Source organism: Phyllobacterium zundukense (assembly GCF_002764115.1).
In the GTDB taxonomy this organism is placed as follows: Bacteria; Pseudomonadota; Alphaproteobacteria; order Rhizobiales; family Rhizobiaceae; genus Phyllobacterium; species Phyllobacterium zundukense.
Genome location: NZ_CP017941.1, coordinates 57672 through 282950 on the forward strand (window position 1 = coordinate 57672; position 225279 = coordinate 282950).

The 225279-nt window shown below is 57.2% G+C and carries 213 protein-coding genes and 26 pseudogenes (2 of these 239 running past the window's edge); 123 read left to right on the top strand and 116 right to left on the bottom strand.

The window, feature by feature from the left end:
* The 6 genes and pseudogenes from BLM14_RS20050 to BLM14_RS32715 all read left to right on the top strand — a co-directional run.
* A pseudogene (locus BLM14_RS20050) lies at window positions 1–990 on the top strand (FtsX-like permease family protein) (it extends 1418 nt beyond the left edge of the window).
* On the top strand, window positions 980–2059 hold the full coding sequence (locus BLM14_RS20055) for a lipocalin-like domain-containing protein (RefSeq protein WP_100001641.1): 1080 nt from the start codon (window positions 980–982) through the stop codon (window positions 2057–2059). Before BLM14_RS20050 ends, BLM14_RS20055 begins: the two are co-directional and overlap by 11 nt.
* A 104-nt stretch (window positions 2060–2163) precedes the next feature.
* Window positions 2164–2328, top strand: coding sequence for a hypothetical protein (locus tag BLM14_RS31145; RefSeq protein WP_157929559.1), 165 nt, complete (start codon window positions 2164–2166; stop codon window positions 2326–2328).
* A 1142-nt stretch (window positions 2329–3470) separates the two neighbouring features.
* On the top strand, window positions 3471–4832 hold the full coding sequence (locus tag BLM14_RS20065) for a phosphatase PAP2 family protein (protein ID WP_237143598.1): 1362 nt from the start codon (window positions 3471–3473) through the stop codon (window positions 4830–4832).
* A gap of 102 nt (window positions 4833–4934) precedes the next feature.
* Window positions 4935–5106, top strand: a pseudogene (locus tag BLM14_RS32710) (IS6 family transposase); the annotation flags it as partial.
* 209 nt (window positions 5107–5315) lie between these two features.
* Window positions 5316–5459 (top strand): hypothetical protein, encoded by a 144-nt coding sequence (locus BLM14_RS32715; protein WP_418314258.1) that lies wholly within the window; start codon window positions 5316–5318, stop codon window positions 5457–5459.
* Window positions 5460–6176: 717 nt separating this feature from the next.
* Here the strand turns inward: BLM14_RS32715 and BLM14_RS20075 are convergent.
* The 3 genes from BLM14_RS20075 to BLM14_RS20080 are packed head-to-tail and all read right to left on the bottom strand — an operon-like array spanning window position 6177 to window position 7700.
* Window positions 6177–6869 carry a nucleotidyl transferase AbiEii/AbiGii toxin family protein gene (locus BLM14_RS20075; protein WP_335672086.1) on the bottom strand — a complete coding sequence of 231 codons (693 nt, stop codon included), beginning with the start codon at window positions 6867–6869 and terminating at the stop codon, window positions 6177–6179.
* Entirely contained in the window at window positions 6814–7089 is a 276-nt protein-coding gene (locus BLM14_RS32380) for a nucleotidyl transferase AbiEii/AbiGii toxin family protein (RefSeq protein WP_250645694.1), read from the bottom strand. The genes BLM14_RS20075 and BLM14_RS32380 overlap by 56 nt, the downstream gene beginning before the upstream one ends.
* The gene (locus BLM14_RS20080; protein ID WP_100001645.1) at window positions 7086–7700 is read right to left on the bottom strand and encodes a type IV toxin-antitoxin system AbiEi family antitoxin domain-containing protein; all 615 of its coding nucleotides are present in this window, start codon (window positions 7698–7700) and stop codon (window positions 7086–7088) included. The genes BLM14_RS32380 and BLM14_RS20080 overlap by 4 nt, the downstream gene beginning before the upstream one ends.
* A gap of 75 nt (window positions 7701–7775) precedes the next feature.
* Here BLM14_RS20080 and BLM14_RS20085 point away from each other — a divergent pair.
* Window positions 7776–7892: pseudogene (locus BLM14_RS20085) on the top strand (tryptophan--tRNA ligase); the annotation flags it as partial.
* Between the two features lie 182 nt (window positions 7893–8074).
* Here the strand turns inward: BLM14_RS20085 and BLM14_RS20090 are convergent.
* The 5 genes and pseudogenes from BLM14_RS20090 to BLM14_RS20110 all read right to left on the bottom strand — a co-directional run bounded on the left by BLM14_RS20090 (window position 8075) and on the right by BLM14_RS20110 (window position 10546).
* A complete protein-coding gene (locus BLM14_RS20090) occupies window positions 8075–8743 on the bottom strand; it encodes a phosphotransferase enzyme family protein (protein WP_100001647.1) in 669 nt (222 codons plus the stop codon).
* Window positions 8674–8909, bottom strand: a pseudogene (locus BLM14_RS32720) (recombinase family protein); the annotation flags it as partial. The pseudogene BLM14_RS32720 and the gene BLM14_RS20090, both read right to left, overlap by 70 nt.
* Window positions 8910–8921: 12 nt before the next feature.
* On the bottom strand, window positions 8922–9164 hold the full coding sequence (locus BLM14_RS20100) for a hypothetical protein (RefSeq protein ID WP_237143600.1): 243 nt from the start codon (window positions 9162–9164) through the stop codon (window positions 8922–8924).
* A gap of 80 nt (window positions 9165–9244) precedes the next feature.
* Window positions 9245–9439 (bottom strand): hypothetical protein, encoded by a 195-nt coding sequence (locus BLM14_RS20105; RefSeq protein ID WP_100001649.1) that lies wholly within the window; start codon window positions 9437–9439, stop codon window positions 9245–9247.
* Between the two features lie 393 nt (window positions 9440–9832).
* Entirely contained in the window at window positions 9833–10546 is a 714-nt protein-coding gene (locus BLM14_RS20110; RefSeq protein WP_100001651.1) for a DUF6065 family protein, read from the bottom strand.
* A gap of 186 nt (window positions 10547–10732) precedes the next feature.
* On the opposite strand from BLM14_RS20110, the gene BLM14_RS31150 reads away from it, so the two are divergent.
* A complete protein-coding gene (locus tag BLM14_RS31150) occupies window positions 10733–11080 on the top strand; it encodes a hypothetical protein (RefSeq protein WP_157929560.1) in 348 nt (115 codons plus the stop codon).
* 442 nt (window positions 11081–11522) lie between these two features.
* The gene (locus BLM14_RS20120; RefSeq protein ID WP_237143601.1) at window positions 11523–12659 is read left to right on the top strand and encodes a methyltransferase; all 1137 of its coding nucleotides are present in this window, start codon (window positions 11523–11525) and stop codon (window positions 12657–12659) included.
* Window positions 12660–12878: 219 nt separating this feature from the next.
* Here BLM14_RS20120 and BLM14_RS20125 read toward each other — a convergent pair whose 3' ends face one another.
* The 4 genes from BLM14_RS20125 to BLM14_RS20140 all read right to left on the bottom strand — a co-directional run bounded on the left by BLM14_RS20125 (window position 12879) and on the right by BLM14_RS20140 (window position 16845).
* A complete protein-coding gene (locus tag BLM14_RS20125; protein ID WP_100001655.1) occupies window positions 12879–13553 on the bottom strand; it encodes a response regulator transcription factor in 675 nt (224 codons plus the stop codon).
* A 111-nt stretch (window positions 13554–13664) separates the two neighbouring features.
* Window positions 13665–15326 carry a sensor histidine kinase gene (locus BLM14_RS20130; RefSeq protein ID WP_100001657.1) on the bottom strand — a complete coding sequence of 554 codons (1662 nt, stop codon included), beginning with the start codon at window positions 15324–15326 and terminating at the stop codon, window positions 13665–13667.
* Between the two features lie 710 nt (window positions 15327–16036).
* Window positions 16037–16447 carry a cupin domain-containing protein gene (locus tag BLM14_RS20135; RefSeq protein ID WP_237143602.1) on the bottom strand — a complete coding sequence of 137 codons (411 nt, stop codon included), beginning with the start codon at window positions 16445–16447 and terminating at the stop codon, window positions 16037–16039.
* Between the two features lie 236 nt (window positions 16448–16683).
* A complete protein-coding gene (locus BLM14_RS20140) occupies window positions 16684–16845 on the bottom strand; it encodes a transposase (protein WP_207795650.1) in 162 nt (53 codons plus the stop codon).
* A gap of 164 nt (window positions 16846–17009) precedes the next feature.
* Here BLM14_RS20140 and BLM14_RS20145 point away from each other — a divergent pair, with 164 nt between their 5' ends.
* Both BLM14_RS20145 and BLM14_RS20150 read left to right on the top strand, forming a co-directional pair.
* Entirely contained in the window at window positions 17010–17219 is a 210-nt protein-coding gene (locus BLM14_RS20145) for a cold-shock protein (protein WP_100001660.1), read from the top strand.
* A 459-nt stretch (window positions 17220–17678) separates the two neighbouring features.
* Window positions 17679–18086 (top strand): DoxX family protein, encoded by a 408-nt coding sequence (locus BLM14_RS20150; RefSeq protein ID WP_100001662.1) that lies wholly within the window; start codon window positions 17679–17681, stop codon window positions 18084–18086.
* A 114-nt stretch (window positions 18087–18200) separates the two neighbouring features.
* On the opposite strand, the gene BLM14_RS20155 is transcribed toward BLM14_RS20150, so the two are convergent.
* Window positions 18201–20489, bottom strand: a complete 2289-nt coding sequence (locus BLM14_RS20155; RefSeq protein ID WP_100001664.1) for a PBP1A family penicillin-binding protein — start codon at window positions 20487–20489, stop codon at window positions 18201–18203.
* Window positions 20490–20936: 447 nt separating this feature from the next.
* Here BLM14_RS20155 and BLM14_RS20160 point away from each other — a divergent pair, with 447 nt between their 5' ends.
* The 5 genes from BLM14_RS20160 (at window position 20937) to BLM14_RS20180 (ending at window position 25095) form a co-directional block, all read left to right on the top strand.
* Window positions 20937–21374, top strand: a complete 438-nt coding sequence (locus BLM14_RS20160) for a Ros/MucR family transcriptional regulator (protein WP_100001666.1) — start codon at window positions 20937–20939, stop codon at window positions 21372–21374.
* Window positions 21375–22039: 665 nt separating this feature from the next.
* Window positions 22040–22261, top strand: coding sequence for a hypothetical protein (locus BLM14_RS20165; protein WP_100001668.1), 222 nt, complete (start codon window positions 22040–22042; stop codon window positions 22259–22261).
* Window positions 22262–22695: 434 nt separating this feature from the next.
* On the top strand, window positions 22696–23058 hold the full coding sequence (locus BLM14_RS20170; protein ID WP_100001670.1) for a nuclear transport factor 2 family protein: 363 nt from the start codon (window positions 22696–22698) through the stop codon (window positions 23056–23058).
* 784 nt (window positions 23059–23842) lie between these two features.
* On the top strand, window positions 23843–24280 hold the full coding sequence (locus BLM14_RS20175; RefSeq protein ID WP_100001672.1) for a hypothetical protein: 438 nt from the start codon (window positions 23843–23845) through the stop codon (window positions 24278–24280).
* Window positions 24281–24318: 38 nt separating this feature from the next.
* Complete coding sequence (locus tag BLM14_RS20180; RefSeq protein ID WP_100001674.1) at window positions 24319–25095, top strand: class I SAM-dependent methyltransferase; 777 nt, start codon at window positions 24319–24321, stop codon at window positions 25093–25095.
* A 164-nt stretch (window positions 25096–25259) separates the two neighbouring features.
* Here BLM14_RS20180 and BLM14_RS20185 read toward each other — a convergent pair.
* Window positions 25260–25337, bottom strand: a pseudogene (locus BLM14_RS20185) (cold-shock protein); the annotation flags it as partial.
* Between the two features lie 249 nt (window positions 25338–25586).
* Between BLM14_RS20185 and BLM14_RS20190 the strand changes: the two are divergent.
* The 11 genes and pseudogenes from BLM14_RS20190 to BLM14_RS20240 all read left to right on the top strand — a co-directional run bounded on the left by BLM14_RS20190 (window position 25587) and on the right by BLM14_RS20240 (window position 34411).
* The gene (locus tag BLM14_RS20190) at window positions 25587–26051 is read left to right on the top strand and encodes a hypothetical protein (protein ID WP_100001676.1); all 465 of its coding nucleotides are present in this window, start codon (window positions 25587–25589) and stop codon (window positions 26049–26051) included.
* A gap of 180 nt (window positions 26052–26231) precedes the next feature.
* Window positions 26232–27347: a lytic transglycosylase domain-containing protein gene (locus BLM14_RS20195; RefSeq protein WP_237143603.1), complete on the top strand. Its 1116-nt coding sequence runs from the start codon at window positions 26232–26234 to the stop codon at window positions 27345–27347.
* Entirely contained in the window at window positions 27344–27667 is a 324-nt protein-coding gene (locus tag BLM14_RS20200; RefSeq protein ID WP_100001678.1) for a TrbC/VirB2 family protein, read from the top strand. Before BLM14_RS20195 ends, BLM14_RS20200 begins: the two co-directional genes overlap by 4 nt.
* Window positions 27668–27684: 17 nt before the next feature.
* Window positions 27685–28014, top strand: a complete 330-nt coding sequence (locus BLM14_RS20205) for a VirB3 family type IV secretion system protein (protein ID WP_100001680.1) — start codon at window positions 27685–27687, stop codon at window positions 28012–28014.
* Between the two features lies 1 nt (window position 28015).
* Window positions 28016–30502 (top strand): VirB4 family type IV secretion/conjugal transfer ATPase, encoded by a 2487-nt coding sequence (locus BLM14_RS20210; protein WP_100001682.1) that lies wholly within the window; start codon window positions 28016–28018, stop codon window positions 30500–30502.
* Window positions 30503–30567: 65 nt separating this feature from the next.
* Window positions 30568–31674, top strand: a complete 1107-nt coding sequence (locus BLM14_RS20215; RefSeq protein WP_157929561.1) for a lytic transglycosylase domain-containing protein — start codon at window positions 30568–30570, stop codon at window positions 31672–31674.
* Window positions 31675–31708: 34 nt separating this feature from the next.
* Window positions 31709–32491 carry a conjugal transfer protein gene (locus BLM14_RS20220; RefSeq protein WP_100001686.1) on the top strand — a complete coding sequence of 261 codons (783 nt, stop codon included), beginning with the start codon at window positions 31709–31711 and terminating at the stop codon, window positions 32489–32491.
* A complete protein-coding gene (locus BLM14_RS20225; protein WP_100001688.1) occupies window positions 32491–32709 on the top strand; it encodes a hypothetical protein in 219 nt (72 codons plus the stop codon). Before BLM14_RS20220 ends, BLM14_RS20225 begins: the two co-directional genes overlap by 1 nt.
* A 26-nt stretch (window positions 32710–32735) precedes the next feature.
* A complete protein-coding gene (locus BLM14_RS20230; protein ID WP_100001689.1) occupies window positions 32736–33773 on the top strand; it encodes a TrbL/VirB6 family protein in 1038 nt (345 codons plus the stop codon).
* Between the two features lie 102 nt (window positions 33774–33875).
* Window positions 33876–34136 carry a CopG family ribbon-helix-helix protein gene (locus BLM14_RS20235; protein ID WP_100001691.1) on the top strand — a complete coding sequence of 87 codons (261 nt, stop codon included), beginning with the start codon at window positions 33876–33878 and terminating at the stop codon, window positions 34134–34136.
* Window positions 34136–34411, top strand: a pseudogene (locus BLM14_RS20240) (type II toxin-antitoxin system RelE/ParE family toxin). Before BLM14_RS20235 ends, BLM14_RS20240 begins: the two are co-directional and overlap by 1 nt.
* Here the strand turns inward: BLM14_RS20240 and BLM14_RS20245 are convergent.
* Window positions 34412–34777: pseudogene (locus BLM14_RS20245) on the bottom strand (IS21 family transposase); the annotation flags it as partial. It lies immediately after the preceding pseudogene.
* 164 nt (window positions 34778–34941) lie between these two features.
* Between BLM14_RS20245 and BLM14_RS20250 the strand changes: the two are divergent.
* The 8 genes and pseudogenes from BLM14_RS20250 to BLM14_RS20285 all read left to right on the top strand — a co-directional run.
* Window positions 34942–35640 (top strand): VirB8 family type IV secretion system protein, encoded by a 699-nt coding sequence (locus BLM14_RS20250; RefSeq protein WP_237143604.1) that lies wholly within the window; start codon window positions 34942–34944, stop codon window positions 35638–35640.
* On the top strand, window positions 35637–36476 hold the full coding sequence (locus tag BLM14_RS20255; protein ID WP_100001695.1) for a TrbG/VirB9 family P-type conjugative transfer protein: 840 nt from the start codon (window positions 35637–35639) through the stop codon (window positions 36474–36476). Before BLM14_RS20250 ends, BLM14_RS20255 begins: the two co-directional genes overlap by 4 nt.
* A 494-nt stretch (window positions 36477–36970) precedes the next feature.
* The gene (virB10, locus tag BLM14_RS31925; RefSeq protein ID WP_237143605.1) at window positions 36971–37849 is read left to right on the top strand and encodes a type IV secretion system protein VirB10; all 879 of its coding nucleotides are present in this window, start codon (window positions 36971–36973) and stop codon (window positions 37847–37849) included.
* On the top strand, window positions 37846–38883 hold the full coding sequence (gene virB11, locus BLM14_RS20265) for a P-type DNA transfer ATPase VirB11 (RefSeq protein WP_100001699.1): 1038 nt from the start codon (window positions 37846–37848) through the stop codon (window positions 38881–38883). Before virB10 ends, virB11 begins: the two co-directional genes overlap by 4 nt.
* Complete coding sequence (locus BLM14_RS20270) at window positions 38861–41545, top strand: type IV secretory system conjugative DNA transfer family protein (RefSeq protein ID WP_157929562.1); 2685 nt, start codon at window positions 38861–38863, stop codon at window positions 41543–41545. The genes virB11 and BLM14_RS20270 overlap by 23 nt, the downstream gene beginning before the upstream one ends.
* Before the next feature lie 158 nt (window positions 41546–41703).
* Window positions 41704–41958: a helix-turn-helix domain-containing protein gene (locus BLM14_RS20275; RefSeq protein ID WP_100001703.1), complete on the top strand. Its 255-nt coding sequence runs from the start codon at window positions 41704–41706 to the stop codon at window positions 41956–41958.
* A gap of 87 nt (window positions 41959–42045) precedes the next feature.
* A complete protein-coding gene (locus BLM14_RS31930) occupies window positions 42046–42267 on the top strand; it encodes a HipA N-terminal domain-containing protein (RefSeq protein WP_237143622.1) in 222 nt (73 codons plus the stop codon).
* Window positions 42243–42803: pseudogene (locus tag BLM14_RS20285) on the top strand (nucleotidyl transferase AbiEii/AbiGii toxin family protein); the annotation flags it as partial. The gene BLM14_RS31930 and the pseudogene BLM14_RS20285, both read left to right, overlap by 25 nt.
* Window positions 42804–42963: 160 nt before the next feature.
* On the opposite strand, the gene BLM14_RS20290 reads toward BLM14_RS20285, so the two are convergent.
* The 5 genes from BLM14_RS20290 to BLM14_RS20310 form a co-directional block, all read right to left on the bottom strand.
* Window positions 42964–44853, bottom strand: a complete 1890-nt coding sequence (locus BLM14_RS20290) for a bifunctional sugar phosphate isomerase/epimerase/4-hydroxyphenylpyruvate dioxygenase family protein (RefSeq protein WP_100001707.1) — start codon at window positions 44851–44853, stop codon at window positions 42964–42966.
* A 33-nt stretch (window positions 44854–44886) separates the two neighbouring features.
* A complete protein-coding gene (locus tag BLM14_RS20295; protein WP_100001709.1) occupies window positions 44887–45747 on the bottom strand; it encodes a shikimate dehydrogenase in 861 nt (286 codons plus the stop codon).
* Window positions 45748–45834: 87 nt separating this feature from the next.
* Window positions 45835–46851: a TRAP transporter substrate-binding protein gene (locus BLM14_RS20300; RefSeq protein WP_100001711.1), complete on the bottom strand. Its 1017-nt coding sequence runs from the start codon at window positions 46849–46851 to the stop codon at window positions 45835–45837.
* A 72-nt stretch (window positions 46852–46923) separates the two neighbouring features.
* Complete coding sequence (locus tag BLM14_RS20305; RefSeq protein WP_100001713.1) at window positions 46924–48204, bottom strand: TRAP transporter large permease; 1281 nt, start codon at window positions 48202–48204, stop codon at window positions 46924–46926.
* Window positions 48201–48776, bottom strand: a complete 576-nt coding sequence (locus BLM14_RS20310) for a TRAP transporter small permease (protein WP_100001715.1) — start codon at window positions 48774–48776, stop codon at window positions 48201–48203. Before BLM14_RS20310 ends, BLM14_RS20305 begins: the two co-directional genes overlap by 4 nt.
* 292 nt (window positions 48777–49068) lie before the next feature.
* Between BLM14_RS20310 and BLM14_RS20315 the strand changes: the two genes are divergently transcribed.
* A complete protein-coding gene (locus BLM14_RS20315; RefSeq protein ID WP_204252038.1) occupies window positions 49069–49713 on the top strand; it encodes a TetR/AcrR family transcriptional regulator in 645 nt (214 codons plus the stop codon).
* Between the two features lie 595 nt (window positions 49714–50308).
* Here the strand turns inward: BLM14_RS20315 and BLM14_RS20320 are convergent.
* Both BLM14_RS20320 and BLM14_RS20325 read right to left on the bottom strand, forming a co-directional pair.
* Entirely contained in the window at window positions 50309–50617 is a 309-nt protein-coding gene (locus BLM14_RS20320) for a helix-turn-helix domain-containing protein (RefSeq protein ID WP_100001719.1), read from the bottom strand.
* On the bottom strand, window positions 50610–50807 hold the full coding sequence (locus tag BLM14_RS20325; protein WP_204252039.1) for a hypothetical protein: 198 nt from the start codon (window positions 50805–50807) through the stop codon (window positions 50610–50612). The genes BLM14_RS20320 and BLM14_RS20325 overlap by 8 nt, the downstream gene beginning before the upstream one ends.
* A gap of 490 nt (window positions 50808–51297) precedes the next feature.
* On the opposite strand from BLM14_RS20325, the gene BLM14_RS20335 reads away from it, so the two are divergent.
* The gene (locus tag BLM14_RS20335) at window positions 51298–52935 is read left to right on the top strand and encodes a tetratricopeptide repeat protein (protein WP_100001723.1); all 1638 of its coding nucleotides are present in this window, start codon (window positions 51298–51300) and stop codon (window positions 52933–52935) included.
* Window positions 52936–53175: 240 nt separating this feature from the next.
* Here BLM14_RS20335 and BLM14_RS20345 read toward each other — a convergent pair whose 3' ends face one another.
* Both BLM14_RS20345 and BLM14_RS20350 read right to left on the bottom strand, forming a co-directional pair.
* The gene (locus BLM14_RS20345) at window positions 53176–54396 is read right to left on the bottom strand and encodes an adenylate/guanylate cyclase domain-containing protein (RefSeq protein WP_100001727.1); all 1221 of its coding nucleotides are present in this window, start codon (window positions 54394–54396) and stop codon (window positions 53176–53178) included.
* A 243-nt stretch (window positions 54397–54639) separates the two neighbouring features.
* Window positions 54640–55611, bottom strand: coding sequence for a dienelactone hydrolase family protein (locus BLM14_RS20350; RefSeq protein WP_100001728.1), 972 nt, complete (start codon window positions 55609–55611; stop codon window positions 54640–54642).
* Between the two features lie 789 nt (window positions 55612–56400).
* Between BLM14_RS20350 and BLM14_RS20355 the strand changes: the two genes are divergently transcribed.
* From BLM14_RS20355 to BLM14_RS31940, 5 genes are all read left to right on the top strand, one after another.
* Window positions 56401–56883 (top strand): SRPBCC family protein, encoded by a 483-nt coding sequence (locus BLM14_RS20355; RefSeq protein WP_100001729.1) that lies wholly within the window; start codon window positions 56401–56403, stop codon window positions 56881–56883.
* 561 nt (window positions 56884–57444) lie between these two features.
* Window positions 57445–57828 (top strand): VOC family protein, encoded by a 384-nt coding sequence (locus tag BLM14_RS20360; protein WP_207795642.1) that lies wholly within the window; start codon window positions 57445–57447, stop codon window positions 57826–57828.
* Window positions 57829–57931: 103 nt separating this feature from the next.
* A complete protein-coding gene (locus tag BLM14_RS20365; RefSeq protein ID WP_100001731.1) occupies window positions 57932–58831 on the top strand; it encodes a phosphotransferase in 900 nt (299 codons plus the stop codon).
* 537 nt (window positions 58832–59368) lie between these two features.
* Entirely contained in the window at window positions 59369–60433 is a 1065-nt protein-coding gene (locus BLM14_RS31935) for a DUF4238 domain-containing protein (protein ID WP_207795643.1), read from the top strand.
* A 361-nt stretch (window positions 60434–60794) separates the two neighbouring features.
* Window positions 60795–61820 carry a hypothetical protein gene (locus BLM14_RS31940; RefSeq protein WP_207795644.1) on the top strand — a complete coding sequence of 342 codons (1026 nt, stop codon included), beginning with the start codon at window positions 60795–60797 and terminating at the stop codon, window positions 61818–61820.
* Between the two features lie 246 nt (window positions 61821–62066).
* On the opposite strand, the gene BLM14_RS20375 is transcribed toward BLM14_RS31940, so the two are convergent.
* On the bottom strand, window positions 62067–62876 hold the full coding sequence (locus BLM14_RS20375) for a putative nucleotide-diphospho-sugar transferase (RefSeq protein ID WP_237143606.1): 810 nt from the start codon (window positions 62874–62876) through the stop codon (window positions 62067–62069).
* Between the two features lie 153 nt (window positions 62877–63029).
* Window positions 63030–63794 carry a DNA adenine methylase gene (locus BLM14_RS20380; protein WP_418314259.1) on the bottom strand — a complete coding sequence of 255 codons (765 nt, stop codon included), beginning with the start codon at window positions 63792–63794 and terminating at the stop codon, window positions 63030–63032.
* On the opposite strand from BLM14_RS20380, the pseudogene BLM14_RS20385 reads away from it, so the two are divergent.
* Window positions 63708–64327, top strand: a pseudogene (locus BLM14_RS20385) (SOS response-associated peptidase). The gene BLM14_RS20380 and the pseudogene BLM14_RS20385 overlap by 87 nt on opposite strands.
* 161 nt (window positions 64328–64488) lie before the next feature.
* Here BLM14_RS20385 and BLM14_RS20390 read toward each other — a convergent pair.
* A complete protein-coding gene (locus BLM14_RS20390) occupies window positions 64489–64968 on the bottom strand; it encodes a bleomycin resistance protein (RefSeq protein ID WP_100002165.1) in 480 nt (159 codons plus the stop codon).
* Between the two features lie 224 nt (window positions 64969–65192).
* Between BLM14_RS20390 and BLM14_RS20395 the strand changes: the two genes are divergently transcribed.
* Window positions 65193–65855: a hypothetical protein gene (locus BLM14_RS20395; protein ID WP_100001734.1), complete on the top strand. Its 663-nt coding sequence runs from the start codon at window positions 65193–65195 to the stop codon at window positions 65853–65855.
* A gap of 600 nt (window positions 65856–66455) precedes the next feature.
* On the opposite strand, the gene BLM14_RS20405 is transcribed toward BLM14_RS20395, so the two are convergent.
* On the bottom strand, window positions 66456–67166 hold the full coding sequence (locus BLM14_RS20405) for a DUF899 domain-containing protein (RefSeq protein ID WP_244912483.1): 711 nt from the start codon (window positions 67164–67166) through the stop codon (window positions 66456–66458).
* Between the two features lie 133 nt (window positions 67167–67299).
* On the opposite strand from BLM14_RS20405, the pseudogene BLM14_RS31950 reads away from it, so the two are divergent.
* From BLM14_RS31950 to BLM14_RS20420, 4 genes and pseudogenes are all read left to right on the top strand, one after another.
* Window positions 67300–67419 (top strand): annotated as a pseudogene (locus BLM14_RS31950) (LysR family transcriptional regulator); the annotation flags it as partial.
* 165 nt (window positions 67420–67584) lie between these two features.
* Window positions 67585–67923: a hypothetical protein gene (locus tag BLM14_RS20410; protein ID WP_100001735.1), complete on the top strand. Its 339-nt coding sequence runs from the start codon at window positions 67585–67587 to the stop codon at window positions 67921–67923.
* Window positions 67924–68624: 701 nt separating this feature from the next.
* Window positions 68625–68882: a hypothetical protein gene (locus BLM14_RS31955; RefSeq protein ID WP_100001736.1), complete on the top strand. Its 258-nt coding sequence runs from the start codon at window positions 68625–68627 to the stop codon at window positions 68880–68882.
* 233 nt (window positions 68883–69115) lie between these two features.
* Window positions 69116–69577 carry a hypothetical protein gene (locus tag BLM14_RS20420; protein WP_100001737.1) on the top strand — a complete coding sequence of 154 codons (462 nt, stop codon included), beginning with the start codon at window positions 69116–69118 and terminating at the stop codon, window positions 69575–69577.
* On the opposite strand, the gene BLM14_RS20425 is transcribed toward BLM14_RS20420, so the two are convergent.
* The 4 genes from BLM14_RS20425 to BLM14_RS20440 form a co-directional block, all read right to left on the bottom strand.
* Window positions 69574–70380, bottom strand: a complete 807-nt coding sequence (locus BLM14_RS20425; protein ID WP_100001738.1) for an IS1595 family transposase — start codon at window positions 70378–70380, stop codon at window positions 69574–69576. The two genes, BLM14_RS20420 and BLM14_RS20425, sit on opposite strands and share 4 nt — an antisense overlap.
* An 18-nt stretch (window positions 70381–70398) precedes the next feature.
* Window positions 70399–70614, bottom strand: a complete 216-nt coding sequence (locus tag BLM14_RS20430; RefSeq protein WP_133123908.1) for a transposase — start codon at window positions 70612–70614, stop codon at window positions 70399–70401.
* A 718-nt stretch (window positions 70615–71332) separates the two neighbouring features.
* Complete coding sequence (locus tag BLM14_RS20435) at window positions 71333–71806, bottom strand: hypothetical protein (protein ID WP_100001740.1); 474 nt, start codon at window positions 71804–71806, stop codon at window positions 71333–71335.
* An 817-nt stretch (window positions 71807–72623) separates the two neighbouring features.
* Entirely contained in the window at window positions 72624–73277 is a 654-nt protein-coding gene (locus BLM14_RS20440) for a hydrolase (protein WP_100001741.1), read from the bottom strand.
* Between the two features lie 154 nt (window positions 73278–73431).
* On the opposite strand from BLM14_RS20440, the gene BLM14_RS20445 reads away from it, so the two are divergent.
* Window positions 73432–74328, top strand: a complete 897-nt coding sequence (locus BLM14_RS20445; protein WP_162293215.1) for a LysR family transcriptional regulator — start codon at window positions 73432–73434, stop codon at window positions 74326–74328.
* Between the two features lie 407 nt (window positions 74329–74735).
* Here BLM14_RS20445 and BLM14_RS20455 read toward each other — a convergent pair whose 3' ends face one another.
* Entirely contained in the window at window positions 74736–74993 is a 258-nt protein-coding gene (locus BLM14_RS20455) for a hypothetical protein (protein ID WP_100001744.1), read from the bottom strand.
* A gap of 116 nt (window positions 74994–75109) precedes the next feature.
* Here BLM14_RS20455 and BLM14_RS20460 point away from each other — a divergent pair, with 116 nt between their 5' ends.
* From BLM14_RS20460 to BLM14_RS20485, 5 genes are all read left to right on the top strand, one after another.
* Entirely contained in the window at window positions 75110–75364 is a 255-nt protein-coding gene (locus BLM14_RS20460) for a hypothetical protein (RefSeq protein WP_133123909.1), read from the top strand.
* 52 nt (window positions 75365–75416) lie between these two features.
* Window positions 75417–76088: an SOS response-associated peptidase gene (locus tag BLM14_RS20465; protein WP_100001746.1), complete on the top strand. Its 672-nt coding sequence runs from the start codon at window positions 75417–75419 to the stop codon at window positions 76086–76088.
* Window positions 76089–76349: 261 nt separating this feature from the next.
* Window positions 76350–76619, top strand: coding sequence for a hypothetical protein (locus BLM14_RS20475; RefSeq protein WP_100001747.1), 270 nt, complete (start codon window positions 76350–76352; stop codon window positions 76617–76619).
* A gap of 83 nt (window positions 76620–76702) precedes the next feature.
* The gene (locus BLM14_RS20480) at window positions 76703–76864 is read left to right on the top strand and encodes a hypothetical protein (protein WP_157929563.1); all 162 of its coding nucleotides are present in this window, start codon (window positions 76703–76705) and stop codon (window positions 76862–76864) included.
* 72 nt (window positions 76865–76936) lie between these two features.
* Window positions 76937–77119, top strand: a complete 183-nt coding sequence (locus BLM14_RS20485) for a hypothetical protein (protein ID WP_100001749.1) — start codon at window positions 76937–76939, stop codon at window positions 77117–77119.
* Window positions 77120–77312: 193 nt separating this feature from the next.
* Here BLM14_RS20485 and BLM14_RS31160 read toward each other — a convergent pair whose 3' ends face one another.
* Window positions 77313–77480, bottom strand: coding sequence for a hypothetical protein (locus BLM14_RS31160; RefSeq protein WP_157929564.1), 168 nt, complete (start codon window positions 77478–77480; stop codon window positions 77313–77315).
* A gap of 209 nt (window positions 77481–77689) precedes the next feature.
* On the opposite strand from BLM14_RS31160, the gene BLM14_RS20490 reads away from it, so the two are divergent.
* From BLM14_RS20490 to BLM14_RS32725, 4 genes are all read left to right on the top strand, one after another.
* A complete protein-coding gene (locus tag BLM14_RS20490; protein ID WP_100001750.1) occupies window positions 77690–77941 on the top strand; it encodes a hypothetical protein in 252 nt (83 codons plus the stop codon).
* A gap of 10 nt (window positions 77942–77951) precedes the next feature.
* Complete coding sequence (locus tag BLM14_RS20495; protein WP_100001751.1) at window positions 77952–78164, top strand: hypothetical protein; 213 nt, start codon at window positions 77952–77954, stop codon at window positions 78162–78164.
* A gap of 139 nt (window positions 78165–78303) precedes the next feature.
* Complete coding sequence (locus BLM14_RS20500) at window positions 78304–78594, top strand: DUF1236 domain-containing protein (RefSeq protein WP_100001752.1); 291 nt, start codon at window positions 78304–78306, stop codon at window positions 78592–78594.
* A gap of 104 nt (window positions 78595–78698) precedes the next feature.
* Window positions 78699–79010 carry a DUF982 domain-containing protein gene (locus BLM14_RS32725; protein WP_100001753.1) on the top strand — a complete coding sequence of 104 codons (312 nt, stop codon included), beginning with the start codon at window positions 78699–78701 and terminating at the stop codon, window positions 79008–79010.
* A gap of 444 nt (window positions 79011–79454) precedes the next feature.
* Here the strand turns inward: BLM14_RS32725 and BLM14_RS20510 are convergent, their stop codons facing one another.
* From BLM14_RS20510 to BLM14_RS20535, 5 genes and pseudogenes are all read right to left on the bottom strand, one after another.
* Window positions 79455–79835, bottom strand: a complete 381-nt coding sequence (locus BLM14_RS20510) for a hypothetical protein (RefSeq protein WP_237143608.1) — start codon at window positions 79833–79835, stop codon at window positions 79455–79457.
* A 167-nt stretch (window positions 79836–80002) separates the two neighbouring features.
* Window positions 80003–80377, bottom strand: coding sequence for a hypothetical protein (locus tag BLM14_RS20520; protein ID WP_100001755.1), 375 nt, complete (start codon window positions 80375–80377; stop codon window positions 80003–80005).
* Window positions 80374–80649 (bottom strand): hypothetical protein, encoded by a 276-nt coding sequence (locus BLM14_RS20525; RefSeq protein WP_100001756.1) that lies wholly within the window; start codon window positions 80647–80649, stop codon window positions 80374–80376. Before BLM14_RS20525 ends, BLM14_RS20520 begins: the two co-directional genes overlap by 4 nt.
* Window positions 80649–81062 carry an N-acetylmuramoyl-L-alanine amidase gene (locus BLM14_RS20530; RefSeq protein WP_100001757.1) on the bottom strand — a complete coding sequence of 138 codons (414 nt, stop codon included), beginning with the start codon at window positions 81060–81062 and terminating at the stop codon, window positions 80649–80651. Before BLM14_RS20530 ends, BLM14_RS20525 begins: the two co-directional genes overlap by 1 nt.
* A gap of 2416 nt (window positions 81063–83478) precedes the next feature.
* A pseudogene (locus BLM14_RS20535) lies at window positions 83479–83772 on the bottom strand (IS6 family transposase); the annotation flags it as partial.
* A gap of 125 nt (window positions 83773–83897) precedes the next feature.
* Here BLM14_RS20535 and BLM14_RS20540 point away from each other — a divergent pair.
* Complete coding sequence (locus BLM14_RS20540) at window positions 83898–84953, top strand: IS110 family RNA-guided transposase (RefSeq protein WP_100001758.1); 1056 nt, start codon at window positions 83898–83900, stop codon at window positions 84951–84953.
* Window positions 84954–85864: 911 nt separating this feature from the next.
* On the opposite strand, the gene BLM14_RS20555 is transcribed toward BLM14_RS20540, so the two are convergent.
* Window positions 85865–86755: a LysR family transcriptional regulator gene (locus tag BLM14_RS20555; RefSeq protein ID WP_100001761.1), complete on the bottom strand. Its 891-nt coding sequence runs from the start codon at window positions 86753–86755 to the stop codon at window positions 85865–85867.
* A gap of 103 nt (window positions 86756–86858) precedes the next feature.
* Here BLM14_RS20555 and BLM14_RS20560 point away from each other — a divergent pair, with 103 nt between their 5' ends.
* Together BLM14_RS20560 and BLM14_RS20565 are read left to right on the top strand one after the other, a co-directional pair.
* Window positions 86859–87728 carry an SDR family oxidoreductase gene (locus BLM14_RS20560; protein WP_100001762.1) on the top strand — a complete coding sequence of 290 codons (870 nt, stop codon included), beginning with the start codon at window positions 86859–86861 and terminating at the stop codon, window positions 87726–87728.
* A 34-nt stretch (window positions 87729–87762) separates the two neighbouring features.
* Window positions 87763–88236 carry an AtaL-like protein gene (locus BLM14_RS20565; RefSeq protein ID WP_100001763.1) on the top strand — a complete coding sequence of 158 codons (474 nt, stop codon included), beginning with the start codon at window positions 87763–87765 and terminating at the stop codon, window positions 88234–88236.
* 349 nt (window positions 88237–88585) lie between these two features.
* On the opposite strand, the pseudogene BLM14_RS31965 reads toward BLM14_RS20565, so the two are convergent.
* Window positions 88586–88705: pseudogene (locus BLM14_RS31965) on the bottom strand (TerC family protein); the annotation flags it as partial.
* A 1275-nt stretch (window positions 88706–89980) separates the two neighbouring features.
* Between BLM14_RS31965 and BLM14_RS20575 the strand changes: the two are divergent.
* From BLM14_RS20575 to BLM14_RS20580, 3 genes are all read left to right on the top strand, one after another.
* Window positions 89981–90196, top strand: coding sequence for a hypothetical protein (locus BLM14_RS20575; RefSeq protein WP_100001764.1), 216 nt, complete (start codon window positions 89981–89983; stop codon window positions 90194–90196).
* 91 nt (window positions 90197–90287) lie between these two features.
* Window positions 90288–90437, top strand: a complete 150-nt coding sequence (locus BLM14_RS31165) for a hypothetical protein (protein WP_157929565.1) — start codon at window positions 90288–90290, stop codon at window positions 90435–90437.
* A gap of 102 nt (window positions 90438–90539) precedes the next feature.
* Window positions 90540–92309: an ATP-binding response regulator gene (locus tag BLM14_RS20580; RefSeq protein WP_162293217.1), complete on the top strand. Its 1770-nt coding sequence runs from the start codon at window positions 90540–90542 to the stop codon at window positions 92307–92309.
* Window positions 92310–92317: 8 nt separating this feature from the next.
* On the opposite strand, the gene BLM14_RS20585 is transcribed toward BLM14_RS20580, so the two are convergent.
* Window positions 92318–92965: a response regulator transcription factor gene (locus BLM14_RS20585; RefSeq protein WP_100001766.1), complete on the bottom strand. Its 648-nt coding sequence runs from the start codon at window positions 92963–92965 to the stop codon at window positions 92318–92320.
* A 290-nt stretch (window positions 92966–93255) separates the two neighbouring features.
* On the opposite strand from BLM14_RS20585, the gene BLM14_RS20590 reads away from it, so the two are divergent.
* Entirely contained in the window at window positions 93256–94548 is a 1293-nt protein-coding gene (locus BLM14_RS20590) for an HlyD family secretion protein (protein WP_100001767.1), read from the top strand.
* Window positions 94548–96725 (top strand): peptidase domain-containing ABC transporter, encoded by a 2178-nt coding sequence (locus BLM14_RS20595; RefSeq protein WP_237143609.1) that lies wholly within the window; start codon window positions 94548–94550, stop codon window positions 96723–96725. The genes BLM14_RS20590 and BLM14_RS20595 overlap by 1 nt, the downstream gene beginning before the upstream one ends.
* A 269-nt stretch (window positions 96726–96994) precedes the next feature.
* Here the strand turns inward: BLM14_RS20595 and BLM14_RS20600 are convergent, their stop codons facing one another.
* The 8 genes and pseudogenes from BLM14_RS20600 to BLM14_RS20630 form a co-directional block, all read right to left on the bottom strand.
* Complete coding sequence (locus tag BLM14_RS20600) at window positions 96995–97201, bottom strand: hypothetical protein (RefSeq protein WP_100001768.1); 207 nt, start codon at window positions 97199–97201, stop codon at window positions 96995–96997.
* Window positions 97202–97691: 490 nt separating this feature from the next.
* Window positions 97692–97862, bottom strand: a pseudogene (locus tag BLM14_RS32730) (autotransporter outer membrane beta-barrel domain-containing protein); the annotation flags it as partial.
* A 266-nt stretch (window positions 97863–98128) separates the two neighbouring features.
* Window positions 98129–98857 carry a DUF1194 domain-containing protein gene (locus BLM14_RS20605; RefSeq protein ID WP_237143610.1) on the bottom strand — a complete coding sequence of 243 codons (729 nt, stop codon included), beginning with the start codon at window positions 98855–98857 and terminating at the stop codon, window positions 98129–98131.
* A 352-nt stretch (window positions 98858–99209) separates the two neighbouring features.
* Complete coding sequence (locus BLM14_RS20610; protein WP_237143611.1) at window positions 99210–100409, bottom strand: YeeE/YedE family protein; 1200 nt, start codon at window positions 100407–100409, stop codon at window positions 99210–99212.
* Window positions 100410–100529: 120 nt separating this feature from the next.
* The gene (msrA, locus tag BLM14_RS20615) at window positions 100530–101036 is read right to left on the bottom strand and encodes a peptide-methionine (S)-S-oxide reductase MsrA (RefSeq protein WP_100001770.1); all 507 of its coding nucleotides are present in this window, start codon (window positions 101034–101036) and stop codon (window positions 100530–100532) included.
* Window positions 101037–101480 (bottom strand): peptide-methionine (R)-S-oxide reductase MsrB, encoded by a 444-nt coding sequence (gene msrB, locus BLM14_RS20620; RefSeq protein WP_100001771.1) that lies wholly within the window; start codon window positions 101478–101480, stop codon window positions 101037–101039.
* 110 nt (window positions 101481–101590) lie between these two features.
* A complete protein-coding gene (locus BLM14_RS20625) occupies window positions 101591–102466 on the bottom strand; it encodes a LysR family transcriptional regulator (protein WP_100001772.1) in 876 nt (291 codons plus the stop codon).
* Between the two features lie 88 nt (window positions 102467–102554).
* A complete protein-coding gene (locus BLM14_RS20630; protein ID WP_100001773.1) occupies window positions 102555–103466 on the bottom strand; it encodes a LysR family transcriptional regulator in 912 nt (303 codons plus the stop codon).
* 153 nt (window positions 103467–103619) lie between these two features.
* On the opposite strand from BLM14_RS20630, the gene BLM14_RS20635 reads away from it, so the two are divergent.
* Window positions 103620–104570, top strand: coding sequence for a DMT family transporter (locus tag BLM14_RS20635; RefSeq protein WP_100001774.1), 951 nt, complete (start codon window positions 103620–103622; stop codon window positions 104568–104570).
* Between the two features lie 105 nt (window positions 104571–104675).
* Complete coding sequence (locus BLM14_RS20640; protein ID WP_100001775.1) at window positions 104676–105926, top strand: bifunctional alpha/beta hydrolase/OsmC family protein; 1251 nt, start codon at window positions 104676–104678, stop codon at window positions 105924–105926.
* A gap of 25 nt (window positions 105927–105951) precedes the next feature.
* Here the strand turns inward: BLM14_RS20640 and pdxR (BLM14_RS20645) are convergent, their stop codons facing one another.
* On the bottom strand, window positions 105952–107373 hold the full coding sequence (pdxR, locus tag BLM14_RS20645) for a MocR-like pyridoxine biosynthesis transcription factor PdxR (protein WP_100002169.1): 1422 nt from the start codon (window positions 107371–107373) through the stop codon (window positions 105952–105954).
* 102 nt (window positions 107374–107475) lie between these two features.
* Between pdxR (BLM14_RS20645) and BLM14_RS20650 the strand changes: the two genes are divergently transcribed.
* The 3 genes from BLM14_RS20650 (at window position 107476) to BLM14_RS20660 (ending at window position 109466) form a co-directional block, all read left to right on the top strand.
* A complete protein-coding gene (locus BLM14_RS20650) occupies window positions 107476–107901 on the top strand; it encodes a cupin domain-containing protein (RefSeq protein ID WP_100001776.1) in 426 nt (141 codons plus the stop codon).
* A gap of 4 nt (window positions 107902–107905) precedes the next feature.
* Window positions 107906–108361, top strand: coding sequence for a carboxymuconolactone decarboxylase family protein (locus BLM14_RS20655; RefSeq protein ID WP_100001777.1), 456 nt, complete (start codon window positions 107906–107908; stop codon window positions 108359–108361).
* Window positions 108362–108494: 133 nt separating this feature from the next.
* The gene (locus BLM14_RS20660) at window positions 108495–109466 is read left to right on the top strand and encodes an NADP-dependent oxidoreductase (protein ID WP_100001778.1); all 972 of its coding nucleotides are present in this window, start codon (window positions 108495–108497) and stop codon (window positions 109464–109466) included.
* A 38-nt stretch (window positions 109467–109504) separates the two neighbouring features.
* Here the strand turns inward: BLM14_RS20660 and BLM14_RS20665 are convergent, their stop codons facing one another.
* The 5 genes from BLM14_RS20665 to BLM14_RS20685 form a co-directional block, all read right to left on the bottom strand.
* On the bottom strand, window positions 109505–110815 hold the full coding sequence (locus BLM14_RS20665; protein ID WP_100001779.1) for an epoxide hydrolase family protein: 1311 nt from the start codon (window positions 110813–110815) through the stop codon (window positions 109505–109507).
* 47 nt (window positions 110816–110862) lie between these two features.
* Window positions 110863–111264, bottom strand: coding sequence for a cupin domain-containing protein (locus BLM14_RS20670; RefSeq protein ID WP_100001780.1), 402 nt, complete (start codon window positions 111262–111264; stop codon window positions 110863–110865).
* A gap of 244 nt (window positions 111265–111508) precedes the next feature.
* A complete protein-coding gene (locus tag BLM14_RS20675; protein ID WP_100001781.1) occupies window positions 111509–112834 on the bottom strand; it encodes an epoxide hydrolase family protein in 1326 nt (441 codons plus the stop codon).
* Between the two features lie 93 nt (window positions 112835–112927).
* Entirely contained in the window at window positions 112928–113323 is a 396-nt protein-coding gene (locus BLM14_RS20680) for a VOC family protein (protein WP_100001782.1), read from the bottom strand.
* 170 nt (window positions 113324–113493) lie between these two features.
* On the bottom strand, window positions 113494–114117 hold the full coding sequence (locus BLM14_RS20685; RefSeq protein ID WP_100001783.1) for a TetR/AcrR family transcriptional regulator: 624 nt from the start codon (window positions 114115–114117) through the stop codon (window positions 113494–113496).
* Window positions 114118–114617: 500 nt separating this feature from the next.
* Here BLM14_RS20685 and BLM14_RS20690 point away from each other — a divergent pair, with 500 nt between their 5' ends.
* The 3 genes from BLM14_RS20690 (at window position 114618) to trxB (ending at window position 116430) form a co-directional block, all read left to right on the top strand.
* Window positions 114618–115151: a YkgB family protein gene (locus BLM14_RS20690; RefSeq protein ID WP_100001784.1), complete on the top strand. Its 534-nt coding sequence runs from the start codon at window positions 114618–114620 to the stop codon at window positions 115149–115151.
* A 112-nt stretch (window positions 115152–115263) separates the two neighbouring features.
* Entirely contained in the window at window positions 115264–115422 is a 159-nt protein-coding gene (locus BLM14_RS20695) for a DUF1127 domain-containing protein (RefSeq protein ID WP_100001785.1), read from the top strand.
* Window positions 115423–115470: 48 nt separating this feature from the next.
* Window positions 115471–116430 (top strand): thioredoxin-disulfide reductase, encoded by a 960-nt coding sequence (gene trxB / locus BLM14_RS20700; RefSeq protein WP_100001786.1) that lies wholly within the window; start codon window positions 115471–115473, stop codon window positions 116428–116430.
* Between the two features lie 130 nt (window positions 116431–116560).
* On the opposite strand, the gene BLM14_RS20705 is transcribed toward trxB, so the two are convergent.
* A complete protein-coding gene (locus BLM14_RS20705; protein WP_100001787.1) occupies window positions 116561–117280 on the bottom strand; it encodes a hypothetical protein in 720 nt (239 codons plus the stop codon).
* A gap of 317 nt (window positions 117281–117597) precedes the next feature.
* The gene (locus BLM14_RS20710; protein ID WP_100001788.1) at window positions 117598–118521 is read right to left on the bottom strand and encodes an NmrA family NAD(P)-binding protein; all 924 of its coding nucleotides are present in this window, start codon (window positions 118519–118521) and stop codon (window positions 117598–117600) included.
* A gap of 545 nt (window positions 118522–119066) precedes the next feature.
* Here BLM14_RS20710 and BLM14_RS20715 point away from each other — a divergent pair.
* Both BLM14_RS20715 and BLM14_RS20720 read left to right on the top strand, forming a co-directional pair.
* Window positions 119067–119423 (top strand): annotated as a pseudogene (locus tag BLM14_RS20715) (nuclear transport factor 2 family protein).
* Between the two features lie 753 nt (window positions 119424–120176).
* Window positions 120177–121721 carry a Fic family protein gene (locus tag BLM14_RS20720; protein ID WP_100001789.1) on the top strand — a complete coding sequence of 515 codons (1545 nt, stop codon included), beginning with the start codon at window positions 120177–120179 and terminating at the stop codon, window positions 121719–121721.
* Window positions 121722–122366: 645 nt separating this feature from the next.
* On the opposite strand, the gene BLM14_RS20725 is transcribed toward BLM14_RS20720, so the two are convergent.
* The 5 genes from BLM14_RS20725 to BLM14_RS31170 are packed head-to-tail and all read right to left on the bottom strand — an operon-like array spanning window position 122367 to window position 128602.
* Window positions 122367–122846 (bottom strand): DUF4189 domain-containing protein, encoded by a 480-nt coding sequence (locus BLM14_RS20725; RefSeq protein WP_418314260.1) that lies wholly within the window; start codon window positions 122844–122846, stop codon window positions 122367–122369.
* Window positions 122847–122896: 50 nt separating this feature from the next.
* The gene (locus tag BLM14_RS20730) at window positions 122897–123565 is read right to left on the bottom strand and encodes a hypothetical protein (RefSeq protein ID WP_133123978.1); all 669 of its coding nucleotides are present in this window, start codon (window positions 123563–123565) and stop codon (window positions 122897–122899) included.
* 15 nt (window positions 123566–123580) lie between these two features.
* Entirely contained in the window at window positions 123581–124114 is a 534-nt protein-coding gene (locus BLM14_RS20735) for an invasion associated locus B family protein (RefSeq protein WP_157929566.1), read from the bottom strand.
* A 40-nt stretch (window positions 124115–124154) separates the two neighbouring features.
* Window positions 124155–128021 (bottom strand): YadA-like family protein, encoded by a 3867-nt coding sequence (locus tag BLM14_RS20740; RefSeq protein ID WP_100001792.1) that lies wholly within the window; start codon window positions 128019–128021, stop codon window positions 124155–124157.
* On the bottom strand, window positions 128018–128602 hold the full coding sequence (locus tag BLM14_RS31170; RefSeq protein ID WP_157929567.1) for a hypothetical protein: 585 nt from the start codon (window positions 128600–128602) through the stop codon (window positions 128018–128020). Before BLM14_RS31170 ends, BLM14_RS20740 begins: the two co-directional genes overlap by 4 nt.
* A 471-nt stretch (window positions 128603–129073) precedes the next feature.
* Here BLM14_RS31170 and BLM14_RS20750 point away from each other — a divergent pair.
* Window positions 129074–129470, top strand: a pseudogene (locus tag BLM14_RS20750) (GFA family protein); the annotation flags it as partial.
* Window positions 129471–129886: 416 nt separating this feature from the next.
* On the opposite strand, the gene BLM14_RS20755 reads toward BLM14_RS20750, so the two are convergent.
* Window positions 129887–130774 carry an arginase family protein gene (locus BLM14_RS20755; protein WP_100001794.1) on the bottom strand — a complete coding sequence of 296 codons (888 nt, stop codon included), beginning with the start codon at window positions 130772–130774 and terminating at the stop codon, window positions 129887–129889.
* A gap of 449 nt (window positions 130775–131223) precedes the next feature.
* On the opposite strand from BLM14_RS20755, the pseudogene BLM14_RS31970 reads away from it, so the two are divergent.
* Window positions 131224–131439, top strand: a pseudogene (locus BLM14_RS31970) (IS6 family transposase); the annotation flags it as partial.
* A gap of 115 nt (window positions 131440–131554) precedes the next feature.
* Here the strand turns inward: BLM14_RS31970 and BLM14_RS20765 are convergent.
* The 4 genes from BLM14_RS20765 to BLM14_RS20780 form a co-directional block, all read right to left on the bottom strand.
* Entirely contained in the window at window positions 131555–132550 is a 996-nt protein-coding gene (locus BLM14_RS20765; RefSeq protein WP_100001795.1) for a zinc-binding alcohol dehydrogenase family protein, read from the bottom strand.
* Between the two features lie 14 nt (window positions 132551–132564).
* Window positions 132565–133377 carry an ATP-binding cassette domain-containing protein gene (locus tag BLM14_RS20770; protein WP_207795659.1) on the bottom strand — a complete coding sequence of 271 codons (813 nt, stop codon included), beginning with the start codon at window positions 133375–133377 and terminating at the stop codon, window positions 132565–132567.
* A 62-nt stretch (window positions 133378–133439) separates the two neighbouring features.
* Window positions 133440–134381, bottom strand: coding sequence for an ABC transporter substrate-binding protein (locus tag BLM14_RS20775; RefSeq protein WP_100001796.1), 942 nt, complete (start codon window positions 134379–134381; stop codon window positions 133440–133442).
* A 33-nt stretch (window positions 134382–134414) separates the two neighbouring features.
* Window positions 134415–135437: an ABC transporter permease gene (locus BLM14_RS20780; RefSeq protein WP_100001797.1), complete on the bottom strand. Its 1023-nt coding sequence runs from the start codon at window positions 135435–135437 to the stop codon at window positions 134415–134417.
* Window positions 135438–135470: 33 nt separating this feature from the next.
* On the opposite strand from BLM14_RS20780, the gene BLM14_RS20785 reads away from it, so the two are divergent.
* Entirely contained in the window at window positions 135471–136472 is a 1002-nt protein-coding gene (locus BLM14_RS20785; protein ID WP_237143614.1) for a GntR family transcriptional regulator, read from the top strand.
* Here BLM14_RS20785 and BLM14_RS20790 read toward each other — a convergent pair.
* The 4 genes from BLM14_RS20790 to BLM14_RS20805 all read right to left on the bottom strand — a co-directional run bounded on the left by BLM14_RS20790 (window position 136464) and on the right by BLM14_RS20805 (window position 140954).
* Window positions 136464–137438 carry an aldo/keto reductase gene (locus BLM14_RS20790; RefSeq protein ID WP_100001799.1) on the bottom strand — a complete coding sequence of 325 codons (975 nt, stop codon included), beginning with the start codon at window positions 137436–137438 and terminating at the stop codon, window positions 136464–136466. The genes BLM14_RS20785 and BLM14_RS20790 overlap by 9 nt on opposite strands.
* Before the next feature lie 704 nt (window positions 137439–138142).
* The gene (locus tag BLM14_RS20795; protein ID WP_100001800.1) at window positions 138143–139057 is read right to left on the bottom strand and encodes a sugar ABC transporter substrate-binding protein; all 915 of its coding nucleotides are present in this window, start codon (window positions 139055–139057) and stop codon (window positions 138143–138145) included.
* Window positions 139058–139131: 74 nt separating this feature from the next.
* Window positions 139132–139905, bottom strand: a complete 774-nt coding sequence (locus BLM14_RS20800; protein WP_100001801.1) for an ATP-binding cassette domain-containing protein — start codon at window positions 139903–139905, stop codon at window positions 139132–139134.
* Window positions 139902–140954 (bottom strand): ABC transporter permease, encoded by a 1053-nt coding sequence (locus BLM14_RS20805; protein WP_237143615.1) that lies wholly within the window; start codon window positions 140952–140954, stop codon window positions 139902–139904. The genes BLM14_RS20800 and BLM14_RS20805 overlap by 4 nt, the downstream gene beginning before the upstream one ends.
* A gap of 125 nt (window positions 140955–141079) precedes the next feature.
* Between BLM14_RS20805 and BLM14_RS20810 the strand changes: the two genes are divergently transcribed.
* Complete coding sequence (locus tag BLM14_RS20810; RefSeq protein ID WP_100001803.1) at window positions 141080–141973, top strand: GntR family transcriptional regulator; 894 nt, start codon at window positions 141080–141082, stop codon at window positions 141971–141973.
* 939 nt (window positions 141974–142912) lie between these two features.
* On the opposite strand, the pseudogene BLM14_RS31975 reads toward BLM14_RS20810, so the two are convergent.
* Window positions 142913–143149: pseudogene (locus BLM14_RS31975) on the bottom strand (IS6 family transposase); the annotation flags it as partial.
* A gap of 140 nt (window positions 143150–143289) precedes the next feature.
* Between BLM14_RS31975 and BLM14_RS20815 the strand changes: the two are divergent.
* Both BLM14_RS20815 and BLM14_RS20820 read left to right on the top strand, forming a co-directional pair.
* The gene (locus BLM14_RS20815; RefSeq protein ID WP_100001804.1) at window positions 143290–144036 is read left to right on the top strand and encodes a transposase; all 747 of its coding nucleotides are present in this window, start codon (window positions 143290–143292) and stop codon (window positions 144034–144036) included.
* 538 nt (window positions 144037–144574) lie between these two features.
* Window positions 144575–145606: a LacI family DNA-binding transcriptional regulator gene (locus BLM14_RS20820; RefSeq protein ID WP_100001805.1), complete on the top strand. Its 1032-nt coding sequence runs from the start codon at window positions 144575–144577 to the stop codon at window positions 145604–145606.
* Between the two features lie 65 nt (window positions 145607–145671).
* On the opposite strand, the gene BLM14_RS32735 is transcribed toward BLM14_RS20820, so the two are convergent.
* Window positions 145672–145806, bottom strand: coding sequence for an ATP-binding cassette domain-containing protein (locus tag BLM14_RS32735; protein ID WP_418314257.1), 135 nt, complete (start codon window positions 145804–145806; stop codon window positions 145672–145674).
* Between the two features lie 677 nt (window positions 145807–146483).
* Between BLM14_RS32735 and BLM14_RS20825 the strand changes: the two genes are divergently transcribed.
* From BLM14_RS20825 to BLM14_RS20840, 4 genes are all read left to right on the top strand, one after another.
* Window positions 146484–147458, top strand: coding sequence for an NAD-dependent epimerase/dehydratase family protein (locus BLM14_RS20825; RefSeq protein ID WP_100001806.1), 975 nt, complete (start codon window positions 146484–146486; stop codon window positions 147456–147458).
* Window positions 147459–147636: 178 nt separating this feature from the next.
* The gene (locus tag BLM14_RS20830; protein WP_100001807.1) at window positions 147637–148584 is read left to right on the top strand and encodes a sugar-binding protein; all 948 of its coding nucleotides are present in this window, start codon (window positions 147637–147639) and stop codon (window positions 148582–148584) included.
* A 129-nt stretch (window positions 148585–148713) separates the two neighbouring features.
* Entirely contained in the window at window positions 148714–150243 is a 1530-nt protein-coding gene (locus BLM14_RS20835; protein WP_100001808.1) for a sugar ABC transporter ATP-binding protein, read from the top strand.
* Complete coding sequence (locus BLM14_RS20840) at window positions 150236–151264, top strand: ABC transporter permease (protein WP_100001809.1); 1029 nt, start codon at window positions 150236–150238, stop codon at window positions 151262–151264. The genes BLM14_RS20835 and BLM14_RS20840 overlap by 8 nt, the downstream gene beginning before the upstream one ends.
* A gap of 69 nt (window positions 151265–151333) precedes the next feature.
* On the opposite strand, the gene BLM14_RS20845 is transcribed toward BLM14_RS20840, so the two are convergent.
* Window positions 151334–152170: an alpha/beta hydrolase gene (locus BLM14_RS20845; RefSeq protein ID WP_100001810.1), complete on the bottom strand. Its 837-nt coding sequence runs from the start codon at window positions 152168–152170 to the stop codon at window positions 151334–151336.
* 11 nt (window positions 152171–152181) lie between these two features.
* Window positions 152182–153151 (bottom strand): annotated as a pseudogene (locus BLM14_RS31585) (aldehyde dehydrogenase family protein).
* Window positions 153152–153248: 97 nt separating this feature from the next.
* On the opposite strand from BLM14_RS31585, the gene BLM14_RS20855 reads away from it, so the two are divergent.
* Both BLM14_RS20855 and BLM14_RS20860 read left to right on the top strand, forming a co-directional pair.
* On the top strand, window positions 153249–153947 hold the full coding sequence (locus BLM14_RS20855) for a GntR family transcriptional regulator (protein ID WP_100001811.1): 699 nt from the start codon (window positions 153249–153251) through the stop codon (window positions 153945–153947).
* A 55-nt stretch (window positions 153948–154002) separates the two neighbouring features.
* On the top strand, window positions 154003–154596 hold the full coding sequence (locus tag BLM14_RS20860) for a DJ-1/PfpI family protein (RefSeq protein ID WP_100001812.1): 594 nt from the start codon (window positions 154003–154005) through the stop codon (window positions 154594–154596).
* A 73-nt stretch (window positions 154597–154669) separates the two neighbouring features.
* Here BLM14_RS20860 and BLM14_RS20865 read toward each other — a convergent pair whose 3' ends face one another.
* Genes BLM14_RS20865 through BLM14_RS20880 form a run of 4 tightly spaced genes read right to left on the bottom strand, consistent with a single transcriptional unit; the run spans window position 154670 to window position 158382 of the window.
* A complete protein-coding gene (locus tag BLM14_RS20865) occupies window positions 154670–155857 on the bottom strand; it encodes a M24 family metallopeptidase (protein ID WP_100001813.1) in 1188 nt (395 codons plus the stop codon).
* 33 nt (window positions 155858–155890) lie between these two features.
* Complete coding sequence (locus BLM14_RS20870; protein WP_100001814.1) at window positions 155891–156304, bottom strand: cupin domain-containing protein; 414 nt, start codon at window positions 156302–156304, stop codon at window positions 155891–155893.
* Window positions 156305–156330: 26 nt separating this feature from the next.
* Entirely contained in the window at window positions 156331–157173 is an 843-nt protein-coding gene (locus BLM14_RS20875; protein ID WP_100001815.1) for a phosphoenolpyruvate hydrolase family protein, read from the bottom strand.
* A gap of 12 nt (window positions 157174–157185) precedes the next feature.
* Window positions 157186–158382: a Tm-1-like ATP-binding domain-containing protein gene (locus BLM14_RS20880; RefSeq protein WP_100001816.1), complete on the bottom strand. Its 1197-nt coding sequence runs from the start codon at window positions 158380–158382 to the stop codon at window positions 157186–157188.
* A 98-nt stretch (window positions 158383–158480) separates the two neighbouring features.
* On the opposite strand from BLM14_RS20880, the gene BLM14_RS20885 reads away from it, so the two are divergent.
* The 7 genes from BLM14_RS20885 to BLM14_RS20915 all read left to right on the top strand — a co-directional run bounded on the left by BLM14_RS20885 (window position 158481) and on the right by BLM14_RS20915 (window position 165208).
* A complete protein-coding gene (locus tag BLM14_RS20885) occupies window positions 158481–159122 on the top strand; it encodes a TetR/AcrR family transcriptional regulator (protein WP_162293218.1) in 642 nt (213 codons plus the stop codon).
* Between the two features lie 370 nt (window positions 159123–159492).
* Complete coding sequence (locus BLM14_RS20890) at window positions 159493–160803, top strand: ABC transporter substrate-binding protein (RefSeq protein ID WP_100001818.1); 1311 nt, start codon at window positions 159493–159495, stop codon at window positions 160801–160803.
* Between the two features lie 156 nt (window positions 160804–160959).
* Window positions 160960–161865, top strand: coding sequence for a carbohydrate ABC transporter permease (locus tag BLM14_RS20895; RefSeq protein ID WP_003562956.1), 906 nt, complete (start codon window positions 160960–160962; stop codon window positions 161863–161865).
* Between the two features lies 1 nt (window position 161866).
* Entirely contained in the window at window positions 161867–162826 is a 960-nt protein-coding gene (locus BLM14_RS20900; RefSeq protein ID WP_100001819.1) for a carbohydrate ABC transporter permease, read from the top strand.
* Window positions 162823–163026, top strand: coding sequence for a hypothetical protein (locus BLM14_RS20905; protein WP_100001820.1), 204 nt, complete (start codon window positions 162823–162825; stop codon window positions 163024–163026). Before BLM14_RS20900 ends, BLM14_RS20905 begins: the two co-directional genes overlap by 4 nt.
* On the top strand, window positions 163023–164132 hold the full coding sequence (locus tag BLM14_RS20910; protein WP_100001821.1) for an ABC transporter ATP-binding protein: 1110 nt from the start codon (window positions 163023–163025) through the stop codon (window positions 164130–164132). Before BLM14_RS20905 ends, BLM14_RS20910 begins: the two co-directional genes overlap by 4 nt.
* Window positions 164132–165208 carry an ABC transporter ATP-binding protein gene (locus tag BLM14_RS20915; protein WP_100001822.1) on the top strand — a complete coding sequence of 359 codons (1077 nt, stop codon included), beginning with the start codon at window positions 164132–164134 and terminating at the stop codon, window positions 165206–165208. Before BLM14_RS20910 ends, BLM14_RS20915 begins: the two co-directional genes overlap by 1 nt.
* An 83-nt stretch (window positions 165209–165291) precedes the next feature.
* On the opposite strand, the gene BLM14_RS20920 is transcribed toward BLM14_RS20915, so the two are convergent.
* From BLM14_RS20920 to BLM14_RS20935, 4 genes and pseudogenes are all read right to left on the bottom strand, one after another.
* A complete protein-coding gene (locus BLM14_RS20920; protein ID WP_100001823.1) occupies window positions 165292–166266 on the bottom strand; it encodes an NAD(P)-dependent oxidoreductase in 975 nt (324 codons plus the stop codon).
* On the bottom strand, window positions 166263–166976 hold the full coding sequence (locus BLM14_RS20925; RefSeq protein ID WP_100001824.1) for a FadR/GntR family transcriptional regulator: 714 nt from the start codon (window positions 166974–166976) through the stop codon (window positions 166263–166265). The genes BLM14_RS20920 and BLM14_RS20925 overlap by 4 nt, the downstream gene beginning before the upstream one ends.
* 2 nt (window positions 166977–166978) lie before the next feature.
* Window positions 166979–168148, bottom strand: coding sequence for a mandelate racemase/muconate lactonizing enzyme family protein (locus tag BLM14_RS20930; protein ID WP_100001825.1), 1170 nt, complete (start codon window positions 168146–168148; stop codon window positions 166979–166981).
* Between the two features lie 58 nt (window positions 168149–168206).
* A pseudogene (locus BLM14_RS20935) lies at window positions 168207–169093 on the bottom strand (sugar phosphate isomerase/epimerase family protein).
* 341 nt (window positions 169094–169434) lie between these two features.
* Here BLM14_RS20935 and BLM14_RS20940 point away from each other — a divergent pair.
* Complete coding sequence (locus BLM14_RS20940; RefSeq protein WP_100001826.1) at window positions 169435–170286, top strand: sugar phosphate isomerase/epimerase family protein; 852 nt, start codon at window positions 169435–169437, stop codon at window positions 170284–170286.
* 305 nt (window positions 170287–170591) lie between these two features.
* On the opposite strand, the gene BLM14_RS31980 is transcribed toward BLM14_RS20940, so the two are convergent.
* Entirely contained in the window at window positions 170592–170876 is a 285-nt protein-coding gene (locus BLM14_RS31980; RefSeq protein ID WP_237143616.1) for a LysR substrate-binding domain-containing protein, read from the bottom strand.
* Window positions 170848–171333, bottom strand: coding sequence for a LysR substrate-binding domain-containing protein (locus BLM14_RS20945; RefSeq protein ID WP_237143617.1), 486 nt, complete (start codon window positions 171331–171333; stop codon window positions 170848–170850). The genes BLM14_RS31980 and BLM14_RS20945 overlap by 29 nt, the downstream gene beginning before the upstream one ends.
* Here BLM14_RS20945 and BLM14_RS31985 point away from each other — a divergent pair.
* Window positions 171276–171608 (top strand): annotated as a pseudogene (locus BLM14_RS31985) (ISKra4 family transposase); the annotation flags it as partial. The gene BLM14_RS20945 and the pseudogene BLM14_RS31985 sit on opposite strands and share 58 nt — an antisense overlap.
* Window positions 171609–171641: 33 nt before the next feature.
* On the opposite strand, the gene BLM14_RS20950 reads toward BLM14_RS31985, so the two are convergent.
* Entirely contained in the window at window positions 171642–172280 is a 639-nt protein-coding gene (locus BLM14_RS20950; RefSeq protein WP_100001827.1) for a hypothetical protein, read from the bottom strand.
* 729 nt (window positions 172281–173009) lie between these two features.
* Complete coding sequence (locus tag BLM14_RS20955) at window positions 173010–173606, bottom strand: TetR/AcrR family transcriptional regulator (protein WP_162293153.1); 597 nt, start codon at window positions 173604–173606, stop codon at window positions 173010–173012.
* 118 nt (window positions 173607–173724) lie between these two features.
* On the opposite strand from BLM14_RS20955, the gene BLM14_RS20960 reads away from it, so the two are divergent.
* Window positions 173725–174951, top strand: coding sequence for an MFS transporter (locus tag BLM14_RS20960; protein WP_099999587.1), 1227 nt, complete (start codon window positions 173725–173727; stop codon window positions 174949–174951).
* Between the two features lie 110 nt (window positions 174952–175061).
* On the opposite strand, the gene BLM14_RS31445 is transcribed toward BLM14_RS20960, so the two are convergent.
* The gene (locus BLM14_RS31445) at window positions 175062–175250 is read right to left on the bottom strand and encodes a hypothetical protein (RefSeq protein ID WP_100001828.1); all 189 of its coding nucleotides are present in this window, start codon (window positions 175248–175250) and stop codon (window positions 175062–175064) included.
* Between the two features lie 542 nt (window positions 175251–175792).
* Between BLM14_RS31445 and BLM14_RS20970 the strand changes: the two genes are divergently transcribed.
* Complete coding sequence (locus tag BLM14_RS20970) at window positions 175793–176080, top strand: hypothetical protein (protein ID WP_100001829.1); 288 nt, start codon at window positions 175793–175795, stop codon at window positions 176078–176080.
* 163 nt (window positions 176081–176243) lie between these two features.
* Here the strand turns inward: BLM14_RS20970 and BLM14_RS20975 are convergent, their stop codons facing one another.
* Window positions 176244–176639, bottom strand: coding sequence for a RidA family protein (locus BLM14_RS20975; RefSeq protein WP_100001830.1), 396 nt, complete (start codon window positions 176637–176639; stop codon window positions 176244–176246).
* 163 nt (window positions 176640–176802) lie between these two features.
* Here BLM14_RS20975 and BLM14_RS20980 point away from each other — a divergent pair, with 163 nt between their 5' ends.
* On the top strand, window positions 176803–177393 hold the full coding sequence (locus BLM14_RS20980; RefSeq protein ID WP_100001831.1) for a TetR/AcrR family transcriptional regulator: 591 nt from the start codon (window positions 176803–176805) through the stop codon (window positions 177391–177393).
* 369 nt (window positions 177394–177762) lie between these two features.
* On the opposite strand, the gene BLM14_RS20985 is transcribed toward BLM14_RS20980, so the two are convergent.
* On the bottom strand, window positions 177763–178662 hold the full coding sequence (locus tag BLM14_RS20985; protein WP_100002172.1) for a GNAT family N-acetyltransferase: 900 nt from the start codon (window positions 178660–178662) through the stop codon (window positions 177763–177765).
* Between the two features lie 216 nt (window positions 178663–178878).
* Here BLM14_RS20985 and argE point away from each other — a divergent pair, with 216 nt between their 5' ends.
* The 6 genes and pseudogenes from argE to BLM14_RS21015 all read left to right on the top strand — a co-directional run bounded on the left by argE (window position 178879) and on the right by BLM14_RS21015 (window position 185593).
* A complete protein-coding gene (argE, locus tag BLM14_RS20990) occupies window positions 178879–180003 on the top strand; it encodes an acetylornithine deacetylase (protein WP_100002173.1) in 1125 nt (374 codons plus the stop codon).
* 58 nt (window positions 180004–180061) lie between these two features.
* On the top strand, window positions 180062–180985 hold the full coding sequence (locus BLM14_RS20995; RefSeq protein WP_100002174.1) for a 2-hydroxyacid dehydrogenase: 924 nt from the start codon (window positions 180062–180064) through the stop codon (window positions 180983–180985).
* A gap of 24 nt (window positions 180986–181009) precedes the next feature.
* Window positions 181010–181363 carry a cupin domain-containing protein gene (locus BLM14_RS21000; protein WP_100001832.1) on the top strand — a complete coding sequence of 118 codons (354 nt, stop codon included), beginning with the start codon at window positions 181010–181012 and terminating at the stop codon, window positions 181361–181363.
* A 238-nt stretch (window positions 181364–181601) separates the two neighbouring features.
* On the top strand, window positions 181602–183065 hold the full coding sequence (locus tag BLM14_RS21005) for an aldehyde dehydrogenase family protein (protein WP_100001833.1): 1464 nt from the start codon (window positions 181602–181604) through the stop codon (window positions 183063–183065).
* Window positions 183066–183074: 9 nt separating this feature from the next.
* A pseudogene (locus BLM14_RS21010) lies at window positions 183075–184119 on the top strand (tartrate dehydrogenase).
* Window positions 184120–184135: 16 nt separating this feature from the next.
* Window positions 184136–185593, top strand: a complete 1458-nt coding sequence (locus BLM14_RS21015; protein WP_100001834.1) for an NAD-dependent succinate-semialdehyde dehydrogenase — start codon at window positions 184136–184138, stop codon at window positions 185591–185593.
* A gap of 74 nt (window positions 185594–185667) precedes the next feature.
* Here the strand turns inward: BLM14_RS21015 and BLM14_RS21020 are convergent, their stop codons facing one another.
* Both BLM14_RS21020 and BLM14_RS21025 read right to left on the bottom strand, forming a co-directional pair.
* Window positions 185668–186942, bottom strand: coding sequence for an NAD(P)/FAD-dependent oxidoreductase (locus BLM14_RS21020; RefSeq protein WP_100002175.1), 1275 nt, complete (start codon window positions 186940–186942; stop codon window positions 185668–185670).
* A gap of 13 nt (window positions 186943–186955) precedes the next feature.
* Window positions 186956–187624 carry a haloacid dehalogenase type II gene (locus BLM14_RS21025; RefSeq protein WP_100002176.1) on the bottom strand — a complete coding sequence of 223 codons (669 nt, stop codon included), beginning with the start codon at window positions 187622–187624 and terminating at the stop codon, window positions 186956–186958.
* Between the two features lie 317 nt (window positions 187625–187941).
* Here BLM14_RS21025 and BLM14_RS21030 point away from each other — a divergent pair, with 317 nt between their 5' ends.
* The 6 genes from BLM14_RS21030 to BLM14_RS21055 all read left to right on the top strand — a co-directional run bounded on the left by BLM14_RS21030 (window position 187942) and on the right by BLM14_RS21055 (window position 195526).
* Window positions 187942–188781: a GNAT family N-acetyltransferase gene (locus BLM14_RS21030; RefSeq protein ID WP_100001835.1), complete on the top strand. Its 840-nt coding sequence runs from the start codon at window positions 187942–187944 to the stop codon at window positions 188779–188781.
* 13 nt (window positions 188782–188794) lie between these two features.
* On the top strand, window positions 188795–190168 hold the full coding sequence (locus tag BLM14_RS21035) for an aspartate aminotransferase family protein (protein WP_100001836.1): 1374 nt from the start codon (window positions 188795–188797) through the stop codon (window positions 190166–190168).
* A 205-nt stretch (window positions 190169–190373) separates the two neighbouring features.
* Window positions 190374–191984, top strand: coding sequence for an ABC transporter substrate-binding protein (locus BLM14_RS21040; RefSeq protein ID WP_100001837.1), 1611 nt, complete (start codon window positions 190374–190376; stop codon window positions 191982–191984).
* Window positions 191985–192072: 88 nt separating this feature from the next.
* Window positions 192073–193023 carry an ABC transporter permease gene (locus BLM14_RS21045; RefSeq protein ID WP_100001838.1) on the top strand — a complete coding sequence of 317 codons (951 nt, stop codon included), beginning with the start codon at window positions 192073–192075 and terminating at the stop codon, window positions 193021–193023.
* Window positions 193020–193874: an ABC transporter permease gene (locus tag BLM14_RS21050; RefSeq protein ID WP_100001839.1), complete on the top strand. Its 855-nt coding sequence runs from the start codon at window positions 193020–193022 to the stop codon at window positions 193872–193874. The genes BLM14_RS21045 and BLM14_RS21050 overlap by 4 nt, the downstream gene beginning before the upstream one ends.
* A complete protein-coding gene (locus BLM14_RS21055) occupies window positions 193871–195526 on the top strand; it encodes an ABC transporter ATP-binding protein (RefSeq protein ID WP_100001840.1) in 1656 nt (551 codons plus the stop codon). Before BLM14_RS21050 ends, BLM14_RS21055 begins: the two co-directional genes overlap by 4 nt.
* A gap of 11 nt (window positions 195527–195537) precedes the next feature.
* On the opposite strand, the gene BLM14_RS21060 is transcribed toward BLM14_RS21055, so the two are convergent.
* The gene (locus BLM14_RS21060) at window positions 195538–196014 is read right to left on the bottom strand and encodes an Lrp/AsnC family transcriptional regulator (RefSeq protein WP_100001841.1); all 477 of its coding nucleotides are present in this window, start codon (window positions 196012–196014) and stop codon (window positions 195538–195540) included.
* Window positions 196015–196244: 230 nt separating this feature from the next.
* Here BLM14_RS21060 and BLM14_RS21065 point away from each other — a divergent pair, with 230 nt between their 5' ends.
* The 4 genes and pseudogenes from BLM14_RS21065 to BLM14_RS21080 form a co-directional block, all read left to right on the top strand.
* Window positions 196245–197567 (top strand): NAD(P)/FAD-dependent oxidoreductase, encoded by a 1323-nt coding sequence (locus tag BLM14_RS21065; RefSeq protein ID WP_100001842.1) that lies wholly within the window; start codon window positions 196245–196247, stop codon window positions 197565–197567.
* A gap of 277 nt (window positions 197568–197844) precedes the next feature.
* Window positions 197845–199095, top strand: a complete 1251-nt coding sequence (locus tag BLM14_RS21070) for a D-amino acid dehydrogenase (RefSeq protein WP_100001843.1) — start codon at window positions 197845–197847, stop codon at window positions 199093–199095.
* 160 nt (window positions 199096–199255) lie between these two features.
* Entirely contained in the window at window positions 199256–199960 is a 705-nt protein-coding gene (locus BLM14_RS21075) for an IS6 family transposase (protein WP_100001844.1), read from the top strand.
* A 49-nt stretch (window positions 199961–200009) separates the two neighbouring features.
* Window positions 200010–200246, top strand: a pseudogene (locus BLM14_RS21080) (zinc-binding dehydrogenase); the annotation flags it as partial.
* 272 nt (window positions 200247–200518) lie between these two features.
* Here BLM14_RS21080 and BLM14_RS21085 read toward each other — a convergent pair.
* Window positions 200519–201082, bottom strand: a complete 564-nt coding sequence (locus tag BLM14_RS21085) for a TetR/AcrR family transcriptional regulator (protein WP_100001845.1) — start codon at window positions 201080–201082, stop codon at window positions 200519–200521.
* 110 nt (window positions 201083–201192) lie between these two features.
* On the opposite strand from BLM14_RS21085, the gene BLM14_RS21090 reads away from it, so the two are divergent.
* Both BLM14_RS21090 and BLM14_RS21095 read left to right on the top strand, forming a co-directional pair.
* Window positions 201193–201981 (top strand): SDR family NAD(P)-dependent oxidoreductase, encoded by a 789-nt coding sequence (locus BLM14_RS21090; RefSeq protein WP_100001846.1) that lies wholly within the window; start codon window positions 201193–201195, stop codon window positions 201979–201981.
* A gap of 63 nt (window positions 201982–202044) precedes the next feature.
* Window positions 202045–203136 carry an alkene reductase gene (locus BLM14_RS21095; protein ID WP_100001847.1) on the top strand — a complete coding sequence of 364 codons (1092 nt, stop codon included), beginning with the start codon at window positions 202045–202047 and terminating at the stop codon, window positions 203134–203136.
* A gap of 146 nt (window positions 203137–203282) precedes the next feature.
* On the opposite strand, the gene BLM14_RS21100 is transcribed toward BLM14_RS21095, so the two are convergent.
* Complete coding sequence (locus tag BLM14_RS21100) at window positions 203283–203492, bottom strand: cold-shock protein (RefSeq protein WP_100001848.1); 210 nt, start codon at window positions 203490–203492, stop codon at window positions 203283–203285.
* A gap of 396 nt (window positions 203493–203888) precedes the next feature.
* Here BLM14_RS21100 and BLM14_RS21105 point away from each other — a divergent pair, with 396 nt between their 5' ends.
* Both BLM14_RS21105 and BLM14_RS21110 read left to right on the top strand, forming a co-directional pair.
* Window positions 203889–204524, top strand: a complete 636-nt coding sequence (locus tag BLM14_RS21105) for a DUF1326 domain-containing protein (RefSeq protein ID WP_100001849.1) — start codon at window positions 203889–203891, stop codon at window positions 204522–204524.
* 5 nt (window positions 204525–204529) lie between these two features.
* On the top strand, window positions 204530–205375 hold the full coding sequence (locus BLM14_RS21110; RefSeq protein ID WP_100001850.1) for a DUF2182 domain-containing protein: 846 nt from the start codon (window positions 204530–204532) through the stop codon (window positions 205373–205375).
* 43 nt (window positions 205376–205418) lie between these two features.
* On the opposite strand, the gene BLM14_RS31990 is transcribed toward BLM14_RS21110, so the two are convergent.
* From BLM14_RS31990 to BLM14_RS21160, 11 genes are all read right to left on the bottom strand, one after another.
* The gene (locus BLM14_RS31990; RefSeq protein ID WP_418314261.1) at window positions 205419–205595 is read right to left on the bottom strand and encodes a hypothetical protein; all 177 of its coding nucleotides are present in this window, start codon (window positions 205593–205595) and stop codon (window positions 205419–205421) included.
* Between the two features lie 2 nt (window positions 205596–205597).
* Window positions 205598–206218, bottom strand: coding sequence for a DUF1194 domain-containing protein (locus BLM14_RS21115; RefSeq protein WP_237143619.1), 621 nt, complete (start codon window positions 206216–206218; stop codon window positions 205598–205600).
* Window positions 206219–206269: 51 nt separating this feature from the next.
* Window positions 206270–207064, bottom strand: a complete 795-nt coding sequence (locus BLM14_RS21120) for an MBL fold metallo-hydrolase (protein ID WP_157929568.1) — start codon at window positions 207062–207064, stop codon at window positions 206270–206272.
* 392 nt (window positions 207065–207456) lie between these two features.
* A complete protein-coding gene (locus BLM14_RS21125) occupies window positions 207457–208161 on the bottom strand; it encodes an IS6 family transposase (protein WP_100001852.1) in 705 nt (234 codons plus the stop codon).
* A 106-nt stretch (window positions 208162–208267) separates the two neighbouring features.
* Entirely contained in the window at window positions 208268–209209 is a 942-nt protein-coding gene (locus BLM14_RS21130; protein ID WP_100001853.1) for a ketopantoate reductase family protein, read from the bottom strand.
* 474 nt (window positions 209210–209683) lie between these two features.
* Complete coding sequence (locus tag BLM14_RS21135) at window positions 209684–210457, bottom strand: amino acid ABC transporter ATP-binding protein (RefSeq protein ID WP_100001854.1); 774 nt, start codon at window positions 210455–210457, stop codon at window positions 209684–209686.
* Between the two features lies 1 nt (window position 210458).
* Window positions 210459–211121: an amino acid ABC transporter permease gene (locus BLM14_RS21140; protein WP_100001855.1), complete on the bottom strand. Its 663-nt coding sequence runs from the start codon at window positions 211119–211121 to the stop codon at window positions 210459–210461.
* Window positions 211121–211768 (bottom strand): amino acid ABC transporter permease, encoded by a 648-nt coding sequence (locus BLM14_RS21145; RefSeq protein WP_100001856.1) that lies wholly within the window; start codon window positions 211766–211768, stop codon window positions 211121–211123. Before BLM14_RS21145 ends, BLM14_RS21140 begins: the two co-directional genes overlap by 1 nt.
* 54 nt (window positions 211769–211822) lie before the next feature.
* Complete coding sequence (locus tag BLM14_RS21150) at window positions 211823–212641, bottom strand: transporter substrate-binding domain-containing protein (protein ID WP_100001857.1); 819 nt, start codon at window positions 212639–212641, stop codon at window positions 211823–211825.
* A gap of 658 nt (window positions 212642–213299) precedes the next feature.
* The gene (locus BLM14_RS21155) at window positions 213300–213986 is read right to left on the bottom strand and encodes a B3/B4 domain-containing protein (protein ID WP_100001858.1); all 687 of its coding nucleotides are present in this window, start codon (window positions 213984–213986) and stop codon (window positions 213300–213302) included.
* Window positions 213987–214031: 45 nt separating this feature from the next.
* Window positions 214032–214655, bottom strand: a complete 624-nt coding sequence (locus tag BLM14_RS21160; RefSeq protein WP_100001859.1) for an FMN-binding negative transcriptional regulator — start codon at window positions 214653–214655, stop codon at window positions 214032–214034.
* 74 nt (window positions 214656–214729) lie between these two features.
* Between BLM14_RS21160 and pdxR (BLM14_RS21165) the strand changes: the two genes are divergently transcribed.
* Both pdxR (BLM14_RS21165) and BLM14_RS21170 read left to right on the top strand, forming a co-directional pair.
* Window positions 214730–216187, top strand: coding sequence for a MocR-like pyridoxine biosynthesis transcription factor PdxR (gene pdxR, locus BLM14_RS21165; protein WP_100001860.1), 1458 nt, complete (start codon window positions 214730–214732; stop codon window positions 216185–216187).
* Between the two features lie 161 nt (window positions 216188–216348).
* Window positions 216349–217497 carry a Fic family protein gene (locus BLM14_RS21170; RefSeq protein ID WP_100001861.1) on the top strand — a complete coding sequence of 383 codons (1149 nt, stop codon included), beginning with the start codon at window positions 216349–216351 and terminating at the stop codon, window positions 217495–217497.
* Between the two features lie 506 nt (window positions 217498–218003).
* On the opposite strand, the pseudogene BLM14_RS21175 reads toward BLM14_RS21170, so the two are convergent.
* The 5 genes and pseudogenes from BLM14_RS21175 to BLM14_RS21195 all read right to left on the bottom strand — a co-directional run bounded on the left by BLM14_RS21175 (window position 218004) and on the right by BLM14_RS21195 (window position 222622).
* Window positions 218004–218970: pseudogene (locus BLM14_RS21175) on the bottom strand (IS5 family transposase).
* 50 nt (window positions 218971–219020) lie between these two features.
* A pseudogene (locus tag BLM14_RS21180) lies at window positions 219021–219251 on the bottom strand (nucleotidyl transferase AbiEii/AbiGii toxin family protein); the annotation flags it as partial.
* Window positions 219248–219937: a DUF6088 family protein gene (locus BLM14_RS21185; protein WP_237143620.1), complete on the bottom strand. Its 690-nt coding sequence runs from the start codon at window positions 219935–219937 to the stop codon at window positions 219248–219250. The gene BLM14_RS21185 and the pseudogene BLM14_RS21180, both read right to left, overlap by 4 nt.
* A gap of 464 nt (window positions 219938–220401) precedes the next feature.
* On the bottom strand, window positions 220402–221928 hold the full coding sequence (locus BLM14_RS21190) for an ATP-dependent helicase (protein ID WP_335672087.1): 1527 nt from the start codon (window positions 221926–221928) through the stop codon (window positions 220402–220404).
* Window positions 221929–222019: 91 nt separating this feature from the next.
* Window positions 222020–222622: a TetR/AcrR family transcriptional regulator gene (locus BLM14_RS21195; RefSeq protein WP_100001862.1), complete on the bottom strand. Its 603-nt coding sequence runs from the start codon at window positions 222620–222622 to the stop codon at window positions 222020–222022.
* A 102-nt stretch (window positions 222623–222724) separates the two neighbouring features.
* Here BLM14_RS21195 and BLM14_RS21200 point away from each other — a divergent pair, with 102 nt between their 5' ends.
* On the top strand, window positions 222725–223183 hold the full coding sequence (locus BLM14_RS21200; RefSeq protein WP_237143636.1) for a hypothetical protein: 459 nt from the start codon (window positions 222725–222727) through the stop codon (window positions 223181–223183).
* A 318-nt stretch (window positions 223184–223501) separates the two neighbouring features.
* On the opposite strand, the pseudogene BLM14_RS31995 reads toward BLM14_RS21200, so the two are convergent.
* The 4 genes and pseudogenes from BLM14_RS31995 to BLM14_RS21225 form a co-directional block, all read right to left on the bottom strand.
* Window positions 223502–224109 (bottom strand): annotated as a pseudogene (locus BLM14_RS31995) (IS5 family transposase); the annotation flags it as partial.
* Between the two features lie 87 nt (window positions 224110–224196).
* Window positions 224197–224403 (bottom strand): zinc-binding dehydrogenase, encoded by a 207-nt coding sequence (locus BLM14_RS32900; RefSeq protein WP_472459584.1) that lies wholly within the window; start codon window positions 224401–224403, stop codon window positions 224197–224199.
* Window positions 224384–224605 (bottom strand): annotated as a pseudogene (locus BLM14_RS32905) (alcohol dehydrogenase catalytic domain-containing protein); the annotation flags it as partial. The gene BLM14_RS32900 and the pseudogene BLM14_RS32905, both read right to left, overlap by 20 nt.
* 6 nt (window positions 224606–224611) lie before the next feature.
* Window positions 224612–225279, bottom strand: the 3' portion of a protein-coding gene (locus BLM14_RS21225) for an oxidoreductase (protein ID WP_100001865.1). 148 nt of this gene lie beyond the right edge of the window; 668 of the gene's 816 nt are visible here — the last part of the coding sequence; the start codon falls outside the window, past its right edge; the stop codon is at window positions 224612–224614.

Genomic DNA, 225279 nt, shown 5'->3' on the forward strand with positions numbered 1-225279 from the left:
GACGTTTACCGGCTGGCTCGATCAGCGACTGGCTGCCGAACTCTACGTCACGGCACGAACCGAGACTGAGGCTACCGCCCTTCGCGAATGGCTCACACCTCGGGTAGACGCCATCCTCCCGGTCTGGAATGTCGAAGGCGACGTCCAAGGACAGCCAGTGCAGATCTTCGGCGTAGCGGATGATGCGACCTATCGCGACAACTGGCCCCTGTTGCAGGCGGCGTCCGACGTTTGGGATCGTGTGGCCCGCGGCAAGGCCGCTTTGGTCAATGAGCAGCTGTCGCGCCGCCATCATCTGAACATCGGCGATCCTCTCATCCTGCCCGGCGGCTGGACGACAGTGATCGCGGGAGTTTATTCGGACTATGGCAATCCGACGGACAGGTCATCGTCGGCATAGTTGCCTTGACATCGCACTATCCGGGCGTCTCCCGGCTTCGCTACGGTCTGCGCTTGGCCCACGCAAAGGTCGCCGGAGTGGGCAGCGAGCTGCGCAAGCAGTTCGATCTTCCTGAGCAGAACGTGGTTGATCAGGCGAGTCTCAAACGCCGGTCGATTCAAATTTTCGAACAGACCTTTGCTGTGACGGCGGCGCTGAATGTGCTGACCCTTGCGGTTGCGGGCCTGGCGATGTTTGCAAGCCTGATGACCCTGTCGGGGATGCGGCTGCCGCAGTTGGCACCAGCTTGGGCAATGGGATTGACGCGGCGGCAATTGGTCCTTCTTGAATTGGCACGAGCCATGGTGCTCGTCGTCATTACCCTGCTTGCTGCGCTACCGGTCGGCATCGGGCTTGCCTGGGTACTGCTCGCGATCGTCAATGTCGAGGCATTCGGATGGCGACTGCCGATGCATCTGTTCCCGGCCGACTGGCTGCGGCTTGGGGCGATCGCGCTTGCCGCCGCGCTGCTGTCGGCGCTGATCCCCCTGAGGCGTCTCGCGCGGGTCACGCCCACCGATCTTCTGAAGGTCTTCGCCAATGAACGCTAGATCTGTGCTGTCGACATTCTCTGCCGTGATTATGCTCTGCAACGCTTTCGGCGGCACGGCTAGTGCCCAGGGCTTTGCCGGCCTTGGTACGACCGCGGAGGGATTTGCGGTTCCTCAGCCCGGGATCGCGTTGAACTTTTCGGTCGATCATGGGTCGCATCCGAATTATCGGATCGAGTGGTGGTATCTGACGGCAAACCTGAAATCCGCCGACGGCACGGAGTATGGCGTACAATGGACGCTCTTTCGCTCAGCACTTGCACCGGGCGAGAAGACCGGCTGGTCGAGCCCGCAGGTCTGGATGGGCCACGCGGCGATGACGACGCAAAGGCAGCAGTATGTTGCCGAGCGCCTTGCCCGTGGTGGAGTCGGCCAGGCCGGCGTGACCGCCTCGCCCTTTGCGGCCTGGATCGACGATTGGCAGATGCAAAGCTTGGTGGGCGGCAGCCAACAAGACGGGCTGTCGGATATCGAAATCAAGGCCGCTGGTGCGAAGTTTCGCTACGATCTACGGCTTCACGCAACCGGTCCTCTCGTTCTGCAGGGCCAGAACGGCTACTCCGTGAAATCCGCAAAAGGGCAGGCAAGCTATTATTACTCGCAGCCTTTCTACTCCGTCGAGGGCAAGCTTGTTCTGCCGGAAGGCGAGGTTGCCGTCACAGGGCAAGCGTGGCTAGACCGGGAATGGTCGTCACAGCCATTGGCAGCAGATCAGACCGGATGGGACTGGTTCTCTTTGCATCTCGACAGCGGTGAAAAGCTGATGGGCTTTCGCCTGCGGGATGGCGGTAGCGGATTTACATCCACAACATGGATTTCCGCAGAAGGAAAGCCGACGCCGCTACCTCCAGGGACACTGAAGCTGACGCCGCTCGACACCGCGCGTGTGGCCGGTCGCGATATCCCGGTTGCATGGCGCATCGAATTGCCGTCTCGCAATCTCAATATTACCACGACCGCGCTCAACCGCGAGGCGTGGATGGCGACGCGGACGCCCTATTGGGAAGGTCCAATAAGCTTCAAAGGCTCCCATACAGGGCGGGGATACCTCGAAATGACCGGTTACTGATTGTATTCAGCCGCAACGACTTTGCCGTAAGATATTGTTCGAAAGACCGGGCGTCATCCAACCGTTTCCTCCATGGCGGATGAAACTGCACCCTGATTCCTGCCGTGGATCTGACGGACGGCGCAGATGAGGTGTGGGATGTCGGTTTGAAGCACGGCAACATCAAACTGCTAGGAGGGATGGCGTTTTTCATACCAATGATTTCAGCAATCCTTCTGATTGTTGCAGGGGCATATTGGATTGGCGTATTGCAACAGCTGCCGTTCTAATCACCGGCGGTGCACTCGTTGGTGCGAAGAATGAAATCGCGGCTCTTGTGCGAAGCCTCAGACGGGTTCCTGCAGCTGCTTTTCCACTGCAACCATAACATCTGCCGTATCAAGGGGGAAAACAGTTCCTGCATATGCAATGATCCAGCGAACTCTTCCTCAGTACGTCAGCACTGGAGGCCGTCGTCCCATTTTACAATTGCGGCACGGGGTTCACTTCCATAAGTTAAAATTGATCGCAACACGCACCGGTGGCAAGCGCGAATGATCAGGTTTCAGATCCCGATAGGGATCACCGACCTATATCTATACGGGCCATGATCCCGGCGTTTGCTGCCGGAATTTCTCTGCTCTGATGCTCTGCATACGCGGCTATCCGGATCAGTCTCTTGCGCGCGGCCGAGAGGCGATGGCTCTGGCTGAGCGAGAGTCTCATTCCGTTACCTTGGCCACGGTCCAGGCGAACTTGGCAATTGTCCATCTTACGCGGCGGGAACCTGAGGTAGGTCGTGAGTGGGCCGAAAAGCAGCGTGATGAATCAATTAGGTTTGGTTTGCCACAGGACGCTTTTACTTCGGTTGGGCACTCGGGCAGTTGGGACATATGGACGAAGGCATCAAGAACATGCGCGAGGGCGTCGCGGGAATTGCCGCGACCGGAGCGGACATGGGCATGAATTTCTATCTTGCCGCACTGACATTGCTGAGAGCGGTCATGAACCTCGCGCGCCTCCACCTCGGGCGTTACGAAGAGGGCAGAGCCTGCTTGCGCCCGTCTACGCCTGGTTTACCGAAGGCTTTGATACCCCGACCTCATCGAGGCCAAACAGTTGATCGATCGCCTCGGTTACGTCGGTCGTGGTTCATAACGGGCAAGCTCAGTGTATTCGCGGCACGGATCATAGTGGCAATGGAGGCCGGAAGGGAGTATTTTATGGATTGGTATCCGACCCACTCGATATCTGATCGGCTTGGCCGCAAATGCATTGTTTGGCAGAAGCACGGGTATCGACGCGCTATTGTTTGAACAGCGGATGGGGAACTGAATGTCCTTTCTTGTTGGCGCGGGGACCGAAGCATTCGCAACCGTCTCGTCGAGTCCGATATCCAGGTCGACACACGTCGACCAGGAGGGGGCCTGCCATGATCCGTTCATTATTCACCGTTTTTGCAGCCGTGCTATGTTTGTTCAACATCGCCTTGGCGGAGCCTGGCCTGATTGAGCCGAACGCCGGAAACTGGAAGACCTGGGTGATTTCATCGGGTAAGGATTTTCGGGTCCCTCCGCCCCCCGATGCCGCCGCTGCGGCAGCGGAACTGGCGCAGGTCCGGGATCTCTTGGCCAAGAAGGATGCGAAGTCGGCCGAGAGGATCATCTTCTGGGATGCCGGTTCGCCCGGTTATCGATGGATCGACCTCGTTAACAGCCGCTACCTGACGGGCCAGACGCTGCCACCCTATCCGCACCGCATCTACACCTATATGACGATGGCGATCTATGACGCGACCATCGCCGCGTGGGAGTCGAAGGCCTTTTACAGTCGTCCGCGACCCACCGAAATGGATCCAACGCTTAAGGCCGTCCTACCCACGCCGCGAAGCCCCTCCTATCCCTCCGAGCATGCTGCAGCAGCCGGTGCCGCCGCTGCGGTGCTTTCCTATTTCTTCCCGGACGAGGCTTCGTCGTTCCAGTCCATGGCCGAGGAAGCCGCGGGCTCGCGTGTGATGGCCGGTCTCCAGTTTCCGAGCGACGCATCCGCCGGTCTGGCGTTGGGAAAGCGCGTGGCTGACCAGGTGATTGCAAAAGCAAAAACCGACGGCTCCGACGCAGTCTGGACCGGCACGGTTCCAACCGGGCCTTGCAAGTGGATCGGCGAAAAACCCGGCAATGTGACCATGCCAGGTTGGAAGCCGATCCTGTTGGCCTCTGCCGATGAATTCAGGCCGCCGGCCCCTCCCGACTGCCACTCGGCAACGGTGAAGGCGGAAGCCGATGCGGTTCAACAGTTTGAGCGAAAATTCCTGAGCAACTACAAAGCATTCTACTGGCAGAGCCCAGCAGGGTTGATGACCAGCTGGTATGACTATGCCAGCAAGTGGATGTTTGAAGACAAGACGGATTACGATCCTCCGCGCGCCGCACGCGCTTATGCGATGCTGGCATCGGTTTATCATGACGCGTTCATCGCAAGCAACGATGGCAAATACGCATACTGGTATCTGCGGCCGCACCAGCTTGACCCGAACATTACCCCGCTGTTCCCAGCGCCGAACTTTCCCAGCTATCCCTCGAACCACTCCACGCTCTCGACCGCGCGATGCGAAGTTCTGGCCTCTCTGTTCCCGAACCACGCCGAGTTCATCCGCGCGATTGGCAAAGAGGCAGGCGACTCCCGCATCTGGGCCGGAATCCACTACGAAATGGACAACCAGACTGGTGTGGTACTCGGCAAGGCAGTCGCGGGGAAATTCATCGAGCGCGCAAAGACCGACGGAGCAGACTAGCTGGGTTGCAGCCGAATGGCCCCTGGTTCCAAGGATCTGTTGCACCGTTTTGGTTACTGGCAGCATGGCAAGGAAACCGTCGAATATTTTCAGAGGGTTTCGATGTTCAAGGGCCGCCAGTTCGACCAATCTGTGATCCTGCTCTGCGTACGCTGGTATCTTGCCTACAATCTGAGCCTGCGCGATCTTGAGGAAATGATGGCCGAACGCGGCATTCTGGTCGATCACACGACCATCCACCGCTGGGCCGTTCGTTATTCGCCCTTGTTGCTGGAGCGCTTCAACCGGCGCAAACGTTGCGTCACCGGCAAATGGTACTTCGGCCTGCCCGCCATGCGTGCTCCCGACACGCCAATCCCGGTAGACGGATCGTACTCAATTCATCCATCTCAGGAAATGCGGATTGGCGCGTCGCGCCTATTCATGCCTGATAACAATCGCATCGAACAGGATCATCGGCGCATCAAGCGCCGTGTGCGGACAATGCTCGGCTTCAAATCGGAGACGACCGCCCGTATCATCCTCTCCGGCATCGAAATGGTCCACATGATGCGCAAACGACAGGCGAGGTACGCCTTCAATCCGAATCCATCCTTGGCTGAGCAGTTCGCGATCCTCACTGCATAGCTGTTATCGTATCAGCCTTCGTCAACCCAACTCAGCCGTTGCAACAGAACCCGGCATTCTCGCATCGTCTGAATCCGTCGATTAGGGTCGCGGAGCGCCGCGGCGGCTAATCGAGAGTTCGGCTTCGAAAGCTAGCGATAGCTGGGTTCAGTTCGGTGTATTCCAGTGATCGACCCCGCCGAATTGCACGCCAGACTACGCTATGGTGCTCCAGCTACCTAAATGAACTTTACGGCCTGCTTCGACCGCGCTCTAATCCACAGACGGCGTTGGATACATGGCGGAAGAACCGGACGGAGGCCAAAAGCGGCGCGAAATCAGGTGGTAGTGAACACCGCCAAATCTACGCTATCGCCGCCGATGATATCGGTCACTCCCACTCGTTTGTTTAAGCAGCATATAACGCATTGAAATCACTGGCAAATTTATTCTGACCGCGCGCAAACTCCGACACCGAGGCCGTCAAAAAGTTACGCTGTTGATTTTAAAGGGAAAATCGTCACAAAATTTATTTTGTGGTTTCGCTAACTATCGGGACCAGTCGGACGATTTTTTGCCGTCAGATCATTCGGCGGTGCACCTGCCTCTGCCTCGAAAAGTACCGTCACTTCGATCATATCACGCTTAGAATACCGATGCCATCGTCTCGGCACCGCCTTGATAGTTGCGCATAGACTGCCGTAGTGGCGCGTAGAGTTCTATGCTCAACCTTGAAATCTATCCGTCGATCCAGGGACCGCCTGCCGCCCAACGCGCATTGAAAGGCGCAGCCTCATTCGTTGCAATCGTCGGCGGCATAACGAGTTCGGCGATGCGCGCCTGAATTTCCGGAAGCGGTTCAGGTGCGAGGGCGATCTCGGTTCGCCTCAGAAACGCCGCCCACTGGACTTGCTTCGCTTGTGCAAAATCTGCCGTCAGCGCCAACGGCGTCTCGATGGGAAGCGGCGTTTCACGACGCTCGAAGGTCGTTCGAATCGCTCGCGCCAGAACCTCCCCTTCAAAGGCGAAGGCGCCCGCGATGGCCCACAGATCGAAAAAATCCTTCATGCGCGAATTGAGCATGTCCAGCGCCACCATGGCCTGGAACTTCTCCGCCACAACAGTTTCGGGTGGATAGGCTCTGAGGTGCGGCGCTGGCTGTCCCAGAAGTGCAGGATATTCGATGTCGACCGGCTCCGGTGTGATCACATCGCCGTATCCAATGTCAACATGCATGGGCAGGTGCGCGCCAGCGAGTTCGGCCACGAAGTCCAACCGCACGCCAGCGTATTCGTCTTGCTCGCGTGCCGGGGCGGCACGCAGCGTCTCCGGCCGGAAGATTACCCCATCATCTTCAACCTGTGTGGCAAGGATTTCAACAAATATGGCGGCGATTGCAGCAGGAGCGTTCTCCCCAAAAACCGAGAAGATCTAGGTCACCGGTGGCACGGTAGGGCACAGGCGCCCACAGGCTGAACAGCATCGCACCCTTGAGGACGAAGCGATCCCGGTACGGCGAAACACTCAGACGATAGAGCACACGCTCGATGGCATAACGCGTCATAAGCAGCTGGGCGTTCTCACGACGTTCGCGAGCACGCTGAGTCAGCCGATCACGTACAGAGACGCCGATATTTTTCGGCACCTTCATGAAACCATGGCCTCGATGTAGGGACGCATTACGGTCTGGACGCGATCGATCTCAGCGTAACGCCAAAGCTCGTTTAGCCCGGCCCGCCCCTTTCGCGATTTGATGAGGTCCCGCAGTGCTTCGATCGCAACATCGAGGCCGATTTTGTTGCGGTGCTTGAAGCAGTCGGCGACGGTCTTCGCTGGCGACGTGATTGGCACAGGCACGCCGTCGATCTGATGGGTCTCTATGCCGGCCCTCAGCGCCTCACCGCTGGCGCGGACGATCTTCAGCGAGACCGATGGATTGGTCGGCGCCCAGTCCTTTGGCCCGAGCAGCATCCACACGGCATGCGGCGTCTGGGTCGTGAGATTGTGGAATTGCAGCGCCGACAGCAGGCCGATGACCCCTTTTGGCTGTATGCGTGCGGCTTCAGCCAGGCTGGTGGCACTGGCGACCTCAGCGCTCGCCAGTTTGTAGAGGCCACGACCGACCTGCTGGAGAACTCCCTCGTCGCGCAGCCTTTGCAGATAAACACGCGGCACGCCGGCGGCATCGAAATCGCGACCCCGCGCGATTCCTTGTCGACGTGCAACCTCCAGGGCGCGATCTCGGTGGGTTTGGGCAATCATAATGGACGTTATAAACCCTCGGTCTTAATTTGCAATATACAAGGATTCATAACAGAAGCGACCGGATAGACGGAGGCAAGAATCATCGCGTTCAAGGAGACTATCGTACACGTTGGAGAAGATCAGGCGCCCCTCGTTGAACAGACCAACGAGATCGTGCGGCGCATCAACAAGCAGATAGGTCGCGATGTGTAGCAACTCGGCGTCAAACCCTTCGTCGTCAGGCTTGGAAACCTGCCATCCGGCTCCCTCATCGGTCGGCGAACCAAGATCGGCGAGTCTGACATGCTGCTTCCTGCTTGTTGTTGGTGTGCCGAATGGCCAACCTCATCTACTAAATTCGCAACTTTCGCCGCTAAATGACGCCAACGTGATCATAGTAACTTCGGCATCAGCTTCTCTTGTTCCCACGCGAGCAGGTATTCCAGCTGTCGGCCAAGCCATTTCTCAGAAAGAGCTTCCCTGCCCCATTCCACCGTTCTGCTGGCGTATTCGCCCATCAGCCAGAAATGCCGTATCGGCACAAAAAAATGGGCCGCCTCGAAGTCGATAGGGTTTAGTCGCCGGACGGACCGATACCCTTCGACGAAGGCATGCCACAGCGAATAACCGTCCCGTTGAAGGGACGTTGACCAAAGAAATACGGCAAGATCATAGGCAAGGTAGCCTGGCCCGCCATCATCGAAGTCAAAGAAGATCGCTTCCCATTTGAAATGACCATCCGTTGCAATCCGGGCATTGCCTCCATGACAATCGCCGTGGCATCGGACCTGTGTCAGCCCTTCGATGGCAGTGACTGCCGATGATAGCCGCACCGCTAGGTCCGACAATGATTTCTGCGAATCTGCCGCCAATATCCCCAAGGCCGACACCGACGCGAGCGGGCGGTGCAGCAAATGGTTCAGGTCAAGTTCGTATCGACCAGAATTCCATCGCGGAAACCTGCCTGAAGCCGCGTGGATGCGGGCCATGGTCACACCTTGCGCTTTGGCGTCGTCCGCCGAATGATAACCCGGCTCTTCGCCTTCGGCATAACGGAACAGAACGGCGGAGCGTGTATCTTCTCAGGATCCAACGCGAGAGGACGGCCACCCTTTCGGCCACGCGCTTCGCAGCGGCCAGGCCGGCCACGACGCGTTCCCTGGTCAATGCGCGTTCATACTGCGCAAGAGCACCAAAGATCGAAAAGAGAAGTTCGCCGTGCGGTGTTGTGTGTAGATGTCAGAGATAATTGGCGGCCTTTTCTTCGAGATAATTGTCAGTTTCCGGGCCCAATGACGAGGCAGTCCTGCGCTGCATCAACAACCTCGCAGGAAACCTCTCGACCCGGTTGAGCGCCATTATTCTTTTCATCTGCGCGAAGAGCCGTTCCATGAGCCTGAAGTTGCCGCACTTGATGCGGATCACCGCGGCTAGTGCCTCGACGCCTTCAAGACGGTCTCCGGCCGAGTTGAGCAATGACATTAATCATCGTCATCTTCATCGTCATAGCGATCCCGGTGGCGGCTCCGCTTGCGTTCGCGTTCGCGTTCGCGATCACCGCTTCAATCTTCAATATATACCCGACGCTTAACGTAGCGCTCGCAGTAGCCGTCGTCGCAATAAGTTTCGACAATCCGCTCGCGCACCACGCCGTTGTTGGATGAGCTATTCGAGCTCGTATTCGACGATTGATTCCCCGCCTGGGCCGAGCTGGTAACCAGGGCCGCAACAGCAAACAGGACAAACTCGATACGCATGGCTCTCTCCTTCGCTAGCTAGCACATTAAGCCATCGAGCCTGAACCGTCGATGAACAGCGGCGCGCGCCGGGACGATCCGTTAGAAACAGACGCAATCCGCCATGTCCGAAGAGTTGGGCAAAGGACCGCTAACCACCCTTCTGCGACCTTGCGCCGCTCGCCTTTTTTGCCTTCGCCCAGGCAGAATCGTTCAACTTGGGAACTCGGCCTAGTCGGCCCGAAGCTGCGATTTTGGCCAAACCGCAGAACCAACTTCATGAACTGTTGGCCCGGGGGTGAAAAGAGCCGTGCAATCGCGTGGTTCTATGACAGCAAAGGCTGGCTGGCTCAATACCGTTGAAAGTCAAATGTTGCTGCCAGCAGCGATGCCTTTGCCCCCAAGGCCGGTGTTTCAGCGTTTCGCACGCGCAAACTTGCGGTACCAGCCCGTGCCGGCGATGGTGTTTCGGTAGACCCTTTCTCGTTCGCTTGCCTCTTCTTCCGTCTCCGCCCGCATCTCGCTGTCAATCGCTGCGTCAGCGCGGCGGAACGGGAAAACCTGCACCAGCGGCGTGCCCTTCTCGATGATGTGCACGCCGTCGGGACCAGTCGGAAAGAACGGGAAATGGATGTGCGCCGAATAGGTGTCGGTATCGACGATACCGGCGACCACCTCAAACACGCCGTTCGGCCGGTTAAGCGGCGGCACGAACAGGCAACTCCATCCCGGATCCGTGCGGATCGCCCAATAGTTGTGGAGCTTGCATGGCGGCCGCGGCATACTTGGATGACCGGTTATCTGGTGCGGGCTGTGATTACTGACCATGGTCCTGTCGAATTCCCAGCCGGAGTCGACGGTCTTGCCTTCATCCTTGATTTCGAGGCGCACCTCCGCTGCCAGCGGCAGAATCCAGCCGGTGGAAAGAGCGTCGAGAAAAGGCATGCAGCGCTTGATCGTAATGCCGTTGTCGCGCGCCCCGACATGCTCCAGATCGATGGGCGCGATCTTGCGGAACCACTCCGGCAGCACGGTCTTGGCCGGACGTGGTTCGGCGATGACGCCGAGATCCGACGGCTGGCAAAGAAAGCTGATTTTGGGCGAAGGCTTGTTGAAGCGCGTCAGCATGGCTGTTACCTGCGGTTGAGCGGTGCTGAGGCACGATTGCCGCCCGGAACGGTTCGGTCCAGGCCAATCACGCGGTCGCTGCCGCTTCGTTCATCCATTCAAAGCGAGGGCCGGGCGGACCCGACCCTCCATAAAAAAGAGCCCGATTAGCGCCAGCGCCAGCGACCTCGATCCGAATCCGAGCCGTTGGAATTCGAATTCGACGAACTGTTGGAGTTCGAGTTCGATGAGCTGTTGGAGTTCGAGTTCGACGAACTGTTGGAGTTCGAATTGGACGAACTGTTGGAGTTCGAATTGGACGAGCTGTTCGAACTTGAGTTCGACGAGCTGTTGCCGGCGAACTGCTGCAACTTCTCTTCTGGGGCTTGCGCCATTCCAGGCAGCGCTGGCGCCGCAGTCTCCTGCGTGCGGAGGATACTTTTGATGCCGCCGGTCTCAATCTTCTCAGGCGCCGCGGCGGCCTGCACACCGCCAGTTACGGCGACACCTGTTGCGGCCGTGATTGCAACGGCGAGCATCGGACCAATTCTGTGAATCATTTTCATGACATTATCTCCGTTCTATCATCGCCGCTTGGGTGCGACGTGACCTGGTCGTTTCCTTACGACCACTGAGAATAACGTGAAAATAGTGAAATAGTCAGAACTAAAGTGAATTCTTTCCAATTTTTAACCTTGCTATATCCGTGCTCTTACCTTCTATCGATTTTGTAACTGGTGGAACAATATTTTGTTATTGGAGAACAATACATGGCTTGCATTGTTTTTTGCTTTTTCAGGCCGCCATTCCAAGCCAATCGACTGTGCTCCAAATGCTCTAGTGGTGAGAATCTAACGCTTGGTACCCTAAGCGGAATACCGGTTCCGACCCCAAGCGGAAGTTCGCTCGCCCTCGGTTGAACTCACACCCATGACCCATTTCGGGCCTTCATGCCGGGACGTGACCGATTGCTGCGGATCTCTGTGTCGATCCGGCGATGCAGCCGAGACTTAGCCGTCGCCATAGAGTTTCGGCCGGAATTACCGTATCGTCAGTTGGAAGGTCGCGTGACGCGTTCCTGCACGCTGGAGGCGCAAGGACAATGGGGGGGCTTGACGACGACCGCTTGGCGCTGGACCTCCTCATTCGGGGTTTCCAAATATCGCGAGTGATCCGGCTCGTGGCCGACTTGGGCATCGCCGACAGGATATTGCCGGAAGCGGTCTCCAATGTCGCGGAGCTCGCATCAGCGAGCGGTGTCCTGCCGGAGCAACTGCTGCGGGCGATGCGCGTTCTCGCTGCTTTCGGAATCTTTCGCATTGGTAGTGACGGCACGGTCACCCATACGCCGCGATCCCTACTGCTGCGCTCTGACGCGCCGAACAGCCTGCACTACGGCGCGCGCTTCTGGACGGGCGCCGGATCCTGGCGCGCTTGGGAGTCCCTCGACGCCGCGCTCCACGGCAAGGTTCCGCACGAAGTGGCGTGGGGGACGAGTCGTTTCGACTACCTCCGCAACACTCCCGACGAGGCCCGCGTCTTCGACGCGTTCATGGCCAACTTTCCGGATAACCGCCACAGTGCCGTCGCAGCCGCCTATGACTTCTCGAAGGCCCATCTGATTGTCGATATCGGGGGCGGCAATGGCGAGGCTTTGCGTCGCATACTAGCTCTCTACCCTGCAGCGCGCGGCATCATCTTTGACAGGACGGACGTGGTCGCGGCCATTCCGCCTGACGAGCTCGCCGATGGTCGCATAACCACCCAGGGCGGCAGCTTTTTCGATAGCGTGCCGACCGATGCTGATCTCTACCTGCTTGTTCGCGTGCTGCACGATTGGGCGGATGAGGACGCATCGCGGATTCTCCGATTGTGTCTGGCAGCCATGCGGACTGGCGCCCGTTTGCTCGTGGTCGAAGGGCTCATCGATCCTGACCCGTCGCGCGGGCCAGCAACGGAATACATGATCGACATGCAGATGATGGCCATGTTCGGCAACGCGCGCGAGCGAACCGAGGCCGAGTTTCGCGAATTGCTGTCCGGTGCGGGCTTCGACCTCACACGCGTGATCGCGACGGCTTCCCCCGTCGCCATTCTGGAGGCGGTCCCCCGCTTGGAACCGCAGAACGGCTAGCAACCAACTCTCGTCCCGCCATTCGCCCCACCAAACGCCGATCCGGGTTGTGATGCGACCTCCACGGTCAAGGGCCGGGAATGGCGCTCCTTGCTCGTTCGGGTGGACAAAACAAACAGCCGCTTTCCACCCTTAGCGGCAGCTAGTTTAGGGTACCTAACGTTAGATTTTCACCACTAGCGTGTGCAATCAGATTTCCGTGCCGTGCAACAAATTTATTCAAGCCGAGATCACGTAGCCGAAGCCGCGTACGGTCTTGATAAGCGGCGGCTCACCCTCGCAATCGATCTTGCGGCGGAGATAGCGTATGTAAACATCGACCACCTTCGTTTCCGGATCGAAGCTCAGGTCCCAAACATTATTTAGCAACCGGGTTCGGCTGATTACGGCATCGGGATGGGACATCAGATAGGCGAGAAGCCTGAATTCCTTGGCCGTCAGTCCGATCTCGCGCTCGCCCCGCCGAACCTTCTTGGCGATCGGGTCGAGGGTCAAGTCGCCGACCTTTAGCACCGGATCCGACATAGCGCCGGGGCCGCGACGAAGCAGGGCTTCGATGCGCGCAATCAATTCGTCGAAGGCGAAGGGTTTGGTGAGGTAGTCGTCGGCGCCGCCTTTCAGCCCGTCGACCTTGTCCTGCAGGCTGCTTTTTGCCGTCAGCATCAGGACGAGATTCTCGTGCCGCTCGCGCTGCAAGATCCGGCACACTTCGAGACCGTCGATTCCGGGAAGCAGGCGGTCGAGAATGATCAGCGCATATGGGGTCTCCCGCACCATCGCCAGAGCATCTTCGCCATTGTTTGCCAGGTCAACCAGGTAGCCCTCAGCCTCGAGCCCTCGCTTGACAAAGCCAACGATGCGATCGTCATCCTCCACCAGTAGAATTCTTGCCATGCCACACCACCTCCACCCCGGATTCCTGTCGCGGGAGCCTGCGAACTTCCAGCGTACGGTTCCCAGCGTCCCATAAACGGTCGTACCTCGGGAAACGGATGAGGTCCCAGCTTATTCCGTGCCGGTTTTCACGCGAGGCGTTTTTTTTTCGAACGACCGGGCGTCGCCTTGGCTCACACCCGAAGCCGCGCTTGCGTCCGTGTATGGAATGTGGATCACGACCTCGGTAAAAGACCCGGCCTCGCTCGTGAGCGCGATCTCCCCCTGGTGCTTCTCGATGAGCCATTTCGCGATCGCCAGTCCAAGGCCACTGCCGGGCTGGCGCGACGCCTTTGGGCTTCGGCTGCGGTAAAATCGCTCGAACACTTTGGGTATTTCCTCGGCTGGGATACCTAAACCCTTGTCACGTATCACGATCTCGGCACGTCCGTCCGCAACGGTCATGGTCAAGTTCACCGATCCATTGCGCGGGGAATATTTGATGGCGTTGTCCAGAACGATGACGAGAGCCTGCTTGAGCCGCTGTGCGTCGGCAGTGATCCAGACCGGATCGGTCCTATAGTTCGATTTGACCGTAATATCTTTGGTGCGCGCCAGGATTTCACCCTCGTGGACCGCATCGGCGACAACGGTCACGAGGTCCGTTCGGCGGGGCTCGAAGCGGATTGTATCGGTTTCCGAACGGGACAAGAAAACCAGATCGTCGACGAGGCGGCCCATCTCCAGGCTCTGCGTGACGATCCGTTCGAGCGCATCGCGGTAGATCGCCTCGGGCTTTGAACCGTGCCGCAGCGGGATCTCCGCCTCGCCGCGAAGAGCCGTCAGTGGCGTGCGGAGTTCGTGGCTGATGTCGGCGAGGAACTGGACACGCAGCCGGTCAAGGTCGGTCAACCGCTGGTTCGCCGCGGCGAGTTCGGCTGTGCGCGCCGTGACTTGCCGCTCAAGATCCGTTCGTGCGTCGAGCAGCCGTTGGCGCTGGTCCTCCTGATTGGCTGCCATCGCGTTGAAGCTCCGCGCGAGCGCGCCGAGTTCGTCCCGGCTGTCGTAGCCGATCCGATGGTCCAGTTCACCCCGGCCGATCGCTTCGGCGCCTTGGGTCAGAAGTCCGATCGGGCGCATCAATGATCGGGCGAGAAGGAAAGCAGCGACAAAGCAGAGGACCACGGAAGCGAACGCAAGCGCCGCGGTCATCCAGGTGAGGCGTTGCCACAATGCTTCCGCCTGCAGCTCCGTCCGCGCGACCTCTTCCGCTTCATCGCGCCTCGCGGCCTCCAGAATGTTTTCGAACTCGGCGTCGAAGCGATTCTCGATATCCCGACGAAAAACCCTGATCGCATCCTCCTGGCGTCCCTGACTGCGCAAATCGATTGCTTCAGAAGTGGCCTTGGTGATTTCTCCGTAAAGCTCGCGCATCCGCGTGACACGAAAGATTTCGTCCCCATCGTCCTCTTGTTGACTGCTGCCCACCAGGAACTCGGCCTCGCCCCTGGTCAACTTCTCGAGCTCATCGAATCCTGCCTCCAGTTCGGCGCGGGCGCTATCGTAGTCAGGACGCTCGGGTTCGCCAATCAACAGGAACTCGGCGATCTGTTCGGAATATCGATTGGCATTCACGGTTAGCGCCGTGACAGCTTCCAGTTGGTTGTTGGCCCATTGAACACGCTGCATATAATAGGTTGTCGCGCGGATGGTGATGTAGACGACAGCGGCCATCATCAAGATTGACCCGATGACGATCAACTGAAACAGAAGAATGCGAAACCTGATACCCATCGGTGTCCATCTGTGTTGAGAACCCGATACTGCGCGGGTCCACGAAATACAGCACCCCATGCGTCCGTGGCCGAAGGAGCCATAATGCGAACGCCGGTCGGCGGAAACTTTGCACAGCGCTGTTGTAGCACGGACCACACACTAGGGGACCGGCGATTAAGGATACGGGAGATTCAGGTTAGAAATTGGAGAGAATTGCAATTATGTGATTTGCGGCGATGCTCTGAGGTTGCTAGGGCTAGGTCCAGCCGCCGGCCTTCTGCTTGTTCAGGGGGTCGTCGTGACCTTGAACATCACGAAGGTCGTCGGTTCCGCGTCGTTCTTGCCTGCGGTAATAAAGATAGCCCATTGTACGTTATTGACGCCGGCTTGCGGAGAGAGCGCGCAATTTTTTTCAGGTCGGCTTGGTTGTCAGGATCGCCGAAGTTTCACGTCATCAAGGTGCAGACCCCATGAAAACGGGTTGTTTTTCATCTGGTAAGCGATATCCATTACGCCGTAATCAACGATCGCCGCTCTAAAAACGCCGGGATCACGCGTCATCGCCATAGCCGCAGCGCGAGCGCGTAGCGAATGTCGGAGGCCAAAGCAGAGCCGGAGGAGATCATCGGCAGCCGCTTTTCGAACCAGAGCCTTAAGCCGTGATGATCGGAGCCGAATGTTTCCGTTGCTTCCATAGAGAAATGGTGCACTTACGTGGTAACCAAAGCTTAACGGGCCACCGCGCCCCGCTGAAACCACTCCACGATACTCGGCATGTTCTTTTCGAAACCGCCGGGGATGAAAACGTTGAAAAGCCCGGCGGGCGCTGCGCTGCGGTTCTCGAAATCATGGATCGTCTTCGCGGGGATCATCAGAAACGAGCCGGCCGGCGATTCGTACCAGGTCTCGCCTACCAGGATGCTGGGCTGACCTTCGATGACAAGGAACAGTTCGTCGTTCTCGTCATGAGAATGCGCGCCCGGCCCCTTGGAATTTGGCTCCAGCCACCACTCCGAAACCGAGTAGCGGTCACCGGATTCGATGCCGTCGGCCTTGAAAACGGCGCTCATCGTGCCGCAGTCATAGCCCCGGCCCTGTTTGAGCCCAAGAATGATCGGCTTGCGTTCAACTGGCTCCACTTTCAGCCTCCCTTTTTCACAAGGCTGAAGGATAACGCGGAAACAGCTATTTTGCATGAATGTTTGTTACCTCACCCCCCGGCAGCTTTCTTTCAACAAATGGACGCAACTCGAGGCGGTTGCGGCGACAGTCTGCGGCTTCAAATCAAGGTCTGCAACGGGTGGAGCTGTGTGGAAACGCGCTTTTGGGCGGGAGCTGAATCTCCAAGGTTGCACCGCGCGAAGTCGAGACCGTTTCACTCTCTCATTGTCGCCATGAAAGCGGGAGCGCCGAGGTCGGCGATGGCTCGCTTGATGTTATAGGCGAGGATGTGGAGGCTCATTTCCGTTCTGACGTTCCGCGGCTTCCGCATTCGGAAGTGGTCTCTTCCCATCCAGTCCTTAAGGCTACCGAACATATGTAACCGTTTTTTTGTCGGTACAAACCCAGAGGCAGCAGCCGATAATGCCAGATTTCGACTGGCGCCTGAAATTCTACAATCACTTTTCAAGGGCGTGCAGTGTGCTTGATCCGTTGCCGCACCCTCGATAGATTGTCTATTCCAACAGAGGGCATGTGAAGATGGCTACAGGTACAGTTAAATGGTTCAACGCCACCAAGGGTTTTGGATTTATTCAGCCTGACAACGGTGGCACGGACGTATTCGTGCATATTTCCGCTGTCGAGCGCGCAGGATTGCGTGGGCTCAATGATGGACAGAAAATCAGCTATGAGATGGTGCAGGACAAGAGAACAGGCAAGACGTCGGCTGATCAACTGAGCGTCGATTAAAATCAACGTTTAATCACGACCAACGAGAGGCTGGACCTGGGGTCCGGCCCTTTTGTAGACTGTCGGCCCGAAGCTGCCGTTCCACCCCTGAAAAGTCCGATCAGGGTGGAAGGCGGTCCGTCGCCCAAGTCTTCGGAAAGGATTGCACCAGAAGCGATCGTTCGACGGTGCGTCCTGGGATGATTGGATTTGGCGCCCGCGAAGCGGCTTACCCCCACTGTTCTTCCGAGTAGTACAAAATTGGAATATGCCGCTAATGTCGGTCGTGGGGTGTCTGAATTTCGGTTCAGAGCCTAATCGGTTGACCCCCAGAAAAGACGTGCACGCGATTGTGAAGGGCGCAGGCTTGGTTTGCAGCCCGCCAGCATCCAACATTGATGCACTGGCGAACCCCGGGACCCTGTAACCAAGGCCAGCTCAAAGAGCGGGATCATCGGTACCGAACGAGGAGGCGACGCAATGAATTTCGATAAAGTTTCGGCTTGGGCGCCACAGTGGCTGAGTGTCCTCCGTATCATGTCGGCGTTCCTGTTCCTGGAGCATGGAACGCAGAAGCTGTTCAACTTTCCGCCAGCTGCCGAGCCGGGAGGGCTTACAGCGCTGAGCGGCACGCAAGCCGTCATTGAAGTTGTCGGTGGCAGCCTGCTTGCGCTCGGGTTCTTAACGCGGCCGGTCGCATTCATTTTGTCCGGCAACATGGCGTTCGCCTATTTCATGGCACATGCGCCACGAAACTTCTTTCCCGTTCTCAATGAAGGCGATTCGTCGATCCTCTATTGCTTCATCTTTCTCTATTTCTTCTTCGCGGGAGGCGGCGCCTGGAGCGTCGATGCCGCGCGGCGGGGGACCGGTCTTGCGACGCCCTGATCGCCAAAGTGAATCAGTAGGCGTCCCTCCGAGGCTGCATTGATCCTTGGCGATTGAAGGCGGCGCGCATGGGCGCGTCTGCCTGAGATGAACGCTGGCGTGATCACGATCTGTTTATTTCTCACACAGTCTACGCGGCCCACGGTAGGGTTGAAATGTACAATCGGCGGGGCGGAACGAACGATACGCACCCGCGCAGGCTCGAAAATTGCAGGTGACCGGTGTTCCTCCCCCGCTATCGGCGGAGGAACTATCCACGGTGACATCGGGCTCGCTGTATCGCGCAGTGCCGTCATGCACGGCAGCGGCGGCGCGCATGAAATTCCGCCAGATTCTGGCCGGCAGCTTACCACCCGTCACCTCGTTCATCGGCGTCTCGTCGTCATTGCCAACCCACACGCCCACCACCAGCGCCTCCGTGAAGCCGACAAACCAGGCGTCACGATGGTTTTGGCTGGTGCCGGTCTTGCCCGCGGCAATGACTCCAAGATCAGCTTCGCGACCCGTCCCTTGTTCGACGACCAGCCTCAGCAGGCCCACCATGTCTGGCTGATACTGGCGAAGATCTGCCGTGGGCTGCTTGATCGGCCCGACGCGGAAGGCGCGAGGCTGGCCGTCGGCATGGAAGGACACAACCCCCCACGGCTCAACCGGAGCAATGCCTGCTCGAATAGAGGCATAGGCGCCGGTAAGGTCGAGCAGGTTTACTTCCGAAGAGCCGAGCGCCAAGCTTGGTGTCTCCGCCAGCTTTGCGTCGATACCCAATTCGCGCGCAGCAGCAATGACCTGGTCGATCCCGATCTCCATAGCAAGCGCCACCGTCGCCGCGTTCAACGACCGTGCGAATGCCTCCGCAATGGTGACGCGTCCGCGATAGCCTCCGCCGTAGTTTTCGGGAGACCATCCGTTCAGCTCAATCGGCGCATCCTCGACCCAGTCGCCAGGCTTGAGGCCCGCCTTCAGCGCGGCATAGTAGACGAACAGCTTGAAGGCCGAGCCGGGTTGCCGCATGGCTGTCGCAGCGCGGTTGAACGCACTCTTGGCGTAGTCGCGCCCGCCAACCATGGCGACCACGGCGCCTTCGGGCGTCATTGCAACCAGGGCAGCCTGCGATGCGCCTGCTTGCGCCCCTTCCTGATTGAGTGCTTCGGCCACTACCTTTTCGGCAATTGCCTGCAGCCGCGGCACCATCGTGGTTCTGATTTTTATCGTGCCTCGATAAGGGCCGGCAAGCTCGCGCGCCTCCTGCATCACCCAGTCCGAAAACCAACCTCCTGACCTTGCCGCAGGCTTCGTCGGATGAAGTTCAGCAAATTCTGCTGTCGCGAGCTTTGCCTGTTCGGCGGTGGTCTTGCCGCGCTTGACCATCGCGTCGAGCACGAGGCTTGCCTGTCGGCGAGCGCCCTGCGGATTGCTGATTGGATTGAGCTGTGATGGGGCCCGGATGATGCCTGCAAGCATCGCGGATTCACCGAGATTGAGGTCGCGCACCTCCTTGTCGAAATAGATGCGGGCCGCCGCTGGAACGCCGGTTGCACCTGCGCCAAGATAGATGTTGTTAAGATACCGCGTAAGAATTTCGTCCTTGCCCAGCTTCTTTTCCAGCCAGAATGCGATCACCGCCTCCTGGATTTTCCGCTTCCAGGTACGGTCCTGCTCGAGATAGAGAATTTTTATAAGTTGCTGCGTGATTGTGCTGCCGCCCTGGACGACCTCGCCGGCGCGGACGTTCCTAAACAGAGCGCGAAGAATGCCCTTCAGATCGATGCCTGAATGCTCGTAGAAACGCCGATCCTCACTGGTGAGCACCGCATCGATCAGATAGCGGGGAAATTCTTCTCTCGCCGCAAAGGGTCCCTGGATCGGCCCCTGTCTTACCAGCGGTTTGCCATCCGCCGTTTCGAGCAACACCACCGGCTTGAGCGAGCCATCCGCGATTTCTTCCCATGGCACGTCGCTTAGTGCCCAAGAAAAGAGGACAGCGACGAGCACAAGACTTGCAACACCTGCTGTCGCGGCGGTCCGCAACACAAACTCCCGCCAGCGGGACCGCTTCTCTCCGGCGGCTTGCGTATCAGCCGAGTGCGACCGCCAAGCCCTCACGCGCGACCAAACTGCCGCAGAGCGGGCCGCCGTCTCGTCGGCTCTAATCTTCACGGCTCGAAAATCAATGTCCCGCAGCCGCAACAAGCCCGCGCTGCCGATTGCGCGGAGCTTTTTGGTCGCCAGATGCGACGCAACAGCCAAGTCGTCCCGCAGTGCCCGGCCAAGTTCGGCAAGCGCTCTTCCTGTCCGCGCGAACGCCGCAAAATCGGACGCGGCTGATGGCTTCCCGTTGGGAGGGGTTTCGTTAGGCCCTTCGCTCTCGGGACTGCTGTCCGATGCGGTTGTGGTCTCCTCCATGCGTGCTCCCTTTGATTTACCTCAGAAAGTTTGTGAACCAGCGAAACGGTAGCCCCGGTGGCTTCCCGGACCTCAACAGTTGTCGCTGACACTTTGTCAATGATGCGGGCCTGTGTGGTAATTTTCTGAGCGCTCGCTGCCGCGCCCAATTTCCATCGTCTTCCACATCACCCGTTACGCTCGCGGGAACTACGCACGACCACGAATGTTCGATACTGTGTGAAGGAGAGTATCATTGCTGGCGACTAGAGCAAAAAGGATCACCGCGTTCGGTCGGCCGTATAGTCTGCCTCACCGACTGGGAGGGATGACCATGAAAATTGATCGCGTGCTATTTCGCAATGATGAATAAAAGTAAAACAGGCTCAATTGTCACAATTGTATTGTCGGTGAAAATCGTGTCCAAGAGATACCAAGTTTTTCACAGGCGCGAAATTGGAATCAGGAATGGATTGTATGATTGCTCGAGAAGCGAAAAATGATCTTCTCGTCGAACTGACCGCAGGATTGATCGCCACCTATGTCAGCAAGAACGCGCTGCGTCCCGCGGACCTTCCGGCGTTGATCGACAACGTGCACACAGCGCTGGCCAATCTCGATACAACCAAAGAAGAGCCGCCAGTTGCGCCCAGCAGGCCCGAGCCCGCGGTGAACCCAAAGAAGTCGGTTACCCCCGATTACATCATCTGTCTGGAGGACGGGGGGAAATTCAAATCGCTGAAGCGTCATTTGATGAACAAGTTTAGCCTGACGCCGGACCAGTATCGCCAGCGGTGGGATCTCGATCCGACCTATCCCATGGTTGCCCCAAACTACAAGGCACTCCGATCGGAGCTGGCAAAGCGAATCGGGCTCGGACGCAAGCCGAAGTCTGCTCGTGCGTAAATCAGCTATGTACGAATGGGGTAAGCACAACAATTGTTGAGTTGAAAATGCCGCTAACCAAATGGCCAACCGTGGACCGGCGATATGAATGACGTTTGAACTTTGGGTCCGGGTATCCGCGTCCGCTCGGTGTAATTGCCACCCTCTGGCAATCTGGTCTCCCGGGGTTGAGGCAGTCAATTGAACGGTTTTATTCGGAAGCCCGGTATAACGCCGTTCACAACGAAAGGGCCTCGACCGTTGGGATGGAATTGCTTGATGACAATTTGCATTGATGACCCGTCTTTAAATTGAAGCGAAACATCTGACCTCGCGAATGCATCTTATAGAACTTCGTGTGTGGTCTCGATTTGGCCGCTTCCGCTTAATGTGTTCCCGATCTTGGTATCCAACATCAACTTGGGGCTCACCATCTATGATGATCTTTGCACTACCACGTTGCCCGCCAATCTTCCCCATTTGGATTTTATCAACGTAATCAACCCTCGCCCGAGCAAGCAAGCGAATAGATAGTGCGCTAAACGACAGTCATTTGCTTTGTCCTCAGCCTCCAGAGAGCGTTACTGCCGTGGATGCCACTATAGCATAAAAAAGACGCGCTTTGCGAAGCCACTGGCATGCGAGTATTATCTGACTGGTCTGACATCGGGGGATGTTCTGTTGCCATGACCGATCTGAGCGCCAAGCAGCTGCACGAACTGGAGCTTTGGGCAAGCGAGCGGCGGCTGGCAAGAGAGAGCGTGACGGCCTGTGCGACGTGCGAAGGCACCGGAATTGTCGTGACGGACAATGCCGGTGACATTGCACAGAACCCCTGCCCGCGCTGCGGCGGTGCGAAATTCTTCCATGACAGGAAAAACCGCGACGCCGCCGGCGACCAGAGCTGATTGCAGCCAGGTCATAATCCTTCAATCGAAATGGCTGTTGGCCTCATTAGGAGTAGCCACGACGAGTGGGCTTTTGGTCCGCGGGATCGGGCGCCGGCCTCGAAGCGGCCACCGCGTGCTCTCGGCTATCTGGGTCCGACTGTGTCGACGAATCCGGTTGTGTTGTGACGCGCAAGCACGCGTCGAAACAATCTGCCCCATGATCGCTTGATGGGCACAGTCGGGGGATCGGTTATGCGATGGCTCGCACGATGGCTCAGGAGCGCAGGTCGAAGACTGACAGCGTTTTCCGGCGACCGTCGCGCTAAGTGGAAAGCGCAGCTTTGCCTATTGGATTAAATCAGACGCTTGGTATTGAACCCATATGTCCGCCATCGGCGGTGAATGGTATGGTGGCGAGGGGGCCGCGTACTCGCTGAACAAGGAGCCAACAAATGACAACGCTAGAACTTGCCAAGGATTTCACCAATCTTCTCAAAACGAACGATCACGAAGGCGCCGCCGCAAAATACAATTCCGACGACATCGTAAGCTATGAGGCCATGGATGGTCCGATGGCGGTCTGCCGGGGCAAGGATACCGTCAAGCAGAAGGGTGATTGGTGGCAGGAGAACCATGAGGTTCACGGTGCCTTGATAGAAGGTCCGTACGTCAACGGCGACCAGTTCGTGGTGCGCTTCACGATGGACGTAACACCAAAGGCCACCGGCCAACGTATGAGCATGGACGAAGTTGGAATCTATACGGTCAAGAACGGAAAGATCGTCGAGGAGCGTTTCTGTTATCTGGAAGGCTAAGTAAGGCGGTCCGATCTTGGAGTCTTCAACCTGTTGACCTGCCGATCGGTCTGGCCGTTGGGTCCGGCATTCAGTCGATAGTCCTTCCGCATCGATGAATGTCGGCCAGCCAGATCCGTTATATCAAATCAGACTATCGACGAGACAGCTTTTGCCCACCGATTAACTCAATGTTCACTCTGATGTCCGAGTTTGAGCGCAGCGCGATTAGTATTGCGTACGCGCGCTTCATGAGATTTCAATGAGAAGTGAAGTTGCCATGAAATATGATTGGGACCACCGCTTGATCCCGCACCGCAATCAAAGAACATTATTGTTGGCTACTCGATCACACTATTCATTGGCGCGATCCTGCTCATTTTGTCGCTCATATTCCTGGTGTGATCAGGCGCCTCGATGTGCCTGGTCGCGTCAATCGCGTCACGTCAGTAATTTCTTCAAATAGAATTCCAACGACCGTTTCGCCTGTGCATCCAATGCGCGCGACATGTTGTCAGCTACCGCTCCGACTGCCGCGAGGATTTCTTTTTTGCCCCAACCGGCATCCGACCATCGCCGAGCAATTCAAGAACACGGTCATTGTGCGCGTAGTTCATCTCGACCGACACGTCCGTCAAATCGATATTGTAAAACAGGCGCGCCTTTGCGGAGCCTGCACGTTTTCGTCAATGAATCTCCAGCCAGGCATCATCGTGATTGGACTTCACGATCCGTTGGAGTCACGCTTGGCTCGGGTATAAGTGGGAAATGGGCGGACCAACTGTCATCTGAATAGGAGGCCAAGATGAAGCACCATGCACTCGAGCAACTGCAGACCGTCGCCGAAGTCGATCAGGTCTATCCGCGCAGGGCCATGTCGCGCACTGAACGTCTTGAACGCTGGGTGGAGCTCCTGGAACGGAATCCTGGCCGGCGCCTCTCGACGCTGCACCAGACCGAGTACCAGCCGGCCAGGGAGCGCGCAGCCATGCGCAGCAATGGCTCGCCGATCTCGGTCGCTTTCGCGGATCCAGTCCTCCGCGCAGCGGGGTTGGAAAACGACAGTTACGGCGAAGCGAAGCGATTCTTCGAACTGACCGATCACCAATTGCACAGGGTCATCTGCTATTGCCATTTCGGCGAGACCTTGAGCGCCGCAGAGGCCGCCCATCAAATCCGTAAGACGCTTAGCGGGAGACAGCGGGGCATGTTTATTCGGTTGCGTGTTATGTTCGACAGATAAAGCCGGCGACGTTTCTCAAATCCGAGGAGGACTTTGTCATGCACAGTGAAAGGGACGAGATCGTCAATCGAGAAAGAGAATTTCACAATCTCAGATTTAGTCAGGAGGAGGATCCAAGAGGAAGTCTGGACAAGTGGTATCGAACAATTCGCCACGGTGCTGAACGTCAAGACGAGGAAATAAAACGCCTTTCGAAAAACGCTGACGTGCTCGAGTACGGTTGTTCCGATGGCGGGTGGTCCCTGCATTCCCTGCACCTGCTCGATCTTTGCCGATCTCTGACGGGGATCGATATTTCGGAAGTAGCAGTAAACAAGGCGAACGAACGGGCGAGCACGCTTGGAAGCACGAACGCTACATTCCTGGCGATGAATGCGGAAGCCATGTCCTTCGAGGACAACAAGTTCGACCTGGTGTATGGACGCGGGATCATCCATCACCTGGACCTGGATCGGTGCTTTTCCGAGGTGGTCCGTGTCTTGAAGCCGAACGGCGTGGCGTCCTTCTTCGAGCCGATGGGACACAATCCTCTCCTGAATGCCTACAGAAGACGGACACCCCTCATCCGCACCGCTGATGAACATCCTTTGTTAACTTCGGACTTCGCGTTGGCTCGCCGCTATTTCAGCAATGTCCAGGTGGAATATTTCGGCCTGTGTTCCGTAGGAAGCGCGCTGATGCCGCGAAGCATCTCGGAGACCGTCTACACAGTTGGCAAAGCTGTCGATTCAGTAGTTCTGACGCTTCCCTTTGTAAAGCGGTTCGCATGGCATGCGCTCCTAACCCTTAGAGTCGGTTTGGAAATTCATGGATGAGCGGTTCTTCGTAGCAGGTTGCCGGGAGTTGTCAACTTAACGAGAAATACTGCCTTCTACTCGTCAAGCGGAAAATCGTCGCGTAAGCAAATCAATGGCTTACGGCAACGACAATCGGGCTGAAAGCTCCCCAGAAGTCCTATACTGCATTAGGTTGACAACTCCTCAGCACCCCCATTGTCAGGCTGGATAAATCCAAAACCCTTGGTGGAGTTGAACCATTTAACTGTACCGGTAGCCATCTTCGATCCCTCTTCTGGAAAACGACAACGTATCGAGTGTGGGACAAACGATCAAGCCATAGCGCCACTCGTTCAGGCAACCCGGTCCGCGTTCTGCTCGCGTCAGCTGGGATGGCAGTGGTCGATGTCAACATGCGCTAGTGAATTTTTTCGTGGCGTCTGTATTGCAAAAAATATAACTAGAGTTTGCTTATTGCCCACCCCGAGATTGAATGTGAAGTGGCTGATTTGTGGGCAGGAAACTGATCTATGAAAACTGGGAAAGCAATGTTGAAAAAACAAGGTTGGGCAGCTTGCAGTATGATTGCGGCTCTGGGGATTTTAGCCGGATGTGCATCGCAGCCCGTCCATAGGATGTTGCCACCTGAACCCTATGCAAATTTGCAGTTGCGGAACTGCAAGGCATATCCCGGGTTCACCGAATGCCGTCTGATGCTGCTGACGCAATATGGCCCTGTTTCATTCGGTCCAGTCCAGAGCAACGGACGGCCGTCCGCGTATCAGTATCAGGTTCTTGGCTGCGCACCGTTGCAGTGGGCTGTTCCTCATTTACCAAATTATAATTGCGAGATTTCGGAGATGGGCGGCGGTTTGTCGACTGGAACCGTGTTGGTTAAGGGCGGAACCGCTGTCAGGCTTGCAAAGCATTTTGGGGACATCCAGCAACTGGACTACCGCTGGAAAAAAGATCCCTGGAGCCGCGTTAACGGGTAGGTATTGCGCAGGAAATGCGGATCTGATTGCGTCGAGGACACGGCCTTGCGCCAAAAGTATTAACACTCTAGTTGCTTTTTTTTGATTGTTTTTTAAACTAGAGTATGTTTTTCTGACCCACACGAAGATGGCAAGGCGCGCCATCTCAACCATGCGAAATCGATACGATGGGTGGGTGGAGTGGTTAAAGGGCATATCGCCAGCATTTTCGCACCAGTTCTGTTGGTCGGCTTCGCCGGCTCTCACGGTCAGGACATCGTGCGGGTTGCTAATTTGGCTGCTACTGCCTCGGTTTCGCCGCTGATGCCATTGGGCCCGCAGGTTCAGGATCCGCGAAGACTCCAAGCCGCTGCGACTTTTGCGCCAACTAGAGCGGTTGTAGGGCTCCCGAAAGCGCTTTCCTTCCCGGTAGCAGAGCGTTTTGCACCTGCGGGTACTGCAACCGCCGTGAAGGTCACCGCCGCGTTGGATCCGGCCAGTACCGACCTATCGTCGGGCCGCGGCGACATTGCCGGACGTGAACGCCGGGAGGAAATGGCAATCCGCTCAGATATGACCGTGTTTGGGCTTGGCACTCGGCCACAACTGACGGCCGATAGTGCATCTTTCACGATTGATCCGGCGCTGATCGCCTCTGTCGTGCCGGAAAGGGTGCAACTCCAGCCACGGGCGGATTTGCTGAATGGCGTTCCTGAAGAGTATGCACAGATCATCGAGGATGTGGCGCGCCAAGAGGGCGTCGATGTCAATTTATTGTTATCTATCATGCATGCCGAGAACGCCGGATTTGATCCGGTTGCCGTCAGTCCTGCGGGTGCAATCGGACTGATGCAGCTGATGCCCACGACCGGTCAGACGTTTGGCGCGCAAGATTTGACGGATCCGGCACAAAACATTCGCGCCGGTGCCAAGTTCCTGAAAGTACTCACCCGGAAGTATCGCAATCCGGTTCTGATCGCCAGCGCCTATAACGCCGGAGAGCCGCAAGTTGATGTCCGCACATCGCTCCCCTTGATCCGGGAGACAGCGGACTACGTGACCAAGGTCGTCGGCCTCTACACCAATTCATATACCCCAGCGCGCGTTGCCCCTTCCCCTAGAACCGACAAGGTTTTCGCGTCCGCAGGCAAATCTATGATCGTTCCCCTGAAGCGGCGAGCGGAGAAAGTTACCCGGGTTTCATCGTCAATACTGGTCTATTCGGCCGGCGAGGATGAGAAGCGCGATGTCGAGGAAATTGTGGAAGCAAGTTCGGACCCATCAGGGCCGGTGCCTATCGAAAAGGAAAGACAATGAAAGCAGTTTTTGGATCCATGGCGTTCAGAAGGATGTTCGCACATAGTTTCATGCTGATGCTCTGCGTCGGGATTTTGTTCCTCTCGCACACCGATCCTGCGGCGGCCCAAAGCCTGCAAAAACTGGAGAGCGCCGCGGACAGGCTCGTCCAGTTCTTCACCGGCAAGTTCGGTCGTTCGGTTGGCGCCATGGCCTTCATTGGAATGTTTCTTGCCGCAGCTTTCGGTTTCTGGTCCTGGGGCGCCTTGCTTCGGGTGGGCGGTGCCCTTGCCGGCATGTTCGCTGCTGCGGAACTCGTCGGCTTCCTTGCCGGTAACTAAGAGACACGGGCGGGGAAATGGCAGACCGCTATTACAATGAAAATGAGGAGGCGGACGAACACATTGCGACGTTCCCCATCATTCTTGCTTTGACACGGCCGCCGACGATCCTCGGTGTGCCGTATCTTTATGTGTGCTTAGAAGGCTTCACGGCGATGATGATCTATCTCGTCATGGGATCGATCCTGTGGCTGCCGGCAGCATTGGCAGTCTTTCATTCGCTTTTGTACGTCCTGTGCGTGAAGGGCGACCTGTGGTTCTTCGATATTTTGTTCAAACAGTCTGCCTGCGGGATCAATCCAGTCGGTCGCAAGATCGGCGGCGGCGTGCGGACATACGGGGGATAACATGATCTCGTTAGCGTTGAAATCATCATTAGTGAAGGGCTGGCAGGTCTTTGCGGACAAGTCGATTTCAACGCATGTGCCTTATCTACGTCCGATCGAGAATGGGATCGTCAGGACCAAGAATGGCTGTCTCGTTTCAACGATCAAGCTGAACGGCTTTTCGTTCGAAACCGCCGACATCGACACTATCAATCTGTTGCAGAAAAACCGGAACACGGCGTTTCGCTCGATCGCGTCGATTGGCAGTTTTTCGATCTACACCCATGTGGTCCGCCACAAGGTGAAACCGTCGCTCGCCTCGGATTTTTCTGACCCGTTCATAACCCGGATGGATGAGGTCTATCAGCGTCATATCTGGCGCAATGAGATGTTCGTCAACGACATCTACGTGACGCTTGTCATTCGGCCGATGTTCAAACAAGGATCGGCACTGTCGCAAGTTTTCTCAACCGGCAAGGGATCGCAGGAGCGGTCCATGCGCACGATGCGGGACAAGCTGGTCGAGGCAACGACGGCACTTGTAAAAGCGCTTGATGCCTATGGTCCCAAAGTTCTGCATGACGTCCAGCGATATGAGGTCGTCCTTGGAGATGGCAGGCGTCTCTATCGCGATGTCGTGCCGGAACAGGAATTGCCAGAGGGAACCAAACGCTACTGGTTCTCCGAGCAATCGGAGTTTTTCTATACGCTGCTCAACGGTGGCAGCGTGCGCCCGATGCGCCTCGGCGCCCTCCCCGTCGACCAGCTCTTGCCGGCACAGCGCACCTCTATTGGCAATCGCACCATCCGCCTGGAGGGCCTCTTGGCCGAGGATGAGCGTTTCGGTGCGATCGTATCGCTGAAGGAGTATCCCCCGGAAACGGGTGCGGGTATGCTGGATTATGTTCTGAAGCTTCCGCATGAAATGATCGTTACGCAGTCCCTGTCGTTCCTTGACGATGTGGTGGCTCGCGGCCGGATCGACCGTCTGGATCGACAATTGTCGAAAGCGGACGAAGCCGGATCCACGGTGCAAGAGGATCTGATGATTGCGCGCGACCAGCTGGCGCGCAAGGAAGTCGCCTTTGCCGAACATCATCTGACAGTGATGCCAATTGGGCGCTCTGTTCCCAAGCTCGATGAGGCTGTGGCGGAAGTCGGCGCGCAATTGGGATCGATCGGAGCCTCCTATATCCGCGAAGATTTCAATTGTGAGCCGTGTTATTGGGCGCAGCTGCCGGGCAACCACGACTATATCGCGCGCCGCGCGGTCATATCGACGCTGAATTTCGCGGGCTTTTCCTCCTTCCACGCCTATCCCTATGGTCGTCCTGACGGAAACCATTGGGGACCTGCGATCACGATTTTCGAGACAACCTCGGGAACGCCGTTTTTCTTCAATTTTCATGAACGCGACGTCGGACATACGACGGTTTTCGGCCCAACTGGCTCCGGTAAGACCGTCGTGATGGGGTTCCTGATCCTTGAGGCGCACCGGGTCGATCGGAAACTGAAGACGGTCGTGTTCGATAAGGATCGCGGTCTTGATCCGATGGTAAGGGCTGTGGGCGGCAACTACATGACGCTCGATCCAGGTCACCCCTCGGGCTGGAACCCATTGATGCTGCCGGATACCCCGCAAAACCGGTCGTTCCTGATGCGGTTGTTAAGCTACATGCTGAAACCGGAGAACGGGACGAACCTGACGGCACAGGAAGAGAGCATTATTGAAAGCTCTCTCAAGACCATTATGAAAACCCGCGATGTGGCGATGCGGCGGCTGTCGTCGCTGAAGACACTTTTTGAGGGGCGCGACCGCACGGATCGCGGTCTTTCAGCGCGGCTCGACAAGTGGATTGGCAGCGGGCCGAACGCCTGGCTGTTCGACAATGAAACCGATGATATGGATCTGTCATCGAGCTGCACCGGGTTTGACATGACCCGCATTCTGGAAGAGCCGACTGTGCGGACGGCGGCGCTTTTGTATATGTTCCACCGACTGGATGAAATCTATGACGGCTCGCCAGTCATCAACCTGATGGACGAAGCGTGGCGACTGCTCGACGATGAAGTCTTCATCGATTTCATGAAGGACTATTTCAAGACGATCCGCAAACGCAACGGCATTGTAATTTTTGGAACGCAGTCTGCCTCCGACGTGGTGGATTCCAAGGTCGGGCGGACCATCATCGAGCAGACATCCACCAACATTTTCTTCGGCAATTCGAAGGCCGACACGAATTCCTATGCCAAGCATTTCGGGCTTTCCCAGGCGGAATTTGAGTGGGTCAAAAATGCTGATCCGGCAAGCCGGTTCATGCTGATCAAGCATGCGAAGGATTCGGTGATCGCGCGGCTCGACATGTCGCACATGATGGATTTCGTGAAGGTCCTGAGCGGCCGGGAATCGACCGTCAGGGAATGCGAAGAGCTGCGCGAAATGTACGGGGATGATCCGAAAAATTGGCTGGCCAGGTTTTGCGGCTGGGCGGAAGAAACAACAGGGTGACCATGAACGCCGTGGGCTTTAAGCAAACTGTTTTCTTAGTGGTCTGTTCCGTTGCAATTTCAGCGGTGCATACAACCTATGCGCAGGTGCCGGTCATTGACGGTTCTCGGGAGAACACCCAGCAGCAGACGAAGAATTGGTACACCCGCTACACCCAAGACATGCGCAAACTCAAAAGCGGTTCTGGCGGTGTGACGGACAGTTTCGTCCCTGGTCAAGAATCGGGTTCGCCTGACGCCTGTTCTGATGCCGGCATGGGCGGTGTTTCCTCTGTTACCGGCAATTCGAACGTACCGCAAAGCCGGCAGGAAGTAGCTGATATGGTAAAGCGAATTGCACAGGAAGAAGGCGTTGATCCACATTTTGCTTTGGCGATCGCGCAGCAGGAATCGCGGTTCAACCAGAATGCCCGCTCTCCCGTCGGTGCAATCGGCGTCATGCAATTGATGCCCGGAACGGCGCAGGAATTGGGCGTTAACCCCTATGATACCGAGGGCAATATTCGTGGCGGCGTGCGTTACCTGAAGCAGAATGTGAACAAGTTCGGCGGACGCATGGATCTTACGGCAGCCGCTTACAATGCCGGCCCCAACCGGCAATCCCTGCGTGAAGGCCGTGTCCCGAATATTCCGGAAACGCAGGATTACGTGCGCAAAGTCTCGGCGAATTACAATTCATTCAAGGCAAAGAATGGTGATTTGGGACCAAGCGGATCGGAAACACCTCAGACCGTTTCCGGCAACGGCTATGGCGGTTGCGGCGAACAGCTGAAAAAGGCCTGGGATCGTAACACCGAAGCCCAACAGGCGCGCGCGCAAGTCATCAACGATCTGGTCAAGAAATCGCTCGAGGCAAATCAAAAATACAATCAAGCGTCACTTGAAGGGGTGCGCAGCATGTCGAACAGCATCAAGGGTGCGGATAGCAGCAACCAGAACCCCGGGTTCGGCGCAATGACACCCCTCGAAATTCAGTGTCCGCCGGGTGTGCTTAATCTCGGATCAACGCGCTGCTATTCCATGCCGACGGTTATGTCGAAAGACCAGGTGCGTGAATGGCTGGCTCAGTTGCAACGCCAGGCGCAGGCAAGCAACGGCGTTGCGACTTTCGATGTGCAGGAAGGTAATACGGGCGGGTTGGTTACGATCGTCGAAACGCGGCCGCAGGGTTGAGAGCATTATTCTTCACCTTAGAAAGGATGGCATAATGAGACGTATTTTGAGTGCCTTGGCTATTCTCGGCCTGATGGGAACCGCAGTACATGCGCAGGTTCCTGTGACTGATGCCGCGAACATCAAGGAGTCAATGCAGATCAAGGAACTGTCCCGGCAGATTCAGTCGGACACCTCGATTGTGAAGGACAATACGACAAAGACCTTCAAGGCGATCACAGGTGATCGCACACAGGATGCATCGCAGTTCTCGAATCTCGCAACCGGTCAAGGGTTCTCGATGGGCCAAGCCCCGGATTTTGCATCCATCCTGCAGGGGAACCAGTCGTCATTCGGCGGCATTGGCGGCGTGTTCCAGAACAATGCCGCGCAACTGATCAATGGGCTCAATCTGGTGAAATCGCTTGTCGATCAGTTTGAGGGCGGCGCTACGGCCAATAGCAAGAGCTATGACCAGGCGGTGCTGACGCTGACAACGATGACGGCGTTGACGGATGCCATGAATTCATCGGCAAAGCAGCGGACGAATTCATTCCAGGATGCAACGAAACAGATTGGGCGGGCTCAAGACTTGAAGGGCGCTCTTGAGCAAAACACGCAAATGGTTTTGCAGGGAAATCAGACGACGAATGAAGCGGTGGGATCCCTGAACAATCAGGTTCATTTGCTCTCGGAACAGCAACGAGCTGGCGTTGCTGCAATGTCAGAGCGTAACAAGGCGCTGGCTCCCATCAGCGTGTCTGGCTCAGGCAGGCAGCCGCAAGGCAATGATGTCAGATCGCAGCTGAAGGCATTTCAGGAGCAGCAAAGTCAATAATGAAAAAAGCGATTATTCTGATCGTGTGCTGCGTAGTGGTTTCATCTTGCGCAGCGCACAGGGACAAATTGGCGAAGTGCTCGGCGGATGAAAATCCGGTTCGGGCTACTGCCTACTATGAATCACAAAAGCAACCATCAGTGCGGGTGTTTGAGGCGCAGGAGAAATTGGCCGCCGGGGCTGATTGCGGCGCCATGCGTCCTGTCAATCAATTCTGACCCTCTAGCCGATTTGGTGCTCAATCATGGACCTGCTCGTTACATTCTACGGTGATGCGATGACTTTTTTTGACAGGGTCAACGGCGAAAGTATCGGCCGTGCCTGGGGCGTACTTGCGGAAAATCGCCAACTGGTCACGTTGCTTTTTACGTTGTTTATTTCGCTTTATTTTCTAGGCGTCGCGCTCGGTTATACGCGCGGTAGCATTCAGGATGCGGCCGTTTCGGCTCTAAAGGTCGTGCTTGCATATTCGCTGATTACGTCGTGGCCAGATTTTAACGATCTTATCGGTGAAGTGCTTATCAAAGGGCCGGAGCAGATCGGAACGGCTATCGCATCGAAAATGGGCGGCATCGACATCGCAAACAATGGGATGGCTGGTCTCGTCAAAAATGTAGCGGTGAAGAGCTACAATTTCGCATCCGATATTATGCGGGCAAACGACTCATGGGTCTCACTGAACATCGTCGGCCTGTTGGCTATGTCGGTCATGCTGATCGGATTGATACCACTTTTGCTTATTTTGACCGGGGTCACTTTGTTTGGGAAATTCATTACCGCAATCATGCTTGCTATCGGGCCATTTGCCATCATGGCGTACTTTTATTCTCAAACTCGATTTGTATTTGAATCGTGGCTGAAGGGACTGGCTTTCGGTTTTTTCATGATGCTCTTCACCTATGTCATCTTGGGTCTGTCATTCTCGTTCCTCGATCAGATCATGGGGGCGATTGGCGGCATCGATTATGACAACACCGGCGTTATCGCCAAGGTTGTCGCTTTGGCCTGCTATTTGCTGCTGATCGGATTCTTTGTCTACAGGGTGCCGGATTTTGCGCGGACGTTTGCTTTTGGCACTGCACTCGGTATTGGCGGAATAGGTGGCGGTGGCGCGATGGGGGTCGCTCAAGGCGCCGTCGCCACGGCCTTGGCGGCAAAAACCGTCGGTGCTTCCATGGCGGCTGGAGCAGGGACAATGGGCAGAGGTGTCGCACAAGGTGCCCGGGCTGCAACCACGTTTTCTCGACAGCTGACCGCGCGCGTCCGGGGACGCAATGGGTAGAATTTTCTAAGGTTGAACTGCAACCGCTAATGGATGCAAACACATTTCGACTTAATCATTTCTAATCGCTACGATTGGGGTTGATTAAAAGAGGTGCACACCATGGAAACCAAAGTGTTGACCGCGCATATACCGCTGCCGCTTGCGGAGAAAGTGGACCAACTGGCCACTCGTCTCGAACGCTCGCGAGGCTGGATCGTCAAGCAAGCCCTAGCTGCCTGGATCGATCAGGAAGAAGAACGGCGGCGCCTGACGCTTGAAGCGCTGTCTGATGTGGATGTCGGTCGCGTCGTCGATCATCATGCCGTGCAGGCGTGGGCAGATAGTCTTGACACCGATGCACCACTACCTGTCCCACGTTGATGGAACTGAAATGGACGAGCAAGGCACTGCCGGATCTCGCACGTCTCTATCATTTGCTCGCACCTGTCAGTCGGCAAGCGGCCGCGCGCACGGTACAGTCCCTGACGGCAGCACCAACCCGGCTGCTCGAACATCCCCGTATCGGTGAAAAACTCGAAGAATTCGAGCCGCGTGAAATCCGTCGTATACTCGTCGGTCACCACTAAATGCGTTACGAAATTCACGAAACGACCATCTGCGTGCTACGCGTATGGCACACGCGCGAGGAACGGTAAGGCAGCGGGTGTGCAGGCAACAGGCTGGACCAGATAGTGGCTGCACATCTGTAGGAAACGGGTACTGGCGCTCCTTGCCAACAAACACAGCCTCAACTGCTGTCTTCATATTATCATATAGGCCGCGTGAGCAGTTGCCGCGAAAGAACGCGAAGGCCGGTCATACGCATCGAACACCATCTCTTGGCTTTCGCACATGTAGGTGCGAACAAACATCATCCGGCTGTGACAGAGACGAACATGGGCGACCTTTACGATTGTCGTCACTCCGTTGATCAGCATGATCTCGTCGCTCCAGTCGAACTGGTAAGCTTCTCCCCGTGCATAGAACAGCGGTACGTGGGCTTCCGCCGTCACCGCACCGCGTGTCTTCGATCAAACCTAACATGAACCATACACGATACACGTGTTGAATTTTTCTGGCATCTGGAACTATTTCAATATACAACTAGAGTTTGATATTATGTGTGGCTTATAGATTCGTTTCTATCCTCGGATGTAAAAGCTGGGGTGAAATTTCGGGGGTCAATGTGGCCAACAATGCGGATTTAGAGGCGATGTATAGGCAAGGCGAGACGTGGCAGTCGCGCAATAGTCGCCTGAAAGGAATAATCACCGTAATTCTGCTTGGCGTGGCGATCGCGGGCTGGATTTTAGCGGGCATCATGGCTTTCACGATTTCACAGATGTTTCCCTTGGTGAAATCGGAAGTGGTGCCGCTCATTGTCGATAAGAACACCGGCTACATGGAGACGGTGACAACCCTCGATCAAAGCCGCGAAAAGGTAACGCAACAGCAAGCCGTGCGTGCAGCTTTTGTGGGCAATTACGTCTTGCGGCGTGAGATCTATGATCCTCGCTATGTAGCCGATAATTACGACATGGTTGGGCTGTGGTCAGATCCGAATGGTTCAGCCTTTAAAGCATACGAAGAGCTCATGAACCCTGCCAATCCACAAGGACCAATTGCCATGATCGGCACTGATGGCGAAATCCGGCCTGAAATCCTTTCGGTCAATCCCCTGAACGCCAACACCATGAGTGTGCGGTTCGAAACCAAAGAACGGGTCAAGGGCGGCACTGTCGTCAATCGATGGTCGGCAACGATCCGTTATAGGCAGTTGCAGTTGCCGGCATCCAATCGCGTCAGGCTGTTCAATCCGCTTGGATTTGTCGTTACCGATTATGTGAAAGTGCCTGAAAGCATGCCAAGTGGGCTTGGTCAATGAAGCGAACCAGTCTTGTATGTTTCATCCTGGCTTTTAGTCTGTGCGACGCTTCTGCCGAACTGGTCGCTCAGCCCGGGCGCTCCGATCCGCGGGTTCGCAACGTTCCCTATTCAGCCGAACAGGTGGTCGTGGTGACAGGAACGTACGGCCTGATCACTACGATACTTTTTGGTGCCGACGAGGAAATATTGACCGTAACGGCAGGCGATACGATCTCGTGGCAGATCGTCGTTGCCGCCAACAGGAAGGCATTGACCCTCAAGCCGACCGAAAAGGATGCGCCGACCAATATGTCGGTCATCACGTCGAAACGCACTTATTCCTTTGAGTTGCAGGTCAATACGACGAATTCGAAGCGAGAACAGACCTACAAGGTGCGATTCACGTATCCTGAGGAAGCCGGCTTGCGTGGTACCGCCGAAATGTGGCGTCAGGCCGAGCAGGCGACGAAGAGCCCGAACCTGAAGAACATTCGCCGGGACAAGGTGAATTTCGATTATGGTTTCAAAGGCGGCGACGCTGCCAAGCCGACTTGGGTCTTCGACGACGGTATCAAGACCTTCATGAAATTCACAGGAGATGTCCCCGCAATTTTTACCGTGGACGGGAAACGGCGCGAAAGCCTGATCAATTACAGACGTGAAGGCGATTACATCGTCATCGATGCCGTCTCCCGTCAGTGGACGCTTCGTTATGGAACCGAGACGGACACCTGCCTGTTCAATTTGCGCACGGTGCCGGCTGATGTGCTTGCGCCGATTGAGGGCGCTGTCGCGCCACGGCGGATTGGAGCGGGAACGCCCCCTCAATCATCCTCTAATCAAAGTGTCAGGTGACGGGCGGGCCGATGAGTGATCCAAATTACCAGTCGTTGGAGACCGGCAGCGGACTGGGTGCTGCGGTAAGGAAATCGTCCGTTGGTGGTGGTCGGACGTTTGCGCTGGCCCTTGCCGTACTCGGATTCGGGGCGATTGGCTATTTTTTGTTCGTTGACGACGAAGGTGAAATCGAACCATCGGAGCCTGCGCAAGGGGAGGAATTCGTGCCGGTGCAGTCACCTCAGCAACAGGCATTCGTGCCGCCCCCACCCCCAGAAATTCCAACGGTAACCGTACCGACCGCGCCCCCTCCTCCACCTCCGCTCCCATCGGCAGAACAAGCACCCGCAATTGCGGCTGCGCCAGTGGAAGTGCGCGAGCCGGATTGCGAGGAAAACGCCACGGATAAGGCAACCCATCCGAAATGTATCGAACTTGAACGTCAGCGCAAGTTGCTTGAGCGCGTTCGCTCCAATGTTGTCGTTATTGATACGGGAAACACCGGAGGCGAAATGCAGGCAATGGTCGGTAGCGGCAACGCGGCTGCTGGCGACAGCAGCGGGATGGAAGCTGAAGACGGATTAGGCGGCAGTGCAAGTGGCAGTGGTGGCGGCCGTGCTGCCGATGCTGATCGCGCCTTCCTGTCGCAAATGGGCGGCGCCGGTTTTGAAACCTCTGTAGCGAACAAAAATAAACGTCCGGACGCGTGGATCCCGCAAGGGTCGATGATCCGCGGAACGCTGGAAACAGCCATCAATTCCGATCTGGCCGGCATGGTGAAGGCGATCGTTCGTCAGGATGTTTATTCGTTCGATGGCCGGCGCATCTTGATTCCGGCCGGATCCTCCCTTGTCGGCGATTACAAGACAGGTGTTACCCGCGGCCAGGAACGGATTTTCATCGTGTGGACGCGGATGATCCGTGCTGATGGCGTGTCGGTGCAGCTCGGCTCCTATGGCACAGACGCCTTGGGACGTTCGGGATTGACCGGCAAAGTTGACAAAAAATACTGGGAGCGGTTCGGTCCCCCTGCCCTGCTGACGATGGTGGGCGGCTTCGCCCAGTACGTGGCGGCGCTGGGTGACGACAATGACAATCAAAACGTCACGATCATCGATTCCTCGACTGGCAATGTGATTTCGGTTCCCTCCAACAATAATTCCTCGGGCGAGAATCCAAAGCAGATCGTTTCAGAAACCGTCGCAGCCGGCATCCAGCAAATGGCAGCCGAAGCGTTCAAGGACAGCAACAGCATTCAGCCGACGATTGACATCAATCAGGGTGCGGAGATCAACGTATTTGTAACCCGCGATCTCGATTTTTCCGATCTCTATCCCGATCCGGTGCGTCAGGAATTTGAACGGCTAAGGAAAGCACGCAATAGAAAATGAATGCCAATCACAACAATCCAGCAAGGTATTTTCTGGAAGAAGCCTTAGCGCCGATTCGAGAGTTCTTGGACGACCGCAAAGTCGTGGAAATCTCGTGCCAGAAACCGAACGAGGTCTGGATTGAACGATCGGGAACGCTTGAGATGGAAAAACACACCGTCGCGGGGCTCGAAAACGCCGCGATCGCCTTGATGGCGGAACGGACGGCGGCGCATTCAAGCCAGGTGGTGAATGAGGAAAACCCGCTTTTGTCTGCTACATTGCCGGACGGCGAGCGCATTCAATATGTCCTTAATCCGACGTCTGTCACCGGCCATTGTTTTTCCATCCGCAAGCAGGTGCTTCGGCGCCTGACACTCGAGGACTACGATAATGCCGGGGCGTTCAAGCGGACGCGCGTTGCTAGCGACCATTTCATTGATGAGGTCGATATCGAATTGTCCCGCTTGTTGCAGGCGGGTGACATCCGTCACTTCCTTAAAGTTGCAGCACACAATCATCGAAGCATGATCGTCAGTGGGGGCACGTCCACCGGAAAAACCACATTCCTCAATGCCATGTTGACGGCGATTCCGAGAAACGAACGGTTCGTCATGATGCAGGATGCGCCTGAACTCGAACCAATTCAGGAGAATGTTGTTTCCCTAACCGCATCGAAGGGCGACCAGGGTCGCGCCAAGGTTACCATGACATCGCTGCTTGGGGCTGCGCTGCGTCTGCGCCCGGACAGGATTTTCATGGGCGAGCTCAGAGGCGAGGAAGCATTCGACTTTCTTAATGCCATCAACACCGGTCATCCGGGTTCAATGACAACGATCCACGCCAATTCGCCGCGCCATGCCTTTGACCGGCTTTCGACACTGGTGCTGAACAGTGGTGTCCGCATGGATCGGGCTGACATCATCAGTTACATCAAGTCCATTATCCCGATAGTCGTGCAGCTGAAAAAAGGCGATGAACATGGCACTCGAGGCGTGAGTGAAATCTTTTTCGCCGATGAGGTTGATCAAAATGGAAAGCGCAAACACCGCTGAGCGAGAGGAGCGTCCCGTCTCCCCTGCGCTGGCGAACTTTCGCCAGCGGTTTTTCACGGAGCTTGATTTACCGGCACGATGGGGCCGGATCCGGCGACAGTCCTATCTGACGTTTCCGCTTGCGTTGCTGACCGTCTTCGCAGTTTGGTTGTTCTTCTTCCTTTTCCTCTATGACATATACGTCACCTCATTCGGCACAGTGTCCTATTTTGATTACGCGCTGGCAGCTCCGTTTGCAGAGGCGGTGACATCCACCTGGAGACTGATCGGACGGCGCGATACGGCCGGCATTTTCATCCTCGCCCTGGCACTCGCTGCACCGCTAATGTTCGCCGTCCTGGTCTTGTGGATGCTCAAGGGCGGGCGGGCCTTCTCGCGTCACATCCTGTACCTGCTGCACATCCGATCGACCCGCCGACTGGTGGGTATCGCCATCATGGGTCAGTTTCTTAGCGTCGCGGCCGTCGTGGTCTATTCCGTCGTCTTTTACGTGGTGGCGACCGAATTTGAAAAGGGAACGGATCTTGCAAAACTCTATTTCGAAAAGCCACTCGCCATGGCAACGACACCGTTCGGTTCGATTGATGCATCCGGCGCAGTGGTCAAGGCTCCAAGCAAGATCCGGCGTGCCGGCGTGCTGGCATTTTTAGCCGCAATTGCCGGCATCGGATTTCCCGTCGGTCTGGCAATTCAGAAGCGCGGCCGGATGGTTTATGGTGGCGCACGGTTGGGGACGTTGACCGATGCCGCCGATTTCGGACTGCGCAAAAAACGTGGCGTGGTTCTCGGAACCAAGCAGGGTTTGTTGCTGGTCGATGACAGCGACAAGCATGTGCTGGTAATCGGCTCACCGGGTCAAGGCAAGTCACGCAGCATCGTTATACCGTCCATGATGCGGTTTGGCGGATCGATGTTCGTTCTCGATTTTGGCGGTGAGCTCTACAAGGAAATGGCGGGGTGGCTTTCGGCGGATGGTTATAGCATCCATGTGATTGCGCCAGGTAGACAAGAGACTGATGGGTTTAATCCGTTTGACTTTATCAGCACGGATCCAGCTCAACGCATAACTGATCTGCAGAAGCTATCCTTGATGATGATGCCGGAGCGGGTTCGCTCGGATACATCGGATTTTTGGGAGGAAAGCGCTCGAATTCTGCTGACCGCATTGATGGCGTTTATTATCGAATGTCCGGACACGCGCAAGACACTGGGTGAACTGCAACGGATCCTTGGCTCGATGCCGGACGAGCGCAAGGCGGTCACGCAGTTGATGGAAAAATACGAACATACGCTGAGCGATGCCACGCGCATGCAGCTCGACAAATTCCGCGGCCGTCATGAGAAGTTGGGCGAAGGCATTGCGGCCGAGATCGGCGCCAAGATCGACGTTCTGCAGAACAAGAACCTGGAGGCGATGCTGTCGGCGACAACGATACCGCTGAAGGAGATCCGTAATCGCAAGATGGCAATCTTCCTCGACGTCGATATCCAGTCTGTGCGCATTTTTGAGCGGTTCATTTCTCTGCTCATTGAAACCACGATGGACATTTTTATCAAGCAAGGACCGTTGCGCGACGACCAGCATGATGTGATGGTTATGCTCGATGAATTTGGCAATGCCGGCCGGCTGGATACGATCCTGACGCAGGCGCCACTGATGCGAAAATACGGCATCCGATTTGTGTCAATCCTGCAGGACAGTGCACAGCTCGAACGGCTGTATGAGAAAACCGGCCGTGAGATCATTGCCGGATCATCGACGATCAAGCTCTACATGAATTTTCAGAACCCGAGGGACGCCCAATACATATCGACGATCGCCGGCAAGACCACGGAATGGCTGCCAACCTCGTCTTACACATACCGGCATGGCCGCCGCGATCGGCAGGTCTCGATGATGCCGGTGCAAAAGGATCTCTTGTCCGTTTCTGATTTGATGATGCTCAAGCCGGAGGAATTGATCCTGCACGTCGCCGGCGCTCCGGTATTCAAGGTGCTTAAGGTGGAGGGAGGCGATGATCTACGCTTTGGTGCCTACAGGAAGTACAAGGCCCCTTCTCGGCCGAAGATGGAAATCATCGAGACTGGCGGCATCGATATGACACCAAAGTTCCGCAAGAACGGATCAATTATCTATGTTTCCACGCTGGATGGCCTCCGCCACCGTCTTGGGCTCAACCCCTTGCGGGAAGCTGGTGTTGATTTGACGGCAGCACTAATGGACGATCGTGAAGGACGCGAATGCAACGACCCTCAGCCCGTTAAGGACATGAACGCCAACGTTGTTGATATGAGGGCGCTGAAAGGGGAAATGTCGCAGGGCGATCGCGAAAAAGCTCTGGATGAAAAGTGTTTCGAGCGGTCCGAAAATGTTGTCACGATTGACGACGTGGCCGTGCGTTCGCCAATCCTTACCAACGAAGAACTAGAGGATGTGTTCGGGATTGGTGATAGCAACCATTGGGAACTTCCGGATGGACTTTTGGATGGCACGATGCAGGCCGACAATGTGAATCCGCTCGAAATTAATTGCGGAATCATGGCACTCGTGTCAGCCGCCAGACAATCCGTCAAGCCTGAGGCGGCAGAAGCATTCGAGGAACTTGAGGCCGCAGTTTCCGATCCGCTACAGGAAGAGAAAGCTAAAAATTCCAAGAGTTAATCTTCAATCAGATTTCTCGGGGAGCTCCACTCGCCCGCGCATACGCCTTCGCGTATACGTTGTTTTATACGCCTTCGCGCATAATCCTCAATTACACGCATTCGCGTATATTAACACTTTATGCGCGCTCGCGTATATTGATGCCTGGAGGTTGCCCCATGAACGAGCACATTGCACGTACCGAAAAGCAGCTTGGCGCTATCCTGCGCCGCGTCCGAAAACACGCCGGACTAACGCAAGGCACGCTCGGCGAACAAATCCATCTGCGACAAGGAACGGTGTCTCGCCTCGAAGCTGGAGAGCCTGCTGTCCAGTTGCGCACTCTGATGGGAGCGCTCTTGGGCCTCAATCTCGAACTCGTCGTCAGATCGCGCAGCCAGAGCAGCGCCGCCGACATCGAGGACCTGTTCTGATGGGACGAAAGCGGGCGCACGTCCCCCTTTAATGTCTTCCTGAACAGCCGCCTCGTCGGTGTACTGCGCCGCGAGTCAACCGGCGCGATCGACTTCCAGTACACGCGCGATTGGCTGGAATGGCGCGGTACTTTCCCGGTCTCGCTCTCCCTGCCCCTGCGCGAAGATCGCTATATCGGCGCCGGTCATCAATGTCTTCGACAACCTGCTGCCCGACAGCAACTCCGTTCGCAAGCGCGTCGGCGCTCTGCAGTTCCTGTCCGACGGCATCGACCCGGTTGTCACATCGTTCCCAAACAGCTTCCGTGACTGACCTTGTCGCCAACACGTTCGGCTTCGCCGAAATGCAGGTCGTCTCCTTTGAGGATCTGTTTGGTGGCAAGCTTCATGCAGCTGTTGATCGTCAACACCCGCGGGATCTCTTCGATGTGAAGCTGCTCTACGAGAACGAAGGGCTGACGGATGCACTGTTTCGCACCTTCCTCATTTATGTCGCCAGTTCGGGCCGGCCGCCGCACGAGCTTATCAAGCCCTCCTTCTCCGAACTCGACGAAGCGTTCGTCAAGGAGTTTGAAGGCATGACCGTCGCGCCTGTCAGCCTGGGTGAACTGAAGGATGCACGCGTGCGTCTGACCGACGACTTACTCACACGGTTGGATGATAGCGCTATGCGTTTCTTGCTTTCACTGCATGAGACCGAGCCGGATTTTGAAACTATCGGCATGCCGCAGGCGGCAAACCTGCCGGCCGTCAGATGGAAACTGCTCAACCTCACGAAACTGAAAGAGCAGAACCCAGAGAAACACACCCAGCAGCGCCATGAGATTGAGAACATATTGTCTTAGCTCCGAACGACGGTTCCAGCGCGCTCCAACACACCTGAATCCGAAAACGTTTATCGCGGCGTTTGCATTGCGACGAATCTCTAAGACCCTGAGGAACCGCAAAACCCGCTATGCTGGGTGCAAGCCACAACGTTGACGTCGTCGAAGACTCAAGACTTCATCAAACTCGCGGCATGCCTTTCGGTCTCATATGGCGCTTTTGCGCTGCGATTCTGAATATCGAGTTGGATGCGCCGTAACCTCGATATCCGTTGCGCTGAACGATTTCAAAGAAAAAGCCCTCGCCATAACTTGGACTGTATAACTGAAAATATTCACCGCTTTCATCGCGGTCATAAAGGATATTTGCCGACCTCAGTCTGTCGGAAAGTCCGATATCGAGACCAAACCGCGCTTCCAGATCATCGTAGTAGTTGGGCGAGATCTGGAGTGGTGTGAAGCCGTTTTTATGGAGCGCAGACGCTGTTGCAAAGATATCGTTGGTCTCAAACGCCAGATGCTGGACGCCGGACCCGAAATTTTCGGCGATGAAGTGTCCAGCAAGGGTAGTGCGGTTTTCTGCACCATTAAGTGTCAGACGGAAGCGGCCGTTAGTGTTTTCAACTACCTGACTGCGCACAATGCCCGCAGGATCGACGATGTCGACCATAGCCGTTTTACGCACCTTGAAAATCGAGGTGTAGAATAGGATCCAAGTCAGCATTTCGTCGTATTTCATCGTCTGAGCGATGTGATCAACGCGCCGGAGCCCCACACCATCCCGCGGCTCTTCGCCGGCAATCATGTTGAACTCGATCTCCCATATATTTTTCAGATCAGACTTTTGATCGACAAAATAGATGATACCGCCGCCAACCCCGCGGATCGCTGGCATCGTCAGCTCGCCCGGCCCGACGGTTTGCTCAAAAGGCTCTGCGATAAGCGCGCGTGCACGCTCCGCGGTTGCTTTTGCATCATCCACTTCGAGACCGATCGCGTAGGCCGACGTGCCATGGACCAAATAAGAGGAATGAGCAAATCCTTCATGCTCGGTGTTGATGACAAGATTGATCTCGCCTTGCCGGTACAGGGTAACCAGCTTCGTCTTATGCGTACCCGCGACTTGGAAACCCAGAATGTGCAAGTGCCCGCTGAGTTTTTCGGCCTCCTCCTCGCTGGCAGAAAATTCAACAAATGCCACGCCATCGACATGAATGCGGTCCGGCATCTTTGGCAGCCCAATGGTCCCCTCCGGCGCGCGGCGCTGTATCTGGTCTCCGAGATAGATTAGCGATCGATGACCATCCAGCGCTATCGAATGGGGTGAACCACCCCGAAACTGATCATTGAAAATTTCCAATGACAGATACCCATCGTAGCCTGTGGCGGCGACAGCTTGCATGAAATCCACGACCGGTAGATCCCCCTCCCCTGGCATGTTGCGGTAGTGGCGGCTCCAGTACAACAGATCCATGTCGATGAGCGGGGCATCGGCAAGCTGGACAATGAATATTTTTTCCTTGGGAATCGAGCGGATCGAATTGACATCGATCTTTCGCGCCAGCGTATGGAAGCTGTCTAGGATCAGCCCGACATTGGTGTGATCAGCGCGGCGCACGATTTCCCACGCGTCACGATGATCATTGATGTGCCGTCCCCAGGCGAGCGCTTCGTATCCAACGCGCAATCCGCGTTTCTTTGCACGTTCGCCAAGGTCGCGAAAGTCATCCGCAGCTCGATCCAATCCACCCAACGCGATTGGCGATACGTTCGAACAGACAAGCACGAGGTCCGTTCCCAATTCCTGCATGACATCGAATTTGCGTTCGGCCCGATCGAATGCGCGGGATCGATGCGGTTCCGGCATCCCCTCGAAATCACGAAAGGGCTGAAACAGCGTAATCTCCAGCCCGCAGTCCCTGACCATCCTGCCGACGTCGCGCGGGTTTGCATCGAAGGCCAGGAAGTCGTTCTCGAAAATCTCAACACCGCTGAAACCAGCCTTCGCGATTGCATCCAGCTTTTCAGGGAGATCACCACTGATTGAAACTGTTGCTATTGAAGTCTTCATTGCCGGGTCCTTGCGTCTATGAAGGAAAGCGTTCTATGCGGTCATGGACTTGAAATGGTCGAGCATCCGGTTCGCATCAGGCTGCAGGCCGGTAAAAAGCTGAAAGGCTCCGACGGCCTGGAATACCGCCATGCCCCCGCCATCGAGCGTTGGACAGCCGCGCTGGCGTGCCTGCCTCAACAATTCCGTCTCCAGGGGAAAGTAGACAATTTCCGCTACCCAATGGCGCCGATCAAGCATATCCGCCGGTAACGGCAGGCCAGGATACCCAGACATGCCAGTGGGTGTGGCATGGATCAATCCCGACGCCTGCTGCATCGCTTCCATAAGATCACCTTCGGCGATGATTTGCGCGTCGGGGAAGATCTGCTGCATTGACCTGCTCAGCGCAATGGCGCGCTGTCGTTCGCGATCAAATACGGCAAGCTTCGCCACTCCCAGCGACAAAGCTGCATATGCGGTTGCGACCCCCGCGCCTCCCGCGCCGAGCTGAACCACGAACGACGTGTCGACCCCGGGAAGGCCGCGACGGAAGCTCTGCGCAAAACCCCACCAATCGGTATTGTGGCCGTAGCGCCGCCCATCCTTCAGAACGACAGTATTTACGGCACCGATCGAGTCGGCATCGGCGGAAAGCTCATCGAGATGCGGCATGACCGCCTGCTTGCAGGGATGTGTGATATTGAGACCTGAAAAGCCACGTTCCTCCGCTTCAGAAAGGAGCCGAGGAAGATCGTCGATCGATGCAACAAGCTGATTGAGGTCGATCAGGTCATATTCATAGGAGAGCCCCTGCGCCCTGCCTTCCTTCATGTGCATAGCGGGCGTGAGCGAAGCCTGAATGCCTGCCCCAATGAGCCCCGCCTTTATCGGCTTCAACAATGTCTCGCTCATCATTTCCATTCCGCTCGTTCGAGCTCGGCGCGACCTTGGACTATCGAGCAAGTCAGCCCGCGGCAGAGCGCGGGCTGACTTGTACCTCTACTGGCCGCGTGCTGCGTTCAGTTCCTTGAAGAGTTCCGTAACGGTCTCTGTGCCAATGTCCGCGCTGAACTTGTCGATCATCGGCTTGACCGCGTCGCGAAGTTTCTGTGTTTCCTCCGGGCTGAGTTCCGTGACTTCCATCCCGGTCTTCTTGATCTCGTCGATCGATGCCGCGTCCTGCTCACGCGAAACCTTTCGCTGATAATCGCGCGCTTCGTCTGCCGCCGACTGCAGTACGGCCTTTTCTTCATCATTCAGCCCGTCCCAGAACTTCTTGCTGATCAGCACGATCTGCGGATTGTACTGGTGGCGCGTAATCGTCATGTACTTTTGAACTTCATAGAATTTCGCGTTCACGATATTCGCCGCGGGATTTTCCTGACCGTCCACCGTTCCTGTTTCGAGCGCGGTATAGAGTTCGGTATATGGCATGGGCACCGCATTCGCGCCGAGACTGTTGAAAAGCTCAATGGGAATTGGCGACTGGATCGTGCGGATTTTCAAACCCTTGATGTCTTCGAGCTTTGCTACCGGATGCCGGTTGTTAGTCAGATTTCGAAAACCGAGCTCCCAATAGGCAAGCCCGACAAGACCAGTATCTGGCAGCATTTTGATGAGGCTGGTGCCGAACGGACCGTCCATGACCTTGTCTGCCTCTTCACCGCTGTTAAACAGGAAGGGCAGATCGACCGCGCCGAACTGCTTGACGTTGCCGGCCAGTATCCCGGCGTTTAGGACTGTCATTTCGATGACCCCGCCCTGAAGGGCGGAAACCGTCTGAACGTCTCCGCCCAGCACGCCTCCCGGGAAAAGCTTCACGGTAATTTTGCCGCTGCTCTTTTCCTTCACGAGATCCGCGAACTTCTCCATGCCCATGACCTGCGGATGGCCCTTGTTGTTGGCCGATGCAAATTTGAGCTGATGCTCGCGGAGCTCGGCCATGGCCGGACCAGTCGTCAACAGTGCGAGTGGCAGTGCCACTCCTACAAGGACTTTCATCAATTTATTCAGCATTTTTTCCTCCCAATGTTGGCCGGTGTCTCCCCACGGCCGGTTGAATTCCTTTCGTCACGTGCCACCTGCTCTTCAATGTCCCAGCCAGCTCACCGGAACCATTACCAGTTGCGGAAACAGGACAAGCAGGAGCAGCACGATGAGTTCAGCGATGAGAAATGGCATGACTCCCTTCATCAGCTCTTCCATCGAAAGTTTCGATATGCCGCAGATGACGTTGAGCACGGTGCCGACCGGCGGCGTGATGAGGCCGATCGAGTTGTTGATGATGAACAGGACGCCGAAATACACCGGATCGATCCCTGCCTCTTTGATGATCGGCATCAGCACCGGTGTCATGATGAGGATGGTAGGCGTCATATCCATTGCGGTGCCGACGAGCACCACGAGAACCATGATGGCGAGCAGCAGCAATGTCTGATTGCCCATCAATGGTTGGATGAGCGCGGCGAGATCGCCCGGCACGTCAGCCACGGTGATCAGCCACGCGGAAACCGCTGCCGCCGCGACCAGAAACATGACGACAGCCGTAATCTTCGCAGCGGCAACGAATACGTGGAAAAGTCGCGCCGGCGGTAATTCGCGATAGATCACCATGGCGACGAAGAGCGAATAAACGGCCGCGACCACCCCTGCTTCGGTGGGCGTGAACACGCCGAATTTTAGCCCTACGATGATGATAAGCGGCAGCATGAGCGCCCAGATGCTGTCGATGAATGCCTTCAACCGGACAGCGCCGGATTGTCGTGGGGGCAGGCTGAATTGCTCCTTGCTGGCAACAATCAGCCACGTGATGCAGAGCGCCACCGCTATCAAGAGACCGGGAAATATTCCGGCAAGAAACAGCTTGGTAATCGACACGCCGCCGACGACGCCATAGAGGATGAAACCAATCGAAGGCGGGATGATCGGTCCAATGATCGACGCCGAGGCAAGCAGCCCGCCCGCCCGCGCGGGATCGTGGCCCGATTTCAGCATCATCGGCAACAGCAGGGTCCCCAGCGCGGCCGCATCGGCCACGGCAGATCCTGAAAGGCTCGACAGCACGCAAGCGGCAAAGATCGCCACGAAACCCAGACCGCCGCGGATATGGCCGACCAAAGCCATGGCCAGATCGACGATGCGCCGCGACAGGCCCCCGGTGTTCATCACTTCGCCAGCAAGCATGAAGAACGGGACTGCCATCAATGGAAAGCTGTCTGCGCCGTTCAACACATTTTGCGCAACGATCTGCGCATCGAACATGCCGAGATACATCATGAGCGCGACGCCGCTGACAATCAGGGCGAAGGCGATCGGGACGCCAAGCGCCATGGGCCCGAGAAGTGCACCAAGGAAAATTGCTACCGTCATCCTTGGCTCCCCAGAGTATTCACAGGACGGCCTAGCCCCGTGCTTGAGTGGTCATCGTCAGCGATCTGCTCTTCAGAGTCGCGTACAAGCTCGGCAGTCGCCAGATCGATACGGCCAGTTGCGACGCAAAAGGCATCCCAAAGAAGGATCAGGAATGCGGGAACCCCGAACGCGAGGCCTGCACCATAAAAGAAAGCCATGGAGATACCGGTCGCCGGTGCTTTGACATGCAGGTTGATCAGTGTCTGATCCCAGCTGCCGCTGATCAATAACCATGTCGCCACCAGCATGAGGAAATGTCCGGCCAAAACGGCCGCCTTGGCAATATTTGGCGGTAAGCGCCGGATAACAGAATCGACGCCCAGATGCCCATGTTCATGCATGGCGACAACAGCACCAAGGAACGTCAGCCATATGAAAAACAACCGCGCGAGTTCTTCGGAGTAAGTGATGCCCTGATTGAACGCGTAGCGTAGGACGACATTGCCGAAAACCAGTACCACCATGCCCGCAAGCAACAGTGCGATTGCAACCTTCAGCATGAGAAAGCAGAATTCGATTATGCGCGCCATTCGCTCCTCCCGCGAGTGAACTGTTCAGAACAGTCTTTTTACATGCGAAGGGCATGCGCCGTCCGAAAACCCCGGCACCATGTCCGCATGGTCTGCGCTCCTCCAGCACAAGCCAAATTGCATATTGTCCTAAAATGTACTAACCAGTTCGAATGTCAAGCGCTTCTATTGAAAGATCGATTGAAGGTGAATATGACTTCGTAGACGCCGAGATAGGCTATTCGGGGCGAATATTTCACACGTCCCGGATTTTCACTTTTACATTCAACTGCTTGATGCGATGGGACTTGAATTGACCGACGGTTCGGCGAGTGCAAGAAAGAACGATCCGCAGAGAACGCAAGAAGATATCCTCGTCGTGGCAACGGAGGAGTTTTCAACGCATGGTCTTGCGGGGGCCCGGGTCGATGCCATCGCGGAACGCACCCGAACTTCCAAACGCATGATCTATTATTATTTCGGCAGCAAAGACGGTCTATACCTCGCTGTGTTAGAACGATCGTACCGCAAGATCCGAACACTTGAAGCGGATTTGGAGCTTACGAACCTGCCGCCGGAGGCGGCGTTGCGAACATTGATCTCAACCACGTTCAATTATGATGAGGCCAATCCGGATTTCGTTCGATTGGTCAGTATCGAGAATATTCATCATGCCGCCCATATGCTTCGATCCGACGCGATCCGCGATTTGAACGTCTCCGTGATCGAAACGATTGCTGGCATCCTGAAGCGCGGCATAAGGGACAAGGTTTTTCGCCGGAACGCCGACCCGGTTGACGTGCATATGATGATTAGCGCGTTTTGCTTCTTCCGCGTTTCAAACCGATACACGTTCGGAACAATATTTCGGCGCGATCTTTCAAAGCCTGAGATCATGGAGCGTCATCGCAACATGATCGCGGATGCAATGCTCAGTTACCTGAAGACGCCCGAGTAGCTCCTGCCTGATGACAGTCGATTTGACACATCAAACCAGCTTCATTTCACCAACGATCTTGATAACTTTGTTCAAACACGCTGATAAGAGCGGATTTTTCGTCAGATCCGATTGGTGCCAAAAAGTCTACAATTGCCAATCGGCAGCAAGCTGGATATCGTAGCATCAGCGCATATGGATTCCCTCCGGCAAAAAACAATCTCACGCGATTCCTAGCCTATAAATACATCCTTCATAGTTGCACGACTGTTGTTTCGACCAAGTGAGCGCCAGGACGGCACTATGATCTGGCCTTTCCAATTTCAGCATCAGATGTCTTCGACACCCGTGCATCCGAACGCTGAACGAGATCTCAATGCTGTCAGGGAATGCCGTTGAGACCCTGGAGCAATGGCCAGACCGAAGGGCAAGTCAACAGGCTAAAGACTCTCAAATCCGCCATGTGCGGTCGCGCAACCGCAGAACTTCTACGAGCCAAAAATACTACCACTTCCTCCCGCCCAGCCACCACACTTTGAGGAAGATCCTGTTAAGTGCAGCAGCATTCTTACGATTAAGGGCAGTGCGACATCGCCGACGCGATGCCAGGCTTGTGTCATGCGGCATGGGCCGCTTTTTCCACCGTCTCCGGATCTTCGTCGATTACCTTAAGCAACACACGTCCCGCAGGATCTGGTTTACGCCGCCCTTGCTCCCAATTGTTCATGGTTGCAGCGGGGATTCCAAACTTTCGCTCGAACTCCTTGGTCGAACGGGCATGCCTTTTGCGGATGCTTTTAATGCGATCGGCAGGCATAGGATCTATGTTAACGGTTTCGAGCGCGAGTTCACCACGCTTCCAGGCAAGTGCCTCCTTGAGTCCCTCAAGCAGACCTTCGCCGAGATCGGTATCATTGTCAGCCATTGTTCAACTCCTTTAACACAGCCAGAATTGCCTTTTTCTGATCAGGAGACAAATCGTCCTGCTCATTTTTTGCGTAAGCGGTAAGCATGATGGCCAGATCATCCGCAATCATGAGGTAATAAATTGCGCGACCACCGCCTCTTTTGCCACGATCTCTCATGGCAAACCGGACTTTCTTTCCTGATCGCATCGACCGCGACGCTCGTGCTGATCTTGCCGACTTCCGGAAAAATTAGAATCGCATCGGGCGTATAAGTTGCTTCGCTCCGGATCGTTCGTCCAAAGACTGCGCTCAATTTGGATCAACTCCTCTTGCAGTTCCATCTCCGATCCTCCTCGCGCCCCGCATTCCCCGGGGAGAAGGTTGGAAAGATTAGCGGCGGCTGAAAATTAATCAATCGAATGTCGTCCCTGGGTCAATCTGAGAAGGCGCCGTATCGCACTGCATTTATCCCGAAGGACCGCTCACCGCCTCCAGTGGTGCACCGTGGAAGGCGCAGCGGCGTTCCCGGACAAGGTGATCGGCGAATGGACCTGCTACGGCTATTTCATTGAAGATGGCTCCCACACCAAGGATGGTGTATTGGTGGTCAGCAGACAGATTTACGATTTCGGGGGCGACGATGAAGCATCAGCGATCCACGGAAGGCCTATCCAAGTGGGCCGACGACGATAGTAACATGGACTACTTTGATCTCGGGAAGCACAGCCGAAAAATCACCACCGCCTCTGATCGGGCGCAGCGTTGGTTCGATCGCGGGCTAGTCTGGCTCTACGGCTTCAACCACGAGTCGGCCATAGCGTGTTTCCGCGAGGCGCTCGCGGCTGACCCGGCCTGCGCGATGGCGCACTGGGGCGTCACCCATGCGGCGGGGCCGAACTACAACCGGCCTTGGGAGACTTTTACGCCAGAGGAGCGGTTCGAGGCGATGACGACGGCACGCGGCGCAGCGGATGCGGCCGCCACGCTCGCCGGGCGCGTTTCGGAGGCCGAGCGGGCGCTGATCGAGGCGGTGCAGCACCGGGCGCCCGCGGTTCCAGTCCAGGATTTCGGCCCCTGCCACGATGGCTATGCAGCGGCGATGCGCGGCGCCCATCGGACGTTCGGGCATGATCTCGACATTACCGCGCTCTTCGCCGAGGCGATGATGAATCGCACGCCATGGAAGCTCTGGGACCTGCGGACCGGCCAGCCTGCAGCAGCGGCCGACACGCGCGAGGCGACGGAAGTGCTCGAGCAGACGTTCCGCGAGGTCGAAGGCGCCTGGGACCATCCGGGGCTCTTGCACATGTACATCCACCTCATGGAGATGTCACCGCAGCCCGAACTCGCCCTGCGGCATGGTGATCGGCTTGCGGTCCTCGCTCCAGATTCGGGCCACCTGATCCACATGGCCACCCATATCGACGTGCTGTGCGGGGACTATCACACTGCGGTCGAGCGGAATACACGCGCGATCGGGGCGGACCGCCGGTTCCTCGAACGGGAGGGGCCGGAGAACTTCTACTCGATCTATCGCTGCCACAACTACCACTTCAAAATCTACGGGGCGATGTTCCTCGGCCAGCCATCCCCGGCACTAGAGACGGCGGACGAGCTGATCGCGACGCTGCCAGAGCCTTTCCTGCGCAAGATGGCGGACTGGTTTGAAGCCTTCGTCCCTATGAAACAGCACGTGCTCATCCGTTTCGGGATGTGGGACACAATCCTGGCGCAGCCGCTGCCGGACGACCCGCAGCTCTACTCTATGACGACCGCCCTGATGCGCTACGCCCGGACGGTGGCGCTCGCCAACAAGGGCGACATCGCAGGGGCCGAGGCGGAGCGGGACAGGTTCTTTGCCGCCCGCGCCGCGGTTCAGGAGACCCGCATGTTGTTCAACAACACCTGCCGGGACATTCTGAAGGTGGCTGAGCAGATGATGCTGGGCGAGCTCGAATACCACAAGGGCAACTACGAAGCCGCCTTCGCGCATCTGCGCAAGGCGGTCGAACTCGACGACACATTGCCCTATGATGAGCCCTGGGGCTGGATGCACCCGACGCGGCACGTGCTCGGCGCGTTACTGTTGGAGCAGGGGCAGGTGGACGAAGCTGAGGCGGTCTACCGCGCAGATCTCGGTCACGACGGAACGCTAAGCCGCGCTTGCCAGCACCCGCAGAACGTGTGGAGCCTGCACGGGCTGTACGAATGTCTCACGCGGCGCGGCGAGACGGTTGAGGCACCGCACATCAAGCTGCAGCTCGACCTGGCGATGGCACGTGCAGAGGTGCCGGTGCGGGCGTCATGTTACTGCCGCCATGGGTCGGTTGCGTAGGCCAAGCATCAGGACGCGGGCGAGAGCTTCGTTGCCTTGGCAGAAGGGTTGCAGAGCGCCCTGAGGTCGCTTGGCGGGGCTCCTCATGAACATCCCCGCGACGCGATGCTGGCCAAAACACCAGGCTGTTTAGTACTCAAGCGTGGTGACAAGGGATGGGATACTTTCCAACAACCACGTGAAGCATTTTCACATCACGCCATCCGCTACCCGTCCACCGCCGCGCAAGCATGCGTTCGCTCACGATTCGTATGACGAGGCGATGTCAGCCGAGAACAAGCAAAAGCGACCTGGCAGACCCTTTAGAACGGTGGGTTCCAAGGCCGCGAAATTAAACATACCCGGATTGCTGGTCGCGACGGCTACCATAGCACTTTCGGAAACGACTACTTGTGCGGGATTTGCGACGCTGGTAATCCGCGCGGCCAAATTCACCGTCTGCCCAAAAATGTCACCGTCTCGCGGCACAACCTGGCCTGTGACCAAGCCAACGCGCACCGGCAGGAGACCCGCCTTTTCGGCCGATTCCACCAATGTAAGACAGGCTGTCAGCCCTGATGTTGGCTCTGGGAAAAGTACCATCACACCGTCACCGAGGACCTTCACCAATCTACCGCCAACATGAGAGACAATTTGCTGTGCAAAGGCTTCAAAGTGAGCTGCCTGTTCGGCTGCTTTCATGTCGCCAAGTTCGTGTGTCAATTCAGTGAAACCACAGAGATCCGCGAAAGCAACGGTCGGTAAATCGACATCGGGCCCTGTCTCCAAACCGCTCTCGAAAAGGGCTTCTTGAATACGTGAGACAATGTTATCGAAAACCGACTCTTCCAGCAGGCGCCGCTGGAGCATAAACAACACTCTAAACCCTATCCGTTGTAGCTCGAGTCGTTTGGCAGCTGCAGCAGAAAGCATCTGAGAGTGTGAAATTCCAGCATTCAGCATTCTCTCCTCGACTTCACTGCGGAACAAATCGCGCATTGTTTCCACAACGCGGTGTGTAGATTGTCCAAAGGCCCGCAATACTCTCGTCATTGCCAGGTCGGAAATGCCTAGTCGGCGGCATTCAGCAATGAGTTTAAGCAGCTCGACATCGTCCTCGCGCAGAACCTGCCCTGTTGACAAGCGAGGAAGGCCCGCCGCAGCCCTCAAATTATTCAGTGCTATAGGAGTGACATCCAAACCGTCGAGCTCCCCCTCCATCGATGTCGTCGACAGGTAGACCGGATCGAACATAATCTGAGAAGCAAAGTCGAGCGAGAATACCTTGTTTCGAATCGCTTTGGCTAATGTGTCCAAGGGTATCCCCGCTTCATGCAAGGCAAGTGCAACGCGAATCCTGTCCGCGTCTTCAAGGAGATAATCCGTTTTTCTCTCTATTATGCCAGCCGCCTCAAATTGTAGAAGCTGACCTTCTCCGCACCCCGTCAAGGCTGACAGAGCGGTCCGCGATAGATTATCCATTGCCCTCAGCCTGATCGATACCGATAGATGGTACAATAATCATTCTGCCAGGCAATTATAGTACGTCAAAGGATGGAAGGACGTCCGGCCTTTCGGACTATGTTTGGTTCTACGAAAACCGCCACAAGTAACTGTCGTCCACAAACTTGACACCCCGCGGGTCCAGCCTCCCTCGAGCATGAGCACTTTTGGTCACAAATACCGAACCGTCCGGCTAATGCTGATTGCGCCTCAGGCGTTGCCCTAATTCAGGTGGAATAATTTTGTCAGGAACCCCTTGACCGCCGCCTGAGCTTGGGAATTTGCGGCATCGTTGTACTGAACGGGTGGCCCGAGTTGGACACACTCATCCCTCCATGAAAACGGTTTGCCCGTTGCGACATTCATTAGCCGGCCATTCTCTTCGCGCCGCATGCAGGTCCGCGAGGTCTGCGCATCGCTCATTTCGTTGTAGGCCGGACTGTTGGTATGGTCGAAAGCATGGCGCGCGTCAGGATACACGGTGATTTGCGCATCGTGGCCAGCTGCCGCGAGACGTTCGATATAGTCGCGGCAGCGCGGCAATGGATTCCATTCATCTTTCGCACCGTGGAAAGCACGGATCGGCGCATTCACCACCTCCATCTCCCCGACAAGTTCCAAATTACAGGGTGGATAAAACGGCAGATAAGCGGCGATACCTCCGCGCTTGGGACCGTAAAGATCGTGGAAGCGGCTGAGGCTAGCGTAGAGGGCAACCAATCCACCCCGCGAAAAGCCCATTATGGCAATGCGGTTTGCATCAAGGCGTGGATCGGCCGCAAGCAGGTCCACCGCCCTGTAGACGTCGTAGATGGGATTGAACTCGCCCACCCGCGACTGATCTGTGTAGATTTCGCTGTAACCACGGGCAGTGTAGCTGTCAATTCGAAGCGTCGCCACGCCGAGCGGCTCCAAGAAATTGGCCCAGCTCCATGGCCCTGAACTCGTAGGGCCACCAGACCCGTGCAAAAGGATAACGACAGGCAAGCGTGCGTCGATAGTGGGAACCTGTAGTCTGCCGGTCACCGTGACCACTGTTCCCCCCGCAATATCGCCCTGCAGAAACTGGTCGTCCGAAAGAGTGAGCGAAGAGATTTCGATCACTTCGTCTGGAGGCTGGGCAACGGAACCGGGCGCATACACGACCAACAGAACCAGGACCGAGCACCAAAGGAAATTGCGCGCAAATCTCATTAGCACCCCTCCACACCTACCAGGTCTCGTCGTATTGCCGAGTATGCCGATACCTGACCATCTTCCCGACTCTCACAATACAGCAATCTGCCAGTGCGAACGACTGCGACTTTTGGATGGGTCAAGCGCCGTCCAAATCAGCACCTCGTTGAGTTGTGCGAATGGCCGAGATGGCGTCGGAGGCAGCCCAGAGACGACAAAGCCCACGGCACGATACAAGCTGAACCTGCGAAGAAATGATGCGCCACCATAGCAGCTGTATTGTTCTCGTCGCATCAGCCGAGAGACAGTGAGATTTCGTTGCTGCGGTCCATAAACGCGAAAATTTGGGCGTTTGTTCAATGCCAACGGCTGAGATTAAACGTTCCTTTGAAAATGCCGATAATGGCTGAATTTCCGCATTTTTGATTTGTCGCCTGAAATTCTACAATCACTCCATCGATGATAAGAAGCACTTAATTTCAGAGAGCCTGCTGTGGGTGGCAACAGGGGTGGCCAGCATCCTGTGGCACCACCTGGCGCATCTCCACCACGCCTTGTGTCGGGGGTTCGAATCCCTCCTTCGCTACCGATAAAGCGCACTGGCCAATTATGGGCCGGTGCGCTTCTAGCAAGTCGAGTTGCTCCCGCTTGCTGCAATTGATTAGAGAGATGGGGTCCGGTTTGCGCCAATACGGGCCGTTGCTATTTCGCACGGCGGACTGGTCTTCGGGCATACGTCCCTATCGGGAAGCCGACATTCATGAGAAAATAATTGGTGAGGGGGGCATCGTAGGGAGGAACACGCAGATGACAACAAGAACTCTTAGAACCCTGGCGTCAGCTATTGCTGCAATGGGCGTTCTGGTCGGATCGGCCGCCGCGCTGGAGGTCGCCAGTTCCGCCACTGTGGCGGGCAAACCGGATGCGGTCTGGCAGAAGATCGGCGACTTCTGCGCCATTCAGACCTGGCATCCCGCCGTATCGAAGTGCGCGCAGAGTGACGAAGGTGGTGCAACCTATCGAACGCTCACAACCACCGATGGCGGCACAATCAAGGAGAAACTCGTCGAGCAAACGGGTACCAGCTACACCTATGACATCATCAACTCTCCGCTTCCCGTCGAGAACTATCGCGCCACGATCAGCGTCTCGGCAGATGGAGATGGGACCAGGGTGGACTGGAAAAGCAGCTTTGACGCAAAGGGCAAATCGGATAGCGAGGCCAAGGACGTCATCAGCGGCATTTACAAAGCCGGTCTCGACAAGATCGCCGAAATGAGCGGAAACTGATCCGTAGGGCCGGCAACGCGGGGAAGGATTGATCCCGTGCAAAAGAGCCCGGAGCAGTGCCGGGCTCTTGGGACCGATTGTCGGCCACCGGGCTTGTGATGGGACATCGAGCTTCCCGTCATTTGGTTTCCCACGTCATCTTAGGCCAAAAGCGTAATGTCCGCTCTATGGCCATTAGCGGCCGGTGCTCCTGCTTTCCACGACCGTCTGGCAATCGATTAGGCCCGGAATTTTCCGATGCTAATGATCGCCGATCTATCGGGACTTTTACCTAACTTGCGTGGGGGGAACGTTCGAAACGAGCCTTCGCTACCGAACAAAGCGCACAAGCCCGCGTTGGGCTTGTGCGCCTGTAGCGCGCCCGTGTGCAGCTGTAGCGCGCCGCGATCTTGGTTTTTTGCCACCCGATTTTAGAACAACGCATTTTTCAAAACTCGTAAATTTTGATACGTCTCAAAAGCCTGCGTATAGGCTGATGCAGAAATCGGGTGAATTTTGCGAGAGTTGTCTGGACGAATAAACCTACTATAGTCGCCGTTCCACGAACAAGAGAGGTTGAATGTGACCGAGTTACCAAGCACCACAGTGGAAATCATGCGGCCCTTCATCCCCGCCCGCAATTTCACTTTGAGCCAAGAATTCTACGAGGCGCTTGGGTTCAATGTGACCGTTGTCGCACCGAGAATTGCCACCGTGGTGGCCTCGGACGGCAAATCGGGATTTCTCCTCCAAAACTTCTACCAGAAGGACTTGGCCGAAAACTTGATGATGCAGATCATCGTGCCGGACGTTGATGCGTGGTGGGCACATATCCAATCGCTATCATTACCCGAGCGCTTCGGCGTCAACGCCCCGAAATCTCCGGTCGCCGAAGCATGGGGCATGCGTGTGGCCTATGTGTGGGACCCCTCAGGAGTGCTCTGGCACATTGCCTCAAAGGCATGACGCTAGGCATGCGGTTGTCATATCTATGCGATGAATTTTCCGATGCTTATGATTTCCTGCTGATCGCGGTTTCGAACATGCGCCCTTGCAGAAATCTCGAACCATGACCGATATCGATTGCGACTGGCTTTCCTCAATGTATGGGCGTCACTTTGCCGATCTGCATTTGGTCGTACCCGGCGTGAACCGCACTTATCGCCTCCATGATGAGATGGGTGTATCCTATCTGCGGCTCTATCGCGAGTTCGGAAGGCCACGTCCGCAAATCGCTGCTGAACTAGACCTGCTGGAGGTGTTTCCAGAGCAGCCGGAAGTCGAAATCTCCCGACCAATTCGAACGCGAGACGGAGCACTTTTGATCGATTTGACTTTCGAAGATCGCCATCGCCAAGCATGCCTTTTCCGAGCCATTGAGGGAAAGGACATCGACATCACGCCCGATGGCATAAAACATTTTGGGCAAGCGCTAGCGTCGCTGCATGTGGCCATGCCTACGAAAATCGATGGGGCGGTTCGCCGCCTCGACCCAAGCGCAATTGGGAAAGACACCCTGGAGGCGATCAAAGCAATTTCAGGAAGTTCGGGTGTCTCGGAAGAAATCGAACACGAATTTCTTACAGCGTTTGAAAAACTTCAGACACGGTTCCTTCCTCAAGGCTTGTGTCATGGCGATGCGTGGACTGGCAATGCTCGCGTCAATGATGGCAAAGTCGGTTTCTTCGACTTCGACGATTTTGGACAGGGAGCGTTGGTTCTCGACCTCGGTACGGCCGCATGGCATCTCCACGGCGAAAACAGCTCGCAGCGTGATCACCTGATCGATGCATTAGTTTCCGGATATGAAAAAGTCAGACCTCTGTCAGATGCCGAGCGAGAAAGCCTCCCTCTTTTCGTCCAGTTTGCAGAAGTTCGTTCGTTACGGTTTCTTGCCAAGCATTGCCTTCTCGGCGAAGAAATGTGGAGTGAAGTTTTCCGACGAGCAATGAAGACGTTCCGCTGTTAGGGGGGCCGCTTTGGGCCAATACGGTCAGTGCTCCCTCGTCGCCCCCTAGCAACCTTATTAAGCGCGGAATTTGCCGATGCTGATTAATCCGCATTCATCGCGAATTCGCATCTTCCTAGTTGGGGGGGAACGTTCGAAACGAGCCTTCGCTACCATCGCCACGGCCCCCACGGGGTCGTTGTTATTCAAAGGTTTTCCATCCGCTTGCAGGAATGGGCTTAAATAGCTGTAGCGCGACGCTCGGTTTTGATTTTTTGCCATCCGATTTTAGAACAGCACATTTTGTAAAACTGGTATTTTGAAAGAGCTTCGAACTCTTTTCAAAGTCGCCTCAAATTGAATTCCCGTGCTAGCGATGAACTGATGCTTGATACCTGGCGCGATATTACCGCATTGGTGGAAAGCTGTCACAGCTGAGGCGCCCTGGAAGACGCATTTGCGCCAGGAGCAGACTTTCGTGCGCGCACCTGAAGGGGATGCATGCATGCTGGGCACATGGTAGCGTGGATAACCAGCAATGTTGCACAAATGGCGGCGATGTCGAAGACAAGAAAGAATCATTATGTTCCGCAATGGTATCAAGAAGGCTTCTTCGAATTAGGCCGCAATACGCTTGCCTATCTTGACCTGACGCCTCCACAGAAGGTTCTCAGTGACGGCCGCGTAATCACCGAAAGAGCCATCTTCGACGCACCCACCTCCCGCTCCTTTCTGCAGAAGGACTTATACTCGACGTTCTTCGGAACTTCCGTCAACGACGAGATTGAGCGTCGTCTGTTTGGTGACATCGATGCCAGGGGTTCTAATGCTGTCAGGGCCTTCGCTGGAAATGACGTCCGTCAATGGCACCGCAATTTCCAAACCCTTTTCGAATACATTGACATCCAGAAAATACGCACGCCCAAGGGATTAGATTGGCTGAAAGCTCAGTATCCTACGCTCACCCAGAACGAATTGATGCAGGAGATGCAGGGAATCCGCATGATGCACTGCACGATATGGACGGAAGGGGTACGCGAGATCGTCTCTGCCGAAGACGCCGATGTGAAGTTCATCATCAGCGACCATCCGGTCACAATCTACAATCACGCGGTTCCACCCGAGGCGCGGACATCCGCCTATCCACGTGATCCGAAGATCGCTTTGAAGGCTTCACAGACGATCTTTCCGCTGAACCGCGATTACTGTCTAATCCTTACCAACCTTGAGTACGCACAGGACCCGGCGACAAGCCCCCTCGACAAGCGGACCTTTGCGCGCAACTATCGGAGCTCGATGGTTCGAACCGACGCGTTCATTCGCACTCGAAAGCTCTCGAGCCAAGAAGTCGCACGCGTCAACTATGTCGTAAAGGCGCGTGCTCGCCGCTATATCGCCGCCGGGCGCAAGGAATGGCTTTATCCCGAAGAGACCGTTTCCGATCCTTGGGGTGAGCTGCGGAAGACTCTTCTGCCACCCGAGGACGAACTCTTTCACTTCGGCGGCGAGATGTTTGCGCGGTTCGAGGACGGTCGTGTCCACTATCAAGACGAGTTCGGCAGAACCGAAAAACAACGCGGACTTTCTGAAGAAAGACCCGCCAGTCAGGCCGCTACGCCCTAGGGATGCGTGCGGCTGCGGATCCGGACTACCCTTCAAGTCTTGCTGTAAACCGAAGCCTATTGCGCTGCGTCCAACATGGAACGAGCCCAGCATCCGCGAACGAAACCTCATGCTTTACAATGGCATTGTGAGAATTCTCGGCCTCGAACAGGGAAAAGACTGGGTGACGGTCCGACGCGACCTGAGTGATGAAAAGATCAGTAGGATATATTCCCTGTACGAAGCATTATGGCCGCTCGAGACTGATCTTCTCCAGCTACTGCCAAAACCCGATGGGATTGCTCGAGCGGTCTATACCGGCTCCATTCATCCCACGACAATCACTGAGTTTGCGCTCGGAGCGTCTCTCTACTTCGGCGAGTTGATGATCGAGCAACCTTTCATACATGCCGGAACGGTCAAAAAGGAATTCAGCCCGGTCGAAAACCCGAACGCCTACCGTCAGGAGTTTCTCAAGACCGTCCTTTTCTTCCTCAAAGTCATGCCGTTGGTCGAGCGCGGTCTGGTTAACCTGATCCCCGATCCCTGCAACTTCGATACCCATCTGCGCGATCAGATGATGCACATGGCGGAGTCTCGGTCTGCCGGGATCGAAATAGATTCGCGTAAAGACGCTCGCCTCGAAGAGCTCATGAGGGAGGACTTCAAGCGAAACCTCATGTCGCTGCCCCGAGACGCGCTGCGGTCTCAGATGCTGAAAGCCTCGCCGGAGCTAGACGGGGTGAGCTTAGAGCAGGCTCTGCTGGGAATTGAGCAACTCCGGGAGCGTGACCCGTTGGCCGTCCTGCAAGGCGACTCTTTGGTTGCCGGCGAAAAAGGCGGGCAGTTCAACCTGATGAAGCTTGCTCCGAATTTCGAAATGGCGATGTATTTGGCGCAGGCGACAGGCTCCTGTATCGTGACAGACAGCGCATTTCGTTGGAGCGAAGTCATGAGAGCCATCAATCAACGCGCGCGTGGCTCAAGAGCCGGGCTTGCAACACTCGCACAAAGCATCAAGGATTCGAAATTTGCGTTTCCGCAGAATGTCGCGGACATTGAGGCATTGGCTTCCGGCAAGTCCTTCGTTACCTATCCCGCGTTGATGCGCGACGTCTTCAAATATCTTTCGAAGCGTGGCGACCGCGGGCCCAAACCAAACTTGGAGGGACATCTGACTGCCCGATTCGCACGAGCACACTCGTCGGCACAAGCTGCGATCACAAAGGCGCGCATTCCTGCCAAGGAAGCTCGAATTTCCTGCGTTTTCTCACCTGGGGGCATCCAGGATAACACCGTCAACCGTCTCCTTCTGATGTCGAGTTCGGAAAGGCATCTAACAAGTGTCCCGATGGCGTTCTTCATTGAAAGGCAAGCTTCTCGCGGGACCGACCAGAAAGCCAGGTGAATCATAAGCGGCCACCACTATCCTCGCTTGCCCCACGACTGCGCACGAACTGCATTTGAACCGACGCTCAAGGTCAGCTAACTCGGCATCAAACGGTACTTTGAAATTGCGGGAATTATTCTCGGGTCGATGAGAGTGTCGTGCTTGCAACGTGTGCAGATGATTTTCAGGATTTGCCATTTGGCTAAGTCGCAGAGGCGCATCGCGAGTCTCCATTGAAACAAAGGCGGTCGCAACGCACTTAGTTTAAGCCGCCTCCCCGGGGCGTTCAAGAAGGTCTGCGGTGCGGGAGGCAAAAAGAAGTCGGTCGATCTCTTCTACTCGGTCACGACGGCGCGCGAGCTTCTTGCTGATACGGCCAAACGATCGCGGTCTTTGGGTTGTCTCTCGGCTTGCCTGCAACTGCTCGATATAGACGGTCTCAATGCGCTTGTTGGAGACGCGATCGAAGATCCAGCAAAATGATGCTGGAAGGCGGCGCACGTCGAATTCGGGCGTTTTCGATGCAGCGTCCTCCGCTATAATCTTTTCGAGAACTACCTGATCCCAAATATCGGGGTCCTGATTGCAGCGGTCTTTCCAGATTTCCATCAGCCGGGCGGCCGCTGGCGTGTCATTGATTAGGATTGTGGCTGCGATCAATCTGTTTTCGGCTTCGTCGTAGTAGACGGACAGGTCGCCGTCGTGTCCGTCAAATGCTGGCCAGGGGTTTCTATGAAATACGGCATCAACATCCACGTATAACAGTGGGCCTCGCTTCGATCGCCGTTCATTAGAGAGAAATGTCGCCTTCATCGACGCGTTGCGCACCCAGCTACCGGCGCTCGCAACGGGCGTCGAGGCCACCATGAGACCGAGGCGATGTGCCGAGGCGGTCATTCGCTGGGCTTCCCGTTCGTAGATCGAGTCCGTGGTGTAGAATGCCACGATCTGATGACCGCCGTTTGATGAAGTCGCGAACCTTGCCGCAGCTTCAGTATCGTCCGGAAAGCCGATGATCATCGATCGATGGGCCGGAGACCATGCGCGAAATTTATTCAGGATTGCAGTAATCACAGACTCGGCTTTCTCGCTCAGAACGTCAGTTCCAAGCGGCGGGGGATTTGGGAATTTGATCTGTTGAAACAGAGAGGAAGGGACGGCGACAATTGCAATTTGGATTGAGTTCGTCAACGCCAAATCCGAAGGATGAAATTGCCATAGTCCAAGCTATCCGGTGATGATCAGCTCCAGAGCTGGCGTGCCCTTCCCCGTCGCTACTGGGTAGCTCAGGGAAACCTGTTGGAGGCTGAACATTGCGAACTGTTCCCGAATCTCCGGGACATCATTGATCGACATGATGAAGCGACCTTTCAAGCGACCGAGGCGCTCTGCCATCAAAGCAAATTGCTCTCGTCCAAAGAGTTGTTTTCCGTAGTCGCCTTCAGATCCCCAGTAGGGTGGATCGAGATAGAATAGGGTTCCAGGCCGATCGTATCGATTGACGAAATCCAACCAGTCCAAGTTCTCCAGAACGACGCCCGAAAGGCGCTCGTGAGCATCTTCCAGCAGCGGAGCCAGACGGTTCATGTTGAACCGGGACGGACCTTCATAATTCACGCCGAAATTTTGACCGGCGACCTTGCCGCCGAACGCCAACCGCTGGAGATAGAGGAACCGGGCTGCACGTTCTAGGTCAGTGAGCGTAGCTGCGTCGCATGCTTTCAGACGCTCGAACTCCCGGCGCGAGGTAATCTGGAACCGAAGCGTATCCATGAACTGCGGATAATGACGCTGCAGTATCCTGAAGAGATTCACGACTTCGCCGTTTCGGTCATTGATCACTTCGGAGCGTGGGACAGCTTTTCGGCGGAAGAACACGCCACCCATGCCGACAAAAACCTCCGCATATATAGAGTGTGGAGTGGCTGCGATCAGTTCGCAGATCTTGCGGGAGAGAACGATTTGACCAATCGTCTGACGCCGCAGATGGATGTCTTTCCGGACTATCCTGCCCCGATTGGCCGCAAAGACGCGAACGTGACCGCGAACTGGCGATAGCCCGTTGGGGGATGCCGACACCGCCACAGTTTTTGAAGGGGGAAGTCGACTATGGCGTCACCAATATTCGCAATGTGAAGTCGCCGCACTGGCGGGCATGGCTCGGCCCGGCAAACCGATGCGTTGTGCCGGCAACAAGCTTTTCGGAATATGGCCAGCATCCGGATCCGGTCACCAAGAAAAAGCCGCTGCATTGGTTTGCGCTCAATGAGGACAAGCCGCTCTTCTGGTTCGCGGGCATCTGGACGAGCTGGTATAGCGTGCGGAAGAAGAAAGAAGGACCTATCCAGGCGGACATATTTGCCTTCCTCACGACAGACCCCAACTCAGTGGTCGCTCCGATCCATCCCAAAGCGATGCCGGTTATCCTTACGACAGCCGAGGAAATTGACGTTTGGATGAATGCGCCGGCTGACGAAGCATTGAAGCTGCAGAGGTGTACCTACAATAATTATTCGGGACTGTAGGCTTATATGTGGGAATACGTGAGAATTTCCGGGATTGCCTGATATTTGCGTGTTGGTCCCGATCCCTGCCGCTTTAGCCGGAGGCGAATTGGACACCGGTTCTAGAATACGTGCTTTAAGTACTTGATCGTTGACATCTCGATCTGTAAACGCACACACGGTCACAAGACGGGGCGAGTACCTAAACTTTGGGAAAGCCGTAGCAGATACCCGTTGGGATCCTGCACCAAGAATTCCTTCGATCCGCTCTCCTGATCCTCGCCGATCCGATACCAACTCTCTTTGGCTTCTCTGAACAGAGGCCAGTGAGCCTTATCGAGAGCGATGATGATTGGATCTATATTCTGCACCTCAATTTGAAAATTTACCCCTCTTCCAAAGGGTTTTTCCAAGGTTCCAGTAAGCCATTCTCCGTTGACCTGACACAGCATAATTTGCGCGCCTTCGCGTTCAAGGTAGGCGAACTTGGCAGCGGGTCTATCATAGGCCACCTTGAAGCCGAGCAATCGGCACCAGAACGTCAAACTGATCTCAATATCCAAGACATCAAGTTCCGGGACGAGAGCATTGAACCCGCCAGTCGGCGCGCGCCCCGTTCCATCTGCCTTATTTCGTTCCGTCTGTGAAAGAGTCGTCGTCACTTTCAAGCCTTTGATGTTCAGGATGAGCAGGTAAGACGACGGTTGATCTGCTCAACCGATCGGAAGTTCATATTTTGAACGACGCCCGCTGGATACCATTGAAGATGCGGTTCAGCCATTGCAAACATCGAATTCCTAATGAATCGGAAAGAGAGTTTGCCTTGATTAAGCGAGTAAGCAGGAGTGGTCGATGACGAGCACACGAATTTCGCAGGGCTTCTGACATGGTAGCGACCTCTCGCCCAAGACCCACCGGTGTGCGGCAATTCCTTAATTCTGAGCAGCAGCGCGACTGGATAGAGGGCAAGGTCGACTTGCCGGACACGAGCGATCGCTTGGAGTCCCTGGAACAGCGCTTCAAATATGTCGCGCGATTTGAGAAGCTACTTAGTCGCCCGCAAGCAGGGGAAGTACTGGAGATTCTCGGACTATACGGTCCAAGCTGCATTCCGATCCTGCGCAAGACCGAGCGCTACTACTGGTCGGTTTCCTGTCTGCCGTCGACCTCGGACAAGCCGCTCGTCCGCGTCAATGCGAGCTGGATGGAGCTTTTCACGCTCTATGCCCAGGGCGACGATATCCGCGCCAGATTCATCATGCATCTTTCGGATTTCACTACGGATCGTTCAGCCACGCCGAGCCGAGTGGACGAACCCTTTCTCGAGCAAAGCGTCGCGACGCCAGAGCACGTCAGTTATTTCTTCCCGCGCGGTGCCGACATTTTCGGCATCAATGTGCAAGGCTCTGTCTCGATCCGCAAATTCCTCACGAGCCGCCGCGTGTTGCGCGCCATTCGGACGTTCAACCTGACGCACATGAACCGGGGGCGGAACGCCTATCAGGCGAGCCATTGCTACAGCGTGGCGGATTACATGCAGGCAGATTGAGGGGGTCTTTAATGCGCGCCATCTTGGCGAACTCGCAGGCGCCGTCGCGGCCCCATTTCGCGAGGTCGAAAAGACAACGGAGGCGCACTTGCACTTGACTGTCTCGGCCTAACGACGGCGCCAACCTCGGCCGGTGTGCGCCCCATTTCTGGTCGTTGAGCAGGCAGGAGGCCGATCCCGAAAGCGGTCATCTGGCGCGACTAACCATGGGAGCGCTGACCTCGTATTCCGCATAGAAGACGCCACCGCGCCCACTCATCGCTGCCGGCGTCAGCTCCTTCTCCGCCTCAAGCAACGCGAGTCGTGCTGCGAGCCCCTTGCGCATTCCAGTCTTGCGGTCGGTCAATGTCAGCGCCTGTTAGGGCTTAAATCGTCGGAATGGCCCACCCTCAAGCGCGGCCACTGGGAGATGGGGCGTCCGTCGATGCGAAAGGGATGTTGGCCATTATCACCCCATTCTTGCGGCCAGCCGGTCGGCGAGTCCTCCCAATCCTCTTGTCGGCCATCGATCGGTCTGAACCTCGTTCATCTCTTCTCTCCTCCACTTGCGCATCGACGCAGTTCCGGAACGCGTCCACTCCGGCATCCGGCGCCTTCCAGTCAGTCTCGATCAGGCTCCGTCTCCCCGGTGTCATGCCAGACCCACCAATCGTATGGAGGGGTCTGAGGATAGCCCCTGGGTGAGTCCTCCCACGACTCCTGACGTCCGAGTGCAGTGATATCGAGATAGTTCCAGGTGTTCCCCATTTGCTCGTCGCCACGGCCGCCGGTGGTGGAGTAAGTACGGAACACGCGTTGGCCGTCTCGAATGAACGCGTTTGTGGCGTGCCATTCGTCCACGCCGAAGTCGGCGTCGAAATCGTCGGTCAAAGAGTACCAGGGGATGTGCTCCCAGCCCATCCGCGCCTGCAGCCGTTCGATGTCCGGATGTGGCGCGCGCGAGACGAATGCGAGACTTGTGTCACGGGCGTTGAGATGGGCGGGATGGGCGACTTGATCGGCCACCATAGAGCAACCGATGCAGGCCTGCTCTGGCCAGCGGCCCACGCCCGGTTGGAAAAAAGCGTGGTAGACGATCAATTGCCGCCGACCCTGGAACAGGTCGAGCAGGCTCAGATTGCCTTCGGGACCTTCGAACACGTAATCCTTATTGACGGCCATCCACGGCATTCGCCGACGTTCGGCAGCCAGAGCATCGCGCGCGCGGCTCAGGGCTTTCTCCTTGACGAGTAAATGCTCGCGCGCGTCGTCCCATTCCTCCGGCGATACGATCGGTGGCGTCTGCATTGCGGTCGGGTGGTTTGTCATCATTCTGCTCCTTTGGCGGGTGTCGCGGTGCATCTCCTCTGGAGATCGAGAGACAGGTTGGCCTGGAAATCAGATGGTGAGAGTACTACGATCGACGCCATTGACCTAGCGCGCAACTCGATGGTTTCTTGTGCATATGATGCACATCTCAGAGTCTTTGCCCCCACTTGATGGACTCAACGCGCTGCTCGCCGCGGCCGATGCAGGCTCGTTTACCGCCGCCGCCGAGATTCTCGGCATCACCCATGGCTCGGTTATGCCAGCCTCCTTTGCTGCTGCAATCAAAGCCTCTCGACAGTCCATCGGGTTAAGAAACGGTTCACATCGTTTCCTGTTAGAGTATTGCCGTTTGGCGTGACTAGGACCATTGCTCATCTAAACACGTTGGCGATGATAAGTGGGCCAGGAAAGTTTAGATTTCATGGGCGATTTTCTTGATGCTGTTGGTATTTCGCCCTTCCTAATGACGGTGCACTATGTCCCCTTGCTTATAGCCGCGACCGTTTGGTCCTATCATGATGTGAAGATATCCAACTGGTCTAAATTAGCCGACGCGCTTGGAGCTTTCGGCGTTTTCTTAATGTTGTTGATGTTGCCTGTGTTCTTTGACGATGGGTCAGGTAGAGACAGCGGCGGCGCTGCTCAATGGTTCGTGATATTTTCGTTCCTATCCCTCGGATTTTTACCCGCTGCATCAATTGCTTTCCATTGCCTTGTAGGAAGGCTGATCGGCAGACGTATCAAGCGTCTCCGAGCTTGAAACTTGGAGGTCGTTCTGAAACCGATAGCCCCTCGGCTATGCGATAAATCTTCCGACGCTTATGATTTCCTGCTGATCGCGAATTCGCATATTCCTAGTTGGGAGGGAACGTTCGAAACGAGCTTTCACTACCGATCAAGCGCACTGGCCTTGGACGGTCGGTGCGCTTCCTGCGCGCCACCAACTCCATCATTCCCAGACGACAAGAAAGCGCCTTCGTTGCACTAATTGTTACCTTGATGGTATCCATACAGTCTGCGTGTCGATTGAGTTGAGACAACCCAGTTAGGCCAGGAATTTTCCGATGCTAATGATTTCCTGCGGGTCGCGACTTCTTGGGGGGAACGTTCGAAACGAGCCTTAGCTACCAGCCTCCCCCGAAAGTTTTCGAAGTTTCGGAGTTTCTAGGAACTTACGAGGTTTTCCTGGATTGCTACGCGCTTGCCCATTGCAGGGCTCCTTGTGACAACGATGCTGTCGATGGGCAGACCCCTGCCCGGAGAACGGTTTTCACGTTCGATAGGCTACTGCGTGATTCTTGGCTTGGAGCGCAGCATCCCACCCTAGGCGACGGCGCCTATGCCCAGGGTCGGTAATCCGGCCCCAAGCGAAACGCTCCCAACGTCATGGGTAGGATATCTTGCGAACGAGTTTGATGTTACTTTTGCCAAGCTCGAACTACGTGACAAGGACCTAATATATTGATCCAGAGTGATACAAGGCAGGCATATTGGCGTCGTGCGAACCCGAAAAAATATGATGCGCATTTGGCGGTGCAGCGAGCGCTGAACGCTGGCCAGTTGGAAAAACAGACCTGTGAAGTCTGTGGTATTGAAACTGTCGACGCACATCACGATCGATACGATGAGCCACTGCACGTCCGTTGGCTATGCCGACGACATCACACTCGCCTTCATCACTATGGGGAAGACATGTTTCCAATTAACTCGACTGTTTGAAATACCGAGACTTGGGCAGCGGCCGATCAGCCTTGGCTGACGCCAGTCGCGGTTTAGAATTCAGGCGCCTCTCAGCCCATCGGCGCGACGAAAATCAGCCCGCGTAAAAGAGTGGTTTGACCGCTCCGTTGGTGGGGTGACTATTGATTAACGCGGAATTATGTAGCAAAAACCACCAGATTTAGAACCCAGCATGGCGTAGCCTTGATCTAGCAGATCAGGAGCGATGCTGAATGTATGTAACGGTAGAGTTGAAACGAAAAAGAGGCGAGATTCTCGACAGGCTGGTCGAAATCCGAGAGGCTCAAGCAAATCTGGAGGCCCAGATGGGCGCACTGGATCAAGTCATCGCGATCTATGAACCAAGTTATGTTCCCGCAGGTTCTGGGACGGGGACCAAAATCCGCAATAAGCGCCAGAAATCGCCTGAGACTGTTCAAATCGATGCGTTGCTGCGTAGCATCGAGCCAACCAATGCACTTCTTGAAATCCTGCGGGAAGCCGCAGCACCGCTGACGACTGCGGACTGCGCCGTCAGACTCCTGCAGAAGCTTGGGATCGACCACGGAGACGCGAGAACTGGCCGCGTCGCCACCCGCTTGTCCTCGACACTTGATCAGTTGATGAAAAAGGGTCGCGTACGGCACGCGGGGATGTTCGATAGTAAAAGATATCTCTGGGAAATCGCAGCTTAGGCTGCGTCCCCCTTCCAGATGAGATCGGGTGGCTTTCTTCCTTGCCAGTATCCGCACAGGTAACGCGATGTCGGCCGCGTCAGCGCACGGCCGAGTACCTCGAAGAACTGGCTCTTATTCGAGGTTTGCCTCACGTCTTCACGCCAGGCTAATTCCGCGATGTACCAATCGAAATACTTCAGTGAAAAACGGTGATGGATGCCGATGTAGGCGCGCTGCACCCGCGAAAAGAAGCTTTCGACTTGGTTGGTGTTGATGCCGTCATTGGTCTGGTACGCCTTGGAGTGATTGACGCGCTCAAGCTTATTCAAACCTGTGAGATGGTCATAGCTTTTGTGCTCGTCGGCGAGGATTTTGGCGGTCCTCAAGGCGTGATCCCTGGCGGCAGCCCACGCCGCATCGCTGTCTTCATCATAGATGATGCGGGTGAACGTCTGGCCAGGCCGCCCAAGTCCACGTTCACGCAGCGCCAACGCGCACAGTCGCTTGTGGTTCTGATACTTTGCCTTGCGGCGATCGATGCGGTCTTCTGCCTTGTTCTTAGGACGAATGTGACCGCCAGCGTACTTGCCGTCGATCTCGATCTCCCCTCCGAGCATCATGGTATCCCGACGCGAAGCGATCGCTTCCCGCAGCTTCATGAGCAATACCCATGCCGTTTTGAACTGAACGCCAAGTTCGCGTGACAGCTGTAGCGCCGCCTTGCCCTTGACCGAGTTCACTGACAGCCAGATCGCGATGACCATCTTCTTGAAGCTGAGCTTGCGGAACGCGAATACCGTGCCCGACGTGACCGTGAACACGGCATTGCATTCCTTTGCCTAGCATTTGAAGCGCCCGCGGGTCATGGCATAGCAGCGCAGCGTCCCGCAACCAGGGCAATAGGGTTCTCCGTCCGTTTCGGGCCAGCGCATGCGCATGAACCACTTATAGGCAGTCCCCTCGCGAATCTTCGCAAGGCCCATGAACGTGAGCGTTCGGCACTCCGGTGTGAGCAGGAAATGCTGCCCTTTTGGTTGATCTTTGGACGAAGCCACTGCTCAGTCCCTCCCAGGCTCGGTCGGCAAAATAGCCGCATATTTCCCGGCCTCGGGACGAGGGACAGACGTGCGAAAGACCGTCAAAAGCGGTGATTGGGCAGACAGGATATGGATATGATTGCGCATGTTCAGGCTCCTCTGGCTCGCAATAGACGCACAGTTTCTGTCGGCGACACTTAGGTCACCGCAGGCGTATCAGCGCTGTATTCGAGCCATCCTGAACATGCGGGCTCTATGCCAGATCTCGTGTCGAGAGTCGATCGGGAAAAATGCGTTTGGTTAATGCGCAATGGGTCTAATTTACACCTGCGTCTAACGATACAATCCAGAAAGAATTACTTAAACTAAGCAAGCCGCTCGCAATACAGACATACGACAAGTATGTTCTATAAAACATTACTGAAAGGGCACATACAGTCAACGCCAGCAACAAGGGAATCGTTCGCATCAGATAAAATAGCATTGAACCAGTATCACTCACACTAAGACGAAACCCACTACCCTCAACAGGATCCATATATAAAATAACAAGCAGTGCGATTAAGTTAATTAGAATGCAAAGTTTAAGTAATGCTCCAGATCGAAATGCGACAAACGAAAAATAGACTATCGAGGCAACCAACGGTGGCAGTTGCTGCATTGTCGAAAAATAAGCCATGCCGTTTGATTCTCCAATAAACGCTGACCTGCCTGTTGTAGGTTCGTCCTCAGCCGGTCATTGCCCTGCGCCCAAGAGCGATAAGTAAAGCCAATTGCCAGTTGATATCCTATTTCTTACCAAGGTTGCGGAGGAATAGGGCCAACAAACATGCTTACCCTTCGCGTAACTTGGAATGATCTCAATCTTATCTCGGTCGAATACGAGGAAGAGCGAGTAGGTGAGGTCACGTAAATTGATCAGAACAAGCCCGGTTTCACCATCAAAAAGTATATCTCGGCTAACATTGCCCCTCTTGGAAAAATCAAAACTGCCGTAACCGAGTTCTGAGAGTACATTTCTCGGCCTTGTCGTTTCAGTAATTGGACAGACAATGTCCCACTCTCCAAGTATAATTTCACTTACATTTTTTTCTTCAAAATATGAAGCGTTTAATTTTGAAGCAATAAGACTTTTCTCTACATGAAGCATGGAGAATATGAATAACGACACTAAAACTAAAGTCAATATAATAAAGAAATTGCGGAGCATTGCTAACTTCGCAACTCGTAAGTGCTCATAGAAGACCTACTGTTATCGCCAGCAATGCAACTGTCATTTTTGGAACCAGCCTGATTGACCATCTAATCGTCTGTCTCGAGTCGTTTGCGAAGTTACAATTTTTGCCAACCTGAGAAATGTGGCATATTTTTCCACCTAACCCCATGGCTAAGCAGCTAAGGAATATTTTTAGTTTTCATATAGTTAATGTAGGATTGGTGGTTTTTGCTACCTAATTCCGGATTAACGCACAATTGGTGGAACTCGAGCTCGCTTCAGCAGACTTCTCGCTCAGATTGTTTCGGCGCTTAACGACTGGCCCAAATCATCTTAAGCCGAGCACGTCGGGAGATAACCGAGTCCATACAATTGAAACCCGGATTTTGACAGGTGACAAGCCGCCGTTGAAGCTTATTTCCTAGAACAACAGGCGACTGATCACCCAGTTTTAGCGCGATCCTTTATGTCGAGGATACTTCGGTGGAGCAGCTGCACACCGGATTATTGATGTCCGCTGGCTGTCACGGCAGCCGGACGTGGGGCAATACTTGTTGTGGTCCGATAGGCTTTCGACCCGTCTAAATTGGGTCAAAGTAATGTCTGCTCTAGCCTAAAAGTACATTCGTGCCGCCATCGCGTTTGGCCGCAGACCTCCGCGTGAAGAAAGCTGCGCGGATAGTGGCGTGGATCATTCCGGTCGCGCGCATCCAAGCATGACGGCCTTCCTATTGAGCGGGGATGATGAGGTTCGATACGCAATCGCTTTTTCGCAACGCGTCGCTCGAAAACCTCTGCACCCCCGCACAGATCATCCTGCGTTGCTAGGCAATGGCGTGTTGAGCAGCTGCTGCTCCCACAGGAACGCGATGCCGCTTCCAGCGGCGTGGTGCTTCAGCACGTCCGTCAACGCTGCGGCGTGCTCGGTCCGTGCCCAGTCGCGCTGCCATTCCGACGCCAACGCCAGCCAGGTCATCATGTTCGCGCCCGCCGCGATCATGCGCTGGATAGAGACCTCGTGGGCCTCGACCGAAGTCCCTCCCGAGGCGTCGGTGATCACCGTCACATCCCAGCCTTCGCCGAGCGCCTGGATCACCGGCATCGCGACGCATATCTCGGTCCACAGGCCCGCGATGATCAGCTGCTTGCGGCCCGTCGCCTTGACCGCGTCCACCACCTTTTTATCCTCCCAGGTGTTGATGAACGTCCGGTCGATCACCTCCTGTCCAGGGAAAACATCCGTAATCTGAGGGAAGAGGAGGCCGCCCCGATCGGCAATCACGCTCGTTAGGATGGTGGGGACGCCGAAGGCCTTGGCAGCCTTCGCCAAGGCGGTCGAATTGTTGACCACCGCCTGCGGATCGTGGCTGTTCAGATTCGCGAGCTGGTAAGGCTGGTGGTCGATCAGAACGAGTACGGAGTCTTCGGGACGGAGAAGCGAGTCAAGGCCGTTACGAAACGTCATTATTACATCCTATGTTGCCGTTGTAAGTGAGGTTGGTTTACGGGGAGACATGCGCCAGGGGGCGATGTTGCCTGGCATTAGTATTGCCGTTCCCATGTCTGATGCGGTAGTACCCTTAATTGACAAGCTGTGTCGCGCAATGGGGAACGCGGAATTGGATATCGAAGAGCTACGGACATTCGTAGAAGTTGCTGATGCTGGGGGAGTTTCGGCCGCCGCGCTCCGGCTCGGCGTCTCCAAGTCGATCGTCAGTCGTCGGCTCTTCCGGCTTGAAGCGGAACTTGGCGTCCAGCTTCTTGCACGAACCACCCGCGGGGCTGCTCTCACAGAAGCCGGGGCTACATTCCGAGACTATGCAGCCAGAGTCTGCGCCGAGATCGAGGTGGCCAAGGAAACGATCCTACCCGCCGGTGACCTTCGTGGCCGCTTGCGAGTTGCTGTGCCGCTTTCTTTCGGACAGACCCACTTCGCTCCCATCCTCGCGGAAATGGCGCGACGCCATCCCCAGCTCCAAATCCACGCCTGCTACAGTGATCGCTTCGTCGATCTGATCACAGAGGGGTACGATTGTGCGGTACGAGTTGGCTATCTTCCGGACTCCAACTTGATCGCAAGACGCGTCGGAGCGATTTATGGAAAGTTTGTCGCAAGCCCGGATTACATCAAGGAGCATGGGTCGCCAGAGACGCCGGAGGAACTCGTCGCTCATGAAGCCCTCATGCAGGGAACCGAAGCCTGGCAACTCATGGATGGCGACCAGATCATCACGGTTCGTCCGCAGGGGCGCTTTAAGGCCGACAACGGAACTGCTCTAGTCGCCGCCGCGGCAGCAGGACTCGGGATCGCTTACCTGCCCGATTGCCTCACCCATGAATATGTGGCCTCCGGCGCGCTCATGCCGGTCATGACGCATTATCCACCGCCTCCGGCCGGTGCATATGTCATCCGCCCGCCAGGTCAGCATCCCGCACGGAAAATACGGGTCCTCACCGAATTGCTGATTGAGTACTGCGAACCTGCTCCGCATCTCGCGGGAGCTGTTCCTGTCTGAGTGATGCATCACTATGATGGTCTGGATCACGAAGGGGATGACGAATGCCGAGCACGGAAACCTGGTCGGTTGGGAAAGACCGTCCAGTCTCGCCATATTAAAGGGCCGAAACACACCATAAGAAAGTAAAATCCTGTTGCTTTAACACGTTCAAATTTGAAGCAACTAAGCTACCCGACCTTAATAAGGCGTCGAAGTGATGCCCACGTCCTTTGACCCACACGCCGAGCATCGAAACTTTGGTACCAGGTCTTCGCGCATAGCCGCGTGGTCGCGGCCAAGCCGTCTTGCCAATTCTGTCAGGTCAATTTGACTGGAATGGTGGCAATCGCGCGAATAGCAATGCGCCCAGAGAGAATGGCCGCGGTCGATCATGTCACCAACAGTGGCGCCATCCGCCGCCATGGCTACATCTGCACCGGTCGCCAGACCGTTCGCTTCTTGTTGACGCGGTCGCGGTCATCTTCAAACGCCATGACATCGGTCGCTCGGGCGCCGCAGCGGTCACAGCGGAAGGGCAACTCCACCAGGAAGCACTCGGGATTGCATACCTCGAGCAAGTCCGGCGCGTAGAACGTCGTTTCCTTTTGGCACTTGCGGCAGCATACCTGCAAAAACATGCGGTATTTGGCGGCCTGCCCCAATGTGCGGATTGTGATTGTCATAGGAACAAAATGAGAACATATTCCCATAGAGTCAAGATCAATGATGCGAGATCGAATGTTGCAAAGCTTGCTGGAATCGGCACTTATCAAAATTTCATATCCGGGGAGAGTTCAAATTGTTTGGAATATTCCGATCACTGAAAATGACGCTTTCCGGCAAGGTCCTGCACCAAATTGATACTGGCCTTCAGGGAGGCAATTGCACCGTATCCCTGCGTTTGAAACAGGAGAAATCGGGCGAGCATTATGTTGTCCTCGCTGGGATCGCTAGTGGTAACTATCAGTACTATCCAATGGAGCGCCACGAGTTCATGGAGTTTGCGAACAATGTCGCGCAAATGAAGGCATTATTGCAGGGAACGCCTAGATAATACGAGGCCTGGCAGGTTGTGTCGGCTGTCCGTTCAATTATCATCTATTCCCATGTGTAACCTCTATAACGCCACCACGACCTTTGAAGCGATGCGGCAGTTGTTCCTGCCCATCAACGATTTGACCAATCGCCTAACGCCACAGATGGATGTCTTCCCGGACTATCCCGCCCCAATTGGCCGCAAGGACGCGAATGGAGACCGCGAGCTGGCGATAGCCCGATGGGGCATGCCGACACCGCCGCAGTACCTCAAAGGCCAAGTCGACTACGGCGTGACCAACATCCGCAATCCGAAATCCGCCCATTGGGCGCCTTGGATAGGACCGGCCAATCGCTGCGTTGTTCCTCTGACTAGCTTTGCCGAATATGGCAAGGTTCCGGATCCGGTGACGAAGAAAAAGCCGCTCTACTGGTTTGCGCTCAACGATGAGAAACCGCTGTTCTGGTTCGCGGGAATTTGGACGAGTTGGTACAGTGTGCGGAAGAAAAAGGAGGGCCCGATACAGGCCGATATCTTTGCGTTTCTGACGACATTTTCGAATGCCGTCGTCAAGCCAATCCACGAACAGGCCATGCCTGTCATACTGCGCACCGCGGAGGAGATTGACGTTTGGATGAATGCGCCGGCAGAGGAAGCATTAAAGCTGCAAAGACCCCTGCCCGATGAAGCGTTGGTTGTGCTTGACAGCGACAACGCAGAAGAACAACCTTTGCTGCTCTGAACAGCAAGGCAATCTTTACAAGATGGCCAATCCCGCTCGCCTCATCGTCGTAGTTGCATTCACTCGTACTGACGGTGGTCGACTTCTGCCGGCATATGATCCGATGCAGTTCAACACCGAGGAAGAAGCCACTCATATGGCTCGGTACTTAGCCGCAACCTGCGCTGGCGTCTTGGCATGGAGTCGTGATGCTGATCCTGCCACTAGCACCTATGGGCCGCCGACAATCTTGTTTCAATCGGGCGACGTCCCGGAGTTAGAATGACAATGGAATTGTTCGAGGAAATGCAGATCGAACTCAGAGCCACGCAATATTGGATGAAGTATTTATTTCTGGCGATGGCGACTGGCGAGAAAATAACGTCCAATGACATTGATGAGTTGCTGCTTGACCTGAAGAACCGTTCGGCTTTTGACGGCGACACCGACCTATCACCGGCCGAATGGGATGAGCGCCATCTGGAGTATTTTCCCATTTATGAGCGTATTGGCTTGGCCATTGCTCGATCAATGAGGGAGATTGGAAAATGAGTAAACGGCAGATATTCCCCCCAATACGGAACAACCGCGATCTGAGACGGCGTGGCGACTGCCGGTTGGCAATCGAAGATCGAATGCTTGAACTGTTGGGAGATGCCATTGAGGCGGGATGGACGAAGGAAGAGGTTCTGGCAGCAATGATCGAGGTTGCGGATGACACCGCCCTGGCGATGCATCAAAATGTGCTGCTATCCGTGGAAACGGAACTGAGGAAATTGAAGAAAAAAGGTAACTGACGGCCTCACACCGTCCTCCCGAGGGCCAGGACTAACACAATGGGTTGAAATAACTTCAGGTTAGGAGGGAGAATGGGCGACAGTCAGACAATGAAGGAGCTTAGGATAGAGCTGTCGAATTTGCGAGATGATCTTGCCGCGATCGAAAGCAGTCAGATCTTCTTCATAAATGCGCTTGGCAATCAAACGGGGGTTAATGGCCTTAGACGGAGGATCGCCGAGATAGAAGCCATTCTTGAGCGCAATGACAAATGAGCGACGAACCATGTCCTCTGCCACCGCGAGCCTATCCGGAACATATGGAAAAGGCTCCAGCCGGGCTATTTGAGCACTACTGTATGCATCTCGGCTGCAAGTCGTGGGGAGCATTCGGCTTTGAAAAGCGCTATGGTCAGGAATGGTACTGCAGCGAGCACAAAAGCGACGGAGAGAGTTGATTCACTGCTCTCTATTCTTTGGGCTTCTCTCTCTTGGCCAGCCGCTTTAGCAGATCGTCTGAAATTGCGTCCTTACCTATCGGCTTATAGCGACTGCGCAGCGCATCCCTGTATGCTGGTCGGTTCAGTTGCTCCCTGACCACCTTCACGGTTTCTGGATTCTCGTCTTTGTCGTCCATGCCTGGTCGCCCTTCGAGGCCAAAACAACCACCAGCGGCAAAGGTTCCGCGGCAGCGGATGGCAAGCACCCGAATTTGTTCGGTAAATGGGAATTGATTGACTCATAGTGTCTACTGGCGGACAATCAAACGGTCGTCAGGCAGCTTTTGGCCGCTGACGCTTGAGAGATGGAACGTGCTCCCGCCTTAACGCTAAAGGGGAGAACACCATGCTTCACTTACTCAGCCAGTATTCCTATTCACCCGAAGATTGGGGACTGATGCAGCGCGCCCACGCCAAGGCGTCGCTGACGCTTGATTGTTGTCCGCACTCCCACGAACACGCAAACCGTCTCGCGCGAACGGTGATGAAGCTTTTTGACCAGGGTTTACGTGATGAACTGCTCATCGCTAAAGCGGTAGAGAAGGAATTGACTGTGACCAGCATCGCGAGCGAGCGCGAACACAGCATCGCTTCATGAGGTCAACGGAATGGAACGCCTGGATCACAAGTTGGATTGCAAAGCCTGCGGGACCATTTACCTTGATATCCCGGACGACGTGACCCTCAGTACGCCAATCCATTGCAGTTCGTGCGGTACCTATCTGGGTACATGGCGCGAACTCGAGCGTGATTTCAACAGTCAGGGCGGGCAGAATGGCATCTTTGACATGCATGATGGCCAGATCATTAGAAAAGAGTGATCACCTAGCTGCGCCCTGCCCCATGACCCGCCAGTAGGCTCCCCTTGCGGACACAGTATACTTACGCAAAGCGACTGTGGAACCAATACCCGCTGTTTCCAGTTCTGATGACCAGAAGGGCAAACAGAGGGAGATAACCATGAAACGTATTCTGATCGCATTTGCAGCCCTGACATTCGCCGCCTCAGGCAGCGTTTTTGCGCAAGACGCAGTCATCATTGAAGTTCCCCAGCCGGCACGGGATTATGTAATCGCTCACCCCTCGGACCCCGTAGTGATTGAAGGTGACGTGGCGATTGGGACGGTCGTGCCCGACACTGTCGAGCTGGTACCGATCCCAGATAGCCCGGATTACGCCTATGTCTATGTTGACAAGCAACCGGTTATCGTGACGAAGAAGGACCGCAAGGTAGTATATCTGGCGCAATGACACCGTGACAGGATTGTGCCCGCCATCGCTGCTGCGGGCACAATCCATGGTAGCTCTAAGGGATGAATGCCGGAACCGGCCTCCTCTGATACCGTTTCCGGGCTATGTATGAAGATTACAGGTCTTTCCCAATTGTCTCGGTCCTGCAACACGGCACGACGGTGCACATCAACTCCGCATACGATGCTGCGCAATACATTTTGGAGCAATGGCCCGACGAGGTAGCGGGCCCAAAACTCTACATTTGCAAGGCAATCCTCCTGAAGTGCCTGGCAGGCGAGTGCTCGGCCGCCGTTGCCCGCGTGGCATTCGTCGAGGCGGCGCGAGAGGCTGGCATCTTTATGGAAACTATGCCACGGCCGGAAGCAACCGGTAAAACCCAGCGCTGGTACAAGAGCAAGCCGAGGCGAAGCTAGCCGCGGCGCCCGTGTCCGCAACTGTACACACCGGGAACGTTTGTCATGGGTGCAAGTTTTAATCGCGTTGGAGTGCCCCTTCAACAGAGGCCTGGCCGACCAACCCCGTCAAATCGTCAGGCCTCACTTGCACCTCTATTCTAACGGCGGATTTATTGTTAACTATTCGAAATCGGCGTATATCTTTGATGTGCTGCGCCCCCTTAAACAGCATGGCTCGGCGTCGAGTGCGAAGATCCCCCGTCTAGCTCCGCCGAGCCTTTTTTTTGCGGCGCGGAACAAGCCATAAAGTTTAGGGTTTCTATGGCTGCCGGTAACCAGGCCGGCTGTACCCGTTGGCAGTTTCACGGCTGCACCGGGCTCACCAAATTGGCGGTGGGTGCTTAACCCACCGTCTTTTTTCTGAAAGACAAATCAGCTTGGTCTGACGAACGGGTTTGCTGTTTACGCCCGCGGTCTTGCACTCCCTTTGGCCTGGTTCTCCAAAATGCGATCCACTCTGCCTGATAGCCCGTCGACGGATTGACGAACGGCCGAAATAGCGTCCATCACTTGGTCCATCAGTTCTCGATTGCCAGCCTTTGACACATATTCCTGCGCGACGTGAAGGCGGTGCTCCTGAAGTTGAGCCGACACAAGGTCTGCTTTGAGCGATGCTGAGTTGGCGGTATCCATCGCTTCCTTCTTGGCCTTGTCCACTTTGTTCTCCACTCGTCGCGATACGCCGGCAATGGTGCCGAACAACATGATGAAGAAGCCGATTGCGGCCATAAGTTCGGGTCCGGTCATTTCGTGTTCCCATAAGTCGCGCGTCACGGTCAGCATAGAAGCCAACCAGCGCCTTCTTACCGGCGCCGCACTCGACGAGCGCAATGCGGTCCTGAATCCACAGGTCTTCCGCCCTACCCTTGGTGGCATCGACTGGCTCGGCGAAGGGCTCCGTCAGTTTGCCGTCCGCCTGTGCAAGTTGCGGTTTGGGTGCCGGCGCCACATCACCTGACCTGATTGACGCGCAGCCTGGCAGTAGCGTTAAGGCAATCATCACTAGCAGTAGGGTCTCTACTCGCTTCATCTTTTAGTTTCCTGTGTAGTTCTTGGAGTGCGGTCGACTGGGCGTCGATCGTCGCAATGACCACGGCTTCACGCGCCTTAGCGTCTGCGTTTGCGTTGGCTTGGCGCGTGCCTTCAGCCAGTGCGGCCGCCGCGTAGTTGGCGACGAGGGTGGAGTATTTCGCAGTCCACGTGGCTTCGGTGTGCTTGCCACCAAGGTGGTACGTGTAGCCGAATGCGCCAACCACAAGAGCAGCGGCGGGCCCGTAGGCAATGAGCGTGCCGTAGCCGCCAGTTAGGGTATCTAGAAACTTCATTGCCCCTCGCCTTCTGGAGGTTCTTGTGGCGCATAGGCGACCGAGGATGGCGTTAGCGCGCCCATCAGGAGTTGCAAGTCGCGATGCCCAATGCCCATGTATCCGGCACCAAGGACGGCCACCATTGCGAAGCCGCCAAGCGCAACGAACGCCGCTTGCGCCCAAAAGATAGATGCGTAGATTGCTCCCCACGCCAAAGCGCAGTTTGCGATTACCATCCACTTTGAGAACGTGCGGCTTGCCTTGGGCGGCAGTTCACCGCGGACAGCCATCACACCAAATTTCCGATCGGATCCTTGCGAACGTCGAATGACGGGCAGGCCTTCGCTGCATACTGGTTGTGGCCCGATACCTTCTTCAGTCCGTACTTCGCGATTGCCTGCCGCGTTAGCGCAAGCATCGCCTTCTTCTGGGCGTCGGTGCGGGTGTCTTTCGGGTTCATCTTGGCATCGCAGCCGCCGACATAAACATAACCGATCGTGCCTGTGTTGTGGCCCGACGTATGGGCGCCTACCGTTGCTTCTGGCCTGCCGTCCTCGACAGTGCCGTCAAGGTGCACGACCTTGTGGTAGCCGATGTCTGACCAGCCTCGTTCTTTGTGCCACTGACGGATGGTGGCGACTGACACCTCCCTGCCTTCGGGCGTGGCTGTGCAATGCCAAATCAATTCTTTGATTGGACGCATGGTGTTTCCTTGTGATGGTAATTTAGCGCCGCACGAAGCGCAGCAGCATCATTCGTGCCGTCAGTTCGAAGGCGTGCCAAAGCGCGGCCTCGAGGAAATTGTGCATTGCACAAACCTTGATTTTTTAAGTATCGTGGAAGGACTGATCCCCCGGTCAGCGAAGGCCCGATTTACCGGTATTTTGCGTTCTGGTAGATCGGGCCTTAATTATTCCGATGATGCCGGAACTTTAATCCATCAGTGCGCGTTGTATTTCCGCTGATTATTTCCGTCATCAGCCGAAGCGTGGCCGTTTGGGCAAGTAGATTAGACCAGGCTTCATGAGGCTTGGCCCGTTGTTCTCAACGCGGGCCAAGCCTTTCTTAATCGCTTATCGGGTAAAACTTGAACCGCTGACTCTTCGGAGCAGTCGAGGCTTGGTTGAAACAATCGTCTGGTAGCGAGTGACGACCAAGCCTCGTTCAGTGCCTTTGGTCATAGCTCGATTTAACAACGCAAGATTTATTGCTATCCCTCAGAAATCATTTCATATTTTTACCATGCCGCAACGGCATAGGCTCGGCGTGTGCCCACACCAAACCAACTCCGCCGAGCCTTTCAGGAGGCCTTCGTGCGCGGTATTTTGATTTAAATTCCCGTAAATTGAGAGTAAAATGGACCGCTGGCACCCCCCTGCCAGCAGAGGCTTGGCTGAAAGGTATTCTTCCACAAACGCAATGAGGCCAAGCCTCACTTTTCTGGAACCAACACTCCCGAAACGCGTTTTGCTATTGCCGAGACCAGCGTTGGACAAGCCTCCAAAAAACAGTCTCGACAGGGGCTCAGTATCGTCAACGATCAAACCTTGCAGTCTGGGCCCCACTTCTGGAACAAATCGACAAAAATGAAGTTCCTAGGCTGCCGATATCCAGGTCGGCTGAACCCCGTTGGCAGTTTCACGGCGCCGCCGGGCTCACCAACTGACGGTGGGTTTCTCAGCTCACCGTCTTTTTTTGCGGACGTTTTGACGGCCCTCTGCATCGTCTAGCTAGTTTAATCTAGACCCGGAACATGTGTTGGCTGCAGGCATTGGAAACAATGTCGGGAGCCCACAACTCTCCGGCCGAGGCTCGGTGTAACTTACTGGTTTGCCATGCCTTGCGCCGAGCCTCACGAGTCATGGCATCGGAACCAAATGCCGGATGTTGACGTATGAGCTTTGCTGACATTCGGTCAGCCGGGGCCTGGCGCCCTATATAATGCCCACAGACGCCGGCCCCCACTTGGTACGGTTTCGGAACCAAACGCTATTCAATTGAGTTTGCCAATTCGAGATAGCATGGGCTATTTGCAGAAACTATCTCGATCGAGGCACAGTATCGTCCATGAGAATGGCATCCTGTGCCTCACTTTTTGACCGGCATCGGGAGCGAAGATGGAAAAGGCTATGGGTTTTGCACTCTCGATATTTCTCGTCTTTTCGATGCTTTACCTAGCGGTGCGTTTGGTGGATTGGGCATTTTAGTTTCAAGAGTTGGCTTTCGAGCAGATTTCAACTATTCACTAAACTGCCTTCGGGCTGATGGCAGGGTCTGCATAACCTGTTGCGTGGCAGGAGACCCGGACCCCGTCATAAAATGACGTAGGCGCAAAGCAATCATGCCAAACACCGACATATTCCTCTCATCCCTCAGCATCGTTGCAATGATGCTGGTCGTAGCTTCGTCGGTGTACACCAACGGGATTTAAACCGTGATGATACCGCCTTTCATCATTTATTAACCATACGGGCGCAGCGTTTTAGGGCTGGCGCCCCATCCCAAAAGCCCATCGTCAGCATCCGGCCGCCGCCCCCATCGGCGGTCGGACTCCCTTGCAAAAAAGTCGGCGGCCTACCAAATTTTTTTGGAACCAAACATTCACGACGCGCGTTTTATTATTGCCGAGACAAGCGTTGGACTAGTTCCAAAAATGCTATCTTGACAGGGGCTCAGCATTGATCACGTCCAAACCGTGGCAATCTGGGCCCCACTTGCTGTGGCACCACAGCTGCGTAGAGGCTCGGCGTCGAGACTCCAGACCACCAATGCAACTCCGACGAGCCTCCTTTTTTAGAGCCCCACAGCCTCAGTGAAGAACTGCCCCCTCGCCGCAAAGGGAGTTGTGATTTGACGGGCTAGATCAATAGGACTAGAGCTCCTAGCCAGGAACCGACACCTGACACATTTTTGGCGTTGTCACGTTATTTGAAAAAACGCCGGCATTGAGCTGCATGAGCAAATTCAGGCAAGCATTCCAGTCACGGCGTTCCATTCCGCCATCGCTTTGATGCGGTGAATGTGGATGACGATTGCTGAGTGTTTGGAGCGCGGCGGGACGAAAAGATTTCTGAGAGCGGAAAAGATGGCGATGAACCGCTGCAGGCTCCCTGGCGATGGTCGACCGCTCGCCACAGCCAGTGCTTTCGGCCACCGATGGAAATCACGACCTCATCCAGATGCCAAATATCCCGGTGCGAAGACTTTTTGCGGCGCATTTGCCGGGCGTAGGAGGGACCAAACTTCCGGCCCCATCGACGGATGGTTTCATAGGAAACGACGATGCCGCGTTCCAAAAGCATCTCCTCGACTAGACGTAGGCTCAATGGAAAGCGGAAATAGAGCCAAACCGCCCGGGCAATGATCTGCGGCGGAAAACGGTGGTTCTTGTAGTTGATAGCAGTGGTGCTCATGCCCAAACGAATAAGGCCTCAACCGTTAAGCCGGAAACAACGTGATGTAGTGGATGGCGCCCTCCAGCGGCATCAAGTGTGCCAGAATAGGTTTGTTGCAAAACCTTTGAGAGGAGCCATCCACCATGGACGAGATTACAACGATTGGGTTTGATATCGCAAAGAATGTTTTCCAACTGCATGGCGTCGACGCGCATGGACAGATTGTACTGCGCAAGTCGCTGCGCCGCGGGCAGTTGCATCAGTTCTTCGAGAAGCTGCCTCCTTGCCTGATCGGAATGGAAGCTTGCGCTACAGCCCACCACTGGGCACGGACGCTGATGACATCTGGCCACGACGTTCGCCTGATCCCACCGGCCTATATCAAGCCTTACCTGCGCCGGCAGAAGAACGATGCCGCTGACGCTGCCGCAATCTGTGAAGCGGTCACCCGTCCATCGATGCGGTTCGTACCAGTGAAGAATGAAGAGCAGCAAACCACATTAATGTTGCACAGTACACGCGATCTTCTGATTTCGCAGCGGACAGCGCTGATCAACGCGTTGCGGGGACATTTTGCTGAACTGGGTATTGTGGTTGCTCAAGGCGCGCGCAATGCCCGGCAACTGACCGCCATCGTCAATGATGAAGATAATATTGTTCTGCCTGCGAGTGCACGTCATGCTCTCCAACCCGTTACAGCGATGCTGATCGATATCGAGACGCAGATTGGCAAACTCGACAAGGATATCCTTGCTACTCATCGCAAGGACAATGTCAGCAAAAGGCTTGCCACCATTCCCGGGATCGGAACTGTCACTGCATCATGTCTTTCGGCCAGCGTTCCGGATGCGCGCGTATTTAAGTGTGGGCGGGAGTTTGCTGCCTGGATGGGTCTCGTGCCCAGGCAATTCTCAACGGGCGGTAAACCGCGGCTCGGTTCCATCTCCAAAATGGGTAACCGGCGTTTGCGAGCGTTACTCGTCGTAGGAGCCCATGCCGCGCTCTACAGGATGAAATCCGGCAAGACCCAAACACCGTTGGCTGACTGGGCACGCTCGCTGTTATCAAAGAAGCCGTTCAAACTGGTGGCGGTCGCCCTTGCCAACAAGATGGCGCGCATCGCGTGGGCAGTCATGGCAAAAGTTAGTGATTATGAACCTGGGTTCAACGGTCATAAGGTTGTGCAAACAACGGCATAGAATATGCGTGAAAGCATTCGCTCTTTTGGGGCAAACAGTTGGCGGAGTGACTATGGTGTGATGTGAAAGCAAAAGCGGAATGGACCGCACGAACCGGAAAACCCGTGGCGTTGTCTTGCGCATTAAAAGCGCGTCAATGTGAGAGGGACCGGATCAAGCGGAAAACATCAAGGCCAGCGGTCATGAACATACCGCGCTCAAAGGCCGGAGACATGACTGCACCCGACCCGCCAAGCTCAAACATTGCTCAAAATCATCTTGCCAAATGGGCGTCATCCAGACATGACAATGCCCAACTGCGACTTACAGTGCAGGGATCGGAGTTGGTCCAATTTATTGAAGCACATTCATTGAATGTCCCTCGGCGGGTTAGGTTCCGTTTTCTCCACGATGATTCCCCCATCGGCCAACTTTAATTTCCATGCGGCCTCTAGAACTTCACCCCCTGAACCCCGCCGTTTGAGGCTGTAGCTGTCGCCGGTAGGCGTTGTACAGTTCTGACAATGCCGATAATAGACGAATTTTCGTCGAATCCGATTGGTGCCAAAATGGCTACAATCGCTGCATCAGTTGCAAAATTGGCCCACCACCAACAAGGGCACCCAAAATCTGTTGACGGATCTTCACCGCCATCTTCGACAGGACCCGGTACCGGGCGCTTTTGTCGGCGAGAACGCCGGAGATGGTCAAGCGCCAGACGATATCGCCGGTAAAAGGGATGATACCGTAAGAGAAGAGGCAAGCACCGCTAAGCCATATGCGCAACCGAAGAGAATAAATCTAATTGATCTCTCAGCAACCATGCGTTGATACCTATGACAGATACGGGCGTAGCGAGCTGACATTTCCACTGCCTTGACAGCCCGTATCGAATACTCACTGTCGACCTCGGGCGGCTGAGCTTTCCGTAATCATCTGCCAATATAGGCGGCAAGCTCGTCCGGCGTCCCATTTGGGAAGGCCTGTTTTAGAAAATCCAGGAACGCCGACACTCGCGCGCTAAGCAGCCGCCGAGATGGATAGAGTGTCCATAGAGCGATCTCGGGACCGTCGATATCCCCCCACAGGACCAGTCTGCCGTCAGCCAAGTCGTGGGCGACCAACGAAATGGGAAGACGTGCTGCACCGACGCCGGCCCGCACCGCATCGCGGACCATGATGAGCGTCGACAATGTGAGGACGGGCTCGATTGTAATTGTCGCCCGGCCACCGGGTGTCCTCACGGGCCATGTTTGCCGATCGCCTGCCCCGCGCACAACGCCAGGCGCGGCAATCTCCCCATGGTGGCGGCGAAGATCGGGGCTCGCCACCACGACCAGCCGGTCGCGGAGGAACGCCCGTCCGACCAGGCTTTCGTCAGGATCTGGATTGACCCGGATCACCAGATCGTAGCCTTCCTCGATCATGTCCACAGGCCGGTCCTCAGTCGTGACCTCCAGCCTCACTTCCGGATACTTGAGGGCAAACTCCGCCGCGATCTTACCCATTGCGCTCTGCGAGAAAAACACCGGCGCGCTGATGCGCAACTTCCCCTTGGGTGTGTGGCCGCCGGATGCGATTGCCGAAACCGTTTCGTCCAGTTCGGCAAGCAACGCCCCCGTCCGCTCGAAGAGCGCTCGTCCTTCTTCAGTCAGCTTCAGGTTTCGCGCGCCCCGTTCAAACAGGCGAAGGTCAAGGCCACTTTCTAACTCCGCGACGCGTCTGGACAGGGTTGCCTTGGGCCGCCCTGTGGCCCTTGCCGCCTTGCCGAAGCCGCCGTGTCGAGCAACGAGATTAAAATCCGCGAGAGCAAGAAGATCCATGTCTGTTCCACTGGTGAGACGGAGTGTCCAAAATTTCCGTCTATTAGACTGTCAGTGAACCACACATATTGGACGTGTCAAGCAACCAACATGGAGAAATATCATGACCATTCTAGTAACCGGCGCCACAGGCAACATTGGTCGCCAAGTCATCGAACATCTCGCCAAGCGCGGCGCTGATGTACGTGCTCTCGTTCGCGATCCGTCGAAAGCCAACCTCCCGGAAGGCGTATCTGTCGTGCAAGGCGACTTTCTCGATGTCGATTCGCTGCGCAACGCCATGTCTGGCGTTTCCACCCTGTTCCTCCTCAACGCCGTGGTCCCGGACGAATTCACCCAAGCTTTGATCGCGCTCAACGTCGCCCGGTCGGCTGGCATCGAGCGGATCGTCTATCTGTCGGTAATTCACGCCGACGTCTACGTGAACGTTCCGCATTTCGCGGGCAAGTTCGGTGTCGAGCGAATGATCGAGCAGATGGCCTTCAAGGCCACGATCTTGCGTCCGGCCTACTTCATCCAGAACGATCTGATGGTCAAAGACGTCATCACCGGCTACGGCGCCTATACAATGCCGATCGGTGCCAAGGGTCTTGCCATGATCGACGTCCGGGATATCGCCGAAATCGCCGCCCTTGAGCTGCTGCGCCGCGAACAGGCTGCAGAGCCGCTTGCGATCGACCGGATCAACCTTGTCGGTCCAGAGATACTGACCGGAACGGATATCGCTGCCATCTGGTCAGACGTGCTCGCCCGCCCGATCAACTACGGCGGCGACAATACCGAGGGCTTTGAGCAAAATCTCAAGCAGTTCGTGCCCGCCTGGATGGCCTATGACATGCGCCTGATGGGCGAGCGGTTCTTGACCGACGGAATGCTCCCCGAGGCCGGCGACGTCGAGCGCCTGACTGCACTACTTGGTCGCCCACTTCGCCAATATCGCGACTTCGCCTCGAAGACTGTTGCTTCCGCCTAACGGAAGCAACAGCTATCTCGAAAGGACTATCACCATGATCTATTCGACCGCCATAGTTCCAGTAAACCCGGAAGGCGAAACTCGGTTGACGCGCGCTCAGACGTGGAAGGGTCTCGAACTCAAAGCACGCGACGCCCGCTTGTTCCTCGTTCCTGGTCTCTGCACCCGTTGTGAGGTTGTTGAGGAAAGCGCTAACCACTTCGTGCGTGAAGCCACGATCGGTGGCAACGACCTGCGCGAAATCGTCACTCTTGAGGCGGAAAGCAAAATCACCTTCTTCCAGGCGGCCGGTCCGCGCGAAGGAGCGATTATCAACGAACTGTTCGAAGATGAGGAAGGCGCACTGCAGCTTCGCTTCTACTGCTACATGGGCCTGCGCGGCAAAGAGCCAAATACACCTGAAGAGCAGGCCCAGCAGGCTCAGCTCGCCGGCGAAAACGGCTACAAGGCCGCCCTCCTGGCGACGCTGAAACGAACACGCGAACTGCTTGCGGAGGGAAAGCTCTAATCATCCCAAGAACAAACTGACAGGGCGGCCCTTTAGGAGACGCCCTGCCTTTGCCGTATACTGACATTAAGTTCGTTACCGGTGCCGTTAGCGGCTGGATTGCGAGGTCGAGTTACCAACGCTGTCCCTCTTCTGCCAGCAATCATCGTTGCGTAAACACTCGTTGAGCTGGTCAGTCAGTTGATTTACATCCGCGTTATTGCACGGCTAGAAGCAAGCAGCCACTCTGTGAATGACTGCAATTGGCGCATAGTTGCCATGTCCTTCAAGGCTGCGCTACCTCGCCATCGTATCTAAGATTTACTGACAATGTGCGAGCAGCACACCGCTTACATTGAATCTCTTGAACGTTCTGCTTATGGAGAATGCCAAGGTCAAACGATAGAATGGCGATGACGAGGGCGAGAAAGCTTGCCCACATCCAGAGCGGCTTCCCCACCCACTCGACGAATAAAAATGAGAAATCCAACGAAAATCCCCTGTCGGCACGGATTGTCGGAAAAAGGTCCGACATCGCAAGAGTGCCGAGGCTCTTCAGGTTTGCAAGCACCCCAGATGATCAAAAACGTTAGAGCGCGATTTTTGCTTCCGGACCAACCTGATGCAACAATCGCACTCTAAAATCCTTTGTGGCTCGAATACGAAAACTGCGTTTGCCAGACGAAGACCGTGAGTACGCGCGGGGCTTCTTACGACTGGTTATAGTATATTGTATTGATCGCATGCTTTCCTTGAGAGTCATAGCAATCGACGATCGTGGCGGAAGGTGTCACTTCCACTGTGCAGGTATAGGTTTCCCCGCCAGATACAGTATTTATTTCGTTTACGTTTAGGTCCCGTATTGTATTTTTGTCTGTTGTCATTTGTCTTTCCCTTCGATGCTATGGCTATGTTCAATTTATTCGCAGTGGGCAATAACCGGCTCGATGTTGCCAGGCCTATTTCTCTGTCGTCGATGTCTTCGGAAGGTAAACCGTCGACGTCGGTTCTGTGCAGCCGCGTCCATCTGGCCCTTCCGTCACGCCGCCTGCCACACTTTTCTGATCTGTTTCAGTGAGTTCGCGCATTTTTCGGTATTCTCCAATTTAACAAACGAGGTCAGGCAAACGCCGTGCCCCAATACTTCGACATGATCCAGCTTCAATAAATCCGGATCAACTGTATTTAGATTGATGCGCGCTTTCCCCCTACTAGCTCAGATGTGCTATCCCGTTCTGCGTAGGAGTAAGATTCACTGTCACGCTTCGCGATAAGATTTGCGGGAGACATATCGTCATTTCACTTGCCTTTCGAGCCGGCACGTCTCTTCTGAAATTCACATTCGGTGGTCGCTTGAAACGATCCGCCATAGTCCATGTGTACTAATGACAGGGACCCACCCAAACGCTAGTTTCGAAATCGAACAGGTTGATCGTGCGTTAAATCGCTAATGTTGGCGTGTTTTCCAAGGGCGTCCTATGGCTTTCACGCATCGAGATGTCGGGCGATCTACCGAGCTTTCGATGAAAGGATCCCGGAGCATGACGGTTCTTGTTCTATCTGAGAAGTACTTCAGTCAAGTTTCCAGTGGTGATATTCACGGCCAATAGGAATCCTGGGATGCACTCAAGCGCGGTCCCCGCGGCGAAACGATCGCCGAGACAATTCGGCTGACGCTCGAAAGTCTGCTGGCTGGCGTCGCTGACAGTCAAAACGACCAATTATGCCATCGACTTGATAACAATAGAAAGAAGGAGAGCCAAAGATGCGTGATCAACATTCGGAACTGCGGGAGCTCAATCCAGACGAACTTGGGATCGTGAGCGGTGGTGTGTCGCAGGATACTGCTATTAATACCAACCTGGCAATTATTGGAATTGGGGTTGGTATCCTGGCTGCCGGCGCGACCGCTCCTGCGTGGTTCCCAATAGCGATGATGGGAGTAGGCGTGGCTGCGGTTGTATCGTACGCTATGGAATAATGCGTGGCTGCGGTTGCAAGAACTTACGAGCAAATATCGTCAGCCGAGTATGATTCTACGCTGAGGCGTTGAATTATGCTGGATTGGGTTGATGAGAAACAAGGCCAGCTTTCCGCTGGCCTTGTTTGCATTTATCGCAACCTGGCAGGGCTCGCTTCACTTGTGGCCGCTCTATCGGCATATCGCGCAGACCAAAGAGGAGATCGCGGATATTGTAGCCAAAGTTCGGAATAACACTTGACGCGACATTTCCGGCCGCCGAAACAAAATCGTGAAATACGGGGTCAGGAAAAGCTGTTCTTGCTCATTCCGGACAATGACATTCAAGCTTGGGTTAAGATCAATGACCGAACTTGTTGGGGAGAAAATGTCGGCATCTGGAAGAGCGGGAATCGGGTCTTATTTGGCAGCGGCAATGCGGACCTTGAGGCAAACGATCGGCGGAGCCCACGCCAGGAATGGCCATGGCGATCGGGAGCGAGCTCAGGCAATTGTACGGTTGCTGCTCACCATCGTGGTTGCTTTGTATCTTGGTGTCGGGGTCGTGACGGGAGCCGTTTCCAAGCCAGTCGGATCGTTCTTGACGGTGTACTTTGTCGCATTCTTCCTGGTTTCGACACTTCTCTTTGTGGCTATCCTTCGACGGCCCGGTGTCAATCATTACCGACGCGCGATGGCAATGGCTCTCGATTTCGGCAGTCTGACGATGACCATGATAATCGGTTCGGAATATGTAGCGCCATTATATGCGATTTTGCTTTGGGTAACGGTCGGATATGGCATGCGCTACGGTTCCCGGTATTTGGGAATTGCCACCCTGCTTGCGCTTGCAAGTCTGGGATTTATTATGCTTGGCAGCAGCTATTGGCAAGCGCAGCCGTACATTGTTGCCGCACTGGCAGTGACAACGATAATTGTTCCGCTCTATGCCCACATGTTGCTAACCGATACGCGCGAGGCCTCTGATCTTGCGACTGCCGCAAATCTTGCGAAGTCGCGTTTCCTTGCACAGGCAAGCCACGATCTTCGTCAGCCTGTTCACGCAATTGGCCTGTTCACCGCCTGTCTACGGGATTCCGGTCTGGCACCCGATGACAAGCAAATGGTCGATAATATAGATCGGTCTCTACAAAGCCTTTCACGGCTCTTTCGCTCATTGCTCGACGTTGCGACGCTCGACAGCGGCAAAATCTCGCCAAATATGGAAGTCGTCGCCGTCGGACCGCTCATCAGGACCATCGTTGATCAAAACGTGGAAGCGGCACGATGGGCAAATGTCGATCTTCGCTTTGTGAAGACAAATCTCCGCGTGCGGGTGGATCCGAATCTACTGACCATCATTTTACAGAACCTGCTGTCCAATGCTTTGAAGTATGCGCCCGACGCGCCTGTGTTGATCGGTTGCCGACGTAGCGGGAAATCTCTGTCCATCCATATCCATGACTGCGGCCAAGGCATATCTGAACAGGATCGCGCGAACGTGTTCGAAGAATTTTACCGTGTCAGCATTCAAGGTAAAGATGTGGAAGGCGTCGGATTAGGTCTGTCTATCGTCCGGCGTATGGCCACGCTGATGGACCTCGGTGTTATTCTTGAGTCCAGCCTGGGTCGGGGAACATCGGTTGCGATCACCGGTCTCAAAATTACGCAAGAAGATGAAACATCCCGGATATTGCGTTCGAATCCTCCGGCCAGTTTGATCAGCGGCATGAAGATCCTCCTTGTCGAAGACGACGCTGACGTATTGATGGCAACGAAGACCATGCTCGAAAAGTGGGGCTGTCAGGTCAATGCCCAGCAGACAGCCCAGTTCGACGTTGAACCGTGCGATCTGCTGCTAGCCGACTTTGACTTGAATGGCGATGAAAGCGGTGTCGATTGCATTGCCCGTGTACGCAGCTTGTTAGGAAGGGATATTCCTGCGATCATTATGACTGGTCATAGTGACGGCCGCGTACAGGCTGAAATCGGCAGCGCCGATATCCCCATCTTGTCCAAGCCGACGCGCCCGGCTGAACTTCGCGCCGCCATACTGGCGAGAAAACTTCAGCTCGAACAGCTCGATAACGGATCAAAACCACAGGCAAGCGAGTCCAGTGGTGCTATGACATAATGACTATGTCACAATCCTGACTCAACTGCTTTCGCAGCAGCAGCGGACCTCGAACTTACCTTCAACGTCCGAAAAAGCGCTGACACGTGGATTCGGACCGTAAAAGGAGAGATGTCGAGCGCGCGTGCAATTTCCTTGTTCGATAGGCCACGCGCTAGCAACCGGAGCACGTCTCGCTGTCGCAAAGTAAGGTGAGAGAGCGCATCGTTTTCGTTTATCGCGGGAAAGGCGCCATCGTCCGACTGCTTCACGACCACATCGCCGTTTCGGATGGCCGTGATCGCGGAACTGATTTCCAGGGGATGAACGGCCTTTGAGATAAATCCGTCTGCGCCAGCTGCCATCACCCGCCTTATCGTTTCATCGCTATCGATCATCGACACGATTATGATCGTCGCGCGATCAAATTCGCGTCGTAACGCCCAGATCGATGCCTTCGCCTCAAAGCCCGGAAAAAGCAGGTCAAGGACAAAGGTGTTCGGTGCAACATCTGCACGGGCAAGATTCAGCACCTCGTCGAATGAGCCTGCTTCCTGAACGGTGGCATAGGGATACAATCGCTGCACGATGCGCCGCATTCCGTCGCGAAAGACAGGATGATCGTCGGCCACAATAATTCGCTCTTGAAGATTGCTGGCTCCATCAAGCTGCTCCATGGCTTATCGTGCCGCACTGCCGCGTTTCGCGTCAAGTCATCTCCCCTAGTGCATCTGTACTAGTGGAGTTCGTGGCCACAGTGACTAGCCTCTTCAATGGCGAAATTGGATGAGAACGGCATGGACATCGGCACACGGCACCTTCAGCACAACGCATATTCGCTCAAAATGCGGGCGGACCGCTGGGCTTAAGAAATGGTGGTGAATTCAATCAGCGCTATCGCTGCTACGTTTCGGTGTCGGAATCGAGTGATCGGCAATCATCGCCAAAGACTTGAGCCCGTGGGAGCATGAACGAAAAGAAACCGCTGTTTCGTCAGGAGTCTCTCGAGGCGCGCCGCCATGCGTGGCTGGGACGTCCAACAATACTTCACAATATATCTGCCACGGCAATCGCCATTTTTTCCGTCGTCTTCGTCATTGCTGTAATTTGCTTCCTTGTCTTTGGCCAATATACCCGGCGCGTGCGAGTGTCTGGGGTGATCCTTCCAATTGATGGCCTGACGCGCATCGTTGCGCCGCACAACGGATGGGTGGCTGATCTCAAAGTCAAGGAAGGAGATAACGTAAAAAGTGGCGACGTTCTCTACGTCCTAAGCATCGACATTACGACGGCACTTGGCAATACGCAGGACGCAGTCACAAAAATATTGAGCGACAAACGTCTTGAATTGCAAGCGACGTTAGTGCGTCAGACCCACATCGAACATATCGAGAAACAGGCGATCAGAGATCAAGTGTCTGCTCTTCAGAAAGAAATTCCTCAAATCGATCAGCAAATTCAACTGCTACGGGAATTCATGGGGCAGCTGGATGAGTTTACCAAACGCCAGGAAGAATACCTGAAACGCGGCGTATCAACCTCGCGTGATTATGAGTCGCGGCTGCAGGCATTTAACAGTCAAAGGTCGGAGGTCGCGCGTCTCGGTCGGGAACGGGTTCAGCTCGGTGGCAAGCTGGATGAGTTGAACAATCAGCTTGCAGGCTTTGACCTGCAGTCGGACGCGAAAACAGCTGAAACCAGGCGTCAGATGCTCGACATCGAGCAACAGATTTCCGAAAGTGAGGCCCGCCGTGCCGTCCAGATAACTGCGCCAAGAAGCGGTACGGTGACCGGGATTATCACGCAGGCCGGGCAGACAGTTGCGGTCGGTACACCGTTGCTGACAATTGTCCCAACCGACCGGCCGCTCGTCGCCCAATTGCTCGCACCAAGCAATGCAGTTGGTTTTGTGCGCGAGCAATCGACGGCTCTTCTTCGTTACGAGGCGTTTCCCTACCAGAAATTCGGACAGTATGCCGGGCAAGTATCGGTTATTTCCCGTGCCAATCTGCGTCCGGAAGAAGTGGCTCAGCTGAATGCAGGCGGCACCGATCCACAGTCCTTGCAAACCTTCTATCGCATCACCGTTCAACCCGAACAGCCATTCGTCACTGCCTATGGCCGCCGGGAGCGCCTTCAGGCCGGGATGCAAGTCGAAGCGCATTTGCTCGTTGATACACGCCCGCTCTATCAATGGGTCCTTGAGCCAATTTACGGGCTTCGGGGATCGCTCACCTCGAATGCGGCGATAGTGGACTGATGATGTTTACCGATGAACTGGCCAAACGAATATCCGGGCGCGTTTTTTCGAAAACGCCCGTCATTCTTCAAACCGAAGCAGCCGAATGCGGACTCGCCTGTCTCGCCATGGTGGCGGGGCGATACGGCCATGAAATGGATTTGCCGGCCATCCGGCGGCGCTTTACCGCATCGATCAAAGGCACGACATTGAAGGATCTTGTGCAGGTTGGCGGCCAATTACGGCTGGCGACTCGCGCCTTGCGGCTCGACCTTGACGACCTTGATAAGCTTAGATTGCCTTGCATATTGCATTGGCGCCACAACCACTTTGTGGTCCTGACGCGCGTCCAGAAAAATCGAATCACAATAATCGACCCTGCAACGGGCAGTCGCCAGGTCGCTCGTGCGGAAGTGTCGAAACAGTTTACCGGCGTTGCCCTGGAGGCCTGGCCGACCGAGGAATTCGAAGAGAAGAACGAACGGATCCGAATAAGGATCACGGACCTGATCCGCCGGACGAGCGGCATAGGTGTGGCTGCGCTGCAGGTCATGGCCATCTCACTTCTGCTCGAACTTGCCACGATCGCAATGCCCATCGGGTTTCAGCTAGTTCTCGACGAAGTCGTCGTGGCTGCTGATTATGATCTTCTGACACTGATTGTCATTGCCATGGCCTTGATGCTGGTCCTGCAGGTGGTAACGGCTTTTGCCCGTGCCTTCCAGACGATGGTCATTGGATCAAGGCTGATACTGCAGTGGAAGGTCTCTCTCTTTGATCAGTTGATGCGGCTTCCGTTGAGCTTTTTTGAAAAGCGCCATGTTGGCGACGTGGTGTCACGCTTCGGCTCGCTGGACACGGTTCAACGCACCTTAACGACGAGTGCAATTCAGTCCTTTCTTGACGGCCTGATGTCAGTATTCCTGATATTCATGATGTGGCTTTACGGCGGCTGGCTGTTGATTGTTGCGCTCGTCAGCACGGGCTTCTACACAATAATTCGAGCCGCAATCTATGGGCATTACCGGTCCATCTCCGAAGAGACGATCATACATACCGCGCAGGAAAGCTCCCACTTTATGGAGTCGGTGAGAGGGATTGGTAGCCTCAAGGTTCTCAACCTCGAATCCCGGCGGCGAGGCACCTGGATAAATCACCTGGTTGAACGCGTAAACGCGGAACTTCGGGTTCAAAAGTTCGATGCCTGGTTCAGTGCCGTCGGCTCTCTATTGTTCGGCGCCGATCGCATCTTGATCATTTTTCTGGGTGTGCGCGCGATTTTGGGCGGCGACATATCCGTTGGCATGTTCGTCGCGTTTCTCGCCTACAAAGACCAATTCGCAACGCGTGTGAACGGCTTCGTTAACACGATCCTGCAATTCAGGATGTTGTCGCTACATGGTGAGCGCGTGGCCGATATCGCGCTTGCTGATCCTGAGGAAACCGACCGCCGTCTGGGGCCCGCAGGTGCGCACGATACATCAGACAGACGGCCCAGCTCTCTGGAAGTCAGGAATGTCCATTTCCGCTACGCCGATAATGAAGCAAGTGTTCTCAAAGGGATCTCGCTTTCAGTTTCTGCCGGCGAATGTATCGGCATTGCGGGCCCTTCTGGCTCCGGGAAAACGACCCTGCTGAAACTGCTGGCTGGCCTTTCCCTTCCCACGACCGGCCAGGTCTTGATCGATGGGGTCCCGCTTTCTTCATTGGGACTGGCTGCCTATCGCGATCGAGTCGGCTGCGTGCTTCAAGAAGACAGACTGTTTGCGGGATCGATTTTTGAAAACATCACAGCTTTCGATTCTTCGGCCGATCCGGCATGGGTGGAAGCCTGCGCGCAAATGGCGGCGATCCACAATGAGATTGTCGCAATGCCAATGGGTTACGAAACGCTTGTGGGTGACATGGGGAGCTCCCTCTCCGGTGGCCAAAAACAGCGTGTCGTGCTCGCGCGGGCGATATATCGGCGCCCTTCGCTGCTCCTGCTTGATGAAGCGACCAGCAACCTCGATCATGCCAATGAACAGGCCATCAATGCAGCTGTGCGATGCCTTCCGATCACCCGCATTATTATCGCCCATCGCGAGGCAACGCTCGCAATGACCGATCGTGTGCTTTGCTTCGATGGTGCGGGCGACCTGATTGAACAAAGTCGATCACTGACGACAAACTCGATGGCGCAATCCTCGGCAGATTAATTGGGGTCAGCATCCAGGGATACGTCTCTTTGAAATAACGAATGCCTTGGCGAGATGGCATTAAGGGGCGCTACGCCTGGCGTTCTGCCTCGACCGGCGCGCCACTGCCCAAGTGAACAGGTGTAATCGCTAACCCCTATGCGCCGGGCTACAGCAGCAATTTTACCCCAGGTCCGACGGCTTCAGTATTTTGTTGGCAGCAGGCTCGTTTGAAAACAGGTCGGCATAACAAATTGCTGAAATGCCGACCGATCCTTCAGCGGAAATTTTCAGGCCCCATAAGTGTTGGCGTAGTTGGATGGATTACCCCAATCAATCGGGCCCTCGGCGCCGGATCCGAAGTAACCGACAGCCCAGTCCACTGCGCTGCCTGCGGCGGTAAATGGATTGTCCATCCAACCTCCAACAGTCTCGAAGGGACCTTGGGCCAGACCGCCGGCCACCTGTTCCATTTCACAAACGTCGATTTCTCGCATTGGATTTCCTCTCAAGAAAAATTCAGGTTGTGTGGTGATCGATCAGCTGTGAGCATTGGTGATATTAAGGCGGAAATGTGGCCGCGTCCGATACCCGTCTTCCTTCCAAATCTGTGGTTGAGTGAGCACCTGTACATACAACACTCCCAAATTGTTACGTGAAGGTATGAACTAAGGTGCAGAAAACGCTACAGAAATGGATTGATTGTCCGTGTGGAGAGCGCGCCAATTTGTTCCAGGCCCCGTGCTGGCGTGCGGAGTTTCTGTGCCTTCCGGATAGTGCATCTGTACTACTGATAGGGGCACGCCGGTCGATAGGAATTGGCTGCGTGACTCCATCTCGAGAGGGGATCGATGAATTCTTCGAAGCTCACTTCGCTACTGCATCAGGTTGCCATGTGACGGAGGCAGCTGACAAAACTTCGTGGCAGTCCCCTCTGCGCCAGTCCGCTATGTGAATCCGGAATCGGGTCAATACCGGCTCGACCGTTCACCACTTGACCTTGAAACCGACCGTTCCCATGAGAGCATAACTGTCGCCGAAGTCAGCCGGACTGGTGTTGATCGCGCCCTCGCCGTAAATCGAATACTTGTCCTCGTTCCAGTTGTAGGAACCGCCAATACCGACGCCGCCCCAGACCCGGTCGTCACGACTGCTGAATCTCCCGTGTTCATTGCATGCTCAAGAAAAATACCCTGCCAGTTGGCGCAAGACGATGACTAACGATCCAGTCAAGAATACTTACTTGCGCAAATTCTCCCGCAAGCTTGCGACTCCCGAGGCCGAAACTCTCCGCAACCTTAAACTGTCCAAACTGGCGGGAGGTGCTCCACTTCCGGACGTTAAAGAGGAGATGGCATGTGTGACTTCATCAATGTCATGACGGGACGTCATGCCCCCTTTGATGTATCTTGATGTTGCGCCCATCACTTTCCAATGGCACGTTCCTGAGACTCTTCGCCGACTAGGCAATTGTAAGGTTGTGTGTATTGCACGGATGCGAGGGCCAGTTGGCGCTCCTGAACTTCGCTTAGCTTGAACCCCGCGATCTCGACAACGAGCTTGTTGCGAATTGCCTCGGCAAACTGACTGACGTCTGACACCTTCACTAAAAATGCCCCGTCTCCCCCGATGACACATGCCTCGTAGTACGCATCAAGGTCATGGATCGCTGCCGAATCCGGTCCGGTCTTCAACATGATCGGCAGACCATCGACGGTGATTCCATCAGCGATTGCTGCATTGCGGGCAACGGGCACCGGAGCCCCGGCATTGTTGGGCCCGTCGCCCGAAACATCGATTACGCGTCGGCTCGCCCGAAATCGATTGGTTCGGATAAGCTCTCGCGCGAACGCCAGCACGTTTGAGATCGATGTAAAGGATATCCGTCTTATCGGCCGCCGGCGCAGCTCCTCGGCAAATTGGGCGGCGGACTCCGGACCATCAATCAGAGTCCACGGCACCACCTGAACCGCCGAGCCACCCCACTCGACGAACGTCACTGCGGTCTTTCCCAGCGGTCCGCCGAGCACGGCTCTGACGACTTCCGGGCTTCGAAAGGCATTCACATAACCTTCTCTTTGAACCCTCTGTTCCTCGATATCCATCGAATAAGAGACATCAACGGCAATCACCAATTCCAGATCGACGGCCACGGGAAACTGCTGGGCAAAAGAACCTCCGCTTAAAACACAAAAGGAGGCAATAAGCGCCCATCGCCGTCTCATTACCTTATCCCCAGTCACCTCATTCAGCCATCTGGCAGCGGAGCCGTCAGTCTCAACGATCCTCGAAGCACCCGAGTATATCGGCAATTAGTATTGCTGCCAGCCTCTGTTTCATCCTAATGGCAGTCGTTTAACAATGTCCGCTTTGCGCCCCATTCCAGATATTCATTAGTGTCTGCCTTGCGCCAAAGCGGCCATAAGATGATGTCCCTTGCACGCCAGCAGGGCGGGGAATGTTCTGGCTGTTGACGCCAGAACGACAGTGCTCGCCGGACAAACGTCATGACCAGGATTTTGCCATCGAACCAAATTTGGCGATGAGTGCTGCAAGCGTCGCAACGAACAGCATGTAGGCAAGTGCAGCCTGCCATGCCCCCATGGGAAAACCAATCATCAGCAGCGTATCATTACCACCTGGAATGAGCAGCGCACCCATTCCCATAAGTATGCCGCCGACTGTCCTCCAAATTATGGTGTTAATTGTAGGCCATTTCAGCCCGAATTGACGCTTCCTGAATCTTGCGGAGACAAGACTGCCGACGAACATGCAGGCTAAAGTCATGGGGCCTGCGACAGGTATCGAAACGATCGATCCCAACGATGCCGTGATGGAGAATCCGGGTGCAAAAACTGCCAGGATGGTAAAGGTGGTTCCGATCGTTCCCATCGACAGCGTTAGCCGCCAAAAGTTGGACTCGGATTTGATTGACACACCAAGCCTCAATACCAGAGTTGCCAGTAGTGCGATTCCGAAAAGCACCGGCCCAAATGGCACGGACGCACTTACCGGTGGCTGATCCGGAAAAAGCCCAAACAAAGATTCAATGTATAGCACTGCAAATATGCCGAAAAACGTGAACGCAAACTCCGAATCGCCATTGCCGAAATGCCCGACGGACCCGAACACACAAGCGCCGTTCACATGGAGTCCGATTCCGAACAATATGGCTGCGGGAACCATATACCCGAGGGGCGACCAACCCCGCTGCATCGTCGGTGACGTTTCGAGGATTGCATAGATAAGGGCCGCCCAGATGGCGCATTCAACGATCGCAATGAATCGCGCCGGCCTCTTCTCCGAAACCAGTTCCCTCGTGGCGATAACCGTGCAGATCGATCCATAATTGAGGGCGAAACCGAGAACGAATCCCAGCACCCCGAGCAAAGCCATGCCCGCCCAGATCTCCATGCTTGCGAAGCCTGACCCTGATACGCTTACGAGGAATTCGTCCACCGCGCCCTGCTCCAGTTTCAGACACGTCCAGAGATTCACACTGATCACTGTCGCTGCGGTTCCCCGCGACTTGCTTCCGGGAGAAATGCTCAGCAAGTGCCGGGTGCAGGGCGGACAATCCCGCAAGATGATAGTAGGCCAATCCATCAAGATAGACCAGCGCGGCTTATTCGGCCTCGGAGAACAGTTTGCTTTAGTTGTAGCTTGGCACGCGAGAGAGCTTGGCAGAATGCCGACGAGCAGCATCGAATATCAGTGGTAGAGGCAACTGCATGAGGTGCTTGCCCCTGCTCACGCCCGGCGCATGCACCAGGCGTGAGCAGTTGGCTCGAACGCGACAATTTCCGCAGCTGGAGGGCTGGCCAACTATTCGGCCGCCTTCCGCTGGGGCAGCACCCAGTTGGAGCGAGGGAAATGGCAGGTATATCCGGTTGGGTAGCGCTCCAGGTAATCCTGGTGCTCCGGCTCCGCTTGCCAGAAGTCCGTCACCGGCTCGACCTCGGTCACGGCCGTGCCTGGCCACAGGCCCGAAGCGTCCACGTCTGCGATGGTGTCCTCGGCTATTCGCTTCTGCTCATCGTCGACGTAGTAGATCGCCGATCGGTATGAGCTGCCGACGTCATTGCCCTGCCGGTTTTTCGTAGTGGGATCGTGGATCTGGAAAAAAACCTCCAGTATCCGCCGATAGCTAATCAATTCGGGATCGAAGATGATCTCGATCCCCTCGGCGTGGGTACCGTGATTGCGGTAGGTGGCACTCGGCACGTCGCCGCCGGTGTAGCCTACACGGGTGTCAATCACCCCCGGAAGCTTGCCGATCAAGTCCTGCATGCCCCAGAAGCAACCACCAGCCAAAACAGCTCTCTCGGTCATTTAGATATCCTCTACCTGGTTGAGATACGCGCCATAGCCCTCGGCCTCCATTTCGTCGCGCGGAATGAAGCGAAGCGAAGCAGAATTGATGCAGTAACGAAGTCCGCCCCGGTCTTGAGGGCCATCGGCAAACACATGGCCGAGGTGACTGTCGCCATGCACCGAGCGAACCTCTGTGCGGACCATGCCATGCGCGTCGTCCTGCAGTTCGTTGACATTCGCCGGTACGATCGGCTTGGTGAAGCTGGGCCAGCCGCAACCGGAATCGAACTTGTCGGACGAGGCGAACAGCGGTTCGCCTGAAACGATGTCGACATAAATCCCCGGCTCCTTGTTGTCGTTATACTCCCCAGTAAAGGGTCGTTCGGTGCCGTTTTCCTGAGTAACCCGATATTGCGCAGGCGTCAGTTTGCTGACCGCCTCATCAGTCTTTGCGTACTTCATTGAGCTACCTCCATTGTTGGTCTTGCCTAAATATGGCGAGCGGCTGGGAGGATTCCCAATACAGGGTGTGCATAGATTCGATAGCTGCGCTATACGGCAGTTCTGGCCGCTCAAGTCCAGTCGTGCCGGGCCGCCATCTGCGCAATCTTGCGAATCTCGAGCGGGGTACCGGAACCTGAAACCGTTACAAATACCAGTCTGCGTTCCAGCGACATGCCCTGGATTGGTCGGGTTACTATTCCCTGCATCACGGCCGAATGCTCGGGCATAATGCAAATCGCGCGGCCGTCTGCCACCATTTGCTGAACCCAGTCCTCTCGCTCGGCACTGAACCGCGGTTGCATGACCGCGTCGTGGTCCATCAGGTGCTCGGTGATCTGTGTGTGGAACTCGCAGGCCAGCCGGTCGACATATGGGTAGGAGGCCAGAGCCTCGGTGGCGACGACGTCATTTCCGGCCAGCGGATGGTCCTTCGCGCAGGCCAGGAGGAATCGCTCACGAAACAGCGGCACGACGTTGAGCTTGGGGTTGGGACGCGGCATCCCCGGCAGGATACAGGCGTGGTACTTACCCGAAAGCACCTCGTCCGCACTCTCCCCGGCCAACAATTGATGCAAATTGATCTTTACGGAGGGAAGCTGGCCAAGTACGTCGGCAAAGAATGCGCTGAACTTGGCCGGTCCGATGGTCGCGGCAACGGCGACGTCGAGAATACGGCTTCGGCCCAATACCGAACTTTCGGAATGCTCGCGCACGTTTCGCAGGGCGAGTTCGATCCGCATGAACTCGGCTTGAACGTCCCGACCAAGCGCCGTCAAGCGGCTGTCCTTACCATCGCGATAGATGAGCGGACTGCCCAATTCTTCCTCGAGACGCTGAATTGCCCGCGTTAGACTGGGCTGCGAAACTCGACTTCGACGCGCCGCTTCGGTGAAATTCAACGTTTCGGCCAGATTGAGGAAGTACCTGACCTGATTGATGTCCATGGATGACGTCCCGCTATGGTTGCCCGGCTACTTGGAATTATCTCATCAAATCGGCTGCTGTCCACGATCGCCGATTCAGCCCGCCTCACTAAGCCGCTTTGCTCCGTGTCGACATCCCGGCCAGGATGCCCTGGTTGCGTTGAACGAGCTGTGTAAGGAAGTCGGAAACGACGCGGATACGTTTGGCACGTCGCAGATCATTAGGAACAATCAACCATATATCTTCATCCTGTTGATACAGCGCAGGATTAACCCTCACCAAATTGTCTTCATCGTCCGCCGTTATGCAGGGGAGAATTCCGACACCCATTCCGGCTTTCACGGCGAGCACCTGCGCTTGGACAGAGTCCAATACCAGTGTTGCCAAGCCGCCGCGGGTCCATAAGCGCATTGCTCTCGGCAAGGCTGTGTAGGCCATGGGGTCGCCCCACATAATCAGGCGATGGCCGGTAACGAGGGTTGCGTTCTTTGCGATCGGATGGCGTTCCAGATAGGCGCTGGACGCATACAAACCGAAGGATATGCCGCCGACACGTTTGACAGCGTAAGGTCCTTGTTCCGGCCGGCAAAGCCGCAAGGCGATATCGGCTTCGCGTTGTGGCAGGCGTGATAGAGACGCGTTGATCGCTATGCCGAGTTGGAGCGCTGGGTTGGCGTTCTGCAATGCTGGAAGATTGGGTATTATGATTTGGTTCGCCAGTGTTTCTATGGTTGCGATACGAACCATTCCGGATGGCTGTATATCGCGTTCTCCGAGATCATCCGCTATCTCAGCCATGCTCCCTTCAATCGCGGTGGCCTTTTCCATCATTTCCCGACCTTCTTCGGTCAACAGATATCCGTGGGTATGGCGTTCGAAGAAACGGGTTCCCAACGCGGCCTCCAAGGTCTCGACACGCCTGGCAACAGTGGATTGGCTAACGCCGAGTTGCTTGGCTGCGCCCGTCAGGCCACCATGACGGGCCACGGCAAGGAAATAGCGGATCTCGTTCCAGTTCATCTTTCTACTTTCAGAAAATCACATGCTGAGGATAGCCACATGCATTCATTGCTGGAATGCAATACACTATTCGGAACGCCGGATCGTAAATTGCCCGCTGACGAATTTTATATTTAAGACCGATTTATTCGAAACTGGATGGCAAACTCTCCTATGAAAAATGTTTCAACTGCGGGTATCGCAGCAGCCATATTTGCTTCTTTCACATGGTCGATGAATTTTGTCGCTCCCTTTGTGATCGGAGATTATTCGATCTTCGACCTTGCCGCATGTCGATTTCTACTGTCTGGGTTGATCGGGGTCATAATCCTCATTGCCAGCGCAAATCTTTGTCGTGGACTCACGCTACAGGATTGGTTTGTTGCAGGTGGACTCGGGTTCATCGGATATGTGGGCTATTTCCTCACCGTCATGGTTGCCGCCGTATACGCAGGCCCCGTGATCCCTCCAGCCTTTCTCGGGCTTGTGCCTGTTGTTCTGGCGATTGCGGGCAATTTTCGCGGGCGGAGCATCCCGTGGGGGCCTCTTCTGATTCCCCTTGCTCTGGCGGCGACAGGCCTGCTGTTGGTCAATGGCAGCGGTATCATGCAGGCGGATGTACAGGGAGAAAGGTCACTTGCGATCGGTATCGTTTTTGCCATTGCGGCGGTAGCACTGTGGACCTGGTTTGGGATCGCCAACCAAAATGCACTGCTGAAAAGGCCGAACATGGACGCACGCGTCTGGACGGCGCTGATGATGATTGGGGGAAGCATCCAGACATTGGTGTTTCTCCCAATTGGCTACGGCATGGAACTGTTCAGGGCTCCGGACATCGGCTTCGGCCTGGGGGCGATCCGCAATCTCTACCTGCCAGCTTTGATGTTGGCAGCAGTGGCCTCGATCGGCGGAGCGTGGGCTTGGACGATAGCGTCACAGCGCCTTCCAGTTGCGCTCGCAGGCCAGTTGCTGATGACGGAGATCGTTTTTGCGACCTGCTTTGGTCTGATGGTCCAGCACCGTTTGCCAACCATTGCGGAGGCCGCCGGAATGATGGTGCTCGTTCTTGGCGTTGTGATGGCAATCAACGCCTTCCATTCCCCGCGGCGACCCAGAGCTGCATAGGGCGTGGCGAGCCTGTTAAGGTGCCCTTTGCTGCCGGCTCGAAATTAGTAGTCGACACCGTAGCTGATGTAAAAATGGATACTCGTGACAGCGAAGGAGCTAACAATGGCTTTCAACACGCAACGGCTTCAGTTCGCCGGCCATTCCGGTGCAATCCTGGCCGCCCGCCTCGACCTACCCAACGGTCCTTTACGCGCCTACGCACTGTTTGCCCATTGTTTCACCTGTTCCAAGGATTTGGCGGCAGTGCGACGCATTGCAGCGGAGCTTGCGCGCGAAGGTATCGCTGTCCTGCGCTTCGATTTTACAGGTTTGGGATCAAGCGAAGGCGAATTCGCCTCGACAAATTTCTCTTCGAATGTTGCCGACCTCCTCTCGGCGGCCGACTATTTACGCCAATATCATCAGGCACCGTCGTTGCTGATCGGTCACTCGCTCGGCGGCGCAGCGGTCCTGGCTGTGGCAAAAGACATACCTGAAGTGCGCGCCGTCGCCACGATTGGTGCCCCGGCCGATGTTGGCCACGTGTTGAAGAACTTCGGAACGAGACTCGAGGATATAGAGAAGTGGGGTGCGGCCGAAGTCGATCTCGCCGGACGCAAGTTCCTTATTCGAAAGCAATTTGTCGAGGACGTGCGTGCACAGCGTATCAAAGACGCTGTTGCGTCCCTGAAAAAGCCACTTCTCATCCTTCATTCACCGCTGGACCAGACGGTCGGAATCGAGAATGCCAACGAAATCTTCCTTGCGGCGAGACATCCCAAAAGCTTTGTTTCGCTGGACAAGGCCGATCACCTGCTCACTAACCTTGAGGACGCGGCCTTTGCAGGACGGATCATTTCGGGATGGCTGACGCGTTATCTCGCCGCCGACGCACCGCAGGGCACCGAGCCGATCGAGCATGTACGCGTGATGGAAACGGGCGAAGGCAAGTTTCAGAACTCGGTTCAGGCTGGCAGCCATCGGCTGTTCGCTGATGAACCTGAAAACGTGGGCGGGCTCGATTCCGGACCATCTCCCTACGACTTCCTGTCGATCGCGCTCGGCGCATGCACCTCGATAACGCTTCGGCAATATGCCGACTACAAGAAGCTGACCCTCGGACGCGTCAGCGTTGACGTTTCTCATGCCAAAATCCATGCCAAGGACTGCGAAGAGTGTACGGAATCCGAGCGCAGCGGTAGCGGCAGGATTGATCGTTTCGAGCGCGTCATTTCCATCGATGGCGAGGTCACCGAGGAGCTTCGCGGCAAGATTGCCGAAATTGCCGACAAATGCCCGGTCGATCGAACACTCGAAGCTGTGGCAAAGATAAAAACTGTCGTGAGATCAGAATCCCGAGCGGCGGTGCGTTAGTTTCATGCCGCAGCCGCACGACGCTTTAGGGGGAGGATGTGAAGCGATAAATAATCTCAAGAAGTCGGTCGCATGACTTCGCGACGTACTGTTGAGGGCTCGTTGCAATTCCCAGCAGAAGACCGGATTGCGCAGATGACGGCGATGCGTACCAAACCGACAACGGCGAGGGAGCAAGGCCGAAGGCCAGTGTTTCCCGTACGATGGCTACGTCTGGCATGCTATCAGTGAACCGAAGCAGAGCAGCCAATCCAGCGGTGGTCACAGCAATCTCGTTTGCGCACGTTCCAAGATGTCGCAACAACGCGTCTCGTTGCGCTGCATATGCACGCTTAGTGCGCCGGAGATGCCGTAAATAGTGGCCTTCACTGATAAATTCTGCGATGGCAATTTGTACGGAAGGCCCAGGTGGAGGTGCTAAGCATGCGGCCACCTCCACAAAGCGAGACGCCAGACGTTGGGGAACAAGGACAAAGCCAAGTCGCAAAGTCGGGCTTATGGTCTTGCTGAACGAACCGATATGGATGACCCTCCCTGTACGATCGACCGAGGCTAGTGCTGGCGCGGCGCGCCCCTTCAACTGTAACTCGCTTAAATAGTCATCCTCGATCACCCACGCCCCTTCCTGGGCCGCCCATTCCAGAAGACGCAATCGTCGCGATAGCGATAGCGTAGCCCCAAGTGGGGCCTGCTGACCCGGGGTCACAACAGCGAGCCCCGCGTCCGGCGCGCATCTCAGGCCGTAGTCAACATCGATGCCCTCAGAGTCGACGGGGATGGGAATTGGCAACAAGCTCGCAAGCTCGAGCCCGCGTCGTGTGAACGGGAAGCCCGGGTCTTCCATCCATACCTTGCGCCCCTCGAGGCCGAGCGCGCGGAGCGCCAATCCGAGACCACTTGCAAAGCCGCCGGTGATAAGGATCTGCGAGGGCGAACATTCAATTCCGCGAGCGATGGCGAGATAGGCAGCGATCTCTCGTCGCAACTCTAGTTCTCCACGTGGATCCGGATACAACGGTGGCGCACTTGCTTCGGCGCGTACGGCATGGGAGCGAATCCTGGCGAAAAGCGTGGCAGGAAAAGTCTCCTTCGCCGGCACGCCCATCTGGAAGATTGCCGGACCCGAGATCATCTCCAGATAAGTCTCCATGAAGGAGCCAGCCTCAGGTGCGGGATCCGGTGGCACGGATAAAATCGGTCTTTCCGTTACGCGCGTTCCGGCCGCCCGCGATGCAACAATAAGCTGTGCTGCTGATAACTTATCGTATGCGGATCGCACGGTACCACGTGCGACGCCAAGTTGGACTGCCAGGTCCACCCAGGAAGGAAGGCGCGCACCTGCTGCCAACACACCGCTCTCGATGGCCTTAGTTATGCCAATGCAAATCTGGTCGGCCAATGGGGTCTTGGTCGTTCGGTCGAGTTGCAACTCAAGCGGCTTGGTCATTGCACCATGGTACATAATTTTTGATAGTTCTTGGTGCTTTTTACAGGACCAGTAGAAGAATATTTATAGCGGGAAGGAAAACACCTACAAAGGAGAAATACCATGAACATACGATCTTTCATCGGCGGAGCGTTCGCCGCCATCGCTATTGCCACCGCAATGCCTGCGGCCGCGCATGAACCCGCTGAAACAGTTACACCAAGCTTCGAGCAGGCCATCCCTAATATTCCTGGCAAATCAGTTCGTGCCCTGGTTGTGGACTATCCACCGGCAGGAGCGTCACTCCCGCACGAGCACGCAAAATCAGCTTTCATTTTTGCCTATGTCCTGTCGGGAGAAATTGAGTCGCAGGTGAATGATGAACCCAAGCGGGTCTATCGTGCCGGTGAAAGCTTCTACGAGACGCCGGGCTCGACACATCCTGTGAGCCGCAACGCCAGCAAGACAGAGCCCGCAAAGCTGCTTGCGGTGTTTATCGCTGACACCGACGACAAGGAACTGACTACCACCATCGGCACTAAGGAGTAAGAAAATGACCAACCGTCTGGATTACTATCAAATCGCTCCTGCTGGCGCGAAAGCGCTAGGCGGTGTCTACGGTTACGTCATGCAAAGCGGTCTTCCGCCCGTTTTGCTTGATTTGGTTTACCTGCGTGTCTCGCAGATCAACAACTGTGCTTATTGTCTCGACATGCATACCCGGGATCTTCTGAAGAAGGGTCAGCAGATCGAAAAGATCGCATTGCTTCAGGCGTGGGCGGAAGCCGGCAATCTCTTCAACGAGCGTGAGCGTGCCGCCCTTGCATGGGCTGAATCGGTAACGCGCGTAGCGGAAACTGGTGTGCCGAACGACGCTTACGAAGCTGCACGTGCGGTGTTCAACGAACGCGAGCTCGTGGATCTGACAATCGCGATCAGTCTGATGAACAGCTATAATCGAATGGCTATCAGTTTTCGAAATACACCTCACGCAGCGGTCGAACGATAGCTTGGTAGCAAGGCGTTCGCGGGTGCGGTGGTTGCGCATCCGCAACGCGAATTGCGTTGAGAAGGTCACTATTGGACCGAGCTTTGTTAGGGGCGAACCGTTGCCAGTATCACCTGCACCGAAAGGAAAGCAAATGTCGGGAGGTTCAACGAGTTTCTCAGGATTGGTGTGGCGCATCCATGAATTTGGCCAGCCGGATGTAATGCAACTGGAGTTATCGGACACCCCCGCTCCAGGCGCAAACGAAGTCATCGTTAAGGTACATGCGGCGGGCGTTGGCCCTTGGGACGGGTGGATTCGCTCGGGCAATAGCGCGCTGCCCCAACCCCTACCCCTTATCCTGGGCTCAGATATATCGGGTGAAGTCGTTGCTGTCGGCGCGGGTGTGGCCCAGTTCAAGGTTGGAGATCAAGTTTATGGAGTGACCAATAAGCGTTTCTGTGGCGGTTACGCGCAGTACGCTGTCGCCAGTGCTTCCATGCTTGATCGTAAACCGGAATCCATTGAGCACATCGCAGCAGCCTCGCTACCGGTGATAGCGGTGACAGCGTGGCAAGCGCTTTTCGATCAGGCCGGCTTGGAAAGGGGCCAGACGGTATTGATCCACGGGGCGGCAGGAAACGTGGGCGCATATGCCGTGCAATTGGCCAAAGAGGCGGGCCTCCAGACCGTGTGCACTGCCTCGCCAGACGACGTCGACGGTGTTGTTGCTCTCGGCGGTGATAAGGTCATCGATTATACAAAAACTCGTTTTGAGGATGAAGTTCGCGGAGTGGATGCGGTAATAGATTTGGTAGGTGGAGAAACGCAAACGCGATCATTCCAAGTGCTGAAAAAGGGAGGAAAGTTGATTTCGGCAGTTTCCGCCCCGGACCAAGCTCTGGCGGCAAAGCATGAAATCTTGGCTACGTTCTTTCTCGTCGACGTATCCACAGAAAGCCTGGGCCGTATTTCGTCACTGATCTCTCGAGGTGCCCTCAAGATGAACGTCGGGGCAACGTTGCGGTTTGAGCAAGCTCGGGACGCACACCTGATGCTCGAGGGTCAGCGGCCGCGCCCCAAAGGAAAAATCGTGCTCGTAACTGATGAAATCCCCAAGCATTAGCGACCTTCGCTACAGTGGCGCCGCGCACGTCGATGCATTTAGCGAAGTGACGTGAACGCGGCCCGCACTTCGGCGCTGAAGAGTTCGGGCTCTTCCCATGCCGCAAAATGCCCGCCTTTATCGACCTTGTTGTAGTAGATCAGGTTTGGGTAGGCCCGCTCAACCCAGTGTTCAGGTGGCCTATAGACCTCTCCAGGGAAAATCGTCACCGCAACCGGAACGGAGATGATGCCGGGCATTGCAGCGTTTGTGGCGTTCTCCCAATAAATTCGGGCGCTTGAAGGCCCCGTATTTGTCAGCCAATAAAGGGTGATGTTGTCAAGGATTTCGTCGCGGGTGAAAGCTCGTTCCGGTTCTCCGCGGATAAATACCCAGTCGGCGAGTTTGTCATAAAACCAGGCGGCCAGTCCAACGGGCGAGTCAGCGAGGCTATATCCAATAGTCTGAGGGCGCGTCCCCATGACGGCGGCGTAGCCAAAGCCCTTGCTCAGAAATTCTCTGGCCTCATTGAAAACCGTCTTCTCTTCGTCGTTGAGATTATCCGGAGCGGGATCCCCATTCTTCAGCGCTTTTCCGACTTCCGGCGGAATCGTCGTTGAACGCTCGATCCTGTTGACGTGAATGCCGAGGAGCCCCTTTGGTGCCTGTCGACCCATGCTATCGGAAATGATAGCGCCCCAATCTCCGCCCTGTGATACGTAGTGACTGTATCCAATACGTTTCATCAGGACGTCCCAAGCTCGAGCGATACGATCGGGATTCCATCCCGTACCCTGAGGCTTCTGCGAGAAGCCGAAGCCCGGAATGGACGGAAGGACAAGATGGAAGGCGTCCCGTGCGCTGCCACCATGTGCAGTCGGGTCGGTAAGCGGTCCAATGACCTTGAGTAACTCGAACATCGATCCAGGCCATCCGTGCGTCATGATGAGCGGCATCGCATCCGCATGGGGTGAGCGAACATGGATGAAGTGGATGTCCACTCCGTCTATCTCCGTTAAGAACTGTGGCAGCGAATTGAGCTTTTGCTCCGCCCTGCGCCAGTCGTACTCAGTCTCCCAATAGCGAACGAGCGCCTGAAGGTTGGACAATTGGACCCCTTGAGAGCGGTCATCGACGGTTTCCGCTTCTGGCCACCGGGTTGCGCCGAGCCGCCGATTCAGGTCGGCCAGCGCCTCTGCGGGTATATTGACGCGGAATGGCCGGATGTCATTTGACGCCAGAGCTTGAGCGCCCGTCTCGACGACCGCGATTTGGGACCCGAAAGCCGCTATGCTTGCAGCCACCGCTCCGCTGATGAGCAATGCCCGGCGGGTCAGAGCGGTCGGCTTTTTCGTTTGCTGATTAATCATCTCTGACCCCTAAATATTCTTCGGATTGTCCGAGCACCAAAGAACGGTCACTTAACCGGCTCGACGAGCGTTTTTCCCGTTTCGACGATGTAAGTCGCAAGCTCCGAGGCCTTTGTGTCACCGACGTTCTTGGCGAGGTGGACGACACCAGACGGAATGAACAAAGCCTCACCTGCCTTAAGAGTAATCGGTTGCCTGCCCTCAAGCGTATATTCCAGAGTGCCTTCGAGGACATACGCGATTTCTTCGCCAGGGTGCGAATGCTTGATTGAGACCGCGCCTGGTTCAAAGTCAACGCGAACCTGTACCGCCTGGCGGCCCTCCGCGCTGATGGCTTCCTGCAAAAGATCGGTGCGCGAAATTCCGTTCTGCTGCGCCATTGCGACATTCATTGTAAAGCCGCTGCCTGCGAGAAACATCGCGGCCAAAATCATCGGAGTGCGTTTCATCTATTTATCCTTTTCCTCGTCGGCGTCTCTCGACTGCGCGTGACAACACTACTCTGGTGCTCTTGGAGGGATGGTCTGTGTTATTCAGGCCCTACCGAAGCCAGCGAGCTCATTTGACCAAACTGTTGTACTGAGAATGTGTCTGGCTACATGGCCTTTTGTATCTCAATGTGTTCGTGTCGAAACATGCATCCCGATCACGCGAGCCACGTGAACGGGGTCGAACCTTTTCGCGATCGGCGCATTATCGAAGCGACTTGAAGCCGGCACGCACCTCTTGGGCGAAGAGTTGCGGCTGTTCCCAAGCAGCGAAATGCCCGCCCTTCTCTACTTTGTTGTAGTGGATGAGCTTTGGATAGGCACGCTCCGTCCAGCTCCGCGGGGCCTCGTACTGCTCGCCAGGGAAGACGCTCACGGCCACGGGGATGGAGACGCCCTTGGTGTTGAAAAAGCCGCCCTTGTATTCCCAATAGAGACGGGAAGCGGAGACCCCGGTGTTGGTTAGCCAATAGAGCGTGATGTTATCGAGGATCTCATCTCGCGTCAGTTCGCCCGCGGAGCTCTCCGTGTGGTCCAGAGCCATGGCGACCGCCGCGGCCGGCTGGCCGCCAGCATCATTGTGGTCGAGAAGCCATGCGGCCAGGCCGACCGGTGAGTCCGCAATGCCGTACAGGGTTTGCGGGCGCGTTGCCATCAGCCTTGCGTAGTCGACTTGCTTGAACGTCGCAACAAGCTGCTCATAAGCGCGTTTTTCTTCAGCCGATAGATCAGATGGCGGCGATCCGCCGGCCTGGAGAACCTTGTCGACATCAGCCGGTACAGTGGCAGGCATGTTGGTGTGGATGCCGAGCAAGCCCTCGGGCGCCTGCAAGCCCATCTGGTCGACGACAAATGCTCCCCAGTCGCCGCCCTGGGCGACATAGCTGGTGTAATCAAGGCGTTTCATCAGTTCGGCCCATGCCCGGCCCATGCGTTCGGGACCCCAGCCAGGCGTGGTCGGCTTGCCTGAAAATCCGTAGCCCGGCATTGACGGAATCACCACATGAAAGGCGTCGGATTCGCTGCCACCGTGGGCCGTGGGATTTACGAGTGGCTCGATGATCTTCAATTGCTCGAAAACCGAACCCGGCCATCCATGCGTGACGATGAGTGGCAGCGCATTCTCATGCTTCGAACGGACGTGGATGAAATGAATGTCCAGCCCATCGATTTCCGTGATGAACTGCGGAAAGGCGTTCAATTTCGCCTCCCCCTTGCGCCAGTCGTACTCTGTCGCCCAATAGCGCGCGAGCTTCTGCATCGTGGCAAGGGGCACGCCTTGCGAGCTGTCGTCTACGGTTTCCTTTTCGGGCCACCGTGTAGCTGCAATGCGCCGCCGAAGTTCAACCAGCTGATCTTCCGGAATCGATACGCTGAAGGGTCGAATTGCGTCTTGGCCGCTTGATGCCCCGAGCTGGCCGGGGAAAAAACTTATCACGCTTCCGGCGACCGCGGCTGCCAGCAAGCTGCGCCGTGTTATCGCCGGACCCGTAAACTTTTCACGCTGGTGGATATAGAGCAAATTCCTCATTTCTTATGCCTCCTTTAGTATGCATTTGTTGAAAAGAGACTTGCTCCGCTGATTCATAATCGAGCGATAAATGAGGTATTGTACGCCTATGCCTTAGTGCTGGCCAGCGTGGAAGACCAAAACCTTGTTGCCGTCGAGATCACGGAAATACGCGCAATACGGTCCATCCTGGTCTGGGCCGCGCGGACCCGGCCGGCCCTCATCAGTACCACCGAGTTCCAGTGCACAAGCATATACTTCATCGACATGGGCACGGGAACGTGCGCTCAACGCGACCATGTTACCGTTGCCGATGGTGGCACGGTCGCCGTTGTAGGGGTTTATCACGCCGAACTCCAGCTTGGTTGTTCCGAAGTAAACTGCACGTCCGGCCTGTTCGAGAATGCGGCCCACGCCGAATAGTGCGAACAATTTGTCATAGAAGTCTGTCGCGGTGTCCAAGTCGTTGGTTCCCACAACGGCGTGCCCCAACAATTGATGTATGGTCATATCTCATCCTTTGCGATTTGATTAATTTCGCCGTGGCCAATGGCTCTTCCGGCTCGCGGGATAAGGCGCGCTGTTCGTGTATGGATTGTTTCTGCTACCCCGTCAGATTGTAAGCAAATGCGGGAATCTGTCAGGCGAGATACAGTCTGATACGATTGATGACGCCAGGTTCAATGCCCGCGCTTTAGATCAGACGTCTGCGCTAACTGGCTAATGGTGCCAACCGAGAATGCTCCTTCCCCGGCGAGCAGCTGTCCCGCCATGTGTTTGGCCTGCCGTGCGGGCTCGGCGATGCGGGTTATCTGCGCGACGGCGAACGCTCCTTCGTGCAACAGGTTAATTTCGGCCGCGATCCGCTTCGGCTCGGCAAACCGCGCGGCGTGGGCGAGTTCCTCAAAATACGCGAGCACAAGGCGCTTATGCATTTCCGCAGCGCGGAACACGGGATTGGTGGGATCCTTATGCTCACCAGCCGCACTCACAAAAATGCAGCCGCGGAACTGTTTATCGTTGAACGAGGTTTCGAGGTAATCGAACGTTGCCAGAAGGCGCTCGACCGGATCGCTCGCATGCTGCCCGACAAAGGCACGCATGGCAGCGCGGTCTTCCTCGTCACGCCGTTCGAGGGCGGCCAGGATCAGGTCCTCCTTGGTTTCAAAGTGCCGGTATAGTGTCGTCTTGGCCACTCCACCCTCGGCGATGATCAGGTCGATGCCGGTCGCATGATAGCCGCGCTGGTTAAACAGCCTAAGTGCAGTGTCGAGCAGGTGATCCCGGATTTCTGAACGGCGCATCTCATCCTCACAAATGTTACAGATCTGTATCTTAATTTAGCGGCGGCTCAAGGCAAAGGCAAGGGCCATCCGAGCCGGATCTTGCGATTTTGCAAGAGAGACCCAACAAATCTACGATACTTGACTCTATAGGATACAACTTTGTCTTTTTTTAAGACTAGCAAAGGGCGCACTCCTGACCACGCTTGCAACGCTTCAGGCGCTTTGCCCTTTCTTCTCGTGCGAACCTAGCGATGCGGTTCCGATCCTGTTCAGCACGTCGCACCCCTCGTCTGAGAAACGGCCCTGTACTCTTCTGCACTGCAATTGGGAGCGAGCGATTGGCCTGCGATGGCATTACAGAGAGGAGCGACCTTCGAGGACATATGCAAATAATTTCAAATGGACCTTGCCAAACGATACAGATCAGTATACTTCTCTCACTATTCGATACAGATCGGTATCGTTTATCCCGCGTCAGCAGGGCGGATCGCCCAACGCGGACAACCCAGGAGAAGACAATGCCTCATGTTTCTATCCACGGCGTCGCGGCGTATCCAAGCGTTCAGGCCCGCGCCACTTTGCCCCTTGATCTAGTCGAGCGCTACGGCCGGATCATCGCCGCAGTGGGCCTCTATGCCTCGCTGGTTCTGATTTATACCTGGTTCGGTGGCATGAAGTTCACCGCCTATGAAGCGGAAGGCCTGACTGGCCTGGTCGGCAACAATCCTCTGTTGAGCTGGACCTATTCCCTGTTCAGCGTGCGTGACTTCTCAAGCCTCCTCGGTGTCCTTGAGCTCAGCATCGGTGCCCTGATCGCGGCACGGCTCCTCAACCCGGTGTACTCGCTCGTCGGCGGGGTGCTCTCGGCTGGGCTGTTCGCGACCACGCTTAGCTTCATGGTGACGACCCCCGGCGTGGTCGTGCCGGAACTCAGCTTTCCGGCGATCTCGGTCGCTCCCGGACAGTTCCTGCTCAAGGACGTCGGCCTGCTCGCCCTCTCACTCTGGATCGCCATCGACTCGCTCGCAGCGCTCCGCTCAGCCCGTGCCTGACCGAGCACGAGGGCGGAGCCCCCTCGGCTCGGCCCTCGTACCGATACAAATATGACAGCAACCCCCATTTTCAAACCGGCCGTGTCGGTCGGTTCAACATAAAGGAATACTCATGTTTGCGACCTATGTAATGTCGAAGATCCGCGCCCATCAGCGCTACCGCCAGATCACCCGCGAACTTATGCAACTCACCGATCGCGAGCTCGCGGATATTGGCATCTCCCGTTACGAGATCGATGTCGTCGCATCGCGCCAGAACACAGTCTCGTAAACCTCACTTCCTGAACACATTTTCCTCGTGGAGGAAGGAGAACAACCAATGAAGACGCATCATACCAAGGTCCTGATCATCGGGGCTGGACCGGCTGGTTATACCGCCGCCATCTACGCTGCCCGTGCTAACTTGAAGCCGCTTCTGGTGACCGGCATCCAGCCGGGTGGCCAGCTTACCATCACGACAGATGTCGAGAATTACCCTGGGTTCGCTGAACCAGTTCAAGGACCTTGGCTCATGGAGCAGATGCGGCAGCAGGCGGAGAATGTCGGCACCAGCCTGGTGTACGACACAATAACCTCTGTCGATCTCTCCAAACGCCCGTTCCATGCTCAAGGTGACTCCGGCGACACGTACATCGCCGACACACTCATCATTGCAACGGGTGCCCAGGCCCGCTGGCTTCGGCTCCCCTCGGAGGAGGCATTCAATGGTTACGGCGTCTCAGCCTGCGCAACGTGTGATGGTTTTTTCTATCGCGATAAGGAAGTTGTAGTTGTGGGAGGCGGCAACACAGCCGTAGAAGAAGCGCTCTACCTGTCGAAGATTGCCTCCAAGGTCACGGTCATCCATCGCCGTGACCGCTTCCGGGCGGAGCCAATCCTGCAGGACCGCCTCTTGGCCAAACCGAATGTTGAGGTAGTCTGGAACCACGTCATCGACGAGATCCTCGGCAAGCACGAGCCGACGAAGTCGGTGACTGGCGTTCGGGTCCGTGACTTGAACACCGGCGAGACGAAGGAGCTGTCCACACACGGCGTCTTCGTTGCCATCGGTCACGATCCAGCAACAGCTTTGTTCCGCGGTCAACTCGACATGGATGAAGACGGCTACATCAAGGTTGGATCGTGGTCGACAAAAACATCCGTTCCTGGTTGCTTTGCAGCCGGCGACGTTATCGACCCGGTGTTCCGCCAGGCCGTTAGTTCCGCCGGAATGGGAAGCATGGCAGCTTTGGAAGCCAATAGTTTCCTGACCGAGCACTCACCTGATGCTGTTATTTGAGAAACGTTAAGGCGGGGGGTAAAGCGGGCTTGTCTGTCCTCTATCCGTTACCGCGGCGAGGAACCCTTCTTCGCGGTAACAACCGACTTAAACTGGGACGTAGGATAGAATTACTTCATAGCCAAAAAGCTCAGCTCATGGCGTATTCGTCAAGATCGATCCATACATAAGTCCGGTCACGATCGGGACGGCCATCAGCATCCAGCGGATGGGCTCGTCGTTTCGTCGGAAACTTGATGCCATCGGCTTCCGCTATATCGTGGACATATTGGGCGGCTGGAAAGCTGCCGGAGATATCGACGTGGTAGTCATGGCGACGAAGTAAAAAATCTGGTCCAAAATAGAAATCCTGAACCGGGCAATGGCTTTCGATTGCTTCGGGGAACGTTGTCCGCAAGACGCGCCACATTTCTCCTTCTTCTTCCCAAGCCGCGACTTCCTCAGTCTGGAAGCCAGGAAGCGCCATCAAAAACGGAGTATTCAGGTATGTCCACATGGCGTACCCGTTGAAATAAGCTCGGTGGAGCGGATCCCACGGTGTGCTTAGCGTGTGGCTGGCGAAGGCAGCCCGCGGATCGTCCCGTTCGGCGATGGTCGCTCCATCTGTGGTCTCGATGACAACGCGCTCGGGTACGAAAGTCATGCGCCAGTCGGGATTGCCGTAGGGCACTATGTTCGCCCACTCGTGATGAATTGCCGCGGTTACACGACGAGGCGTTGCATCAGCCTCAATTCCTTTCATCCCCCATAGTTCGCCGCCTGAGACAATCGTCGTGCTAGCTTTCTCAAAAGAGTTCCAGCACTCAAGGCCGCCATGTGCGGCTAGAACTTTGTTCAACAGGTCGATCATTATCATCGCTCCATAAAGTGAACAGTTGAAATGCCTCTACCGTGCGATACCTCGGGAACTGACCCGAGCCGCGGAACGCCCAGTATGAGGTTGGAATAACGGATGTGGGGGCCACATTCGAACGCCTGCCGCAAAGTTCTACTCATATTCGAATTTTTATATCGCCAGTGTTTTCGTATACTCGTCGTTGAGTATATCATGAAATGCAGGTGAGCGCGGGCGTGCTTCCCACCACGATCACCACCGAAGAACATGCAATAGTCTGAGTGCTGCGAAACCGCGCATCACGTTGTACTAGCCTCTCTCCGCGGGCCTACTTAGGTTCGTGTAAAGTCTGCGGAATGAAGTTTGACGAAGTCATGCATGCTGGTTGGTGTCTTACCCGTAAGCTTGAAAAGGTCGTCGGTCATACGATCATAGCGCCCTTGCGTGTGGAGATCGGCCATCACAGCAAGGTGGCTGATCAAATGGGCGGGCACACCAAGCTCCCGAAGCTTTTCAACCCAGGCATCAAGTGGAACATTGCGGTAGCGTATGGTCCGGCCCAGCGCCTCGGAGAAGGCTTGCGCATAGTGGTCCAAATCCGCAGACTCAAATCCAGTCAGATTGTAGATCTTCCCGATATGCGGTGCCGGATTGTCAAGGATGGCCGAAACAGCCTCGGCAACGTCGACGGCCGAGATAGGCGAAGTCTTGCTGTTACCAAGCGGCACCATCAACTCGTCTTTTGCCTTCACGCCCGCTGCAGCTAAGCGGAGAAAGAACCCTTCCAGAAAAACAGTGGGGCGGACAGTCACGACTGGCAGCCCCGACCAAGTGAGGGCCTGTTCGGCAAGCCAGTGCAACTTATGCTGCGGACTATCGGTAGTTTCGGTGATGCTCATCTGTGTCACGGTCATCTGTGACATGTTAACGAAAGCCTCGATGCCATGATGGCGTGCCACAGCGGCAGTGTTGACGGTAGCCTCCAGATACGCTGGAGAAACAGACATACCGAAATAGATCCGTGAACAACCATCGATCGCTCGATGCATCGAACCGAGGTCTGTCAGGTCGCCCTGGACGACTTCAGCACCAAGCTGCCGCAGGACTTCAGCTCGCTCGTCCTCTCGCCTAACCAGGGCACGTACCTTATGTCCGTTGTGGAGAAGGTTTGCGGTGAGATTTCTGCCGACAGCGCCGATGTCTCCTGCCGCACCTGTGACCAGTATTGGCCTTTTTTGGGTGGTGTTCGTTGCCATATCTGTCTCTTTTCGTTGCCGTAAGGTATTATTGAGGATCACAATATTTTAGACTTAGTGTAATCGTCCACAGCGTCGCCCACAGGTGAGCGTCTGGTCTTTCGGTAGGCTTGGCTGAAGAGTGTGTGAGTACGACAAAATCCACACAATCATCCCGGCCCATATTATACTGGCTGTAACGAAGGCGTGGCGGGCAATCCTACTGCTGGCTGGATGATAGCAAGAACTCACCTAACGATCAGAATCGCCTTCAACGACTTTTGGACTCGGGTCCAGGCACCTCACTAATCCTACGCCGGAAGCGCTGCATAGCAAAGCTGCAACACTGCTCCCATGCCCAACGAAGGAGCCAAGGCAAACCCCTGACTCGGGATGTGGTAACAGCGTGAGACGTTCATTGTTGCGCAAGGTGGGAAGCATACCGGGATGGACGATGAGCAGCTCATCCGGGGGGGCGAAGCTCTCATAATGAACATGAGCGAATGGAATCCTATGGGCCACTGTGGTTCTATTGCCAGCGACACCGACTGAATGGAGACGCGGCCATGGACATTCGATCGACACTGAAGGAGCTGTGTGAGGCCTTCAACGCGCACGATCTTGATCGCATCATGACGTTCTTTTCTGATGATTGTGTATTGGAGATGCCGCGGGGAAACGATCCTTGGGGCTCTCGTTTCGAGGGCAAATGGAACGTACGCGAAGCGCTGGCAACACGCTTTGAGGGCCTGCCCGATGTTCATTACGGCAACGAGCAGCATTTTGTAGATTCGGATACCGAGACTGGCATCTCAAAATAGACCCTTACGGGCACCACTCTCGATGGGACGAGAAAGGAAGTCCGGGGATGTGACTTCTACACGTTTCGCGACGGCAAGGTAGTCCGCAAAGACTCATATTGAAAAATGGTGCAGTGAGTATGTCCACGCGAGCCGGCTGGACGATCCTTGTTCTTGCTCCTCCGATTAAATTTATTCAAGACTGACGGAGCTGAACTTCAGATATCTACTGGAGAGCACAGTGGTGAACGGCGGCTTTGGGCCATTAGCTGATGAGGCGACGATGCGGTCGGGCAGCAGGACGTCCGCTTACCGGTGCCTTCAGCCGAAAGCTGCCGGTCTGTTTCCGGCCCCATCTCGGTCATTCAATGGTGAGGGCTCGGTGATCGTTACGGCCATAATGACGAATAGATTGGCACATGCATTATCGGCTCACCTACTAATTCCATACAATTACTGCGGACTGATGGACGGCGGCTCATTGGAAATCTGATTTCGAACTCCGAACGCCTTGAAAGGACACGAACTGCAGCCCGCTTTAGCGGTTTCCTTTAATGCGGTTCCGGATGAGCCATTATGCGATTTTCGAAGCACATATTGGAACAGCGATATTTATTTAATCAAAACTGACGGCAGCTGCTGAGGACAAATAAAACATGCCCTTAAGCGCCAGGAAATTGGCGCGCGGAGGCCGCGGTACCCGCTTAAGTGACATAGCAATCCCATTGAGGATACCTCATATTTGGGCACGAAGCATTAAAAACTTGCGATTACTCATCACTAAAAACTTGTGCGTTCACGGCATCATTGACTTGTGATAGATCATCATTATATACTTGTAATCGCACAACACCAAAAACTTGCAAAGGCACGGTCATGGCCAAGCCCCATGAAAAACTCGCTGAATCCCTAGGCATCCTCAAAAAGCTGCAGGAAGGCGGGCGGCGCATATTCAAGTCGGACGAACTATCCCGCGTTCACCGCGAGCGCCTGCTGCAGAATGGCTTTCTGCGCGATGTGATCAGAGGCTGGGTCATGTCGACCGGCCCCCAGGCGCAACAACAGGACACCACCCCCTGGTACGCAAGCTTCTGGGAATTCTGTTCTCTGTACTGCAATGAGCGGTTCGGCAAGGACTGGTTCTTGTCACCAGAGCAGTCGCTTTTGCTGCATGCGGAAGCGCCCACCATTCCGCCGCAGGTGGTCGTTAACACACCCAAGGGCAAGAACAACAAAATCGACCTGTTGTTTGGCACTTCCATCTATGACCTCCAGGTCAAGGAAATGCCAGAACAGCTGACGGAAAAGAACAGTCAGCGCGTAATCACCGTTGAGGCCGCGCTTATTCGTGTGCCGGAAGGATTTTTCCAGCGCGCGCCGATCGAGATGCAGGTCGCAATGGCGTCGGTGCGCGACGTCTCAACTGTTCTGGCCTTACTGCTTGATGGCGGCCATTCCGCCGTGGCGGGACGGCTTGCCGGCGCTTTCCGCCGCGTAGGGCGCGACGCCTTCGCGGATGAAATCGTGGCGGCCTTTAAAGCGGCCGGGTATGACGTGCGCGAGTCCGATCCGTTCGCGGGACAAGCTGGTGTGACCGCTATCCCGGCGGGGGTACCGCCGCTGGTAGCCCGCCTGCGCGCGATCTGGGAATCGCAGCGCGAAGCCGTCGTTGAAATATTCCCAAAGGCGTCTGGCCTGCCGGCCGACAAGGACGCCTATATGAAGTTCGTCGAGGATATCTACGAGAGCGACGCCTATCATTCGCTGTCGATCGAAGGGTACAGCGTCACACCCGAGCTCATCGACCGTGTGAGAGAAGGAAGCTGGAACCCGGAGATCGATGAAGAGGACCGCAAGAACCGCGATGCGCTTGCCGCGCGCGGTTACTACCTCGCCTTTCAGAAGGTCAAAGAGTCGGTCGCCGCTATCATAAACGGCAAGCCGGCGGGAGCGTTGACGCGGGATACACACCGAGAATGGTACCGGGAACTGTTCGCGCCGTCCGTGACCGCTGGTATACTCAGGGCGAGTGCGCTTGCCGGATATCGCAACCAACCTGTGTACCTGCGCGGCTCGCCACATGTACCGCCGCGAACAGAGGCGGTGGCCGATGGGATGAACGAGCTATTCGATTTACTGGAGGCGGAGAAAGAAGCGTCGGTGCGCGCCGTGCTCGGGCACTGGCTCGTGGGTTATGTGCACCCCTATCCGGACGGCAATGGCCGGATGGCGCGGTTTCTCATGAATGCCATGCTGGCCTCCGGCGGTTATCCCTGGACAGTCGTCAGGGTGGAAGACCGCAGGGCCTATCTGGCAGGGCTGGAGGAGGCGAGCGGCAATATGAATGTGAAGCCGTTTGCCGCGTTCCTGGCAGAGCAGGTGAAGTGGTCGTTTGAACAAGCAAGTAGCGGCGTACGCTAACGGTGTTGGCTAGTCATGTGCCCATCCAACCCGGCCATGCCTGAACCAGAAATGCGAAGCGCAATCCTCGTTCCGCCAACGCTTTGACCGTGGCGCTGACGTCGATCGCGTCGCCAGCTCGGCCTGAGCGCTTCCGACACTTTGGAAAGTTATCGCACTGCAACAGCGAGTTCCTCAACTATAAAAACGATTGATCCGTGGCCTCGCTGGCGTGAGACGAGTTGGCCTGGGCGACTGCATCCGAGCTGGAAGGAGCGGCTTCGGTCTCGCCGTTACGCTGCTCATTCCAGCTGGCCCCGAGAAGCTTCTTGAGTCACTACCTCGGGGCTGGTAGACGCGCTGGAGGGAACGGATTGGCCGGGATCTTCGGGCGCAGCCGCGTATTCGGGGGGCTTAGATCGCGCTCTGGGCGGCAGGAATCTTAGAAACTTCGCTCATGACGGATCTCCACTGTTGCGTCGTTGTTGGATTGGGCAAGGCCACGGGTTCGCCGTTAAGCCCGACGTAAGGTCATCCACAAGGGCGCCGCCGAAAACGGACTAACTGTGCGGGCCGATGACCCTGTAAAACTCGCAACAGAACCCCTTTCAACTCTATACCCTCACTTGGTGGGCTTTGTTCTTCCCGTCCTCTTGACAATGGACGTCAGGTACAGACCCACTCGCGGATCTTGCAATCCTGCCCCTCGCCTCCGCACAGATTTGTCGCCCTTTCCTCTGCTTTCTGTCGGGTCTCGTCCGAGGCAGCCCCCCAGGGCGAGGTTCCTCCGGCTGCAGGCTTGCCCACAGATAAGGCGGCGCAGTGCTCGTAGGGGAAGCCGGTACCGTCATCGTCATTCCAGTGACGATGATTGCGGAAAACCGTAACGATCTTGCAGTTTTTTCCATCTGCGTTCTCGCAATATTTGAGGGCGATATTCTCCGCTTCATCTCGTTTATCCGCCCCCCAAAAGAAACCGTGTCTATTGTCCGTTGTGGAGTAGGCGATCGCACCCCAGATCCCTTTTTCTGCGAGGGTCGGCTCCGGGATCGACCCGGGGTCAGACATGTCGGCCGCCCGGCTGCTGGGAGCAAGGCCAATGACCATTGAGAGCAGTCCAATCGAAAGAATGCGGTTAACATACATACGAACGCTCCATTGTCTGGGTGTTGCTATGCGAGAACGATATGGCGTTTTCATCCTGCCAAACTCCCGACGGAAACAACGACACAGGAATTGCCTGAGGGGATCAGCAGGGCTTGACCGGAATTATTTGCAAGATTGTAAAACGGCATTCCGGAAAGGGTTTCAGCAAGCGTGCTTCCCTGTGGCAAGGTGGTGATTACCTCCTGGCAGGGCTTTTGAAACGGTGCTACTCGGACAAAAGTCCCCTCACACCCTGCCGCCGTCGGTGAGGCAACGACGACACCCCCTGCTTGTTCCTTATACTCTGGCGTGTCGTAGCTCATCCCAGCAACGGCCTGCACGGAATGTGCATCGGGAGTACTATTGTTCCACTGGGTGTTAACGGCATAGGTCGAGCCAAAGGTCAGCGCTTGTCCGAGCACCGGGAAAAGATTGGCACAGGTGCGAATGCCGGCCTGGCTGATATGTTTCCGGAATGGTGTATCACCTTTGGCGCTTTCGGGAACTTGAGACTGGGCCGTCGCTTCAGTAGATAAAAACGCACCAATGTGGGGACCGATTTGAAAAGCGAGTGCCGCCCCGGCCGCCAGAAAAGCACCGATGCTGCAGAATAATGTGATCCGCCGCATAAGCGGTGAACCTGAGCCAGCTTGAACTTCCGCATCTGTCTTGTTCTGCGAACGAGATAGGATCCGATCATTGATTGATTGCTTGGTCAATTTGATATTCTTTCACTATTTGATTGCGGACAGGGCAGCCGCAAGTCCTTTGAAGGGGGCATCGATGCTGACGTTCTCACCCGAGCTCATAAAGTATGACACCTTGGCCGTTGTCTCTTTTCCAATCTGCTGGCGCAGGATGGGACCGACAGGCTGATAGCCAATACAGATCGACGCGTCGCAAGCCTTCACCTCGACATCCACGTCGCGGTCTATTCCCGCAAGCTTCAGCGAAATCTTACTGCCGGCGCCAATCACCGCTGGTGCTCGCAAGATCATGAAGGGCTTACCGTCCACATTTGCTGCCAGCGACCAACTGAACACCTGTGCTCCCGTCTCATCGGTGAAGGTCTGGCTGATGTTGCATACCTTGCGTCTGGTCTTCAGGTTCTCGTCACAAATGAGAATCCAATTCTCAAAAGGGTGGATGATCCGGCGATACTTACCCATCGGCACCCCTTGTGGCACCAACACGTCTGATGATTTGACTTTGTAGCCTCCGGCGGCGGCCTGATTGCCCATAATGAGCAGGCAAACCAGGACCTTCAATATTGCCGACGACTTTTCCCGTAGCATTTTGCCAGGCGTCTCAGTTCAGTGTTACGCTGATGCCAGCGCCAACGCCGACATTGCCGCCTGTTGTGGCACCAGACAGATTAGCACGCACGCGTCCGTTCTCGCTGGTGTAGCCGGCACCAAAGGCCAAGGCCCCTTCATTGCGCCAGTAACCACCGCCCATCGATACGCTGAGTTTGCCGGGACGATCATCATAGCGCAGCGATGCCGCAGCCAAGCCGATCGCCGCAGCTCCTCTGGCTTCACTGCGGATCTCACCCATATCATTACTGAGCTGCCCGAGCTTGGAGTCGGTATAGGCGTTGGCGCTATTGAGTGTCGTAGCACCAACCTGGTCGGTATAGGATTTGGAATCTGTCAGCGTCGTGCTCATCCCATCTTGTAGCTGCTTGACATTGACTGCATCCGTATTGGCAACACCGGCAGCAACATTGCTGATCAGCACGGGCGCGTTTGGATCACCGCCCTGGAGCGTGATCGTGTTCGACTTCGTGCCATCGGCATTTTCGTCATACTGGACCGCAGAGTCTCCAAGATCACCAATTCCGGTCGTGAGCGCTTCAATCGACTGGTTCGTAGCATAGAGTTGGCTGCCATTGATGGCGTCGGTCGACGTCCCACTGATCTGGCCCGCAGCCACATTGGTGATTGTACGCTCCGCACCGGCACTGCCGACACTCACTGTTGACGAGGGACTGGTACCGGCAAAGTTGTAGGTCGTCCCATTGATGGTGGTGCTGGTCGTTGCGACCACATTCGAGGTGGTCGACCCGGCACCCAGTGCCACATCCCCGGCCTGCGCAGTGGCCTGCGCTCCCGCTCCAAGCGCAACGTTGGTTGCAAAGGTGGTGGACGCCCCGGCGCCGAGCGCCATGGATTGAATGCCGTTCGCCTGAGCGTTGGTACCGAGAGCCACCGAGTCGGCGAAATTGACAGTTGCGTTCTGGCCGATGGCAATACCGCCCGGAGCGGTTTGTTGGACGAGCGCACCGTTGCCGATGCCGATGCCATTATCACCATTGACGACGGTCGACGGGCCCACTGCCACGGAATCGGTTCCAACCGCGAGCGAATCCGCCAGGATGGAGTTGGCGTGGAAGTACCTGGTCGTCGTGGTCGCGAACGAGCTGAGCGCACCACTAAGTTGGCGGAGCGTGACCGCGTCGCTATCCTCGGTACCATCAGCCACATTGGTGATCTGGCGATAGCCGGTAGAGTTCCCGACCGAGACAGCACCAAGTAAGGTAAGATCGGTGGTGTTATAAGGAATAAAGGTTCCAATCGTCCCCGTCGCCGGGGCGAGGGCGCGGTCCGATACCGAGCCTGCGCCGAGTGCTACGCCGCCGAGCACGGTTGCCTGAGTGTTATAGCCCAAAGCAAGCGACTCTCCTGCGGTCGACGATGCGGCAACGCCTGCCGCCAATGAGTTGATTCCAGTCGCGCCATCATTGGCATAGTTTGCCTGCTGGCTGCCCCCGTCGTTGTAGCTGTAATAGTGCGTAAGCTGACCCGACACAGCGTCGATCGACTGGATTGTCGCAAAGAGCTGTGATCCGTTGATCGCGTCGGTCGACCCTCCGTTGATCTGGCCCGCGGCCACGTTGGTAATGGTACGTTCAGCGCCGACCGCACCAACACTGACGGTCGAAGTCGGGGTTGTACCGGCGAAAGTATAGTTGACGCCATTGATCGTGGTTCCGGGGGTGGCGACCGCAACTGCGGTCTGGCTACCAGAACCAAGTGCCACATCATTCGCATTGGTCGCGGTGGCGCCGTTGCCGACCGAGACCGAGCCGGCGCCCGTTGCTGTGGAGACCGGTCCAATTGCCACGGCATCTGTTCCCGTCGCCGTGGAATCCGCGAGCGTTGAGTTGGCGTGGAAATATTTGATGCCAGCACCATTATTAATGTTGTTAACCGTCGTACCAAGACTGTCGACTGCCGTGTTGGTGGCGAAGAGCTGCGAGCCGTTGACCGCATCGGTTGACGTCGCACTGATCCGGCCCGCCGCCAGATTGGTGATGGTGCGTTCAGCGCCAGCCGCACCGATGCTGACCGTGGAGGTCGGAGTGGTTCCTTCAAAGGCATAGGTCGTGCCATTGATTATTGCGCTGGGCGTGCCGATCGCAACCGAGGTGACCGAGCCTGAACCCAGAGCGACGTCGTCGGCATTGTTCGCCACTGCCGTATCACCGAAGGCGAGCGCGCCCGCGGCGCCGGCGCGGCTGAAGTTGCCGAGCGCCACGGAGCCCTGGCCGATCGCGACGTTGTTGTTGCCGATGGCGACCGCGCCGTTGGCCGCATTGGCCGCCGTGGCGCTCGCCGTGCCGTCGGCATTGGCGATGTTGTTCGCGCCGCCGGTGAAGGCGCCGGTGCCGCTGGCATAGCTCGGATCGCCGATGGCGACCGCACCGTCGCCATAGGCCACGTTGCCGGCGCCGATCGCGACAGCCTTGCCCCCGCTTGCGTTTGCGTTGGTGCCGATGGCGACGGCGTCGGCGGAGCTCGCAGTGGACTGGAGACCGACCGCGATGGCGTTGGCTGCGGACGCCGACACGTCCGTGCCGATGCCGATGGCGCTCTGTGCGCTGGCGCCTGCTCCAAAGGTGCGCGAGCCGAGATAGATGGAATTTAACGCGGACGCGCTCGCCGAAACGCCGACAGCGACGGCATTGGTGCCGCTGGTTACGGCGCCGATGCCGAGCGCGGTGCTGGCGATTCCGCTCGCATTGGCGCTGACGCCGGCAGCGAGTGAATTGGCTCCCGTCGCATTCGCGCCGGATCCGAATGCGGAGGCGTTCTGGCCGCTGGCAATGGCCGTGTTGCCAACTGCTGTGCCGGCATCGGCACTCGCATTCGAGGCGCTGCCGATCGCAACGCCGAAACCGCCGGAGGCAACCGCATTGGTGCCGATCGCGATGCTGTTGGGTATGGCCGTGTTGGCCTGAACGCCTGCAACCGCGCCGAGGCCGAGTGCGATCGACTGGTTGCCCCAGGCGCGGGAGTTCCTACCCATCGCCGTGGCGCTCGTGCCGGTCGACCGGCTCTGGCGGCCGATCGCAACGGCGTCGACCTGAGACGCCAGCACGTCCGTGCCGATCGCGATGGCGCTCTCTTGAAGGGCGCCCATTCCCGCAGCAGTCCGGTTGCCAAGATTGACAGAGTTGATCGCGGTCGCGGTCGCCTGAAAGCCGATGGCGATGGCATTCTGGTTGCTTGCGACAGCGCTATTACCTTGGGCAAGCGAATCCAGCCCGGACGCTGTTGCCCCAAATCCGAGCGCGGTGGCGCGCAGCCCGGTCGCCCGGGTAACATAGCCGATCGCCGTCGAGTTCACTCCGTCGGCACGCGCGTTCAGGCCAAAGGCGGCCGCGCCCGCGCCTGCAACCGAGTTGACGCCAATGGAGCTTGCTCCGTCCGCAACGGCCTGGGCGTTCCCGCCGATGGCCAGTGCGTTGACGCCGTTTGCGCCCGCGAAGACACCTATGCCTATGGCGTTGAGGCCATTGACACCCATCGAATAGCCGATGGCGATCGAAGCGTTGCCCGTTGCACTGTTAGAGGTGCCCAACGCCACGCTGTTCGCGCCATTCGCTTGGGCACCGTTACCGATGGCGACGGCGTTGCCGGCTGTCGCCGTGCCGCCGCCGGCCTGATATTGCGCCTGGGCCGGCGTGGAGAGGCCGAGCGCGGCGAGGCCGAGGCCCAGCATCCCAAGCCCCAGACCTTTGCGGCGCATGCCGAGCACACGATGCGCCCTGCGCAGCGCCGCCATCACTCGGCGTCGCAAGGAGCGGTTGTCTTCAACGGCCCCTGGCACCCAATTTGCCGTGAAGCGGGCGATCTGACGGAAAGCTGTCACACTTAGCAAATGCGTCATTTGGCAGTTCCTCTCAAATTGGTCGCGGCCGGTTCTTCCTGGAATCCGCCATTCATTTCGGGTGCTGATTGATATGAGTGTTCGTTCTGAATTAAAGCGGCGCCATCACCACCGGCGTATCGGATGAACAGTGCGCGCCCATCCTTGCGGCCGATCACCTCGATGGGATCGAGAGCGCTCGTATACCAGTCGTCCCCGTCAGCAGGCGTCGCGAGAAGCGCCTGTGTGATCCGTTCGGGCGGCATCACACGAACAAGACAGTTTCGGATTGCTTCGAGATGCTGGTCGGGCGGCCGGTCTTCGTAGAAAGGAGTTGTGAGGCCCAACACATAGGTTGCAAGCAGAAGGTCACACCGAGGATCGGGCAACTCCATCTGCTGTCGCTTTTCCAGCGACGCGGCGACAAATGCTACCCTGCTGTCAAAATCATCGACAAGAGACTGGGACAAAGCGGGCGTGACTTTACTATTCCAGACCCTTTGCCGCCTGTTTGCCATCCCCAAGTATCGAGCTATCTGAGCTTGGGCCCCCGGCAAAAAACGTTTACGGGAAGCCACGATCTGAGTTTCCACCAATGACAAAATATGTCGCTCCCACTTGCCACGTATGCGGTGAGATTAGTCATTTCAGGAAATTCTGGAAAGTAAACTAGCAAAAAATAGGGAGCTAGTTTGGAATTATACTATGAATTCAACTTGAAAAAATATCACATTGAAAAAACTCAAGTTATATCAACTGTTTAGTTATAATCATTTCAATTTTTTAAGTAAATATCTATAATTCTGGTGTAATACACTGTTTAACTGAAGCTATAAAAATATTGTGAAATTGTGTCGACAATTGAGATGCCGGATAAGACGCGGAATGTCCGGTGATCGCGTGGCTCTGATCCTTGGAACAACCTTAGTCCCTCTTTGAGCAGCATCTTTCGGCATCACGAAGCGATTTTTGCCTGTCGGTCAGTTTCGACTTCCTCACCCGCTAATTGCGGCAAATCGCGTGATTGGGGCAGGATGCTATCCTTGAATCTGGAGCAGAATTGAACCTACCTCATGCTGACGGGCTCAGGTCATTGCGGCAATGCGAGCTGGACCCTCAAAGGTGATCCCGGTTCGATCACGGCGTGCAACTGCACGCTCTGCCGACGCTACGGCGCTCTGTAGGCCTATGGTTACGAAGGAGAGCGTATTGCGGGCCGGGCAGACTGCCTCCTACACCCGCGCCGGCAGAGACAAGTCGTCTCTCGAAATATTGTTCTGCCCATCGTGCGCGTGTGTACTGAGCTGGCGCGGTTTACAGCTTCAAAAGAATGGTCGCCGCCGCATGGCTGTAAACTTGCGGCTTGCGTCGCCAGACCTCGTTCAGGAGCTGCCTGTTGATCATTTCGACGGCCTGGACACGTTTGAAGACCTTCCTCCCAAAGGGTGCTGTGTGCGCGATCTTTGGTTTGGCAGCATGCCAAGTGTCTCTTCGGTCCAAGAAGCGGAGGTTATGATCGCCTTGAAACGTATCGAACTGCTGACACCGTATTAATTGTCGAACACTCTTAAGAGTCGGGCGTCTATTCAAAGTCGAAGGATAAATGCCAATAAGAGGTATTTTTTGTTAAATCCGATTGGTGCTAAAATATATGCAATCGCTGATCAGCTGCAAGAACGTCTCGCTTGTTGTGTTTGTCTGCTTCGCGCGCCACAAGCGGTCATCTACAAACCACGCAGGTGGTGATTGTCCATCATCGTAGTGACTTTAATCCGACATTCGGCACTTCACCCAAGCGGCGATCAGCGCGGCAAATGTTTCCTGCGATCCAGGAGCGCGGTCCATCCGTCGCCCGGATGCCAGGCCTGGCCCATGTGTTCTATGAGCTACGAGCGCAACTCTCTGGCGAGCACGTCGGCGAACATCCTAGCGATCGAGCTGTCAGCGTCCAATTTCGGATTGAAGATCGTAACGTCAAGGCCGACGGCTCTGCCTGAAGCGACGACTACCCGAAGTATCGTCGCCAACTCGTCCCACGACAGCCCATCCGGCATGCGGTAATCGACCGCCGGCATTATGGTGTCATCCAGCACGTCAGCGTCGAGATGCATCCAAAAGCCAGAAAGTTCGGACCGAGACAAATGGGCGATCGCCCGATCGGCGGCGGCGTCAACACCGTGGGCGCGAACTTCCGCCAGATCGATTACCTTGATGGCCGTATCCTCGATACGCTGGCTGCCGTGTTCATTAGCTTCCTCGCTATCACGCCGCCCAAACGCAATGACGTCCTGGTCACGTACCAACGGACATTGTCCTTCCAGGTCTGCCACGACAGGAGGTCCCCGGCCCGTAGCGAGCGCGAGTTCCATCGACGCCACCTCGCCATTCGGTTCGGCCTCAGGCTGGTAGAAGTCGGCGTGGCCGTCAAGGAACAGCAACCCGTAGCGGTCACGGCGCTTGAGCGCGAGCAAGCAGCCAAGCATGATTGAACAGTCACCACCGAGCACAATCGGAAATTCGCCTGCTTGAAGTACGGGCGTGACTGCATTTGCGAGCTTAATCGAATAATCCTTGATGCCCTGCGGATTGAGCAACAGCGTCTCGGGGTCGCGGCGATCATCGTAAGGCGGCGGTTCAACGCGCCCGGCACGTCGAGCATTCAATCGCCCGGCGAGGCCAGCCCCGAGCAAGGCATCGGGTAGCGTCTCGACGCCTTTCGGGAAAAGGCCGAGCACGGATGGAGCTTCGATGATCGTGAAACGAGAATTGGCCATAACTATAACTCCTGTTTTGTCAGCGCTGACGCAACACTTTCTTGCATTCCGCCCCAAAATGGCACTCAATCGCGCTGCCTGGTTTAGTCGCCGACAAGTCGGCATTCGACCTGCTGTTGTATTGCGTTCTGGGCAGGTCGGGGCTTGCCCACGCCCATTCCAAACTACGATCACCACTTTCGGTTTTGCTCTATGCAATCGCATGCTTTCGCAACTTTGATGATCGGAGCGATAAATTGGTGTTTGTGCTCAAAATGGCGATAGGCGATCGACACGTTCCCGCCGGGCCGAGAACAATGAAGGTGGGCGCTGCGTTTACGCTATAGGAATATGAGGTAGCCAAGGCGTTAACTATTTGAGGTTGAACGGCCAGTTGGCCTGATAAAAAGGAAACCGGGTGCGCACAGCAATCGAGACACTCGGCACCAGAGGCGACGTACAGCCCTATATCGCGCTTGCAGAATTCGCATCTGCCGCTGCGAAAACGAGAACGGGTGATGCAAACATTTCGATCATCGGGAAGCCTTCAACGCTTCCTCTCAGCTTTCTCGGCGGTCCGCAATCTCTTCGTCCCGCCTCGGACAAAACGCACCGCCCTTGCACTCCACCTGCATCGCATGAGCGCGCTTGCACACTGGAAGTCCGTCACCGCTATTACCGCCTGAAGTCCGGGATCCATCAAGCGTAGTCCTCACAGACTTAACCTGACATCACCCCTGTCACCTGGCGGCCTCCAATTTTAAGCCACATTATTCTCTGGATGCAACCGTAGGCGCTGGATCAGAGCCTCACCACCGCCTTGATCAGTCCGGTCCTGTCCTGGGCGAGTTCGGGCAGGCGCTGCGGCAGGTCGGCCAGCGGCAGGATCACCGAGCAGAGGGCATCCGTGGAGATCTTGCCCTCACGGATGGCCGCCATGACGGTTTCGAAATCTGACTGGACGGCATTGCGGCTGCCGATGATGCGAGTTTCCCGCTTGTGGAATTCCGCGTCGTCAAAACGAATATGATCCTTCACGACGCTGACGAGCACATAGCTGCTTCCATGCGCGAGCAATGGAAAGCCTGCCTCTATCGCTACCGCAGCCCCCGTTGCATCGAAGACAGTGTCGAAGCCATCGGCGCGGTCGCCTTCAAGGATCCGCGACGTATCGTCATACGTATTCTGAAAATCGAAACTCTCGCGCGCCAAAGCCAGGCGCTGCGAGCTCAAATCCAAAAGATGAACCTCCGCGCCTGCGAGCCGCGCGAAAAGCGCGGTCCCGATGCCGATCGGTCCGGCACCCGTGACCAGCACCCGGTCGCCGGCGGCGAGTCCCGAACGGGCCACCGCATGGGCCCCGATCGCCAGGAATTCGACCATGGCCGCCTGGATTTCGTCGAGTCCTTCGGCAGCTATAAGGTTGCCTGCCGGAACTGCGACGCGCTGGCAGAGGCCGCCGTCGCAATGAACGCCCAGCACCGCGATGTTCGAGCAGCAATTCGGTTTGCCGCGCAGGCAGGCGCGGCATTTGTTACAGGCGATATAGGGATTGATCACGACAAGGGTGCCCGCCTCGATGCCGCCTACAGGCGTGACCAGCCGGCCACTGAGTTCATGGCCGATCACGCGTGGATAGTTGAGATAGGGATGTTTGCCGGCATAGATGTGATAATCCGTTCCGCAAATGCCGACTGCCGTGATATCGACAAAAGCCGAGCCTTCTGGCAAGTCCACGGGAAGAGGCCGTTCGATGAGTTCGAACCGTCCGGGTTCGACGCAGGTGCCGCATAACATTCCGTTGTCCTTCCTCAATTCGAACTCAGGCCGGTTTGTGGTGTCCTGGCCGCATTGCGCGACCGCCAGCCGTCGGGCATCTCGCCCTTGATGATCAGGCTCAGCACATCATCCTTGGTTACTTCCTCGATGCAGTAGCCGCCGACATTGCGTCCCCGATTCATCACAACAATACGGTCGCAGAGGTCGAAAACGTCGTGCATGTCGTGGCTGATAAGAAAGATGCCGATACCTTCGCTCCGCAACTGCCTGATGAGATCGGCGACCATTGCTGTCTCGGCTGGTCCGAGCGCAGCCGTCGGCTCGTCCATGATGAGGATCTTCACCTTGAAATAGATGGCGCGGGCAATGGCAATGACCTGCCGCTGACCGCCGGACAATCGCGAAATCGGGTCGCTCAGATTCTTGAAGTTGGGGTTGAGCCGATGCAGCACTCGGCGCGCTTCCTCCATCATGTTCTTGTCGTCAAGATTGCCCCACCGCGTCTTCAGCTCGCGGCCGAGAAACAGATTGGACGGAGCATCGAGATGGTCGGCAAGGGCAAGCGTCTGGTAGATGGTCTCGACCCCCTGACGTCGCGCGTCCTGGGGTGATAGGAACCGGACATCCTCGTCCCCCATCCTGATCGTGCCGGCGTTCGGCGCCATGGCGCCGGAGAGAATCCGCATCAGACAGGATTTTCCCGCGCCATTATGGCCCAGGACTCCAACGACCTCTCCAGGAAAGAGATCAATCGACACGTCTTCGACTGCGTGCACGCCGCCAAAGCTCTTCTGGATATTGATCATCTCGACCAGCGGCCGCGATCGTGTGACATGAGCATTCATGAGGTTTTCCTGAGGAAAGAGAAGGCAGAGGCCTGAGCCCCTACCTTCTCGCGGCCGGCCGTTCAGTACAGAACGTTCTTGGCCTCGGGAGCGGCGATATTGTCCTTGGTGACGGCGACAACGCCCGTATCGATCTTCGGCTCAGCCTTTTTGCCGCCGACGATGTCGAGAATGGCCTTCACGCCGAGTTCGCCCATCTGATACGAACCCTGGACCATGGTCGCGACGAGCGTGCCATCCTTGACGAAGGCCTGCAGGTCTTCGTTGCCGTCAAAGCCGATGGCGACGACCTCGCCCACCTTGCCGGCCTGGACGATCGCACGGCCCATGCCGACCGCGGTCGGCTCGTTGGCACCGAAGATGCCTTTGAGATCCGGATTGGCGGCGAGCACGTCGGTCGTCTGGTTGAGTGCCGTCGCCATCTGGGACTGCGAATAGTATGGCCCGACGATTTCCAGCTTGGAATTCGCCTTTAGATATTCGACGAAGCAGCCGACGCGACCGACTTCCGAGCCGACGCCCGCCACATAGGACATTACGGCCACCTTGCCTTCTTTCCCGACCTTATCGATCATCATCGTCGCGGCAAGCTTGCCGGCCGCGCAGTTATCTGTCGAAAGGAAGGTCTGGAAGGTGCCCTTGCTGGCATCCGAGAGCGCGGAGTCGATGATTGCGACCGGGATACCGGCTTCGTTGGCCTTTTTGACGGCCGGAGCAAGCGCATCCGGATCCGACGGTGCGAGCACGATGCCAATCACGCCGCGGTTGATAGCGTTTTCGACCATGCTGAGTTCGTCGGCAATCGCGGACTCCGCCGCCGGGCCGTTGAAGGTCATCGTGTGTTCACTCTGGCCGGCGATCGCGGCAGAAGCGCCCTTGTTGACATTCTGCCAGAAGTTCGAGTTAGTCGTCTTGACGATGACCGCGATTTCTCCAGCCATGACGGTGGCGGGCGCGGCGATGATTGTGCTTGCCAGAAGCAGTGCTTTCAAGGTCTTCTTCATATTCTCCTCCTCTGATGAAGACAGTTTTGCCGGTTAACGGCGGCTTCTCAACTGATCGACATAGACCGCCATGATGACGACGAAGCCGATGATGATCTGCTGGATGAAGGCTGAGACTCCGGCCATGTTCAGGCCGTTGCGCAGGACGCCGATGATGAAGGCGCCAATCATGGTTCCGGACACGGTGCCGACCCCGCCCATCAGCGACGCCCCGCCGATGACGGCCGCAGCGATCGCGTCGAGCTCGTACATGACGCCCTCATTGGGCTGGGCAGTAACCAGTCGTGACATCAAAACGATCCCGGCCAGTCCGGCGAGCGCGCCGGACATGACATAGGCGGCAAGTTTGGTTCGATCGACCGCGACACCGGAAAGCCGCGCGGCTTCCTCATTCGAACCAGTGGCATAGATGTGGCGGCCGATGGAGCGCCGGCGCAGCATGAAGCCTACGGCAACGGCGATGACGACAAGCAGGATCGCCGGATAGGGAATTCCCGGAAAAATGACTTTGGGCAACCCATTCGAACCCATGCCGATCACCCGGAAAAGCGAACCGTTGCCCAGCTTGCCGAACGCCTCGCCTAACTGCGAAATCGGAGCGGCGCCGGTGATCTGCAAGGCAGTGCCGCGCGCGATCAGCATCATGCCGAGCGTGGCGACAAATGGCGTGATGCGCATCTTTGTGACCACGATCCCATTGACGGCCCCACACAGAGCCCCGACCACGATTCCCATAGCCATGCCGAGCGGTACGGGCATGCCGGCCTTGACCGCGAGCCCAGCTACGGTTCCGGAAAGCGCCAGTACCGAACCCACGCTGAGATCGATACCTCCGGTGACGATCACCAGCGTCATTCCGATCCCGAGCAGGCCGATTACCGACGTCTGCAAGAGCACCGTCAGGCCGTTGCCGACGCTCAGGAAGGCTGCATTGCCGAAGGCGAACAGTCCGACCAGCATGAAAAGCGTGAATAGCGCTGAAAGCTTATGCAGGGCATCGGATGAAATTTTGACCCCAGCCAACGGCACAACAAGCCGATCCACTTCAATTGACATAACGCTCCTCCCTGAGCGGTATAAAATAATTAAATGCAGAATGCAGGTCGAAACATCCGCTGTCAATTGTTTTTAATTATTGTCGACACTTGTCTTTTGGTATATTGGGAGCAGCGACAGGAGGCTCTCTCGATGGCGCGGACGGACGAACGCTTCAGGGCAACTTTCAATGCGGTTCTCGATGAGTGTTCCGCGTTGAAACCAGGTGATTTGCTGGCTTCGGAACTGGCGCTTGCCGCGCAATTCGACGTAAGCCGTACCGTGATCCGTTCAATCCTCGAACGTCTGGACATGATCGGGGTGGTGCAGTGGAGGGGACGCCAGAAAGCGCTCATGCGGACGCCGCGCCCAGACGAATGGCTGACAGTAAATGCGAGCCAGGTTTCCCCCGAAGAGCTCGAACGTCAGTTTCTCTACTGGATCCTGCGCTTCGACGTGCCGCCGGGCACGCCGCTCAATGTCGCCGAACTTGCCCGACAGTTTCGGGTCAGCGTGCACGGCCTGCAGGAATTTTTAGCGTCGCTCAGCCGGTTCGGCCTTGTCAAACGGCGGCCTAAAAACGGTTGGGAGCTGGTTGGATTCACTTCTGATTTCGCGATCGAGCTTTCCGATTTCCGCATGATGATTGAGCTCAACGCGATTTCGCAGCTCATAGCGTTGCCCGACGGCCACCAAATTTGGCACAGAATAGAAGAGCTCGACGAGGCGCATCGCGCGCTGGCAGTGGCAATCGATGAGCGCTTTCACGATTTTTCCCTGCTGGACGAGCGCTTTCATCTAGCGATAGGCAGCATCACGCGCAATCGCTTCGTCGCCGAGTTTCAGAAGGTGATCTCCTTGATTTTCCACTACCATTATCAGTGGGATAAGAAGGACGAACGCGAGCGTAACGCAGCCGCAATCGATGAACATCTGAGACTGATCGCGGCCCTGAAATCGCGCGACGAAACCGCAGCACTCGCGGCAGCGCGCGATCACCTGCGCACGTCGAAGCAGACACTGCTCTCCTCGCTGCGCATTCACGCCCTATCCTAGCGGATTGAAGATAGCCTCGCCGCCCACGGGCCACTGCGCATGGATCGCTTCGAGATTGCGGGTCAGGGATCGCGCTTGCGCGGTCCCCAGGAGCACCGATGTGACCGCCGGGTGGGTCATCGCGTAGCGAAGTGCCGCGGTGGCGAGGGGCACCCCAAACGACTCGGCGCGGCTTTGGAGCAACCCCGCCTTTTCGAGCATTTGCGGCGTCGCAGGCTCATAGTCGAACACGGCGCCCGGAACCGGTCCCGTCGCCAGGATGCCGGAATTGAATATTCCACCGAGCACGAGGCTCGTATTCGATTTCCGGCATCGTGCGACAAGGGCCTCTTCCGCCGAGCGGTCGAGCAGCGTAAGGCGCCCCGCCAAAAGGATCACGTCGAGCTCCGCCGCCGCCATCACCTCCAGGCAGGCCTCGTTCTCGTTCACACCCAGGCCGAACGCGCCGATGCGGCCGGCTTGCTTCAGCTGCTGGAGCCGATCGATGCCGGTGCCTAGCAAGTCGGCCATATGCACCTCATGGGAGGCCCCATGCGTCAGGCGGCCGATGTCGTGCACATAGAGGATATCGATATAGGACGTCCCGAGCCGCTCGCAGCTCTGCTCGAAGGCCGCTTCGATACCGTCCCCCGAATAGTCGTAGCGAACCGTCATGGCGAGCGGCGCGATGAACCCATCAGCCTGCTCCAGCGACTCGCCGGGCCACAGGAGACGCCCGACCTTGGTGGAGAGGACAAAGCTTTGCCGATCGCGACCCTTGAGGAATCGGCCAAGGCGTAATTCCGAACGACCGCGGCCGTAGTGAGGCGCGGTGTCAAAATAACGGATACCGCTATCCCAAGCGAACTGCAGCACATTCGAGACGTCCTGCTCGCTGACAATCCTATAGAGATTACCGATTGCCGAGCAACCGAATGCGACATCTGTGACGTGGACGCCCGTTTTTCCAATTCTCCGGCGATTCATGCGACCTTGTCTCCCTGCCCTTCATTCATTGAACCGACGAACTTCGTCATAGTTCGCCTCGAGCGCCAGCGCACCTGTTCGTTATTGTTTTTTATAATTTAAAACATAAGTCAAGCCTATATACTCAGGACAATTCGCTACCCCGCTTGAGGGAGGACCGATCATGCTGGGGCGGGCGAATGAAGAAGCTGAGATTCATGGAATGCGAGGTCCCGATGCCCCTGTCATGCTCTGGCATAAAATAGAGCGAGGTTGGTTCTTGACGTCCTGTACAAAATAAGCCCTCGAGGGAAATGTCGAAGTATAATGTCCTCAAGCTCATCACTCCACATACGGCACCTTGAGCGCGACGCCGTCGCCAAAGCTAAGGAAAGCATTAAGCCCTATCTGGTTGAAACAAATGACCGCGAGAACACGGGACAGCCGGCAGCGAGCGGCACCAGGGCGTTAGATCTTAACCACTAGCGACCCCTCTCGGCTGTGCATACCGCATGGGTTAAAGACTTGAGGGCCCGGATTGCTTGCTCGGCGCTAGTACCAACACCGACGGGTGCGTACTGAAAATAACGATCCCGTGGCGCAGGCTTCCGAGACGCGAAAAGCTCTGCCGAGATCTCATGTCAAAAATAGCAAGCGAGTCCATCGCCGATCCTTAAGCCAAGAGCGTTGGGAGGAGCCCGCCGAAAATCCGTCGGGCTCTCGGTTCAATTGAAATCCTTTACGTTTTCCGGTGTCACAAGCCCGGCTCCGGTGTCGACGTTGGCCTCGACATGTTCGCCTCGGATAGCTTTCACAACGGTATCGACGCCGAGTTCGCCCATCCTCGCCGGAAACTGTGCAACGCTTGCATCTTCGGTTCCGGCTTTGATCGCTTCAAGCTCCCCGCAACAGGCGTCAAAACCCACAAGAATGATTTTGTCGTTGGCAATGTTCGCGTTGGCGAGCGACTTTACGGCTCCCGGAATGGGCGGACCACAGGCAGCGTAGATTGCTTTGAGGTCCGGATTGGCCGTCAGGATGTCTTCGGTGACGGAGGTCCCGAGTTCGAGGGTGCAGTTGGTAGCGCCCTTGGCCACGACGTCAACCTTGACGCCGCCCAATCCCTCCATCATCCCGGTCACGCGTTCGTCCAGCGCCGGCACGCCCGGCACCCCTTCGAGTATGGCGATCTTGTCGCCATCCTTGAGCTTGGTCTTCAGGAACTCGCCGGCGATCTTACCGCCGTTGAGGTTGTTGGTGGAAACTAGTGCAGATTGGCCCTTCCATCCCGGAATGCTGTTATCGACCAACACAACCTTGATGCCGGCGGCGACCGCCTTGTCGAGCGCGGGTGCGACGGTGGGGTCGACGGGCGTGATCGCCAATCCCTTGACGCCTTGCGTGACCATCGATTCGATCAGGGCGATTTGGCCTTCGATGTCGGTTGCTGACTGACCTTGGCCGGTGACGAGCTCGATCCCGGGGTGGTCGGCAGCGTATTTTTTGGCGGCCTCCTCCATCGTCGAATAGAACGGCACCGGAAATTTGGTGATCAATCCGATCTTGACGCTTTCAGCGGCAGCCAACGGATCGGCCATGACGGCGACCAGCGCCGGTCCCATAAAGAACTTCAGTTTCATCGCGCTTCCTCCCTGTTTTGACGGGCCCTGACGGTCTCCTCGCGGCCGCCTTTCGAACCCGCAATTTTTTCGGCTCAAGCCCCCACGATCATCGAGACCAGTTCCTGTTTGTTGTCGTGTGTCGGGACGAGCTCGCCAACTTTCCGCCCTTGTCTGAGCACCACGGCTCGACCGGCCAGTTCCGTCACGTGCTCCATGTTGTGGGTGATCAAAATGATCGCATTTCCGCGGTCGCGCAGTGCGCCGATGAGGTCGAGCACCTTGCGAGATTCGCGCAGGCCGAGCGCCGCGGTCGGTTCGTCCAGGATGACCACCTTACGGGCAAAGACTGCCGAGCGGGCGACTGCAATGGCCTGGCGCTGTCCGCCGGACATCAACGCCACGACCGCATTGAGGTGGGGCAGCGACACGTTGAGCGATTGGATCAACGAGCGCGTCTGCTCGTCCATCCTCCGCTTGTTGAGGAAGCGCATGGCGCGCGGTAGCCATTTCGGACCTGCAATCTCGCGTCCGGCGAAGAAGTTCTGTGCCGGGGTAAGGTTGTCGAAAAGCGCGAGGTCCTGATACACAGTCTCGATTCCGGCCGACCGCGCGTCGGCGGGCGATCGCAGAACGTTGGCCGCGCCGTTTATCACGACGTCGCCTGCGTCCAGCCGGTGAACGCCGCTGATGCACTTGATAAGCGTGGATTTGCCCGCGCCGTTGTCTCCAAGCAGGGCGAGGATCTCGCCGCGATCGACGTCGATGCTGACGTCGTCGAGTGCAACCACCGAGCCGAAACGTTTGCAAGCGCCACGGACGCACAGAACCGGACGGTGCGGGAGTGCGGCGAGCTGGTGCTGTGTCATGGCCCGGTCTCCGCCCGCAGCACACGCATGCGGGACTCGAGATGGTTGCGAAGGACATCAGCCTCGACGGCGACGACGATGACAACGCCGATGACGATCAACTGGTAAAACACCCCGACGTTCATCAGGTTGAGGGCGTTGCGGATGACGCCGATCATAATCGCTCCGATCAAGGCATGGCCGATGTGCCCGCGACCCCCGAGAAAACTAGCTCCGCCGATGATGACCGCGGCTATGGTGTCGAGCTCCAGTAGATTGCCGAACAGCGGCGATCCCGCATCGGTGCGGCCGGCGAGAAGTACGGCTCCTATGCCTGCGCAGGTTCCCGAAATGACGTAGGTCGAAACCAAGACCGCGGAAACCGGAATGCCCATGCGGACGGCGGCGTCGGCCCTGCCGCCCACGGCATACATCCAGCGGCCCCAGACCGTCGACTGCGTCAGGACAAACATCAGCCCCGCAACCCCCGCGACCACGAACACCGACCCGGGAAGCCCGGCAAATGCCTCCTGGCCCAAGCTCCGGATGGCTGGCGGCATCCCCGGAATGGCGCGGCCGTCGGCAAGCTGGAGGGCGATGCCTTTGGCGATGCTGAGCGTCGCCAACGTGATGATAAACGGGTGCGGCAGGCGTCCGTAGACATAAAACAGGCCGTTGACGGCACCGACGGCCGCGCCGGCCGCGACCATGACGGCAACGACCGTCAGCGTCGAAGCGCCGGCGTGAAAGCTCAGCGCCCCGAGCACGGAAGCCAGTGCGAGGTTCGATCCGACCGAAAGGTCGATCCCCTTGGTCAGGATCACCAGATGCTGTCCCATCGCGACGACGCAGATCACCGCGGTCTGGGCCAGGATGTTGCCGAGATTGCGCGGTGACAGAAAGTATGGCGACAGGAGGCTCAAGACCAGAACCAGCCCGATCAAAATGAGGATCGCGCCGGCACCGAGCAACTTGAGGCCGACGGCCACCGCGACATTCTCGCTGGTCGCAACAGCGGCGGCGCGCGGTTCAGCGACTTCTCGTTCAAGCGGTTCGTCCATCGCCGTCAACACAACCTCCTGATGACAATGCAACCCGGGGTTTGTATTCTTATCGATAAAAAGCCGCAGGACTGGACGAACGTCAAGTTGTTTTTTATAAGTAATATGCAACCCAAAGAAGACAGGCGCATCTAGTGAAGCCCGATTCAGTTTTCAAGAAAGCTTTCAACCGCGTGCTGCAACTGATAGACGCCGCCGATGTCGACATCGGCGCGACCTCCGAGAACGCTCTGCGGGCAAGGATCGGCGTTAGCCGCACCACCGTGCACAAGGTGCTTAGCGAGCTCGATGCCCGCGGCATAATGCAGGCGTCCGGCAACGGGCCGAGGGCTGGCAGGCCCATACTGAAATCCGACTATTTTCCCGATCCGGAGACGACATCGAAACGCCAGCATGTCGAAGAACAGTTCATGGAGTGGATGTTGCGCGGGGACACCCAGCCGGGCACGCTCATTAACGAGCTGCAGCTGGCGAGGCAGTTTGGCGTGGCAACAAACGGCATCAGAGAATTCCTGATCCGCTTTAGCCGGTTCGGGCTGATCGAGAAAAAGCAGAATTCAGGCTGGCTGTTCAAGGGATTCACCGAGGCTTTCGCGCTCGAACTCTTCGAGATCCGCGTCATGTTCGAGTTGCGCTCGGCTGTCCTCTTCGCCGAACTACCCGATGACTCGCCCTTGTGGAGGGAACTTGCCGAACTGAAGACGGCGCACCAACAGTTGCTGCGGGAAATCGGCGGGCGCTTCCACGATTTTTCGCGGTTGGACAATCGCCTGCACCGCCTCATAAATCGCGCTGCGCCGAACCGCTTCATCGACGACTTCTATGACGTGATCACCCTGATTTTCCACTACCACTACCAGTGGAACAAGAAAGATGAACTGCAGCGCAACGAGGCAGCGATCGGCGAGCACCTCGCCTACATCGACGCACTGTTCAGCGGAGACACGCACGAAATCGAGCGCACGTGCCTGCGCCACATGACCTCAGCGCGAACGACGTTGGTCCGCTCGCTTCAGGTGGCCGCCTGAGCTTCCGCTTGCACGCTGTCCAAAATGGCGCATGCAATGCTCGAAATGTTAGCTGGTATGCTCTATCAGCCAGGTTTTCGCCTCGGCCTATTCATCAACTCGCCCTGTTTGGCATTCATCAGTACCGCTACTGTGTCGCAAGCGCTACCGCGGCGGCCGCACCCTTCGTCTTCCATGCATGATGCAGCATTTGGATGTGGAGACGGCCATGGTGATTTTGCTGGATGCGGGATTCTGGCGTTGACCTCATTTGGTGCTATCCAAGCCTTTCCCTTAGCTTTAACCCCCAAGTGCGCAGGGCGCTATCGGCGCTGCTACGCGTGAGATACGTGTCGCGCTGCAGTTAACTTTGAGATGCTGAATTAAAATGCGTTAGCATTGTACTTAATTTGATACCGTGTAGTTTATTTGAGAATTCGATGCTAACCAGTTTATTTGAGAACCGCCGGCACCCTTGAGCCCGCATGGGCATCTTTTGACTTACCATCGCCGTTCCACTCCTGCGATGCTCAAACTCAGAACACCCCGCGTTCAAGGCTGTACCCTTAATCTGACTATGTCGAAATACGTGATTGGGATAAATCTGGTCCTCCATCTGAAATTGCGTTTCTCCGATCTTTGTGAAGCCATTCTTTACGTAGAATTTCGCAGCGCGCGTGTTTTCGGCATTGACGCACAGCCAGACGTCGGGGCGTCCCGTCGAGGCGCAGAATTACGGGCCAGTCGTTAACAGTACTCTTCCGGTTCCGGTGCCTCGGTGCCGCGGCTGGAGATACAGCGTTGCGATCTCAACATCGGAGCAACCATGCAAAGGTGGTACTGCGTCGCGGGCGATACGGATAAATCCATCGATCCCAACAGAGTTCTCGGAAACCCAGATAACGCTGTCCGTTCGCGATAAATTATCCTCGAAACCGGCCGTGGTGAACTCTTTCAAAGCACGACAAGCTCATCAAGGTGCCAGACATCATCTTTTGTCGGCGCTTTGCAGGGAAAGCGACGCGCATAGTCCGGACCGTGCTTTCGACACCGTCGGCGAATGGTCTCATGGGACACGACAATACCGCACTCAAGCAGCCATTCCTCAACTTCGCGCAGGGTCAGATTGAAGCGAAATTACAGCCAGATCGCTCGCGCCACGATCTCGATTGGATAGCGGTGGTTCTTTAAGTCGATGCGGTCTTGTTCATACAACCAACTATCCCAAATGCAGCGACAGGGGAAAAAACAATGTGATGTAGTGGATGGCGCCCTCCAGCGGCATCAAGTGTGCCAGAATAGGTTTGTTGCAAAACCTTTGAGAGGAGCCATCCACCATAGACGAGATTACAACGATTGGGTTTGATATCGCAAAGAATGTTTTCCAACTGCATGGCGTCGACGCGCATGGACAGATTGTACCGCGCAAGTCGCTGCGCCGCGGGCAGTTGCATCAGTTCTTCGAGAAGCTGCCTCCTTGCCTGATCGGAATGGAAGCTTGCGCTACAGCCCACCACTGGGCACGGACGCTGATGACATCTGGCCACGACGTTCGCCTGATCCCACCGGCCTATATCAAGCCTTACCTGCGCCGGCAGAAGAACGATGCCGCTGACGCTGCCGCAATCTGTGAAGCGGTCACCCGTCCATCGATGCGGTTCAGCAAAAGGCTTGCCACCATTCCCGGGATCGGAACTGTCACTGCATCATGTCTTTCGGCCAGCGTTCCGGATGCGCGCGTATTTAAGTGTGGGCGGGAGTTTGCTGCCTGGATGGGTCTCGTGCCCAGGCAATTCTCAACGGGCGGTAAACCGCGGCTCGGTTCCATCTCCAAAATGGGTAACCGGCGTTTGCGAGCGTTACTCGTCGTAGGAGCCCATGCCGCGCTCTACAGGATGAAATCCGGCAAGACCCAAACACCGTTGGCTGACTGGGCACGCTCGCTGTTATCAAAGAAGCCGTTCAAACTGGTGGCGGTCGCCCTTGCCAACAAGATGGCGCGCATCGCGTGGGCAGTCATGGCAAAAGTTAGTGATTATGAACCTGGGTTCAACGGTCATAAGGTTGTGCAAACAACGGCATAGAATATGCGTGAAAGCATTCGCTCTTTTGGGGCAAACAGTTGGCGGAGTGACTATGGTGTGATGTGAAAGCAAAAGCGGAATGGACCGCACGAACCGGAAAACCCGTAGCGTTGTCTTGCGCATTAAAAGCGCGTCAATGTGAGAGGGACCGGATCAAGCGGAAAACATCAAGGCCAGCGGTCATGAACATACCGCGCTCAAAGGCCGGAGACATGACTGCACCCGACCCGCCAAGCTCAAACATTGCTCAAAATCATCTTGCCAAATGGGCGTCATCCAGACATGACAATGCCCTTAGTCCTCCACCATATAACTTCTGCGCAAATAAAATTTGCTAATATCATCAATATGTATTTGCAAAGTTAACTTATTATTGATTTAATATTATCTAAGAGGATGCATGAAAGGGCCGGGCGGTTGAACCATCGAAACCTACGGCGCTGAATTTTCCACGGCTGCATGGCAGATGTTTATTTCTACGGGAAATTATCGACTTATGTCCAAATCCAAGAGGCAAGTGAGTGTGGGGCGACCCACCATGATGGATGTTGCTGCAGCGGCGGGCGTCTCCCAGGCCACCGTCTCATTGGTTCTCAGCGGAACGAAAGGTGCGCGGCTTGCCGACGCCACACGGGGTCGCGTGCTGGAAGCAGCGCAGGCGCTTGGCTATCGTTTTGTGCGCCGTGGAACCAAGGCAGCCCCGGGTGGGCAGTCCACAATAGTTTTCGTTGCCGATGAAACCTCAACGGATCCTTGGATGTCGTTGGCCTTCGAGGGCGCCCGGGATAAGGCGCTCGAATATGGTATCAACGTGCTGATGGCAGTTAGTCATGGCGACGCTGATGTTGAGACCAATATCATCGCGGGTCTGAGGAAGTTGCCCATTCTTGGTCTGATCTACGGTACAATCTTGACCAGGCTCGTGCAGATTCCTGTGGCCCTTGCCGGCCGTCGTATCGTCTTGGTGAACTGCTATGACGAGCATCACGAGCATCACTCCGTTCTGCCTGGTGATCTGTTGGGCGGCCGCACCGCAACCGAACACCTGCTGCTGTACGGTCGCCGGCGGATCGGCTTCATCAATGGCCAACAGGGGGTGGACGCGGCGCGTGATCGTCTCAAAGGCTACAAGCAGGCGTTGGCCAGCAACGATATCGCCTTCGATCCTGCGCTGGTGCGTCCGGGCAATTGGGAGCCATCGGCGGGTTACGAAATGACGCTGGAACTGATGGCATTGGACAATCCACCCGATGCCATCTTCTGCGCCAACGACATGATGGCAGTCGGCTGTTTCGACGCACTCAAGCAATTGGGCGCCATAGTACCGGACGATGTGGCCGTTATTGGCTTCGATGATCGCAATATCGCGCAGTACACGCACCCTCCCCTATCAACCCTCGTTCTCCCGCTCTATGAAATGGGGCGGACGGCTGCGGAGTTGCTTATCGATGCGGCCGGCGGCCTGCACACCACTCCAAGCCGCATAAAGGTTGAATGTGAACTGATTGCGCGAGAGTCCACCGCCTGCCAGCGCTTCGACAATGCCGAAGCCACCGTGGCGGCGCAGTGATCGTTTGAAGATAGACGACCTCGATTCCGGCGCGATGAGCATCCGGTGGCTTGTGAAACTCGACCTTATTGTCCGAGATGAAGATCTCGCCTGAGCGTCGTCGCGAAATTTCCGGCTATGACCTTTCCCAAAGTGGACTTGCCTGTCCCCATCAGGCCGATGGTTTCTCCCGGCTCGATCGAAAGCGATACATCGCTCAATGTGGATTGCCCCCAAGTGCTTACTCACTCCCTCAAGTCTCAGCGCGCTTATATGCCTCCCTTTCGGCTCGTCTTCGGAATCGGCCGCGGGAGCGCAGCTTCGTGCCGTGGCGGCAACAGGCACCCTTGTTGCATTTCCTCCACGGCCCGTACGCTGCGCACCTTTGATGAATTTCCAGCTTGACGGCTGCGCTAATTAAGTGCTGTTATTAGCACTAAATATGATCAGATCTGCAACCCCATTGAACATCAATATTGGTTCAATGATTTCGGTTCGTGTGCCGCAATGGGAGGATCAGGGCGGCAAACAGATCTGGCGAGCGCTTGGACAGACTTCTGCTTGGCTGTGCCGGATAAACCAAACTGAGGAGTACACTATTTTGAGGTACGAAAAGTCCTTCAACGAAAGACGGAGCCACCCAAATGGGTCAGCGCCCCTTCGAAATGGGGCAGCGCACTTCTGAGGTAATGATCCAACTGGTCAAGGGGAGACGATCTACACCGGTCTGGATGTGTGCACGCGTGAAGAGCCGGGCATCTACGCCCGGTAGCATCATCGAGTGATTCGACGCAATCCCGTCATGGCGTTTCGGCGCCATGACGGCCTCGACCGCCTGCGAGGGCTGCGGAGCTGTACCCTCTTATTCGAGTGTGCATATTGGACGGAGGGGAACAAATTGAAACTTCTGGTTACTGGAATAACGGGAAAGGTAGGAACCAATTTCCTGCCCGAATTCCTGGCCAATGAAAAATTTTCCGGCTGGTCCCTGCGCGCGCTCTGCAACAACCGCGTCATCGACCATGCAACGATCGAGATCGTACGCGGTTCATTGTCGGATGAACACACAGTCCGTGCCGCCCTGGATGGCGTGACCCATGTGTTGCATATGGCTGCTGTCAAGGAATCGCCTCATCTGGCGATCGACGTCGGCGTCAAGGGCATCTTCAACCTGCTTGAGGCCTTCCGTACTTCGAAGGAGGCGAGGCAGTTCATCCTGATCGGCGGCGACTGCTCGGTGGGCCACATTTTCCATCCATATGATGCCCCTATTACCGAGAGTTCCCCGCGCCGCGCCTATCCGGGTTGTTACGCACTAACCAAGGTGATCGAGGAAGTCATGCTCGAGCAATACCGCATTCAGTACGGCATCAATGCCTGCTGCCTTCGGGCACCTTGGATCATGGAGAAGGATGATTTCCGGTACGTGCTGAGCTTCCGTGACCAGTTCGGTGGGCCGGCGTGGAGTGAATTCTTGACGGATGAGGCAATCGCTCGACATGCCGAGGCTGGCGCCATCCCATTGCTTCGCGATGCGAGGGGCGCTCCGCTCAAACGCAATTTCATCCATGTCAGTGACCTTGTCAGCGCAATTCTTCTGACTCTGGGCAATCCGGCAGCCGATGGCGAACTTTTCAACGTCGGTATGGATGTCCCGGTGGATTACGCCTGCGTCGCGGCCCAACTGAGCGCCTCGCATGGCGTGCCGGTTGTGGAAATTTCGACGCCCTTTCACAGCAACTGGCTCGACAATACCAAGGCACGAATGTTGCTCGGTTGGCGTCCGACCGTCGATCTTAAGCTTCTTATCCAGCGCGCCTGGGCATATGCCCGAGCGCCCGACGACCCGCGCCTTGTCTGGTACCCGGGGTAAGCGCATGCGCGGTAAGCAATATCCGAAGCCGGCTCCGGGGCGATCCGAATGCGACCGTCCGGGCGGACGCCCAAAGCAAAGGATATGTACCGCCCTGCGGCAAATGGGTTGCTGCGGGACATTCTGTAAAGTTGAGGGATATGGCCGTGACCATGCTCTCACAATGGGAGGATAAACAATGAACCTGAACCTTGCCGTCTCGATCGCCATGGTGGTTTCCGGTCTGGCCGGCCCCGCTGTCGCTCAAGATAAGCCCCAGTTGGCTTTTGTCGTGAATGCCGCTTCGGACTTCTGGAAGCTCGCCGAAGCCGGCGTCAAGAAGGCCCAAGAGGAGTTGCCGGGCTACGAACTGCAGTTCCGTTATCCGGCTCAAGGTACCGCTGCCCTCCAGAATGCTCTGATGGATGACCTTGTGGCTGCCGGCACCGATGCGATCATGATATCGTCGGCTGACCCGAAGAACTCCATCGACGCATTCAATCGTGTTGCGGCCCAAATCCCGCTGTTCACCACCGACAGTGACGCGCCTGGCAGCAAGCGTATCGCCTATCTTGGTTCCTCCAACACCTTAGCAGGCGTGCAAGCTGGCGAAATCGCAGTCACCGCGATGCCCAAAGGTGGGAAATGCATGGGTTTCGTCGGGTTCCTGGGAGCCGATAACGCTGTTGAGCGTATCGCCGGGTTCCGTAAGGCGGTGGAAGGATCCGGGATCGAGCTTGCCGACGTGCGCGGCGACGACGTCGATTTCGCCCGTGCCCGGTCCAATGTCGATGACGTGCTTGCCGCCAATCCGGACATCACCTGCATGGTAGGGTTTTATTCCTACAACCCACCAAAGATCTATGAGGCCCTCCAGGCTGCGGGCAAGCTTGGCGCCATCACGGTCATCGCATTCGACGAAGACCCGATTACCCTCGGTGCGGTGCGGGAAGGCAAGTTCGCCGGAACGGTCGTGCAGGATCCCTACCAGTGGGGCTATCAAGGCATGCATCTGATGGCGAAATATCTCGAAGGCGACAAGTCGGGGGTTCCGGCGGATGGCCTCATTATTGTTCCAACCAAAGTCATCAACGCTTCCAACGTTGATGCCTTCGAGGCGGAACTCAAACAGCGCATTGGCGGGTAAACTCCTCCCGGTCAGTGCGCCGCATCGGGCACGGGCTGTGCATCCGGCCCGGTGCGAGCTTGTTACTTTGAATATTCGGCCAATAGCGTCGACTATCTCTGCTTCCAGTAAATCAGATGGCCACGATATATGACGACTAAAGCGGATCAGAAACGCCCCCTGTTGGTGCTTGAGAGCATTTCAAAAGCCTATCCCGGCGTGGTGGCCCTCTCCAATGTGTCCATGTCGGTCATGGCTGGCGAAGTGCTGGCCCTGATCGGAGAGAATGGCGCCGGCAAATCCACGCTGATGAAAATTCTGGGGGGCATTGTACAGCCCAGTTCGGGCCATATCATTGTCGATGATGTGCGATGCGACCAATTTTTGGTGACCGAGTCACAATCCGCCGGGATCGCGTTCGTTCATCAGGAACTCAACGTCTTCGACAATCTTGATGTCGCTGCCAACATGTTCTTGGGCCGCGAAATACGCTCGGGTTTCCTCGGGCTATTGGATGATAAAACCATGCGTGCCGCAGCCGAACCGCTTCTGCGACGCGTAGGGGCCACGTTCAAGCCCGACACACCGGTAGCTGATCTGTCATTGGCCGAACGGCAGTTACTCGAAATCGCCAAGGCGCTCTCCATCAAGGCGCGCGTCATCATCATGGATGAACCAACGTCGTCACTGACTCTGTCAGAAACGAAAACCCTGATGAACGTCATTGCCGATCTCAAGGCCGAGGGCATTGCCGTCATCTACATATCGCATCGTCTGAGCGAGATTGAGGAATGCGCCGACCGTGTCTTCGCGCTGCGCGATGGCAAGGCGGCCGGTGAACTCAGCAAGTTTGAAATAAACCATGACGCCATGATCCGGATGATGATCGGACGCGACCTCAATTCGTTATATGCGCCGCCGGCCAACCCTGCGGGAGAGGCTATATTGTCTCTGAGGGCTGTCAGAACCAGCGCAAAACCATGGGCTTTGGTCGAATTCGATATCCATTACGGGGAAATTCTGGGAGTGGCCGGACTGGTCGGCGCGGGACGAACGGAACTGGCCGAGGCCATTTTCGGTATCGGCACCATTCTCGAGGGCGAGATCATGCTGGCGGGCAAGCCGTTCAGGGCGGCTTCGCCGCGTGACGCTATCGAAGCGGGCGTCTATCTCGTGCCGGAGGATCGCAAACGCACTGGCCTCATATTGGAAAGCGCGATCTGCGAGAATATTTGCCTCGCCGATCTTGGTGCAGTGTCGCGCAACGGCTTCGTTTCGCAATACTTGGTTAATGCGCGCGCCGAAGATCAGCGTACAAAACTCGGTATCAGAACCACCAATGTCATGCGCAATACCGCCGAACTCTCCGGCGGCAACCAACAAAAGGTTGTGTTGGGCAAATGGCTTTCCATGCGGCCGATATTGATCATTTTTGACGAGCCCACCCGCGGCATTGATGTCTCCTCCAAGGTTGAAATCTACAGGCTCATGCGCGCTTTGGCAGACGCAGGTGTTGGGGTCATGATGATCTCCAGCGACATGGAAGAAGTGATCGGCGTGTCCGACCGTATCGTCGTGTTGCGGGAAGGAGAAATCGTCGGATCGCTGTCGCGATCGGAGTTTTCCGAACACAATGTGCTCAAGCTCGCTGTCGGGCAAATCAGGAAAACCAATGCATAAAAAAGACCTAGGGTTGGCAGTTCTGATCATAATTGTGGGAGCGGTAGTCTATCTGCGAAATCCACTGTTCCTTTCGCCCATCAATCTGGGCAATACAGCCAACCTAATCGGCCTGTTCGGCCTCTTCGCCATCGGGCAGGGCTTTGTGATCATAACGGGTGGTATCGATCTATCGGTTGGGTCGATGATTGCGCTGCTCGGTGTCATATTCGTCGATATGGTGGGGAAGTTCGGAGTGCCGTGGCCGGTGGCGATCCTTGTCGTTATCGCCATCGGAACGCTCCTGGGACTGGCTCATGGCATTTTGATCACCAAACTCAGGATGCAACCCTTCGTGGTGACACTATGTGGCCTGCTGATCTATCGCGGCGCAGCGCGCGGCTATACGGGCGAAGCCACTGCCGGGTTTCCCTTCGGCGCAAACTATCCAGAATTGGAATGGCTGACCATTGGGCGCTCGTTTGGAGTTCCGCACTCCTTCTACGCCATGATTATCATCGGGGGAGTCTGTTGGTTCCTGCTTCACCGCTCTGTATTTGGCCGGCATTTGCAGGCGGTGGGCAAGAATGAGGATGCGGCACGCTACTCGGGCATTCACACCGGTTTCGTCATCACCGCTGCCTATGTTATCTGCGCTGTGCTGACCGCCGTTGCGGCGGTCTATTTCGCTATGTTCACCAGATCGGTGCAGCCATCGTCACATGGCAATTTCTACGAACTCTACGCTATCGCGGCCGCGGTCTTGGGCGGCTTCTCGTTGCGTGGCGGAGAAGGCTCGATCATCGGCGTCGTGTTGGGCGTCGTATTGCTTCAAGAGTTGCAGAACTTGGTCAATCTTCTCGGCATACCTTCTTCGCTCAACTTCGCGGTGATGGGAGCGGTGATCCTGTCCGGGGTTTTGGCAGATCAGCAATTCAACCGTTACCGGGCAAAGAGAAAGGCCGCGAACGCCCTCGGCTTGCTGAATAGAAAAGGCTCGACGCCTCGTCAGGCGCCGGCCACTACCGACGAGATCAGATAGCGGATAGTTTCACCATCTTCGACTGCAAAACAAGTACCTTGTTCCCGAATATCCCCGGTCAAGCCGTCCTCACCGCGGTTTCTCGCTGGCATCATTGGCAATAAAGGCATGCAATGCTGCCGCTACAGGCGTGCCAACGACGGCGAGATCACGTACCGTGCTCATGTGATCCCCATCAGCAACGTGCGATGCCCGCACTTCGAGCCCTTGGGCGGAAAGAATGTCCCTGAAGGCATTTGCTTGGATTTTGAAGGGGTAAGTTTCCAGTTCGCCTGTCATGATAGCGACGCGCGTTGCAAGGTCGTACTCGCGCCGCATCGGCGTAAACCGTCGCACCTCCTCGTCGCTCAAGGCGATCTCGTCACGCAGGAAAGACGTCTGCAAGGGTGCGAGGTCGTATAGCCCGCCAAGCAGAAAAGCAGAAATTACACCCGACGGCGCTACGGAGCGATTAAAGAGAAAGGTCGCAAGATGTGCACCCGCGGAGTGGCCGCTGACGGAAAATCTGCTGGGCGTGGCACCAAAGCGATCGGCATGCGCCAGCAGGAAAGTCTTGGCTTTCAGGACCTGACCGATCAGGACCTCCATCCTCGCCATGGGCATCAACGAATAATCGACGATGGCGGCGACCGCGCCGGCGCGGGTGATGGTCTCAGCGACGCAAGAATAGTCCTCCTTGGAGAACATGCGCCAATAGCCGCCATGGATGAACATGTGGATCGGCATGCCCGAGTCGGCACCATTTGGCAGGAAAATGTCAAGCGTCTCGCCCGCCTCACGACCGTAGGCGACGTTGGCCTCCATGGCGACGGTGCGGCGAGTGGCGATGCTGCGGGTACGGATATCGCCGACAATGTCGTCGAAACTTGCGACATGGTCACGAATGCGGAACGGATCGGCTGCCACAGTTCCCTCCTTCACAAACTTGTCGCGATGTACTTGGCTTCCATGAACTCCGCGAGACCGTGACGCTGCCCTCCTTCACGTCCAAGGCCGCTCTGCTTCACACCGCAAAAGGGGGCGGCGGGATCGGAGACCAGTCCACGATTGAGCGCGATCATGCCTGCCTCCACCTTCGAGGCGACGCGCATGCCACGGCCCATGTCGCGGGTATAGATGTAAGCGGCGGGGCCATATTCCGTATCGTTGGCGGCGGCGGCGACCTCTGCCTCACTCTCGAAACGGTAAAGCGGAGCCACGGGACCGAAAATCTCCTCGCAGCCCATGTCTGAGGCCGGGGAAACATTCGCAAGCACCGTCGGCGAATAGAAGGAGCCGCGCCCTGCCGTGGCCCGTCCGCCGCAAAGGACGCGCGCGCCCCGCGAAATGGCGTCCTCAACGAGCCGGTCGATCTTCTCCACCGCCTTGCGCGTGATCATCGGACCGCATTCCGTATCCGAATCCACACCTGGGCCGACCCTGAGGGCGGCCATGCGCTGGTGAATTTTTCCGCGAAGGCATCATGGATACCGGACTGGACGAAAATGCGGTTTGCGGCCGTGCATGCCTCGCCCGCATTGCGCATTTTCGCCACCATCAGGCCCTCGATCGCCGCGTCGAGGTCCGCATCGTCGAACACGATGAACGGCGCGTTGCCGCCGAGTTCCATAGAGCAGGAGATGACATTTTTCGCCGCTTCCGCCAAAAGCGTGCGGCCGAGCCCGTCGAGCCTGTGAAGGAGAGTTTTCGCACGCGCGGGTCGGCCAGCATGGCGGCGGTGACGGGCCAAGGCGTCGACGTCGTCAGCACATTGACGACGCCCGGCGGCACGCCAGCCTCTGCCGTCACCAGGACGCGAGCCTGCAGGACCGCATGGTCACGCGGTGCGCCGTGCTCTTCCAGCAGGCGGGTGGCGAGCGCAAGGGCTGCCACTTCGGATATCCTCATATTTTTTTCCCTCCCTATATAAATCGTATAGGATATAGGATTGTATTAGCCGCAGCATCGTGTTAGCGATTGAACCTGTCAAGGGGCAATTCAGCAGATGATTTTGACGAGACCTAAAGAACCATCTGCGAGCACGACCCAGATACCGCGCGCCAACAGCCTGGCCGGCGACGTCTACGAAGTGATCTTCAACCAGCTCATGTCGTTGAAGATCGCGCCGGGCGCGCGCATCACGGTCGACAACCTGGTCAAGGAATTCAACGTCTCTCACACGCCGATCCGCGAAGCACTCGGCCGGCTTGAAGGCGAGGGTCTCGTCGTCAAGCAGCATCTCGTCGGCTTTCGTGCCGCACCCCAGATCACGCGCCATCGCTTCGACGAACTCTATGAACTCCGCTTGTTGCTGGAGCCCGCCGGCGCTGCCAAGGCGGCCCAGGCGATGGACGACGAAAGGCTCGCTATCCTGACGGAGGCCGCAGGCGTGATGACGCGCAGCGACAACAGGGACGAGCGGGCGAACTATTCGGCTTTCGCCCGAAAGGACGCCATCTTCCACGACCGCATCATGGAATTTGCCGGCAACGAGCTGATCCGCGAGATGCTGACATTCCAGCACACGCATTTCCACGTCTTCCGCCTGATGTTCCATCGCCGCGTGACCGAGGAGGCGCTCGGCGAACACCAGACGCTGCTCGATGCCTTCGCGGCTCACGACCCCGACGCCGCGGCGAACGCAATGCGCATCCATATCGAACATTCGCGCGACCGGCTGCTGCCGGCATTCGACGAATTCTGAGTAACCCGACAGGCAAGGAAGCGCCTGCCCGACCTGACAACGAGGAGGAGAACCCATGCCAGGCAAGAAAATCCTGATGCTCACCGGCGATTTCACCGAGGAGTACGAAATCTTCGTCTACCAGCAGGCCATGGAGGCCGTCGGCCATACGGTGCACGTCGTCTGCCCGGACAAGAAGGCCGGCGACATCCTCAGGACGTCACTGCACGATTTCGAGGGTGACCAGACCTACACCGAAAAACTCGGGCACAACGTCACCATCAACAAGACGTTTTCCGAAGCCGAGAAACAGCTCGACCAGTATCACGCCGTCTACTGCGCCGGCGGGCGCGGGCCGGAATATATCCGCACCGACAAGCGGGTGCAGGCGATGGTGCGCCATTTCCACGACGAGAAGAAGCCGATCTTCACCATCTGCCACGGGGTCCAGATCCTGATCGCGGTCGATGGCGTCGTTCGCGGCAAGAAGGTGGGCGCACTTGGGGCCTGCGAACCCGAAGTCACCCTGGCAGGCGGCACGTACATCGACCTCTCTCCGACCGAGGCCTATGTCGATGGTACGATGGTTTCCGCCAAGGGTTGGACGGCGCTCGCCGCCTTCATCCGCGAATGCCTGAAGGTGCTGGGAACGGAAATCCGCCACACCTGAGACGACGGGACCAAGAAACGAAAGGCCCGGCAGATGACAACTGCCGGGCCTTTCTTTGCGGTTGGGCTTGCAATCACACTCCGCCGCGGTTCCAGCCGCGGCCGCGGTCGCCGAACATCTCGTAGCCGCCATGGGTGATGGCGAGCGTGTCCTCCAGCTTGATGAAGCCGCGCTTCGGGTGAAGCATCGTCGTCTCGACCGAGATCACCATGCCGGCTTCCAGCGGCCTGTCGGCATCGATGCCCTCATAGGCGACGGGGTGGTTCGTCATGAGGAACGGCGCTTCGTGGCTGATCAGGCCCATGCCGTGGCAGAAGAAGTCGGTGAAGGCCGCCGACGGCGAGGCCTTGAGTACGGCTTCCGCCGCCACGATCATCTCACTGCCCGCAGCCCCTGCCCTGACCCTGGCGAAAGCCGTCTGCTGGATGGACCCCACCTCGGCCAGAAGGTCCTCAAGCTCCGCATCCGGCTCACCGAGCACGCCCATGCGGCAGAGGTCACCGATGTAGCCGTGATAGTTACCGCCGGAATCGATCGACAGCACCTCGCCCTCGGCCCAGGGCTGCGGCGAGGCGGCGCGGTTGTGGCTGGATCCCAGCGTCAGCAGGCAATATTCGAAATGCAGGCCGCGGTTCGTTTCCTCCCGCCGCAGTTGCTCGATGATCTCCGTCTTCGTCGAGCCAGCGCGGGCCGCCGCGATCGTCGCCAGCATCGAGTCGGTGATCAGTTCGGAGGCGCGCCTCAGCTTTGCCAGTTCATCCGGCGTCTTGACGGCCCTTAGCCGCTCCAGCGCATGCGTGGCATCGGCGAATCGCGCGCCCTCCAGCCGCGAGGCAAGGAGGTCGCGGGCGTCGGACGGCAGGAAGGCCGGCTCGATGCCGATGCGCCCGCCGGCCTTGCCGATCTTCTTCAGGTGCTCGACGGCGAGCCCGGCGGCATCCTGCGTGCCCCAGGTCGCCGTATGCACGGCGGGCGTCCAGAACGGATTGTTCTTGTGCTCTCCGCCCTCCATGCGGTTGCCCACATAGGCCGAGTGGTCCGGCGCGCCCTTATCGTAGATCACTATTGGCAGATACCGGCTATGGCCGATCGCATCCATGGCCGCGAAGAAGATGAACTTGTAACCGCCCATCAGATATTGCGTGTTGTGCTTGGAGGTGGCGACGATGACGTCGATACCGGCTTCGTCCATGAGCCGGTCGAGCTTGGCCGTATCGAACGGCGGCACGGCGGGCCTTGTTTCCTCTGCATTAATGTTCATCGTTTTTCCTCCCAGAAGATGTGTGGCCCGGCTTCACCAGCCCGGCGGCAGCAGGCGGAAGTCCGGCAACTCGCGAAGCGCAAGCTCCGGCCCCGCCGGCGAATAGACGACAAAGAGCTGCATGGGCTCCGCGCCGGTATTCTTTGTCGAATGGAAGCGGCTTTCCGGAACATAGATCGTGCAGCGGGGGCCGACCTTCGTTGTGATCGGATTGCCGTTCTCATCCTCAACCATCTGCTCGCCCTCGCCGGAGATGACGAAGATGATCTCCTCCGCACCCGGATGATTGTGGCGGGCATGGCCCTCGCCGCTCGGCAGGTCCACGACACCTCCGGAAAAGCGGCTGGCGCCGTTCACCTCTGGCCCCACCGTCAGCGACAGCTTGCCCCAGTCGAAACCGAAGGCGCTCACATCCTCCGGATAGATGAAGTACTTGGTCTTTGGCATGAAATGGTCTCCTCCCGTGTCCTTCCTCAGACGACCGCGCCGATGGCGAGCGCCTTGAAATCTTCCGTCTGCTTGCGGATCGCCGCCTCTGCCGGCAGGCGCTCCATCGAGCTTGCGCCGTAAAAGCCGTGGCAGCCGGGGCAACACTCCAGGATGTAGCGCGCATCCTCCGGCATGGAGATCGGGCCGCCGTGGCAGAGCACGATGACGTCGTCGCGCACCGAGCGAGCGGCCTTGGTGATCGCCGTGATCTCATCGACGCAGTCATCGAGCGACTTGCCGGAGGTGGCGCCGATCGTGCCGCCGGTCGTCACCCCCATATGCGCCACAACGATGTCGGCACCGGAAACCGTCATGTCGATAGCCTCGCGCTCATTGAAGACATAGGGCGTCGTCAGCAGGTCAAGCCCGTGGGCGGTGGCGATCATCTCGACCTCCAGACCGTAGCCCATGCCCGTCTCCTCGAAACTTTGCCGCATCCGGCCGTCGAAGAGGCCGATTGTGGGGAAGTTCTGCACGCCGGAAAAGCCCATTGCCTTCAGGTCGGCGAGGAAGCGCGGCATCAGCACGAAGGGGTCCGTGCCGTTGACGCCGGCAAGCACCGGGGTCTTTTTCACGACGGGCAACACTTCGACCGCCATGTCCTTCACGATCTCGTTGGCATTGCCATAGGCGAGCAGGCCGGCCGCCGAACCGCGCCCCGCCATGCGGTAGCGCCCCGAGTTGTAGATAATGATGAGGTCGATGCCGCCTGCCTCCTCGGCCTTGGCGGAGATGCCCGTGCCGGCGCCGCCGCCGACAATTGGCACTCCCGCTGCGATCATGCCGTGGAATTTTTCGAGGATGGTCTTGCGCGGTATGGCTGGCATCGATTTTGTCTCTCAGGGGTTGGCGATGTCACAATAGGCCGCGACGGCGGCCTCTGCGAATTGCGGGTCGTTGATATGGAGCGGCAGGCGGACGATGCGTCGCGCCGCCGTTGGCTTCACGGTCGCCTCTAGCGCGGCAAAGAGCACGGCGTCGGCTTGCGGATCGAAGAATGCACCGCCTTCGATGTCGAGGGCCGAGACGCCCTTCTCGGGAATGAGGAAGCGTACGGGGCCGTAGCAGAGATTGAGCTTCTCGCCGATCCAGCGCCCAATCTGCGCACATTCGGCCGACGTCGTGCGCATCAGGGTGACGTTCGGGTTGTGGCGGTAGAACAGCCGGCCGGCATAGCGCTCCGGGACCGTCTCCGGCGCCCAAAAGTTCACCATGTCTAGCGCGCCGACGGAGCCGACATAGGGCAAACCCGTGCGAGCGATCGCGCCGAAACGGTCCGGGGTGGCAGGCAGGACGCCTCCGAGAAGCAGGTCGCAGACCTCGGTCGTCGTGATGTCGAGCACTCCCGAGACAAGCCCGCTGTCGGTAAGCTTCTCCATCGTGCGCCCGCCCGTGCCAGTGGCGTGGAAGACCAGGCAATCGTACTCCACCCTGAGGCGCTCGACCATAGCGGCTACGGCAGGTGTCGTTACCCCGAACATGGTAAGCCCGAGGGCCGGTTTCGATGCGGTCACCTCAGCGGGCCGGCTGGCCATGGCCGTAATCGCCTGGGCTGCATTGTGCAGGATGACCCGGCTCAGCCGGTTCAGGCCCGCCATGTCGGTGACCGAAGGCATCATCACGATATCGGAAACGTCGACATAGGGAGCGACGTCGCCGGACGCGAGCGTCGAGACCATGATCTTTGGCAGGCCGAGCCGCAATTGGCGCATGCCCGCGGTGATGATCGAAGTGCCTCCGCCGCCACCGATACCGATGACGCCGGCAATGTCCTGGCGCTCAATGAGGAAGCGCGAGAAGGCGATGCCCATCGCCTCGACCGCCCTGCCGCGGTCGTCGCAGGCAAGGACGGCTCCAACCCCCTCCGGATGGAAGGCCGCAACTGTCTCGGCATTTATATCAAAGGCAGCCGCAGGCGCGCGCGTGCCGACATCGACGCGCACCACACCGCCGCCCGCCGTCTCGATGCATGCAGCCAGATAGGCAAGCTCCTCGCCCTTCGTGTCGGCCGTACCGACTACGTAGATGTGCTTCATTTCTCCTCCGCGACCGGCGGATTTCCACCCAGCCATGTCTCACATTCACAGCACTCGATGGCCCTTGCAAATTTATGAGACGAGCGTATCATAAAGATATGCATGTCTCACGTCAACAGAACGAAACCGCCAGAACCGCCGAGCGAGGCCCGCGTGCCCGCACGCGAAAACTGATGCTCGAAACGGCAACGCGGCTCATGCAATCCGGCATCACTCCTTCAGTAAGCGAAGTCGCCGAGGCTGCCGAAGTGTCGCGCGCAACGGCCTACCGTTACTTTCCAAGCCAGGCGGCGCTCGTCCACGCGGTGGTGGACGAGGCTCTGGGACCCATACTCGACTGGTCGTCCGACAGTCCCGATGCACGTACCCGCGTTGCCGATCTGCTGGCGACCGCGATGCCGCGCATCGACGAGTTCGAGGCCACCTTCAAGGCGGCGCTGAAGCTTTCGCTGGACCAGTGGGCGCAGCGCCAGGCCGGCACGATCGGCAACGAGCCGCTGTTCACGCGCGGCCACCGCGTCGACCTGCTGAAGTGCGTGACTGCGCCCCTGCAGGGCACCGTGCCGCCCGAATCCCGGGAACGCCTTGCACAGGCGCTCTCCCTTGTCTTCGGCGTCGAGGTACTGATCGTGTTGAAGGATATCTGGGGACTGACCTCCGAAGGCGCGCAGTCTGTTGCCGAATGGGCGGCCAAGGCGCTCGTTGACGCCGCGATACGGCAGGCGGAGAGCGAGGCATGACATGGGCGATCCTCCGACTTGAAGCGAGAACTGGTTCGACCAGTTTAGTTAATATTCTTATTGTGTCGTTGTCCAGATCGGCGATCGCGAATCAGAATGTGCGACGACAAGATGGCTTCAAGAAACCCGCAATTGTTGGGCGATTTAGAAACTTTGAAGACGAGTCTTGGCGGAAGCCCGCCAAAACTTGCTCTTGACGATAATGGCATTTGGTACTACCAGATTAAGGGAAAAGTATTCAGGCTTGAGATCTGAAACGGAGCGAAGGGCCGGGGAAGACCCTCAGCGGGACCACCACCCAGGAGGATCAGCAAGCTGGATCGGAAGACCCGCAACGAAGCGGAAGCGTGCATAAATGGGAGGAAACGTTATGCGCAAAACTGTGACCGGCCTTTTGGCCGGTGTAGGCTTGATGCTCGCCAGTGGCACGTCCGCTCTGGCACAGGAACTGACGATCTTCTGGGCCGAGTGGGACCCGGCAAACTATCTCCAGGAACTCGTGAACGAGTACGAGGCTCAAACGGGCGTGAAGGTCACTGTCGAGACCACGCCGTGGGCCGACTTCCAGACCAAGGCCTTTACTGAGTTCAATGCCAAGGGCTCGGCCTACGACATGGTCGTCGGCGACAGCCAGTGGATCGGTGCTGCGTCCGAAGCCGGGCACTATGTCGATCTCACCGACTTCTTCAACAAGCACAAGCTGAATGAAGTCATGGCGCCGGCGACGGTGAAATACTACGCCGAATATCCCTCGAACTCCGGAAAGTACTGGTCAATCCCGGCTGAAGGCGACGCCGTCGGTTGGTCCTACCGCAAGGACTGGTTCGAGGACCCCAAGGAGATGGAGGCATTCAAAGCCAAATACGGCTACGATCTTGCCCCGCCGAAGACATGGGCCGAGATGCGTGACATTGCCGAATTCTTCCACCGTCCGGACAAAAAGCGCTACGGCATCGCCATCTACACCGACAACTCCTATGACGGTCTCGTCATGGGTGTCGAGAACGCGATCTTCTCCTATGGCGGAGAACTCGGCGACTATCAGAGCTACAAGGTCGACGGCATCATCAATTCGGAGAAGAACGTCAAGGCGCTCGAAATGTATCGCGAGCTCTACGGCTTCACACCTCCCGGCTGGGCCAAAACCTTCTTCGTCGAGAACAACCAGGCGATCACCGAGAACCTCGCGGCGATGAGCATGAACTACTTCGCCTTCTTCCCGGCTCTGGTGAACGAGGCGTCCAACCCGAACGCCAAGGTTACCGGCTTCTTTGCCAATCCGGCAGGTCCGGGGGGTGAGCAGTTTGCAGCGCTCGGCGGTCAGGGTATCTCGATTGTCTCCTACTCGGAGAACCAGGAAGAGGCGATGAAATTCCTCGAATGGTTTATCAAGGATGAGACCCAGAAGCGTTGGGCCGAACTCGGCGGCTACACGGCAAGCGCAAAGGTGCTTGAATCGCCGGAATTCCAGAATGCGACACCCTATAACAAGGCCTTCTACGAGACCATGTTCAAGGTGAAGGACTTCTGGGCGACGCCTGAATATGCCGAACTGCTGATTCAGATGAACCAGCGCATCTATCCCTTCGTCACCGCCGGTGAAGGCACGGCGAAGAAAGTGCTCGACTCTCTGGCAGCCGACTGGAACGCTACCTTCGAGAAATATGGACGACACAAGTAGCAGGCGCGTCACGTGGAGGGGCCCTGCCCCTCCCTTTTCATTTTGCATCTCCGCGCCAAAGGGCGTGGTTCGAGCGGGCGCGGCGCCCGGCATTAACTTCGCGCATCGTGATGCTCGTTCCGGCATCCGGCGCCGAACTCTCGGAGGAGGAGAGTATTGGCCACCGCAGTCATGACATCGCTGGACACGAAATCGCGTGCCGCATCCCGCGGCATGAGCGACATCCGGATCCGCAATCTCTTCATCATTCCGACGATCCTATTCCTGATCGTCTTCAACATCTTTCCGCTGATCTATTCGCTGGGCTATTCCTTTACCGACTTCCGCGCCTCGTCCAACGCGCCGGCCAATTTCGTCGGCCTGCAGAATTACCGCGAGTTGCTGAACGACCCCTTCATCTGGTCGAACTTCGCCATCACCGCGAAATATGTGATTGTCTCCGTGACGGGGCAGGTGATCGTCGGCTTCGGCACCGCAATGCTTCTCAACCGCGACATTCCGCTGAAGGGCCTGCTGACGACGCTGCTCCTGCTGCCGATGATGCTGTCGATGGCAGTGGTCGGCCTCTTCTGGAAGCTGCTCTACGATCCTTCCTTCGGCATCATTAACTACGCGCTCGGCCTCGGCTCCTTCGAGTGGCTGTCGAATCCGGACATGGCGCTCTATGCGGTAGCAATAACGGACATCTGGATGTGGTCGCCCTTCGTGATGCTGCTATCGCTCGCCGGGCTTTCGGCCGTGCCAAAGCATCTCTACGAGGCGGCGGCGATCGACCGGGCGGGGCCGTTCTACACGTTCTTCCGCATCACGCTGCCGCTGGTGGCGCCGATCCTGATGATCGCGATCATCTTCCGCACCATGGAAGCCTTCAAGACCTTCGACCTCGCCTACATCCTGACCAGCCAACCGACGACCGAGGTGATCTCGATCCGGCTCTACAAAATGGCCTTCCAGGAATGGCAGACAGGTCGCTCCTGCGCTCTCGCCTACATCGTTCTGATCATGGTGCTCGCTATCACCAATATCTACGTCAAGTACCTTAATAAGGTGAAGGAGCGCTGAGATGGCTGCCGTCCAAACCCGCTCCGAACGCGCGCTGAACCGAGTGGCGATCGCCGCCGTGTTGGTCATCACGCTGATCTTCCTGGCGCCGATCTACTGGATCACCACGACGGCCTTCAAGCCGCGCAACCTCGCCACCACCATTCCGCCAACGGTGCTCTTCGAGCCGGAAATCTCGCCCTTCGTGAAGCTCTTCACCAAGCGCTCGCAATTGCGCGAAGCGCCGAAGCCGGAAGACTATGCCGCCGCACCCTGGTGGGAGCGGATGGTGTTCGACGGCGGCGAGAAGATAGTCCGTTCCGGCCGCGGCGAAATCCAGCCGTCCGGCTATCCGAACCGCTTCATGAACTCGCTGATCGTTGCCATCACGTCCACGGTTCTCGCCGTCGGCATGGGAACCTTCACGGCCTACGGCTTCTCGCGCTTCAGCGTGAAGGGGGAAGCGGACCTCCTCTTCTTCATCCTGTCGACGCGCATGCTGCCGCCCGTCGTCGTGGCGATCCCGATGTTCCTCATGTACCGCGTCGTCGGCCTCAACGACACGCATTGGGGCCTCATCATCCTCTATACGGCCTTCAACCTCTCCTTCTCGGTCTGGCTGATGAAAGGCTTCATCGACGAAATCCCGAAGGAATATGAGGAGGCGGCACTCGTCGACGGCTACACTCGCATGCAGGCCTTCTTCAAGATCGTCATCCCGGAAGCCGCCACCGGCATCGCCGCCACCGCCGTCTTCTGCTTCATCACGGCCTGGAACGAATATGCCTTCGCGCTGATCATGACAAACCGGCGGGCGCAGACCGCACCGCCCTTCATTCCGAGCCAGGTCGGCTCCGGCCTGCCGGACTGGACGGTGATTGCGGCCGGCACGTTCCTGTTCCTCCTGCCGGTCGCCATCTTCACCTTCCTGCTCAGGAACCATCTCCTGCGCGGAATGAGCTTCGGAGCGATCCGCAAATGACTTTTCGCGCCTTGAACCAGAAATATCTCGAACCCGGTTCGCAGTACCTGATGATCTTCGGCATCATCGCGCTCTGCCAGCCCTGGAACCTGTTTCTCCACCGCTATGGGCTGACGATGACGCTCGTCGGGCTGATCGCATTCATGGTGACGACCAAGATTCCAAGGGACCAGCAACGAGACGAAGGCAGCCATTCATGACGCAGATCGAACTTCGTGGCATCCAGAAATATTTCGGTGCCGTTCAGGTCATCAAAGACCTTAATCTCGCCATCGCCGACAACGAATTCATCGTGCTGCTCGGACAATCGGGCTGCGGCAAGACGACGACATTGCGCGCCGTTGCAGGCCTGGAGACCATCGACGAAGGCGACATCCTGATCGACGGCCAGCCGGTGCAGCACATTAAGGCATCCGACCGGGACATCGCCATGGTGTTCCAGTCCTTCTCACTCTATCCGCACATGACGGTCTATGAGAACATCGCATTCCCGCTCCGCGCCACCCGGATGAGCCGGACCGATGTCGATACGTCGGTCCGCGAGATCGCCGGCGTGCTGCGCATCACCGGCCTGCTGGGCCGCAAGCCTTCGGCGCTATCAGGCGGCGACATGCAGCGTGTTGCGATCGGCCGCGCGCTCGTGCGACGGCCAAAGGCCATGCTGATGGACGAGCCAATAGGTGCGCTGGACGCGAAGCTGCGCGAGGAGATGCGGGCGGAAATCAAGCGTTTGCACATCAAGCAGGGCTCGACCACCATCTACGTGACTCACGACCAGGTGGAGGCCATGTCGCTCGCCGACCGCATCGTCATTATGCACGAGGGCATCCTCCAGCAGGTCGGCACGCCGGACGAGGTCTATTCGCAGCCCGCCAATATGTTCGTCGCCCAGTTCGTCGGAAGCCCCGTCATGAACATGGCGCAGGCGACCGTCAGCGAAACGGGCGGCCATGCCAGCGTGCAGGTCAGCGGCGGTGTAATGGGCTTCGAGTTCCCGGCCGCCCTTGCCAACCGCCTCTCGGACGCCAGGTCCGAAAACGGCAAGTTGACGCTCGGCGTCCGACCTGAGGGCGTGCTCATCTCGCGCGAGGCCCGCGAGGGCTTCATGCCGGTCGAGGCGCACATCATCGAACCGCTCGGCTCGCACGACATCGTCGACCTGAAGGTCGGCGACCAGATAATCAGGGCCCGCACCAAGAGCGGATTCGTGCCCGGTCCGGGCGAAGCCGTCTGGGCACGTATCGACCCCGCCCAGGCGCATTTCTTCAACACGGCGACCGGCTCGTCACTCGGGATCAGACTCTGATGGCGCATATCGAACTCAAGGGTATCACCAAGACCTTCGGCAACCACACGGCGCTGAAAAACATGAACATCGACATCGCCGACGGCGAGTTCTTCGTATTGCTCGGCCAAACCGGAGCCGGCAAGACAACGACGCTGCGCCTGATTGCCGGTCTCGAGAAGCCGACGGCAGGGCAGATCTTCATCGACGGGCAGGACGTCGCCGACTGGGGTGCCGCCGAGCGCGACGTGGCCCTGGTGCTCCAGCAATATTCGCTCTATCCGCGCTATACGGTGCGGGAGAACTTGGAATTTCCACTGAAATCCCGCATCCGCCGCGTCGAACCCGCGGAGATCAAGGAACGCGTCGACCGGGTTGCTAAAACCCTGCGCATCGAGCACCTGCTCGACCGCAAAACTGACCGGCTGTCGGGCGGCGAGATGCAGCGCGTCTCAATCGGCCGGGCGATCGTGCGCAAGCCGCGCGTCTTTCTGATGGACGAACCGCTTTCGGCGCTCGACGCAAAACTGCGCGAGGCGCTGCGCACCGAGCTGAAAAACCTGCAGATGAACCTAGGCGCAACCTTCCTGTTCGTCACACACGACCAGATCGAGGCCATGTCGATGGGCGACAAGATCGGCGTGCTAAACAACGGCCATCTCGTGCAGACGGGCACGCCGCATGAAATCTACAACAACCCGGTCAACACCTTCGTCGCCCGCGCCGTCGGCTCGCCGCCGATGAATTTGATCGACGGAAAGCTCGCCGGCGGCGAGGCAGTATCGAACGATGGCTACCGCCTGCCCTTCGGCAGCGGTCACGGCATCGCCACGGATGGACGTTCGCTGACCTTCGGCATCCGCCCCGAAGACCTGCAACTCGAAAGCGGCGGTCCCGGTGAGGCGACGGTGCACGACGTCGAGAACCACGGCGTCGCCAAGATCGTCACGCTGCGCACCGGCGAGAAGTTCATCCACGCGACCGTGCCGGCGCAGACGGTGCTTCGGATCGAGGATACGGTTCGCTTTTCGTGGAATCCGGAGAAAGTCGTGCTGTTCGACAGCGGAAGCGGCGTCAGCCTGCGGCACGCGGGCTAACCTGATAGGTCCGAAAGATGCCAGCGGCCCCGTGACACCGCAGGGGCCGTTTGCGTTTCGGATTGTCGCGAAGGGGCTCCAAGCTATGGCGGAAAGCGCCGGCGATAGTGTTCGACCACTTGGGGATTGCGCAGATTGACGGGCAGTTCGCCCTTCATGACGCGCAGGGCTTCGCTTGCCGCGCCCGTTCCCATGCGCATCATGCTCTCATCCGTAAGACCGGCGAGATGCGGAGTGACGATGACATTGTCGAAGCCGAAATAGGGATGGTCGAGCGGAAGGGGCTGGGTTGCGAAGACGTCGAGCGCGGCTCCGCCGATGCGCCCATCGCGCAGCGCCTCGATCAGCGCCGCGTCATCGATCACCGGGCCGCGCGAGACGTTGACCAGAATGGTATCGCGCTTCATCCGGCCAATGCGCCCGGCATTGAGCAACCCGGTCGTCTCCGGCGTCAGCGGGCAGCAGAGCACGACGATGTCGGCCGTCGCGACGAGTTCGTCGACCGGCAGGAAGCGCGCACCATCCGGCACGCTTTCCGGCGACCGGCTCGTGGCGACCACCTCCAGGCCAAAACCGAACTTCGCGATCCGGAAGATCGCCTTGCCGACATTGCCCATGCCGACGATGCCGATGGTGCGGCCGCCGAGGTCCACAGCCGCGTCCGACTGGCCGCGGCCCGCCGCCCAGCCCTTCTGCCGCAATTCCCTGTCCATCAGGCGGAAGCGCCGAAGCAGGGCCAGCGTCACGAGGAAGACGTGCTCGGCGACCGTCGGCGCATTGACGGCCGGCACGTTGGCGACAAGCACGCCGGCGCGGGTCGCCGCATCCATCGGCACCATGTCAAGCCCGGCGCCGTGGCGGATCGCAGCGCGAAGCGCCGGCGCATCCTCGAAGAAGGCCGGCGGGATAGGCGCGCGCACGACGACGATGCTCGCGCCCCGCCCTTCTCGCAGCAACGTTTCGGGATCGGGGGCGGAGGCGACTCTCAGATCGCCCGCGGCCTTAAGCATGGCCTCGGCCGCGGGATGCAGGGGATGTGTGGAAAAGATGAAGCTCATCGGCCCTCCCCGCCGGTTACGCCGGCGGCCGTCGCAGGCCCGCCGAGGAGATCCTTCCAATAGCTTTCCGCACCTTGGAGATGCGCGTTCATCAGCGCCTGGGCGAGATTGCCGTCGCGGGCAAGCAACGCCTCATAGATGCGGATATGTTCCTCATGCGAACGCCGGCTGCGGGCGGCGTCGCTAAAATAGATCGGCAGGCGCTGCTCGCCCATCATGTAATAGACGCTGCACACGCGATAGAAGACGCTATTCTTGGTGGCCCGGACGATCTCCAGATGGAAATCCCGGTCCTCGCGCGCCAGCCCCTCGCCCGCGGCAAGCTTCGCCTCGGACGCGGCGAGGATATCGCGCAGGCGCTGGTAATTCTCTTCGGTCGCCCGTATGCAGGCGAGTTCCGCGGCCTTGATCTCATGGATCTTGCGAAGCTCCACGGTCTCATAGATCAGGATCGGATCAAGCGGCACGCCGGCGCGGGCAAAAAGTGCCATGGCCTCTACGCTCGCCTCCGTGGTTGTCAGGTAGATGCCAGACTTGGCGCGGCGCTCGACGATACGCATCGCCTCCAGGACGGCCAGCGCCTCGCGGATCTGGCCGCGGCTGACGCCGAAATGCTCCGCAAGCTCCCGCTCCGAAGGCGTGCGGCCGTTGCCGCTCGAATTCGAGAAAAGATATGCCGCGAGATCGGAGAGGAGGGAGTTTTCTTTCATCGTCACTGTCTTTGCGCGTGAGCCTCCAGGACCCGCTGATTGATCGTGAAGCCCAGGCCGGGTCTATCAGGAATCTCTATCATACCGTCCTTCACCGACACAGTGTCCTCGACAAGATCATGGATCATCGGATTCGCGCCGAGCGAATATTCGATGACGAAGCTTGCCGGGGAAGCCGCGCACAGGTGCAGGCCCGAGAAGAAACAGGGCGCACCGGCCCACAAATGCGGTGCGAAACGGAGATTGAAGGCGCTGGCGAGCGAACTGATGCGCATCGCCTCCGTTATGCCGCCGCAGAAGGCCGGATCGGGCTGGAATATATCGGCGGCCCGCAGCATAGCAAGATCGCGGAAGGCAAAACGTGTCGCCTCGTTCTCGCCCGCGGCGATCGGCACGTTACCTGCCGCGCGCACCTCCGCCATGCCCGGCTTGTCGTCGGCGATCACCGGTTCCTCGAACCAGGCGAGGTCGCAATCCTCCACCATCTGGATAAAGCGCTTCGCCTCGGCGACCGTATAGGTGCCGTGCGCATCGACCATCAGGTCGACGTCGGGGCCGATCGCCTCGCGGGCCGCCCGCACGCGCGACGCCGAGACATGCGGCGCACGGTCCATCGCGCCGACGCGCATCTTGACCGACTTGAAACCGCCGGCCGCGATATAGGACTGGAGCTGCTCGCCGATCCGGTCCGCACTTTCCCACCCACCCGAGGCATAGGCGGGCAACCTGTCCGCCTTGCGGCCACCCAGCAGCTTCCAGACGGGCACGCCGAGCGACTTGCCGAGAATGTCCCACAGCGCCATGTCGACCGCGCTGATCGCCGCGACAGATAGGCCGCGCCGCGCGATCTCCGGCATGGCGTGACCCGAAATCGCCGCCATCTCGTGGCGTACGCCGTTGTAAAGCATCTCCCATATGGCGGAGATGTCGGCGGGGTCACGGCCGATGAGCTTCGGCCCCACCTCGTGGTTCAACATGTACACCAGTGTGCCATAGGTGCCTGCACTGCCGGCGGCATTCTTGCCCTCTCCCCAGCCGACAATGCCGTCGTTCGTCTCGATACGCAGGATCGCAGCGTCGAAGGTCGTCAGCCGGCCGAAGTCGCTGCGGTGTTGGCGGGTCGCCTCGATGGGAATCTTCACCCACCAGGCTTCTACGGTCTTGATACGCATGTGTCGGATCCCCCGCCCTCACGACCCGCAGGCCGCAGGGCATATGCCTTTCCGTTCGTTATTTGATCAGCGGCAGGATCGTCTCGGCGGTGATCCGCATCTGATCGTCGTAGAACTTCTCGGTGAGAAGGCTCGAGCCGTGATCCTGAATGAACTTCAGCTGCTCCGGCGGGATATCGACGGGGTTGCGCTCCACCATGTCCGGGTATTTGACGGCCGGCGTGCGATCGACGGGTGCGACAAACTCGTTCGTCACCGCGCCGTCGTAACCGATCTCCTTCAGCGTGCCGATGATCTTCGGCCAGTCGAGTTGGCCGAGGCGGCGGCGAAGCGATTGTTGTCGGCAACGTGGAAATCGAACAGGCGCTTTCCGGCAAGCCGGATCGCCTCATACATGTCTTCCTCTTCGATGTTCAGGTGGAAGGCATCGAGGCAGACGCCGCAGTCGGGGCTGACGGCATCGGCGAGCGCCAGCGCCTGCGCGGCGCGGTTAAAAAAATAGGTTTCGAAACGGTTGAGCGGCTCGACGGCAATGCGCACGCCCTTCCTCTGGCCATGGGCAAAACACTCTTTGGTGGCCTCCACCACCCACGTCCACTCTTCCTCCTCGGTCCCATCCGGAACGACCTTGCCGACGGTCGCCGGCACAAGGGTGACGATCTCGCCCTCGAGTTCGCTGACCATGGTGATGACGCTCTTGACGTAGTCTACTGACCTAGCGCGCTGGCCGTCGTCCCTGGCGGCAAGGTTGCGTTCGCCGAGCGTCAGCGTGACGGCCCCCCAGCAGCGGATGCCGTGCTCCTTGAGCAGCGCGCGCGTTTCCTTCACATCGTACTGTGTCGGCTCGCCCGATATCTCGATGCTCTCGTAGCCATATTTCTTCATGCGCTTCAGCGTGACGGCGAGCGGCTCCGCCCGCATCCAGTTGTGTGTTGAAAGATGCATGAGGTCCTCCCAGACTGTTGCGGCTCGCTCGACCGCCGAGGGCGGCAAACGGACACCTTCTCGTCGGCCAGCCCCGCCATTTCGGTAATCTGGTTTGGCCAATTATCGATGATTGAGAGATCTAGCGCAATTTCTCACCCTCTGCAAGGCGGAACGAGAAATGGAGATATATCTTATTATACCGGTGTTTAATGTTGTAATTTGCATTTTACGCCAAACCTGCAGACTAGCGATGCGGAGAATTGGCTTGACCGGATTTTCAATTTTGGTATTACCAGATTACGTAAAGTGACAGGTATGGAAACACTGCGCGGGGGCCGAAGGGGCCAGAGGGAGGGGGCATGAAGATCGGCATGTGCATGTTCCTCTGGACGACGAGTGTCGGCCGGAAGCACGAAGGACTGTTGCGCGACATCAAGGACACAGGGTTTGATGGCGTCGAGATTCCAATCTTTTCGGGCACGCCCGACGACTACTGTCGGCTGGGAACCCTCCTCGACCGGATCGGCCTGGAACGGACCGCCGTTTCCGCCATGGGCGACCCCTCGATGAACCTGATCGCCCCTGACGCCACGACCCGCAGACGCGGCATCGACTACATGAAATGGGCAATCGATTGCAGCGATGCGCTCGGCGCCACGATTCTGAGCGGGCCGCTGCACTCGACGCTCGGCAAATTTTCCGGAAGCGGGCCGAGCGCGGCGGAACTCAAGCGCTCGGTCTCCTCGCAACGCGCGATCGGCGATCATGCAGCAAAGCACGGCGTCACGATCGGGCTTGAGGCGCTGAACCGATTCGAATGCTACCTGTTCAACACGATGGACGCCCTTGCGGCCCATGTCGACGCGGTCGGGCATCCGAATATCCGCGCCATGTACGACACTTTCCACAGCAATATCGAAGAGACCGATCCCATCGGCGCCTTCACGCGAAACAGTAACCGCATCGTCCATGTCCACATTTCGGAGAATGACCGCGGCGTACCGGGGCGCGGCAACATTCCCTGGGCGGAGACGTTCAGGGCGCTACGCGCGAGCGGCTACGACGGCTGGCTGACAATCGAGGCCTTCGGCCGGGCGCTCAAGGACCTTGCCGCCGCGACAAAGGTCTGGCGCGACTTTTCCGAGACACCGGAATCGGTCTATCGCGAAGGCCACCGCCATATCCGCGATGGATGGCACGCGGCGGCATGAACGCCAATCGATTAGTCTGAATTGCGATCGGGGCAGGGCTGCACGGCCGCGTCACTCCACTCTCTCGGGTTGACGCTCGGAAGCGAAGGACCACATTTCGAGCCAAGCGGATGACGGTGGGCCATGCACGCCGAAACAGGAGGTCTCATTCACGGGAGGTATAGATGACGGCTCCATTAGGCTCTTTCCGGGCCTGTTCGGCTTCTGAAATTGGGCGGCGCTGAAGACATTGGTCCATTTGCCGACCCTACCTCCACCTGGCGACAGTCCGGGCGCGCCGGAATATCGCCGGCCAGGGCCGCCGTTCATGTATGCGCCATCAGCGACACAATAGCCTCCCGGATCCAGCGTTGGCCGCCGTGTCCGTGACAACGCTCGTGCCACACCATTCCCACTGCGAAACCTTCGACGGGAAATGGGCAGTCTATTACCATGAGCTTGTCGGCACGGTCGCGTACGAGACGTTCTGGAACAAGGGCAACGAAGTCCGAGTAAGACACGATCTCAGGAACGAACAAGAATGAGGCTGCAGATAACACCGCATTGCGTCTGTGTCCGAGGTCAGCCAAAGCGCTGTCCACTGGCGTCACAAAACCACCGCCGTCCAAGGAAACAATTACCTGGTCCCATCTCAGCAAACTCCTCGACCGTGATTCCCTCTCGTAGTCTCGGATGCTTCCGTCGGCCAATGAGCACATAGCGCTCGTTAAACAGGTGTCGAGTACGAAGACTCGGCGAAGCGGCCTGCGGCGTCATGAGCGCCAGATCCACATCACCCCGCGCCATCTGCGCGTCCAACTGCGGCACGTCGAGATTGCGCAGCGCGACACGAACTCCGGGTGCCCGCATCCTGAGTTCCACGACGAGCGGCTTGACCACCACCGCCTGCAGATAATCTGTACAGGCGATAGAGACGGTTAGCTTGGCTTCAGCCGGGTCGAAGTTCCTATGGGAAACAACCGTGGCTCGAACTTGGTCAAGGGCCGCCGGGGCGCACGACGCCAGAGCTCGACAATGTTCTCGCCGAACTGGGCGCGCGGCATTCATTCCGCGAGGCAGCGCGAATTCTCAACCTGTTCCTGCCCACAAGCGGGATGAGCAACCATACCGCGGTCCGATCACGTCTTGGCAAAGTGGCTGATCAGATCGAGGTTCGTGACCACAAGGCGCCATACCGAATGAGCCGCGCCACGAAAGGCCCGGTTTCGGTGTTCATTGACGGCACATATGTCCGAGCGGTTCCGGGGTTCCAGACGCGTCATTTCGAGGTCGTCATGGGGCGCCTCGAGGCGTCCGGTCGCCGCCCCTCGCAGCTCGTGGGCAAGTGGCGGAAAAACGCGCAGTTTGCCACACTCTCAAGCCCCCTCGGAATCCGCTTCCCACTCGTCCACCAATTCGTTGATCCGGTAGCGCTGGTAGAGATAGAACAGGACAAGCGGCATCGCCGCGCCGATCGCGCCGGCAAGCAGCGCCACGACAATGCCGGCGCCGAGCGTGTAGTGCGTCAGAAGCGTCACGCCCGCGCCGGCAACGATGGCGTTGATGAAGGCGATCATGCTGGCGCCCGTCGTCAGATAGCCGATGATGGCGCCGGCCCACAACGACGGTTCGCGGTCGCCGTCGGGCCAGCGGCCGCGCTTGGCGGAAAAATACACTTCGGCGTCGGGATGAAGCGTGCGGTAATAGGCGCGGATGCGGGCGATGCCTATATGCGCCTGCTGGTTTTCGGCGGCGATGTCGACCATGCGCTGGATGGTGAACACGCCGAGCAGGAAGACCGCCGGCAGCACGGTGCCGACGAACGGCATGAAGGCCTGCGGCGCGTCCATGGCGAACCCCATCGCCACCAGCGCGGAGGACAGCGCAAACACATAGACCGAGGCGCGCGAGGCCAATTCGGCGTTGGTGACGCTGATCGCGGTCTGGAGGACAAAATGCTCGGTCGTCATCGCCGACAGCAAGGCCGACCGGCGCGCATCATCGTCTTTCTGCATTCGGGTGCTCCGCTGTCTTATCTCCGCCTTTGCGGGGAGAATGGATGTCGCTTTGACTCTAAATCTGAGACACGATGCGCTGGACGTCATTTCTTGCCTTTAATTGTGAGATTTCGTCGTCGTCGGCTCGGTGTCCCTCAATCCTAAAGGACCTGACCTTTGCGCTAGTCGCCACGCAATGTGGTCGACTAGTGCAATCAAGCGGGGCTCCTTCTGATAGGCGCGCAGCAAGGCGCCCCGGCGAAGTCGTCGACGTCGGCGCTGAACAGTGCCGCTTTGACCAGCGGACGCTTCTGGACCGCGCGGCTTCAGCGCCGGCTGCACCCGCCTGGTCCCCTTCCCTATCCATCCCAACCCGTCAAATGCCTTTGTGAAGGCTGTCTCACATTTACCGGCAAGAATCTCGATTTTAAAGGCAAAATATCATGTTTAATGGCAAAACATCGCCATTGATTTTGTTGAGTTGCTCATCTCGCCTTTAAGGGCAAAGCGACAAAGGGATATTGCCCAATCGGTCAGATAGGCAGAGTATCTATTTCGGCACGGAAACGCGATACCCAATTCTGGCTTTCCAAATTGCTCATCTTTGTCGTTTTAGGCTCAATGGATGCGGCGATGGCCGGGTCGAGACCCTGCTGTGGTAAATGAGAGAGCCATGGTTGATCCCGAAGTATTTCCGCCTTAGCGACTGTGCCGAAGCTCTGCCAAGGCTTGAGGTTCTCCCGACTGCTAAGGCGTCAGCTGTTTGCGAAGCCCTTCCAGCATTGCCCTAAACCCCGTCACCGCCACCTTCGACACCGCCTCGGGCTTCTCTGCATTGGCGATCCAAAGAGCCATGTGGCTGCTGGCGCCATTGATGAGACGGGCGGCGGTTTCGGTGTCAATGTCGATCATCTCGCCGTCAGCCTTGAGGCAGTCAATGCTGCGGGAGAGGGCGGCGATGCAGCCGGGGGTGTTTTGCCATTGCGAGATGTCGCCCAGCACCGCGGGGCCATCGCGGAACATGATGCGCTGGATCTCGGGCTCGAGCGCCATTTCGATATAGGCGGCGCATTCGTCGACGAAACCCTGCCAGCGGGTGGGGGCTGATGCCGAGACCTTGTTGAGGCGTTCGGTCATTTCCGCGTCGATTTCCATGATGACGGCTTGGAGCAGACCCTTCTTGTCGCCGAAATGGTGGTAGAGGGCTCCGCGAGTGAGACCGGCCTCGCCGGTGAAATCATCCATGGATGCTTCCGCATAGCCAATTGTGCCGAAGGCATTCCGGCCGGCTGCGATGAGCTTTGCGCGGGTCTCAGCGATCATCTCCTGTCGCGGCCTGGCCATCTTGTCTCCTTTTGACATACGCGGCGTATTTTCGTTTGACATACGCGACGTATGCAACTACTACTTCACATACGCTGCGTATGTATTCTGTCCATTAGATACCTGAAAGGATTGTCCCATGTCAAATCCGTATAAAGAGATATTCGCGGCACCTGGGGCCAAGGGCTTCTCCGCAGCCGGCTTTTTCGCGCGCCTTCCCATCGCCATGGCGCCGATCGGCATTGTCGCAATGCTCTCCCAGGCGCATGGCGAATACTGGCTCGCCGGCGCGGTTTCGGCGACCTACGCGCTAACCAATGCGCTGATTTCGCCACAGATTTCGCGGGCGGTCGACCGGGTCGGCCAGACGGCGGTGGTCGTGCCGACCACTGTCGTGTCGGTGGTGGCGTTCATCGCGCTGATTGCGGCGACCAACCAGAACTGGCCGGTCTGGACGCTGTTCGTTTCGGCCTTCCTCGCCGCCGCCATGCCAAGCATTCCGGCGCTGATGCGGGCGCGCTGGACGGAGCTTTTCCGCAATCGGCCCGAGCTCAACACGGCCTTCGCGTTTGAAAGCGCGGCGGATGAGCTGGTTTATATCGCCGGGGCCTCGCTGTCGGTGGGGCTCGCTGTGGCACTATTTCCTGAAGCTGGCATGATGGTGAGCACAGCTTTCCTAGCGCTCGGGACGGCCGCCTTCATTGTGCAGCGCGGCACCGAGCCGAAGGTGCGTCATGTCGCCAATGCCGTTTCGGTTGGCTCGGCGATTCGGCAGCGTCCGGTGCAGATCATCACGCTCGCACTGATCTTCGTCGGCTCGATCTTTGCAACGGCTGAAGTGAGTGCTGTTGCGATCACCAAGGAGCTCGGGCAGCCGAATGCCGCGAGCCTGGTGATCGGCGTCTATGCCGTCGGTTCCTTCGCGGTAGGCCTGATCCTCGGAGCGCTTAACCCGCGCATGGCCCTGCACCGTCAGCTACTGATAGCGGTCGTGGCAATCGCGCTGACCTCGTTGCCGCTGCTCGTCGCCGGCAGCTCGGTGACCCTGCTTGCCATCGCCGTCTTCGTTAGCGGCATCGCTATCTCACCGACCTTCATAACTGCCTTCGGGCTAATTGAACGTCGCGTGCCGGAATCGATGCTGACGGAGGGCGTGACCTGGGTGATGACCGGCATCGGCATCGGCATGGCGCTGGGCGCCTTCGTCTCGGGTTGGGTGGTCGACAACTATGGTTCGCAGAATGGCTTCTGGGCCTCGGCGGCGGCGGGCACTATTGCGGTGGCGATCGTGGCGCTTGGCCAGAAGAGCCTTGCCGGCGATTGCGACGACGGACAGGCTTGCGCGGCGCTGCAGCCGGCGGGGTAGCATGGCCGAGGTTGAAATGGCATGCCGCGTCGCGGACGCGGCATGCTTATCTGCTTTCGGACACTCGCTCCACCCGCCCGCGCCGATCCCGCCTCGCCATTGTGCTATCATCAACCCAGCAGTGCGTGCGTCGTGGCGTCCACAACCTGCTGTTCCGGATGAGCCATTGTGCAAGGCTGCTTGAAAAACCGTTGAATCATACCAGCCCTCGTCTGCTGTTTCAGCCCGCTCAGTTCGAGGGGCGCAATGTCAGGAACGTTGATGAAGTGGCATAATTCGACGAAGACTGTAACAACCATTATCGCTCCTGCATCGCCTGTGAGGAGATCTCCGCGAACGGCGAGAACAGATATTCAAGGATACGCCGTTTGCCGGCCTTGACCTCAACCGTCACGGCCATGCCCGGCGACAGCGGCATGTTGCGGCCGTCGACCTCTGTCGCACTGCACTTAATTAGGGTCTTCCTCACTTTGTGTGGTGGTTGCAAAAAGCGGGGCGCAAACGCGCATGTTCACAGCAATTCGACGTCCGGCATGGGAATTTCCAGCATCCAGGAGGTCGCAATCTGCTGTTCTGATCTTCAGTTTGGCAGTCTAAGACGTGGGCTGAGCAGCCAATAGATCGTCCACCACGCAAAGTGAGGAAGACCCAATTAAATGCAGCGGTCAAGCGTGAATGGCCGCATTCTTACGATTAAGTGCAGTGCGACATGCTCGAAACCCCGAAGGTGTCGGTAGAAGAACCGACGCTGTTTTAGCAGGAGATTGAATGATGCCATGGCTGGTCAGATTTCGCGGTAAGGAATTCACTGGGAACGAAGGCTGGGACCCTGAGTTTGAGGATGAAGTTCCAAGCTTTGACGGATAAGCGTGAGCTATCAAGTTCTGCTGAAATTGTCTTTCATTTGAAGGACGACCTTATTGACGATGTGACTATCCACGAATCTACCAATCCAGACGAGTTCCCGCTTGAAGGCATTCACGGGCTTCACCCGCGGCTCGGAGAGGTTTTTATATTCTCCGGTATGCCGGACGAAGGCGAAGGACAGCTCGTCGCTCTTTACAGCGCAGAAGACTTTAGCGAACCGCCCTACAACCCTGAGCAGCCCTTTACAGGTGACGGATCGTGAGCGTCGCCAAGCCACGACAGCCTGCGCGCGTCGTTACAGAGCGCGTTCCAAAGCTATGCAGGCATGGACGGGGATATTCGCCTACAGGAAGAATCCGGACAAGACCTCCGATCGCAATCGAGGAGTCTACCAGAAACCCGGGCAGGAGGGGCCCCGTGACGTTCTAATTCGAAGGAATACGGGCGATGACCTTGATCTCGAAATCGAAGCCAGCGAGCCAGTTCACGCCTACCGCAGTCCAGTTCGGATAGGGCGGCTTGCTAAAAATCTTCTGCTTGACGGCCATGATGATGGCGAACTGATTCTCGGGATCGGTGTGAAACGTCGTGACGTCCACGATATCGTCGAGCGTGCAACCCGCAGCGTCCAGCGTTGCCTTGAGATTTTCAAAGGCCAGTTGGACCTGAAGTTCGAAATCAGGTTCCGGCGTTCCATCGGAACGGCTACCGACCTGCCCGGAAACGAAGAGGAGGTCCCCCGACCGGATAGCAGCCGAGTAGCCGTGTTCCTCGTAAAGGGCGTGTCTGTTTGGAGGAAAGATTGCCTCGCGTTGGGTCATTCTCGATCTCTCTTCGTTATTCATTGGAAACCAGTGCGCAGCGTGACATTCAGGAGCTTCACACGCTGGCGCAACATCTTGTATACGATGCGTATGTGAAATAAACTACATATGCACCTTATGTCAAGTTGATATACGGTGCGTATATGAAATTGAGGATGAGATGGCGAAACGACGCGTCGAGACGATGGAGCAGAACCGCGTCAAGCTAATCACGGCCGCACGAAAGGCTTTTGCAGGAAAAGGATACTCGACCGCCTCCATGGACGAATTGACAGCCGAAGTCGGCCTCACGCGGGGAGCGCTTTACCATAATTTCGGGGACAAGCGTGGATTGCTTGCAGCTGTTGTTGATCAGATCGACTCGGAAATGGCCTCGCGCGCGCAAGAGATCGGTGCCCGTGCGGGCGACGGTTGGCAAGGACTGCTTGCAGAGGGCACGGCCTATATCGAGATGGCGCTTGATCCGGAAGTGCAACGCATCGTTCTGCTGGACGGACCGGCAGTCTTGGGTGATCCGTCGCAATGGCCCAGCCAGAGCAGTTGTCTTCAGGCAACGAAGCGGACTGTAGAGCGCCTCATCGCACAGGGTAGGCTCAAACCCGTGGATGCGGAAGCGGCTGCCCGGCTTCTCAGCGGCGCTGCGCTCAATGCGGCTCTCTGGATCGCTGCTAGCGACGATCCGCAGGATGTCCTGCCAAAGGCTGTCGAGGCCTTCCACGCCTTGGCGGCAGGTCTCCTTGTATCTTCGTGAACATTCAGTGGAATCATGGCCCGTTCAGCTCCAGAATTAGGAACGAAGGTCCGGTAAGAATATAGGCACCAGAAAACGTTCGTTTGAAAATGCCGATAATGGCGGATTTTCCACCGAATCCGATTGGTTCCTAGAATTCTACAATCCCTCTTCACAGGATATCGGGATGAGTAATTTTTCATTGAGCGCCTTGAGGAGATTCGAACCGCAGCGCCAATCTGTAATTTTTCCCAAGCCTCTGATTTGTTTTTTATCAGAGTTCACGTACCCTGCTCTCAACAATCGCCGTGCTGGCTGCCGAGCCCGCGGTAGATCGAGACAATACATCCTCGAAAGGCGGAGATCGCCGCCGAGAAAACTTCCGTCGGCTTATCCCAGTGCGTGGCTCGCCAGCGCGTAAATCTTCGGAAGGTCGTCGCGAGCCTCGGCGGGAACCGGCAGTTCACCCAGCCTCATCGTCGTGACGGTATCGAAGACAGAAAGGCCGGACCGGTCAACGAATTTGGAGAAGGGACCGTTGTTCTGGCTGGTATCAAGACGAAGAAACCGGCCAGCATGTTGTGCGACATGAGGCCGGATGACCGCAATCGCATCGCCGTCGCTATTGGCAACCACGGGGCCGATCAAATGCCCGCGCCCGAAGGGCCTGCACAGGGAAAAAGCCTCCATCCGGTCGTTGCGAAAGATGCCTAAACCCTTAGAATGAGACAGCAACTCTGAGAGAAGCGGTGTTCGATCGGCGCCATAGGCCGCCTGATCGAGCTTACCCAGAGATGGAAGATCGCCTTGGCAAATTTCCCTCAGAATTATATTGTCCGGTGCAAAGGGTGAGGTGCGAGGCTCGATAGCCTCCCCCTGGCACTGATACACGGTTTTTTCCGTGACGAACCCAAGGGAACGATACAATCGCCGCGCTGCCCGGGTCGCGTTGAGACGCAAGTTGCAACCGTCCAGATGTGTAAAGGCGTGACGCATCAGCCAGTGGGCGGTTCCATTGGCCTGCAGGCGTGGCGAGGTAATCACCATCCCTATGGTGGCAAACTTGTTTCCGTGGGGGAACCACATGGCAGAACCCAGCACGCGGCCGATGTTGTCCATGGCTACGACACCTTTTCCGACATGGCGCAAGAATTGCCAATCCTCTGCCCGGTGAGGCCAACCCACCCCGATGGACAAGGCATGCAGTTGATCGACCTCTGCCTCAGTAATATCGGCGATCGTCATCTGTATGGAATCGATCACCAGAGATCTGGATGTCATTATTGGCACCCTCAAACTTCTTGTTGCGCTGCAACGCGGGAAATGACCGCATCCTGCGATGTGAGTATCATCGCGAATGGAATGTAAAGCGAAACGGCCAATACAAATAGCTTCAGATTGCCAGCCCTTCGGAACAATACACTAAAAATGGGCCGCTTTCGGCACGCAATCCGGCAACAGGCCATTAAGCTTTGGATCCAGAAGCCTCAAGTTCAGGTACACATAATGCAGGCCATTGAAATTCTTGAAAAGCTGGTGGCTTTTCCCTCCGTCGTTGGCCAGGCGAACGGCGCCATCGTCGAATGGATTCGCGCTTATGTCGCGCGTTTCAATCAAGACGTGATTATCCTTCCAGGGCCAGAAGGCGACCGCTCGAACCTCTTCGCAACCATTGGTCCAAAGAACGTCCCCGGCTATGTCCTTTCGGGTCACATGGACGTGGTGCCGGCCAACGAACCGGAGTGGTCGTCGAATCCCTTTGTGTTGCGGACACACGCCGATCGGCTCTACGGTCGCGGCACCTCAGACATGAAGAGCTTTCTAGCAGCAGCACTCGGCGCCTTGCCGGAACTCGCATCAAGACAGCTTTCGCAACCTATCCATTTTGCTTTTTCGTACGATGAGGAGGCGGGCTGCCGGGGCGTGCCGCATTTGATCAGGCGTCTTCCCGAACTCTGCGCCAAGCCTGAAGGCGCGATTATTGGCGAACCGAGCAACATGCGCGCGATCTGCGCCCATAAGGGCAAGGCGGCAGCGCGCGTTGAAATCCGTGGCCAGTCGGGCCACTCCTCGCGACCCGATCAAGGCTTGAATGCCATTCATGCCATGACGGAGATCCTCACGGACGCAGCCGCCGGCGCCAAACGTCTTGCGCTTGGTCCGTTCGATCCTGCTTTCGAACCCCCTTACTCCTCCCTCCAGGTCGGCACGATCAAGGGCGGGCAGGCCGTCAACATCATCCCGGATCTATGCGCCGCCGAATTTGAAGCACGCGCCATTCCCGGCGTTTCCCCCTCTGCACTGCTGGCCCCGATCAAAGAAAAGGCCGAAAGCCTGCGAAGCCGGGGTCTTCAGGTGAACTGGGAACTAATGAGCGAATATCCAGCCTTGTCGCTTGCGAGCGATGCACCACTCACACAACTGCTCAGGGAATTGACGAGGCAGGAGCCGCTTGCCGCAGTTAGCTACGGGACGGAGGCCGGTCTCTATCAGGGGGCCGGGATCGATGCGATCATCTGCGGCCCGGGCGATATTTCGCGTGCACACCGTCCCGACGAGTTCATTCACAGGGACGAGCTGATCGCCTGCCAATCCTTGATCGAAGCACTCGGCGCGAGGCTTTCAAGATGAGGAAGGCCGACACAGTGATAGGCGCGGATGCAACAGGCGACCAAACGAGAGAATGCAGATGACTTTGTTGTTCAACTCCGATGCTGAACGCGGCCGAATCTTCCAGCAGGCTGTCGCCCGTGAGCTTCCGGATCTCCCCTTTTCCATGGATCCGGCAGCCGTCGATCCTCGCGACGTGCATTACCTGGTAACCTGGACGGCGCCCGCGGACCTCGGCCGATATGGCAATCTGGAGATCGTCTTTTCGATCGGCGCCGGCGTCGATCAATTCCAGATCGCCCGCTTGCCGGAGAGCGTGAAGCTGGTGCGCATGGTCGAGGATGGCATCATCCGCATGATGCAGGAATATGTGACCTTTGCAGTGCTGGCGCTGCACCGCAATTTTCCGACCTATCTCTCCCAACAGAGAAAGCAGGAATGGCAAGGCATTCCGCAGACGCAATCGGCCGGCCGCGTGGTCGGCGTTCTCGGTCTCGGCGCGCTGGGCAGTGCCGTACTCGATCGCCTGAAGCCTTTTGGTTTTGTATTGTCCGGCTGGAGCCGCAGCCAGCACGAGATCGAAGGTGTGACCACCCATAGCGGACAGGAAGGGCTGCAAGATTTTTTGAGGAAGGTCGACATTCTGATCTGTCTGCTGCCACTGACCGAAGAAACGCGCGGTTTCCTGAATTCTGACCTGTTCGACATGCTGCCGGCCGGTGCCAGTCTCATCCATACCGGACGCGGCCCGCATCTCGATCATGCCGCTCTGGTCGAAGCACTTGACAGTGGCCATCTGGCGAGTGCGGTGATCGACGTAACAGATCCGGAGCCGTTGCCTCCCGGTCATGCCTTCTGGTCGCATCCGAAGATCATCCTCACGCCGCATGTGGCGAGCGTCACCCAGGCGGAAACGGCAGCAAGCGCCCTCATCGACAACATCAAGCGCCACCGCGCAGGTCTCGATCCGATCGGCCTGGTCAATCGGACGCGCGGCTACTGATCTGTCAACCAAGAAAGGTTATCCATGACTCTGCTGAAAACCATCGACACCAATCCTTCCGTCTCGCCGAGGGAATCGAAGCCCTTGCCGGAACGCCTCATCAGCGGCGACCCGTCCTTCAAAACCTGGCCGCAGGACGTAACCCACGGCGAGATGATCCACACCGGCATCTGGGAAGCGACGCCAGGCGAGACGCGTTCGATCAAGGGAGAGACGTTTGAGTTCTGCCACATCCTGTCCGGCATCGTCGAGATCACGCCCGACGACGGGGAGCCGACGCTCTACAAGGCGGGTGACAGCTTCATCATGAAGCCCGGTTTTACCGGTATCTGGAAAACTATTGAGACAGTCCGAAAGATCTACGTCACCATCATGTGACACCATCATTGGGCTGCCCCTTCGCTGCTCTTTAACCTCCGGCGGCCGCGCATGCTCATGCGTCGTGCCGCCGCTTCTCGTAACTCCCCGACAAGGCATTTTGTCGCGCTGCCGCCGCCGAAGATTCAGCTGGCGAGGTCAGATAAAACGGCGTTTTCGTTCGTCTGCGGGCGCTAGTCGACGCATGATGCGGGGAATCTGCCAGTAATCTTGTGCAAACCTATCGCAAGGATATGCAATGACCCTTAGCTTCGACCCAGACTCGCTTGTGCTGCCGAAAGGGCATTTCATTGGTGGCCGGCTGATCGAGGCACCGGGCCAGCTTCCAATCAAGCGCCCGTCTGACGCAAAGGCCTATTGGGATTGCCCGATTGCCGATGCAGGCATCGTCGATCGGGCGGTGGACACGGCCCATCGGACCTTGAAGGAAAGCGGGTGGGCAACCTTGCGGCCCCGCGAGCGCACCCGGCTCATGCAAAGGTGGGCCGATCTGATCGAAGAAGAGGCCATTCCGCTTGCTAAAATGGAAGCCGTCGGTTCGACGCGCCCCGTAGGACATCTGATTGCCGGCGATATTGGCGTGACCGCCGAACAGATCCGCTTCTTCGCCGAATTCGCAGACAAGGAAGGCAGCGATGTCGTCCCCACCGACGGCAACAGTCTCGGCATGATCATGACCGAGCCTTACGGCGTCGTCGGCGCGATCACGCCCTGGAACTTCCCGTTGTCGATGGCCGCGTGGAAACTCGGTCCCGCGCTCGCTGCCGGCAATGCGGTCGTGCTGAAACCCTCCGAGATGACGCCTTTCTCGACGCTCTACCTAGCCGAGCTTGCGGTGCGCGCCGGCTTGCCGGGAGGCCTCATCAACATCGTTCTGGGCGACGGTGCGACCACAGGCAGCGCGATCACAGGTCATCCGGGCATTGCCAAGGTTAGCTTCACCGGCTCGACCGGCGCGGGCTCGGCCATCATGGCCAATATCGCTCGGAGTGGTGTCAAGCCGATGACGCTTGAGCTCGGCGGCAAGAGCCCACAACTCGTGTTTGCCGACGCCGACCTTGATCTGGCAGCCGGAGCTATCGCCACCAGCCTTCTTTCCAACGCTGGACAGGCCTGCGTGGCCGGATCGCGCCTCATCGTCGAGGCGAGGGTGGCGGATGCCTTGGCGGAGGCCATCATTGTCAGACTGGCGACCGTCCGCCCCGGCCCCACCTGGGACGAAACCACTGATTATCCGCCAATCATTTCCGAGCGTCAGATCGGCCGCATAGACAGCATCGTGCGCGCCACCATCGAAGGCGGCGCCGAATGCCTGGCGGGTGGCAAGCGCCTCGACCGTGAAGGCTACTTCTACGCGCCGACGCTGATCTCCGGCGTGACGGCAACGTCGCCCGCCGTGCTTGAAGAAATCTTCGGCCCAGTGCTGACCATCCAGACGTTCGAGGATGAGGAAGAGGCGCTGACACTCGCCGACCACCCGACCTATGCGCTCGCTGCGGGCCTCTTCACCCGAGACCTTTCCCGCGCCATCCGCCTGACGCGCCGCCTGCAGGCCGGCACGGTTTGGGTCAACCGCTACGGCCGTTCGCGCGATCATATCTTGCCAACCGGCGGCTACAAACAATCCGGCATCGGCAAGGATCTCGGGCGCGATGCCTTTCTCGCCAACCGCAAGAGCAAGAGCGTGCTCATCAGCCTCTAAGGACTGACCATGAAGACCTACAAGATCGCCCTGCTGCCCGGAGACGGTATCGGCCGCGATGTCACCGATGCTGCCTGGGCGGTGCTGGGAAAAGCCTCCCGGACTGCCGATTTTGCCCTCGCAGGCACCAGCTATCCCTGGTCCTGCGATTACTACCTTCAACATGGCACGATGATGCCTGCCGATGGCATTGACACCCTGAAATCCTTTGATGCCGTCCTGCTCGGCGCGGTCGGCTGGCCGGCGAAAGTTCCGGACTCGGTCTCCCTGCACGGGCTTCTCCTGCCCATCCGCAAAGCCTTCGTGCAATATGCTAACATCCGCCCGCACAGGCTGCTGCCGGGCGTTCGGGGCCCGCTGAAGGCCAACGGTTTCGACATTCTCTGCATCCGCGAAAACACCGAGGGTGAGTATTCCGGCGCCGGCGGCCGCGTGCATCAGGGCACCGATAATGAAGTGGCGGTCGAGACCTCGATATTCACCCGCAAAGGGCGTGGAGCGTATCCTGCGCTTTGGTTTCGAACAGGCCCGCATCCGGCGCGGAAAGCTCGCTTCCGTCACCAAGTCCAACGCGCAGAGATATTCGATGGTGTTCTGGGACGAGATCACGCAGGCGCTTGCGCGTGAGTATCCAGATGTCGAGGTGACGAGCTATCATATCGACGCCATGGCCGCCCGCATGGTCATGGCGCCGGAAAGCCTCGACGTCGTGGTCGCCTCCAATCTGTTCGGCGACATACTCACCGACCTTGGCGCCGCCATTCAAGGCGGGCTTGGTTTCGCCGCCTCCGCCAATATCAATCCGGACCGCTCGGCGCCCTCCATGTTCGAGCCCGTCCATGGCTCGGCTCCAGACATCGCCCATCTCGGCATTGCCAATCCGATTGCCGCCATATGGTCGGGTGCGATGATGCTGGATCAGCTTGGCGAGAAAATCGCCGCTGACAACGTCATGGCCGCGATCGAGGCTACGACTGCGCGCGGCATCGGTGCCATCCCCAGCAAGGACAAAACAGACTCAATCACAACGGCAGTGCTTTCGGCGCTTGGCTGACAAAGGAGAGGACACAATGAACGAGTTGAAGGACACTAGCCTGTTTCGTGAACATGGGCTCATCGACGGCCAATGGTGCGGTGCTGCGGCAGGGCGCAAAATAGAGGTAATCAACCCTGCAACGCAGGAAGCGATCGGCGTGGTGCCTGACATGGACGGCGGTGATACCCGCGCGGCGATCGAGGCTGCGGAGAATGCCTTCGGATCATGGCGCAAGAAAACCCATGCCGAGCGCGCCGCCTTGCTGGAGTCCTGGCATGACCTGATGATCGAAAACATCGAGGATCTCGCGCTGATCCTGACGAAGGAACAGGGCAAGCCGCTGGCCGAGGCGCGCGGCGAGATTGGCTACGGGGCCTCGTTCGTCAAATGGTTTTCCGAGGAAGCCCGCCGAATCGGCGGCACAACCATTCCGTCACCGACAGCGGACCGGCGGATCGTCGTCCTGAAGGAACCGGTCGGTGTATCCGCGATCATCACGCCCTGGAATTTCCCCAACGCGATGATCACCCGCAAGGTCGGCCCGGCGCTTGCAGCCGGCTGCACCGTCGTCATCAAGCCATCGGACCTGACGCCTTATTCGGCACTTGCGCTCGGCGTTCTGGCGGAACGCGCCGGCATTCCGAAGGGCGTCATCAACATCGTCACCGGCATGCCGACCGAGATCGGAAACGAGCTGATGGCGAATGAAACTGTTCGCAAGATTTCCTTCACCGGCTCCACCCGGGTCGGTGCCCTTCTGATGCGCGGCGCATCCGACAGCATCAAGCGGCTCAGCCTGGAACTCGGCGGCAACGCGCCGTTCATCGTCTTCGACGACGCCGATCTCGACCTTGCCGTCGAGGGGGCGATCGCTTCGAAATTCCGCAATGGCGGCCAGACCTGCGTCTGTGCTAACCGCCTTCTCGTCCAATCCGGTGTGTATGACACCTTCGCCGAGAAACTGGCCGCCCGCGTCTCGGCCATGAAGGTCGGACCCGGCACGGAAGCCGGCGTCGATATCGGCCCGATGATCAACAGGGCCGCAATCGAAAAGATCAACCGCCATGTGAACGATGCTGTCGCCAAGGGGGCTCGAATCCTCACGACGCCTGCGGCCATGCCTGCGGGCGATCAGTACACGGCGCCGGTCGTGCTCAGCGGGGCAACGACCGACATGCAGCTCGCCAGCGAAGAGACCTTCGGGCCCGTTGCCCCCCTCTTCCGCTTCGAGAAGGAGGAGGAGGCAATCAGGATCGCCAATGCAACCCCCTTCGGTTTAGCGGCCTATTTCTATACCGAAAACTTGAAGCGTTCCTGGCGCGTTGCCGAGGCGCTGGAGTTCGGCATGGTTGGCCTTAATACCGGAGCAATTTCGACGGAAGTTGCCCCCTTCGGCGGCGTGAAACAGTCCGGCCTTGGCCGTGAAGGCGCCCAGTGCGGCATCGAGGAATATCTGGAAATGAAGAGCGTCCACATCGGCGGGCTCACGTGATCGGCCGAACGGGAACAACGAAAAAGGGCGCCGGGAAATCATCCCGGCGCCCTTTTTGTTTCTCGCTGATGCCTTTACTGAAACCGGTCGAGGGTCTTGTAGTACAGCCCGACAAGCGGCAGGAACCACGGCTTGCCGAAATGGCCGGGAACGGCCGGCCAGTCGAGCCCCTTTACTGGATTGCGATCCGTCTTGCCCAGAATGGCGTCGGCGATGATCATGCCAAGATGAGTGGACAATTGCGCGCCATGGCCGGAATAGCCCATGGCGTACCAGACGCCATCGACATAGCCGGCGCGCGGATAGCGGTCCTTGGTCATGTCGACCAGCCCACCCCAGCAATAATCGATCTCGACTTTCGCAAGTTGTGGAAAGATCTGGGCCAGACTTGCGCGAAGAATTTCGCCGCTCTTTGCATCTGAACGCTGATCGGACGTGGTGGAAAAGCGGGCGCGGCCGCCAAAGATCAGCCGGTTGTCGGGCGCCAGCCGGAAATAATTGCCGATATTCATCGAGGTGACGCAGGTCCGGTTACCGGGCATCGTCGCCGCGATTTCGGCTTCGGTCAGCGGTCGGGTCGCGATAATAAAACTGCCGACCGAAATGATGCGGCGACGGAAATAACCGAACACCGATGGCGTATAGGCGCCAGTCGCCACGAGCACGTGATCGGCGGTGACGGTCCCGCGCGCAGTAGCCAGGCTGTGCCGTCCATTCCCTTTGCGATGGGCCGTTACCGCCGCCTTTTCAAAAATAGTAGCGCCGTGGCGGGCGGCGGCGGTGGCGAGCCCTACGACGTAGCGCCCCATATGCATCATCGCGCTTTTTTTGGAGAGCATAGCCCCATGGAATGGCGAGCCGACCTCATCCTTCAGGTCGGTCGCCGTGAGAAGCGCAGTGTCCGGATCAACCTCGTTGTGAATTGCCTCGAAATTTCGGGCAATTGCATCGAAATGCTGCGGCTTGGAGGCGAGCTTGAGCTTTCCGGCCCGGCGGAAATTGCAGTCGATCCCCTCCTCGGCAATGATCGCCTCGATTGTGTCGATCGAGTCATCGAATGCGCGGTAAAGCGCGATGGCGCTCTCTTTGCCAAGTTCAGCCTTGGCGGCAATGAAGCTGTGGGCGAGGCCATTGTTGAGATGCCCGCCATTGCGGCCGGAAGCGCCCCATCCGATCCGCTCTGCCTCCAGCACGACGACGCGCGCACCCGCCTTCGCAAGGTGGCGTGCGGCAGCAAGGCCGGTGAAGCCGCCGCCGATGATGGCGACGTCGTAATGTCCCTCGACGGGGCCTTGCGCCGCGCCTACAAAGGCGGAGGCCGTGTCGTGCCAGTAGGATTTGAGCTTCATTGCCATGTCCCAATCAGAGCCCGACGACCCCCGCCAGGCCCGAGATATCCGCAATTTCGACATAACCGTAGTAGGGATTCGCCGGCTCGTGACCGCGATTGACCCAGACCTTGTTCTTGATGCCGAGGTCGTGCGCCGACATCAGGTCGTAGCGAAACGAAGACGAGCAGTGCAGGACGTCCTCAGGGCCGCAGCCCAGCATGTCGAACATGTATTCGAAGGCCTTGAAACGCGGCTTGTAGGCGTTGGCCTGTTGCGCAGTGTAGACGGAGTGGAAAGGTGCACCAAGCTTTTCGACATTGGACATGATCTGGGAGTTCATGGCATTGGAAAGCACGACGAGCGGGATTTCGTTGGCGACCTTGGCAAGGCCCGCGGGAACATCGGGATGCGGCTCCCAAGTCGGAACGCGCTCATAGATCGTCCTGGCATCTTCGTCGTGGAAGGTGACGCCGTTCCTCTTGCAGGTGCGTTCGACGGCATTGTGGACCACTTCGTTGTAGGGTTTCCAGTCACCCAGGATTTCGTCCAGGCGGTAGGCAGCGAAATTCTTTATGAATTCCACCATGCGCGCATCGTCAAGCCGGCTGCCATAGAGATCCCGGGCAGCCTCGGCCATCTGGAAGTTGGTCAGTGTTCCGTAGCAGTCGAAGGTGATAAATTTCGGGCGGAAGTGAGCCATTGCTGTAAATCCTTGAATAGCCGGAGCGATGTTGCCTGTCTCAATCATAGGCCGCGGGCCGCGGGCCGCTCGACTGAAATCAGCGGAGGCATAGTAGATTGTTCCGTATCACACGCACTCTTTGGCACAGTATTCCGCCTCAGCGACCATCGGCTCGGCTAGGCTTGCTCGACGCGGTCGCCACGCGCCCGCTGGTCAGCATAAGATGCGGTGAGCCATCAAAGCTACGGTGAAAGATACCGCCAGCACCCCGTCCTCGGGACGATATTCTGACGCCGCGGATCTAAGAATAAGAGAGCTTTCTAAGGATCCAACAGATGCACACAAGTCAAATCGATCTTGTGGCCTTCGGGCCCAAACATCTCGAAGGTGCTGTCGCACTCTCGCGTCAGGCCGGCTGGCCGCATCGCCCGGAAGACTGGCAAATGGCACTTGCCGTAAGCCGCGGGATCGCGGCTGTTGCAGACGATCACCATGTGGTCGGGACAGCACTGGTCACTCCCTATGGTGCAGACTGCGCAACGATCAACATGGTGATCGTCGATGAAGTTGCTCGCGGCCGCGGTCTCGGGCGCAGGCTGATGCAGGCCGCACTCGACATCGGCGGCGAGCGCCAGTTGCGTCTGGTTGCAACCACCGACGGGCTTCCGCTCTACGAAAAACTTGGGTTCCAGCCGGTCGGCACCATCCTGCAATATCAGGGGAAGATCCCCGCTATAGCAGCACCCGATGGGATTGAGCACGCCTGCGAAGCCGATTTTGACGCTGTCATAGCGCTCGACCGCGCGGCCTTCGAGGCCGACCGGAGGTGCCTCTTGGAACACCTGGCAAAGGTCGGAGAATTTGTCGTGATACGGCGCGCAGGCCGGGTTCAGGGTTTTGCTGCTCTGCGTGCTTTCGGACGAGGCGACGTGATCGGTCCGGTCGTGGCCAAGAATTTACACGATGCCCGCACGCTCATTTCCTCGTTTATCGGGAGCCGACCGGGTGCATTTCTGCGCATCGATACCATGGCCGACACGGGACTTGCACCTTGGCTGGAGAGCTTGGGACTTACCCATGTCGGCGGCGGCATAGCCATGCGCACGGGTGGGACCGAAGCCCCGGCTCGCCCGCCCTACAAGACCTACGCTCTCGCCAACCAAGCCTTCGGCTGACCTGGAGACCCGCATGTTTAGCAATTCCCTCATCGAACTTGATCGTGCGCACTTGGTTCATCCGGTCGCTTCCTATCGAACGCACGAAACGCTCGGGGTGCGCGTGCTGGCATCCGCCTCCGGCGCTACGCTCACCGATGCCACTGGCAAGCAGCTTATCGACGGTTTTGCCGGTCTTTGGTGCGTCAATGCCGGTTATGGTCATGACAGCATTGTGGAGGCCGCTGCAAAGCAGATGCGTGAACTTCCTTATGCGACCGGCTATTTCGGCCTTGGTTCGGAGCCCGCCATCCGGCTCGCCGCAGAACTTGCCGACCGTGCACCGGGCGACCTCAACCACGTCTATTTCACGCTCGGTGGTTCCGATGCCGTCGACAGTACGGTTCGCTTCATCCGCTACTACTGGAATGCCCGCGGGAAACCGAACAAGGACCAGTTCATCTCCATCGAACAGGGCTATCATGGCTCGTCCACCGTGGGCGCCGGCCTGACTGCATTGCCGGCCTTTCATGCCGGTTTCGGCCTGCCCTTCGATTGGCAGCACAAAATTCCATCCCATTATGCCTATCGCAATCCCGCCGGAACGGATCCGCAAGCGATCATCGCCGCTTCGGTTGCCGCATTGAAGCAGAAGATCGAACAGCTGGGCGCTGAGCGGATCGCAGCATTCTATGCCGAACCGATCCAAGGGTCCGGCGGCGTATTGGTGCCACCCAAAGGCTGGATGAAGGCCATGCGGGAGGTCTGCCGCACGTTCGACATCCTTTTCGTTGCCGATGAGGTCATCACCGGTTTTGGCCGCACCGGCCCGCTGTTTGCATGCTCCGAGGAGGAAATCGTCCCCGACCTTCTAACGGTCGCCAAGGGCCTGACGTCCGGCTATGTACCGATGGGGGCGCTCTTCATGTCTGAACACGTCTACCAGACCATCGCCGAGGCAGCCGGCGCTTCCGCCGTCGGGCACGGCTATACCTACTCGGCTCATCCCGTCAGTGCAGCGGTCGGCTTGGAAGTTCTGCGCCTCTATGAAACCGGGCTTCTTGAAAATGGCCGCAGGGCCGGCGCGCGGCTGATGGCGGGCCTCGAAAGTCTGAGGGATCACCCGCTGGTCGGTGACGTCCGTGGCCGCGGAATGCTGGCTGCGGTCGAACTGGTGGTGGACAAAGAGCGGAAGACCCCTCTTCCGGCTGCGGCCGACCCGGCCCGCCGCATTTTCGACCGTGCCTGGCACAATGGTCTTATTATTCGCGCCTTTGCCAGCGGGGTTCTGGGTTACGCGCCGCCGCTCTGCTGTACCGACAGCGATATCGACGCAATCATCGAGCGTACACGACAGACGCTGGACGAGACGCTTGCTGATCCCACAGTGCGCGCCGCCATGGTCTGACGGTAGCGCGCCGCCGGCGTGTTCCGGGAAATATCGTAGAATGCGCATATTCGCAATTTTGTGCCGTCGGGCAGGTTTATAACGGAGAATCCCGCAGGCCTTTGCTGCGAAACTGGAGACAGGAAAAAGGAAAGAATTCGAACGAAATCTGCATAGATCCGTCGAAAAGGCGGGCAAGCAGAAATTCAACAAAAAGGGGAATAACATGAGCGACAAGATCACGAACTGGACAAAAGCCGACGACGCAATGGTTGAAACTGCCATCCGGCGTGGAGCAACCCGTCGCGAACTTCTTCAGTTGATGCTGGCCGGTGGCGTCGCCACGGCGGCGGGCGGATTCATGCTCGGCAATGCCACGCGCGCCCTTGCTGCCACGCCGATCGCCGGCGGCGCGCTGAAAGCGGCCGGCTGGTCATCTTCCACCGCAGATACGCTCGATCCGGCCAAGGCCTCGCTCTCCACCGATTATGTGCGTTGCTGCGCCTTCTATAACCGCCTTACCTACATCGACCAGAGCGGCGCGACACAGATGGAACTGGCCGAATCTGTCGAGAGCAAGGATGCCAAGGTCTGGACTGTCAAGCTGCGTAGCGGCGTGACGTTCCACGATGGCAAGCCGCTGACGGCAGACGACGTCGTCTTTTCGCTGAAGCGTCACCTGGACCCGGGCGTCGGATCGAAAGTCGCCAAGATCGCAGCGCAGATGACCGGGTTCAAGGCAATTGACAAGCAGACCGTGGAAATTACACTGGCCAACGCGAATGGCGACCTTCCCACGATCCTCGGCATGCATCATTTCATGATCGTGGCCGATGGCACCACGGACTTCTCCAAGGGTAACGGCACGGGCGCCTTCGTGCGCGAGGTCTTCGAACCCGGCGTCCGCTCGGTCGGCCTCAAGAACAAGAATTACTGGAAATCCAGCGGCCCGAATGTCGATTCTTTCGAATACTTCGCCATCAGCGACGACAATGCCCGCGTCAACGCCCTTCTGTCCGGGGACATCCATCTTGCCGCATCGATCAACCCGCGCTCGATGCGGCTGGTCGAAAGCCAGGACGGCTTCGCACTCTCGAAGACCACCTCCGGAAACTATACCAACCTCAACATTCGGATGGACATGGCACCGGGGGACAAGATGGACTTCATCCAAGGCATGAAGTACCTGATTAACCGCGAGCAGATCCAGAAATCAGCCTTGCGGGGTCTTGCGGAAATCGGCAACGATCAGCCGATTTCGCCCGCCAGCCTGTACTACAACGCCGATCTCAAGGCGAAGGCCTTCGATCCGGAGAAGGCGAAGTTCCACTTCGAAAAGGCGGGCGTGCTCGGTCAATCAATCCCGATGGTCGCGTCTGAAGCAGCAAACGCCTCGATCGATATGGCGATGATCGTTCAGGCCGCCGGCGCGGAGATCGGAATGAAATTCGACGTGCAGCGCGTGCCTTCGGATGGCTACTGGGACAATTACTGGCTGAAGGCACCAGTCCATTTCGGCAACATCAATCCGAGGCCGACACCCGACATTCTGTTCTCGTTGCTCTATGCATCGGACGCACCGTGGAACGAGAGCCAGTACAAGTCCGCGACGTTTGACAAGATGCTCATCGAGGCGCGCGGCTCGCTCGACCAGGCAAAGCGCAAGGAAATCTACAACGCGATGCAGGTCATGGTCGCGGAGGAAGCGGGCACCATTATCCCGGCCTACCTTTCTAACGTCGATGCCACCACAGCTAAACTGAAGGGGCTGGCTCCGAGCCCGCTCGGCGGCCAAATGGGCTACGCCTTTGCGGAGTATGTCTGGCTCGAAGCCTGACGAGGCGAGTGGCCGAGGGCAGAATTGCCCTCGGTTCGCGTTCCGATCGCGTATAGTCGGTCGGCCGAACGTCAAAGGAAGCGCGTCTATGAACCATCGGATCTTCTCTCTTGTGATGAGCAGGCTGCTCATCGCCGTAATTACGCTGGTAATCGTATCCTTCGCGGTGTTCTTCGCCACGATGATGCTCCCCGGCGACACGGCAACTATCCTGCTTGGCCAGGCCGCAACGCCCGAGGCCGTCGCGGGCCTTCGCACGGCCATGCATCTGGATGAGCCGGCGATTATCCGATTCATCCGGTGGTTCGGAGGGCTCGTCACAGGCGATCTCGGAACGTCCTACGCCAACGACATGCCGATCGCCGATCTTATCGCCGGACGCTTCATCAACACGTTGAAGCTCGCTGGTGTGACCGCCCTGTTCTCGGTTCCGATCGCTCTTACGCTCGGGATTACCGCTGCCATGATGCGCGGCTCGCTTTACGACCGGGTTGTCACCATACTGACGATCGGTGTTATATCGGTTCCGGAATTCATGGTAGCGACTTCGGCCGTCCTCGTCTTCGCCGTCTATCTCAAATGGCTGCCGGCCTTGTCCTTTGCCAACGAGGTTCACTCGATCACCGATCTGTTGCGCGTCTATGCGATGCCGGTCATCACGCTCACTTTTGTCGTTTCCGCTCAGATGATCCGCATGACCCGTGCTGCGGTAGTCGAAACGCTGAACACGCCCTATGTCGAGATGGCCCTGCTCAAGGGCGCATCGCGCCAGCGGATCGTACTGAAGCATGCCCTTCCCAACGCACTTGGCCCGATCGTCAACGCCGTGGCCCTGTCGCTGTCTTACCTTTTGGGCGGTGTGATCATTGTCGAGACGATCTTCAACTATCCCGGCATAGCAAAACTGATGGTCGATGCCGTCGCCACCCGCGACCTGCCTCTGATCCAGAGTTGCGCGATGATCTTTTGTCTTGGTTATCTGATCCTGATCACGCTTGCCGACATTCTTGCCATCCTTTCAAATCCGAGGCTGCGATGACAATAGATACCGCAAAAATGCCGGCGGCAGGCCGCATGGGCTACCGCTTCAATCTTGTCGGGATGCTGGCCCTTGCCGTCATTCTCCTCTGGGGGTTTGTCGCCGTCTTCGCCCATCTCCTCATCCCCTATCCGGTCGGAGAGATCGTCGACGTCGACTACTTCGGCCCGATGTCGACACAGTTCTGGCTGGGATCGGACTATCTTGGCCGTGACATGTTCTCACGCATTGTGATGGGCGCGCGCTACACCGTCGGAATCTCGGTGGCCGCCGTGGCGATCGCCTGTACGACGGGCGTCGTACTCGGCATGATCGCAGCCGTCAGCGGTGGCTGGACCGACACTTTGCTCAGCCGGTTTCTCGACGCCATGAGCTCAATCCCAAGCAAGCTGTTCGGCCTGGTTGTCGTCGCTGCGGTCGGATCGTCGATCCCGGTTCTGATCTTCACGCTGTCCGTCATCTACATCCCGGGCGCCTATCGCTTCGCCCGCGCTCTGGCCGTGAACATCAATGCCATGGATTTCATCACGGTTGCTCGTACGCGGGGCGAGAACGTTTTTTACATCATTCGTTCCGAAATCCTGCCGAACATCCTCGGTCCAGTGCTGGCTGATCTCGGCCTTCGTTTCGTCTTTATCGTGCTGCTGCTTTCCGGGCTCTCCTTCCTCGGTCTCGGCGTCCAGCCGCCCTATGCCGATTGGGGCGCGCTCGTGCGCGAGAATATCGGCGGCCTGCCTTTTGGCGCCCCGGCGGTCATGTTCCCGTCGATCGCGATCGCCAGTCTTACCATCAGCGTCAACCTGCTGATCGACAACCTGCCTTACAAGATCCGCGACCGGAGTGTACAATGACCAATCTCGTTGAAATCCGCGATCTGAAGGTTGAGGCCAAGACAGACTCCGGCCGCATTGTCGAGATCATCAAAGGGGTGAGCTTCGATGTGGCGGAAGGCGAAATCGTTGCGCTCATCGGCGAAAGCGGATCGGGAAAGACCACGGTCGCTTTGACCTTGATGGGACATGCCCGCCCAGGCTGCCGCATTTCCGGCGGTAGCGTTAAGCTTGCCGGCAAGGATATGGCCCGGCTTTCCGAAAAGGCGCGGGCCCGTGTCCGCGGCACCGAAGTCTCCTATGTTCCACAAAGTGCGGCAGCAGCTTTCAATCCTGCCGCAACGATCATGGAGCAAGTTATCGAGATTACCCGCATTCATGACCTCATGCCCGCCGCCAAGGCAAAGGCCCGCGCGATCGAACTCTTCCGGGCGCTGTCCCTGCCGGAGCCCGACACGATCGGCGAGCGTTATCCGCATCAGGTCTCGGGTGGCCAATTGCAGCGCCTTTCCGCGGCAATGGCGCTAATCGGCGATCCGAAGATCGTGATCTTCGACGAGCCGACGACAGCGCTCGACGTTACGACCCAGATCGAGGTCCTACGTGCCTTCAAGGCCGTAATGCGTAGGGGTGGTATCGCGGGGGTTTACGTCTCCCATGATCTTGCGGTCGTGGCCCAAATCGCAGACCGGATCGTCGTGCTGAAAGGCGGCGAGGTGCAGGAGGCAGGCAGCACTGAGCAAATCCTGTCGGATGCGAAGCACCCCTATACGCGCGAACTGCTCGCTGCTTTCGAACCTAAGGCACGAGGCGCAGCCCCGGTCGTTTCGGAAGCACGTCCCATTCTTGAGATTGAGAACATCGTCGCCGGCTACGGTACCATCCAGAGCAACGGGCTGCCGCTCATCTGTGCTGTGCGTTCAGTGAGTCTGACGGTGGAAAAAGGCCGCAATCTTGGCATTATCGGTGAATCCGGCTGCGGAAAATCGACTCTTGCCCGGACAATTGCCGGCATTCTACCTAGCTCCGGCGGCAGGGTCATTTTTGATGGCCAGGAGCTTGCACCAAGTGCTTCCAAGCGTACACACGAGCAATTGCGCGAGATGCAGATCGTCTTCCAGTATGCCGATACAGCGCTCAACCCCGCCAAATCGATCGAGGACATAATTGCACGTCCCCTCACCTTCTATCACGGCATGGATGGCGCGACGCGCAACAAGCGGATTACTGCGCTTTTGGACATGGTTCAGTTGCCCAGTTCGGTCCGCAATCGGCGGCCCGCGGAACTGTCCGGCGGGCAGAAGCAGCGAGTGAATTTCGCCCGTGCCCTTGCCGCCGATCCGAAGCTGATCCTGTGCGACGAGATTACCTCGGCACTTGACACCGTCGTGGCCGCCGCCGTCATCGAACTATTGAAAGAACTGCAGAGGGAACTGGGTCTCTCCTACATTTTCATCAGCCATGACATTTCGGTGGTGGAAGCGATCTGTGACGAAATCGTCGTCATGTATGCGGGGGAAAAGGTGGAGCAACTGATGCCGTCGGCCACAGCCAAGAGCCCCCAACACCCCTATTCGCAACTGCTGTTTTCTTCGGTTCCCAAACTCGATCCGCATTGGCTCGATTGCCTGGAACGGGATCCGGAACTGGTTCGCGCCTATTGCCAGCGCTGACGGTGCGGTGATCAGTGCCGAAACAAACTTGTCAGTGGCATATGCGCCTTGACGATCGGTGACTTCAGCACGACGAAGCTGAAATATTTGTCGATGCCGATATCCAAGTCGGTCAGCCGTTCCATTATGGTCTGGTACTCGCCGATCCCGGCGGTGACGAACTTCACAAGATAATCGTAACCGCCGGAAACCAGATGGCACTCGATGACCTGTTCAACTTTCTCGACTGCGGCGAGAAAGCGGGAGAAATCGATCTGCCGGTGGTTTTTCAACGTGATCTCGGTAAATACCGTCAGGGTCTGGCCGAGCTTGGCGACGTTCACCTGCGCCGAATAGCCGACGATATAGCCTTCTGCCTCCAGCTTCTTCACCCGTATCAGGCAGGGACTCGGCGACAGATTGACGAGTTCGGCCAGCTCGACATTGGTGATGCGGCCGTTCTTTTGCAACTCGTAGAGAATCTTGATGTCGATCCGGTCCAGCTTCATGCAACGCGCCCCTTGGCATTCACTTCCATATGCATAGTAGAAAATGCTGGATGTCCTCTCGTGAATATAAACACATATGCGGTGCCTGTCATTGTCCATGCGGTCTCCGCGGCCGGCATAAACTATGGCCCGCTTACGATTGAACGACATAAAATGCTATCCATCGCCAAACTCCAGCTACGTCTTCTCGGGCCGAAGAGTAAATTGATGACGAGAACTGGAGATCTTTCATGCCCGCCCCGCTTCAGAAGATAGAAACAAACCAGGCTCTGCCTGACAGCGCCGACGCGGTCGTGATTGGAGGCGGTATCGTCGGCGCCTTTGCCGCGTACTACCTTGCGCGCCGGGGCCTCAAAGTCGCACTGCTTGAGAAAGGCCGGGTTGGCGCCGAGCAGTCGAGCCGAAATTGGGGCTGGTGCCGGCAACAGAACCGGGACGCGCGAGAACTTCCGATCGCCACGAAAAGTCTCGATCTGTGGGAGAAGTTTGCGGCAGACACTGGCGAAGACACTGGTTTCCGGCGCTGTGGTCTGCTTTATCTCAGCAATGATGACGCGGAACTTGAAGGCTGGGCCCGTTGGGGAACCTTTGCGCGATCAGCAGGCGTGACAACGCATACGCTCGATAGCGCTCAGGCGAGCGAGCGCGGCAGCGCCAGCGGTCGCATCTGGAAAGGCGGCGTCTTCTCGCCCTCCGACGGCACCGCTGACCCATCGCGCGCCGCTCCCGCCGTCGCCCGTGCGATCATGGCCCTCGGCGGAAGCGTCCATCAGCACTGCGCCGCGCGCGGCATAGAGACGACGGGTGGACGCTTGAGCGCCGTTGTAACCGAGAAAGAGACAATCCGAACGCCGGTAGCCGTCATGGCCGGCGGCGCCTGGGCTTCGTCTTTCTGCCGGCAGTTCCACGTCCGGTTCCCACAGGCTTCTATCCGGTCGTCGATTCTGTCTGTTTCGGGCGGAGCGGATCTCCCTGACGCCCTGCACACAGCTCATATTTCAATTACAAAACGTGGGGATGGTGGCTACACCCTCGCGATCAGCGGGCGTGGGCGGGTGGACCCGACCCCGCAGCAAATCCGCTTTACCCCGCAATTCCTGCCGATGTTCCTCCGGCGCTGGCGCAGCCTTGCGCCCGGAAGCGCCGAAGGTTGGCGTTCCGGCCACGAAACCCTGGCGCGCTGGCGGCTCGACGCGCCGACCCCGATGGAGAGAATGCGGATTCTCGATCCGGCGCCAGATCAGAGCACGATCGCATTGACCTATCGCCGCGCCTGTGAACTTCTACCATCGCTGGCCAAATCTCACGTTACCGCAGCCTGGGCGGGTTATATCGACAGCACCCCCGACGGCGTGCCCGGCATTGGTGAGATCGACTCCGTCCCGGGGTTCATACTCGCAGCTGGGTTCAGCGGCCATGGGTTTGGCATTGCCCCAGGTGCCGGCCATATGGTCGCCGATCTTGTCACCGGCGCGGATCATCTGGTCGACCCAAGTCCCTATCACCCGAAACGCTTCAAAACTGCGGCTTGGGGAAAGGTTTCGGATTTCTAAGCCATAGTCGACTCGTGACGGCTTGCTGCGCAGCCCCAGTGGCAAGGGCCATTTATTGCGACAGCGTCCGCCTGCCGATCGTCGGTCGTGTCTCCATATCACCGCCCAGCCGGAAGGCCGGCTGAGGCCCGGCAGCCTCATGGAAACCCTCGGCCCCCAACCAAACGCTCGAGGGCGTCGCCCGCGACGCAGGCACCATTTTCTACGAACCTGACCGTTCACGGCAATCGCTTATCACCGACGATACCGGTGACCTATCTTTCCCAGTGAGGGTATCATGAAAGTTATCGTTCTAGGCGCCGGCATCGTCGGCGTGACGTCGGCCTATCAGCTTGCCAAGTCCGGGCACGAGGTGATCGTTGTTGATCGCCAGCCGGGTCCGGCGCTGGAGACGAGCTTTGCCAATGCCGGCGAAGTGTCGTTCGGCTACTGCTCGCCCTGGGCCGCTCCCGGCATACCGACGAAGGCGATGAAGTGGCTCTTCATGCAGCACGCACCGTTGATCCTGCGGCCGAAGGTCGATACCGCGATGCTGTCGTGGCTGGCCAAGATGCTCTCCAACTGCACATCAAAACGCTACGCGATCAACAAAAGCCGAATGCTGCGGCTCGCCGACTACAGCCGCGTTTCGCTCGCGGCGTTGCGCGTCGAAACAAGCATCGCCTATGACGAACGAATGCAGGGCACGCTGCAACTGTTCCGCACACAGCAGCAACTCGACGCCTCGGGCAAGGACGTGAACGCGCTGGCCGCCGATGGCATTCCTTACGAAGTGCTCGACCGCGACGGCTGTATCCGCGTCGAGCCGGCGCTGAAGCATGTGTGCGAGAAGATCGTCGGCGGCCTTTTGACACCGAAGGATGAAACCGGCGATTGCTTCAAATTCGCCAATGGGCTGGCGAAGAAGGCAGAAGTGCTTGGCGTACGCTTCTCTTGGGGCACGGAAATCAAGGGGCTGGATATCGAAAACGGCCGGGTGCGCGGCGTCGTGACCAACCGCGAAAGGCTGTCTGCCGATGCCGTCGTGGTCGCGCTCGGTAGCTATTCGCCCCTGCTCCTGAAGCGTTACGGCCTCAAGCTGCCCGTCTATCCTGTCAAGGGCTATTCGCTGACGATTCCGATTACCGATGCCTCCCGTGCTCCGGAATCGACGGTGATGGACGAGACCTACAAGATCGCCATCACGCGGCTTGGGGACCGTATCCGCGTCGGCGGCATGGCGGAAATTTCCGGCTATAATAACGATCTCGGCCAGGCACGCCGCCGCACACTAGAACATTCGGTGATGGATCTCTTTCCCGGTGGTGACGCCAACAAGGCTACGTTCTGGTCGGGTCTGCGACCGATGACCCCGGATGGCACGCCGGTGATTGGCCCGACCAAGATCGCCGGCCTATTCCTCAACGCCGGCCACGGCACGCTCGGCTGGACGATGAGTTCCGGCTCGGCTCGAGTGATTGCCGATCTCGTCACCGGCCGCAAGCCGGATATCGACGTCACCGACCTGGCAATTGCGCGGTATGCCTGAACGGGTTTATTCAACCACTATGCGGAGAAACAAAACACGATCAGGAAATCATGCGAACGACGCGCCGGGCGCAGTCGGGCCCTTCTCGCAGACGATCAAGGTCGGAAACCGGTGATGTCAGGTTAACGTGTGATCAGCATCGGCCTGATATCCAGGAAGCATGACCCGATCACCCGTCAGCTATAAACGTCACCGCTTTCCACCGGCACTTATCGCCCATACGGTCTGGCTCTACTACAGGTTCCCATTAAGCTTGCGACTCGTCGAGGAAATGCTATTGGAGCGCGGGATCGTTGTTTCTTACGAGACCATCCGATGTTGGGCAAAGAAGTTCGGCCCGGACTATGCTCATCGTCTGCGCAGGAAGCAGCCAAGCTCAAGCGACATTTGGCGCTTGGATGAAGTCGTCATCACCATCGCCGGCAGGAAACACTGGCTCTGGCGTGCCGTCGATCAGGAGGGCTACGTGCTCGACGAAATCGTTCAGAACCGCCGCAATACCAAGGCTGCCAAACGCTTGCTTGTTCGTCTGCTGAAAAAGCAGGGCGTAGCGCCAAAGCGAATGATCACCGACAAGCTGCGATCTTACGCCGCCGCAAAACGCCAGATCATGCCAACCCTCGAGCATCGTTCCCACAAAGGATTAAACAATCGAGCGGAGAATTCGCATCTGCCGCTGCGAAAACGAGAACGGGTGATGCAAACATTTCGATCATCGGGAAGCCTTCAACGCTTCCTTTCAGCTTTCTCGGCGGTCCGCAATCTCTTCGTCCCGCCTCGGACAAAACGCACCGCCCTTGCACTCCACCTGCATCGCATGAGCGCGCTTGCACACTGGAAGTCCGTCACCGCTATTACCGCCTGAAGTCCGGGATCCATCAAGCGTAGTCCTCACAGACTTAACCTGACATCACCTACTGCGCCTATTGAGCCGCGCTATTCGGATCAAGGCGAAGCGCCGTGGCGTGAAATTTTCGTTCCTTTTCATGTGGGCGCAGGGTGATCAGCTGAGCAAAATCACGTCCCTCATAGAATCCGGATTGATCCGCCCGGTTGTCGATCGGGTCTTTCCATTTGAAGCGACCAATGAGGCTTTGGCTTATGTCGAAACAGGACGTGCCAAAGGCAAGGTCGTCATCAAGGTCAGATAGCAGTTCCTTGTTTTGTAGGAACGCAAGACGGGCCTCTCTCGATGTCCGCCCATGGCGCAAGATGCTCGTATCGCGCTGCAGTTAATAATGGAATGTCGACTCAAGGGAGCGTGCAGTTTTTTGAGAATTCTGCACCAAACGGCCGCTTCACACGTGAGATTCGAGTTCACTGGAGTCTCACCTTTTAATGCCAAACTCGACTGGAACCATCCATTCTTACATTTTAGTGCCGAACGACACGCTCTTGACAAGTGCACTCCTGCCGCAGGCGCCTAGCTTGCAGACACCTGGCTGATGCCGGTATCGATCCAGGAACGTGTCTGTTCCAACACCTCATCCGAAAGCGCGGGATCGTCGATCGCCCGTGCAAGGATCACTGCCCCCACCATCGCCGCAAAGCTTCCGATCGCCACCCGTCGTCTGTCGGCCGCATCCAACTCCGGGAGCGCCTTGCCGATACGGTCGATCTGCGATCGAAGGCCTTCGGTCATGGCCGAGCGTGCAGCGGGGTTCTGGTGGCGGATGGCCGCGGCCAAGCCCGCCGTCGGGCAACCACCGGCGGCGTTGTCACGATGGCGAGGCGAGAGATAGGAATCAACATACGCGCGCAAATCTCCCCCTCCGCCCTCGTCCGCAGCGAGGACGTGGGCAAGGGTGTGCGCGATCAAATCGTCCTTCGAACTGAAATGGCCATAGAAGCCGCCGTGGGTGAGCCCGGCGGCATTCATCAATTCCGCCACGCTGACCGCGTCGAACCCCTTGTCGCGAAACAGCCGACCGGCAACGTCCAGAATCCGGCGGCGGTTCTCCGCCATCTGCTCTCGACTGACCTTCATTTCAAAATTCTCCGCTGGTGCCATTGACATTTACATGATGGCAATCATATTTAGCTACAATCATGATATCCGTCATGAATATAGGTTCCATTAGAGAAAAGAGCAATCCCATGACCACCATTCCGTCAGTTCTCATCACCGGCGCCTCCACCGGCATCGGCGCCTCCTATGCCGAGCGCTTCGCGCGCCGCGGACACGACCTCGTGCTGGTTGCCCGTGACGTGGCACGAATGGAGGCTTTGGCCTCCCGTCTGCGTCAGGAAAATGGCGTGGCGATCGACATCATCCAGGCTGATCTTACGCAGCCTTCCGACCTTGCGGCGGTAGAGACGAGGCTGCACGATGACGCCCGCATCGGGATCCTCGTCAACAATGCCGGAACGGCCATTGGCGGAAGCTTCATCGAGCAGAGCACCGATGTCGTCGCGCGGCTCGTTGCGCTCAACACAACCGCACTTCTACGGCTTGCCAGTGCCATCGCCCCGCGACTTGCGAAGGCCGGCGAAGGAGCGATTGTCAACATCGGGTCCGTGGTCGGCCTGGCGCCGGAGTTCGGCATGACGGTCTATGGCGCGACCAAGGCCTTCGTGCTGTTTCTGTCGCAAGGGCTCAGCCTCGAGCTCGCGCCAAAGGGTGTCTACGTCCAGGCCGTGCTTCCCGCCACGACGCGAACCGAGATATGGGAGCACGTCGGCGCCGACGTCAACACGCTCTCCAACGTGATGGAGGTGGGCGATCTGGTTGATGCGGCTCTGGTTGGCTTCGACCGCCGCGAACCGGTAACCATCCCCCCGCTTCCCGATGCCGGGCAATGGGACGCGCTCGAGGCAGCGCGCCAGGCAATGCTTCCAAACTACGGGAACGAACATCCGGCCAAGCGGTATCGCACGGCCGCCTGAACATCAACGAAGCCATTTCGATAAACGACCCCGCCGCGGCGGGACAGACAAAGGTGACCTAGGATGACAAAAACTCTGTTTGAGCCCTATACTCTCGGCTCGCTGACCCTCTCCAATCGAATAATCATGGCGCCCTTGACGCGCAATCGCGCTGGCCCGGGCTTCGTTCCAGGCGATCTCACCGCAGAATATTACGGCCAGCGCGCGTCGGCCGGCCTGCTGATTTCGGAGGCCACGCAGATCTCGCAGCAGGGACAGGGATACCAGGACACGCCCGGCATCTATTCCCAGGCCCAGATCGAGGGCTGGCGCAAGGTCACGTCCGCTGTGCACGCCAAGGGCGGGCGGATTTTCGTGCAGCTCTGGCATGTCGGCCGTGTCAGCCACATCGACCTTCAGGAAAACGGCGCAGCACCGGTTGCGCCGTCTGCAATCCGGGCCAAAACCAAGACGTTTGTCAACGATGGCTTCATCGACGTCTCGGAGCCGCGTGCACTCAAACTGCATGAACTGCCGGGCATCGTGGACGACTTCCGCAAAGCAGCTGCAAACGCCGTTGCGGCGGGATTCGATGGCGTGGAAGTCCATGGCGCCAACGGCTACCTGCTCGACCAGTTTGCCAAGGACGGCGCCAACGTCCGGACGGACGCGTATGGCGGATCGATCGAGAACCGGGCCCGGCTGATGCTGGAGATTACGGCTGCAGTGGTCGAGGAGATCGGCGCCGAGCGCACCGGAATCCGGATTTCGCCCGTCTCGCCCGCCAATGGCGTTTCGAGCAGTGACGCTCAAGCGCAGTTTGACTACATCGTCGATCAACTCGACGCCTTGGGCATCGTCTACATTCATGTCGTCGAGGGCGCCACGGGCGGACCGCGCGATGCCACGCCGTTCGACTTCGGATCGCTCCGCCGCCGCTTCGGCAACACCTATATTGCCAACAACGGCTACGATCTCGAGCTTGCGACGTCGCACCTCACCGAGGATAAGGCGGATCTTTTCGCCTTCGGTCGGCCGTTTATCGGCAATCCCGACCTGGTGGAGCGACTGCAAACCGGCGCGCCGCTGGCGCAGATCAATCCTGCCACGATCTATGGCGGGGGCGCCGCGGGCTATACGGATTATCCCGCCATCGCAGCCGCAAGCCGCCGCTGATCCCTTCGGGGGCCGCGCTTAGGCGCGGCCCGACCAGCGTTTGCCGCTCTCAGTGTGAGTGATGCGAAAAAAGGGCCAGACAGCGACTCCAGCCCCCTTGCTATACCAGGCCAGCATTCGCCGCCGGGCGCGAACGAGTCACATCGTTAATCGGTGCTCAACTGATCGGCCGACATTTTGCCCGATTTCTTGTCCCGCACCATTTCGTAGTTGATTTTCTGACCGTCATTGAGCCCGCGTAGTCCGGCCCGCTCTACGGCAGAGATATGGACGAAAACATCCGTACCGCCATCATCCGGCTGAATGAAGCCAAAACCTTTGGTCGAATTGAACCATTTAACAGTGCCAGTAGCCATTTCAAACCTTCTTGGTGCGTATGGGAGCGCGCGAGATTGGCAACAACCCGGTTATAGTGCGGCTAGAGATTCATAGCCGCGACCGTAAATGTCAATCAGGAGAATTGCTTAGCGAAATGGGACAGCCACGGCAGACCCAGCGCTGTACAATACGGGCAAGCCGATAAGAGCTGTTTTTTGTTGAATCCGATTGGTGCCAAAAATTCTACAATCGCTGATCAGCAGAAAGAACGTCTGGCTTATTATGTTTGAAAGTTCGCTTGGCGCCAAAGGCGGTCATTGCATCCCTCCATGCGAGCCTGTGTAAACGCTGGACAAAAATGCAGTTCAAGCGCCTAATCTGTTGCCAAACAGGGGAATTTACAAGGCATCAGGAGCAGATATTGGGAGGAGAAAATGGCTGATATCAAATGGACGCTCGTGGGACGCGAATTCGTTCATTGCAACTGCGCCTATGGTTGCCCATGCCAGTTCAACGCTTTGCCCACGCATGGAAACTGCTGTGCTGTGGTGGGTATAGAAATTGACGAAGGCCATCACGGAAACACAAAGCTCGACGGGCTTAGATGCAGTATGATCGTGGCCTGGCCAGGAGCCATCCACCAGGGCAAAGGCGAATTTGTTCCCATCGTGGATGAGCGCGCTTCTCCGGAGCAGCGCGAGGCGCTACTCCGCATCATGAGCGGACTGGATACCGAACCCGGTGCAACGTTCTTTCAGGTTTTCTCGACGACCTACGAGAAATTCCACGATCCCGTCTTTGCAAGGATAGATTTCGAAGTCGACGTAAATGATCGCACCGCCCGTTTGGTTGTCCCGGGGTGGATCGATGCGCACGGAGAACCGATCCTTAATCCAGTCACCGGAAAACAGCACCGCGCACGCATTAACCTGCCGCACGGTTTCGAATATGTGACCAGCGAAATCGGGCGGGGATGGGCAGAGACGCAAGGTGGGTTGAAGCTATCCATTCCAGATTCGCACGCCCATTTTGCCCAATTGCACATCACCGAGACTGGCGTCGTCCACTAACCGTCATGACCGCGCTCGAAGCCATCTTGCGGCGGGATCGCGCCGTCGTTGCCCTGTCCATTGCCGTACTGACGGTGATCGCGTGGATCCATATTGTTTGGTTCGCGCACACCATGAGCATCGGCGATGCTGTAGTAACTGGCATGGACATGGATAACATGGCAGGCATGGAAATGGGAGGGAATGCGTCCGATTTGACGATGACATCCGGCTGGCATTTATGGACGCCGATCGAGTTTCTCGTCATGTTCGCCATGTGGGTGGTGATGATGGCGGGTATGATGACGCCATCCGCCGCTCCTATGATACTGCTCTACGCAAGGGTTGGACGGCAAAGTGAATTGCAAGGTAAACCACTGGCCGCCACGGGATATTTCTTTGCGGGCTATGTGTTCGCATGGATCGGGTTCGCGCTACTGGCGACGCTCGCTCAATGGGCCCTCGAAAATACCTTGCTACTCACGCCCATGATGGCAAGCGCGAGCAGGTTTTTCAGCGGAATTCTGCTCATTGTCATCGGGCTCTTTCAATGGACGCCGCTGAAAGATGTATGCCTCCGGCAATGCCAGGCACCGCTCATGTTCATTCAACAGCATGGCGGGTTCCGGCGCGATCCGTTCGGCTCCCTGTCCATAGGTTTTCGCCATGGCGCTTATTGCGTTGGCTGCTGCTGGGCGCTCATGGGCCTGCTGTTCATCGGCGGGGTGATGAATGTGCTGTGGATCGCCGCCATTGCAATCTATGTCCTCGCCGAAAAGATTGTTCCGAGCGGCCGCTGGCTCTCCCGCCTGGCTGGCATAGGGCTGGGTCTGACCGGACTATGGGTGTTGGGAACGGCCATCCTTTCATAGCTTCGCCACGATTGGCCAATCCGGTTGGATGTGGCGAACTAAACTACTTTCCAATGGAACGCTCCTGAGATTCTTCGCCGACAAGGCAATTGTAAGGTTGCGTGTATTGCACGGATGCGCGTGCGAATGGGTGCTTCTGAATTTCGCTTAACTTGAACCCCGCGATCTCAACAACGAGCTTGTTGCGAATTGCCTCAGCAAACTGGCTAATGTATGCCACTTTCAATAAGAATGCCCCATTTCCACCGATGACACATGCCTCGTAGTAGGCATCCAGGTCTGGATCGATGCCGAATCCGGCGCGGTCTTCAACATGATCGGCAGTCCATCGACGGTGACTCCATCCGCGATAGCCGCATTGCGCGCGATCAGCACCGGAGCCCCGGCATTGTTGGGCCCATCGCCGGAAACATCGATTACGCGCCGGCTCGCTCGAAATCTATTGGTTCGAATAAGCTCGCGCGCGAACGCCAGCGCGTTTGAGATCGACGTGAAGGATATCCGTCTTATTGGTTGCCGGCGCAGCTCTTCGGCAAATCGAGCGGCAGACTCCGAACTGTCAAGCACGGTCCACGGAACAACCTGAACAGCTGAACCACCCCACTCAACGAAGGTCACCGCAGTCTTCCCCAGCTGTCCGCCGAGTACGGCCCTGACGACCTCAGGGCTACGGAAGGCATGCACATAACCTTCCCGTTGAACTCGCTGCTCATCGAGATCCATCGAATAGGAGACGTCAACGGCAACAACCAGTTCGACATCCACGTCCATCGGATACTGATCGGCAGAAAGACTCCCACCTAGAACACAAAAGGAGGCAATAACCGCCCATTGCAGTCTCATCTCTGCTCCCCCCGCAGCTTGACGCATAAGGTCCTCAAAGATGATGACCCATCAACTGTCCCAAACCCAGTCCGTCGGCAGCCAGCGAAAACCCATACCTTCCTTCACCACATGACCGACCCCAGGAAACGGGTAGTGATAGCCAGCGACCAACAGCCTGTCGTTTGCAGCGCGGTCCAACAACGCCCTGCGGGTCTTCGCACCCTTATCCGGGTCATGATCCCACATGATCTGCCATTCCGGATGGTCGAAGGCAAAGTGGATGTTCGTGACGGCGTCTCCCGTGATCAGCAATTGCTCGCTTCCGGAACCGACCAGCAGAGAAATATGGCCTTGGGTATGTCCGGCGGTGTCGAGAGCCGCAATGCCCGTCTCAACGTCAGCGCCTCCCTTGATCGGGTGCACACGATCGCCAAGCGCCGCGAATACCTTTTGCACCGCGGGCGCGCTCTCGGCCGCCCATTTTGGCAGCTTGGACGCCGCATCTGGTGAATTCCAGAGGTCCAGTTCGGTTTCCGAAAGGACTAGGTCCGCATTCGGAAACTGCTTGGCCGGATCGGCAACAAGCCCGCCTATATGATCGGGGTGGCAGTGGGTGAGTACGACCATACTGATAGAGTCCGCTGCGATGCCCGCTGCTGCAAGAGTTTTGTTCAATCGCCCGGCATGGGCGGCCCAATCCGTGCCCGAAGTAAGGCCGGTGTCGACCAGTATCCGCTTCTGTCCGGTGTCAATCAGGAGCGGACTGGCCTGAAGCCGAACCATCTCAGGCGCGAGGTAATGCGCGTCGAAATACGGTTTCTTTTCTTCCGGTTTGACGTTTGTCGCCAAGCTGTTTGTTGGCAAGAAGCACACGCCGTCGCAGAGCATTGTAATTTGGAACTCACCAAGGACGAACGAATAGTACCCTGGTGAAGCTTTGGTCGGTCCGGGATCTGCTGCCGACGCGACTTTTGGGATTTCCAATGCCGAAACAACAGTCCCAGCAACCGCGGCTTTCAAGAAAGCGCGCCTGTCTGTCGCAAACATGGTGACCGCTCTTTCGAAAAGTCCGCCCAATCCCCGCTTGTTTCGTTAATGGCCAAGTTTACCACGAACCCGATTGTTGGGCGATCTAATTCACGCAACTGACGCACTGTCCGCTCAGTGCCAATGTGTAATCGGGCGGTCCCACCAAGGGCGAGGGTTCCGTTGCAAATTTCCTTAGGGGCAGAGGATGAGCAGTGTTCCTTGTTTGTTCATATGGCAGCGGCGAGGATGGCAAACTGTTCTGCCAGGCTTGGGTTCGGATTGTAAACATATCTGGCCTGTCTCTTGCGCATCATGTGGATCATCTCGATACCGCTCAGCGTAGCTCTGGCGCTGGCATATGTCTGAAATCCAAGCATGAGTTGCACTCGCCGCTTGATGCGTCGATGGTCCTGTTCGATACGATTGTTCCGATATTTGCTCTGGCGTATCCTGATCGGCGTCAGATTTCGCCGTGAGCGAGCTTGCAGACGGCTTGCCATATCACACGAAACGATCGCTTCCCTGTTGGTCTGGCTGCCGTCGATGACAATACGATCAGGACGGCCATGACGGGCCAGCGCCTTGTTCAGGAAGCGCTTGGCTGCCGCTAGGTCACGCTGCTCGCTGAACCAGAACTCGACAGTGTCCCCGACACTGTCGATAGCACGATACAGGTACATCCATCGACCACGCACCTTGATATAGGATTCATCCATATGCCATTTGGCACTGACGGAACGCTTGCGCCGATTGAATCGCTTCAGCAATATCGGCGAGAAATGCACGGCCCAGCGATGAATGGTCGAATGGTCGATGCAGATGCCGCGCTCTGCCATCATCTCTTTCAGATCACGAAGGCTCAAACTATAAGCAAGATACCAGCGCACACACAGCAGGATCACAGACTGGTCGAAATGCCGGCCCTTGAACATTTGAACTCCGCAAAAGAGAAAAATGCCGGATAGCACAACAACCGTGAACGAAAGTTTGCAACGGAACCATGCAACATCGGGCGAAATCACTCACATCCTGTCCGAACTAAGAACCCGACGCACTCGTCGCTGTGTTCCCGGATGCGTAGATGCTCAGGATTCTCGCGACCGCCCGGTTCATGGGTGTCGGTACGCCCAGTTTCTCTCCCAAGGCGGCGACTCCGCCACTCAGCCACGGCAACTCCATTCGCTTGCCGCGAACAAGGTCATGGTACATCGATGATGTCATCGAAACCGGGAGTGTATCGCAAAAGGCGAGCCGGTCCTCGGCAAAGTCTGGAGCGAGGGGCACGCCCTTTGCCCGCCCGACGGCAACCGTTTCGTTCATGAGGTCGAGCAGAAAGGCGCGGGCAGCGGGATTTTCCCGGATTGGTCCAACGGTTTGACGGATAACCGTCGTCGTTGCCGACAGTCCGACGAGAAAGACGTATTTCTCCCAGATCAGCCGTTCAATCTCGTTGCTGACGTCGGCGTCGATGCCGCCGGCGATACAAGCGTGATAAAAGGCTTCGACCCGGACCGAGCAGGTTCCGTCGTATTCGCCGAAAACGATGCGTTGCATTGTTCCGTCGTGCCGGATGGTTCCCGGCTCGCCGATCACGGCTGCGATATAGCAGAGTCCGCCGATGACCGCCCCGGGTGGCACGTGCTTGCGCAGCACCTCATCTTTGTGAACACCGTTCTGCAAGGAGAGGATGGCCGCGCCGTGTTCGGCCAATGGCTTGAGGGCGGCGGCCGCCTGTTCCGTGTCCCATAGCTTCACGGCGACGATGACAAGGTCGACCTCACCGACTTTGCTGATATCGTCTACCGCCTTGACATAGCGCAGATGGACGTCACCACGCCGGCTGGTTACACGTAGCCCGTCCCTTTCAATGGCCGCAAGATGAGCGCCGCGCGCAACGAAGGTTACATCCGCACCGCCGGCCGCGAGCCGTGCCCCAAAATAGCCGCCGACGGCCCCTGCTCCGAGAACCGCAATACGCATGATCGTGCCTCCAAGAAAATGAGAACAGGGTCAAATATCGAGAATGCTACGCCCGCTCACTGCTTAGCCATGCAAACGAGTTTATACGGTTTGAACGAATATTTCCGAGGAATTCGTTTCAATGATGTGGCTTGTGCTCGACCTCCCGCCACCGTTCACTGACCGTCTCCTAATTCGGCGTTGTGCAATGTTGCCATATAGCGGCAACTGTTCCTTTGAAAATGCCGATAACGGGCGTGCTGGCTCGATTCTTAATTGTACCCAAAAGGTCACAATCACGAACTGCCGCGATGGGCTCAAACTCCTCGCTCATTTCCACCAAAAGGCACTGTCAGTATTCGGCCGGAACGCTCTTGACCTTCTCATCAGCTGAATTCGCTCATTCGCTGGCTGATCATGTGTCGTGACGTCGCCCGTGGAAGCAAGCCGATGGGACGTCAGCCTCAGCTGGGAAGCCTTGATGCTCGTTCACACTCAGAAGCTGTTGCGCTCGTGATAGGTACGCAGGAACGACTGAATACGCGCGTCCTCGGGACGATGCAGGATGCGATCGGGGCTGTCCACGCCGACCAGTTCGCCTTTTTCCATGAAGCCCACCTGATCGGCAACATGGGCAGCGAAACCCATTTCATGCGTCACAACCACCATCGTCATCCCCTCGCCGGCCAACGTCCTCATGACGCTCAGCACCTCGCCCACAAGCTCCGGGTCAAGCGCGGATGTCGGCTCATCGAAAAGCATCAGCTTGGGTTCCATGGCGATTGCGCGGGCAATTGCAACGCGCTGTTGCTGACCGCCGGAAAGCCGCGATGGATGGCTTGCGATCTTGTCTGCCAGCCCAACCTTGGCCAGCGCCTCGCTGGCACGCCGATCCGCATCGGCTTTCGACATTCGGCGCACGCGGATCAACCCCTCAGCCACATTCTCTTTAGCGGTCATGTGCGGCCAGAGGTTGAACTGCTGGAACACCATGCCGATCGATCGGCGCATCTCGCGGAGCCTGCGGCCCGACATCTTCTTGTTAGGCGCATCATAGCCGATAAGCTGACCGTCAATGCGGACTTCACCGGAATCATACTCCTCAAGGAAATTTATGCAGCGAAGGAGGGTCGACTTTCCCGAACCCGAAGGGCCAATGAGACAGGTGACCTTGCCCGGCAGTATCGATAGATCGATGTCTTTCAACGCCTGAAACTTGCCGTAGTACTTGTTGACCTTGCGCATTTCGACTGATGACGCAGCAAGCATCTTACGTCCTTTCGATCAGATGTTTCGTGATGCGCGCTTCCAATCTGAGTCCGACGCGCGAGATCGTCTCGACCAGGCCCCAGAAGAACAACGCCAGTACCAGGTTTGCCTCCACGTAGCGGAAGGTTTCGGCGGACATGCGCTGCACCTGATACAGCAGTTCGGGAACCGTTATAATCGACAGAATGACCGTTTCCTTGGTGAGGATAATCGAGAAGTTTACCAGCGCTGGCAGAGCAGAGACCAGGCCCAGAGGCAGTAGGATTCGTCGCACGATATCCGATTCGGACATGCCGATCGCACGGGCCGCCTCGATCTGTCCATCGGGTACGGCGCGGAAGCCCGAACGAAATATCTCCGCGAAGTAGGGACTGCCATAGATCGTCAGACCCAGCAGGCCTGCAGGCAGCGCGTCAAGGCGCAGGCCGACGAGTGGGCCGCCATAGTAGAGCACGAACAACTGGACGAGGAAGGGCGTGCCGCGGATCACTTCGATATAGGCCTGGACGATCCATGTCACCCAGCGTGGCGCATAGCGTTGAATGAGCGCAATGACGAGGCCAAGCGCCATGCCGAAGACCGTGCCAAGCGCCCAGCATAGGATGGTATTGCCAAAGCCCTTCAGCAGCGAGGGGCCGTATTGCTGCAGAGCGCTCCATTCCATCAGACGGCCGTCCTGTGTTCGAGATAACGCCCCAGCGCCGCCAGGCACAGATTGATCAGCAGATAGATGCAGGCCGCCGCTATATAGACTTCAAGCGGACGGAAGGTGGTGGCGGCCTGCGCTTGGCTGGCGCGAGTGATTTCGAGAATCCCGACGACCGAAACCAACGAAGACGCCTTCACAAGCAAGATGAGTTCATTGATCAACGCCGGCAGCGAAAGCGTCACGGCTTGTGGAAGGATAACCCGGGTCCATACGTCGACGGGCGTCATGCCGATGGCGACCGCGGCCTCCGCTTGTCCTTTCGGTAACGCCGCGATCGCGCCACGCCAGATTTCGGAGATATAAGCGCTGGCGCAGATGCCCACGGTCACCACGGCGGCGACCATTGCTGGCACGTCCAGGCCGATAACCGGCAAGGCATAGTAGAACACCAGCAATTGCACCAGCAGTGGCACGCCGCGCAAGAAACTGACCCAAATGGCCGCAAAACGGCGCAGTGGCGGGTACGGCGACAGGCGAGCGGCACAAATCAGCGTGCCAATCACAACACCCAACCCGATGCCCAGAACCGAGATCAGCAGTGTATATCGCGCTGCCCAGAACAACGGCCCGAAGCTTTGAAAGAATACCGCTAGGGAAAACATCCACCCTCACTATGCCCAAGCGCGCGGGCGGAGCCACCTCCGCCCGCGAGCGACTTATTTGGCCGGAACTTCGCGGGGCAATTCGGTATAGCTGCCCAGCCACTTTTCCTGGATAGCCTTGACGCGGCCGTCGTCGGTCATCTTGATCATCGCATCGTTGATGGCCTTGTTGAAGCTTTCGCTATCTGCATTCTTGCGCACCACCCATGCGAAATATTTCGGTTCACCGAACTGGGCTGGCGTGAAGAGAGCAAAGCTCTCCGGGCGGCTCTTCACAAGATAGGTGAGGTTTGGAAGTGACCCTGCGACCGCATCTAGGCGGCCGGCGGCGAGATCGGCATAAGCTTCGTCCGTGGTGCCGTATTCCTTGATCGTCACACCGCCCAGCTTCTGGCCATAGGCCTCAAGCTGCTTGAACTGCGCGGTGCCCTGTTGGACGCCGACGGTCTTGCCCTTGATGTCTTCAGGTTTGGTAAGTTCGCTGTTGTTCGCGGCCTTGAGCAGCGAGACGGTTGCATCAGCAATAGGCAAGGTAAAGCCGTAACGCTCCAGCCGCTCCGGCGTAATGGTCACCGGGGCGATCACGATGTCGAACTTCTTGACCTCAAGTCCCGGCAGCTCGGCAGTCCAGGGGATATCCTGATACACTGGCTCGGCCCCGATTTCCTTGGCAACCTCATCGAACAAGTCCTTGGTCATGCCCTCATAGGTGCCGTTGTTCAACATGTCGAATGGCGCGTAGTGCATGTCGGTGGCAGTGACGATCTTGCCGGCCGCCTTGATATCCGCAAGCTGGTCGGCCCCGGCGGCGCTGGCAAGACAAAGTGCGGCTAAGCCGAGAAGCGCGCCTTTGACGGTCATGTGAATGTTCATTGCAGTCGCTCCTTTTTGAACCAACGGGATGGATACGGCCAACACGCACTGCGTCGCCGTATTCTAGATCGGAGAGTACCGGACCGATGTACGTGTTTTGCGCGCAATCAGCTGCTGCCACCTTCGAGCTGGCGTCAGCGTGACGCATCACGTCCATCGCCCGGTCCCTCCACAGCGACAGGGGCGCCGCCCCTGCATATTCTGCTTCGCCGCGCAAGACTGCCATGCCTGAACGCTACGAGAAGTCCTTGTTTCCGCGATTCGGCAAAGCGACCGAACCTGCAAGTCTACTCATACGTTTCAGCCCAGCGAGAAGGCAAGAAAATTGATGCCGTACAACGGCCAAAACTCCAAATCCGCAGAGGTTACTCTCAGGCTGATCGGTTTGCTCGGGATTGAGGCACCAATAGTGCTGTAGTCGAAGATCAGACGTTTACCAATTCGTTCGCGAATTCATAGGAAATCCGAGCCGCTATGTTCGCTCTTGTACCTTAGTGAGTGCGGTTCCCGATGAGCCATTATGCAACTTCTGAAGCACAGAACGAGAACATCGATCGATGAGCCTGCCGTCCGCTCTGCGCCAAAAGCCGCCATTTACTTGTCGGCCGATCGTCAATCACAGGCCATCTGCTCCAGTTTTCCTCAAGGCCGGACGCGCTTACACCGCAACAATTCTCTGTGTCAGGACCTCGCAGCCAGGCATGAGCTTCGTCAAACCGTCGACCAGCGTGTTGCTTGCTTCCGCCAGCGCATCTTCTGGCATAGTCTCCAAGCTTTCCAACACAAACCACATTCGGCCTGTCGCAGCTTCCAATCGCGTGCGGATCCCCTGCCGCCAATTCCATCGTCTGCACGTAACGCCAGCATCGTCCCGCCAGATGACTTCCCCAGGCGTTGGAGTTTCGATTAGTGCTTCGCCGTTCATAACCGTTTCGAAAACTTCGTCTCCTTGGGCGATGGTCAGGAACGCACGTCCAACATACGCATTGTAATTCTCACCCCCTACAGGAAGGGCGTACCTAAGGCTGACGGCGTTATAGAGATCGACAACAGGGTTGATCGTGGGAATTTGGCCGTCTTTCAAGACGCGTTTTCTAAGCGCTTGTGCGGAGCACGGAGTCCGGTTTGGCTTCGAACCAAACTGCAGATACGCATCGGCCCAACTGGCCAAATGCGCGTCCGCCCACGATGGCCCGCCCGCCGAAACGAAATCACATGCATTTGCTAGGAAATTTTGGTCGATGCATCCTTCCTTGGCGAGGGTGGCATCAACATGAATACTCATCGCTCTGAAGCCAGGGGCAATGCCCCTTATCCGTTCATCGATGATCGGAGATTCAAACATTCCAGTTAGCTCCACAATTTTGCACGAATAGCCCCAGCGCTCGGTTTAGATTGGGATCAATTCCGCAACTGTGTGGTCGGTATCCCTACTGCTCGTGGCAAGCCCCTGTCTCACCCCTCTGCGATCAGCTTCAGGTCGGTTTTGGCTCATCTTACGTTTTCCCTGGAGGGAGGCGATTGGCATACGGAGACCAACGATGCCCCGCAATTGGGCCTTGATATAAGCTTCCGGCGCGTCCGTAACCGCCCAAGGCATTTTGCGCGTTCCCTCATGCAGATCGGTAAGGCGCTTTACGACATCGAGGAGCCGTTCAGCATCATCGAAGAACTCGATCGGTCCACTGGCGTGAACGGCGGTGTAATTCCAGGTGGGCACCACCTTACCATGTTCAGCCTTGGAAGCGTACCAGGAAGGCGTCACATAGGCGTCTGGACCCATGAAAACAGCAAGGGCATCGCCGACGACATCAGCTCGCCACTGAGGATTTGGTCGCGCGAGATGCGCATAAAAAACACCCTTCTCTCCCTCTTTTTCATCGAGCAACATCGGTAAGGGCGTTGCCATCGGACCGGTTGGTGTCGCGGTAATGAAGTTGGCGAGGCGACATTGCCGGATCATCTCATAAAGTTCGTCCGTATCGTCTACTGCGAAGGCTGGTGGGGTGTACATTTTGCGCTCCTTGACTTGGACGCATTATTCCCGCCAACTGGCACCAAATAAATAGCCAGTTTTGGAGTATTTCATTGGTCCAGTTTGGAGAGGGTTCACGGAGAATCGGCGCAACTCGTCGCATATATCTTTCCTTGCGCGAGCAAATTGAGTCCGGCGTCTACAAAGCAGGAGAGAAGCTTCCGTCGAGCCGCTCGCTGGCCGAAGAGCTTGGGGTGTCCAGGACGACGGTAACCGCTGCTTTCGATCAGTTGATCTCAGAGGGTTATGTTCAAGTTCGTCAAGGTTCGAAAGCCACGGTCGCGTCTTCCGGACAACCGACCCGCGTCGGCCATTCTCTGCAAATGCCAAGCGCGACCCATAAACTCTCCGACTATGCACTTCGCGCCATGGCGTTGCCCTCGAACACCAGCGTCGGACTGAAACCGCTGAAATACGACTTCCGATATGGCGATATCGCATCGGCAGACTTTCCAAAACTCCTCTGGCGGAGAGCCCTGAACGCAGCCCTTCTGACCCATCGTGAACGACTGGGCTATGAGCATCCCGCGGGCAATCCAGACCTTCGTCAGGCCTTGCAAGGTTATCTTTGGCGGGCCCGGGGGATAGGATGCGAGGCCAGACAGATCATCATTGTTAGCGGGTCTCAGCAGGCGCTGGACTTGTGCGCGAGGGTGCTCGTCAACCCCGGAGACCAGGTCATCGTTGAGGAACCATGCTATGCGATGGCTCGAAACGTCATGCTTGCCGTGGGTGCAAAACCAATCACCCTCACTTGCGACAATGATGGTATGGACACCGCGCTGCTTCCCGATCCCGGCCAGATCGCCCTCGCGTGCGTGACCCCAAGCCATCAGTTTCCGTTGGGAGGGGTTCTATCGGCCGGACGTCGCCAGACCTTGATTGAGTGGGCGAACGCAGGAAATACCTACATCATTGAGGACGATTACGATGGCGAATATCGATATGACGTTCGTCCAATTCCACCCCTATACCTGTCAGGTCAGGACCGGGTCATTTACGTCGGCACTGTATCCAAAACCCTGTCTCCGACTCTCCGGTTGGGATACATAGTCCTCCCTGGTCCACTGGTCGAACCTTTCACTCTGTGCAAGCAAATTGCTGACCGGCACAGTTCCAGCTTCGAGCAACAAGCCCTCGCGTCCATGATCGAGACAGGCGCATTTGAGCGGCATGTGCGGAAAATGAGGAGACGTAATGCCGAGAGACGAACCGCTTTCCTGAACGCAATGAAGGCCGCATTCGGCAGCGAGATCGAAATCGTCGGAACATCAGCGGGCCTTCACGTGGTGGTGTGGTTCGACCGGCTGCGTGCTGATGACGAAGAACGTTTCGCCGAGTTCGCAAGGAAGAATGATGTCGGAATTTATCCGGTTTCGCGTCTGTTTGCGGCTCCCACAGACCTGCGGGCTGGTTTTATTTTTGGATACGCTTCGATGCCCGTCGCACTTATCGACAAGGGTGTGGCCAAGCTATTTGAGACTTTCCAGCCGCAGGCATTCCGTTCGTGAGGAACTGCGAAAGTTTCTGAGGTCCCGTTGAGAAATGGCCCCATGTGAGCGCTGGCCAGAAGCCTTGTGCGCTCCATACTCCCCGCTTAATAACGTTTGACGATAACAGTGAAGAAGGATAGCAACCTTGTTATTGTCTAGCGATAATAATAGGACTGGGAATGGATTTCAAAGGCCGGAGTGGAAACTATGTGCGCCAGCCCACTGGATATAGCGCTTTCATCCCTAAAGATTTGCCTCCCGATCCGGACCTACAAGTAGACTCTGAGATGCAAAGCCTCTTGTCTCGAGCAGATCGCGCGTTGGGAAGACTCGATGGGTCTATCCAAACCCTTCCAAATACGGACCTTTTCGTGATGATGTACATCCGGAAAGAAGCGGTGTTGTCCAGCCAAATCGAAGGCACTAAGGCCTCTCTCAACGACCTACTCAAGGCCGAGGCAGAAATATATGATCATGAAATCCCAAAAGACGTTGATGAGGTTGTTAACTACATCAACGCAATGAACCATGGAATGCGTCGACTAAGCGAACTTCCGCTTTCAGTGAGGCTTATCCGTGAAATTCACGAAAAGCTGCTTCACGGTGTTCGCGGCCACAAACTGCAGCCTGGTGAACTTCGCCGCAGCCAAAATTGGATAGGACCTGGCGGCAGTAGTCTACACAGCGCCAGCTTTGTTCCTCCGCCGCATGAAGTCGCGGCTCAGGCCCTGAGTAATCTAGAGAAATTTCTCCATGAAGATGACCATATCCCTCCACTCATCAAAATCGGTTTGGCACACGCACAGTTCGAAACGATTCATCCGTTTTTAGATGGCAATGGCCGCGTGGGACGCCTACTTATCGCCTTCTTCCTGTACGAGCAGAAGCTGCTTCTCAGTCCTGTCCTCTATCTATCTCACTACTTCAAGGCCCATAGGCAAGAATATTACGATCGGCTCCAAGCCACGCGTGTGAACGGTGACTGGGAAAGCTGGATTAAGTTCTTCCTTACGGGCGTTGGAGATGTCGCCGAACAGGCAACTGAAACTGCCCGCGAGATAGTAAGTTTACGAGAGCAGCACCGCTCGATCATTTCAGATAGATTTGGTAACTCAGCGGGAAAGGCCAACAGGATCCTCGAGTATCTCTATCGCCGACCTATGGTGAGCATCAACGCTGTGCGCGATGAACTTGGTATTAGTTATCCCAACGCGAGTGCGCTCGTAGATAAGTTCGTGAGTAACGGCCTGCTAATTGAGATCACGGGTCAAGCAAGGAATAGGAAGTTTTTCTACGCCCCTTACATCAACCTGTTCTCAAATTTGTAGTTGATGCGCGAAACGATGAATTTGCGGGCCTCAAAGGAAAAACGCTTCTTAGAAGCTTGCCCCATTAGCAAGCCACTTACCAGTTCGTTCCCGTCTGGCCAGTATGCGATTTTCGGAGCGCGGCCTTCCTCCGTGTCTCTCAGCGTAGCGTTTAAAGTCCGTACGCCTTGAAACGTATCGAACTGCTGACACCGTATTAATTGTCGAACACTCTTAAGAGTCGGGCGTCTATTCAAAGTCGAAGGCTACTGACAAATGCCGATAAGAGGTATTTTTTGTTAAATCCGATTGGTGCTAAAATATATACAATCGCTGATCAGCTGCAAGAACGTCTCGCTTGTTGTGTTTGTCTGCTTCGCGCGCCACAAGCGGTCATCTACAAACCACGCAGGTGGTGATTGTCCATCATCGTAGTGACTTTAATCCGGACATTCGGCACTTCACCCAAGCGGGGCGTTGGTGCGCGGATATGAAATCGAACGCATTTCGGCCTTTGATGTTGTCGGTTATGCCTGCCTGACTTGATGCCGGACAGACTCCGGGCGTCCACACGCCAGCATGCGGTTGAGAACGATGCAACCGATGGCAACTTCGGTCTGCTGAGCGGCGAACGAACGAGCCCGCAAGCGCGATCCGATCAGTCCCTTGTATCGTCCGATGGTGGTTTCGATCAGAGCACGCTTGCCATAACCAGTGGCCGCCTGCCATTTCAGCCGACCATTTCTTGCGATCGCCGCGATGTGCTTGTCCCGTTGACCGGGTGGTCCAGTGTCACCGCTTTCCACTGCCGTCGAACGGGGTGGAATAACGACGATCGCGGTGCTGCTATGCCGCAGAATCGTCTGATAGGCCGGCTTTCCATCATAGGCTCCATCGGCTGTGAACCGGTCAATCTCGCCGTCGATCTGGCTAAGCAACGGCTCCATCTGTGAAGGATCATCCGTGTTCTGGTCTGTCAGTCTATGAGCAATGATTTCGCCACGATTGGCATCCACTGCCAGATGGAGTTTGCGCCAGTTGCGGCGTGATCTGGCGCCATGTTTCTCCTCCAGCCACTGTCCGGCGCCGTAGACTTTCAATCCCGTGCTGTCGACCAGCACATGCAGCGGGCCGTCCGGCAGAGGCCGGTTTCGTCTGGCTGGCAACTCCCACGTCTGTGCCCGGCGGCTCAATGTCGTATGATCGGGAACTGGCAGGTCAAGTCCCATGAGATCAAGCACCGAGCTCATAAACCCCTCGATCTGGCGCAGCCGCATTCCGAAGACGCAGCCCAGTGTCAGCGCCGTTTCGATCGCGAGATCGGAATACCGGGCTTGGCCTCCCCGGGTCTTGCGTCGGGGAGCGCGCCACCCGGCCAGTGCTTCCGGCGTTACCCATAGTGTCAGGCTACCACGCCGGCGCAGACCAGTTCGTCACCCTGAATTTCATCTTTCCGATGTGATGACGACGATCTGCGTTGTGTTTGTACGGCATGGCACCCGGATCAAGCTGATTTCGATCCTGCCTGCCTATCGCCAAACCGTTGACAAAGGATCGATGCACCAATGCCCTTTTGACAACGACGTGCCGCCCTTGAAAAGCAGCCTCGGTCCTCCGGCCGACAACCCGTTGAACAGTGCATCAAGCGTCCAGCAGACCCAGAAGTCTTTTTCCACATTCTGCGGAGTCGAGCCCAGTCGCTGTGCCGTTGTGGTAAAGAGCCCTGCCCGCGTTTCTTCGTCGGCCCGAAGCACTTCATCATAGGTTGGGTTCATTGCTTATCCTCAGTGTCAACTGACGCAGCTCCAACCAGGAGCGGTTTCAGAAAAGTTTGCATCCACGCCGGCAGGGTCAAGAAACCCTCCTCTAAGTCTCTGCGAAGAACTTCGCCTTGCGCGGGATCGTTCAACAATCTGCTCAGTTGCCGCTGCAACGCTCTGTGCTGCTCCTCTTGACTTGACATGTCTCGGATCCAATGCAGTGCCTGGACGAGGCGTATAGCTGGGCGACCGGCCCAGTAGAGTTTACTCGCCGCGGTAGGGCGGAAAACGATATCGAGGTTGCCCAGCTTGATCGGTTTCAGCCGCGCGTCGGTGTGAACGACGATTTTGGCTGGGACAGCATCTGTGAGTCCGAGGTCATTTGCTGCGGTCATACCATCGACCAGCGTTCGGATCTGGTCGCGGCGCGCTACTGCATCGATAACACTTCGGGGGTCCGGAGGGTTCTTTTGGTGCGTCAACTTGTTTATCGTTGGCCGATCATAGAGACCGCGGTCAATGCGACGTAGCTCGCCGGCGCCGACCAAACGCTGAAGCGCCTTGTCCACTGCGTCGCGGCCTCCCACGTCGAGAAAATCAGCAGGGGTCCATACCGCTCGCGGCGATGCTTCTGAGAGACGGGCCTGTATCGTCGCCTTTAGGTCGGTGCGCGGATCCATGTCCGAAATTTGTACACGCATTTCGGACAATCTTCAATCTTTGCATGTCCGAAAAATAACTACATATTTCGGACAGAACACGATATGGCTTAGAAAAGGCGGTAAACATAATAGCAATGAATAAAACCCGCCGATTACAGGCCAGCCTGGTAAGGCAGTATCGTCGGATTCGCGGCACAATGATTCGCGAAACTTTAGATGGCGACCGCATGGAGATTGAAGCTTAAACGATAGAGGCAATTTGGCTCGCTTTGCAAAAGCCCGCAGCGACCGCGTCCCGTCGTGCAAATGCGATGGACCACGTCGGGGTGGGCACCCTACGACCTTGTCGAAAGTTCACAGCGCAAGATTGTCTTTCGACGGCGAACTTAGGTGTGAACTCGACGCCGGTTTGACGGATTGGTAACGGGGCCTGCTATTCTTTCTGGCTTCTTTGATACAGTACGAGGACGCAAGGGGAGAAGTGATGCGCCTGAAAAACCAGGCTAAGATGTTTTTTCGGCCGCGTCACGCCGACATAGAACACGCCTTGCTTCTCGTAGCCCGGCCGGAGTGCGCTTATCCCGGTCGTTCGGAAAATCGGTGTTGTTGACCCCGTACATTATGACGGCGTCGAACTCCCTGCCCTTCGCGCTATGCAGTGTGCTGAGGTTAACGCGCCCGGCTCCCTCGATACGGCCTGCGAAGTGCGCGAGCGAAAGATCGAGGTCACGCGCCGGCTCCGTATTGGTGATCATTTCGTCGCAGACTTGCCAATCTTGTTCGGAATTTCGAGCAACGTCGCGCCATTGCGTGATGAGCTCACGCGAGAAACGCTGCAGCCATGCATGCGTCGTTTCCGTACTCCCGATTGATGCATTAAGGAACGCCATAAGCTGCGCGGACAAATTCTGCTCTTCGCCTTCGCTATGCCGTCCAAACACAAGCGTGACCGCCTGCGACAAAAGCCGCGTAAAGGATGGATCGGCATCACGCCACCCGCCGGTGGCCCAACGCGCGCACTCCTCAATGAAGCGCGCGAGACGCGAGTTTCTCCTAACCAGAGCGTTGGTGTCGGTTCGCACGAAGGGAATGCTGGCATCTTTCAATACGGTGGCCACCTTGTCGCCAAGCCACGCCGCTCGGTAAAGGACCGCGATCTGCCCAAGCTCGAATCCTTGCTCGATAAGCTTTGGAATGATCGTGTCGGCGATGAGTTGCGCCTGCGAGTCGAGGCCATAGGGCGCCTCCCAGAAGCTCAGATCGCCTTCTGGCGCATCCTCCACGCCATGGTAGTCGCGTTCTTCACCGAGCGCGCCCAGAGACGCGCGAATAATTCTGCCGCCGGAGCGATAATTGAACCGCAGTCTGATAGTCCGCACATCCGCGCGGCGCGTCAGGCTTTCGAGAAGCTCGGGATTGGCGCCGGCAAAGGCATACTGATCAGCATCGCCTACTGCGAAAAGCCGGATTCCCGCCTCGAAACACAAGAGCAGGACGAGCTCATGCAACGCATGGCCGAGGTCCTGATACTCGTCGACGAACAAAACCGGAAACCGCGCACGAAGAACCTCACGGATCCAGAGGTTCTCCTTGATCATGCGATAGGCGAGAAGCGGCATATCGTCGAAATCAAGCAAGCCCTGTCGGCGCAGTTCCGCCTCATAGGCCTCGATGAAAGCAGCCAGTTCGGGATTGCGCCCACGCCATTTCGGCCGTGAGCGATCGACGTCGCGCTTGCGTTTCTCGGTCGCAAACTCCCAACGCTGGTGCGGATTGTCGGTGCCGTTGATGGCGTTCCTGTACGCCACCTCCACCGCAGCTCGCGCTTCCAATCGCGTCGCGACCCTAAAGTTCTCAGGAAGGCCGACCGGCACACAGCGGGCATAGGGGCTGATCACCTGGCTCAGCGCAAAGCTGTGCACGGTACCGATGAAGGCGCGGTCTCCGGGATTAACGCCGAGGCGACCGAGACGGGTTTCGAGTTCAATCGCACACTCGTTGTTATAAGTGATGCAGGCGACGCCTCGCAGGGGAAGCCAAGGGCGTCAGCTTGCATCGGCGGGCCCTGATGGTTTTTTAAACATGCCGCTTTGCGAGGCGGCCAGCGACATCCCGGCCGCGTCAGTTCTCTAACCCCTCGAGCAGTGTGGTGAGAGCAGAATCTAAGGCGTTTGGGCCGACTTTCTCCGGCAGGAATAACCCGTCGATGGTAAGCAGAGTGATGCCGTGCATCTGCGCCCAGCACGCGGCTGCCTGACCGCGCACGTCGCGTTTTCGCAGGACGCCCTCGGCTTGGCCCCGCTCCAGCAGGTCGGTCAACACACCGAACGCCGCCAGCGCTCTTTCGCTCAAATGCACGTCCCCCGCCTTGCCGGCGTCCTCGCTGAACATGAGCCGGTAGAGGCCCGGATTGGATGTTCCAAATCGGACATAGGCCCGCGCCACGGCGAAGAATTCGTTTCGTCGGGAGTTTGGCCATCGAGGTTTCGCGTTCATCAGCGCCTCGCGCAGGCCGTCGAACCCGATAAGGGCCATCTCGGCCAGCAGTGCGGCTTTGTCGGGAAAGTGCTTGTAGGGGGCGGAATTGCTGACGCCGGCGCGGCGAGCCACCTCCCGAAGCGTGAACTGCCAGCCCTTGTCCTCATGCAGCATACCCATGGCGGTTTCGATCACCGCACGCCTCAAATCGCCGTGGTGATAAGGCCGATCAATCGTGTCCTTCATGTTGCCTCGAAGTTACCAGTGAAAACATTATGTTGACATCGCTTACTTCTCAGCCTATGTCAATGGCCGAAAGTTAACACTGTCAACATTGGAGAGCATACCATGAACCCCGTCTTCACAAACCAAGGTGGCGGTGCGCGCAATCCCACCGGTTATCCGGCATCGCAGGCAATAGGCACGTCACCACGATTTAAGCTGAGACTGAAAATAGCCCACATTATCGGAGGCCTGGCGGCATTCTGTCTGGCCGCGTCTCCCCTGCAAGCAGGCGAACTGTCAGCCATGGCAGGCGAGAGCATCAATCTCGGCCGTTTTCATGGAGTGGTTTACTACACCAGCGAACATGACGGCTATCGGGTTGTCGCAACGATTACGGACGACGAGGCCGGCTCTCCTGTGCGCTTCTCGAGCACTCTCGCTGAAGGTCAATCGGCCGCCATATCCGTACCGGGCAAGGAAGGCAAACTCGGTTCCATCCTCGAGATTTCCCGTTCTGGCGCCAAGATTACCCTCACCGAGGTCGGAAGCACCCACAATCATGTAGGCAGTCCTGAATTGTAGGCCATCGACGAGGATGGCGCCTCCAGTCCCTGTCCAAACCGCATAAGCCGACACGTGATCACCCGTGCGTCGGCGACCCACCAACATCGGAGCAAAGCCATGAATGCCATCACAAAGATCAAAACCGGCAGCCGGCTCGATCAAATCCTTGCCCGGCAGCGCGAGGCCTTCCTTAGGGACGGCACCCCCTCGCTGACCGAACGCCGGGCCAACCTGAAGAAGCTTCGGAACGCGGTTCTCGCGCGCCGCGGCGAGATCGAAGGCGTGCTGAATGCTGATTTCGGCCATCGCTCGCGGCACGAGACCGGGATCATGGAGATCATGCGGAATTGGGATCTTTCGGCTGGCCCTCGGCGGAATGCAGGCGGCGATTTTGCGGGCAGCAAGGGCGTCTCGAAACCAGTCAGCATCATATCCCTTGTCAGCAATCAATACTTTGGCGTTGGGTAGGGCTTTGAGCATGAGAGCAGCGCCCCTGTAATCGCTCATCTGCCCTTCACTCAACAACATAAGCAACGGCCGTCCGTGACCATCGCAAACCGCGTGCAGTTTCGAATTCAGACCACCTTTGGTCCGCCCGATACATCGGGCAACATCCCCTTTTTTAGCAGGCTTGCTGCCGTGCGATGTGCTTTTAAGTGGGTAGTATCAATCATCAATTGTTTCGGCTTGCCGCATCTTGCCGTGAGTTCGGCCAAGATTCGACCGAAGACACCAAGCCTACTCCAGCGGATGAAGCGATTATAAATCGTCTTGTGAGGACCGTATTCCTTTGGCGCGTCGCACCAACGCAATCCGTTGCGAATGACGAAGATAATACCACTTATGATCTTGCGGTCATCGACTCGTGGAATACCGCGGGATAAGGGAAAGTACGGCTTTATCTGGCGCATTTGCGCTTGGGATAACAGCATTAAATCACTCATTGCAGTGCCTCCTTGCACTGCAATTGAATCAATCCCTCGATATGGCTGCAAGTGATAAATGACGCTGGCCCTATTGGCCACCAGACGTCACTTCACAGCGACGACAACCTTCCCCTTCGCACGGTCTGTCTCGACATGAGCCAGCGCCTCATTGGTCTTCTCGAACGGGAAGACCCGATCGACGACTGGTCGAATGGCACCTGCCTCGATCAGCGCGGTGATCTTTGCGAGCTGCCCGCCGTTGGCCGTCATGAAGAGGAAGGAATAGCTGACCGGGCTTAAACTGCCGGACATTGGCCCCGACCCGGACCACAACGCCCGCTACGTCGTTGCCGAGAACCAGCGGAAGGCGGTATGGCAGGATGAGCCTGAACTCACCATCTCTGATCTTGGCATCCAGAACATTCACACTGGCGGCGTGAATCTCCATCATCACGTCATTCGCCCGCAGCTCAGGCTCCGGACTTTCAGTGAAACGCAGGGCACCACCAGCGATGAACGTTCAGTCAGGGAGCCGACTGAATTTCCGCAGGTTTTTATCGACGAAGGACTCCGGCAGGAACCGTCGCATAAACCGAACCTGCCCCGCGGATTTGCCTGCAGTGTAGCGTCTTTTGGGTGATGCCGCATTGGCGGCCCTTACGACCGTTGCGGCGACCACATCAGGTGCGTCACCCTTCTCGATGATCTCTCGCATCAACTTCTCCGCGTCGGCACGGCTGGTATCATAGAAGGCGAGCGGCTGGTCCGGCCGGGTGAGGTTCTCTTCGAAGGACGTGCGTGTCACGCCGGGCTCGACAAGTACGATGCGAATGCCCTGTGTCCGAACTTCGTGATCGAGAGATTCCGAATAGCCCTCGATTGCGTGTTTGGTCGATGCATAGAGGGCGTTATAAGGAGCGGGAATGAGCCCGAGTATGGAACTCAGGTTGACAATCCGGCCCCTGCGCTGGCGTCGCATTACGGGCAGGACTGCATTTGTCATTCGCAGGACACCGAACACGTTCACGTCGAACACAGCCTTCGCCTGCGCCGCAGAGGACTCTTCAGCGCCGCCGAGCAGCCCGATCCCGGCATTGTTGACGAGAAGATCGATCCGCCCGGCGCGGCTTAGAACCTCATCGACGGCCGTCTGCACCGATGCATCATCGGTAACATCGCAAATCAGCA

Excerpts from the sequence above, each read along its gene's own strand:
- BLM14_RS31160 (WP_157929564.1), bottom strand. The coding sequence starts at position 77,480 with ATGGACGACAAAGACGAGAATCCAGAAACCGTGAAGGTGGTCAGGGAG.
- BLM14_RS20940 (WP_100001826.1), top strand. The coding sequence starts at position 169,435 with ATGAAGATCGGCATGTGCATGTTCCTCTGGACGACGAGTGTCGGCCGG.
- BLM14_RS20210 (WP_100001682.1), top strand. The coding sequence starts at position 28,016 with ATGATCTCGTTAGCGTTGAAATCATCATTAGTGAAGGGCTGGCAGGTC.
- BLM14_RS21035 (WP_100001836.1), top strand. The coding sequence starts at position 188,795 with ATGTTTAGCAATTCCCTCATCGAACTTGATCGTGCGCACTTGGTTCAT.
- BLM14_RS32725 (WP_100001753.1), top strand. The coding sequence starts at position 78,699 with ATGTATGAAGATTACAGGTCTTTCCCAATTGTCTCGGTCCTGCAACAC.
- BLM14_RS21185 (WP_237143620.1), bottom strand. The coding sequence starts at position 219,937 with ATGCGTGTACAAATTTCGGACATGGATCCGCGCACCGACCTAAAGGCG.
- BLM14_RS20580 (WP_162293217.1), top strand. The coding sequence starts at position 90,540 with ATGACCGAACTTGTTGGGGAGAAAATGTCGGCATCTGGAAGAGCGGGA.
- BLM14_RS20785 (WP_237143614.1), top strand. The coding sequence starts at position 135,471 with ATGCAGAATGCAGGTCGAAACATCCGCTGTCAATTGTTTTTAATTATT.
- BLM14_RS21020 (WP_100002175.1), bottom strand. The coding sequence starts at position 186,942 with ATGAAGCTCAAATCCTACTGGCACGACACGGCCTCCGCCTTTGTAGGC.
- BLM14_RS20540 (WP_100001758.1), top strand. The coding sequence starts at position 83,898 with ATGGACGAGATTACAACGATTGGGTTTGATATCGCAAAGAATGTTTTC.
- BLM14_RS20485 (WP_100001749.1), top strand. The coding sequence starts at position 76,937 with ATGGGCGACAGTCAGACAATGAAGGAGCTTAGGATAGAGCTGTCGAAT.
- BLM14_RS21200 (WP_237143636.1), top strand. The coding sequence starts at position 222,725 with ATGAACCCCGTCTTCACAAACCAAGGTGGCGGTGCGCGCAATCCCACC.
- BLM14_RS20290 (WP_100001707.1), bottom strand. The coding sequence starts at position 44,853 with ATGAAGACTTCAATAGCAACAGTTTCAATCAGTGGTGATCTCCCTGAA.
- BLM14_RS20770 (WP_207795659.1), bottom strand. The coding sequence starts at position 133,377 with ATGAATGCTCATGTCACACGATCGCGGCCGCTGGTCGAGATGATCAAT.
- BLM14_RS21050 (WP_100001839.1), top strand. The coding sequence starts at position 193,020 with ATGACAATAGATACCGCAAAAATGCCGGCGGCAGGCCGCATGGGCTAC.
- BLM14_RS20565 (WP_100001763.1), top strand. The coding sequence starts at position 87,763 with ATGATCTATTCGACCGCCATAGTTCCAGTAAACCCGGAAGGCGAAACT.
- BLM14_RS21095 (WP_100001847.1), top strand. The coding sequence starts at position 202,045 with ATGACAAAAACTCTGTTTGAGCCCTATACTCTCGGCTCGCTGACCCTC.
- BLM14_RS20225 (WP_100001688.1), top strand. The coding sequence starts at position 32,491 with ATGAAAAAAGCGATTATTCTGATCGTGTGCTGCGTAGTGGTTTCATCT.
- BLM14_RS21145 (WP_100001856.1), bottom strand. The coding sequence starts at position 211,768 with ATGTTTTCCCTAGCGGTATTCTTTCAAAGCTTCGGGCCGTTGTTCTGG.
- BLM14_RS20635 (WP_100001774.1), top strand. The coding sequence starts at position 103,620 with ATGAAAAATGTTTCAACTGCGGGTATCGCAGCAGCCATATTTGCTTCT.
- BLM14_RS20120 (WP_237143601.1), top strand. The coding sequence starts at position 11,523 with ATGCAGCCGAGACTTAGCCGTCGCCATAGAGTTTCGGCCGGAATTACC.
- BLM14_RS20880 (WP_100001816.1), bottom strand. The coding sequence starts at position 158,382 with ATGAAGCACATCTACGTAGTCGGTACGGCCGACACGAAGGGCGAGGAG.
- BLM14_RS21090 (WP_100001846.1), top strand. The coding sequence starts at position 201,193 with ATGACCACCATTCCGTCAGTTCTCATCACCGGCGCCTCCACCGGCATC.
- BLM14_RS20865 (WP_100001813.1), bottom strand. The coding sequence starts at position 155,857 with ATGAACATTAATGCAGAGGAAACAAGGCCCGCCGTGCCGCCGTTCGAT.
- BLM14_RS20335 (WP_100001723.1), top strand. The coding sequence starts at position 51,298 with ATGGACTACTTTGATCTCGGGAAGCACAGCCGAAAAATCACCACCGCC.
- BLM14_RS20650 (WP_100001776.1), top strand. The coding sequence starts at position 107,476 with ATGAACATACGATCTTTCATCGGCGGAGCGTTCGCCGCCATCGCTATT.
- BLM14_RS20585 (WP_100001766.1), bottom strand. The coding sequence starts at position 92,965 with ATGGAGCAGCTTGATGGAGCCAGCAATCTTCAAGAGCGAATTATTGTG.
- BLM14_RS20525 (WP_100001756.1), bottom strand. The coding sequence starts at position 80,649 with ATGGCTGTCCGCGGTGAACTGCCGCCCAAGGCAAGCCGCACGTTCTCA.
- BLM14_RS20765 (WP_100001795.1), bottom strand. The coding sequence starts at position 132,550 with ATGTTATGCGGCACCTGCGTCGAACCCGGACGGTTCGAACTCATCGAA.
- BLM14_RS20175 (WP_100001672.1), top strand. The coding sequence starts at position 23,843 with ATGAAGCACCATGCACTCGAGCAACTGCAGACCGTCGCCGAAGTCGAT.
- BLM14_RS20665 (WP_100001779.1), bottom strand. The coding sequence starts at position 110,815 with ATGATTAATCAGCAAACGAAAAAGCCGACCGCTCTGACCCGCCGGGCA.
- BLM14_RS20405 (WP_244912483.1), bottom strand. The coding sequence starts at position 67,166 with ATGATGACAAACCACCCGACCGCAATGCAGACGCCACCGATCGTATCG.
- BLM14_RS20915 (WP_100001822.1), top strand. The coding sequence starts at position 164,132 with ATGGCGCATATCGAACTCAAGGGTATCACCAAGACCTTCGGCAACCAC.
- BLM14_RS20065 (WP_237143598.1), top strand. The coding sequence starts at position 3,471 with ATGATCCGTTCATTATTCACCGTTTTTGCAGCCGTGCTATGTTTGTTC.
- BLM14_RS20110 (WP_100001651.1), bottom strand. The coding sequence starts at position 10,546 with ATGCTGACGCGCTTCAACAAGCCTTCGCCCAAAATCAGCTTTCTTTGC.
- BLM14_RS20475 (WP_100001747.1), top strand. The coding sequence starts at position 76,350 with ATGACAATGGAATTGTTCGAGGAAATGCAGATCGAACTCAGAGCCACG.
- BLM14_RS20130 (WP_100001657.1), bottom strand. The coding sequence starts at position 15,326 with ATGGGTATCAGGTTTCGCATTCTTCTGTTTCAGTTGATCGTCATCGGG.
- BLM14_RS21000 (WP_100001832.1), top strand. The coding sequence starts at position 181,010 with ATGACTCTGCTGAAAACCATCGACACCAATCCTTCCGTCTCGCCGAGG.
- BLM14_RS21025 (WP_100002176.1), bottom strand. The coding sequence starts at position 187,624 with ATGGCTCACTTCCGCCCGAAATTTATCACCTTCGACTGCTACGGAACA.
- BLM14_RS21140 (WP_100001855.1), bottom strand. The coding sequence starts at position 211,121 with ATGGAATGGAGCGCTCTGCAGCAATACGGCCCCTCGCTGCTGAAGGGC.
- BLM14_RS20610 (WP_237143611.1), bottom strand. The coding sequence starts at position 100,409 with ATGCTGCTCGTCGGCATTCTGCCAAGCTCTCTCGCGTGCCAAGCTACA.
- BLM14_RS20675 (WP_100001781.1), bottom strand. The coding sequence starts at position 112,834 with ATGAGGAATTTGCTCTATATCCACCAGCGTGAAAAGTTTACGGGTCCG.
- BLM14_RS21115 (WP_237143619.1), bottom strand. The coding sequence starts at position 206,218 with ATGAGACTGCAATGGGCGGTTATTGCCTCCTTTTGTGTTCTAGGTGGG.
- BLM14_RS20970 (WP_100001829.1), top strand. The coding sequence starts at position 175,793 with ATGAAGTTCCAAGCTTTGACGGATAAGCGTGAGCTATCAAGTTCTGCT.
- virB10 (WP_237143605.1), top strand. The coding sequence starts at position 36,971 with ATGCAGGCAATGGTCGGTAGCGGCAACGCGGCTGCTGGCGACAGCAGC.
- BLM14_RS21160 (WP_100001859.1), bottom strand. The coding sequence starts at position 214,655 with ATGTACACCCCACCAGCCTTCGCAGTAGACGATACGGACGAACTTTAT.
- BLM14_RS21155 (WP_100001858.1), bottom strand. The coding sequence starts at position 213,986 with ATGTTTGAATCTCCGATCATCGATGAACGGATAAGGGGCATTGCCCCT.
- BLM14_RS20150 (WP_100001662.1), top strand. The coding sequence starts at position 17,679 with ATGAATTTCGATAAAGTTTCGGCTTGGGCGCCACAGTGGCTGAGTGTC.
- BLM14_RS21015 (WP_100001834.1), top strand. The coding sequence starts at position 184,136 with ATGAACGAGTTGAAGGACACTAGCCTGTTTCGTGAACATGGGCTCATC.
- BLM14_RS20200 (WP_100001678.1), top strand. The coding sequence starts at position 27,344 with ATGAAAGCAGTTTTTGGATCCATGGCGTTCAGAAGGATGTTCGCACAT.
- BLM14_RS21070 (WP_100001843.1), top strand. The coding sequence starts at position 197,845 with ATGAAAGTTATCGTTCTAGGCGCCGGCATCGTCGGCGTGACGTCGGCC.
- BLM14_RS20835 (WP_100001808.1), top strand. The coding sequence starts at position 148,714 with ATGACGACTAAAGCGGATCAGAAACGCCCCCTGTTGGTGCTTGAGAGC.
- BLM14_RS20995 (WP_100002174.1), top strand. The coding sequence starts at position 180,062 with ATGACTTTGTTGTTCAACTCCGATGCTGAACGCGGCCGAATCTTCCAG.
- BLM14_RS20860 (WP_100001812.1), top strand. The coding sequence starts at position 154,003 with ATGCCAGGCAAGAAAATCCTGATGCTCACCGGCGATTTCACCGAGGAG.
- trxB (WP_100001786.1), top strand. The coding sequence starts at position 115,471 with ATGAAGACGCATCATACCAAGGTCCTGATCATCGGGGCTGGACCGGCT.
- BLM14_RS20930 (WP_100001825.1), bottom strand. The coding sequence starts at position 168,148 with ATGCGTATCAAGACCGTAGAAGCCTGGTGGGTGAAGATTCCCATCGAG.
- BLM14_RS20080 (WP_100001645.1), bottom strand. The coding sequence starts at position 7,700 with ATGATTGCCCAAACCCACCGAGATCGCGCCCTGGAGGTTGCACGTCGA.
- BLM14_RS20740 (WP_100001792.1), bottom strand. The coding sequence starts at position 128,021 with ATGACGCATTTGCTAAGTGTGACAGCTTTCCGTCAGATCGCCCGCTTC.
- BLM14_RS20905 (WP_100001820.1), top strand. The coding sequence starts at position 162,823 with ATGACTTTTCGCGCCTTGAACCAGAAATATCTCGAACCCGGTTCGCAG.
- msrB (WP_100001771.1), bottom strand. The coding sequence starts at position 101,480 with ATGAAGTACGCAAAGACTGATGAGGCGGTCAGCAAACTGACGCCTGCG.
- BLM14_RS20255 (WP_100001695.1), top strand. The coding sequence starts at position 35,637 with ATGAAGCGAACCAGTCTTGTATGTTTCATCCTGGCTTTTAGTCTGTGC.
- BLM14_RS21075 (WP_100001844.1), top strand. The coding sequence starts at position 199,256 with ATGACCCGATCACCCGTCAGCTATAAACGTCACCGCTTTCCACCGGCA.
- BLM14_RS20590 (WP_100001767.1), top strand. The coding sequence starts at position 93,256 with ATGAACGAAAAGAAACCGCTGTTTCGTCAGGAGTCTCTCGAGGCGCGC.
- BLM14_RS20655 (WP_100001777.1), top strand. The coding sequence starts at position 107,906 with ATGACCAACCGTCTGGATTACTATCAAATCGCTCCTGCTGGCGCGAAA.
- BLM14_RS21045 (WP_100001838.1), top strand. The coding sequence starts at position 192,073 with ATGAACCATCGGATCTTCTCTCTTGTGATGAGCAGGCTGCTCATCGCC.
- BLM14_RS20230 (WP_100001689.1), top strand. The coding sequence starts at position 32,736 with ATGGACCTGCTCGTTACATTCTACGGTGATGCGATGACTTTTTTTGAC.
- BLM14_RS20125 (WP_100001655.1), bottom strand. The coding sequence starts at position 13,553 with ATGGCAAGAATTCTACTGGTGGAGGATGACGATCGCATCGTTGGCTTT.
- BLM14_RS20420 (WP_100001737.1), top strand. The coding sequence starts at position 69,116 with ATGTATGTAACGGTAGAGTTGAAACGAAAAAGAGGCGAGATTCTCGAC.
- BLM14_RS20490 (WP_100001750.1), top strand. The coding sequence starts at position 77,690 with ATGCTTCACTTACTCAGCCAGTATTCCTATTCACCCGAAGATTGGGGA.
- BLM14_RS20820 (WP_100001805.1), top strand. The coding sequence starts at position 144,575 with ATGATGGATGTTGCTGCAGCGGCGGGCGTCTCCCAGGCCACCGTCTCA.
- BLM14_RS21060 (WP_100001841.1), bottom strand. The coding sequence starts at position 196,014 with ATGAAGCTGGACCGGATCGACATCAAGATTCTCTACGAGTTGCAAAAG.
- BLM14_RS20165 (WP_100001668.1), top strand. The coding sequence starts at position 22,040 with ATGACCGATCTGAGCGCCAAGCAGCTGCACGAACTGGAGCTTTGGGCA.
- BLM14_RS20830 (WP_100001807.1), top strand. The coding sequence starts at position 147,637 with ATGAACCTGAACCTTGCCGTCTCGATCGCCATGGTGGTTTCCGGTCTG.
- BLM14_RS20055 (WP_100001641.1), top strand. The coding sequence starts at position 980 with ATGAACGCTAGATCTGTGCTGTCGACATTCTCTGCCGTGATTATGCTC.
- BLM14_RS31165 (WP_157929565.1), top strand. The coding sequence starts at position 90,288 with ATGAGAAACAAGGCCAGCTTTCCGCTGGCCTTGTTTGCATTTATCGCA.
- BLM14_RS20575 (WP_100001764.1), top strand. The coding sequence starts at position 89,981 with ATGCGTGATCAACATTCGGAACTGCGGGAGCTCAATCCAGACGAACTT.
- BLM14_RS20530 (WP_100001757.1), bottom strand. The coding sequence starts at position 81,062 with ATGCGTCCAATCAAAGAATTGATTTGGCATTGCACAGCCACGCCCGAA.
- virB11 (WP_100001699.1), top strand. The coding sequence starts at position 37,846 with ATGAATGCCAATCACAACAATCCAGCAAGGTATTTTCTGGAAGAAGCC.
- BLM14_RS20960 (WP_099999587.1), top strand. The coding sequence starts at position 173,725 with ATGTCAAATCCGTATAAAGAGATATTCGCGGCACCTGGGGCCAAGGGC.
- BLM14_RS20325 (WP_204252039.1), bottom strand. The coding sequence starts at position 50,807 with ATGCGATCAGGAAAGAAAGTCCGGTTTGCCATGAGAGATCGTGGCAAA.
- BLM14_RS20695 (WP_100001785.1), top strand. The coding sequence starts at position 115,264 with ATGTTTGCGACCTATGTAATGTCGAAGATCCGCGCCCATCAGCGCTAC.
- BLM14_RS20560 (WP_100001762.1), top strand. The coding sequence starts at position 86,859 with ATGACCATTCTAGTAACCGGCGCCACAGGCAACATTGGTCGCCAAGTC.
- BLM14_RS20105 (WP_100001649.1), bottom strand. The coding sequence starts at position 9,439 with ATGCGTATCGAGTTTGTCCTGTTTGCTGTTGCGGCCCTGGTTACCAGC.
- BLM14_RS20600 (WP_100001768.1), bottom strand. The coding sequence starts at position 97,201 with ATGCGAGAAATCGACGTTTGTGAAATGGAACAGGTGGCCGGCGGTCTG.
- BLM14_RS32715 (WP_418314258.1), top strand. The coding sequence starts at position 5,316 with ATGCTCGGCTTCAAATCGGAGACGACCGCCCGTATCATCCTCTCCGGC.
- BLM14_RS20595 (WP_237143609.1), top strand. The coding sequence starts at position 94,548 with ATGATGTTTACCGATGAACTGGCCAAACGAATATCCGGGCGCGTTTTT.
- BLM14_RS20670 (WP_100001780.1), bottom strand. The coding sequence starts at position 111,264 with ATGAAACGCACTCCGATGATTTTGGCCGCGATGTTTCTCGCAGGCAGC.
- BLM14_RS20870 (WP_100001814.1), bottom strand. The coding sequence starts at position 156,304 with ATGCCAAAGACCAAGTACTTCATCTATCCGGAGGATGTGAGCGCCTTC.
- BLM14_RS20520 (WP_100001755.1), bottom strand. The coding sequence starts at position 80,377 with ATGAAGTTTCTAGATACCCTAACTGGCGGCTACGGCACGCTCATTGCC.
- BLM14_RS20155 (WP_100001664.1), bottom strand. The coding sequence starts at position 20,489 with ATGGAGGAGACCACAACCGCATCGGACAGCAGTCCCGAGAGCGAAGGG.
- BLM14_RS20555 (WP_100001761.1), bottom strand. The coding sequence starts at position 86,755 with ATGGATCTTCTTGCTCTCGCGGATTTTAATCTCGTTGCTCGACACGGC.
- BLM14_RS20235 (WP_100001691.1), top strand. The coding sequence starts at position 33,876 with ATGGAAACCAAAGTGTTGACCGCGCATATACCGCTGCCGCTTGCGGAG.
- msrA (WP_100001770.1), bottom strand. The coding sequence starts at position 101,036 with ATGACCGAGAGAGCTGTTTTGGCTGGTGGTTGCTTCTGGGGCATGCAG.
- BLM14_RS20510 (WP_237143608.1), bottom strand. The coding sequence starts at position 79,835 with ATGCTGACCGTGACGCGCGACTTATGGGAACACGAAATGACCGGACCC.
- BLM14_RS21040 (WP_100001837.1), top strand. The coding sequence starts at position 190,374 with ATGAGCGACAAGATCACGAACTGGACAAAAGCCGACGACGCAATGGTT.
- BLM14_RS20140 (WP_207795650.1), bottom strand. The coding sequence starts at position 16,845 with ATGTTCGGTAGCCTTAAGGACTGGATGGGAAGAGACCACTTCCGAATG.
- BLM14_RS20900 (WP_100001819.1), top strand. The coding sequence starts at position 161,867 with ATGGCTGCCGTCCAAACCCGCTCCGAACGCGCGCTGAACCGAGTGGCG.
- pdxR (WP_100002169.1), bottom strand. The coding sequence starts at position 107,373 with ATGACCAAGCCGCTTGAGTTGCAACTCGACCGAACGACCAAGACCCCA.
- BLM14_RS21100 (WP_100001848.1), bottom strand. The coding sequence starts at position 203,492 with ATGGCTACTGGCACTGTTAAATGGTTCAATTCGACCAAAGGTTTTGGC.
- BLM14_RS20465 (WP_100001746.1), top strand. The coding sequence starts at position 75,417 with ATGTGTAACCTCTATAACGCCACCACGACCTTTGAAGCGATGCGGCAG.
- BLM14_RS20170 (WP_100001670.1), top strand. The coding sequence starts at position 22,696 with ATGACAACGCTAGAACTTGCCAAGGATTTCACCAATCTTCTCAAAACG.
- BLM14_RS20345 (WP_100001727.1), bottom strand. The coding sequence starts at position 54,396 with ATGGATAATCTATCGCGGACCGCTCTGTCAGCCTTGACGGGGTGCGGA.
- BLM14_RS32900 (WP_472459584.1), bottom strand. The coding sequence starts at position 224,403 with ATGTCCGGCAGTTTAAGCCCGGTCAGCTATTCCTTCCTCTTCATGACG.
- BLM14_RS20800 (WP_100001801.1), bottom strand. The coding sequence starts at position 139,905 with ATGACACAGCACCAGCTCGCCGCACTCCCGCACCGTCCGGTTCTGTGC.
- BLM14_RS20885 (WP_162293218.1), top strand. The coding sequence starts at position 158,481 with ATGCATGTCTCACGTCAACAGAACGAAACCGCCAGAACCGCCGAGCGA.
- BLM14_RS20725 (WP_418314260.1), bottom strand. The coding sequence starts at position 122,846 with ATGTATGTTAACCGCATTCTTTCGATTGGACTGCTCTCAATGGTCATT.
- BLM14_RS20955 (WP_162293153.1), bottom strand. The coding sequence starts at position 173,606 with ATGGCCAGGCCGCGACAGGAGATGATCGCTGAGACCCGCGCAAAGCTC.
- BLM14_RS20350 (WP_100001728.1), bottom strand. The coding sequence starts at position 55,611 with ATGAGATTTGCGCGCAATTTCCTTTGGTGCTCGGTCCTGGTTCTGTTG.
- BLM14_RS20855 (WP_100001811.1), top strand. The coding sequence starts at position 153,249 with ATGATTTTGACGAGACCTAAAGAACCATCTGCGAGCACGACCCAGATA.
- BLM14_RS31935 (WP_207795643.1), top strand. The coding sequence starts at position 59,369 with ATGTCGAAGACAAGAAAGAATCATTATGTTCCGCAATGGTATCAAGAA.
- BLM14_RS20910 (WP_100001821.1), top strand. The coding sequence starts at position 163,023 with ATGACGCAGATCGAACTTCGTGGCATCCAGAAATATTTCGGTGCCGTT.
- BLM14_RS20950 (WP_100001827.1), bottom strand. The coding sequence starts at position 172,280 with ATGCAGAAAGACGATGATGCGCGCCGGTCGGCCTTGCTGTCGGCGATG.
- BLM14_RS21150 (WP_100001857.1), bottom strand. The coding sequence starts at position 212,641 with ATGAACATTCACATGACCGTCAAAGGCGCGCTTCTCGGCTTAGCCGCA.
- BLM14_RS20145 (WP_100001660.1), top strand. The coding sequence starts at position 17,010 with ATGGCTACAGGTACAGTTAAATGGTTCAACGCCACCAAGGGTTTTGGA.
- BLM14_RS20925 (WP_100001824.1), bottom strand. The coding sequence starts at position 166,976 with ATGAAAGAAAACTCCCTCCTCTCCGATCTCGCGGCATATCTTTTCTCG.
- BLM14_RS20310 (WP_100001715.1), bottom strand. The coding sequence starts at position 48,776 with ATGGCGCGCATAATCGAATTCTGCTTTCTCATGCTGAAGGTTGCAATC.
- BLM14_RS20395 (WP_100001734.1), top strand. The coding sequence starts at position 65,193 with ATGGTAGCGACCTCTCGCCCAAGACCCACCGGTGTGCGGCAATTCCTT.
- BLM14_RS21105 (WP_100001849.1), top strand. The coding sequence starts at position 203,889 with ATGGCTGATATCAAATGGACGCTCGTGGGACGCGAATTCGTTCATTGC.
- BLM14_RS20190 (WP_100001676.1), top strand. The coding sequence starts at position 25,587 with ATGAAAACTGGGAAAGCAATGTTGAAAAAACAAGGTTGGGCAGCTTGC.
- BLM14_RS20295 (WP_100001709.1), bottom strand. The coding sequence starts at position 45,747 with ATGAGCGAGACATTGTTGAAGCCGATAAAGGCGGGGCTCATTGGGGCA.
- BLM14_RS21005 (WP_100001833.1), top strand. The coding sequence starts at position 181,602 with ATGACCCTTAGCTTCGACCCAGACTCGCTTGTGCTGCCGAAAGGGCAT.
- argE (WP_100002173.1), top strand. The coding sequence starts at position 178,879 with ATGCAGGCCATTGAAATTCTTGAAAAGCTGGTGGCTTTTCCCTCCGTC.
- BLM14_RS20100 (WP_237143600.1), bottom strand. The coding sequence starts at position 9,164 with ATGTCATTGCTCAACTCGGCCGGAGACCGTCTTGAAGGCGTCGAGGCA.
- BLM14_RS20685 (WP_100001783.1), bottom strand. The coding sequence starts at position 114,117 with ATGCGCCGTTCAGAAATCCGGGATCACCTGCTCGACACTGCACTTAGG.
- BLM14_RS20160 (WP_100001666.1), top strand. The coding sequence starts at position 20,937 with ATGGATTGTATGATTGCTCGAGAAGCGAAAAATGATCTTCTCGTCGAA.
- BLM14_RS20720 (WP_100001789.1), top strand. The coding sequence starts at position 120,177 with ATGGCCAAGCCCCATGAAAAACTCGCTGAATCCCTAGGCATCCTCAAA.
- BLM14_RS20660 (WP_100001778.1), top strand. The coding sequence starts at position 108,495 with ATGTCGGGAGGTTCAACGAGTTTCTCAGGATTGGTGTGGCGCATCCAT.
- BLM14_RS21030 (WP_100001835.1), top strand. The coding sequence starts at position 187,942 with ATGCACACAAGTCAAATCGATCTTGTGGCCTTCGGGCCCAAACATCTC.
- BLM14_RS20875 (WP_100001815.1), bottom strand. The coding sequence starts at position 157,173 with ATGCCAGCCATACCGCGCAAGACCATCCTCGAAAAATTCCACGGCATG.
- BLM14_RS20365 (WP_100001731.1), top strand. The coding sequence starts at position 57,932 with ATGACCGATATCGATTGCGACTGGCTTTCCTCAATGTATGGGCGTCAC.
- BLM14_RS21065 (WP_100001842.1), top strand. The coding sequence starts at position 196,245 with ATGCCCGCCCCGCTTCAGAAGATAGAAACAAACCAGGCTCTGCCTGAC.
- BLM14_RS20755 (WP_100001794.1), bottom strand. The coding sequence starts at position 130,774 with ATGGCCAATTCTCGTTTCACGATCATCGAAGCTCCATCCGTGCTCGGC.
- BLM14_RS20305 (WP_100001713.1), bottom strand. The coding sequence starts at position 48,204 with ATGACGGTAGCAATTTTCCTTGGTGCACTTCTCGGGCCCATGGCGCTT.
- BLM14_RS21135 (WP_100001854.1), bottom strand. The coding sequence starts at position 210,457 with ATGCTTGCTGCGTCATCAGTCGAAATGCGCAAGGTCAACAAGTACTAC.
- BLM14_RS20780 (WP_100001797.1), bottom strand. The coding sequence starts at position 135,437 with ATGTCAATTGAAGTGGATCGGCTTGTTGTGCCGTTGGCTGGGGTCAAA.
- BLM14_RS20775 (WP_100001796.1), bottom strand. The coding sequence starts at position 134,381 with ATGAAGAAGACCTTGAAAGCACTGCTTCTGGCAAGCACAATCATCGCC.
- BLM14_RS20410 (WP_100001735.1), top strand. The coding sequence starts at position 67,585 with ATGGGCGATTTTCTTGATGCTGTTGGTATTTCGCCCTTCCTAATGACG.
- BLM14_RS20480 (WP_157929563.1), top strand. The coding sequence starts at position 76,703 with ATGCTTGAACTGTTGGGAGATGCCATTGAGGCGGGATGGACGAAGGAA.
- BLM14_RS20435 (WP_100001740.1), bottom strand. The coding sequence starts at position 71,806 with ATGCTCCGCAATTTCTTTATTATATTGACTTTAGTTTTAGTGTCGTTA.
- BLM14_RS20625 (WP_100001772.1), bottom strand. The coding sequence starts at position 102,466 with ATGGACATCAATCAGGTCAGGTACTTCCTCAATCTGGCCGAAACGTTG.
- BLM14_RS20795 (WP_100001800.1), bottom strand. The coding sequence starts at position 139,057 with ATGAAACTGAAGTTCTTTATGGGACCGGCGCTGGTCGCCGTCATGGCC.
- BLM14_RS21195 (WP_100001862.1), bottom strand. The coding sequence starts at position 222,622 with ATGAAGGACACGATTGATCGGCCTTATCACCACGGCGATTTGAGGCGT.
- BLM14_RS20705 (WP_100001787.1), bottom strand. The coding sequence starts at position 117,280 with ATGATCGACCTGTTGAACAAAGTTCTAGCCGCACATGGCGGCCTTGAG.
- BLM14_RS31445 (WP_100001828.1), bottom strand. The coding sequence starts at position 175,250 with ATGGTTGTTACAGTCTTCGTCGAATTATGCCACTTCATCAACGTTCCT.
- BLM14_RS20455 (WP_100001744.1), bottom strand. The coding sequence starts at position 74,993 with ATGACAATCACAATCCGCACATTGGGGCAGGCCGCCAAATACCGCATG.
- BLM14_RS20220 (WP_100001686.1), top strand. The coding sequence starts at position 31,709 with ATGAGACGTATTTTGAGTGCCTTGGCTATTCTCGGCCTGATGGGAACC.
- BLM14_RS21055 (WP_100001840.1), top strand. The coding sequence starts at position 193,871 with ATGACCAATCTCGTTGAAATCCGCGATCTGAAGGTTGAGGCCAAGACA.
- BLM14_RS20690 (WP_100001784.1), top strand. The coding sequence starts at position 114,618 with ATGCCTCATGTTTCTATCCACGGCGTCGCGGCGTATCCAAGCGTTCAG.
- BLM14_RS21130 (WP_100001853.1), bottom strand. The coding sequence starts at position 209,209 with ATGCGTATTGCGGTTCTCGGAGCAGGGGCCGTCGGCGGCTATTTTGGG.
- BLM14_RS20180 (WP_100001674.1), top strand. The coding sequence starts at position 24,319 with ATGCACAGTGAAAGGGACGAGATCGTCAATCGAGAAAGAGAATTTCAC.
- BLM14_RS21125 (WP_100001852.1), bottom strand. The coding sequence starts at position 208,161 with ATGTTCAAGGGCCGGCATTTCGACCAGTCTGTGATCCTGCTGTGTGTG.
- BLM14_RS20205 (WP_100001680.1), top strand. The coding sequence starts at position 27,685 with ATGGCAGACCGCTATTACAATGAAAATGAGGAGGCGGACGAACACATT.
- BLM14_RS20945 (WP_237143617.1), bottom strand. The coding sequence starts at position 171,333 with ATGAATGCCGCGCGCCCAGTTCGGCGAGAACATTGTCGAGCTCTGGCG.
- BLM14_RS20500 (WP_100001752.1), top strand. The coding sequence starts at position 78,304 with ATGAAACGTATTCTGATCGCATTTGCAGCCCTGACATTCGCCGCCTCA.
- BLM14_RS20975 (WP_100001830.1), bottom strand. The coding sequence starts at position 176,639 with ATGACCCAACGCGAGGCAATCTTTCCTCCAAACAGACACGCCCTTTAC.
- BLM14_RS20270 (WP_157929562.1), top strand. The coding sequence starts at position 38,861 with ATGGAAAGCGCAAACACCGCTGAGCGAGAGGAGCGTCCCGTCTCCCCT.
- BLM14_RS20680 (WP_100001782.1), bottom strand. The coding sequence starts at position 113,323 with ATGACCATACATCAATTGTTGGGGCACGCCGTTGTGGGAACCAACGAC.
- BLM14_RS20920 (WP_100001823.1), bottom strand. The coding sequence starts at position 166,266 with ATGAGCTTCATCTTTTCCACACATCCCCTGCATCCCGCGGCCGAGGCC.
- BLM14_RS20440 (WP_100001741.1), bottom strand. The coding sequence starts at position 73,277 with ATGACGTTTCGTAACGGCCTTGACTCGCTTCTCCGTCCCGAAGACTCC.
- BLM14_RS20355 (WP_100001729.1), top strand. The coding sequence starts at position 56,401 with ATGACAACAAGAACTCTTAGAACCCTGGCGTCAGCTATTGCTGCAATG.
- BLM14_RS20300 (WP_100001711.1), bottom strand. The coding sequence starts at position 46,851 with ATGCTGAATAAATTGATGAAAGTCCTTGTAGGAGTGGCACTGCCACTC.
- BLM14_RS20980 (WP_100001831.1), top strand. The coding sequence starts at position 176,803 with ATGGCGAAACGACGCGTCGAGACGATGGAGCAGAACCGCGTCAAGCTA.
- BLM14_RS32380 (WP_250645694.1), bottom strand. The coding sequence starts at position 7,089 with ATGAAGGTGCCGAAAAATATCGGCGTCTCTGTACGTGATCGGCTGACT.
- BLM14_RS21085 (WP_100001845.1), bottom strand. The coding sequence starts at position 201,082 with ATGAAGGTCAGTCGAGAGCAGATGGCGGAGAACCGCCGCCGGATTCTG.
- BLM14_RS20890 (WP_100001818.1), top strand. The coding sequence starts at position 159,493 with ATGCGCAAAACTGTGACCGGCCTTTTGGCCGGTGTAGGCTTGATGCTC.
- BLM14_RS20710 (WP_100001788.1), bottom strand. The coding sequence starts at position 118,521 with ATGGCAACGAACACCACCCAAAAAAGGCCAATACTGGTCACAGGTGCG.
- BLM14_RS20495 (WP_100001751.1), top strand. The coding sequence starts at position 77,952 with ATGGAACGCCTGGATCACAAGTTGGATTGCAAAGCCTGCGGGACCATT.
- BLM14_RS20275 (WP_100001703.1), top strand. The coding sequence starts at position 41,704 with ATGAACGAGCACATTGCACGTACCGAAAAGCAGCTTGGCGCTATCCTG.
- BLM14_RS20630 (WP_100001773.1), bottom strand. The coding sequence starts at position 103,466 with ATGAACTGGAACGAGATCCGCTATTTCCTTGCCGTGGCCCGTCATGGT.
- BLM14_RS20840 (WP_100001809.1), top strand. The coding sequence starts at position 150,236 with ATGCATAAAAAAGACCTAGGGTTGGCAGTTCTGATCATAATTGTGGGA.
- BLM14_RS20790 (WP_100001799.1), bottom strand. The coding sequence starts at position 137,438 with ATGAATCGCCGGAGAATTGGAAAAACGGGCGTCCACGTCACAGATGTC.
- BLM14_RS20320 (WP_100001719.1), bottom strand. The coding sequence starts at position 50,617 with ATGGCTGACAATGATACCGATCTCGGCGAAGGTCTGCTTGAGGGACTC.
- BLM14_RS21170 (WP_100001861.1), top strand. The coding sequence starts at position 216,349 with ATGGATTTCAAAGGCCGGAGTGGAAACTATGTGCGCCAGCCCACTGGA.
- BLM14_RS20640 (WP_100001775.1), top strand. The coding sequence starts at position 104,676 with ATGGCTTTCAACACGCAACGGCTTCAGTTCGCCGGCCATTCCGGTGCA.
- BLM14_RS21110 (WP_100001850.1), top strand. The coding sequence starts at position 204,530 with ATGACCGCGCTCGAAGCCATCTTGCGGCGGGATCGCGCCGTCGTTGCC.